This is a genomic window from Lentzea waywayandensis, assembly GCF_900115955.1.
In the GTDB taxonomy this organism is placed as follows: Bacteria; Actinomycetota; Actinomycetes; order Mycobacteriales; family Pseudonocardiaceae; genus Lentzea; species Lentzea waywayandensis.
This window is the reverse complement of record NZ_FOYL01000002.1, coordinates 168,582-397,143: the sequence shown is the minus strand read 5'-3', so window position 1 is coordinate 397,143 and position 228,562 is coordinate 168,582. Positions and strand designations below refer to the sequence as shown.

The window sequence follows — 228,562 nt, the reverse complement described above, 5'->3', positions numbered from 1 at the left end:
GACAGGGTGAACACCACGGTGTCCGCCGCGCTCGACAGGCCCGCCAGCGTGCGGGAGCGGCGCATGGTGATCGTGGAGTTCCACGTCGTGGTGGCCAGGTAGTAGTAGCCGTTGTGGAACCGCAGCCACGGGTCGGGGCCGCTGCCCTTGATCGGGTTGGTGACGTTGCCGGGGGCACCGATCTTCACCAGCTGCCACTGCTGGTTCGTGCCGCCGGTGTCGGGCCACTGGATCACCTGCGCGCCGTTGGCCGCGGAGAAGTCGAGGACGTCGACCGCCTTGCCGCTCGCACGGCTGATCAGCCGGACGTGCCCGTCCGGCGAGTCGGCCAGCCGGAACTGCTGGCCGGTGCGGCCGGCGTCCGTCGTCTGCACGAGCCCGGCCCGGTCCGCGGTCGACGGGAAGTCCAGCACCTTGCCGCTGTGCCGGGACCTCACCCGGTAGTAGCCGCCGCCGGAGTCGACGAACTGCCACCGCTGCCAGGCGCCGTCGTTGCGCGCGTACTGCGAGATCCTGGCACCGTCCGCAGTGGACAGTTCGTAGACGTCCAACGCCTTGCCGCTGTTGCGGTTGACCAACGCGTACGACGCGCTGGTGTCCACGACCGCGGCGCCAGCCACCGTCGGCACGGCGCTGGTGATGCCTCCCAGCAGGGTGACCGTGGCGGCCAGGACGGTGGTGGTGCGCCATCGGCTGGTGATCGAGGTCAAGGTCTTCTCCCTAGCGCAGGACCGGCCAGCCCGCCGAGTCGTAGGCCAGCAGGTTGATGCCGAGCCGCGACGCACCGGTGTCGGTGTAGTAGTGGTAGACGAGGACGTCGCCGCCGGCGTCAGCGAGAACGTCCTGGTGCCCCGGCCCGTGGACGCTGCCCTGACCGGCCAGGATCTCCGTGCCGCCACCGGAGTTCAGGGCGGTGCCGTCGCGGGCGACGTACGGGCCGGTGACGCTCGTGGAACGGCCGACCATCACCCGGTACGTGCTGGAAGCGCCCCGGCAGCACAGGTCGAACGACACGAAGAGGTAGTAGTAGGCGCTGCGTTCGACGATGTTCGGCGCCTCGATCGCCCCTCCGTTCCTGCCCGCGATGGAGCGGACGACCGAGTCGGACCGCAGGCCGGTGGACGGGGTGAGCGCGACCATCTTGATGCCGGACCAGAACGAGCCGAAGCTCAGCCACCAGCGGCCCTGGCCGTCCACGACGAGGTCGGGGTCGATGGCGTTGAAGTTGTCCGACGTCCGGGTCTCGACGACCAGGCCGCGGTGGGTCCACGTGCCGGAGTCACCGCTGGGACTGGTGGCGAGGAAGATCGCCGACCGGTTCGAACCGAACGTCGAAGCCGAGTAGTACAGCCAGTATCGTCCGTCGCGATAGGACAGATCGGGTGCCCAGAGGTTGTTGCCGCCACCGGTGTAGGGCGTGGTCCACGACGCGCCGCCGGGGAACACCGAACCCGCGTTGCGGAACGCGATCCGGTCGGTGGAGGTCTTCAGCGCGATGTTCGCGCCGGTGTGCGCCACCAGGTAGCTCCCGTTGGGGCGCTTGACCACGGTCGGATCGTGCACGGCGACGTCACCGGTGACTCGGCCCGGCAGGGGATAGGCCGACGCGTGCGGTGCGGTTGTGACGGTGGTGGCCAGGACCACCGCCACGAGCAGCGCGATCTTCTTCATTCTCCCGTCACTCCAACACGAACGTCGCGTCCGCCCGTCCCTGCGCGTCACTGACCGCCTGCAGGTAGAGCAGTCCGTTGCTGACGCGGATGTGGCGGCCGGGGAAGTTCACCGACTCGAACGAGACGGCCGAGCTCGCGGCGAGCCCCGCGCGTTGTGTGAAGCTGGCGTCGTTGCGGAACAGGGTGCTGCCGTCGCTTCGCTCCACCCACAGTTCGTTGTTGCGGTGCCGCAGGTAGTAGCCGGGGAAGTTGGTCGACTCGAGCGACACCGCGCCGGAGCCGGCCAGTCCCGTGACGAGTCTGAACTGCGAGTCGGCCAACGGGGCCACGCCTGCTTCCAGGCGTGCGCGGTACTCCCAGTGCCGCACGAAGCGGTCAGCGGCGGCATAGGACCTGAGCCTGACCGGCGTCGGTCCGTCGGCGACCGGGATGCCGAAATCCGGTGTGCCGTCGGCCTTGTAGTAGACCTTCTGCACGCGCGTGCGGCGGTTCGGGTCGTTGAGCGGGTCGCCGTTGATGTCGCGGTAGTTGCGGTCGTGGTAGACCATGACGTCGCTGCTGCCGTCCTCGGACACCGTGAACGAGTTGTGGCCGGGCCCGTACTGACCGGTCGCGTCGTTGCTGGTGAACACCGGGTTGGGGCTCTTGGTCCACGACGCCGGGTTGAGCAGGTCCGCGGACGCCGACGCGGTCAGCAGGCCGAGGCAGTAGTTCGCGTCGGTGGCGCTGGCCGAGTAGGTCAGGAAGACCTTTCCGTTGCGCTGCAAGACCGCCGGCCCCTCCGCGACCTTGAACCCGCGGGTCTCCCAGGCGAGCGTCGGCACCGTCAGCCGCGTCACCGTGCCGGTGATCGTCCACGGGTTCGCGCCCACGCGGGCCAAGTAGACGTTGGAGTTCGTGGCGATCCCCGGCTCCTGCTGCGCCCAGGTGAGGTAGCGCACGCCGTTGTGCACGAACGTCGAGGCGTCCAGGGAGAAGGTGTCCCACGGGGTCGTGATGCGGCCGCGCTCGGTCCACGCTCCGGTCAGCGGGTTCGCGCTCGAGCTCTCCAGCACGTACATCCGGATGCGCCAGATGTCGTCACTGCGGCCCGCCGCGAAGTAGACGTACCACTTCCCGTTGACGAAGTGGATCTCCGGCGCCCAGATGTGGGCGGCCATCTCGCCGCTGGAGTGCTTGCGCCAGATCACCGTCTCCGGTGCCGAAGCGAGCCCCTGGATCGTGGTCGCGCGGCGCAGGACGATCCGGTCGTACTCCGGAACGGTCGCGGTGAAGTAGTAGAAGCCGTCGGTGTGCTTGAAGACGTGCGGATCGGCACGCCGTTCCGCGATCGGGTTGGTGTAGCGCACCGCGGGCGCCGCACCCGCCTGCGGCACGGGCATCCCGGCCACGCACGTGACCGCGGCGAGCACCAGTATGGCCAGGCGGAGGAGAACGGTCTTCATCGACTGTCCTTTCAGGCCAGTGGCGCGGCGACGGTGAAGGACGCGTCACCGGCGAACGCCGAGTCGGAGGTGCGCCAGTCGACCCGCAGCTCGTAGTTGAGGTGGCGCAGGTACCGGCCGGGGTGCGAGTAGGACTCGAACGACGTGCTCCCGCCGCCCGCGAGACCGGCCCGGCCGCAGAAGGTGGCGTCGCGGGCGAACACCGCGTCACCGCTGTTGGTGTCCAGCCGGACGCGGAAGTCGTAGTGCCGCAGGTAGCGGTCCGGGAAGTTCACCGAGCGCAGCGAGTAGCAGCCCGCGTTGGCCAGACCGGCCACGACGGTGAACGTCGCGTCGCGGCGCACCGACAGGGCGCTGGACGAGCTCACCGGCTCGACGTAGCCGAGGTTGTCGCGGTGGCGGACGTACCGGTCGGGGAGGTTGGCCGAGCGCAGCGACCGGTTGCCGGTGGCGACCGTCGTGCCGTCGCCGGAATCCTCCCGCAGCACGGTGAAGTGCCGTGCGACGCCGGACAGTCCGGCCAGCTCGATCTTGGCACCGAAGCCGGTGAGATTCGCGCTGTCGGCGTAGAAGTACCGCCGCTGGCCGTACTGGTCGAAGTAGATCCGCCAGCGGCCGTCGGGCAGCCGCACGAGCGCGGGCCCTTCGAGCCCGGAGCCCCAGCCCGCCCAGTTGCCCGTGCCGACGAACGTCCACGGCCCGTTCAGCGACGTGGCGGTGGCGTGCTCGATGTACTTCGTGGTCTCGTTCTTGAGGAAGTTGTGGTACGTCCCGCCGACCTTGACCAGGAAGCTGTCGATGAAGTTGGCCGGGATGCCCAGCACGACCGGGCTGCTCCACGCCGAGAGGTCCGCGTTCGTCGCGGTGATCCGGTACGGGCGGAACTGTCCCGCCGTTCCGGTCGTGGACGCGGAGAAGACCACGTGCACGCTGCCATCGGTGTCCTTGAACCACTCCGGCGCCCACGTGCTGCCGGTGGCCCCGTTCAGTCCTACCCGGACGTTGCGCAGGAACGTCCAGTTCACGTAGTCCGCGCTGCGGGCGAAGCCGATGGTGTCGCCCGTCCAGTTCGTCGTGTAGACGATGTAGTAGTAGCCGTCGTTGTGCCGCAGGACGCTGGGATCCCGGATCAGTCCCGAGGGCGGCGTGTAGGCGTTGGCTCTCACCTGGGTGAAGCCGGTCGCGTTCGCCGAGTCGAAGACGTACATGTTCGACTCGCTGCTGTTCGTGAACGCGGTCATCAGGTAGTGCGGCACAGGGCCGGCGGCCGTCGCCACCGGACCGGCGGCGACGAGACCCGCCCCGGCGGCGAACGCGGCCGTGACGGCGATCAGCACGCGCCTTCGGAACGAGCGGACGGCGCGCGGCAGGGAAGAACGCATGGACCGGCTCCTTGCACCATTGAGAGGCTCCGGACAGTGAGCGTTAACACTATGTGGCAAGGCTGCTGTTCCTGGCAATGATGCCTGCCGATGTCGACTTCGAGTTAGCGATAACAACGAGGTCCGGCGGCTTTCGTCGAATTCTCGTCGAACACCATTCGACGAGAATTCGACGATTCACGCGTCAGGGAAAGCGCACGCCGAGGTCCGCGCCGTTCCCTGGGAGCAGGAAGGTGGACGACCGGAGGGAACCGTCCGCGTCGCGAGGTCCCGTGACGGTGCCCGGATCGGTGCTCCGCAGGGACCAGGAGCCACCGGCGTTCCACGAGTTCCCGCTGCCGGACGAGTGGGAGCCGAGCGAGACGGCGGTGCCGTTGGCCACCGAGAGGTTCTTCGTCAGCGTGCTGGAGGAACGGCTGAAGTTGAACCCGGTGCCGGGGTTGTCCCACGCGGTGCAGCGGTCGATCGTGTGCCGGCCGGGGTTGTTGTTGTCGATGAACCCGCCGACCGCGTTGTCCCACGCAGCGCTGTTGCGCACCGTGTGGTCGGCGGCCACTCCGTTGCCGCCCAGCTTGAAGCCGTTGCCGTCGCCGGTGAAGTCCGGGAGGTTCCAGCGGTTGACGCCGTTGCCCCACGCCACGCTGTTCTCCACCAGGACCGGCGAGGAGAACATCCAGAAGTCGAGACCGTCGTCGGAGTTGTTCCACAACCGCGCGCCCCGCACCACGTTGCCGGTGCCCGAGCCTTCCTTGATCGCGAGGCCGTCCGCGCTCTCGCCGTTCTTGCGCGGATCGCGGTTGCCGTGGCTGTCGAGGTTGACGATCTGGTTGTTGCTCGACGCCAGCACGATGTGCAGACCTGAGTCGTAGTTGTCCCGCGTGACGATCCGGTCGAAGACCGTGTTGTTGACGTCCAGACCGAAGATCCCGTACGGCCCGTGGGTGATCTCGAGGCCGACGAGCCGCCACCAGTCGCCCTCGATGTGGATCGCCCCGCGCTCGGCGCGCGGGATGGAGGAGCCGACCGGACCGGGTGTGTGCGGCATGTTCTCGCCGTCGATGACGACGCGCTCGTTGTTGTGGGCGCGCAACGTGATCGGAGCGCTTTGCGTGCCGTTCTTGAGGATCTGGATGTTGGACGCCGGGGCGTAGGTGCCGCCGCGGAGGTGGATGGTGTCGCCGGGCCGGGCCAGGTCCACCGCCTTCTGGACGGTCTTCAGCGGCGCGGTCACCGTGCCGGCGTTGCCGTCGTCACCGGTGGTCGCCACGTACAGCGCGGACGCCGCGTTCGCGGGCAATGGCACGAGCACGGCGCCGGCGGACAGCGCCGCCGCGGCGATGAGAGAACTCGGTTTCACCTTCGCTCCCAGGAGGTCAGAGTGCGACGGTCTTGCCGCCGAGGGTGACGACGAGCCTGCCGTCGGAGGCGAACGACCAGCCGAGGGTTCCGGTGTAGCCGGAGCACCGGGAGCCGTTGGTGCCCGCCCAGAACTGGTTGGAGGAGTCGGAGTTGCCGACGACCTTGTCGTTGCTCCCGCTGCCGCCGCGGCAGGAGGTGTTGGTGCGGAACACCGAACTGCCCGCGTCGAAGGAGAAGTTGCGTTCGTCGTTGTCGATGCTCAGGTTGCTCGACACGCTCATGGAACCGAGGTTGCGGTTGTAGGTGAAGCCGTGTTTGCCGTTGTCGTAGGCGATCGTGCGGCTGATCGTGTGGTTCACGCCGATGTCCTCGCCGCCCAGCTTGAAGCCGTTGCGGTCGCCGTTGCCGGCCTGGCCGCCGTTGCTCAGGGTGCCGTTCTTGTACGCCAGCGAGTCCTCGATGGTGACGGCGCCGATCGGGCCGGTGTCCGACTTGGTGTAGAGGTCCCACCCGTCGTCGATGTTGTTGTGCGCGACCGAGTAGCGGAACACGTTGCCGGGTCCGGACGTGAGCTTGGCGGCGAACCCGTCGGCGTCCTCGCCGTCCGAGTCGGCGTTGTCGTGCGACTCCGCGCTCAGGATCAGGTTGTTGGCCGGCCACTGGTCCTTCGGGGTGCTGGACAGCATCCGGGAGAGTTGCAGGCCGGTGTCGCGGTTGAACCGGGTGATCGTGCGTTCGAAGATGTTGTTGCTGCCGCCGACGAAGATGCCGTTGTCCCCGGCGCGTTCGACGACGATGCCGTGCACGTGCCAGTACGAGCCGTTCACGGCCAGGCCGCGGTTGGCCGGGTCCTCGACCTGCGCCGAGAAGTTCAGCACCGGCTTCTCGTCCTGGTAGGCCGTCAGCTTCTTGCGGGCGCCGGCGGTGCCGTTGTTGGTGGGCGGGATCGCCACCGTTTGCGAGAAGGCGTACGTGCCACCGCGCAGGAAGATCGTGCCGCCCGTGGCAACGCGGGGGAGTGCGGACGTCAGCGTGGTCGGGTCGGAGATCGTGCCGGAAGCGCCGTCGCGACCGGTCGGCGACACGTACAACGCGTTGACGGGCGGCGTGCCGGTCGTCGTGGTTGTCGTCGGACCCGTGGTCGTGGTGGTGGTCGACGTGGTCGTGCTGGTCGGGCCGCCGGCCGGTGCGAGCGTCCACTGCTTGGTCGCGGCGCTGTCGCAGGAGTTGGTCTGTATCAACGCCCCCGGCGTGGTGGCGTTGTCCTTGACGTTCAGGCACTTGCCGCCGTTGGCGTTGACCAGGCGGTGGTCGCCGCCGTTCGGGGTCAACACCCAGACCTGGCTCGTCGCGCCGGTGCACGCCTCGAGCTGGACCGGCTTGCCCGCGCTGGTCGACGCGTCGCGCACCCCGGCGCACAGGCCTCCCGCGGTGATCCGGACCCCGCCGCTGACCTCGGTCAGCACCCACTCCTGGCCGGCGCACGCCTGTTGCCGCAGCTGCGTTCCGCTCGACGGGCTCGTACCCGCGTCGAGGCACTGGCCGCTGCCGGCGTTCTTCAGGACGTACGTGCCCGCGGCGTTGGCGTTCGCGGCGATGCCGGGCCACGCGGCGAGCGCGGTGACCAGTGCGACGACGGCGCCACCCGACGCCAGCCCGGTGCGAACGCGGCGTTGTCGCGCCAGGCGCGCGGGCTGTTCCGAAATGCCCATGAGGACTCCAGTTCTCAACGCTGAGAGAAAGGGTTTCGGTCGGAAGTGCGACGGGTTCCCGCCGGATGCTAGGAGCGTTCTCCGCGCGAGGTCAACGGCGAAAACCTGCGCGTTCAGTCGATTCTCGTCGTCGAATTGATCGAATGCCCAGGTCACTGCCAATCGAATCGATCAAAGGGTCTGATCGGGAAATATCCGCTGGTCACACTCGTGAACAGAATGGGTTATTCCCAGGTTCACCACCATGAACCTTTCGCGCATCTAGGTGTTCTGCATTGCGTATTTCTCGCGGCTGGCGTTAACGTGCAGAAGAGCGCTCACGGATCACGTCAACCCTGTCTGCCGACGAGTGGATCCACGGAGACTTCCTATGCGCGTAAGAATTCTTGTCGCCTCTGCCGTCCTTTTCGTCAGCGCTGTCGCGGTGTCCTCGTCCGCGCTGGCCGCACCGGCCCGGTACGAGGCGGAGACCTCGCCCGCGGTCTGCTCGGGCACGATCGACTCCAACTGGACGGGCTTCACCGGCAGCGGGTTCTGCAACGGCACCAACTCCACGAGCGGCTACGCCCAGTTCACGGTGACCGCCGCGGCGGCGGGTACCGCGACGCTGGGCATCCGGTTCGCCAACGGCACCACCACGGCCCGCCCCGCCGACGTCGTCGTGAACGGGACCACCGCGCAGAGCACGTCGTTCGAGGGCACCGGGGCGTGGTCGACCTGGGTGACCAAGACGCTGAGCGTCCAGGTCACCGCCGGCAGCAACACGATCCGGCTGAACCCGACCACCTCGGGCGGCCTCGCGAACATCGACCACCTCGACTTCGAGGCCGGCGGCACCACGCCCGCGCCGGGAGGCCTCGTCGGCTGGGCCGCGCAGGCAGGCGGCACCACCGGCGGCGCGGGTGGCACCACGGTCACCGTGAGCACGTTCGCCGACCTCCGGACGCAGGCGCAGTCGTCGGGCGCGAAGACGATCCTGGTCAACGGAATGCTCAGCGGTTCCGGCACGGTCGAGATCGCGGCGGACAAGACCATCCGCGGCGTCGGCGCGAGCGCGGGCATCTCCGGGACCACCCTCAACATCGAGGACATGAAGCCCGCCAACGTGATCATCCAGAACATGAACATCCGCGGCGTGCGCGGCAACGACGCGATCCAGATCGAGAACGCCTCCCACATCTGGATCGACCACAACACGATGTCCAGCACCATCGAGAACGACCCCGACTACTACGACGGCATGCTCGACATCACCCACGGCGCCGACTACGTCACCGTGTCCTGGAACGTCGTCCGCAACCACTGGAAGACGTCGCTGGTCGGCCACTCGGACGGCAACGCGGGCGAGGACCGCGGCCACCTGCGGGTCACCTACCACCACAACTGGTTCGACCGGACCTTCGAACGCAGTCCTCGGGTGCGCTTCGGCGAGACGGTCCACGTCTTCAACAACTACTACTCGAACATCAACAACAACTCCGCGTCGTACGCCATCGCGTCGGTGATGGACGCCGGCCTGCTCGTCGAGGGCAACGTCTTCGAGAACGTGCAGCAGGCGTGCTGGTCGAAGAGCGGCTACGCGGACTCCGACCCCGGCCGGCTGGTGGCGCGTGACAACTCGCTCACCAACTCCGGTCCGTGCGAGGTCGACGGCACCGTAGCCGCCATCCCGTACCGCTACACCGCAGATGCCTCCGGCACCGTCAAAGCGTCCGTCACGGCAGGCGCCGGCGTCGGCAAGATCTGAGGTGGAGCCCGGACGTCAGCTGACGGCGGACGTCCGGGCAGTGGTTGCCGGCGAGATCAGCTGCCGGTCCTGGCGCAGCTGCCTCGCCATGTTCCAGCCGAGCACACCGACGACCCGGCCCCGCGCGAGGTAGTGCGCCACGAACTTCCGCTCGGCGAGCCCGCCGTGCGCGACCACCATCTCCGCCTCGGCCGGGAACACGCCGTACGCCTGGATCTTCGCCTCGAACTGGTCGGTCCAGAAGTACGGCACCGGGGCGAACGGGGTCTGCGCGCCGAGCAGGGTGCGGGCCACCGCCATGCCCTGCTCGGTGGCGTTCATCCGGTGCTCGACCCGCATCAGACCGCCGAAGTGAGGGTTGAACCAGCGGGCCACGTCGCCGGCGGCGTACACGCCGTCGGCAGCGCGGCAGGTGGCGTCGCACACCACGCCGTCGTCCACCGGCACTCCGGAACCGTCGAGCCAGCCGGTGGCAGGCGCCGCGCCGATCGCGACCAGCACGACGTCCGCCCGCACCACGGTTCCGTCGGTCAGTTCGACGCCCGACACCGAGACGTCCCCGTGCACCGCGGTCACGCCGATTCCGGTGCGCAGCCGCACTCCCTGTTCCTCGTGGAGCTCGGCGATCGCCGTCGCGACCCGGTCGCCGAACTGACGGACCAGGGGGAGGGGCAGCGGGTCGACCAGCGTCACGTCCAGCCCCAGCCGCCGGGCCGACGCCGCTACCTCCGTGCCGAGGAACCCCGCGCCGACGACCACGACCGCGGACGACCGCAGCAGGTCGCCGCGCAACGCCACCGCGTCGTCGATGGTCCGCAGCACGTGCACACCACTGAGGTGGTGGCCGAACGGCAACTCGCGCGGGGTCGTTCCGGTGGCGATCACCAGGCCGTCGTAGCCGATCTCCTCGCCGTTCGACAGCGCGACCGTGCCGCCGGCCAGGTCCAGTCCGGTCGCGGCACTCCCGAGCTTCAGCTTGATGCCGTGGTCCACGTACGCGGATTCCGGCCGCAGCACCGTCTTCTCCGGCTCCCAGGTGCCCGCCAGGACCTGTTTGGACAGTGGCGGCCGGTCGTAGGGGAGCACCTTCTCGTCGCCGACCAGGGTGAGCCTGCCGGTGTAGCCCTCCCGGCGCAGCGTCTCGGCGGTGGTGACGCCGGCCGCCGAAGCGCCGACGACGACCACCCGTTCGAGGTTTCCCACTACCTGTCCACCACGATCGCCAGCGCCGGGCACAGCAGGGCGGCGTGCTCGGTCGCCGCCTCCAGATGGGAGGGCGGGTCCTCCAGCAGCAGGACCACCATGCCGTCCTCGTCGCGCTGGTCGAACACGTCCGGTGCCGCGAGCACGCACTGGCCCGCGCCCACGCACGCGTCCACGTCGATCCGGACCTTCATCGGTTCTCCCCGTCCCAGGTGACCGGCAACGCCCGCACGCCGTAGACCAGCGCGTCGTTCTTGAACTCGATGTCCTCGAACGGCACCGCGAGCCGCAGCGTCGGGATGCGCTGGTGCAGCCGGGCGAACACCTCCTGCAGCTCGACCCTGGCCAGCTGCTGACCGAGGCACTGGTGGATGCCGTAGCCGAACGCCAGGTGCGCGGTCGCTTCGCGCTTCAGGTCGATGCGGTCGGGGTCGGGGAACACCGACTCGTCGCGGTTGCCGGCGGACAACGCGGCGACGAGCCATTCCCCGGCCTTGATCGTCTCGTCGCCGATCGTCACGTCGCCGGTGGCCTGGCGCAGCACCCCGAACTGCACGATCGACAGGTACCGCAGCATCTCGTCGACGGCGGTGCCCGCGAGCCCGGGGTCGGCCCGCAGCGCGGCCAGCTGATCGGGCTGGCGCAGCAGGGCGAGAGTGCTGAGGCCGATCATGTTGGCGGTGGTCTCGTGCCCGGCGATCAGCAGCGTGATGCCCAGGGTCACCAGTTCCTCGACGGACAGCTCCTGGCCGCTCTCCCTCGCCCGGACGATCAGCCTGCCCAGCAGGTCGTCGCCCGGCGCCGCCAGCTTGGTCAGCACCAGCTGCGTCATGAACCCGACGACCTCGAGGTTGGCCTGCTCCAGCGCGGCGGGGTCGCTGTTGGTGCCGATGAGCACCGCCGTCTGCTCCTGGAACCGGTCGCGGTCGGCGTAGTCGACCCCCAGCAGCTCGCAGATCACCAGCGACGGGATCGGCAGCGCGAAGTCCCGCACCAGGTCGACCGGCCCGGTCCGGGCGAGCAGCGCGTCGAGGTGGTCGTCGACCAGGCCCTGGATGTAGGGCCGCATCGCCTGGATCCGCTTGACGGTGAACTCCGGCGTCAGCAGGCGACGCAGCCGGGCGTGACCGGGCCCGTCCATGTTCAGCAGACTGCCGGGCGCCACCGGCCGGTCGAGCAGGCCGCCCGCCACGACGTGCGTGGACGGCGCCGCGTGCGAGCTGAGGTTGGGATCGCCGAGCATTGCGCGCACGTCGGCGTACCGGCTCACGACGCGGGCCTCGACGCCGACCGGACATGCCAGCGAGGCCGTGCCCTCCTGAGCGCGCAGCTCGGTGTACTCGGCGGGCGGATCGAACGGACAGCCGGAGTCGCGTTCGGTGGGGAAGTCGCGAGCAAATGTGGCAGTCACTGTCATATGACCGAGACTGCCAGATGACATGGCGTGTCGCAACCGTGTGTCATCTGGCAGTCACTGCCAAGTGGCAGTGCTACCGTTCGCGCGGGAGATCGGGCAGGGAGGTGCGCTGTGGGCTTGCGCGAGACGAAGATGGAACGCACCCGGCGGTTCATCGCCGAGTCGGCGTTCGACCTGTTCGTCGAGCAGGGCTACGACGCCACCACGATCGAGCAGATCGCCGCCGCGGCCGAGGTGGGCACGCGCACGCTGTACCGCTACTACGCCACCAAAGAGGCGCTGGTGGTCAGCTTCGTCGAGAACGGCCTCGACGCGGCGATGGCGGCATTCCTGGCCCAGCCCGACGAAACTCCGCTGTCCGAGGCGCTCTACGCCGTCGTCGACAGCGTCGAGCAGACGATCGGCGCGAACTCGGCGCGCCTGCTCGCCCTGTACGACATCTTCGACAAGACCACGGGGCTCCGGGCGGGCCTGGCCGACCTGTGCTGGAGCTGGCGGCAGCGGCTGGCCGAGGAGATCCTCCGGCGCCAGGGCGGGACCGGAGACGTGCTGCACGCCGCGCTGACCGCCGCCAGCACCATGAACGTGGTCGAGGTCGTCGTGCAGACCTGGACCGCGAACGCCGGCGGGGTAGAGGTCGCGGACATCATCCGCGAAACGCTGGAGCTGTTGCGCACCAAGGCGATTCCGTTCCCCACGCCCGCCGGCTGGCGTCGGCGGGTCAGCTCTGCGCGGCGCGCGCCTTGATCATGGGCGACATGTCGAACACGCTGATCACGTGGCTGATCTTGCCGTCGGTGACGGTGACGTACTCGGTTCCGTGCACGTTCTGCACGAACGGCAGGTCGACGACGTAGACAGTCACGGCGCGGGTGTCGTGGCCGAGCACGTCGAGGACCGTTCCCTTGGTGAGCGAGCCCACGAACGGTGCCAGGAACTGGCGGTAGCCCTCGATGCCCTCGATCCGTCCGCTGGGGGCCTCGCACACGACGTCGTCGGCCACGAGGCTCAGCGCCTTCTCGGCGTCGCCGCTGGTCCAGGCTCGGACGTACTCGTCGGCGATCGTCTGCGCGGCACCGGTGATGGCGGTCATGACTGGCGGTTCCTCTCCTGGTTCACCGCCTCGGGCATCCTCTCCCGAAGGCGGCCGGGTCGCGCTCGCCGCGACTCGATGACCAGAGTGTTGCCCGCCTTATATGACACCTCCTGACATGTACGTGGAGGAGATTTGAGGACATGAAGTCCGACCGCCTGCTCTCGATCCTGCTGCTTCTGCAGACCCACGGGCAGTTGTCCGCCGCCGCTCTGGCTGGGCGGCTGGAGGTCTCCGCTCGCACGATCATGCGCGACGTCGAGGCCCTGTCCACGGCAGGCGTGCCCGTCTACACCGTGCGCGGTCCTCAGGGCGGCATCGCCCTTCTGCCCGGCTACCACACGGACGTCACGGGTCTGACCGCCGACGAGTCCCGCGCCCTGTTCGTGGTGCTGGCCGGTTCCGCCCACACCGACCTCGGCCTCGGCCACGCCCTCGGTTCCGCCCTGCGCAAGGTCATGGCCGCCCTGCCCGCCCCGCACCGGGACGACGCCGACCTGACGAGCAGGCGCGTTCTGATCGACCCCGTCCGCTGGCGCGGGTCACCCGGGCGTTCGACTGAGGACCTGGAGGTCTTCCAACGAGCCGTGTTCGCGGACCGGCGGCTGAGACTGCGCTACCGGCACGGCCGCGACAACCGCGTGCGCACCTACACGGTCGACCCCTACGGCCTCGTCAGCAAGGCCGGTGTCTGGTACCTGGTCGCCGACCACCAGGGCGACCCCAACCTCTACCGCGTCGACCGGGCCCAGTCGGCCACCGTCCTGGGCGAACCCGTCCAGCGCCGCGACGGCGTGGAACTCGACGACGCCTGGGAGGCCCTGCGCCGTCGCATCGACGATCTTCCGACGCTGGTGGCCGTCACCGCCCTTGTGAAGGACGACGTCCTGGCGCTGTTCCTGCGCGTTCACCAGGGCGATCTCGCCGACCCGAGCTCACCGCCCGTGCCGCGCGAACCCGGCTGGAGCCAGGTCGAACTGCGCTTCCGCTCGGTGCGCGCCGTCGAGACCCTGCTCGCCTTCGGACCCGGCGTCGAGGTGCTCGCGCCCGACGAGGCACGCCAGGCCCTGGCCGGGCAAGCCAGGGCGATCGCCGATCTCTACGAAGCACCGCCACGGTTCCTGCGGTAGTGGGAGAAGAGCGCGACACCGCTGGCGATGGCGATCAACCCGAAAGCGGCGCTGATGAAGACGCTCAGGCCGAGGGCTTGTACGGCGACGTTGGCCACGAGGCTGGCGACCAGGATCGCCGCGAGCAGGGCTCGGTTGCGGGTGGGCGAGGAGTTCAGTTCCTTGTTCATGGCAACGAAGTTAGTGACGTTCGCGGGCGCCGCCGATACCGCAGGCTTCCGGGTGTCGGGTAGAGCAGGCTGCACCCCGCCGAGCACCGCTGGTCCGTTCGGGCAACGCGGTTACCGCCTGCGTAACGACCCGATCGCTCACAGAGACATCAGCCTTGGTGTCCGCGCGAGGTGAGGGTGTGCTGATGAAGATCGATCTGTTCAACGAGATCCAGAACCCCGGCCCTGCCCCCGAGCAGTTCCGCTTCCGCCAGGCCCTCGACCAGGCCCGCCTCGCCGACGAGCTCGGCTACGGCTGCTGGTGGCAGGTCGAGCACCACGGCGCGGGCGAGTTCAGCCTGTCCTCGGCCCCCGAGCTGATGCTCGCCGCCCTGTCCCAGCAGACCTCCCGCATCCGCCTCGGCCACGCCGCCGTGCTCGCACCAGGCCGTTTCAACCACCCGATCCGCGTCGCCGAACGCGCCGCCACCCTCGACCACCTCAGCGGCGGCCGCGTCGAGCTCGGTCTCACCCGCTCCACCATCCCCGAGTGGAACCTCTTCGGCATCGAGCCCGCCGACGCGCGCGCCCAGACCGCCGAGGCGTTCGAGATGGTGCCGAAGATGTGGACCACCGACCACTTCTCCCACGCCGGCGAGCACTACGACGTCTCCGACGTCTCGATCATCCCCAAGCCCCTGCAGACTCCGCACCCGCCGCTGTGGCAGGCCGCCGCCTCCCCGACGTCCTTCGAGGAGGCCGGCCGTCGTGGCGTCGGCGTGCTCGGCACCACGATCTGGGAGTCCATCGACCGGGTCGCCCGCATGATCGACCTCTACCGCGCGGCCGCCGCGGAGTGCACCTCGCCGGTCGGCTCGTTCGTCAACGACCAGGTCGCCTACTTCACCTTCGTGCACTGCGCCGAAACCGACGAGCAGGCCATGCGCAACGGGGCGGCGGCCGCCGCGGCCTGGTACACCGTGACAGCGTTGCGCTTCTTCAACGCCGCCGCCGAGTTCGCCGCGACCATGCAACGCCACCAGGACATCCTCGCGGCCGGCGACGGCGGCCTCACCGGCGAGTTCCTGCGCGCCGAGGTGGACGCCGCCCCCACCGACGCGCAGCTCGTGATCGGCCGGATCATCCAGGGCGAGGACGTGCCGGAGGACGAGCTGTTCGAGGTGCTGTCGGCACAGCAGTCGCTGATCGTCGGCAGCCCGGACACGTGCCGCAAGAAGCTGCAGGCCTACGCGGACCTCGGGATCGACCGGCTGATGTGCCTCCAGCAGATCGGGCCGATCGGGGCGGACGAGGTGATGACGAGCATCAGGCTGATCGGGGAGCTGATCCCGGAGTTCGACCGGTCCTGATTTCTCGCGCAGGTCGCCGCTGACCGCGGTGCCTTGGTGGGCCCGCTGCCGGGGTGGCCCCGCACCGCGATCTGGCGGTACGGGGCCACCGGGGTGGAGGAGTCCGGGCGGCTCGCGGATCGCTGCGCCCGTGCGCTTGGTGGCGTCAGTCCGCTCGGCCACCTCTGGGTCGGCTTGACGGTGCGAGCGGTCGACCGGACGTGCTCCCGTTGTTCATCGTTTCCACGCATCACCTGCCTTCCGTGCCGGAGGGGAACGCTGCCGGGCCGTCCTGTCGATCGGGACGCGGGCCTGTCCGCTTGGGCGGCGCGTGTCCCGGTACGGCGTCGACGGGACCGGCAGGCGTGGTGCCGGGGAGAGCGGTGGCTCTCCCCAGCCCGCTTCGATGATCGCGTCGAACTCGGCGCGCACCAGGTCCTCGTCCTCGCACACCAGCGCGAGGAACTCCTCGTCCAGCGTTCGTGCGACCACGACCACTCCTGGTCAGGCGTCGATCTGCTTCACGTCCTGCTCGGTGTTCGTGATCGCGATCTTGCGCGGCTTCGCCTTCTCCAGCACCGGAATGCGCAGGGTCAGCACACCCGCGTCGTAGGCGGCCTGGATGCGTTCGGTGTCGAGTGTGTCGCCGAGGAACAGCTGGCGGGAGAACACGCCCAGCGGTCGTTCCGCGACCTGCATCTCGACGTTGTCACCGGTGATGGTCGGGCGCCGCTCCGCCTTGACGGTCAGCACGTTGCGCTCGACGTCCAGTTCGATCGCGTCCGCGGACACGCCCGGCAGGTCGAACGCCACCACGAACTCGTCGCCCGCGCGGTAGGCGTCCATCGGCATCGCCGTGGGCCGTGACCACGTGCCCGGCCCGGTGAACACCTGCTGCGCCAAGCGGTCCAGCTCCCGGAACGGGTCAGTGCGCATCAACATCCGGCACCTCCTCGATGTTTTGTCTGCTGTCAACGCGCACCTCTGTTGTAACATGTCGTCGGAACGATGACAAGCCCGAGTGTCGTCGAAAGGATGACAAGATGGCGATCGGCGACTACGAGGCGCTCCGCGCGGCCACGAGCGAGAACGCTGAGCTCAGCACGACCCAGGTGCTGGCCGCGCTGGTCCTGCTGCGCGAGTTGCGGGCCGAGCTGACGGACTGGGAACCGCAGCTGATCGCCGCCGCCAGAGAGCTCGGCACCAGCTGGGCGGAGCTGGCGCCCGCGCTGGGGGTGGCCAGCCGCCAGGCCGCGGAACGTCGCTACCTGCGCCTGCGACCGTCCGATCTGGACGGAGCGACCGGGGACGAGCGGGTGCAGGCCGAACGCGACCGGCGAGCGGGCGATCGCGCGATTTCGCGGTGGGCGCGGGACAACTCCGCCTCGCTGCGCAGCCTCGCCGGACACGTCGGCGAGGTGGATCCGGCCGTTCGCCAGGCTCTGTCCGAGAACGACGCCGCGCTGCTGCTCGGCCCGCTGGCGGACGCCCATGAGCAGCTTCGGACGACTGACCCCGCTCTGGCCGACCGGATCGCCGCGATCGGCGCGCAGACCGACCAGGTGCGCCTCGACACCCAGAACCGCCGGGACGGGCTCGACCACGGCTGAGGTCCGGGCCTCACAGGGGCGAGCCAGGTCGGCAAGGAGTCCTGTACGGCACCCCGGCGCGGGATTCGCGCCGGGGTGCCGGAGGCGTCCTCAGTAGCTGAACGTGGTCGCGGGCTCGTCGCCGATCCACTTCCACAACGGGATGGTGCCGTTCACCTCCGCGCCGGGAATGAGGTTGTCGGCGTCGAGTTGCTTGGCGTTGAAGCAGAGCGGGCAGACGTAGTAGCGCCCGCCCGCCGCCTCGTAGCGCTGGAACAGGTCCGCCAGTGGCGGGCAACCGTCGCACGCGGTGCCCGCGGCGGTGCCGTTCAGCGAGAGGCGCACCGCCTCCTTGGAGAGGAACATCATCGTCTCCCGTCCGGTCTCGGCGGCGCCGATCGCGACCAGGAACGCGACGGTCACCTTCTCCGCGTCCTCGAGTCCCGTCGACAGACTGATCACTGCTTTGCCGGCCATGGCCTGCTCCCTTCGTCGAAACAGGACGTTAGGAGCGGGAAAGGCCCGTGTCGTCGGGCGTTCTCCCTACAGATCGAGCGGATCGAGCAGGCCGTTGCGCAGTGCGAACAGCGTCGCGGTCGAGCGTGACGACGCCCCGGTCTTGGTGTAGATCCGCTCGATGTGGGTTCCCGCGGTCTTGCGGGAGATTCCCAGCTGGTCGGCGACCTCGCCGGTCTGGACGCCACGCGAGATCAGGATCAGCACCTCGACCTCGCGCGGGGTGAGACCGGCCGGACCGGACACTCGCCGCCGGACGCCGTTGCCCGCGGCGGCGAGGACGGCCTCGGCCGCGTCACCGTCGAGTGCACCGGTCCGGATCGCGTCCCGCACCGCACTGAGGGCCTGCTTGTCCGTCAACGCCGGCCTGTGCGCCCTGGGTTCGAGCATGGCGCGGTACGCGCACGCCGCGGCCAGCAGACGCCCGGTCATCGGCACGGCCGCGCCGGACAGGCCGCGGTGGTAGCCGCTGCCGTCCATGCGCTCGTGAGCGGTGGCCGCGATCGCACCCAGCTTGGCCAGCGCCGCCGGACGGGCGAGAACGCGCTCGGTGTAGTACGAACTGAGCCGCACGCGCTCCCACTCGGTGGTCGACAACCGTCCCGGCCGGTCCAGGATCGTCGCCGGCACCCCGTGCAGCCCGATGTCGTGCAGCAGGCCCGCGCGCCGGGTGGCGATGACGTCGCCGGCGGGGAGCCCCATCGACCGGGCCGCCGCGCCTGCGAGTTCCGCGACGCCACGGGAGTGCCCGGCCCGCGAGGCGCAACGCAGGTCGGTGAAGTCGGCCAGCGCCTCCAGCGCGGCGTCCAGCTCTCCCTCGGTCAGAGGGCGGCGCAGCCCTGGATCCGCTGTGAGCGGGTCGATCTCCGTGCCGGCGTCGGCCAGCACCTCGGGCGCGTGCGCGAGGAGCGCGTCGACCACGTCGGGCGCGAACTGGCGGCCACGCCGTGCCCTGGCGACTTCCAGCGCGCCGTCGATCCCGCCGGTCCGACAGCGGACCTCGACGACGTCGGCCAGGTGCAACAGCCGGATGGTCGGCGCGATGTCCGTGCCACCCACCCCCTGCGGCACCCCGCGCCCGTCCCAGCGGGTGAAGAACTGCCGCAACGCCGTGACCACGTCCGAACCGAGCCCGAGCCGCTCCGCCAGCGCCGACGCCGTCACGCAGTGCGACTGCATGCCCTGCATGACGTTCCGGCCGCCACTGGTCAGCATCGTCGTCGCCACCCGCACCCGGTGCCACATCGGCCCGCCACTGCCGGCGTGGCGCAGGAAGTAGCCGAACCCGGCCGCTCCGGCGAGATCGACCTCGTAACTGTCCGCGCGGAAGGCGATGTCGTCGCCGAACGACGCGGCCACCTCCGGCGAGTCCGCGACGCAGCCGACCCACGCGAGCATCGAGACGTAGAACAGCGACCGCCGCTGGTCCTCCGGCAGGCCCATGTGCCCGGCGAGCCGCTCCGCGATCCGCCACGATCGGAGCACGTGCTCCATCGGCTGGCCCAGTCCGAGGTCCGTGGCCAGCGAGAACGCCGCCAGCAGCTCGGCCAGGTCGATCCCGGCGTCTCGATCGACAGACTCCACTCGCGAAGAGTAACTCCGTGAGGCGCCCCGCCACTGTTCTCGCGCCGTCCGGCGGCTCAGGGGTGAGCGTCGGTCGTTTCCAGGGGCAGCGCGACCTGGAACCGCGTGTCGCCCGGCACGGACTCCACCCGGATGGTGCCGTGGTGCTTGTTGACCACGATCCGCCACGAGATCTCCAGCCCGAGCCCGGTGCCCTCTCCGACCGGCTTGGTGGTGAAGAACGGTTCGAAGATCCGGCTCTTCACCTCGGCCGGGATTCCGGGGCCGGTGTCGCCGATCTCCACGACGAGATGCTTGTCCTGGCTGAAGGTCCGCACGGTCAACGTTCCCGAACCGCCCATCGCGCTCAGGGCGTTGTCGATCATGTTCGTCCACACCTGGTTGAGCTCGCCGGCGTACGCGGCGATGCGGGGCAGCGTCCGGTCGTAGTCCTTGACCACCTGGACGTCCGCGAGCTTCCCGCCGAACATGACCAAAGTGGAGTCGAGCAGCTCGTGCACGTCGACCACCTGGAACGGCGCGCGGTCCATCTGCGAGTACTGCTTGGCGGCACCGACCAAAGTGGACACTCGGGTGGTGGCGTCCTCGATCTCGTTCATCAGCATCTCGGTCTCGACCGTGTACCTGAGCCAGTGCACGGCGGATCCGGTGACAGCCGTCGGGCACGCCGCGAGTGAGCTCTCCAGCCACTCGACGTCCAGCCCGGCCGCGACCAGCACGGGCGCGACGTCCCAGCCGCCGCTGATGCCCTGCTCGTCGAGCCAGTCGGCGACCTCGTCCTCGGCGTCGCTGGCCTCCAGCGGACTGAGCTTCGGTGCCTTGGCGACCCGTTCGACCGCCTTCTCCTGAAGCTTCACCAGAGAGGGCAGCGTGGCCGGGTCGAGCGCCCCCTGCGCGAGAAGGGAGAGCTTGTGCCGCATGCCCGCGACCCGTTCACGTAGTGCCGCGGTCGCTCGCACGGCGGCCGCGGCCGGGTTGTTGAGCTCGTGGGTGAGGCCCGCGGACAGTGCGCCGAGCGCGGTGAGCCGCTCGTGCTGGCCCACCGTCGCCTGGGTGTTCCGCATGCCCCAGAACAGTCCCTCCAGCAGGTGCATCGCCATCGGGAACCACGTGCGGATCATCGGGCCGAACTCGTCGGCGTCGAACTGGAGCATCGACGTGGCGGTGATCGACTCGACGGTCATCTGGTAGGTCGGCTGGTCGAGCTCCAGATAGGCCTGGGTGGCACCGAAGTACGAGCCGCGCAGGTCGCTGCGGCTCACCTCGATCCGCTGGCCGCCGATGGTGCGGCACAGGGCGACCGTGCCTTCGAGCAGGACGAAGAAGCACGTCGCGGCCTCGCCCTCGGTGAGCACGGGCGTGCCCGCCTCGCGGGTCTCGACGTGGCCGTGTTCTGCCAGCCAGTCCAGCTGGGCCTGGTCGAGCTTCTCGAACAGGAACAGTTCGCGCAGTTCGGCCGCGGTGAGCTTCTCCATCACGACCTCGCCAGGTAACGGTGGACCAGGGTGACCGCCATGGCGCCTTCGCCGACGGCGGACGCGACGCGCTTCACCGAGTCCGCCCGGACGTCGCCCGCGACGAACACGCCGGGCACGTTCGTCTCCAGGTGGTACGGCGCCCGTTCGAGGTCCCAGCCGGGGGGTGAGCCGCCGAGGTCGGGGCCGGCGAGGAGGAACCCGTGCGCGTCCCTTTCCAGCGTGCCGTCCAGCCAGTCCGTGCGCGGGGCGGCGCCGATGAACGCGAACAACCAGCTCGCCGGAACGGTCGTCGTCTCGCCGGTCTTGTTGTGCAGCAACGTCAACGTCTCGAGGTGATCCTCGCCGGTGCCGCCGCAGACCTCGGTGTGCGTGCGCACCTCCACGTTCGGGATCGCCGCGAGCTGGTCGATCAGGTACCGCGACATCGACTGCTCCAGCGAGTCGCCCCGCACCAGGATCACGACCTTGCGCGCGTGCCCGGAGAAGTAGACGGCCGCCTGGCCGGCCGAGTTCGCGCCGCCGACCAGGTAGACGTCCTGGCCGGCGCAGTTCGGGCCCTCGGTGGTCGAGGCGCCGTAGTACACGCCCCGCCCGGTCAGCTCGCCGAGTCCGGGCGCGTCGAGCAACCGGTACGACACGCCGGTGGCGAGGATGACGGTGTGGGCGGCGAGCTCGGTGCCGTCGCCGAACCGCACGATGCGCGCGGCTCCCCGGCGTTCGAGTGAGACGACGTCGCGCGTGGTGAGCAGCTCGACGCCGAACTTGACCGCCTGTCTGCGGGCTCGTTCGGTCAGCTGCCCGCCGGACACCCCGTCGGGGAAGCCCAGGTAGTTCTCGATGCGGCTGCTGGTCCCGGCCTGGCCGCCCGTCGCGATCCGTTCGACCAGGACGGTCCGCAGTCCCTCCGACCCTCCGTAGACCGCGGCGCCGAGCCCCGCGGGCCCGCCGCCCACGACGATCAGGTCGTAGAACTCGGCCGACGGTTGCGTGCTCAGGCCCACCTCGGCGGCGAGCTCCGCGTCGGACGGGTCGACCAGGGCCGTGCCCGAGGCCGTGACCACGACCGGCAACGTCGTCCCGTCCTGGTGCGCCGCGGTGAGCAGGCAGCGCGCCTCCGGCTCGTCGAGGGCGTGCCAGCGGAAGGGAACGCTGTTTCGTGCCAGGAAGTCGCGCACCTCGTAGGAACGCGGCGACCAGCGGTGCCCGATCACCCGCACCCGGTGCGGTGGCTGCCGGTCGCTCACGGCCCAGGCGCGCAGCTGCTCGTCGAGCACCGGATAGAGGTTCTGCTCCGGCGGATCCCACGGCTTGAGCAGGTAGTGGTCGAGGTCCACGACGTTGATCGCCTGGATCGCGGCGTCGGTGTCGGCGTACGCCGTGAGCAGCACCCGGCGCGCCTGGGGGAACACGTCCATGGCCTGTTCGAGGAACTCGATGCCGCTCATCTGCGGCATCCGGTAGTCGGCGAGCAGTGCGGCGACCTCCTCGCCGCGCAGTTTGATCTCGTGCAGGGCCTCGAGCGCCTGGGGCCCGGACTCCGCTCGCACCACGCGGTAGTGCTCGCCGTACATCCGGCGCAGGTCGCGCGCCACCGCCCGCGACACGGCAGGGTCGTCGTCCACCGTGAGAATCGAAGGCCGCGCGACGCGGTCGGCAGTCGTCATGTGCTTAGTCAAACACCAGAACTTGTCGATGACAGCAACACAGGTACGGTCGTGCCGTGGCAACTACTTGCGAACACGTCGCCGAACTGGGCGCGGAGCCCACTCCCAGCACGCTGGACGGGTGTGAGGACTGCCTGGCCGTCGGCGGCAGGTGGGTGCACCTGCGCCTGTGCCTGGGCTGCGGCAAGGTCGCCTGCTGCGACTCCTCGCCCGCCAAGCACGCCTCGAAGCACTTCGCCGACGAGGGGCACCCGATCATGCGCTCCTTCGAGCCGGGGGAGACCTGGCGCTGGTGCTTCGTGGACAACACGCTCGTGTGACCGTCAGCTCGGCACCTCGTCCAGGTACGCCTTCGCCTGGAGCGTGAACAGCTCGGCGTACCCGGCCTTGGCCGCCATCAGCTCCTCGTGCGTCCCGTACTCGGCGACCTTGCCGTGTTCCAGCAACAGGATCCGCTCCGCCTGGCGCACGGTCGAGAACCGGTGCGAGATGTACAGCGTCGTGCGGCCTTCCGACAGCTCCCGCAGCCGTGAGAACAGGTCGTGCTCGGCCCGCGCGTCCAGCGCCGACGTCGGTTCGTCGAGCACCAGGATCGGCGCCTCCCGCTGGAACGCCCTGGCCAGCGCGATCTTCTGCCACTCGCCGCCCGACAGGCTGACACCCTGGTCGAACCAGCGGCCGAGCGGGCTGTCGTACCCCTGGGGCAGCCGCTCGATCCGCTCGTCCGCGCCGGCGCGGCGGGCCGAGTCCTCGACGTGCGGCCGGTCCTCGAGCCGCGTCAGGTCGCCGAGGCCGATGTTCTCCGCGGCCGTGCCCTGGTACGTCACGTAGTCCTGGAACATCGCGCTGATCCGCGTGCGCAGCGCGACGGGGTCGTACTCGCGGATGTCGACGCCGTCGAGCAGGATGCGGCCGCCGGTCGGGTCGTAGAGCCGGCAGAGCAGCTTGAACAACGTCGACTTGCCCGCGCCGTTGCGGCCCACCACCGCCACCGTCTCACCGGGCCGGATCTCGAAGGTGACGTCGTCCAGCGCGGGCTCCTCGGCGCCCGGATAGCTGAAGGTCACCGAGTCGAACTCGATGTGACCCTCCACTGTGGACGGCATCGGCCGTGGCGACGCCGGCGCCGTGATCTCCGGCTTCGTGTCCAGGAACCGGTACAGCGTGTCGAGGTAGAGGTTGTTCTCGTACATCCCCGAAAGGGCGGTGAACAGCCCGGACACCGACGTCTGCACGGACGCCGCCGCGGCCGTGTACAGCGCCAGGTCTCCCAGCGTCAGCCGTCCGCCGACCGCTTCCAGCGCGATGTACAACGTGATCGCCGAACCCGCGAACGTGCTCAGCAGCCCCCAGGACGTCGAGCTGATGTTGCGGTTGACCGTCAGCTTCCGCTGTCGCTCGTAGGAGACGGTGCCGAGCCGGCGGAACCGGTCGACGAAGTACGGGCCGAGCCCGAACAGCTTCGTCTCCTTGGCGTAGGTGTCCGTCGTGACCAAAGAGGACAGGTAGTCCATCCGGCGCTTGATCGGCGACATCATGAAGGTCAGCCAGAACGCACGGGAGCCGTACTTCGACTGCGAGATGAACGCCGGGATCGGCGCCACCAGCGCGACCAGGGCCAGCAGCGGGCTGATCGAGACGAGCAGCGCGATCATGCTGCCGAACGTGATCAGCGTGCGCAGGAGCCCCAGCGCGGAGTTCATCATCGACAACGGCCGCGTCGGCGCTTCCTGCGCTGCCTGGCGCAGCATGTCGTACGACGTCGAGCCCTCGAAGTACGCGAGGTGCAGGTCGCTGGCGTGCGCCATCACCCGGTGGCGGATGGTCAGCGTCATGCGTTCCTGGAGCAGCGACTGCGCGATGGACGTCAGCGCGCTGCTGACCGCGGTCGCGGCGAGTACGCCGAACTGCAACAACGCGACCTTCGCGATGTCACCCGTGGTGCCGGTGTGCTGGATCGCCGCGACGACGGAGTCCAGCAGCAGCTTCGCGATGTACGCGGTCGCGGTCGGCAGGAGCCCGGACAGGAGCGTGATCAGCGCCAGGAGGACGGTCAGAATCGGGCTGGCCTGCCACGTCAGCCTCGCGACCTTCGGCAGACCGCGGACGGTGCCCGCCACGGACGTCTTCGCGCGCTTCAGCCGGGAGCGCAGGTCCTTCGGTTCGTCGTCCGGTTTCGGTTCGGGAATGTCGACCGGTCCGGTGAGCCCGCTGTCCGGCACGGTCGTGGCGCGCCGCCGACGGCCGCGCCGGCCCAGCACGAACTCCATGCCGCCCCCACCACCCGGCATCATCCAGCCTCCACGGCGCCGTGCAGGAAGAAGTCGACCACCTGGCGCGTGGTGGGCGCGTCGACGTCGGCCGCCAGCCGGCGGCCGCCGAACAACAGGGTCAGGAAGAGGGAGGCGAGCTGCTCGGGCGGCAGCCGCAGCCGATCCTGCTCCGGCGTGAACAGCTCGACCATCGCCCCGCGGATGGCGGCCATCGACTCGCGGCGTCCGCCCTTCCGAGTGCCGTCCTTGAGGCGCTGTTCGGGGTCGCGCCGCTTGACCCGGCCGGACGCGTGCAGCGCGCTCATCAGTGCGCCCATCCGCTCGAGGTGCGCGCCGAGCGCTTCGGCGGCTTCGACGAGCCGGTCCTCCAGGGGCTGGTCAGCGGGGATCTCGGCGATCGCGTCGAGCACGTGATCGGGCCTGAGCGCCTCGGCCGTGCAGGCGTCGAACAGCTCGTCCTTGTCCTTGAACGCGCGGAAGATGGTGCCCTCGCCGATGCCGGCGGCGCGGGCGATCTGGCTGCTCGTCACGTTCGCGCCGTGCTCGATCAGGAGCGGCAGCACCGCGTGCACGATCATGGCGCGCCGGTCTTCCGCGCTCATGCTCGGCGCTCTTCGCCGAGTCTCCGATGCTGGTGTCATGCACCCATCTTGCGGAGTGAGTGCTCACTCCGTCAAACGAGTATCGGCTGCGGGGCGCCGACGTCTTCGCCCTCCGGCTGTCCGGCCGCCTGCGAACCGGGGCTCGGTGAGCGCTTCGGCAATTGCCCGCCGGCAAACGACGTGGTGAGACCTCCATCCTGTTGCGCGATGCGTAGTTCCATGGCCTGGGTGGGGGAGTTGGCCACTTTCGGTGCTGTGACCTGCGGCGAACCACCTTCAGTGGCGGAATTTGAGGCATCCCTGTTTCGTGAATCGGAATTTCGTGCCCTCAGTGACAGGTCTATAGCTTCGAATTCATGGAATGGAGCTTTCAGTCGGCCGAAGAACTCCTTGCCGCATTGCGTGCCGGTGCGGTGACATCGGTGAAACTGACCGACGAGGCGATCGCCCGCATCGAGCGCGACGACGAGGTGGTCAACGCGATCTGCGTGCCGGACTTCGACCGTGCGCGGACCGCCGCACACCGTGCCGACCAGGCACGCGCGAGTGGTGAGGACCGGCCGCTGCTCGGCGTTCCGGTGACGGTCAAGGAGTCGTACAACGTCGCCGGGCTACCGACTACCTGGGGCATGCCGCCGCACCGGGACTACGTGCCGGCCGAGGACGCGGTACAGGTGTCGCGACTCAAGGCCGCGGGCGCGGTGGTGCTCGGCAAGACCAACGTGCCGTTGGGGCTGCAAGACATCCAGAGCTTCAACGAGATCTACGGCACCACCAGCAACCCGTGGGACCACGGTCGCACGCCGGGCGGATCCTCCGGCGGGTCGGCGGCGGCACTGGCGTCCGGGTTCGGCGCGCTGTCCATCGGCTCCGACATCGCCGGCTCGCTGCGGACCCCCGCGCACTTCTGCGGCGTCTACGCGCACAAGCCGACGCTCGGGCTGGCGGCCGGCCGCGGCATGGTCGCGCCGTCCGAGCCGGCGTTGCCGGTCGACCTCGACCTCGCCGTCGTCGGTCCGATGGCGCGTTCCGCCCGTGACCTCACGCTCCTGCTCGACGTCATGGCCGGGCCGGACCCGCTGACGCTCGGCGTGGCGCACCGGCTGGCACTGCCGCCCGCCCGTCACGAGCGGCTCGGCGACTTCCGGGTCCTGGTCCTCGAGGACCATCCGCTCATCCCGACCGGGTCCGCTGTGCGCGCGGGCGTGCACCGGGTGGCCGCCGCGCTCGTCGACGGCGGCGCCCGCGTCGAACGGCACAGTCCGCTGCTGCCCGACCTGACCGAAGCCGCGACGCTCTACACGCAGCTGCTGGTTTCGGGCTCCGTCGTGCGCTTTCCCGTCGAATCGCACGAACTGAGCGCGGACGACCAGAGCCTTGACGCCGTGCGGCTGCGCGCCATGGTGTGCAGCCATAGTGACTGGATCGAGGCGAACAACCGCCGCGAGGTCCACCGTCACGGCTGGCGGCAGTTGTTCGCCGAGTTCGACGTCGTGGTCTGCCCGATCACGCCGACGCCCGCGTTCCCGCACGACCACGACCCGAATCCGTTGGCGCGGCGCATCGACATCGACGGCGTCGAGCACCCGTACTTCGACCAGCTCGTCTGGGCCGGTCTGGCCACCATGCCCGGCTTGCCCGCCACCGCCGTACCCGCGGGCAGGTCGCCCGAGGGCCTGCCGGTCGGAGTGCAGCTCATCGGCCCGATGTTCGAGGACCGCACTCCGCTGCGGCTGGCCGAACTGCTCGAGCAGAGGATCGGCGGCTTCCATGCACCGGAGAGAGGCGCCGGCAGGTGATCGCCAAAGTCCGTTCGTGGCCCGCGATCGTGCTCGCCGCCGCAGTGTGGTCGGTGGCGAGATCGGCCGACCGGCTCGCCTGGGCGGTCGCGTGCTGGCCGTCGAACCGCTCGTCCACCGCCGCTGGTACCGGGCTCCGGTGTAGCGGCCGCGCTACTCCGCGCCTTGCCGAGGGGTCTTGACGGGGCCGGGGAAGAACATGTTGGTCGTGGCCTGGTAAAGCGCGTAGTCAGGGCGTTTGCGCAGGCTGTAGTACTCGGCGGGGCGCGCGCCGGTGTGCTTGGTCAGCGTGACGTACAGCGTCCAGGAGGCGAAGAACAGGCCCAGGGTCAGCAGCGCCCACACCAGCGGCGTGGTGTCGTCGAACCGGGCCGGCAGTGACGGCAGCGCGAGCAGCACCAGGGCGTTCCACTGCATCCACTGGAAGAAGTAGTTCGGGTGCCTGCTGTAGCGCCACAGCCCTCGATCACAGGTACCCCGCTTGCCGCCGGCGGCGAACCGCTGCTTCTGCCGGTCGGCCACCGACTCCAGCACGTAGGACGCGGCCCACAGGACCAGGGCGGCCCAGAACCAGACGGACAGCGGCCGCTGGTCGTCGGCGGCGACGACGAACGCGGGGACGGCCAGCACCGACGCGTTCGCCAGTCCCTGCAACCAGATCTCGTACTGGACCGACCACGCCTCGCTGCGGAACCCCTGCCGCTCCCAGCGTCGCCGCTGATACAGGTACCGGGGGAGTTCGACCTTGGTGGAGCCGGGCGTCCACCAGCCGTGCTTCACGGTCATCACCAGGCTCCACAGCCCCATCCGCGCCCCCATGGCCAGGTAGGTGAGCGCGACCGCGACCGTGGGAACGGTGAGCTCATCGGCCGTGAACAAGGTGACCAGGCCGATGGCCACCAGGCCCCACGGCCAGGCCACGTCGACGTACGACACGTGCCGCGTGAGGTGTCCCGGGACGGCCGCCGCCAGGGTGAACAACACGACCTGCGCCACCAGGTTCCACCAGGCCGGCCCCGCGGTGCCCGGATCCAGCAGCAACGCGACCCCGACCAGGGCGAACGGCAGCATCGACCAGACCCGCCGCATGCGGTCCTCCTCGCGCAGGGTGAGACATTCTTTCTGATTGTCTCAGTGAGACACTTTATACATGCTGTCTCACGCCGCGGCCAACGTGAACCTGACCACCGAGCCCGAGGTGGATCCGGTCATCGCCCACGCGCTTCGGCAGTTCCTGCGCGAGAGCCGCATCGACATGGGCGAGCTCGCCACCGAGGCCGGTATCGGCCGGGCCACCCTCTACCGCCGGCACGGCGATCGCGACCGCGTGCTGGGCGAGGTGCTGTGGGCCATCACGCAGAGAGCGTGGGCGCGCCTGTGGCGAGCCAGCCCGGAGCGAGGCATGGCCAGGGTGATCGCGGTGCTGGACCAGGCGATGCGCGACACCGTCGCCTCGCCCGCGCTGCGCGCCCTGCTCGAACGCGACCCCGAGACCGCGCTGCGAGTGCTGACCTCCCAGCAGGGGGTGGTGCAACACCGCCTCGTGGCCGGACTGGCTGACCTGATCCGAGCCGAACGAGGCGACGACGCGTCGGAGATCCCGTCGACCAAACTGGCCTACGCCGTGGTCCGGCTCGCCGAGTCCTTCTGCTACTCCGACGTCATCACCGGCGCTCCGCCGGACATCGACACCGCCACCGAGATCATCCGGAAACTCCTCGCCTAGCGACGAGGCTGACCGAGCCGAGCCACCGCGGTGACGACGCCGAGCACCCACGATCGAAGGTCCTCTGTGGACCTCTGCTGTGCGGAACCCCGTTGTCCTGCACTGCCCGCGGGCACGCTGAGCGCCGGTCCAGCGATCGAGGTGTTCGCTGACGACGGTAGGAAGTAGGACGGCGGCCCTCCCGGCGCTACCGTGACCGGATGCGCGCGCCCAGGAGACGATCGATCGTGGTGGCCAAGCTGGAGGCCGACCGCGGCGGTAGTGCGCAGGCGGCCATCCTCACCGAGCTGCGCCGGTGCCTGCTGGACGGCGTGCCACCCGGCAGCGCCATTCCGCTCGACGAGGTGGCCGCTGTGTTCGGCGTGAGCCGGATCCCGGTGCGGGAGGCGCTCAAGACGTTGATCGGCGAGGGTCTGGTCGAGCACCGGCCGAACTTCGGCTACACGGTCGCGAAGCTGACACCCGAGGAGTTGCACGAGCTGTACGTGGTTCGGGGTGTGCTCGAAGCCGCCGCGCTGGGAGCGGCGGTCTCGCGGGCGCAGCCGTCCCACGACGACCAGGCCCGTGCCGCGCACTTCGCACTGGCCGACGCGCTGGCGGCGGGTGACGTGCGGGCCTACCACCGGGAGAGCCGCCGGTTCCACCTGGCCCTCGTCCGGCCGAGCGGGATGAAACGGCTGCTGGACATGTTCGAGTCGGCCTGGAACCTCACCGAACCGTTGCAGCCCATGGCACACGTGCCCGAGGCGGAACGCGTGACGCTGCACGCCGATCACGAGGGCATGCTCGCGGCGTTCGTGGCGCGGGACGCGGCGGCGCTGGTGGAGGCGGCCCGGACGCACCACGACCGGCTGCGCTCGTCGCTGGCGGCGGTGCCGAGGGACACCGGCCTGTTCGCGGACGGGGAAGATATACGTTTCCCGTAGCAGCCGGGAAACAACTCCTTCCTACGGTGGCGTCACCCCACCAGGCAGGAGTGCGGCGATGACAGCGACAGCAACGAACGCGGAACGCAAGCTCGCCTACGACCCGAGGCTGACCAACGCCGATCTGGCGCCCCTGGAGAAGCAGACCTGGGGCTCCTACAACATCTTCGCGTTCTGGATGTCGGACGTGCACAGCGTCGGCGGGTACGTCACCGCGGGCAGTCTCTTCCTGCTGGGCCTGAGCGGCTGGCAGGTGCTCGTGGCGCTGGTGGCGGGCATCGGCATCGTGTACTTCTTCTGCAACCTCGTCGCGAAGCCGAGCCAGCAGACCGGCGTGCCGTTCCCGGTGATCTGCCGCAGCGTGTTCGGGGTGCTCGGGGCGAACGTGCCGGCGGTGATCCGCGGACTGATCGCGGTGGCCTGGTACGGCATCCAGACCTACCTCGCGTCGGCGGCGCTGGACGTGGTGCTGCTCAAGCTGTTCCCATCATTGCTGCCGTACGCGGACGTGCAGCAGCACGGCCTCCTGGGACTGTCGGCGCTGGGCTGGGCTTCGTTCACCGTGCTGTGGCTGCTGCAGGCGGCCGTGTTCTGGACGGGCATGGAGACGATCAGGCGGTTCATCGACTTCTGCGGTCCCGCCGTGTACGTGGTGATGTTCCTGCTCGCCGGTTACCTGATCGCCCGCGCGGGCTGGGGCGCGATCGACTTCAACCTCGGCGACGTGCGGCACACCGGCTGGGCGTCCCTGCCGGTGATGTTCGGCGCCATCGCGCTGGTGGTGTCGTACTTCTCCGGCCCGATGCTGAACTTCGGCGACTTCTCCCGTTACGGCAAGTCGTTCGCGGCGGTCAAGCGCGGCAACCTGCTCGGCCTGCCGGTCAACTTCCTCGTGTTCGCCGTGCTGGTCGTGGTCACCGCCTCGCTGACCGTGCCGGTGTTCGGCGAACTGCTGACCGATCCGGTCGCGACGGTCGCGCGGATCGACAGCACGTTCGCCATCGTGCTGGGAGCGTTGACGTTCAGCATCGCCACGATCGGCATCAACATCGTCGCCAACTTCATCTCGCCCGCGTTCGACTTCTCCAACGTCAACCCGCGCCGGATCAGCTGGCGCGCGGGCGGCATGATCGCGGCTGTCGGTTCGGTGCTGATCACGCCGTGGAACCTCTACCACAACCCGGCTGTCATCCACTACACGCTGGAGACGCTGGGCGCGTTCATCGGCCCGTTGTTCGGTGTCCTGATCGCCGGGCACTACGTCGTGGGGCGGCAGCGGGTCGACGTCGACGACCTGTTCACCATGTCTCCCACCGGGAAGTACTGGTATCGCAAGGGGTACAACCCGAAGGCGATCATCGCGACCGCGGCCGCCTCGCTCGTGGCGATGGTGCCGGTCCTGGTGCCCGCGCTGGCGGACGTCGCCCCGTACAGCTGGTTCGTCGGCATGGCGCTGGGCTTCGCGTTGTTCTCGCTGCTGTCACGGGTAGACCGGTGAGGATCCAGGTCGTCAATCCCAACACCAGCGCGGCCATGACCGAGACCATCGGCCGTGCGGCCGCCGCGATCGCCGGGCCGGGCGTGGAGGTGCGGACCACGTGCCCGTCGATGGGGCCGGCGTCGATCGAGAGTCACTACGACGAGGCGCTCAGCGTGCCGGGGCTGCTGGCCGAGATCGCGTCCGCACCGGCCGACGGCTACGTGATCGCCTGTTTCGGTGATCCGGGTCTGGAGGCCGCCCGCGAGTTCGCGGACGGTCCCGTGATCGGCATCGCGGAGGCGGCCATGCGCACCGCGGCGTGCCTGGGGCGGGGGTTCAGCGTCGTCACGACGCTGGACCGCACCCGCGGCCGCGCCTGGGACCTCGCCCACCGCTACGGCGTGGCCGGGTTCTGCCGCGGTGTGTCGGCCTGCGACGTGCCGGTGCTGGAGGTGGAGGCCGCGGTGGACGCCGTGGCCGCCGCGTGCCGGACGGCGGTCGCGGCAGACCGCTCGGACGTGGTCGTGCTGGGGTGCGCCGGCATGACCGCACAGCGCGCCGAGATCGAGCGCCGGGTCGGCGTCCCCGTCGTGGACGGTGTCCAGGCAGCGGTGCTGCAGGTGGAGTCCTTGGTGCGCATGGGTCTGCGGACGAGCGCGGCGGGTGAGTTCGCCCCGCCGCCGCCGAAGCCCTACTCCGGCCCGCTCGAACCGTTCACGACAACCTGAGCGCTCCTCCACTCCGGCGCCGCACGCGATCGACGGCTGGGGCTGCTCCGCCATTCCCTGACGATGGCGGAGCACGCCCACATGAGCGTTCGGCCGCCGGAGGCCGCACGTCGACGGGGTCGCCTGCGCGACGGCTACCGGGCCGCCGGCCGGTCCAGGGCCCGCGCGGAGGGTTCTTCTCCTGGGACGGCACGACTGTGCCCTGGTGACGGCCTCGCTACGGCGTCGGAAGGATCTCGACGAACCCGTCGGTCCCGTTCACCCTGATCCGCTGACCGTCCTGGATCGTCCGGGTGGCCTGGTCGACACCGACGACCGCGGGCAACCCGTACTCCCGCGCGATCACCGCGCCGTGCGTCATCATGCCGCCGACTTCCGTCACCAGGCCCGAGATCGCCACGAACAGCGGTGACCAGCTCGGGTCGGTGAAGGCGGTGACGAGGATGTCGCCCGGTTCCAGGTCGGCGTCCGCCACGTTCACGACGACGCGTGCCCGTCCTTCGACGGTCCCGCCGGAGACGGCCAGGCCGGAGAGCGCACCGGCCGGCAGGTCGTCGCGCCGGTGGCTTCCGGTGATGGCCTCGCCGTCGGAGGTGAGCACGCGCGGGGGAGTGAGCACCTCGTACGACCTGAAGGCCTCCCTGCGCTCGCGGATGATCTCGCCGTAGCTCTGGCCGGTTCGCGTCAGCTCGTGAAGTTCTTGCAGCGTGAGGAAGAAGGCGTCCTCTTTGGACTCCAGCAGGCCGGCGCCGGCGAGGCGTTCGGCTTCCTCCAGCAACGCCAGCTTGTAGACGAGGTAGCGGCTGATCATCCCGTACTTCGGGTACTCGCGATAGCCGATGAACGTGCGCACGCGGTCGATCATCCGCTTGGTGTCGGCGGCCTTCTGCTCGCCGTCAGGGAGAACCAGCAGGCGTTCCAGGACCTCCTGCTCCTTCTTCCACGCCTCCTGCCGGCCCTGGTCGAAGCGGCGCTCGGCGGCGCCCTGCTCGAAGTTCCGGACGTTCGTGAGGATCATGGGCAGGAGTGCGGCGGGGCTCTCGCTCCACCGCGTCCTGGTGATGTCGATCTCGCCGACGCAGCGCGCGCCGTACTTGCCGAGGTAGTCCTGGATGGCGTCGCGTGCCTCCCGGCCGCCCGCCAACCTGGGCAGGTCGTCCAGGAAGTCGCCCTCGACGCCTTGCAGGAACGCGACGACCTCTGGGTGCGGGCGGATCGCGTCCGCGACGTCGAGCAGCGCCAGTCCCATCTCGGACGTGACGTTGTGCGGGGCGGACAGCGTCAGGGTGTCGGCGGCGTTCTTCTCACCGAGCCAGTCGAGCAGGTTCTCGTTGAGCCACCAGGTCGCCTGCATCCCGGCCATGATCACCTGGCTGCTGCGCGGGTCGAACAGGATCCGGCGCAGTTCCTCGAAGTCGGCGAGGACGAACTCGAGCAGGTCCGGTCCGGACTTCCCCCGGATCTCGCGCCTCAGCACGGCGACGGACGCCTCGGCGTTCCCGATCAGCTCGGTGACGAGGTCCGGATCGGTCTCGATCTCGGCCTGTGCGGTGCCGGGGAACGACGGTCCGGCCCCCTCGCCCGCCGGGACGAATCCGGCGCGGTCCAGGACGGTGCGCAGGGCGTCGCCCATCAGCGGATCGGCCTTGTCCGCGACTTCCAGGAACGCGTCGCGGCTCTGGGGCGTGGCGAGGATTCCGGTGACGTCGACGAAGAGGCGTCCTGCCGCCACCGCCATCGGCCTGGGCGTCGTGAGCTGCCAGACGGAGAGGCCCAGCGGTTTCATGGCGTCGGTCATCATCTGCTGGTGGCCGACCGAGACGTAGACGTGGTTGTCGTCGTCTGAGGTCTCCGGGACGGGGAACAGCGTCGTGATCGGCCTGCTCTGGACGATCTGGAGCTCGTCGCCGGCCTGGCACCACTCGATGTCCTGGGGCCTGCCGAAGTGCTCCTCGATGCGCCGGCCGAGTCGTGTCAGGCGCACCACCTGCGCGTCCGTCAGCGCTGGTCGCCGCTGCCACGCGGGGTCGATCGCCTCTTCGCGCGTGCCGCCCTCGGGTACGGCGCGGAGGGCGAGGTGCTTGGTGGCCACCGTCTTCTCGATGATCTCGTCGTCGAGGACGCGGTACACGTCCGCGTTCACCAGACCCGACACGAAGGCCTCACCGAGCCCGAAAGCGGCTTCCACACACGAGATCCGGCGGCTGGACGTGACGGGGTCGGCGGTGAAGAGTACGCCGGCCGAGTCCGGGAAGACCATCTGCTGCACCACGACGGCCATCCGCACCTTGCGATGGTCGAAACCGTTGCGCAGCCGATAGGTCACGGCGCGCTCGGTGAACAGCGAGGCCCAGCACCGGCTGACGTGCCGCAGGACCGCCGCCGTCCCCACGACGTTCAGGTACGTGTCCTGCTGGCCCGCGAACGACGCGGTCGGCAGGTCCTCCGCGGTCGCGCTCGACCGGACCGCGCAGGGGGTCCGCTCGCCGAGCCGCGCCAGCGCGTCCGTGATCGCCGCCGTCACCTCGCCGGGCACGACGAGACGCTCGATCTCCTGACGTACCTCAGCACTCCGCGCGGCGATCGCCTCCCGGTCGTCCGCGGTGAGGAGCGCCAGCCGGTCCAGCCGCTCGCCGATCGACGGCGCCTCCCGCAGGACCCGGTCGAACGCCTCCGTCGTCACGCAGAAGCCTGGAGGCACCTGGACGCCTTCGACTCGCGAAAGCTCTCCCAGGTGCGCTCCCTTGCCGCCGCAGAGCGAAACCCGCGTGCTGTCGACTTCAGCGAGACCGACCACATAGCCGCTCATCCGGTCACTTCCCCCGATTCCCCGTCTCGCCCGCACTGGCACGAGCTTTGCGTCAGGCGGCAGATTCTGCGCGACGGACGGGGTCTTGCCGCAAGCCCAGGGGTGCGCTATATGTTGAAGTGGGGAGAGGAGATCTCCCCGTTTCTCGTCTCTGGCCCTCGGGAATCGTTCACTCGGCCGGGTACACCTGGCGCCAGTGCGGGGGAGACGGCGGTGTCCGCCTCTAGCCTTGTTCGCCGTGGATCCTGGTAGAAGGTGGAGCGCGGCAGGGTTGACGCTGGCGCTCATCTTGGCTTTGGTGCAACCGGCTCAGGCGGACGAACAGCCCCTGCTTCCCGACCTCCGCCAGGCGCCGGTCGGGTGTGCCGGCGGCTACGGCGGCGATCCCTCGCTGTGCCGTGACTGGGACGTCTGCCTGGTCGCCGATGCCAAGGCGCCCAACGGGGAGTGCGTGACGTCCGGCGAGATCCGGGCCGTCCGGATCCGGTTCACCACCGCGATGGACAACGTGGGCGAAGGCCCGTTGCTGCTCCACGGCCGCCGGCCCGGCAGGACCTCGGACGAGATGTCCGTGCGTCAGGCGTTCCAGACTTCGCGCGGCGGGCCGATTCCCGCTACCTACGACGATGCCCGGCGCGCCACCGCCACGTCGATGTACTACGAGCCGACGCCCACGCACCTGCACTGGCACCTCATGGGGTTCGCGCGGATGCAGTTGCGCACGCCGGGCGGCAAGACGGTGGTCGCCGACCGCAAGAACGGCTTCTGCCTGGGCGACCGGTACCGGAACGCCGACGCCGGCGCGCTGCCCGATGCGGCGAGCCCGGAAGGACAGCTCGCCGAACGCCTGAAGAAGAGCAACTGCGGCAGGAACGACCCGGACGCCACGGAGATGTTCGAGGGCATCTCGGCCGGCAGCGGCGACGACTACCGCAAGGGCGTCGACTTCCAGTGGCTCGACCTCACCGCCGTCGCCTCCGGCACCTACGACCTGGTCAACACGGTCAACTCCGACCGCACCCTCGTCGAGTCCCGCTACGACAACAACTCCTCGTCGATCTCCCTCTCGGTGCAGTGGCCGGGCGGGGCGAAGAGGCGGCCCGCGGTGATCACCGAAGCCCCCGCCGTCACGTTGCTCCGGAGCTGTCCCGGGCAGCAGCGGTGCTCGGCCCTGGTCCGGACGGACGACCTGCCGGCGCGCGGCCGCAGTGGCCCGATCCCCGAACCCGCGCCGGGCAGGCCGGAGTGCGGGACGGCCGAACCGGGCTGCTGCTGTTGCGCCTGCCGCTGAACCGGGTGTTCACGGGATCCTGATCGGACGGTCGCGGCCTACACTCGTCCGTCATGTCCGTCCTCCTGCGACTGCACGGCGTGCGTCCGGCCGAGGTCTCGGCCCGGTGTTCGGCGACCGCCGAGCTCATGGCGTGCCTGCACGTGCTCGCGGAACCGGGCCACCACCCGGACCGGGGCACGTGGGTGCGCAGGGTGCTCGCCGACCTGCCCGGACCGGCGGCGGCGGAGTGCGTCGCGTTCGCCCCGCTGTGGGCCCGGTTCCGCACCCGGCTGATGTTGCCGCTCGAGCCAGGGGGTTCCGGCGATCTGGAGGCCGAGCTCGCTCAGATCGCGGAGCTCGACCTCGGCGTGTTCATCCAGATGGCCGGGATGGCGATCTTCGGGCTCCGGCAGAACTTCGGCTGGCCGCTGGACGACGCCGCCAGTGCGCAGGCGTTCGTCCGGGCGTGCGGGGAACGGTCCACGCGGCGTGGCGTGCTGGCCGGTGAGCTCGTGGCGGATCCGGAGAGGTTCCGGGGCCGGTTGCTCGGGCTGCTGCACGTGGCGGCGGAGACGTTCTTCGGGGTGCTGTGGCGCCGCCTGCGGCCCGCGCTCGAACGCTCGGCCGAGCGGGTCGAGGCGTCGTTGCGCACGGAGCCGTTGCCGCTGGTCGTGGGCTCACTCTCGCCCAACGCCGTCATCGACGTCGCCGAGCACACCGTCGAGTTCAGCAAGCTCCAGCAGGCTGCCGTGACGGTGCGGGGGCGCGGGCTGGTGCTCGTGCCCTCCCACTTCGGGCACCCGCACCTGCTGGTGAAGGACGAGAAGCTGAAGAACTGGCCGCAGCAGCCGCCGGTCGTCGTGCAGTACCCCGCCGAGCAGCACGGGCCGCGGGGAGCGGACACCCTCGACAAGATCCGGGAGCGGATGCTCGTGCTCACCGACGCCGGCAGGCTCGAGATCTGCCGGCACCTGATCAACGAGCAGTGCACCACCACCGAGCTGGCCTGGCGGACGGGGATGACGCAGCCGCAGGTGTCCCGTCACCTGCGGCGACTGCGTGAGGTCGGGCTGGTCGTCTCGGCACGGCACAGGCGCACCGTTCAGCACCGCATCCAGACCAGCAGGCTCTACGGCATCGGCTACGACCTGGTCTCCGGCATCGTCGGCTGACCATTACCGCACCCCCGGTAACTCACGGCTCCCCGGCACGGCGACGGACGCATACTTGGCGCCACTCACCGCCCGACGTCCCCAGGAGTGCCGATGAAGACGCTTCGTCAGCTGCTCGCCGCAGCGCTCGTGGTGTCCACAGTGGCCGGATGCGCCGCGAAGGCCACTGTGGACACGACAACCCCTCGTCGCGGTGGGGAGCTGGTGATCGCGAGCATGCCCACCGCGCTGGACCCCGTGTACTCGACGCTGCGGAGCAACTGGCTGGCCGCGGCGACGATGTGCGAGGGGCTCTGGGAGAACGACGCCCGCATGGGCGTGCACAACGGGCTCGCCCAGGACTACGAGTACGACGGCGCCACCACCTACACGGTCCGCCTGCGTGGGGGAGTCACGTTCCACGACGGCCAGCCGTTGCGTGCCGAGGACGTCGCCGCGTCACTGCGGCGGTACGCGGGAAGCAGCCCCGGCGCGACCTTCGGCAAGATCCTCGACGCCGTCTCCGCCGTGGACGACCTGACCGTCGTCATCAAGCTCAAGCAGCCCAGCTCCGCGGTGCCCGCGCTGCTGTCCACTCCGGACACCGCCGCCTACGTCATGCCCGCGCGGCTCGTGGCCGGTGTGCCGCCGAACAAGCCCTTGCCGCGCATCGTCTGCACAGGTCCGTACAAACTTCGCGAGTTCGTGCCCGACCGCCAGGTGGTCCTCGACCGCTTCGACGGCTACCAGGCCCGAGCCGAACCGCCGGACGGTGCCAGCGGAGCGAAGACCGCCTACGCCGACCGCGTCAAGTTCGTGCCCTACAACGATTCCAACGTCCTGAACCAGCTGCGGACCGACGCCGTCGACATCGCACCGTCGGGTCCTTTGATGGACCAGCTGCCGAGCTACCGGCGCGACGACAAGCTGAACCCGGTCGTCGTGCCGGGCGGCCAGTTCCGGCTCGTGCAGTTCAACCTCAAGCAGGGACCGGCGACGAACCTCGCGTTGCGCCAGGCCGTTCAGCGTGCGCTCGACCCGAAGCAGATCGCCCTGCAGAGCCTCGGCTCCACCGAGAACTTCCTGGACGACTCCGGCATGTTCCTGGACACCTCCCCGTGGCACTCGACCGCGGGAAGCCAGGTCTACCGGGCGGCCCCGGACGTCGAGGGTGCGCGGAGGGCGCTGGCCGAGGCGGGCTACGACGGCACGCCGTTGCGGGTGCTGTACCGGCCCAGCCGCGATCCGCACGCCGAACTGATCCGCCAGCAGCTGGCGGCCGCGGGCATCAACGTCGCCCTTCAGGCCACCGACGAGACCAGCTTCACCTCGCGGCGCGCCGACCCCGCGCAGTGGGACATGTTCCTCGCCACCGGCACCAGCTACTCCGACCCGTTGACGGTGGTGTTCTTCAGCTCCGGCTTCCCCGGCTGGTGGAACACCCCGGCGAAGAACGCGCTCATGAACCGCATCCTCTCCGGCGCCGACGAACCCGCCCGGCAGGCCGCGTGGACCGAACTCCAGGAACTCGTCTGGACCGACCTGCCGTTCGTGAAGCTCGGCTTCGAGGGGAACCTCGCCGTCACCAGCACGCGCATCGGCGGCTTCACGCCGGCGCTCGGCACGGTCCGCGGCTTCTACAACGTCTGGCTCGGTCGCTAGTGGTGTGGCCCGGCCCGTTGGCGGGCGGATTCACGCTCACCAGGGCGCCTCGCGGCGTCTGACCGCGAATTCACCCGGCAACGTTCCAGGCCACACCACCAGCCCGCCTCGTACGAAGGAATCCCATGCTGCGACAACGTTTCCGAGACCTGGTGCACGATCGGACCGCGATGGCGGGGGCGGCGCTGCTCGGGCTGATGGTCGTGCTCGCCCTGCTGGCCCCGCTGCTCGGCGGCGACCCCTACCGCGTCGATCCCACCAGCACGTTGCGCCCGCCCAGCGCGAGCCACTGGTTCGGCACCGACGAGAAGGGCCGGGACCTCTGGACGATGGTGGTCCACGGCGCCCGCACGTCCCTGGGCATCGGCGCCGTCACCACCGTGCTCGCCGTCCTCACCGGCTACGTGCTGGGTGTGCTGTGCGGGTACTTCCGCTGGGTCGACGCCGTGGTGATGCGGGTGGTGGACGGCCTGATGTCGTTCCCCTCGATCGTGCTGGTGATCAGCCTGGTCGGGGTGCTCGGCGACGGCGTCGCCACGATGATCACCGGGCTGACCGTCGTGCTGATCCCGATGGTGACCCGCGTCGTACGCGGTGCGGCGCTGGCGGTGAAGGCGATGCCGATGGTGGAGTCGACGACCTCGCTGGGGTCGCGCACGAGCTGGGTGCTGCTCCGCTACGTCGCGCCGGAAGCCTTGTCGGTGACGATCGTGCAGGCGGCGCTGGCGTTCTCGGTGACCGTGCTGTCCGTGGCAGCGCTGAGCTTCCTCGGCATCGGGCTGCCTCCCGACGTGCCGAGCTGGGGCACCAGCCTGTCGGCGGCCCAGCAGTACTTCTACTCGGCCTGGTGGATCGGGGTGTTCCCGGGACTCGCGATCGTGCTGACCGTGCTCGGGCTCGTGCTGCTCGGCGACGGCCTCCGCGACGTGTTCGACCCCCGGTCGGCGAGGAAGTGAGAACCCCGTGACCAACTACCTCCTCAAGCGCCTCGGCGCGCTGCTGCCCACCGTCGCCGTCCCGATGGTACTGCTGTTCGTCATGCTGCGACTGGCACCCGGCGACCCGGCCGCGGCCATCGCGGGCGACTCCGCGACCTCGGAGGAGATCGCGGAGGTCCGGACCAGGCTCGGGCTGGACGCCTCCCTCTGGGAGCAGTTCCTCACCTGGCTCGGCAGGGTCGTGCGGCTCGACTTCGGGAACTCGCTGTTCGCGGATCAGGCGGTGTCCGGCCTCGTGGCCGAGCACGCGCTGGTGACGGTGCAGCTCACCGTTCTCGCGCTCGCCGTGGCGGTGCTGATCGGCCCGGCCCTCGGCATCGCGGCGGGCACCCGCAGGCACGGCCTCCTCGACCGGGTGCTGGTCTTCGGGTCGTCGGTCGGCATCGCGTTGCCGAGCTTCTGGCTCGCCGTCCTGCTGATCGCCGTGTTCGGGGTGGTGTGGCAGGTCTTCCCGGTCGCGGGGTACGTCTCGTTCACCGAGGACCCCGTGCTGTTCCTGCACCACCTGGCGTTGCCGGCGATCTCGCTGGGCCTGCTGGAGGCGGCCACGCTGTTCCGGTACAGCCGGGCGGGTGTGCTGGACTCGCTGCACCAGCCGTTCGTGACGACCGCGCGGTCGATGGGACTGCCCGAACGCACGGTGATCCGCAAGTACGTCTTCCGTGCGGCCGTGGTGCCGATGGTGACCGTCGTCGGCCTGACCACCGGCTCGCTGATGGGCGGGGCCGTGGTCACCGAGTCGATCTTCTCGATCCCCGGTCTGGGCCAGTTGCTGCTGACCGCGGTGCAACGCCGCGACTACCCGGTGATCGAGGGCTGCATCTTCTTCATCGCCGTGGTCTACGTCCTGCTCAACCTCGTGATCGACCTGCTCTATTCGCTGCTCGACCCGCGCATCCGCTACTGAGGAGCCGACGTGCACACCACAACAGAGCCAGTACTGCGCGTGTCCGGGCTCTCGGCACGCATCGGAGACCTCTCGCTGGTCCGGGACGTCGGCTTCGAAGTCCACCGTGGACGGACGCTCGCCGTCGTCGGCGAGTCCGGCTCGGGCAAGAGCATCACCGCCGCGGCCGTGATGGGCATCCTGCCGCCCCAGATCAAGGCGGAGGGCTCGGTGTTCTTCGACGGGACGGAGCTGCTCGGCGAGCCGGCGAGACGCCGCCGTGCCCGTGGGGGAGCGGAGATCGGTTACGTGTTCCAGGAACCGATGAGCGCCCTGCACCCGTTGCTGCGCATAGGAACCCAGATGATCCGTCCGCTGCGCCACCATCTCGGTCTAAGTCGAGGGGAAGCCCGTGATCGTGCCCTGGAGCTGCTGGAGCAGGTAGGGCTGGGTGGCGAACGGAAGGTGCTCGACGCCTACGTGCACGAGCTGTCCGGCGGCATGCGGCAACGCGTCATGATCGCCATGGCGATCTCGTGCGGTCCCCGGTTGCTGCTGGCCGACGAACCGACGACGGCGCTCGATCCCACCGTGCAACAACAGATCCTGCGGCTGCTCGTGCGGCTGCGCGAGGAGCTCGACCTCGCCCTCGTGCTGATCAGCCACGACCTCGGCCTGGTCGCCCGCTACAGCGACGAGGTGCTGGTGATGTACGACGGACGGGTCGTCGAACAGGGCCTCACCGCGCAGATCATCGAGCAACCCGCGCAGCCCTACACCCGCGCGCTGATCGACGCGGCGCCCCGGCTGGGCCGCCGCGTCGACCGGCTGCCGACGATCGACCGCGCGGTGCTGGACCAGACCCGCGCGATGGCGGGAGGCGTGTGATGGACTTGGTACTGGACCTCGACGGTGTCGGCAAGGACTTCTCCGCCGGACCGTTCTTCGCACGCCGCCGCACGGCCGCCGTCACCGAGGTGAGCCTGCGGGTGCACGCGGGCCGGACGGTCGGCCTGGTAGGGGAGTCGGGCAGCGGCAAGTCGACGCTCGGCCGCATGGCGGTCGGCCTGCTGACGCCGGACCGCGGCCGGGTGACCGTGCACGGACAGCCCCTGTCCTCGTTGACACCGAAGAAGATGCGCCCGTTCCGGCGAACGATGCAGATGGTCTTCCAGGACTCGTCCAACTCGCTCAACCCCAGGATGACCCTGGAGGACCTGCTCGTCGAACCGTTCCGCGCGCAGGACCTGCACACCCGCGCCGAACGCCGGCACCGCGCCGCCGCGCTCGCCGACGAGGTCGGGCTCGCCCGGAGCGGACTCGCCAGGCTGCCGCACGAGTTCTCCGGTGGACAGCGGCAACGCATCTCCATCGCCAGGGCCCTCGCGCTCGAACCGGACCTCCTCGTCGCCGACGAACCCGTCTCCGCCCTCGACGTCTCGGTCCAGGCGCAGATCCTGAACCTGTTCAAGGACATCCAGCAGGCGCGGGGCTTCGCGATGCTGTTCGTCTCCCACGACATGGCGGTGGTCGAGTTCATCAGCGACCAGGTCGCCGTGATGCGCGCCGGATCGCTCGTCGAGTTCGGCAGCCGTGACGAGATCTTCGACTCCCCGCGCGAGCCCTACACACGAACCCTGCTCGACGCCGCACCTTCCCTGTGACGGCACAGAAGAAAGGACCTGCATGACCGTCAACGCGGCCATCGTCACCGGCCCGCACTCCGACTTCCCCGGCTCCCGCGCCGTCGTGCTGGAGCCCTACGGCACCGACCGGCTGGCGCGCTACGACTACGTGCAGGAGGAGTACCTCGTCTCCGGCACGGCCTCCGAAACCCCTTACGGCACCAGGATCCTGATCCGCCGCCCGGCCGACCCGGCCCGGTTCAGCGGCACGGTGATCGCCGAGGCGAGCCACATCTGGGGCGGCACGTCGGTGTGGCGTGCGATCAACCGGTTCGTCATGCGGGGCAACCACGTCTGGGTCGAGATCGACTCGCAGGCACCTTCGGCGATGGGCCTGATCGCGGGCGCCGACCCGGACCGGTACCGCACGTTCACGTTCGCGGAAAGCCCGCTCTCCCAGCAGTTCGCCGCGACCATCCCGTTCTCGCCGGACGCGGACTACGCCGACGTGGTGGAGGAGTACGACGGCTTCATGCGGCGCTGGTGGGACGCGACACCGCAGTCGCCGGAGATCCTGGCCCAGGTCTCCGCCGCGTTGCGCAACGGCCTGCCCGGCAGCGGAATCAAGGCCCGCAGGGTCTACCTCGGCGGCATCTCGCAGACCGGCGGCGTCGTGCGCGAGTTCATCCGCCACCACCACGACCGCCTGCGACTGCCCGGCGACGCGCCCGCGTTCGACGGCTACCTCCCGGGAGCCTCCGGCGGCCCCGCCCTGCCCGACGTCGACGTTCCGGTGATCGAGGTGCTGGGTGAGGCCGAGTTCCAGAGCGTCCGCCGCCGCTGCGGAGTCGGCGGACAGGTGCGCGGGCTGAGCCACCGCCGTGCCGACAGCGCGAGCTTCCGCCTGTACGAGGTGGCCGGCATGGCCCACCGGGAGACCAGGGAGATGTCCGCCGCGGACCGCGAGCGGCTGGCCGGGTGCCCGCTGCCGTCCGGTGCGAGGTGGAGCACCTTCCCGAACAGCCACGTCCACCACGCGTTGTGGCAGGCACTGCTGGACTGGTCGGACACCGGCCGGGCACCGGTTCCGGGCAAGGTGCTCGCCACCGAGGGAGACACCGACGAGATCCTGCGCGACGAGCACGGCAACGCCCTCGGTGGCTGGCGCACCACCTACGTGGACGTGCCCACGTCCACCCTGACCGCCGCGACCCCGCTCGGCCGCCCCAGCTGGTACCACGGCAACGAGATCCCCTTCGGCCCCACCACGTTCTCGCAGCTGTACGGCGGTGTCGAGAAGTGGCAGCGGATGGTCGCGGACCGGCTGGAGCGGTACCTGCAGGAGCAGACCTACCTCCCGATCGACGCCGAGGAGTTGCGGCGCTGATCAGAGCTCTCATCGCTCCCGGTGCAGGACCAGGTGCTCGTGATAGAGGATCTCGTCGCGGACGTCGCCCGTCGCGGTGAACCCGAGGTCGTCGAAGTAGTCGATGTGGTCGCCGTCCACGGTGTACCGGCCCGTGTAGGCGCGTTTGCGGCCATCGCGTTCTTCTTCGTACCGACCGTTGGGCAGGAGCTCCTGGCGGATACGGCCGTCCGCGGTGACCCACATGCCGATGTGGGGGTGTGGTGCGGCGGCCGGCTGTCGGCTGGTGGTGGACATGGTCCTCGCCTTTCGTTGGTCTGCGGTGTGCTCAGGACGAGTGAGCGGCCTTGAGGATTCGGTCGCGTGAGGCTCGGACGTCCTGTCCGAGCGCGGTGACGTCGACGTCCAGGACGGTGCCTGCCCACTTGCGGACCTGACCCGCGATGAACACCGCGCGGATGTTGCGAGGGTCGGAGCCGAGGACGAGGGTGCCGATCGGGTCGTTGAGCGGCATGTTGTTGAGGTCTTCGGCGTTCACGACCAGCAGGTCCGCCTGCTTGCCGGGGGTGAGCGAGCCGGTGGCGTCGCCGAGACCGATGCTCTTGGCGCCGTGCAGGGTGGCGAAGTCGAGCACGTCGTGGACGCCGATGCGGCTGGGCGTCGCGGTGGTGCCGTAGACGGCGTTGACGGCGCGCATGCGCTGGATGGCGTGGAGGGCGCGCATCTGCGTGAACATGTCGCTGGCCAAGGCGACTTCGACGTCGATGCTCAGGCCGGGGCGGATGCCGACGGCGAGTGCCTCGTCGATGGCGGGGACGGCTGTCTCGAGTCCGATCTGCGCTTCGGAGGTGGGCGCCAGCGAGACCGCGGCGCCGGTGTCGGCCATGGCCTGCCAGGCCGCGCTCGTGAGGCCGGTGCAGTGGATCAGCGAGACGTCCGGACCGAGGATTCCTTCCTCGGCCCAGCGCAGGACGGCTGCCGACGAGGAGGTGCCGAAGACGGCGTCGACGCTGACGCCGATGTCGAGGTCACGCGCGAGCCGGGCGAGGCGGGGGCCGTAGGCGAGGTCGGGTCCGGCGATCTCGTCGGTGGCCAGCGTGGCGAGGCGCAGGGTGACAAGGCTGCCGCGCGTGGAGAAGTAGGAGTTCTTCAACCGCGCGAGGTCGGCCGGCCACTGGCCTTCCCAGTCGCCGAAGTGCGGGCGCATCGAAGCGTGCACACCTCGGATGCCGGTGTCGATCAGGGCCTGGACGGCGGCGTCGGAGTGGCCGGGTGTGCGGGAGTTGTGGGAGAAGTCGAGCATCGTGGTGATGCCGCTGTCGATCGCGGTCAGCGCGGCCAGCTTCGTCCCGACGTACATGTCGTCGGGCTGGTAGACCGGGGCGATGCCGGCCAGGGTGGACATCACGTACTCGCCGAGGTCGTTGACGTCGGGCATGACCCGCCGCAGTTGCGCCTCCCAGGCGTGCCGGTGGGTGTCGACGAAGCCGGGAGCGACGATCGAGCCGGTGGCGTCGACGACGATCGCGTCGCCGACGGGCAGGTCGGCGCCGACAGCGGTGATCGTGTCGCCCTCGATCAGCACGTCGCCCTGGGGCAGCACGCCCAGTTCGGGGTCCATGGTGACGACGGTGCCGCCGGTGAGCAGGACGCGGCGCCGCGGGTCCGAGCTGTGCCGGCGCAGCAGTTCGAGTGTGGTGGTCATGGTCGTTCCTGCTTTCTGATGGTCAGCGGGTGAGGTGGTGCCACTTGGTCATGCGGTCGCGCAGGTCCACAGTGGACGCGTTGGCGGAGAACGTTCCGTCGCCGCGGTGGTGGAACTCGCCGGCTCCTCGCCTGGCGGCGTCGAACCACGCCCGCTCGCCCCGGAGGATCCACAGGTTGTAGTCGTCGACGAGCCGGTCGTCGGCCACGGTGCACTCGATGTTGGCGAAGCACTCCGCGACCAGTGGCGCTCGCACCACGGCGCCGGGAGCCGGCGTGAGGCCGAACCGCTGCCACTTGTCGGTTTCGCGGCCGGAGGTGTTGCCGACGCCGACCACGCGCTCGGCGAGGTCGATGGACGGGATCGCGATGACGCATTCCCCGGTCGCGCGCAGGGCGTCGTAGCTGTGGTCCCACGGGCCGAGGATCAGCCCGATCAGGGCGCCGTGGGCGATCGGCATGTTGAAGCCGTTGGTCATCAGGTTGGCGCGTCGTCCGTCGAAAGTGGACACCATGACGACGGGGCCGGGCTCGATCAGCCGGTGCACCTCGCTGATCGGGTACTCCGTGAAGCCCTGGCGGTCGAGTGTGGTGGTCATGGTCGAAGCCCTTCTTCCAGAGGTGCGGCGCGGTGACGGCGAACTCGCGCTCGCCGTCACCGGCACCACGCACTGCATGCGGCTAGATGGCCTGTGCTGTCGGGAGAATCGTGATCTCGGTGAGGTTCACGTGGCGTGGCACGGAGGCCATGAACGCCACGGTCTCGGCGATGTCGGCGGACTGCAGCACGTCGATCTGGTCGATCAGGTCGGCCATGAGCTTGCTGGCGTCCGGATCCGTGACGTGGTCGGGCAGTTCCGTGTCGACCATGCCGGGCTCGATGGTCGCCACGCGGATGTTCTTGCGGCCGAGCTCGACGCGCAGCAGCCGGGTGAGGTGACTGATGTAGGCCTTGGTGCCGGAGTAGACCGAGAACTTCTCCAGGATCCGGGTGGCCGCGATCGAGGACGTGGTGATCAGGTCGGCGGACTTTCCCGCCTCGGCCGCCGCGGTCAGCTGCGGCAGGAACGCGCCGATGACGTTCATGACGCCGGTGACGTTCAGGTCGATCTGGCGCTGCCAGTCGTCCTGCCGCAGGTCGGCGATCGGCGAGATCAGCTGCACTCCGGCGTTGTTGAAGACGAGGTCGGCCGTCCCGAGCTGGTCGGCGACCTGTCGTGCCGCGGCCTGGACCGCTTCCCGGTCGGTGACGTCGACGGGGACGGCGATCGCGGTGCCGCCGGTGCGGTTGATCGACTCGGCCAGCGCGTCGAGGTTGTCCTTGCGGCGGGCGAGCACGGCGACCTTCGCGCCGAGCTCGGCCAGACGCGTGGCGGTGGCGGCGCCGATGCCGCTGGAGGCACCGGAGACCACGGCCACACGGCCGGTCAACGGGGTGCCGGTGAGCAAAGCGGACATGATGGAGCTCCTCTTCCGAGAAGGATTGGGGGTGGCCGGTCAGACCGGGACGACGTCCTCGTGGGCGGTGGCGGCGGACTTGTCCCGCCACGGCGCCAGGTCCTGCTCGATCCGCCCGAGCTTCACCTGCAGCCGGTCGAGGGTGTCCGGGCCCAGGTAGAGGTGCGTCGGCAGGCTGTCGCCGCTGGTGACCTCGTGGATCAGGGCGGCGCCCTTGACCGGGTCGCCGAGCTGGGTGTGGTTGGCCGTGCCGACCCAGTCGAGGGTCACGTGCGCGGGAGTGCCGTCGTAGTCGGCGATCCGGTCTGCCGCGAGCGACAGGGAGCTGGAGTCGAGGAAGTCGGTGCGCAGCACGCCCGGCTCGACCACCATCGACTGGATCCCGAACGGCGCCATCTCGGCGGAGAGGGCCTCGCTGATCCCGGCCACGGCGAACTTCGAGGCGCTGTACAGGCTCACGCCCGGTTCGCCCTCGAAACCCGACCGGGATCCGATGTGGACCACCTTGCCGGATCCCTGCCGGCGCATCACGGGCAGCACCGCGCGGGTCATGTTGATGAGGCCGAACACGTTGAGGTCGAACAGGGACCGCGCCTCGGCGTCGGTGATCTCCTCCAGCGCGCCGAGCAGACCGCGGCCCGCGTTGTTGACCAGCACGTCGATCCCGCCGAAGCGGTCGGTGGCGGCCTGCACCGCGGCGGGGATGGCCGGAGCGTCGGTGACATCCAGCGCGACGACCAACGTGTTCGCCGCCGTCTTCAGGTCTTCCGGCACGCGGTCCGGGTTGCGCACGGCGACCACGACGTTGTCGCCACCGCGCAGGGCGGCGCGGGCGATCTCGGCGCCAAGGCCGCGGGACGCTCCGGTGATGAACCAGGTGGACATGACGATCTCGTTCCTTCCGGCTGTTCTGCCTGTGCGGCGGGCGATTCCCGCCGCTGACAGAAACGAGTTTGTCCACGTGGGACAGCCGGAAGAAGGCCGCGGATTTCCTGGGAGAAACGCACCCACCCAGGGCTCCGCGGGTGAGACCTAGGCGCGCGGAGCCTCCACGGAGCGCGCCGCGTCGGCGTGGGCGCGCAGACGCCTGAACGCCTCCACGGTCGGAGAAGCCGGTTCGGCCTGGTAGACGACCAGTTGCTGGTGCGGAGCGCCGCTGACGGTGAACGTGGAGAACTGGATCTCCAGGTCGCCCACCTGCGAATGGCGCAGGTGCTTGGTCTCCTGGGTCTTGGGCTTCACGTCGTGCCGGGCCCACAGCTCGGCGAACTCCGGACTGCGGGCGGACAGGCCGGCGACGACCTCGGCGATGCGCGCGTTGTCGGGATCGTGGCCGTACGCGGCCCGGATCTCGGCGACGCAGGAGTGCGCCGCGCGGTCCCACTGCTGGTAGAACGTCCGCCCGGCGGGGTCCAGGAACACCATGCGGGCCAGGTTGTCGGCGGGGGTGAAGGCGTCGTGCAGCGCGTCGGCCATCGTGTTGGACGCCATGACGTCCAGCGCCGGACCGACGACGAACGCGGGGGAGTCGGACCAGCTGTCCATGAGCTGCCGCAGCTGGGCGCTGACCGGGATGCCCCCGGTGCGACGCCACGTTCTCGCCTCCGCCGGCTGAACCAGGAGCCACAGGTACTCGGTGGTCGCGGCGTCGAGCTTCAGCGCCCGCGCCACCGCCTCCACCACCTGTGCCGACGGACTGGACTCGCGGCCCTGTTCCAGGCGCATGTAGTAGTCGCTGCTCACCCCGGCGAGGATGGCGACCTCCTCGCGGCGCAGGCCTTTCACGCGACGACGGCCGTGTTCGGGCAACCCGACGTCCTGCGGTGTGAGAGCCGCACGCCGGGCACGGAGGAAGTCACCGAGAGGTGTGCCGGTCATGGTGGCAGACTCAACCTGTGCGACGGTCTCCCGTCAACCGCAGGCACCCTGGGTGAGACGCACCCACGCTGAGTCCCTGTCCGTTCCCCTAGCCTCGATCGCATGAACGGTGAGCGGAACATGGCGCTGGGCGCCTTCCTGCGCACCCACCGTGCACTTGTGCGGCCAGAACAGGCGGGGCTCGACACCGCGGGTCGCCGTCGAGTCCCCGGACTGCGCCGGGACGAGGTCGCGATGCTGGCGGGAGTGAGCGCGGGCTACTACGCCAGGCTGGAACAGGGACACGAGCGACCGACCCACGAGACCGTGGAAAGCCTGAAGCGAGCCCTGCTCCTGGACGAGACCGCGTCCGTCGAACTGCACCGCCTGGCCCGTCCGGCCACGCGCCGGCGGACCCGCGACCGGGCCGAACGCGTCAGCCCTCACCTGCTGGCGTTGCTGAACGACTGGACCACGGCGCCCGCCTACGTCCTTGGCCGGTTCAACGACGTCCTCGCGCGCAACGCCCTCGCCGCCGCACTGCACAGCGGGTTCGTCCACGGCGACAACCTGCACCGCATGATCTTCCTCGACCCGGCGGGACGGGAGTTCTTCCTCGACTGGACCGCCACGGCGCGCGCGGCCGTCCGCGACCTGCGCGGTAGCGCCGGATACGTCGGCGCCGGATACATCGGCGCTGGACAGGTCGGCGCCGGACACGTCAGCGACCTGCGCGGCAGCGCCGGACACGTCGGCGGCGGACAGGTCGGCGCCGGATACGTGAGCGCCGGATACGTGAGCGCCGGACATGTGAGCCCCGGACATGTGAGCGCCGGACATGTGAGCGCCGGACATGTGAGCGCCGGACACGTGAGCGCCGGACACGTGAGCGCCGGACACGGCACCGACGAGCGCGCACTGCGCGAACTGGTCGGCGAACTCTCCCTCGCCAGCCCGCGGTTCCGCCGGCTCTGGGCCGAGCCGGAGCCACGCGGCCTGATCGCGCACGGCACCCATTTCCTCCACCCCGACGTCGGCGAGCTGGAGCTGCGCACGGAGATCTTCCCGATCACCAGCGCGCCCGGCCAGCGGCTGGTCGCCCAGCCGGCCGAACCGCGCTCCCGCTCCGCCGACGCCCTGGTGATGCTGGGCACGCTGGCCGCCTGACCGGCGTGCCCGGCACCTCGGTCAGGCGGTTTCGCCGACGACGACCTTCACCGTGGAGTACCTGCGGCGCAGGTGCTTGAACGGCTGGTACTCCGGCGAGTCCCAGAACTCCTGGACCGCGGCCCTGTCGCGGAACTCGTGGATCACGAGCGTCGGCGGGGCCCAGTCGCCTTCCAGCACCAGAGCGTCGCCGTCGGTCAGGACGTTGCGCCCACCGGCCTTTTCGAGCAGTGGCGTCACACCGTCCACGTACTGCTGGAAGCCGGCCGGGTCGGCGACGTTGAGGTCGATCACGACATATGCGGCCATGTCCGCGTCTCCTTCGAATGGATCTGTTGGTCGTGTTCAACGCTAAGGACGCCAAGTGGTCGTTCCAATACGAGAGACTGCCAACTTCATACTCAAAACGACCGTTGGGGACGCCGTACTATGAGGTGATGGACGTCTTCAGCGATGTGATCGCCACCGTCCGCGCGGGCCGCGCGAAGTTCACCAGGTCCCGCCTGAGCGGCCGGTGGGGTTACGCGTTCGGGCCCTATCCGGGAGCCGGCTTCCACGTCGTCCTCGAGGGCAACTGCTGGCTGTTCCCTCCGTCCGGTCCTCCCGTCGCCCTGGGCGCGGGCGACGTGGTGTTCCTGCCGCACGGTGCGGTGCACGGCATGAGCGACAGTCCGGACAGGACGATCGCCGAGCTGCCCCTGGCACCGGAGGCCGGGCCACCGGACCACGAGCCCGCGCCGGGCCAGGCGCAGTTGCTGTGCGGCGCCTACCGGCTGGATCGCGGGCAGGCCCATCCGTTCCTGCGGACCCTGCCCGAGGTCGTCCACCTCCCTGCCCGGCTCGGTGACCACTCCGCCCTGCGCAGTGCGGTGGACCTGCTCGGCGCGGACCTCATCGAAGCCCGCCCCGGTGCCGCCGCGGCGGTCCCTGCGCTGATGGACCTGCTGCTGGTCTACCTGCTGCGGGCCTGGCTCGAGGAGGAAGCGTCGAGCCACGGCCCGCGCGGGGGCTGGTGCGTGGCGCTGACAGAGCCGGTGATCGCGACGGCGCTGCAACACATCCACCGCTCGCCGCAGCACCCGTGGACGGTCCAGGAACTGGCCGCCGAGGTCGGACTGTCCAAGACTGCCTTCGCCCGCAGGTTCACCTCGCTCGTCGGGCAGTCGCCGATGGCCTACCTGACGTGGTGGCGGCTGAATACCGGTGCGCGGATGCTGCGGGACGGCCAGGCTCCGCTGGCGGCGATCGCCCGCAACGTCGGCTACACCTCGGAGTTCGCCTTCTCCAACGCCTTCAAGCGGGAGTTCGGCACGGCCCCCGGTAAGTTCCGCCGGCAGCAGCACGACATCACCGACGAGTGACCGAGCAGACACGAACCCGATCAGCCTCCGCTCCGAACCAACCAGGAGAACGGAGGTCTCGTCGTGAACTCGCACCGAAACGAAAACCCCGTGCTGATCACCTCTGCCGCCCCGTCCTACGAGGACCAGCTCGCGGCACGGCGGCGCCGGTACGCCCTGATGATGAGTCTGCGCATCCCGTGCATCCTGCTGGCCCTGCTGTTCGCGAAGATCTGGTGGCTCGCGCTCATCCTGATCCTGCTGTCGGTTCCGCTGCCGTGGATGGCGGTCCTCATCGCCAACGACCGGCCGCCGCGCAAAGCGGAGGCGCCCCAGCGAATGCGTCCGTCACGGCCCGCGCTCACGGCAGGCGACGGCGAGGAGCCGCGGTGATCGGCCTGACCGTGGTGGTGGGGTACGGGGACGCGGCTCTGGACGTGTTGCGGCATCTTCCGCTGCGCTCGGACCACCCCGATGTCGTGGTGCTCGACCACGACGCGATAGCACTGACGGGTGCGTTCGCCAACGGCGCCAGGATCGCGCGCGGTGACGGTCGGGACATCTGCGCGTTGCGGCACGCCGGAACTGAGTTCGCCGCACGGGTGGTCGTCGCGGTTCCCGACGACCTGGACGGGCTTCAGGTCACGATGGCCGCGCGCAGCCTCAACCGCACGGCGACCATCGTGGCCGCGGTTCGCGATCCGCGTAACCAGAGCCTGTTCACCAGGCTGGGCGCGGACGAGGTCTTCGTGCGGTCCAGGTCAGCCTGACAGCCGGCGGTAGAGCGCGGCGAACGGCTCGGCGACGGCGTCGATGTGGAACCGCTCGCGCACGGTCTTCTGCCCTGCCACCGCGATCGGCGCGGTGGCGGCGCCGAGACGCACGACCTGCGTCAGTCCCTCGCCGAGCACCCGCGCGGCCGACGTGTCGACGAGGAAACCGTTGTGCCCGTGCTCGACGTAACAACTCAGGCCGCCGCGAAGCGGGCCAATCGCGAGCAACCCGGCCTCCATCGCTTCGAGCACCGCGATGCCGAACTCCTCCTTCGCGCTGGCGCAGGCGTAGACGTGCGGTGCACCCGAGGACGGCGCGGCGGCCGCCAGTTCGTGCTGGAGCAGCCGCACGTCGTGGTTCGACCAGGCCGGCAGGACGGCGAGCCGTCCCCGTGCCGAGGGTTCGGAGCCGGCCAGGGCGAGGACCTCGTCGAGCACCTTCTGCTCGTCCGGCGTCCGGTCGGTGGAGGAGCCACCGATGATCACCAGCGCGGTCGAGTGGTGCAGACCCGCCTCCAGCCAGGCGCGCACCAGCAGTGGCTGCTGCTTCATCGGGTGCAGCCTGCCCACGTTGAGCAGGACGGGCAGGCCCTCGGCGGAGACGTTGAGGCGGGGCAGCGCGGAGGGCGCGAACAGCTCCCGCACCAGTGACCGCCCGGTGGGCGGGGGCGCCGGTGCGATGCCTTCCTCGAGCGCCACCAGGGCCGCCGGGGTGAGCCGCGGGAAGTGCGTCAGCACTTCGTCCTGCCTGCCGCCGATGGTGATCACCTGGTCGGCGCGCTCGACGAGGTGGTCGGCGGTGCGCACGCGGTGCAGGTCGAACCGCATGGCCGTGAGGTCCCCGGTGTCCTCGGGATAGCGCTCGGCCAGGTGGCGGTGCGGGTCCGGGGTGACGGTGAACACGAGTTTCGCACCGAGCAGACGAGCGGCGTCGGCCACGGCGAGAGAGCCGTCGTCGGAGTAGCGGACGTGCACGACGTCCGGCGACAGACCACACCGCGCCAGAAGTCTCCTGAGCCACCAGGTGATTCCCGCCCGATGACGCGCCATGTCCGGCTGGGCCAGCGCGACCGGCGAGTCGACCGGCACGCGCACCGTCCAGTGGTCGAGCTCGGAGTTCTGCTCCACGGTCACCGTGGTCGGCTCCGGTGCCAGCACCACGGTGACCACGCGGCCGATGTCCTGCCGCGTGACCAACGCGTCGGCCAGCGAGGAGAGGAAGACGGTGAGCCCGCCGCTCGCACCCTCGCCCGGCCGGGCGGTTCCGCCGATGAGCATCGACTGGGCGATCGTGGGGCCTGTCACGGGTGAGGCGACCGGCAACGAGATGTCGTCGTGCAGAAGGTCGAGCATCAGTTTTTCATAGGGGGAGCGGGGATCGGCCTCGACCGGCTCGCCGAGGGCGTCGAGATGGCGCCACAGCGCCGGTCCCTTGGCGACCTGGCGCGCTTCGTCGGGATCCAGCGGCGCGAGGCGGTGCAACCAGGACGCGTCGAGCAGCCATGTGCGGACCGCCTCGTCTTGTGTGGACGAGATCGCGCGGCGTAGTTCGGCGGTGGTCGCCTCTTCACCGTGCTCGCGCACGGTCGCGGGGATCCGTTCGCACAAAAGGGAAAAGGTGGTCGGACGCGGATCGCGCCTCAGGGCGTCGATCAGGAGGTGAGGGCTCTGCGCCACAACGGCGTTCTCGGCCTGTCTGGATTCCAGTGCTCGCTGTACTTCCGGATGTGTCCGCACCTCTGGTGTTCGAACCGAACAGTGCGTTCGGATCGAACAACTTTCCAGCAATACCAACAAGGAGGAGTCCGGTGCCGCGTTTCGTCGTTGTCAGCCCGCCCTTTCGCTCACATGCCCAGCCCATGTCCGTGTTCGCCACGGCGCTGAGCACAGCGGGTGCCCAGGCGGTGACGTTCGCCTGCGGTGCCGAGTTCGCCGACCTCGCACCCGGCATCCCTTTCGTGGCAATGAGAACCACGCGTGAGTCGAACAGCGGCGTCGCGGAGCGAACGGCGCAGGACGCACGCTCGGCACGTGGCCTGACCGACTTCCTCGAGGCCACGAAAGGAGGTGCGGCGGCGGCACTGCTCGCGCAGACACGCCGACGCAGAGCGGAACTGCTTGCGGCACCTGAAGAAGTGACGCGCGAGCTGAGCGCACTCCACGATCGCCTGAGGCCAGACTGGTACGTCGTCGACCAGATCGACTACGCCACCACCTTGGCCCTGCACGCGCTCGATCTGCCGTACTTGTCCTATGTCACAGGGCATCCGACCTATCTGGTGTCACGCGACGACCAGTTCTTCGGACTGCCGCAGGTGTGGCCGTCCTCCGTGCGCCCGTCTCCGGAAGAGCTCGCGGAACTGGCCGCGGAGGTGCGCCTCACCGATCAGGCTCTCACCGCCGAGTTCGCCCGGTTGTTGCGCGACCTCGCTCCGTCACGGCCGGTGCCGCCCCGCGCGTTCGCGCTGACCTCCTCCCACGCCGCCGTCGTGAACTACCCGGAACTTCCTTGGCTGCCACCGTTGCCGGCGGACCAGCAGCAGGTCTTCCTCGGCCACTGCACGACGCCCGGGCCGCTCGACGACCTCTGGCTCGACCGCGTGCGCGGCCGGCGAGTGCTCCTCGTCGCGCTCGGCACGTTCCTGTCCGCGCGCCACGACGTGTTGCGCACCGTCGTTCGCGGGGCCCTGCGGATTCCCGGCCTGACCGTGGTGGTCGCCGCGGGCGGCCGTGTCGCCGAACTCGCTGACCTGGCAGCAGATCCGCGTGTCTTCGTGGAGTCCGTCGTGCCTCAGCGCGCGTTGTTGCCGCACGTCGCCGCGATGGTTCACCACGGTGGCAACAACTCCTTCACCGAATGCCTGCAGGCGGGGGTTCCCGCGCTGGTGCTGCCGTTCTCCAGTGACCAGTTCTGCATCGCTCACGACGCCGAGAAGGCGGGCGCGGGTGTGTGCCTCGATCCCAACGCGGCCACACCCGAGGACGTGGCGGAGGCGTTGGGATCGGTGCTGGAGAAGCCCGAACCGTTCGCGGGCCTGCGCGACGCGGTGCGCGCCGCAGGACCGGACGTGGGCGCGGCACGGCTGCTGGAGGTGCTGCGGCACGGGTGAGCGCCGGGTGTCGGCTCACCCCGGCACCCGGCCCAGGAGATGACGCAGCGCCTGCTCCAGATCCGGATACCGGAACGTGTGCCCTGCCTTGGCCAGAACGGCGGGCCGGACCAGCTGGCTCGCCTCGGCCAGTTCGCGCGCACCCTGCTCCCCGAGCAGGAGCCGTGGCCCGAAGGAGGGGACCGGCAGCAGCGCGGGGCGGTGCAGCACTTTTGCGAGCGTGGCCGTGTAGGTGTTGTTGCGCACGGCCTCCGGGGCGACGGCGTTGACCGGTCCACTGAGCGACGTGTCGTAAAGCGCGCGGTGGTAGACGTCGACCAGGTCGTCCATGCCGATCCACGACTGCCACATCCGCCCGTCGCCGAGCTTCCCGCCCAGCCCTGCGGCGAACAGCGGGTGGAAGATCCGCAGCGTGCCGCCGTCGGGCGACTGGACGAGTCCGGTGCGCACGGTCACCACCCGGACCCCGGCCGCCGCGGCGGGAGCGGTGGCGGCCTCCCAGTCGGCGACGACGTCGGCCAGGAAACCCTCGCCGCGTTCGCTGTCCTCGGTGAGCTCCTCGTCACCCCGGTCGGCGCCGTAGAAGCCGATCGCGGACGCGCTGACGAACACCGCCACACCGGTGGCCGCGGCGAGGTCGGCGAGCGCGCGGGTCGGTCCGATCCTGGAGGAGCGGATCGCCCGCCGGTGCGCTTCGGTGAACCTGCCCGCGATCGAGGCACCCGCGAGGTGCACGACGGCGTCCACCCCGGCCAGGAGGTCGGCGGCCGGGCGGTCGGGGTCCCAGCGCCGCTCGTCCCGGTGTGCGGGAGAGTGCCGCACCAGCTTGACCACCCGGTGGCCCGCGGTGCTGAGGAACGACCAGAGCGCGGTCCCGACGAAGCCGCTCGCACCGGTGATCGCCACGGTCATCGGCCGATCGCCCGCCTCCCGCGCGGCCGCCTGCGCGGCGAGGTCGGCGGCGAGCTGGCGGTGCCGGTAGGCGAACATCGACCGCAGCAACGCACCGGGCACCGGTGTGTCCACCCGATCCGTCATCCGGGTCCGCTCGCCCTCGGCCTGGAACTCGTGGGTGTGCCGCCACCGCAACGCCCAGCTCAGCGGCGCGGAGTCGAGCTCGTCGACGAACCGGTGCGGCGGCCTGTACTCGGTGTGTCGAGCACCCCAGCGCAGCCCCAGCGGCAACCCCAGCACCGCGCGACCACCGTCGAGTGATTCGGCCTCGCGCACCACCCCGACCGGCTGCCAGGGCGGCGAGAGCCGGTGGATCGCTCCCGGCCGCTCGTGCCAGGCGAACACCTCGGCCAGTGGCGCGTCGACGACGCTGGAGTAGATCAGGGACATGACTCAACGCTAGGTGCGCCGCACAGCGTCCGCATGATGGGCGGGTGCACTGAATCTCCGCCGTTGAGCAAGCTCATCGGCGTTGCTCACGCGCCTTGCCCATGATCCAGGTGAGCGCGTCGGCGGAGGACAGCGGTCCGCGCGCTCCGTGCAGCAGAAGAGGAGCGTCTCGCCAGACACGCGTCCACGCGTCGAGCGCCGCCTGGTCGGCCGCTTGGCCGTCTTCGCGTTGCGGTTCGCCCAGAACCACGCGGTAGAACGGCGCCGCCAGAAGGTCGTAGACCTGACCGAACGCAGTCCGGTCCGCTCCCGCGACAGCGGTCATCAGCTCTCCCAAGCCGGTTCGTTCGCGAACCTGTGCACCCTCTTCCACGCTCACCTTTCGCCGTCGTCAAGTAGCTGTGCACCAACGCTATGGCCGCGCAGGACGGCCTGCATGACGGCCGGCAGGTCCGGTGGGGTGGTGCGGCTCACCCCAGGTCGTGGGCCGGGATGAACGCCAACGCCGGGCAGGGCGTATCCCTCGGCAGGGCGTCGCGCACCGTGGTGCCGATGCCTCCGGGCCACCGAAGGAGGAGCACGGATGAATCCCACCGCTCACATCGCCTTCCGCGTCGCCGCCGCGTTCGTGGTGCTCGGACTGGGCGGAGCGTTGATCTCCGCGCTCGTCGGCCTGGTCCTGTCGAACGCCGGGCCCGCGGCGAGCACGAGCCTCTCCCTCTGTTCCAAGGACGGCGTCGTTCCGGCCGGGGGCAAGGACTACCTCGCCCAGAACAACGTGTGGAACGCCGAAACACCCCAGTGCATCACCGTGGGGGACCAGTCGTTGCGGATCGAGAGCGCCGCGCACGACGCGTCGCCGGAAGGCGCCCCCGCGGCCACCCCGTCCTTGCTCAGAGGGTGTCACTGGCAGGAGTGCACCGATGTGGGCGGTCTGCCGGTCCAGGTGTCGGCGATGCCCCGTGTGACCAGCGACTGGGTGAGCAGGCAGGTCGACACCGGGGTCTTCAACGCCGCCTACGTGGTGTGGTTCCACAGCGGACCTGTCGCCGACGGCACGCCGGACGGCGCTGAGATGGTGATCTGGTTCCGCAGCCGCGGCGGTGTCAAGCCAGGAGGGGTCCTGCTGGCCCGCGAGGTGCCGATCTCGGATGCCCGGTGGAACGTGTGGCTGGCACGTGACCAAGGCCGGGTGCGAGTCACCTACGAACGAGTCGGTGAGGCCACGGCCGTCAAGGACCTCGACATCAGCGCGTTCACCGGGGACTCCGTCGAACGAGGTCTGGTCTCGCCGGACTGGTACCTGATCGCGGTCGAGGCCGGATTCAACCTGTGGCGTGGAGGTGCGGGCAACGCCATCGAGAACTTCTCCGTCTCCGTGGACGACCAGAAGCCCAGGAGGGCACTGGGGACGTCCGCTCCCGCCCCGTGTTTCGCCGCCCTGAGCGTGGAGGAGACCTGGACTGGAGGGTTCCGCGCGGTCGTGGAGGTGACCAACGTGGGGGACTCGCCGGTCCAGGGCTGGATCCTCGACTGGACGTTCCCCGACGGTCAACACGTGGAGAAGACGTCCGTGGGTCAGGCGACCCAGTCCGGCTCCGCGGTCCGCGTCGTCGGCTCCGCGCGCGACGGTGTGCTCGAGCCGGGGAAGTCCACCACCTTCGACGTCGTCGGCACTGGCGTCTCGCCCGGCGTCGTGTCGATCACCTGCACGCCTGCCTGAGTGCCTGTTCCGGGCGTGGGCCGGGGCGAAGGCGGCCGTCGTGGACCTCGGCGATCTGGTCCACGCCGATGAGGTGGGCGCGGTCGTGGGTGACCAGGACGGTGGCGGTGGCCTGCTGGTGGGTGAGCCGGGTGAGGAGATCGACGACGGCGGCTCCGCGTTCGTGGTCGAGGGCGCTGGTGGGTTCGTCGACCAGCAGGACGGTGGGGTCGTTCATCAGGGCGCGGGCGATGTTCACGCGCTGGCGCTGGCCGCCGGAGAGCTGGTGCGGGCGGCGTTCTGCCTGCGGTGCGAGGCCGACGGCGTCGAGCAACTCCAACGCGCGGGTGCGGGCCCTGGCCGGCGACCGGCCGTCGATCTGGGCCATGACCTGAAGCTGTTCGCAGGCGGAGAGGGCGGGCAGCAGGTTGGGGTGCTGGAAGACGATGCCGATCTTGCGGCGACGCAGGTCGGTGAGGTCGCCGCGGGTCATGCCGGTGGTCGTGGTGCCGTCGACGGTGACCGTGCCGGCGTCGGGGGTGATGAGGGTGGCGGCGACCGCGAGCAGGCTGGACTTGCCGGAACCGGAGGGGCCGACCACGGCGGTCAGGCTTCCTCGGGGGACGTCCAGGGTGACCTGGTCGAGTGCGGTGAGGCGGGCATCGCCGTCCGCATAGGTGAGCGTGACGTCGGTCAGGGTGAGGCTCATCGGGTGCTCCCCAGGGCGGTCAGCGGGTCGACGGAGGTGATGCGCCGGATCGCGAGGGCGGCTCCCAGCGCGCCGAGCACGACCATCACGGCGGCCGGGACCAGCACGGTGGCGGGGGTGAGCACGAAGGGCACAGTGGAGCCGGCGATGGCGGCACCTAGGCCGGCGGCGAGGCCGGTTCCGACGAGGGTTCCGCCGGCGAGCAGGACGACGGCCTGGCCCAGCGCGTCCTTGAGCAGCCAGGCCGTGGTGGCGCCGAGCGCCTTGAGGACGGCGATGTCACCGCTGCGCTGGATGGTCCAGACGGTGAAGAAGGCGCCGATGACCAGGGCGGAGATGGCGAACAGGAAGCCACGCATCAGTTGCAGGGAGCCGTTCTCGGAGGTGTAGGAGCCGATCGCGGACAGCGAGTCGTCCGTGGAGACCGTCCTGGTGCCCGCGGCGTCGTCGGCGGTGGCGAGATCGGCGTCGGAGGTGGTGGTCAGGGCGATCACGGTCGCGGCCGGGCCGCCGCTGGTGCCGGACGGGGGAGCGGTCGCGCGCCAGACGTCGAGGGTGGTCCAGATGACCGGGGTGTGGCTGTAGAACGCGTCGCTGGACACCGCGGCCACGGTCAGCCGCCGTCCGCCCAGAGCGACGCTGTCACCGGACCGGATTCCCAGGTCGGCGGCGGCCGTGGCGGACAGCACCGCGGAGTGCTCGTTGAGTTTCCCGCCGTCCGGGGCGAGGACGGATCCGGTTCGGACGCCGAAGACCGAGACACCGGTGCTCCGGTCACCAGCGGTCGCCTTGGTGGTGGTGATGCCCAGGGGTTCGGCGGCGGTGACCCCGGGGACGGTGGCCCAGTGCCGCCACTGCGTCTCGGTGACGGTGGAGTCGGCGTAGGACAGCCCCTGACCACCGCTGGGCGCGGCGAAGGCGATCCTGTCGGCGGGAAGGCCGGTGATGGCGGAGACGTTCTGCCGGCCGAGTCCGGCGGTCAGTCCGGACAGCAGACCGACCAGCAGGGTGATCAGCACGATCACGGTTCCCATCAGGGCGAAACGCCCCTTGGCGAACCTGAGTTCTCTCCAGGCGACGAACAAGGCCTCGACCTGTCCTTTCCGGCGGGTGGATCGGTACGGCTCCACGGTCGCCGCCGGCGCCCTGCCGCGGCATCTGGCCGGGGATGGCACTTCACGAGCCGGAAGACAGCGCCCCGCCTCCACCTTTCGACAGAGGTGACCCCGCCGCGGCCCACGTAGCCTGGTCAGACCGTGAACGCTCCCGCTCTGACACCGACCAACCGGGTACTGACCTGGTGCCTGCACCTCCTGTTCGTCGCCCTGCTCGTCCTGGCGATGGCACGGGCCGTGGCCGGGCGGCACCCTCAGGCCTGGGCGGTCGTCGCGGTCGCGGTGGCCTGCGGGGCGGTGTACGCGGCCGGCCCGGTGCTACCTCGCGTCCGCACGTCCCGGCTCGCCGCCGCGGGGTGGCTGGCCGCAGTCAGCGCCGGGTGGCTGGTCCTGGTGGTGCTGACCGCCGACGGCGTGTGGGTGGCCTTCCCCCTGTACTTCCTCCAGCTCCACCTGCTGCCGCGCCGTGCCGGCCTGGTCGCGGTGATCGCCACGGCACTGGCCGCGATCACCGCCTTCGGCGCGCACCAGGACGTCTTCAGCCCGGTCGCCGCGATCGGCCCGTTGCTCGGCGCGGCCGTCGCGGTCGCCGTGGTCTGGGGCTACCAGGCGCTCTACCGGGAGAGCGAGCAACGCAGGCGCCTGATCGAGGAGCTCACCGCGACCCGCGCCGACCTGGCCCGCGCCCAGCACACCGCCGGGGTACTGGCCGAACGGGAACGCCTGGCCCACGAGATCCACGACACCCTCGCCCAGGGGCTGTCCAGCATCCAGTTGCTGCTGCGCGCCGCGGAACGGGTGCTGCCCGACACCTCGGGCAACGCCGCCCGCTACGTGGGCCAGGCCCGCCAGGCCGCGGCGGACAACCTCGCCGAGGCACGCCGTTTCGTCGCCGCCCTCACCCCGCCCGCCCTCGACGACACCACGCTGGCAGGCGCCCTGGAACGCCTGTGCGCCACCACCGGCACCCGCCACCGGATCACCGCGCGGTTCCACCTCGCCGGCGATCCGGTCCCGCTGCCGACGGCACACGAGGTCGCCCTGCTGCGCATCGCCCAGGCCGCCGTCGCGAACACCGTCCGCCACGCGCACGCCACCACCGTCGAGATCACCCTGCGCCACCTCGGCGACGAGATCGCGCTCGGCGTCGCCGACGACGGAACCGGCTTCGACCCTGGGAGCCTTCCCGCTCCCGATCCCGGCGAGGGAGGTTTTGGCCTGACGGCCATGCGCACCCGCGCCCGCGCGCTGGGCGGTTCCCTCACCGTCGAGTCGACCCCCGGCCACGGCACGGCGCTGGCCGCCCGGCTTCCTCTGCCGCGATCCATCGACACCGAGGCCCGTCCATGACCGACACCCCGATCCGCCTCCTGCTGGCCGACGACCATCCCGTGGTGCGGGCGGGGCTGCGGGCCGTGCTGGAGACCGAACCCGGCCTCGTCGTGGTCGCCGAGGCCGCGACCGCCGAGGCCGCCGTGGCGCGCGCCACCGAGGGCGACATCGACGTCGTCCTGATGGACCTGCGGTTCGGCCGGGGAATGACCGGAGCCGAGGCGACCGCCGCGATCACCGCACGTCCCGGTGCGCCCCGCGTTCTGATCGTCACCACCTACGACACCGATGCCGACACGCTGCCCGCCATCGAGTCGGGCGCCACCGGGTACCTCCTCAAGGACGCACATCCCGACGACCTGACCGCCGCCGTCCGCACCGCCGCGGCAGGGCGGACCACCCTGGCCCCCACCGTCGCCGACCGGCTCCTGAACCGGATGCGCATGCCCGGCGCCGCGTTGACGCGGCGGGAGATCGAGGTGCTCGTCCTGGTCGCCGACGGGCTGTCCAACCGGGCCGTCGCGGCGCGCCTGCACCTCACCGAAGGCACCGTGAAGTCGCACCTCGCCCGCTGCTACACCAAACTCGGCGTCGACTCACGCACCGCCGCCGTCGCGACCGCGACCGACATCGGCCTGATCCGCCGGCGGTGACGATCCCGGTGTGGTCCAGGTCCCGATCGCGTTCAGCAGATGATCGATCATCGCGTCGGTGACGGGGCGGCGCTCGAACATGCTCCGGAACACCAGGGGGCCGATGATGATCGCCGGGGTGTCGAGAAGGTCGGCTGACGCCTGAAGCTCGCCGGTTCGGGTCGCCGAGTCCAGGGCCGTGCCGAGCTGGCCGCTGATCGTGGCGATGAGCTGCTCCCGTCGAGCGATCGCGTCCGGCTCGTCCGGCGCTCCGTGGAACAGCGCCGCGGTCACCGCCTGCACCTCGGGCAGGGCCAGTTCGTCGGCGAGCGTGCGCATCTGCCGCGCCAGCCAGGGGCGGACGGGTGGGACGGGGTCCCGGAAGAACGGCATCCGGACGCCGGCCATCGTGTCGTCGAGCAGCAGTCTCGGCTGTGGCCAATGGCGATACACGGTCGCGCGCCCGACTCCCGCGCGTTTGGCGACGTTCTGATGCGTGACCGCGGCCGGTCCGTCCTCGCGCAGGAGCTCCCGTGCGGCGGAGAGGATCGCCTCGCGGCTGCGAGTGATGCGCGGGTCGGTGGAGTCGGCCATGGCGACATCTTATGAGACAACTTGACTCAGAAGCACGCGGGACGGCAGAGTGGAACTTATGAGACACGATGACTCACAAAGTTCCCGGTTGGTGGTCCTGGGTGCGAGCGGTGGCACTGGACGGGCCGTCGTCGATGTCGCGCTGCGAGCCGGACACGCCGTCACGGCCGTTGTGCGCCGCAGCGACGCGATCCCGCCCGCGCCCGGCTTGACCGTGGCGGTACTCCCGGTGCTGACCGATCTGGCCCACGTCGTCGCCGGCCACGACGCGATCATCAGCGCGCTCGGCACCAACGACCGCGGCCCGTCCACGGTCTGTTCGGACGGCATCCGCGCCACGTTGCTCGCGATGAAGGAGACGAACGTGCGCCGCCTCGTGGCCGTCAGCGCACACGGCGCGGCGGAGAGCCGTGACCGGTCGCTGTACTCCGTGCTGCTCTGGGCTTCGGTCAAGCACAAGATGCGGGACAAGGAGGCGATGGAGGCGCTCATCCGTCAGTCCGATGTGGACTGGACGATCGTCCGGCCGCCCGCGCTCAAGGACACCCCGGCGACCGGCGGCTACCGCACGGGCAACGATCTGCGCATCACCGTGACCTCCTCGGTGTCACGCGCCGACCTGGCCGACTTCCTCGTGCGCGAGGCCGTGCGACCGGCGTTCGTCCGCCAGGCCCCGAGGATCGCCGCATGAACGTCCACAGTGGTCAGACCGATCTGAGCGGCCAGGTCGCGCTGGTGACCGGTGGCGCCGGCGGAATGGGCAGGGTCATCACCGCGGAACTGGTCCGCGCCGGCGCCCACGTCGTCATCACGACCCGCGACGGGGAACGGGGAGAAGCCCTGCGGCGCGAGGTCGGCGCGGACCGGGTGGAGGTGCTCACCGGCGACCTGAGCGTCCGCCGCGACCTGCACCGGTTCGCCGCCGAGTTCTCGCGCCGTCACGACCGGCTGCACCTGCTGATCAACAACGCCGGAGCGCACTACCGCGACCGGCGGCTGACCGCCGACGGCGTGGAAGCGCACCTGGCCGTGAACCACCTGGCCGGGTTCACGCTCACCTACCTCCTGCACGACCGACTCCAGGCCGCCGCGCCCAGCCGTGTCGTCAACGTCGTCTCGGCGACCATGTCCGACACCCGCACCGTGCCGTTGCTCGGCAGGCCCCGGCCGGTCTCGCTCGACCTGGCCGGCGTCACCGACCTGCGTGAGCTCAATCCCGTCGAGGGCTTCGCCCCGTTCACCGCCTACGCGCGGGCCAAGCTGCTGAGCACGATCTGCGGCTACGTCTTCGCCGACCGCTGGCACGACGAGGGCGTGACGGTGAACGCCGTGCATCCCGGGCTCGTCAGCACGAGCATCGTCGACGACATCACGCCCGCCGCGCTCAGACCCTTCCGGTCGGTGATCCACAGTCGTCTGCTGACACCGGAGGCAGGCGCGGCGGCCGCACTGCGCCTGGCCACGGACCCCGGCCTCTCGACCGTGACGGGCCGCTACTACGTGCGGGACAAGGAAGAACGGTCGCCCAGCGTCTCCTACGACCCCGCCACGCGCGCCAAGGCCTGGCGGCTCAGTGCGGACTGGGCAGCGCCGGAGGGGTGAGGTCAGCACATGGCCCGGTAGTCGTGGTGGGACAGGTCGGGGTCGGCCTCCCACTCGGCCTGGGTGAGTCCCCGGCGGACCAGGCCGCAGGCGACCCTGGCCGGATCGGCGACGAGGTCGCGGGCGTTGCCCACCCACCACCGGTTCACCTGGTCGTACTCGTCGGTGGCGACGAGGTTGGCGCCGTCCGGCGTGAACTGAAGGACCAGGACTCCCTTGGGCGGACCGGACAGGGTCTGCAGCGCGATCGGCTCGCGGGGGTCGGTCACGTCCCACAACGTGACGGAGCCGTTCAGGGATCCGGTGGCCAGCAACGGTTTGTCCGGCGAGTACGCCGCGGCCACGACCGGGCCCGTGGGGCTTTGCACGGTGGCCGCGAGGACCTGACCGCTGCGCATGTCCCAGAAACGCACGCGCCCGTCTCCGCTGCCGACGGTCAGCGTGCTGTCGTTCGAGCTGAAGGCCAGACCGTGCACGGAGCCGGTCGGCTCGACGAGCCGCGCGGTGACGGTCGGGTGTTCGGGCTTGCTGATGTCCAGCAACAGCACGCCGTAGTTGTTGGTGCCGATGGCGAGGTCGTGTCCGTCCTTGGTGATCGCCGCCGAGGTGATCTCCACCGAGCCGATCCCCAATGCGTCGTGGTCCAGGGCGGAGAGGAGACCGGGGGAGTCGGGCCGGCTGATGTCCCACAGGCCGAGCCCGCCGAGGCCGTCGCCCACCGCCAGCAGCCGGTTCCCCGGTCCCAGCGCCAGCGCGGTCGGTGTGTGCTGGCGCTCGATCTTCCCCAGCTGGGCGAAGGTGCGATCCGCGCCCGGCCGCCACAACACCACCGTCCCGTCGGACTTGTCCGACGGGACGGACTGCACACCTTCGGGCGTGGACCTCATGGAGAACGATTCGGCCGCGGCGTGGCCGACGACCATCAACCGGCTGACGGGGTCACCGATCGCGATCAGCCTCCCGACGTCCGTCTGTGAGGTCGTCTCGCCGCCGTCGGGATCGGGATCCGCCCACACCAGCCGGCGGCCGGGCGCCGGGTGCACCGTGCCCCGCGGCGTGGCAAGACCGTTGGTCAGGTACTCGTCCACGGTGCCGTCCCGTCGTGCCACCAGCAACAACCCGTCCTCCGGGCTGAAGGCGAGGCTCGCGACCGGTTCTGACCGCCCGCCGAACTGGTGGCGCAGCACGGCCTTCGCGGGGTCCGTCACGTCCCACAACTTCACGGAGCGGTCGGTCCCGACGGTGGCCATGAGGTTGCCGTTGTGGCTGAACAGGACGCCGTCCACGTGCAGCTCGTGACCGGGGAACGTGGAGAGCGCGCGGAAGCGGTCGGAGGCCGCCGGATCAGGCTGATCAAGGCCGCCGACCAGCATCGCGGACGCGGTGTTGCCGTCAGCACTGCCGCCCACGGCCACCGCGGTGCCGTCGGCCCGCAGACTGGTGGCGATGCCGGTGTTCAAGGTCGGGACGATGCTGCGGTGATCGGCGTCGCGGGCGTTCTGGGCGAGGTTCGGCAGTCCGGGCAGTCGCGACTCCCGGCCGCGGCTCGGATCGCCGGTGGCGGGGAGGGTCCAGGTCGTGACCGCGTTGCGATCGACCGAGACCATGCTGCCGCCGTCGGGCCGGATCGCGACGTCCTGCACCGAGTTGCACTTCGGGGAGCAGGGCGGCACCCCGCTGCCCTGACGAACGGGCTTGCGGGGGTCGGCCAGATCCCACACCGCCACGGTTCCGTCCTCGTCGCCGGTGACGAGCCGGTTTCCGTCCGATGTGGACCGAATCGCGGTGATCCGCGTCGGACCCGCCGCCGTCGTACCGAGCCGTTGCGGCGCATGCCGATCAGCCAGGCCCCAGACGGTCAACGGTCCGTTGACCGCCACGGTGACGAGCATCTTCCGCTCCGGCAGCACCGTGGCCTGGGAGATCGGGCCGCCGGGGAGATCGAGCGGCACCTGCCGGGCGGGCTCGGCCTTGGCGGCGGTGTCCCACAGACCGAACTCGCCGCTCCGCGTCAACGTGAGCAGCCAGTTGTCCGGTCCCGTGTCGATACCGGCCAGGTCGGGAACCGTCCGCAGGCCGCGGAAGTACCAGGAGTCGGCGACGGTCCGCACCAGCCCGCCGCGGGCGGCCTCGACCGTGGTCGGGTCCTCGGTGGCCGCGGCGAGGTGTGCGGCGGTGATTCCCCAGCGCAGCGCGTCCACCGGGTGGTCCGCGCGGAGCGAGTCCGCCGCGGCCAGTTCGGCACGCGCCGAGGCCAGCAGCTGCTGGGCGTCTCGCTGGCGGCGGATGGTCTCGTAGGCGGTCACGGCGACACCGGCGATGACCAGCAGCACGGCGATCACGGTGACCGTGACCCGGCCACGCCTGCGCCGGCGGCGGGCGAGCTCCTGGACGGCGTCCCGATTGGCTTGGCCGGCAAGGAGAAACCGCCGGCTCAACGCGCCTATGCGCGGGCCCGTCGCCGTCTCGTCCAACAGGCTCTGCGCGACCTCCAGCCGCAGCCCCTGGTAGAGCTGACCTGGGTCCTCGTCGTCGGCGGCCCAGCGTTCGGCGGCGTCCGCGAGCTGTTGCGCGGCCAGCACTTCGGCCCGATTGTGCGACAGCCATCCGCGTAGCGTCGGCCACGCGACGATGAGCGCCTCGTGGGCGAGCTGAACCGTGTGCTTGTCCGCTGTGAGCAGTCTGGTCTCCGGCGCTGTCAGCGTGGTCAGCACCACGTCCAGCGTTTCGTCGTCCTGGAGCTCTGCGGCGAGCTGTGCGCGGTTGACGCGGCGGCGGGTGGCCTCGCTGTCGTCGCTGACCTTCACCAGTCGCAGCAACACCTGCCGCGCCAGTTCTCGTCCCTGCGGCGCGACCGTGCCGAGTTCGGCAAGGGCACGTTCGGCCGTCAGGGCGATGGCGTGCTGGATCCCGCCGGTGTCCTGGTAGCCCTGCACGGTGAGAGCGCTGCCGTGGCGCTGCTGCCAGCTGACCCGCAACGCGTGCGCCAACAGCGGCAGGCGGCCGGCCTCGTACGCGGCCGAGCCGTCGTCGCGGGCGGTGACACCCAGATCTCGCAGCAGCAGTTCGACCAGACCGGATTCGACGTCCAGTCCGACGTTCCTGGCCGGTAACAGGATCGCCTCGCGCAACTGCGGTTCCGTCATCGGTCCGACCACCAGCGGACCGTCCTGCAACGCGGCCCGCAGGGGCGGGTGGTCGATGCAGGCCCCGTAGAAGTCCGCACGCAGGCCCACGACGACCAGAGCCGGTTGACCGGTGTCGGCCGGACCGCTGACCTGGTCCAGCAGGTCGATGAACGCGCGCCGCTGCTCGTCGTCGGCGCACTGCGTGAACAGCTCCTCGAACTGGTCCACGATCAGGACGACCCGTGCGTCCGGCTCCGCGGCCCCCAGCTCGGCCAGCGCCGCTGACAACCGCTCCGGTTCCGGGGCGAGATCGCCGGCGAGTGGCGCGAGCGCGTTCGTGAGTGCCTGCAAGGGTTCCGCTGTGGGCGTGAACACGAGTGCCGGCCACGTGTTCGAGCCCGGCAGCGCACCCTGGCCGAGCTTGGGCAGCAGGCCTGCGGACAACAGGGAGGACTTGCCCGCGCCCGACGGCGCCACCACCACCTGCACCCCGCCGGTGCGCAGTCGCCGGTCCAGAGCGGTGATCAGCTCCGCGACCAGGGTGTCCCGTCCGAAGAACCACGCGGCCTGCTCGGGTTCGAACGCGGTCAGTCCCGGATAGGGGCACTCCTGCGTCATCGGACCCGACGTACTGCGCCGGCGGTCGTGTGTCCCGTTCAGATAGTGCAGATGCTGGTCACCCTCGACGTGGGTGAGATGCCCGATGCTGCCGGCCAGGAAGGCCGTACCGTGGACCGTGCCGGTCAACTCGTTGTGCACGGCCGGGAGGGACTCGTCTTCTTGGTGCTGCTCGGTCACCTGGTATCCGATGCGTGAGTGGTTCAACGCGGGCGTGGGCTTGTCGCCCGGTCGCCGTCACGCGTTTCACGACACTGCGGCTCCCACCCGATCAGGTGATCGACAGTCGCACCGGTGTGGAAAACGGCCAGGGGTCAGGACACCGCCGCGGCGATGGACTCGGCGACCATGGCCATGGTGGTGCGAGCGCGGACGGGGTCCTCGGTGAGGAAGTAGTGGTCGGTGCCGGGCGTTTCGTCGTGGTGCACCGGCACGCCGGCTTCACGCAGGCGTGCGGCGTAGCGCCGGCCGTCGTGGCGAAGCACGTCGCGTTCGGCGGTCAGCACCACGGCGGGCGGCAGGCCGGACAGATCCGGTGCCAGCAAAGGAGAAGCCCACGGCTCCAGCCGGCTGGCGTGGTCGGGGAAGTAGACCCGGCGCACGAGCCGGCGCAGCTGCGGCGTGATCATGCCCGGCTCGTCGTGGCCGTGCTCGTCGTGGAAGGCCAGCACGGGAATCCCGAGCACCTGCAACGCGGGCAGCCAGCGCCCTCCGTCACGAGCCTGCAGGCTGACCGATGCCGCCAGGTTGCCGCCGGAGGAGAACCCGCCGACCGAGATCCGATCGCCGTCGAGCCGCAGGTCGCCGCCGCCCGCCGCCGCCCACGCCGCGACGTCGTGGCATTGGTGGTGGGCGACGGGATAGGTGACGTACGGCGCGGCACGGAAGTCGACGTTCAGCACAGGGACGCTGGTCGTCGCGGCGAGGTAGCGGCACCACCAGTCGTCCATGAACGGGTAGCGCATCATGAACGCTCCGCCGTGGAAGTGGACGTGCGCGGCGCCGGGCACCGGTCCGGAGTGCGGCTGGTAGACGTGCACGCGGACCCGGCCGTGCCGCGTGGGCACCCGGATCACCCGAGGCCGGGGCAGATCCGATCCCGCGAAGCGGAGCACCTCGCCGTAGCGCACGGTCCAGCGGGCGGTCGCGTGCATCGTCGCCGCGGCGATCCGGTCACTGAGGTTCACCTGAACTCCAATCGGCGGAAGCCTGGTCGTTTACGGCAAGGAGGAGCCGATCCCGGCTTGCGCGGCTCGTGCGGTGGGCCGTCAGTCGGGATGCTTCTGCTGGTCGATGTACTCCTTGATGATGGACAAGGGCGCACCACCGCACGACGCGGCGAAGTAGGGGGCGACCAGAAGTGCTGTCCCCACAGGTGTCGGTGGATGTGCGCGGAGAATTCCTGGCGCAGGCGTCGGGAGGAGACGCCTTTGAGACTGTGGCCCAGTGTGGACAGGGCCAGGCTGGGCGGGTAGTGCACAAGCAGGTGTACGTGGTCGGTCTCGCCGTTGAACTCAGGCAGCTCCGAGCCCAGGCCGGCGCACACGTCCCGCATGATCTCTTCGCAGCGGCGCAGGATCTGATCGGTGCACGCGCCACGCCGGTACTTAGTGACGAAGACCAGGTGGACGTGAAGGTTGTGGACGACACTGCGTCCCCTTGCGCCCGTCGGGGTCGGGTTCCCGCCGTGGTGACATAGACCAACGCTATGGTGATCAACGTGTAGCAGACGGTGCAGGTGCGGTTGCTGCCGTCGCCCGAGCAGGTAACGGCGCTGGCCGATACCTTGCGCGCCTGCAACTCGGCCGCGTCGTGGCTGTCTGAGCAGATGCACATTGCCGGGGTCGTGCGGAAGTTCGATGTGCAGAAGCGCTTCTACAGCGAACTGCGGGAACGGTTCGGGCTGGCCGCGCAGCCGGCGATCCGGGTGATCGGCAAGACAGTGGACGCCTACACGACACTGCGGGCCGGCCTCACGGCAGGCAACTACGGGTCGCCTGGGTCGGACCAGCGCCGCAAGGTCGAGGACACCCCGATCAGGTTCCGTCCGCAGGCGGGGCAGCCGTTCGACGCCCGCTGCCTGTCCTGGCAGTTCGGTGCCGCGGGCCGCGACGGGACAGTGTCGATCTGGACGGTCGCCGGACGGCTCCGCAGTGTGCGGATCGTGGGAAATCCCAGGCATCTCGCCCTGTTGCGTTCCCGGCCGGCGATCGGGGAGACCGATCTGCTGCACCGGGACGGGGTGTGGCTGCTGCACGCCGTCGTCGACAGTCCCGAGGCACCCCGGCGGGAACCGGTGAACGGGTTCCTCGGGGTCGACCTGGGCATCGTGAACATCGCGACCACCTCTGACGGTGACCGGTTCTGCGGGTCGTGCCTGAGCCGCTACCGCAAGCGCCAGCAGCGAATCAGGAAGCGATTGCAGGCCAAGAAGACCTCCTCCGCGCGACGGCTGCTTAAAAAACGCCGCCGCAAGGAGGCACGGTTCGCCGCCGACGTGAACCACCGGATCAGCAAGAACATCGTGGCCGAGGCTGAACGCACCGGACGCGGGATCGCCGTCGAGGAACTGACGGGAATCCGCGTCCGGGTACGGCTTCGCAAGCCCCAACGGGCCACGCTGCACTCCTGGGCGTTCGCCCAGCTCGGTCAGTTCCTGACCTACAAGGCCCAGCAGGCCGGTGTGGTGGTGGTGCAGGTCGATCCGGCCTACACCTCGCAGACCTGCCACGCCTGCGGGCACGTCGACAAACGCAACCGCCGCAGTCAAGCGGTGTTCCAGTGTGGCCGGTGTGACTTCGTTGGGCACGCCGACCACAACGCGGCACACAACATCGCGGCACGCGGTGTCGTGCGCTGGGGCGAAGTCATGCGCCCAGCCGCAGCGCCCATCCTGGCAGCCAGCTAGGACGGCAGCAGCAAGCCTGAAAACCGCCGCTCGCGGCGGCTGGCAAGCTCGTTCGTTCAGGGACGAGTTCATGACAGTGGTTCTTCGTCGCTCGACGGCTCAGCGGATCGAACCTCGCCGCAGGGCTCATGACCGCCACGCCGACCTCGGGCGGGAGCCTAAGCTGGCGATCATGACGAAGCACCGCTGGACCGCCGACGACCTTCCCGACCTGACCGGTCGCACCGTCGTGGTGACCGGCGCGGCCAGCGGGGTGGGCCGCGGCACCGCGACCGCCTTCGCCGCGGCCGGGGCGCGCACGGTGCTCGCGGTGCGCGACGTCGCCGCCGGTGAGCGGGCGGCGGCCGCCATGTCCGGCACCACCGAGGTCCGCGAACTGGACCTGGCGAACCTGGCGTCGGTGCGCGCGTTCGCCGAGGGCTGGCAGGGCGCGCTCGACGTCCTGGTCAACAACGCCGGTGTGGCGATGACCCCGCACGGTCACACGGCGGACGGATTCGAGCTGCAGTTCGGCACCAACCACCTCGGCCACTTCGCGCTGACCAACCTGCTGCTGCCCTCGATCACCGACCGCGTGGTGACCGTGGCCTCCGGCGCGCACAAGGCGGGCGTGCTCGATCTCGACGACCTCGACTTCGCCCGCTCCGGCTACACCCCGGTGAAGGCCTACGGCCGGTCGAAGCTGGCGAACCTGCTGTTCACCCTTGAGCTGGACCGACGCTGCCGCGAGGCAGGGTCGTCCGTGCGCGCGCTGTCCGCGCACCCCGGCTACTCGGCGACCAACCTGGGCACCAAGGGCCGCAACCCGCAGCTGGTCAAGATCGTGCACCTGGCCGGGCGCTACCTGGCGCAGACCGAGGCACAGGGCGCGCTGCCGTCGTTGTACGCGGCGACGCAGGACCTGCCGGGCGCCAGCTACGTCGGCCCGGACGGACGGTTCGAGCTGCACGGCCACCCCGCGCTGGTCGGCCGGTCGGCGGCGGCCAGCGACCCGGTGCTGGCGCGGCGGCTGTGGGAGGCGTCGGAGCGGCTGACCGGGGTGAGGTTCCCGCTGACCGCGAAGTCCTGAGCCCTGCGCTCAGCCCTGCCTTGCCCTATCCGCTGTCGCGGTCACGCCGGCGGCTACGTCCTGGTCGCCGAGCTGGTAGCCGCGGAAGTCCTGCGGCATCACACTTCCTGCCGCAGGACCCTCAGATGGGCGTCCCGCAGGTCCCGCCGGGGCTCGACGCCCAGTTCGGCGGCGAGCCGGTCGCGGACCCGCTCGAACAGGCGCAGCGCCGACGCCTGTTGTCCGGTCCGGGCCAGCGCCAGCATCAGCCGTGCCTGCAAGCCTTCGTGCAACGGCTCGTCGTGCGCCAGCGTGATCAACGATGGCGAGAACGGCTCGCCCGGCGCGCCCAGCACCATGTCGGTGTGTGCGAGCACGGCGGCGATCCGGCGCTGGTGCAACGCGATCGCGTTCGGGTGCAGCCGCACCTCGGCGGGCAGGTCGGCGAGCGCCGGCCCGCGCCACAAGCCGACCGCCTCGCTCAGGCCGGCGAGATCTGAGCGCGACAGGAGTTCGTTGAACCGCAGCAGATCCAGCCCACCGCAGTCGGCGACGAGCCGGTAGCCGCCGTGTGCCCGTTCCACCGCGCTGAACGACCGCAGCCGCGCGACGTAGTTGTGCACCAGGTGGACGTGCGAATGCGGCGGTGAGTCCAGCCACAGCGCGTCGATGATCTCTTCGCGAGTCACGACCTGGTTCGGGTGCAGCGCGAGCAGGCCGAGTAGACGGCGTTGCATCAACGGCACCGGCACGCCCTCGACCTCCAGCGGTCCGAGGATCCTGATGCGCGCCGACGGTGTGCGGGTGAAGACCGCCGAGTCGAGCCCAACGGTCGATGCCAGCCGGCGTAACAGGTCCGGGCGCGGCGCAGAGCCGTTCTCGATGTAGCGCAGCGCGCGCACGCTGACCCGTGCCCGGTCGGCGACTTCGCGCTGCGTCAGGCCGAGCAGGGCCCGCTGGGCGCGCAGTGCCGCGCCGAAGGTTCTCGTAGATTTCCTCATGGTGAACACCCCGGCTCCCATGAAACCCCGTCGCGCACGGATTTTCAGCCCTTTTGATCGGACGGCGGCATGTCATCGGAAGCCTGCGGATTTGCCGGTCGTGTCAACGCAACACCGTTGTTCAGGACGTTGTCGCTGGTCAGCTGGTCCGGTCCGCTAATAGTGGGGGCCAGTATGCCGGTGGAGAATTGATGGAGAGTCCACTGAGTCGCTCGTCCTAGCATTCCCCGTAAGTCGGAAATCCACAGCAGGGGGAGAACAGCATGCTTGCGAGGAAAGCAGCGGCGTTGCTCGCCACGGCCGCCGCCGTGGTCGTGTCGGTCGTGGTCGCCCCGTCCGCCAGTGCCCACGTGCCGAACCGGTGCAGCGGCTGGCGCGTCGGCGTCTTCGACCTGAACAACTACGCTGGACAGCACGCGTGTTTCAACAGCGGTTCGGGTGACCTCCGCCAGTTCGCGCTCAACAACAGGATCAGCTCGGCGTGGAGCCACGACACGGTGCCGTGGTGCCTTTACGACGACTTCAGCTTCCGCGTGCCGTTCTCGCAGATGGCTCCCGGCGGCCACTACCCGGTCTTCGCCGCGTTCGCGACCAACCGGGCGAGCTCGATCCAGCGCGGGGCCTGTCCGGCCGGTTTCGGCGTGCTTCCCGAGCCCGGTGTGTCCGTCAGCTAGAAATGAGGCTCCTCTCGCAAAACGCTCGGCCGGGGTTTCCCGGCCGAGTGTTTTCAATGAAACTTGTGTGATCTGTCGGGCGTATTCGGGATTTCCCTCCGCGGCACGACAACGGGCCTTCCGGGTGGTGTGACGCACCCTTCGGCGAGTTCTACGACTTCAGCTCACCGGAAGTGCGCCTCTACGACGACTTCGACCCCGGACCACGACCTCGCTGGTCTGGCGCCCAGCTGGTCGACGAGTGCGCTCAGATGGTCCGCGGCACCTGCCAGCAATCCGTCCGCAGCATTCGTGCCGGTGCCCGGCCGGTCGTGCAGCATCACCCGCGCACCGGGGTCCGCCGAGGAGAGCGCCCGCCTGCTCGGGCACTGATCGTCAGCGCTCGTCGACCACGATGATCGACTTTCCGCCGCCACCGCGTCCCGCGCCGAAGGCGGTCACTGCTTCGGCCAGTGGGTACCGGGAACCGACCAGAACTCGCAGACTTCCCTCGCGGACGAGCTTCGCCAGCTCGGCCAGCCGGACTCGGTCCGCCTCGACGACGAAGAAGATCGTCCGGCCGTCGCGCGGCCTGGCCTTCGAGGGCTCGCTGATGGTGACCAGGGTGCCGCCGGCGCGGACCAGCCCGGCCGAGCGTTCGAGGATCTCCCCTCCGAAGACGTCCAGGACCACGTCGACTTCGCCGACGTCCTCCAGGCGCTCGGTCTGCAGGTCGACGAAGGCGTCGGCGCCCAGATCGAGCGCGACGTCACGGTTGCCGGCGCGGCCTGTGCCGATGACTCTCGCTCCCGCCCCGCGTGCGAGTTGCACCGCGATCGATCCCACCCCGCCCGCCGCGCCGTGGATCAGGACGGTCTGCCCGGACTGGAGCCGGGCGTGATCGAACAGCGCCTGCCACGCGGTCAGGCCGGAGATCGGGAGGGCGGCGCCGACGGTGTGGTCGACGTCAGCCGGGAGGGGCGCGAGGTTGCGGGCCTCGACAGCCGTGAACTCGGCGAGCGATCCGTCCCGGGTCCAGTCGGCGAGCCCGAACACCCGCTGTCCGACGGTGAGCCCGATGGTGCCGTACCCGAGTTCTGCCACGACGCCGGACAACTCGTGACCGGGCACGCTGGGAGTCCGATCGCGACCGGCCCGGTCCGTCCAGGTTCCCGGCCAGTCGAGTTCGCCGGGGGTGAAGCCGGCCGCGCACACCCGCACGATGACGTCGTTCTCCGCGGCGTGCGGGTAGGGGCGGTCGGTCAGGGTCAGACCACCAAGGCCGGCTGCGCGGTTCTGGACGGTGATGGCTTTCATGACTCCAAAACTAGCCCGGTTTCGGCTCGGAAGCCGGGGTCACTCGGCATCCGGGAACGGGAACCGGTCGGGGTTCACCGAAGAGCGCGAGCCGGCGCGTCCAGCTGTTCGAGGAGGACGCGCAGTCCGGCGGACATCCGGGTCACGTGCCGGCCAGGGACGGGTCGACCGATCCGCGTCCTGTGCTCCGAGCACCGGCGAGAGGTCTGCTTTCGGTACCCTCTGACCGCCTGACGGAAGGACACGGGTGGACGACTCGTCGAAGGTCGGTAGGCATGCTCGCGCGGTGCTGGGCGCCGCGAAGGCGTTCCGCGCCGAGGCAGCAGGGGTGCGCGCGGAACCGGATCGGCTGCTCGCGCTCGCCGCCGCGCAGTACCAGGCGGTCCGGGACTCGCTGGTGGCCGACCAGCTGCGCGGCATGCCGGTGGACAAGCTCCGGGACACGAGGGCGAACCTGCGGCTGAGCAAGCTGAAGGCCGCCGGGTACCGGACCGTCGCCGACGTCGCCGCGGCGCGCCCGGAACAGCTCGACGGCGTGCCCGGAGTCGGCAGGCAGTCCGCCGAGCAGATCGTGCGGGTCGCCCGCGCCGTCGTCGAGGGCGTCGCGCGCGAGACGGCCGTCCGGCTGAACCCCGACCGCGCTGACCGCGCCCAGACCGAGCTGTTGCAGCTGATGTCCAAGCTGCGCAGGGCGAACCAGCTCGTCGGTCCGCTGCGCGAGCCGCTCGGAGACGTGCTGGGCAGGGTCGACGCCGACGTGCGCGCCGCGTCCCGTGCCTGGAGCCGGGTGCGGATGTTCTTCTCGTTGCGGAAGAACCGGCAGGCCGCCCTCGATTCGCTCGACCGGCTCGAGGCCCTGCTGGGCAGTCGCGACGTGGCGGCGTTGCGCGCGGTGGGCACGCAGCTGCGCGTGCCGGACCTGGATCACCGCGCGCTGTGGCGCGACTACGAGCTCGACGCGGCCGCGTACAACACGCTTCTCGCCGACCTCGCCGGTGCGGACGCGGTGCCGGATCGCGGTGCCGCCAAGGGTTTCGTCCCGGCCGACATCGAGCACGAGGTCGACGCGACCACACTGGACACCAGCCTGCTGAAGGTGTCGCTGCGCGGCTACCAGGTGTTCGGAGCCAAGTTCGCGCTGGCCCGCAAGCGCGTCATCATCGGCGACGAGATGGGGCTGGGCAAGACGATCGAGGCCATCGCGGTGATGGCCAGCCTCGCGGCCGGTGGGCGGCGAGGTTTCCTGGTGGTCTGTCCGGCGAGCGTCGTCGTCAACTGGGTCAACGAGATCGCCAGGCACAGCGACCTCGTGCCGCACCGGATGCACGGCGTGGGCCGCGACGGCGCGGTCGGCAAGTGGCTGGCGCAGGGCGGTGTCGGCGTGACGACGTTCGGCACGTTGCCGAAACTGGCGCTGCCGAAGAGGTTCCGCCCCGCGATGGTCGTGGTCGACGAGGCGCACTACGTGAAGAACCCGGACACGCAGCGCTCACAGGCGGTCAACACGATCGTGCAGCGCGCGGAGCGGGCAGTGCTGCTCACCGGCACGCCGATGGAGAACCGCGTCGAGGAGTTCCGCAACCTGGTCGCCTATCTCCAGCCGAGCGTCGCGGCCCGCACGGGCGCCACCGACGCGGTGGTGGGAGCGAAGGCCTTCCGCCGCGTGGTCGCACCGGTGTACCTGCGGCGCAACCAGGAGGACGTGCTGGGGGAGTTGCCGGAGCTGCTGGAGATGGAGGACTGGGTCGAGTTCGGCAAGCAGGACCGACGTGCGTATCTCGACGCGGTGCGCGAGGGGAACCTGATGGCGATGCGCCGCGCCGCCTACGAGCCGGGCACGCCCCGCGGCTCGGCGAAGCTGGAGCGGCTGCTGGAGATCATCGAGGAGTCGAGGGACAACGGCTGGAAGGTCGTGGTGTTCTCGTACTTCCACGACGTGCTGGACGCGGTAGCGGACCACGTCGAGGTCTTCGGCCCCCTGACCGGCGCGACGTCGGCTGAGGGCCGCCAACAACTGGTGGACGACTTCACGGCGTGCGAGGACCACGCGGTGCTAGTGGCCCAGATCGAGGCGGGCGGCGTGGGCCTCAACATCCAGGCCGCGTCCGTGGTGATCATCGCGGAGCCGCAGTGGAAGCCGAGCACGGAGGACCAGGCGATCGCCCGTTGTCACCGGATGGGCCAGGTCCGCAAGGTCCACGTGCACCGGTTGCTGGTCAAGGACAGCGTGGACGCGCGGGTGCAGGAGATCCGCGACCACAAGACCCTGCTGTTCGACCACTACGCGCGCGAAAGCGACACGAAGCACTCCCACGCGAGCGCACTGGACTCGGCGGTGTCGGTGGAGCAGCGAGTGGTGCAGGCCGAGCAGCAACGCCTTGGTCTCTAGGAACTGGACGCGTGCTGGATGAGTGACCGAGTTTTCCTGCTTTGGCACGTACATCACGTCGCTCAGGACGCGAGCGGGGAGACCCGGCACTTCTCCGTCGACGGCGAGTTCTGGGCCGATGAGGAAGAAGGCGACGACGTCAAGCTCCTCGGCGTCTACTCCACACGGGAGAAGGCGATGGCGCGAATCGATCGCGCCAGGCGGCTCGCAGGGTTCCGGGACGAGCCGGAGTGCTTCCACATCGACGAGTACGCGCTCGACGAGGCTCAGTGGACCGATGGGTTCACCACGATCTGACGAACTCGAAAGGCAGGCGCCCCAACGAAATCCGTCGGGCGCCGGCGTCACGACGCCTTGGTCTTCGCTTCGCCTTCACTGAATCCGCGCTGTCCGGGCGATCAGTCCTGCCGGTCGCGCGCCACGAGCTTGCGCTGGGTCCGGCGGCCTTGGGCCACCATGAACGGAATCGCGCGCAGCCCGAAGCGCGGGAACGTGTCGGCCAGCCGGGCCAGTGCTCCGCGCCACCTCGGGATGGTGGTGACCGGTTTCGGTTTGTCGAGCACGGCGGCGACGGCGGCGGCGATGTCGGCGGGCTGCAACAGCGTGCCGGAGAACGACAGCGCGGCCGCCGGATCGTCGAGTTTGTCGTAGAGCATCGGCGTCCAGATGCCGTCCGGGCAGACGCACGAGATGTCGATGTCCTGGACGCCCGCGTGCCGGAGGTCGGCGAGGGTGCTGAGGCTGAAGCCGATGGCCGCGTGCTTGGAGGCGGCGTACACCGCTTCGCCTGCGACGGCCGTGATGCCCGCGAGGGACACGATGTTCACGACGTGCCCGCCGCCGTTGCCGCGCATGGCCTGGATCGCGGCGACCGTTCCGTTGATGGTCCCGAGCGCGTTGACCTCGATCATCAGCCTGCGGGTTGCGGCGCTCTGCTCCCACGCGGGCCCGGTCATCAGCACCCCGGCGTTGTTGACCCAGACCTCGAGCCTGCCCGCACGGTCGACGATGTCGTCGCGTGCCGCCGCAACGGCCGCGTCGTCCCGCACGTCGAGCACCCGCGCGGTCGCGCCGATCTCGGCGGCGGTCGCGGTCGCGGTGGCTTCGTCGACGTCGGTGACCAGCACCGTGTAGCCGCGTTCGACCAGCATCCGCGCGACCAGCTTGCCCACGCCGCGCCCGGCCCCGGTCACGACCGCACCCGCTTTCGCTGTCATGGCAGGAGTATCGCGCCCTGTGCGCCGTCGATCGACCCGGCGCGTACGGTGCCGCCGACACACAGGCTCGGGGACACCCTGAGACGGATCACGTGGAGTGCCACGTCACGGCGGTGCCGGTGTTCGCGCGAGTGGTGCGGAAGCCGTTGGCCGGATGCGCCGTGTCGGGGTATCCGAACGAGACTCCGACGACGACGCGCCTGGACTCGGGAAGCCCGAAGTGGTCGCGCAGGAAGCCGGAGTACCCCGCGAGCGCGGCCTGGGGCGCCGCGGCGAGGCCAAGGCTCTGTGCGGCGAGCAGGAACGAGTTGAGATAGAGGCCGCAGTCGATCGCGCCGTAGACGCCGAGGTCGGCTTCGGTGGTGATGATCGCGACGTGCGGTGCGTCGAACAGCTCGAAGTTGCGCAGCATCTGCCGGACGGTGCCCTCGTGATCGCCGCGTTCGATGCCGAGGCTGGTGTAGAGCTGCTTGCCGCACTCCCGGCGACGTTCCTGGTAGACGCCCGTGTACTGGGTGGGAAAGGGGAAGTCCGGCCGGCCTGGATTGTCCTGCAGGTGTTCGAGCAGTTGCGTGCGCATCCTGTCCGTTGCGGCGCCTTCGGTGATGGTCACGTGCCACGGCTGGGTGTTGCACCAGGACGGGGTGCGCTGCGCGAGGGCGAGCACCTGCTCGATGGTGTTCCTCGGGACCTGCTCGGGCAGGAACTGGCGGCAGGTCCACCTCTCGGCGAGCAACCGGTGCAGCGCCTCGTGCAGGCCTGGGGGCGTGACGGTCGCCGTGCTCACGGGAACCTCCAGGGTGGTCTCTTTTCGAGACCGACGCTAGCACGGAGTGGTCTCGAAAAGAGACCATCTTCGGTAGGGTCGGGGTATGCGGTACGAACAGCTCGCCGACCTGCCCTGCTCGATCACCCGCCCGCTGGTGGTGCTGGGGGACAGGTGGACGTTGCTGATCCTGAAGGAGGCCTTCGCGGGCGTGCGGCGGTTCAACGCGTTCCAAAGCAACCTGGGAATCCCGCGCAGCCGCCTGCAGGACCGGCTCGCCCGGCTGGTGGATCACGAGATCCTGGTGCGGCAGCAGGCTGTCGACGGGGACCACGTCGAGTACCGGCTCAGTCGCAAGGGGCACGACCTCTACCCGATCCTGCTGGCGATCAAGGACTGGGGCGACGCCCACATGGCGCCTGACGGGCCGCCGGTGCACTACCGGCATCGCGACTGCGCCGGCGAGGCACGGGTCACGCTGGCGTGCGACTGCTGCGGAGAACGAATGACGGCGCACGACGTCGTGCCCGAGGCCGGTCCTGGGCTTCTGGCGCATGTCGACGCGGGTGCACGGGGCTAGGACGTGGTCAGACGGGATCGGTGAACGAGATCGGTTTGCCGGTGGCGTGGGCGTAGGCGATCTCCCTGCTCGTGGACTCGCCGACGTATCCGCCGGGGTTGACGACCAGAACCCGGTCAGCCAGGTCGATCTTGCGCAGGTGAAGGGCGTCCAGCGCGGTCTTCTGCTCGTCGGTGATCAACTCGTCCGTTTCGCCTGGCGCGACGACGATGGCACCCGCGAAGGTCAGGTCACGGTTCGCCGCACGCATCTCGTCCACGAACCGCACAGAGCCGCAGATGCAGACGATCTCAGGTCGGTCGGGCACGGCTCAGTCCTTCGGTCGAACGGGAAACCGTCAGTGTGCACGTTGACATCACAGACAGGCGCACGAGCCAACCGTTCACGCAGCGAGATGGTCACCATGCGGCTGCACCGTCGCAGGCGGGAGGCCGGCGTCGTCGGCGGCGTTGACCTGCTTGTGCGCCAAGGCTTTGCCGACGCCTCGGCCTCGGAAGTCCGCGCCCACGTACACGGAGGTCTCGGCGACGCCGGAGCAGCAGTCCCGTGTGGACACGGCTGTGAGTGCGGCTCAGTGGCCGGCGCGGTCGTCACGGCTGAAGTATCGACACGGATCGATGGTTGCGTCAATCGATCCACGTCGATACAGTCCGCCGTGTTGATTTGAAATCCTTCGATTCAAGGGGTGTGCGGTGAGCGAGTTGCCGGTCGTCGTAGTGGGTGCCGGACCTGCGGGTTTGTCCGCGGCGGCGAACTTGGTCGAACGGGGCGAGCGGGTGCTCGTGCTGGAGGCGGGCGACCACGCTGGTGCAGCCGTGTCGCAGTGGAACCACGTTCGGTTGTTCTCGCAGTGGAGCGAACTCGTCGACCCGGCGGCGGAGCGACTGCTGAGGGAGACCGGCTGGGTGCGGCCGGACGGTGACGCCTACCCGACCGGCGGGGAGTGGGTGGAGAGCTACCTGCGGCCGCTGGCCGAGGTGCTGGGCGACCGGGTGCGGTTCGGTGCCCGCGTGGTCGGTCTGGCTCGGCGTGGGCGGGACCGGATCGTCGACTCCGGGCGCGAGAACGAGCCGCTGACCGTGCACGTGGAGACCGCGGCGGGGGAGGAGCGGATCACGGCGCGTGCGGTGATCGACGCGTCCGGCACCTGGGGCACGCCGAACCCGCTCGGTGGCGACGGACTTCCGGCGGTGGGGGAGAAGGCGGCGGCCGCGCGGATCACCTACCGCGTGCCGGATCTCGTGGCCGAGCGCGCTCGCTACGCGGGCAGGCGGATCGCGGTCGCCGGCAGCGGGCACTCGGCGCTGACCGCGTTGGTCGTGCTGGCGGACCTCGCGGAGCAGGAGCCCGGCACGGAGATCGTGTGGCTGTTGCGCCGCGGTGCCGTCGGCAACGTGTTCGGCGGTGGCGAGGCGGACCAGCTGCCGGCGCGTGGTGCTCTGGGCTTGCGGGCCCAGAAGGCCGCGGAGGCCGGGCACATCGCGACCGCGACCGGGTTCCGCACCGCTGCCGTCGAACGGGCGGAGGATGGCCGCCTCACGCTGGAGTCGTTCGACGGCCACCAGATCGAGGGGATCGACGAGGTCGTGGTGCTGACCGGGTTCCGGCCGGACCTGTCGTGGCTGTCGGAGATCCGGCTCGACCTGGACCCGGTGCTGCAGGCGCCGACGAAGCTGGCGCCGTTGATCGACCCGAACGTCCACTCGTGCGGCACCGTCTATCCACATGGTGAAAACGAGCTGCGGCACCCCGAGCCGGGTGTTTACCTGGTGGGCATGAAGAGCTACGGCCGGGCGCCGACGTTCCTGTCGCTGACGGGCTACGAACAGGCACGGTCCGTCGTGGCCGCGATCGCCGGTGACCACGAGGCGGCGAGCCGCGTCGAGCTCGTGCTGCCCGAGACCGGGGTGTGCGGCGGCGCGGGCGTGTTCGACGCACCGGAGGAGCAGAAGAACGAGGGCGGCTGCTGCGGCTCGCCGGAGCACGGTGAGCTGACGATCGGCCTCGCGCCCAGTGCCCGCTGACACCACGACGGCGCGGCCCGGCATCGACGCCGGGCTGCGCCGCGTGCTGATCGTCCTGTGCACCACGGAGATCATCAGCTGGGGAATCCTGTACTACGCGTTTCCCGTGCTGCTGCCGACGATCGGTGCGCGCACGGGGTGGTCGCACGCCGCGATCACCGCCGGGTTCTCCGCGAGTCAGATCGTCGCCGGCCTGGTCGGCATTCCAGTGGGCAGGCTGCTCGACCGGCACGGCCCACGCGCCATCATGACGACCGGCTCGATCGTCGCCGTGTTCGCACTGGTCGCGCTGGCGACCGCGGAGTCGCTGGTGTGGTTCACCGCCTCCTGGTTGCTGGCCGGTGTCGCGATGGCCGGAATCTTCTACGCTCCCGCGTTCGCGGCGCTCACCCGCTGGTACGGGCCGCGCCGCGTGTCCGCGCTGACCGTGCTCACCCTGGTCGCCGGCCTGGCGAGCACGGTGTTCGCGCCGCTGACCGCCGTGCTCAACGACCACCTGGGCTGGCGCGGCACCTATCTCGTGCTCGCCGGATTCCTCGCCGTCACCACGATCCCGCTGCACCTGTTCGGACTGCGGCTGCCGTGGCCCGCCCTCGAACACGAGACCGTCCACACGCCGTCGGCGGTGGCGCGCAGCAGGCCGTTCCTGGTGCTCGTGGTCGCGATGAGCCTGGCCGCGTTCAGCGTGTACGCCGTCGTGATCAACCTCGTCCCGCTGCTGACCGAACGTGGCATGACCACCTCGGCCGCCGCGATCGCGCTCGGGCTGGGTGGCGTCGGGCAGGTGCTCGGCCGGCTCGGCTACGCCAGGTTGTCCGCGAGAACCACCGTGCGCACCCGCACCCTGGCGGTCCTCCTGGTCAGCGCGGCCGTGACCGCACTGCTGGGAGTCGTACCCGGCCCGGCGCTGCTGCTGATCGCGGGCTCGGTCCTCGCGGGCGTCACGCGCGGGATCTTCACGCTGGTGCAGGCGACGGCGATCACCGATCGCTGGGGTGCTGTCCACTACGGACAGCTCAACGGCCTGCTCACCGCGCCGGTCATGCTCACGGCCGCGATCGCACCGTGGGCGGGCAGCGCCATGGCGGCGTGGCTCGGCGGTTATCCGGCGGTGTTCGTGGTGCTGGGCCTGATCGGGGTGCTGGCGGCCGCGTTGTCGACCGCCAGCGTGCCACGGCGTTAGCCGAGCAGTTCGGCGACGAGACCGCGCACGCGGCGGTCGATGTCGTCACGGATCGGCCGCACGGCGTCGATGCCCTGTCCGGCCGGGTCTTCGAGCTGCCAGTCGAGGTAGCGCTTGCCGGGGAACACCGGGCAGGTGTCGCCGCAGCCCATCGTGATCACCACGTCGGACGCTTCGACGTCGGAGGTCGTGAGCTTCGACGGGACCTCGGCGGTGATGTCGAGTCCCCACTCGGCGAGCGCCGCCGCGGCTGCGGGGTTGACCTTCTCGGCAGGCTCGGATCCGGCCGAGCGGACGGCGATGCGGCCCATGCCGTAGTGCTGCAGCAGTGCCGCGGCCATCTGGGAACGGCCCGCGTTGTGCACGCAGACGAACAGCACCTCGGGGGTCTTGGACACGGTGGTTCTCCTTGGCACCTTGGACCGAAGTACGTCGATGCAGATCACACCCCGTGTATCGACTTTTGTCAATCCAAGCCGCTAGGGTCATCGTCATGACGAGCCCGGACCAGACGCTGCTCGACTCGGCGACCGCCGCCCGCCTGTTCAAGGCGCTCGGCGACCCGATCCGCGTCGAGCTGGTCAGCCTCGTACGCCGGACCGAGGGTCAGGAAGCGTGCTTCTGCGACCTCGCCGACCAGTTCGACATGCCGCAGTCCTCGCTGAGCCACCACCTGAAGATCCTCGTGCAGGCCGGCGTGCTCAGCCGCGAACGCCGCGGCACCTGGAGCTGGTACCGCATCGACAACGCCGCCATCGACACACTCGCCGCGGTGCTGGCGCCGGGCGGACCGCTGCGCGACAGCAGCGCCTGCTGCGACTGACCTTTCCCAGGAGAACCTGTTGAGCACCAAGGAAACAGCGGCACCGGACGTGCTGCACCGACTGTCCTTCCTGGACAGGTTCCTGCCGGTGTGGATCGGCGTCGCCATGGTCGCCGGACTGCTGCTCGGCCGGTTCGTCCCCGGCCTGCAGGGCGTGCTGGACGCGGTGAAGATCGGTGAGGTGTCGCTGCCGATCGCCCTTGGCCTGCTGCTGATGATGTACCCGGTGCTCGCGAAGGTGCGCTACGACAGGCTCGACACCGTCACCCGTGACAGGCGCACGATGGTGCTGTCGCTGGTGCTGAACTGGGTGCTCGGTCCCGCGTTGATGTTCGCGCTGGCGTGGATCTTCCTCGCGGATCTGCCCGAGTACCGGACCGGCTTGATCATCGTCGGTCTCGCCCGGTGCATCGCGATGGTCATCATCTGGAACGACCTGGCCTGCGGTGACCGCGAGGCCGCCGCGGTGCTGGTGGCGTTGAACTCGGTGTTCCAGGTCGTCATGTTCGGCGTGCTCGGCTGGTTCTACCTCGATCTGCTGCCGGGGTGGCTCGGCCTGGACACCGCCGCGGTCGACTTCTCCGCGTGGGAGATCGCCCAGTCCGTGCTGATCTTCCTCGGTATCCCGCTGCTGGCCGGCTACCTGAGCAGGAAGCTGGGGGAGCGGTCGCGCGGCCGGGACTGGTACGAGTCCAAGTTCCTGCCGCGGGTCGGCCCGATCGCCCTGTACGGCCTGCTGTTCACGATCGTCATCCTGTTCGCGCTGCAGGGTGAGAACATCACCGGCCGGCCGCTCGACGTCGCCCGCATCGCGCTGCCGTTGCTCGTCTACTTCGCCGTCATGTGGGCCGGTTCCTACGCGCTGGGCAAGGCGTCCGGGCTGTCCTACGAGCGGACGACGACGCTGGCGTTCACCGCGGCGGGCAACAACTTCGAGCTCGCCATCGCCGTCGCGATCGGCGTGTTCGGCGTGACCTCCGGCCAGGCTCTGGCAGGTGTGGTGGGGCCGCTGATCGAGGTGCCCGTGCTCGTCGGACTCGTCTACGTCAGCCTTGGGCTGCGGCGCCGATGGGTGGCTCGTGCTCGAGTCTGACGTCGTGGTGATCGGCGGCGGTCAGGCAGGGCTGGCCGCCGCCTTCTACCTGCGCCGCGCGGGCATCGACCACGTGGTGCTGGACGCGCAACCCTTGCCGGGCGGGGCTTGGCCATTTACGTGGAACTCGCTGCGCCTGTTCTCCGTCGCCCGCCACAGTTCCCTGCCCGGCTGGCCCATGCCGTCCTTTCCGGACGGCTACCCGACCGCGCGGCACGTCGTCGACTACCTCGCCGCCTACGAGAAGCGCTACGACATCCCCGTCCACCGGCCCGTCCAGGTGACCTCGGTGATCCGCGACGGCGACCGGCTGCTGGTGCGCACCGACTCCGGAACCTGGTCGGCGCGGCACGTCGTCAGCGCGACGGGCACCTGGTGGCGGCCCTTCCGGCCGCTGGTCGACCTGCCCGGCCGCCAACTGCACACCGTGGACTACCGCGACCCGCTCGAGTTCGCCGGTCAGCGGATCGTCGTGGTCGGCGGCGGCAACTCCGGTGCCCAGATCGCCGCCGACCTCGCGCCGCACACCGAGTTGACCTGGATGACCCGCCGGCCGCCGCGGTACATGCCGGACGAGATCGACGGCAAAGCGCTGTTCGACATCGCCACCCGGCGCGGCAGCGTCAGCGGACTCGGCGACATCGTGGCTGTGCCGCCGGTGCGCGAGGCCCGTGACAGCGGACTGCTCGTGGCCACCTCGATAGACGTCGAAGCCCTGTCCGGCGCGGACGTCGTGGTGTGGTGCACCGGATTCCGCCCGGCCCTGAGCCACCTGTCACCGCTGCGACTGCGCGACACCGACGGTCGCGTCGCCGTTGACGGCACCACGGCCGTGGACGAGCCGCGCCTGCATCTGCTCGGCTACGGCGGCTGGACCGGCCCGGCGTCCGCGACGCTGATCGGGGTCGGGCCGACCGCGAAGGCAGCGGTCGCGAAGATCGCCGCGGCGATCAGGCCGTGACCGGTCGCCGATCGCTCACGCTGCTCAGCATCGCGGCCATCCGATCGGTCGTCTCCGGGCGGACCCAGTAGTAGACCCACGTGCCCCGGCGCTCGCAGTCGACCAGGCCCGCCTGGCGCAGCAGCTTGAGGTGATGCGAGATCGTGGGCTGGGACAGCTCGAACGCGGGCGTCAGCTCGCAGACGCAGACCCCGCCCTCGGTTCGAGAAGCGATCATCGACAGCAGTCGCAGCCGCACCGGGTCGCCGAGCGCCTTGAACATCGCCGACAGCTCCACCGCCTGTGCCGCGGCCAGCGGCTCTTCCGGCAGCGGCTCGCAGCAGCCCGACTCTTGCTTCGACATATTTCAATATTGACGGCACTACGGGCTTCGCGCAACACTGCATAGACAGACTTCAATACAGCCTGGAGGTAGATCGCTCATGAGCGAGCAGACCGAGCTGCGCGAGACCGTCCGCGCCCGCTACGCCGCCGCCGCGACCGCCGTCGTCGAGGGTGGAGGCGGGTGCTGTGGACCGCAGACCGCGGAGATCGACGAGACCTTCGGCGCCACGCTCTACCCGGCGGCCCAGCGCGACGAACTGCCCGCAGCGGCGGTGGCCGCGTCACTCGGCTGCGGCAACCCGGTCGCCGTCGCCGAGCTCCGCGAAGGGGAGCGGGTGCTGGACCTGGGCTCCGGCGGTGGCATCGACGTCCTGCTCTCCGCCCGTCGCGTGGGCGCCACCGGCAAGGCCTACGGCCTGGACATGACCGACGAGATGCTCGCGTTGGCCCTGTCGAACGCGGAGAAGGCCGGTGCCGCCAACGTCGAGTTCCTCAAGGGCGACATCGAGGCAATCCCGTTGCCCGGCAACACCATCGACGTCGTGATCTCCAACTGCGTGATCAATCTCTCCGTCGACAAGCCCGCCGTGTTCGCCGAGACCTTCCGCGTCCTGCGTCCCGGCGGCCGCCTCGGCATCTCCGACGTCGTCGCGGACGATCGCCTCACACCCGCCGAGCGGGCCGAGCGCGGGTCCTACGTCGGCTGCGTCGCCGGAGCCCTCACCTTCACCGAGTACCGCGAAGGCCTGCGGGCGGCCGGTTTCACCGGCATCGAGATCACCCCGGCGTTCGAGGCGGCGGACGGGATGCACTCGGCCGTCGTCCGCGCCGTGAAGCCACTCGACGTCGAGCCTGCCGCCGCAGTGCTCCCGCCGCAGGGCGAAGACTCGTGCTGTGGCGTCAGCGCCTTTTGCACGCCGGGCGGCCAGTAGGCCGATGAGCGGACAGGAGCTTCGTCCGCGTGATCACGCCCGATTCTCGAGCATGCCGGGGCCGAACACCTCGTACCTGATGTCGTCGGCGCGCATCCCGCGACGAAGGAGCCCCGCGCGCACGTCGCGCATGAAGGTGATCGGACCGCACAGGTAGGCGACCGCCCCAGGCGGCAACGGGATCGCGTCCACCTCGATCCGGCCCGGCCGCCCGCCCTCGTCGCCGTTCTCGTACCAGGTCAGCTGTCCGAGGCGGGCGTACTCGGCGCGGTGTGCGTGCCGGACGGCCGAGCTCTCGGCGTGCGCGGCGACGACCGTCCGCGTCGGTTGCGTGGCACCGATGTGGTCGAGCATCGACAACATCGGCGTGATGCCGATGCCCGCACTGATCAGCAGCACGGGCCGGTCGCCGGGTTCGAGGGTCACCTCGCCGGCGGGCGGACCGACCAGCACGGTGTCATCGGCGTGGACGTGGTCGTGCAGGAAGTTCGACACCGCACCGTCCGGAGCGCCGTCCTCGCCGCGAACTCGCCGCACGGTGATGCGCAGCTCGCCGCGGCCGGGTGCCTGCGACAGGGAGTACTGGCGCGGCTGCCGGCCACCGTCCGGCAGGTCGACCGCGACGGACACGTACTGGCCCGGCTCGAACGCCGGAACCGGACCGCCGTCATCGGGCAGGAGGGTGAAGGACACCGTGTCGGCCGCCTGCTCGTCGCGCTTCGCCACCCGCCAGGGACGCCACAGCGTCTCGGGTGTGACGCCCGCGGTCTGGAACAGACGTGCCTCGGCGGCGATCAGCGAGACCGCGAACAGCCAGTAGACCTCGTCCCAGGCCGCGGCGACCTCAGGAGTGACGGCGTCACCGAGCACGGTGGCGACGGCGCCGATGAGGTGCTTCCCGACGATCGGGTACTGGTCGGGCCGCACCCCGAGCGAGACGTGCTTGTGGGCGATGCGTTCCGCGATCGGGCCGAACGGCGTCCCGTCGAGGAGGTGCTGGGCGTAGGCGATCACCGCGGCGGCCAGTGCGATCTGCTGCTTGCCGCTGGCCTGGTTGCCGCGGTTGAACAGGTTCAGCAGTTCGGGGTGCGCGGCGAACATCGACGGGTAGAACTCGGCGGTGATCTCGGTGGCGTGGTCTCGGACGACGGGCAGGGTCGCGCGGACCACGGCGGCCGAAGCAGCGGAAAGCACAGGTGTTCTCCTCGATGATGGGTTTTGGTCGCCGACGGACAGCGCGGCACGAGGGCCAGGAGTCCGTGTTCCGAACACATCTCGAGCTTGCGTGATCAGGCCGGGGTGAACGCAGGTATCAACGTCGCTTCTGGGGGAGGACTTTCGTCCCGGGACCCGCGACCGGCGGGCTTGGCAGGAGGGCGATCCGTTGGGGTGGCGGGCGCTACGTCATCCTCGTGAGCCGGATCAGCGCCGAGCCCGTGATGGCCGCCATCGTGGACGCCATGAGCAGTCCGCCGAAGGCCCCGATGAGTGCGATGAGTGCGGGAGACTGACCTGGTTGCCACAGGGGAGTGGTGACGGCGGTGAACACCAGGAGGCCGGCACCCCAGGCCAGGGCGTTGGCCCAGATCCACAGATGAGCACCGGGGAAGTGGTGGCGGAGGAGGTACCACTGCGCGGTTCCCAGCGACAGCAGCACTCCGGCGCCGGCCACCGTGGCGATGGGCAGCACGGCAACGAGGGGAAGTGTGTTCAGCCGCTCGCCGTTGTGCACCGCCAGCATCGCCACCGCCCAGGCGAATCCCGCTGCCAGAGCGGTGGCGCCGATCCAGCTGCGTGCCTGCGGCGCGTGGTCCACACGCCGCAGCACCACGGCTTGCGCCGCGCCGAGCACGGCGCCCTCGATCACTCCTGCCAGGACGAGCAGCTGCGGTGATGAGGTGAGCGCACCCACGAGCGCCGGCGCGAGGAAGCCCGCGAACTCTCCCGCTGTCGTCCAGCGGAACCACGACTGCCAGATTTCGCGCGCGGCCAGTTCGGTTCTCATCCCTGAAATCACCTTCATGCCAACGGAACCACGCTGACCGGGCAATGCGCGTGGCGAATCAAAGCCTGGCTGGTCGACCCGAGCAGCAGACCGCGGAAGCCGCCGCGTCCTCGGGTGCCGACCACGATCAGCCGCGCGTGCGCCGACTGCTCGACCAAGGTGTGCGCGGGGCGGTCGCGAGTGAGGAACTGCCGCACGGGCACATCGGGACGTGCGGCTGAAGGACCGGCGACCTGTTCGGCCAGCAGCCGGTGTTCCGCGGCCTCGATCGACGCGAGGTTCGTCGCTGTCAGCCCGCGTTGCCACGCGGTCTCGGCGGTGATGTCCCACCACGTCCGCACCGCGTGCAGGGCCACGCTGCGCAGAGCGGCAGCGTCGAGCGCGAAGTCCAGAGCCGCGTCGCTGGCCGGCGATCCGTCCAGTCCCACAACGACAGGAGCGTCCGGCGACGGATCCGCGCCGGTGTTGCGAACCACGACGACGGGGCAGTGCGCGTGCGTCGTCACGGCGACCGCGGTCGAACCCGCGAGCAGGCCGGCGAATCCTCCCCGGCCGTGTGAGCCCAGCACCAGAAGGCCGGCCGACGCGGATCGGCCGACGAGTTGCTCAGCCGCGTCGCCGGCTGCCAGTTCGATCTTCACATCGATCCCGGGGGCTGCTTTCCCGGCTGCGTCCGCCGCTTCGGCGAGCCATTGCCGGCCTTCCTCGAGAACACCGTCCGAATAGGACTCGGCCGGCGCGATCACGTCGAGCGTGCGCGCTGGAACCAGCACGCACGAGTGCGTGATCACGAGCCCGGTCTTGCGCCGGGCGGCCTCCTCCGCGGCCCATCGCACCGCATGCGTCGCGGACTTCGATCCGTCCAGTCCCACGACCACCGGCCTGGTCACGGTCATCGCCTCCTCCAACTCGGTTCGTGCACGAGTGCGCGGGTCCGCGTGGCGATCTCCACGTCCTCCCGCGCTTCGACGACCCACACCGCGACAGCCGAGCCGCTCGCGCTGATGCGGCCGTCCCGCACGACTTCGGCGTTGCGTCCTCCGTCCAGGCTGACACCGAGGAAAGCCAGCCCGGCAGCGGTGTCCGCCCGCAACGTGGCGTCGTGCTCGCCGACGCCGCCGGTGAACACGAGCAGGTCGATGCCGCCCAGCGACGCCGTCATGGCGGCGATGCTCTGCCGCAACCGATGCACGTACACCTGTAGCGCGAGGACCGCGTGCTCGTCGCCGTTCTCGGCGGCCTTGCGCACGTCCCGCAGGTCACCGCCGACCTCGGACAGGCCGGCGAGCCCGGAGTGGTGTTCCAGGCCGTCCTCGAGTTCGTCCAGCGTCAGTCCGGCGCGTTGCAGCCACACCAGCAGACCAGGATCGACGTCACCGCTTCGGGTCGCCATCACCAGGCCCGCCAACGGGGTGAAGCCCATCGTCGTGTCGACCGAACGTCCGTTCGCGACAGCGGCGAGCGACGCCCCGGAGCCCAGGTGGCAGGTCACCACCCGAGCGCCGGGCCTGCCCGCCAACGCGGCCGCCTGCCGGGACGCGTAAGCGTGTGACAGCCCGTGGAACCCGTACCTGCGCAGCTCCCACTTGTGACGCCACGCGGCGGGTATGGCGTAGGTCGTGGCGGCTGCGGGCATCGTGGTGTGGAAGGCGGTGTCGAAACACGCGACCTGCGGCAGATCGGGCAGCAGTCGCCTCGCCGCGTCGATGCCGGCGAGCGCACGGGGTTGATGCAGGGGCGCCAGCCCCGTGAGTGCCTCGATTCTGGCGCGCACGTCGTCGTCGATCGCGGTGGCACCGGTGAAGGCAGAGCCGCCGTGCACGACGCGGTGGCCGACCGCGTCCACGGACGGCGCGCCGCTCAGGAAATCCTCCAGCGGGCCGGTTTCGTCGCCACCCGACCACCGTTCGACGTCGGTCCCGGCGAGAACCACGTCGTCCTCGCCGAGCACGCGGAGCTTCAGACTGGAGGAGCCCGCGTTCACGACGAGAACGTTCACTGCCAGGTCCAGTCACGGATCTCGGGCATGTCCTCGCCGTGCTCGCGGATCCAGTTGTGGTGACGCGTGCGCTGGTCCTGCATGTGCTGCCGGAGCCGGGCCGCCTTGGGCCCGAGTCCTGGCACGCGGTCGACGACGTCGATCACCAGCCGGTAGCGGTCCATGTCGTTGAGCACCAGCATGTCGAACGGGGTGGTGGTCGTGCCTTCTTCCTTGTAGCCGCGGACGTGCAGGTTGTGGTGGTTGGTGCGGCGGTAGGTCAGGCGGTGGATCAGCCACGGGTAGCCGTGGTAGGCGAAGATGACGGGCTTGTCGGCGGTGAACAACGCGTCGAACTCGCGGTCCGGCATGCCGTGCGGGTGCTCGGTGTCCGGTTGCAGGCGCATCAGGTCCACCACGTTGACGACCCGGATTCGCAGTGACGGCAGGTGTTCGCGCAGGAGCTTCGTCGCGGCGAGCACCTCGACGGTCGGGGCGTCGCCGGCACACGCCAGCACGACGTCCGGCTCCTCGATGCTGTCGTCGTTGCTCGCCCACTCCCAGATACCGGCGCCACGGGTGCAGTGCAGGATCGCCTCGTCCACGTCGAGCCAGTCCGGCGTCTCGTTCTTGCCGGCCACGATGACGTTGACGTAGTCCTTGCTGCGCAGGCAGTGGTCCGCGACGGAGAGCAGGGTGTTGGTGTCCGGCGGCAGGTAGACGCGGACGACCTCGGCCTTCTTGTTCATCACGTGGTCGATGAAGCCGGGGTCCTGATGGGAGAATCCGTTGTGGTCCTGGCGCCACACGTGCGAGCTGAGCAGGTAGTTCAGCGACGCAACGGGCCTGCGCCACTCCAGCTTCTTGTGCGTCTTGAGCCACTTGGCGTGCTGGTTGAACATCGAGTCGATGATGTGGATGAACGCCTCGTAGCAGTTGAACAACCCGTGCCTGCCCGTGAGCAGATAGCCCTCCAGCATGCCCTGGCACAGGTGCTCGGACAGCACCTCGACGACCCGGCCGTCGTGGACCAGGTGCTCGTCGACCGGCAGAGTCTCGGCCTGCCACTGCTTTCCGGTCACCTCGTACACGGCGTCGAGCCGGTTGGACGCCGTCTCGTCCGGCCCGAAGATCCGGAACGAACGGGCGTCGGCGTTGAGCGTGATGATGTCGCGCAGCATCCGGCCGAGCACCCTGGTCGGTTCCGAGTGCGTGGTGCCGTGCTTCACGACCTCCGCCGCGTGCGCGCGGATGCCCGGCATCTTCAGCTCGCGCAACAACAGTCCGCCGTTGGCGTGCGGGGTCGCGCCCATCCGGTGATCACCAGCGGGTACCAGCTCGGCGAGCTCTGGGCGTGGCGCTCCGTTGTCGTCGAAGAGCTCGGCCGGCCGGTAGCTCCGCAGCCAGGTCTCCAGCTGCCGCAGGTGGTCCGGGTTGTCGCGCACGCCTGCCAGCGGCACCTGGTGTGCCCGCCAGGTGTTCTCGACCGGCACGCCGTCCACTTCGGACGGACCGGTCCAGCCCTTGGGACTGCGCAGCACGATCATCGGCCAGCGCGGCCGGTCCTCCGAGGCCTTGACGCGGTGGATCTCGTCCACGATCTGGTCGAGCACCTCCGCCATGCGGGCGTGCATCGCCTTGGGTTCGTCGCCCTGGACGTAGAACGGCGTGTAGCCGTAGCCGCGCAGCAACGCATCCAGCTCGTCGTGCGGGATCCGCGAGAGCAGGCTCGGGTTGGCGATCTTGTACCCGTTGAGGTGCAGGATCGGCAGCACCGCCCCGTCGCTCTTCGGGTTGAGGAACTTGTTGGCGTGCCAGCTGGCCGCGAGCGGCCCGGTCTCGGCCTCGCCGTCACCGACGACGCACGCGACGATCAGACCGGGGTTGTCGAACGCCGCGCCGAACGCGTGCGCCAGCGAATAGCCCAGCTCACCACCTTCGTGGATGGAGCCGGGCACCTCGGGCGCCACGTGACTCGGCACGCCACCGGGGAAGGAGAACTGCCGGAAGAGCTTCTGCATGCCTACGGCGTCGCGCGGCACGTTCGGGTACGTCTCGCTGTAGGTGCCTTCCAGCCACGTGTTGGCCAGCAACGCGGGGCCGCCGTGGCCGGGGCCGGTCACGAACATCATGTCGAGGTCGCGCTCCCGGATGATCCGGTTGAGGTGCGCGTAGATGAAGTTCAGGCCCGGCGTGGTGCCCCAGTGGCCCAGCAGACGGGGCTTGATGTGCTCCGGCGCCAGCGGTTCGGTCAGCAGCGGGTTGTCCATCAGGTAGATCTGGCCGGCCGACAGGTAGTTGGCGGCTCGCCAGTACGCGTCGACGAGTTCCAGGTCGGCGTTCGACATCTCGCGCTCCTCATTCGGGTTTGGTGCGGTCAGTGGACGGGGACACCGCAGCCGGCGAACTGGTCGCGCACTCGCCGCACGAGGTCGGTGTCGGGGGAAGGGACGTCGGCCAGCGGGAACGGGATGCCGAGCGCGGCGTACTTGGGGGCGCCGAGTTTGTGGAACGGCAGCACTTCGACACGTTCGACCGCGTCCAGGGTGCTGACGAAGGACGCGATGCCGGCGACGTTGTCCTCGGCGTCGGTGTGGCCGGGCACGAGGACGAACCTGATCCACATCGGCTTGTGCAGCGCGGACAGCCGGCGGGCGAACTCCAGCGTCGGTGCGACCTCGCCGCCGGTGACGTGCCGGTAGATGACCGGGTCCCAGGACTTGATGTCCAGCAGGACCAGGTCGGTGTCGGTGAGAAGTTCCTCGGACGCCCGTGCGCCGAGGAAACCGGACGTGTCCAGCGCGGTGTGCAGGCCGAGCTGCTTGGCGCGGTGGAGGACTTCGGCGGTGAAGTCCGGCTGTAGCAGCGGTTCTCCGCCGCTGATCGTCAGCCCGCCGCCGGCGACCTCGATGAACCGCTGATACTTCGCGACCTCGACCATGACCTCGTCGACGGTCATGCGGTGACCGTCACGCATGTGCCAGGTGTCCGGGTTGTGGCAGTACAGGCACCGCAGCGGGCACCCGCTCAGGAACAGCACGAAGCGGGTGCCCGGTCCGTCGACCGCGGTGGCGACGTCCCACGAGTGGACTGATCCGGTGGTCACAGCGACTCGTGGAACGTGCGGTTGATGACGTCCCGCTGCTGCTCGGGCGTGAGCCGGACGAAGTTCACCGCGTACCCGGAGACGCGGATCGTCAGCTGCGGATGGTTCTCCGGGTGTGCCATGGCGTCGAGCAGGGTTTCGCGGTTGAGCACGTTGGCGTTCAGATGGAACCCACCCGCGTCGGTGTAGGCGTCGAGCACGCCGACGAGGTTGGTCACCTGCTCGTCCTCGGTGCGTCCGAGTCCTGCCGGCGTGATGCTCGCGGTCAGCGAGATCCCGTCCTGCGCCTGGTCGTAGGGAAGTTTGGCCACCGACAACGCCGCGGCGACGAGCCCGTGCCGGTCCCGGCCGTTCATCGGGTTGGCGCCGGGTGCGAACGGTTCACCGGCACGGCGGCCGTCCGGGGTGTTGCCGGTGTGCTTGCCGTAGACGACGTTCGAGGTGATGGTGAGCACCGACTGCGTGTGCACGGCGCCGCGGTGGGCGGGGTACTGCCGCACCTTGCGCATGAAGCTCTCCACCAGCTCGACGGCGATCGCGTCGGCGCGGTCGTCGTTGTTGCCGTACTTCGGGAAGTCGCCCTCCACGAGGTAGTCGACCGCGAGGCCGGTGTCGTCGCGGATCACGCGGACGCGGGCGTATCTGATCGCGGACAGGCTGTCCGCGACCACCGACAGGCCGGCGATGCCGCAGCCGAGCAACCGTTGGACCGGATGGTCGTGCAACGCCATCTCGATGCGTTCGTAGGCGTACTTGTCGTGCATGTAGTGGATGACGTTGAGCGCCTCGACGTAGGTCTTCGCGAGCCAGTCGGTCATCCGGTCGAACGCCGCCCGCACCTCTTCGTGGTCGAGGTGGTCGGAGGCGATCGGCGGGAACGCCGGAGCCACCTGGACGCCGCTGATCTCGTCGCGGCCGCCGTTGATCGCGTACAGGAGTGCCTTGGCGAGGTTGACCCGCGCGCCGAACAGCTGCATCTGCTCGCCGACCTTCATGGCCGACACGCAGCACGCGATCGCCGTGTCGTCGCTGAACCGCGGCCGGATCAGGTCGTCGTTCTCGTACTGGATCGAGCTGGTGTCGATGGAGACCTTGGCACAGAAGCGTTTGAAGCCTTCGGGCAGACGCGGCGACCACAGCACGGTCAGGTTCGGTTCCGGTGCGGGGCCCAGGTTGTAGAGCGTCTGCAGGAACCGGAAGCTCGTCCGCGTCACCAGCGGCCGTCCGTCGTCGCCCATGCCGCCGATGGACTCGGTGACCCAGGTCGGGTCGCCGGAGAACAGCTGGTCGTACTCCGGTGTGCGCAGGAAGCGCACGATCCGCAGCTTGATGACCAGGTCGTCGACGAGCTCCTGCGCCTCGCGTTCGGTCAGCACGCCTTCGTCGAGGTCACGTTGCAGGTACACGTCCAGGAAGGTGGACGTGCGACCCAGCGACATCGCTGCGCCGTTCTGCTCCTTCACCGCGGCGAGATAGGCGAAGTACAGCCACTGCACGGCTTCACGGCCGTTGCGGGCCGGACCGGAGATGTCGTAGCCGTAGGACGCGGCCATGCCGCGCAGTTCCTCCAGCGCCCGGACCTGCTCGGCGAGCTCCTCCCGGTCCCTGATGACGTCCTCTGTGGACATCGACTCGTCCAGCGCCGCCCGTTCGGCCTTCTTGGCCGTGACGAGGCGGTCCACGCCGTAGAGCGGAACCCGCCGGTAGTCACCGATGATCCGGCCTCGTCCATAGGCGTCCGGGAGGCCGGTGATGATTCCTGCCTTGCGGGCCCTGAGAATCTCGGCGGTGTAGACGTCGAACACGCCGTCGTTGTGCGTCTTGCGGTACTTGGTGAAGATGTCCCGGACGCTCGGGTCGAGCTGGTAGCCGTAGGTCGCGAGGCTCGTCTCGACCATCCGCAGGCCGCCGGTGGGCATGATCGCGCGCTTGAGCGGCGCGTCGGTCTGCAACCCCACGATGATCTCGTGGTCCCGGTCGATGTAGCCCGGAGCGTGCGCGGTGATCGACGACGGTGTGTTCGGGTCGACGTCGTGGATCCCGCGGGCGCGCTCGTCGACGAACATCTCCGTCAACCGGTGCCACAACGCTGTTGTGCGCGGTGTCGGACCGGACAGGAACGTCGCGTCGCCGTCGTACGGCGTGTAGTTGGCCTGGATGAAACCGCGCACGTCGATCTCGTGGGTGGTCGTGCGCTCGGCGGTCGCAGTCATCGCGTCAGCACGACCTTGAGCGCGCCGGTGTCGCCGGCGTTCTCGAACACCTCGTACGCCTGCTCCATCTCGTCGAGTGCGAACCGGTGCGTGATGAACCGCTCGCCGTCGATCCGGCCCGCCGCGACCATGCGCAGCAGGGTGGGCGTCGAGCTCGTGTCGACCAGGCCGGTGGTGATGGTGACGTTGCGGATCCAGAGGCTTTCCAGGTGCAGCGTCGCGGGCTTGCCGTGCACGCCGACGTTGGCGACGTGCCCGCCGGGCCGCACGAGCTTCGTGCACAGCTCGAAGGTCTCCGGCACACCGACCGCCTCGATCGCGACGTGCGCGCCAAGTCCGCCGGTCAGCTCGCCGACGACGCGTTCGGCTTCTTCGGCGGTGCCCGCGGTGACGTCCGCGCCGAACTGCTTCGCGGCGTCGAGCCGGGACGTCGCCAGGTCGACCGCGACGATGTGGCTGGGGCTGTAGAGCTGCGCGGTCTGGATCGCGGCGAGTCCGATCGGCCCCGCGCCGACGATCACCACGGTGTCGGCGGGCTTGATCCGTCCATTGAGGACACCGACCTCGTAGGAGGTGGGCAGGATGTCCGCGAGCGCGACCGCGGCGGTGTCGGTGACGTCGTTGGGCAGCAGGTGCGTGGAGGTGTCGGCGAACGGCACGCGCACGTACTCGGCCTGCACGCCGTCGGTCGTGTGGCCGAGGATCCAGCCACCACCGCCGAGGCACTGGCCGTAGCTGCCGACGCGGCAGTACTCGCAGCGGCCACAGGACGTGATGCACGAGATGAGCACCCGGTCGCCCGGTTTCACACCGGTGACCGAGGCGCCGACCTGCTCCACGACGCCGACCGCCTCGTGGCCGAGGATCCGGCCGGGCTCGACCTCGGGCACGTCGCCCTTGAGGATGTGCAGGTCCGTGCCGCAGATCGTGACCGCGGTGACGCGGACGATCGCGTCGGTGGGTTCCTCGATCTCCGGCCGGGGAACCTCTTCCCACACGCGCTTGCCAGGACCGTGGTAGACCAGCGCCTTCATCGCGATTCCTCCTCGTCGGTTCGTCGATCCCAGACTTCTCGGGTCGGCGGGCGCCGCGCAGAGCCCCTGGTCCCCGACGCCGGAGGACCTAAGGACCTCCTGCTGCCACGTGCGGCGGACCTACGGTCGAGATATGAAGCACGCGCTGGTGGTCTACGAGTCGATGTTCGGAAACACCAAGGAGATCGCCGAAGCCGTGGCCGAAGGGCTGCGGGGCTCGATGACGGTCAAGGTCGTCGAGGTGGGTTCGGCTCCGGTGGAACTGAGTGACGAGATCGGGTTGCTCGTGGTCGGCGGGCCGACGCACGCGTTCAGCATGAGCAGGCCGAACACCCGCGCCGACGCCGCGACCAAGGGCGCCGACAAGCGGGCGGCCGCGGCAGCGGGACTGCGGGAGTGGGTGGAGCAGGTCGGCAAGGGAACGGCACGTCCGCCGGTCGCCGCGTTCGACACGAAGGTCAGGCGGCCTCCGCTGCCCGGCTCTGCTGCCCGTGCCGCGCTGACTCGGTTGCGGCGCGCCCACTTCCCGGTGCTCACGTCGGCGGAGAACTTCTACGTCGACGGCACCGCGGGCCCGCTGGTCGAAGGTGAGCCCGACCGTGCCCGGATCTGGGGAGCCAAGTGCGCGGCCGACGTGGGGTAGAACGGCACACGACCGTCCGGCGGTGACCTGGGGTCATGAGGTCGAACGCGAGGAGCATTCCGTGCCGCCGAACTCAGGCCTGGAGGCGAACCGGCCGGCGAGGAGCGGGGATGGCGGTGCGGCCGTGGTGCGCCTCCAGAACCGGTTGGTGCACCACGAGAACAGGGCACGGCGCGTGGTGGAGCGCGGCTCTGGTGACGGTACCGCTCTCGTGCGTGTCGCCGGAACCGACGACGATCAGGTCGGTGTCGGTGCACCGCGCGATCGCCTCGTGCGGTAGCGCGCGAACCAGCACGGCGTGGTGCCGCAATCCATCGAGCGCCGCTGCGGCGCGCGCGAGCACATACGTGTGGTCTGTGTCCACGCCGCTCCGGACCGGGGGCTCTGGTGCGGCGTGGAGGACCCGCAGGGCCGCATCGCGTCGCCGCGCGAAGTCGGCGGCGTGACGGAGCACCCGGCGATCACCGGGACCACCGCTGACCAGCACGGTGACGTGGCGGTGCCGGAAGTCGACGGCCGCGGGCGTCCCGCGCACGACCACCGTGTCGCAGCGCGTCTCGGCCAGCAGCGGCAGGACGTGGCCACCCAGTCCCAGCGTCGAGTTCCCCGGACCCCGGTAGCCGACGACCACGAGCTGGGCGCGGAAGTCGTCCTGCGGACGGTGGATCTCGAGGCCGGTGCCGACGAGCTGCGCGTGGGCGGCGGCCCACCTCAGCGCGTTCTCGTCACGTCTGGCGCCGTCTTGGATGATCACGATCGGTTCCATGCGTTGACAATGGTTCATCGCGTCCATCTGGAGCAGGGCGGGAAGAGTCCACTGAGCAGGGACCAAAGTCCCACCGTCGCAGGGCCTAGTCCGTGTCCTGTAGGTCTCGTCCGCGACAGTCGCGGCCGAGGGCCCGGAGACGGCACCGGCCCGGTATGAGGGCGTTCCGGCGGTGCCGCCTCCGGGTCTCTCGCCCGTGACTCTCATCGAACGGACCTACAGGACACGGCCTAGCATCCGGCGCGGTCCTTGGAGTCCATCAGGAGTTCGGCCACCTGGCGCCTCGGCGTGGCCGGGACCGGTGTGCTGAACCCGATGCGCAGCACGGTCTGCGGGACGAGCATCCCGCCGAGTGAGCGCCGCAGTTCCTCGCGAACCATCCGCACCTCGACCGGCTGCGACAGGAACGACGCGGACAGCCCGTGCGTGGTCGCGGTGAGCAGCACGCGTTGGAGTGCCTGGCCTGCCTGAAGTTCGCCGAGGGGCCCGTCGTAGAACGAGCAGAGCACCACGACGAGCGGGTCGGACTCGTAGTCCTTGCCGGGGTGGCGTTCAGGGCCGTGGAAGTCGCGGAACGTCCACTCGTCCTGCGGCTCCGGCCGGAGCCCCGCCGACGCGGGTGGCACGCCGTCGACCGCGTCCGGACGGTGGCCGGTGAAGGCCGCCAGCTCCGCCTGCACGCGCCCGTCGTCCAGCTGGATCTGGTGCGCCCGCTGGACGAATCGCTTGAGCTGGGCTCGGCTGTCAGGGGTCGTGACCACGTGCAGCCACGAACGTTCCAGCTCGGCCGCCCGCACCAGGGAGTGACGCTGGCGAGGGTCGACGTGGGCTTCGTGGAACGGATGGCGGTTGGTGCGCCGGTGGGGAACGGCGTCGAGCAGCGCACTGTTCTCGCCGTCGGGCTTGATCGTGCCGCCCTTGCGCACGACCGCGAGCGCGCCGGGCGCGTCCTGACCGGGCAGCATCGTCACGAGCGGTCGAACACCGAAGTCCTGCAACGCCAGCCGCATGTTGTACAGCGCCGCACCGCACGACAGCCGCAGCTCGCGGTCCTCGGGGTCGGTCGCCTCCAGCCTGCGGGAGGTGTCCGGGTGCAGCTCGATGCGGTCGGGGCGCACCCGGAAGAGCCAGGGCTGGGTGTTGTGCACGGACGGCGCGAGCGAGGCCGCCTTCAGCACTCGCTCGACCTGCTCAGGCCCCAGCCCCAACGCCGCGGTCACCTCGGCCATGTCCGTCACCCCATCGTGTTGCCGGTAGAACTCTTGTTCGCTCCACTGTCTGCGCAACCGCTGAGCGGTCCCACCGTCGAAGGTCCCGACCTGGCAGGGACCGCTTGGCGCCGCAGCGGCCTCGTGAAAGGCTTGATCCATGGTCGACCCTCAGGACCCACCGTCACGCAGCCTGCTCGGGGGCCTGCGCTTGGACGATCTGCTCGACGAGATGCGCGACCGGCTCGCCGAGATCGGGTCCACCAGGGACAAGATGCAGAGCCTGCTCGACGCCGTGCTGGCGGTCGGTGCCGGCCTCGAGCTGGATTCCACCCTGCAGCGCATCGTCCAGGCGGCCGTGGAACTCGTCGGCGCCCGTTACGGCGCACTGGGCGTGCTCGGCTCGCGGCACAACCTCTCGCAGTTCGTCTACGTCGGCATCGACCCCGAGACCCGCGCGCACATGGGCCACCTGCCCGAGGGCAAGGGCCTGCTCGGCCTGCTGATCAAGGACCCGAGGGCGATCCGGTTGCACGACCTGAGCGAGCACTCGTCCTCGGTCGGCTTCCCGGCCAACCACCCGCCGATGCACAGCTTCCTCGGCGCTCCGGTGCGGGTGCGCGACGAGGTGTTCGGCAACCTGTACATGACCGAGAAGAAGGGCGACGGCGACTTCACCGCCGACGACGAGGTCGTCCTGGAAGCGCTGGCCGCGGCGGCCGGCGTCGCGGTGGAGAACGCCCGCCTGTTCGAACGCTCGCGGATGCGTGAGCGGTGGCTCGAAGCGACCGCGGAGATCAACGCTCAGCTCCTCGCCGGCGCGACCGCTGACGACGCGTTGCGGTTGATCGCGCAGCGCACCGTGGAGCTGGCGTCGGCGTCGTGGGCGGCGGTGCTGCTGCGCGATGGGAAAGAGCTCCGCAAGGCGGCGTACGCGGGGAACGAGACCGTGCCCAACGCCTTCTCCTCCGACGCACCGGTGCTCGCGCAGGTGCTGGAGACGGCCGCACCGGCGTTGCTCGAGGAAGTGGAGGACCACCTGGGCGAGCTGCCCGCGCGGACGGGCGCCGCGGTGGTGTTGCCGCTGCGCGCCGGCAGCACGGTGACCGGTGTCCTGCTCGCCGTCCGGGACAAGGAGGCCGCTCCGTTCGGCGCGGACCTGATGCCGCTGCTGGCCTCGTTCGCCGACCAGGCCGTGGTCGCCACCGAGTTCGCCGAGAACCAGAACGCCAAGCGCCTGGTGGACGTGCTGGAGGACCGCGACCGCATCGCCCGCGACCTGCACGACCACGTGATCCAGCGGCTGTTCGCCACCGGGATGAGCCTGCAGGGCTCGTTGACCTGGGTGACTCATCCGGAGGCCCGCAGGCGGGTGACGAAGGCGGTGAACCAGCTCGACCAGACCGTGCTGGAGATCCGCACCTCCATCTTCGACCTGCAGGCGGACTCCGGCGACACCGGTCTGCGGCGCAGACTGCTCAACATCGTCGCCGAGATCACCGAAGGCGCCGAGCTGAGTCCGGCGATCCGCATGTCGGGCACCATCGACAGCCTGGTGCCCGACTACATCGGGGAGCACGCCGAGGCGGTGGTGCGCGAGACCGTCACCAACGCGCTGCGCCACGCTCACGCGACGGAGCTGACGCTCACCGTGGAGGCAGGCGACGCGTTGATCATCACGATGGTCGACAACGGCCTGGGCATGCCGCCCGACGTCGCGCGCAGCGGTCTGCGCAACCTCGAGCAGCGCGCGGTCACGCTGAACGGCGCGCTCGCCGTCGCCGAGGAGCCTGGTGGCGGTACTCGGGTGACCTGGCGGGTCCCGCTGGACTGAGCCTTGGCCTGCAGGTCTCGCCCGCGACAGTCGAGGACGAGACCCCCGGAGGCGGCACCGCCGTCCGGTATGAGGGCGTTCCGGCGGCACCGCCTCCGGTCTGTCGCCCGTGACTCTCATCGAACGGGCTTACCGGACGCGGCCTAGCCGGTCTCGTTGTCGTGCGTGGGCTTGCGCAACTGCGAGGCCAGCACGGCGGCCTGGGTGCGGCGCTCGAGGCCGAGTTTGGCGAGCAGGTGCGAGACGTAGTTCTTCACGGTCTTCTCCGCGAGGAACATCTTCTCCGCGATCTGCCGGTTCGTCAGGCCGTCACCGATGTAGTCGAACACGGTCCGCTCCTGCTCGGTGAGCGCGCGGACGGGGTCGCCCTGCTCACGTTCGCGCCGGATCCTGTTGAGCAGCGCGGCGGTCGAGCGGGCGTCCAAAAGGGACTGTCCGGCCGCGACGGTCTTCACCGCCGTCGTGAGGTCGGTGCCCAGGATGCGCTTGAGCACGAACCCGGACGCGCCCGCCATGATCGCGTCGAACAACGCCTCGTCGTCGGTGAACGACGTCAGCATCAGGCATTTGAGGTCTGGCAGCCGGGACATCAGCTCGCGGCACAGCTCGATGCCGTTGCCGTCGGGCAGCCGCACGTCCAGAACCGCCACGTCGGGGTTGGTGGCCGGGACCATCGTGAGCGCCTCGGTCACCGAGGCCGCCTCGCCGACGACCTCCAGGTCGGGGGAGGCGCTGAGCAGCTCCCTGATGCCGACCCGGACGATCTCATGGTCATCCACCAGGAAGACTCGCGACACCACCGCAACCACCTTCTCTCGATCGTTCCGGGATCACGATCTCTCAGCCTGCAGACGGCACACAGGGACCAAAGACCCTGTCACCTGGAATCCAGGGTCTTCCGCACCCGCTCGAACTCCTCGGTGTCGATCTCACCTCGGGCGAGCCGTTCCCTCAGTATGCGGGTCTCCGAGCCGGTGTGCGGGGACCGGCGCAGCATCACGACCACCAACGCGACCAAGCCGCCCCAGAACACCAGCATGGTCAGTGCCATCATCGAGAATCCGCCCCAGCCCATCGGGGTGCCGTAGTACCAGGTCATCGCCATCTCCTCCGTCGTCGTGTCCAGGTTCTTCCCGCCGGCCCGGCCGCGAGGAGAGTCCAAGTGCCCGATCCGGGTGAGCAGGTCCGCTCTGTCCGCGCGGTGTGCCGCGGCGGAATCGTCGAGGCATGAAATGGAACCCAGCGGAGTCCGCGGAGATCGTCGAGGCGGCCGGCAAGGCACCCGTCTACAGCGCCGATCGCCCGTGGGCGCTGGAGCTGCACGGCCGGTCGGTCTACCTCTTCGAGACCGGGCAGCGGTCCGCGCACGACCCGCTCGGCTTCGATCGGCTGCTGTCGTGCGGCGCCGCCCTGGAGCACGTCGTGCTCGCGATCCGGCACGCCGGGTGGCACCCGCACGTCGTGTTCCCGACCGACCAGGCCAGCCCCGACGTGCTCGCCGTCGTTCGTGCGGACCGCCGCGAGTCACCGGACCCCCAAGACCTCGACCTGCACCGGGCGATCCGGCTCGCCGACGCGTCCGGGGGAGGCGACGCGCACTCGTTCGGCCGGGTGAACCACTGGGCGGGAACGGAGCTACGCGCACTGAGCGACCACGAACTCGTCGTGATCACCACCGACGACCGCCGTCCCGACCACGTCCGGGGCGGCGCGGCCCTGCAGGCCGCGGTGCTGGCCGGTCGCGGCAGCGGAGTGGCGGTACGGCCGGTGGTGCACCTGGTGCATCGGCAGCAGTGGCGGGCGGGTCTGATCGAACGGCACGAGCTCGCCGGCTTCCCGCAGGCGATGGCGATCGTCGGTGCCAAAGGCCCGGTCGGCACGGGACCAACGACTGCGTCCGCGGGTCGTTCGGATTCCTAGCGTTGCAACCGGAAGGGAGTTCCGCCATGCGTGCTCGCGACATCATGACCAGCCCGGTGATCACCGTGACACCGGCCGTACCGCTCAAGGGCGCGGCCGCACTGATGGTCTCGCACGGGTTCACCGCGCTGCCCGTCGTCGATGACGACAAACGCCTGGTCGGCATCATCACCGAGGCCGACCTGGTGCGTGGTGGCTACCTCGAGGAGACCGGCACCGTGGTCGCCGACGTGATGACCACCCCCGCCGTCGCGATGGACGCCGCCGCACCCGCCGAGATGCTGGCCCGCGTCATGATCGACGACCGCAGGCGGTGCGTCCCGATCGTCGACGGCTCGACCGTGATCGGCGTCGTCACCCGCCGCGACCTGGTGCGGGTGCTCGCCAGGGCCGACACGACGGTGGCCGCGGAGGTCCAGCGCGTGCTCGACATGTACGGCAGCGGTCGCAAGTGGACGGTCACGGTCCACGACGGCGAAGCCGTGATCGGTGCCGCGACCACCGACGAGCAGACCGAACGGGTCCTCGTCGCACTCGCCGACGCGGTGCCGGGAGTGCGCCGCGCCCGCGTTCTGACTGGAGGACAACGATGAAGGCCCCATCCGCCCCGATCGTGGTCGGTGTCGACGGCTCCACCTCGGCGCTGACCGCCGTCACCTGGGCGGCGCAGGAATGCGCCCGCCACAGGGTGCCGCTGCGGCTCGTGCACGCCTACGTGCTGCCGACCCGCGGCTACCCCGAGGTCATCCTCACCGGCAACGAGATCCGCCAGGCGATCGAGAGCCTGGGCCGCGACAAGCTGGAGGAGGCCACCGCGGCCGCGCGGGCGGCGGCACCGGACGTCGAGGTGACGACGGAGATCGTGTGCTGCGGCTCCACCGCGCTGCTGATCGAGGAGTCGAAGTCCGCGCGCCTCGTCGTGGTCGGTTCGCAGGGCCTCGGCACGGTGACCGGCATGCTGGTCGGCTCCACCGCCCTGGCGTTGGCGGCGCACGGCAAGAGTCCGGTCATCGTGGTCCGGGGCACGGCTGTGCCAGATGGGCCGGTGGTGGTCGGCGTCGACGGGTCCCCGACCAGCGAGGCCGCGCTCGCGTTCGCCTTCGAGACGGCCTCGATGCGCAGCGCCCAGCTGACCGTGGTGATGTGCTGGCAGGACTTCATGGTGGAGAGCGCCTACACCGCGTCACGGTTCACCGTGGACTGGGGACAGGTGGAGGCAGACGAGCGCAGGTTGCTCGCGCAGCGTCTCGCCGGGTGGCAGGAGAAGTACCCGGACGTGCAGGTGCATCCGGTCGTCGTGCGCGATCGGCCGGTGCGGGCGTTGATGCGCTACGGGGCCGAGGCGCAGCTCGTGGTGGTCGGTAGCCACGGGCACGGCGGCTTCGCCGGCATGTTGCTCGGTTCGACGAGTCAGGCTCTCGTCTACAACGCGCCGTGCCCGTTGGCGATCGTGCGACCCGACTAGGGTCGAAAGCGCTGGTCACAGCCACCCGTCGCTCCTGAGGAAGGGATAAACCGCTACTTCGGCGGTGTATGTGGTGCGTACGGTGTGGCTGTGGCCGGTGATCGCGTGCAGCGGCGGCTTGCGGAGACGGACGCGCGGACACGAAGGAGCGAATGTTGCCAGGCGCTGAACTGCGAGGGGTGACTCTGGACTGTGCCGACCCGCAGGCGCTGGCGGGCTTCTACGGTGCGCTGACCGGGATGCGCGAGCTCTTCGGCACGGACGAGTTCGTCGCTCTGACGGACGGCTCCGGCTGTGACCTGGGATTCCAGCGGGTCGACGGATACCGGGCTCCGCAGTGGCCAGGTCAGGACGTGCCACAACAGTTCCACCTGGATTTCCGCGCCGACGACCTCGCCGCGGTGGAAGAGCTGGCGCTGGAACTTGGAGCGACCAAACCGGACCATCAGCCCGGCGACGGACGCTGGCGGGTGCTCCTGGATCCGGCCGGCCACCCCTTCTGTCTGACGTCTTCCTGACGTCACCGGCGTCGACAGGCATGCCCCGTCAGACGCCGTAGCGCTCAGGTGTGGGCGAGCGGTTCATCAGCAGCCGGCCGCCTCGAGAGGCCATGGCGCCGGATGTGCCGGCCGCAGCTCCAGCACGGCAACTAGCGGGTTGCCGCCGGTGGAATGACCACGACCGGGCATTCGGCATGGCGCAGGCAGTTCGCGGCGACGCCGTGCGACAGGAACTCGCGAACCGCCCCACGGCCACGCGTGCCGATCACCAGCATCGCGGCGTGCTTCGACGCCTCCGTCAGGTGTTCGGCCGCGTCGCCGACGACCACGCACTCGGCGACGTCCGGCGCGTGGAGCATCGTGGCGCGCACCTGCTGCACGGTGTCGTGGAGTTCGCGCGCCGGGTGCCGTTGTGGCATCTCGCCGTACGGGTTGAGCCCCATCGGCACGGCCGGCACGACCACCGGCTCCTGGTAGTAGGCCAGCATCGCCTCCACTCGTGCGCCGCGGTGCGACGCCTCCTGCATCGCCCACCGCAACGCCGCGCGCGACTCGGCCGAACCGTCCACGCCGACCAGGATCACAGGTGTCCTCATGGCTGCTCCCATCACTCGGAACCAGCGTGGGGCTCTGAAGCGACAGCTGTCAGGGACCAATGTCACGAGCCAGGCGAGTCCATCCGCACTGCTGACGCGCACGCGCGTGGCGAATCCTCGGATCAGATCCATCGGATGGAGGACACGATGAAGGCGAAAAGGGGCGACTGGCTGGTAGACCCCGGCGGGCGGCGCGGACGGATCACGGCGGTCAAGCACGAGGACGGCAGACCTCCGTACCTCGTGCGGTGGCTGGACACCGAACACGAGACGTTGGTGTTCCCCGGCCCGGACACGCACGTCGTCACGGCCGAAGACGAGGCCGCGCGCCTCCACGCGGGCTGAGCTCGTGGACACCGTTGTCGCGCTCGGCCATCTCGCGACGGCGCTCGCGATCGGGTTGCTGCTCGGCGTCGAGCGCGAGCACGACAACGCGGACAACTCCAGCCGGCCCGCGGGCTCGCGGACGTTCCCGCTGATCGCCCTGGCCGGTGCGGTGAGTGCGGCGCTGTCACCGGTCGCGCTGGGTGTCGCACTCGGCGCCGTCGCCGCGCTCGTCATCGCCTGGTACCTGAGCAGTTCCGAGCCGGGTGCCACGACCGAGATCGCGGCCATCGCCACGTTCCTGCTGGGCGCGCTCGCCTGGCATCGGCCCGAACTCGCGGTGCCCGTGGGTGTCGCCGCTGCCGCGTTGCTGGCGGCCAAACGGCCGTTGCACCAGTTCGCCCGCAAGGTGGTGAGCGACCAGGACGTGCGTGACGCCATGATCCTGTTCGTCGTCGCGTTCGTCGTGCTGCCGTTGCTGCCCAACCGGCCGCTCGGCCCGTACGGCGTGCTCAACCCCGCCCGCGTGTGGTGGCTGGTCATCGCCGTCACGGTCATCGGCTGGGCCGGCTACGTCGCGGCGCGCGCGTTCGGCGAGCGCTGGGGCCTGCTGGTGACGGGGTTCGCGGGCGGGTTCGTGTCCGGCTCGGCGACGACCGCGGTGATGGCGCGCAAGTACCGAACCGTTGGCGCGGCGGTGTTTCCCGGCGCGGTGGCGGTCAACCTGGCCACGCTGGCGCAGATCGTCGCGGTGACCGCCATCGCGAGTCCGCCCGTCGCGCTGAGACTCCTGCCCGCGATCGGAGCGGGCGCGGTGGTGCTTCTGGCCGAGGTGGCGTGGCTCGTCTGGCGCACCAAGCCCGCGGAAGCGGAGAACGACGAGCCCGTGGTGAGCAGGCCGATGTCGCTCAAGGCGGCGCTCTCGCTGGCCGCGATCCTGGTGTTGTTCCTCGTGATCACCCGCGCGGCGGCCGAGTGGCTCGGCGGCGGGGGAGTGGTGGCGGCCGGAGCGCTGGGCGGGCTGGCGGACGCGCACGCCGCGGCGATCGCGGCCGCTTCGCTTGCGCCGCAGTCGATTTCGGTGCACATCGCGGTGCTGGCATGTGGTGCGGCACTGGCCACGAACACCGTGGTGAAGCTCGTGCTGGCCACGGTGGCCGGCGGGCCGCGGTTCGCGCTGCGGCTCGCCGCGTGGCTCGCGCCGGTCGTCGTCGCGGTCGGGCTCGGCATGGCCTGGTAGGCCGGGGACGAAGGTCCCGAACGGCGCGGGACCGCGGGCACTCACCGGCCGCGGCGCGGACCGGAAGGCTCAAGTACATGAGCGAGAACGAGACCCGGCCCGTGGTGGTCGGTATTGACGGATCACCGGCCGCACAGTCCGCGTTGCGGTGGGCCGTGGAGGACGCTCGCCGGCGCGGGTGCCCGGTCGACGTGATCACGGCGTGGCACCCGGACTACGGCGGGATGATCGGGCCGGTGCCCGCCGAGGTCCTGATGGCGTTGTCCCCGCAGGCGATGAAAGACGCGGCGCAGAAGGCGCTCGACGGTGCGGTGCACGGGTTCGAGGGCGTGGAGATCCGCCGGATCCTGGTCGAGGGCGACCCCAGGGACGCGCTCACCAAGGCGTCGGAGGAGGCGGAACTGCTCGTGGTCGGCAGCCGCGGGCACAACACGGTGGCCGAGATCATCCTCGGCTCGGTCAGCTCGTACTGCGTGCACCACGCCGCGTGCCCGGTCGTCGTCATCCGCGAACCGAAGGTCAAGAAGGAGCACACGCTGGCTGCCGCGGCCGCACCGCTGACGCCCGGACCGCTGCTGTGAACGCGGCGGCGTTGCTGACGGACGGCTCGGTCGTCACGGTGCGCGAACTGGGGCCGGACGACGTCTCGGCCCTGCTCGCACTGCACCGCGGACTGCCGATCGAGGACCAGTACCTCAGGTTCTTCAGCACGTCGCCGCGGCAGCTGGAGGACTTCGTCGAGCGGATGGTCTCGCCGGACTCCCCGCACCACGTGGTGCTCGGCGCCTACCGCGACGACCGGCTGCTGGGGGCTGCGAGCTACGTGGTGGTGCGGGAGACGGACTTCGCGGAGGTCGCGCTGGTCGTGTCGCACGCCGAGCAGGCCCACGGCGTCGGGACGCTGCTGCTGGAGCACCTGGCGTCGCTGGCACGCAGCCGCGGCGTCCGGCGGTTCACCGCCGACGTGCTCACGATCAACGGCCGGATGCTGCGCGTGTTCACCAGCATGGGCCTCGTCACCTCGATCGTGCCCGACGGCGAGATCATCTTCGTCGAGCTCGTCCTCGAGCCCGGCGACCACTACCTCGACGTGATCAGCGAACGGGAGTCGCGCGCCGACGTCGCGAGCCTCACCCACGTGCTGCGCCCCACCTCGATCGCCGTGATCGGCGCCGGACGGTCACCGGACTCGGTGGGCCACGCCGTCCTGCACAACCTCGCCGAGGGCGACTTCACCGGCGACCTGTACGCGGTCAACCCGCACGCGAAGTCCGTGGCCGGGGTCGACTGCTACGCCTCGGTGAACGAACTGCCGGAGGCACCCGAGCTGGCGGTGCTCTGCGTGCCGGCGAAGGCCGTTCCCGCAGTCGCCGAGGAATGCGGTCGCCGCGGCGTGCGGGCCTTGGTCGTCATCTCGTCCGGTGTCAACGCGGAAGAGCTGCTGAACGCGGTTCGTGCGCACGGCATGCGGCTCGTCGGGCCGAACTGCCTCGGCGTGTCGACCAGTTCGCCCGGTGTGCGGATGAACGCGACCTTCGCGGCGCACAGCACGCTCGCCGGCCACATCGGGCTGATCACCCAGTCCGGCGGTATCGCGATCGGCGTGCAGGAAGAACTGCGCCGGCTCGGTCTCGGACTGTCGAACCTCGTCTCCACCGGCGACAAGCTCGACATCAGCAGCAACGACCTGATGATGTGGTGGGAGCACGACCAGGACACCCGGATCATCGCGCTGTACCTCGAGTCCTTCGGCAACCCGCGCAAGTTCGCCCGCATCGCTCGCCGCGTCGCCGCGACCAAACCGGTGCTGGCCATCCGCGCGGCCACCAGCGAAGCCGGCCAGCGCGCCGCCGCCTCGCACACCGCCTCGACCGCGACGCCGTCGGTCACCAGGGACGCGCTGTTCCGGCAGGCGGGCGTGATCGCGGTCGACAGCGTGCCGGAACTGACCGACGCCGTGATGGCCCTGAGCTGGCAGCCACTCCCAGGTGGACGGTCGGTGGCGGTGCTGAGCAACGCCGGAGGACTCGGCGTGCTGGCCGCGGATGCCTGTGTACGCCAAGGCCTGCACATGGCCGTACTCGGTGAGGAGACCCGCAAGGCGTTGGCGCAGCTCGTTCCTCAGACGGCCAGTCTGCAGAACCCGGTCGACACCACCGCGGTCGTCGACGAGAAGACCTTCGCCCGCTGCCTCGACATCATCGGCGCGGACCCCGCGGTCGACTCCGTGATCACCGTGACGGTGCCGACCGCACTCGGCGAACCCACGGGCGGCGTGCACAACGTCGAAGGCAAACCCGTGCTCGCGGTGCGCACCGGCCAAACCGAACGGCTCGCGGGTGAGGTGCCCTGCTACGCCGAACCCGCCCGCGCCGCTGCGGCGCTGGCACGACTGGTCGAGCGGGCGGACTGGCTGGCCCGCCCGAGGGAGTTCGCCCGCCTGAACCGGATCGACCTCGACACCGCGAAGGCCATCGTGGCCAAGGAAGAGGGCTGGCTGCCTCCGGACCAGGTGATGGCGCTGCTGAACACGTTCGGGCTCCCCGTGCTGGGCGGAACGCTCGCGACGACCGAGGAGCACGCGGTGGCGGCGCAACAGGCCTACGACGCTCCGGTCGCACTCAAAGCGGTGGCCGACGACCTGCTGCACAAGAGCAAGGGAGGTGGCGTGGAACTCGGCGTCACCGACGCGGGCGGTGTGGCGGAAGCCTTCCGCGCGTTCCAGGAGAAGTTCGGCGACCGGTTGCGCGGCGTGTTCGTGCAGCCGATGGCGTCTGGCGGCCGGGAACTGCTGGTCGGCGTCGTCACCGACGAGAAGTTCGGACCGCTCGTGGTCACCGGCCTCGGCGGCGTGGACACCGATCTGCTCGACGACCGCGCCGCGGCTCTCGCGCCACTGTCCACAGCGGACGCCGACGACCTGCTGCACGGCTTCCGCACCGCGGGCCACGTGCTCGCCGATACCAACGAGGACGCCGTCCGGGAAGTCCTGCTCCGAGTCGCCGAACTGGCCGGAGCACTGCCCGAGATCGTCGAGCTCGACATCAACCCCCTGGTGCTGACGGACACGGGATGCGTGGTCGTCGACGCACGCGTACGCGTCGCGCCCGCCCAGCACACCGACCCGTTCCTGCGCCGCCTGCGCACCACCTGACAACGCGAACCAGAGGAGAAAAGCCATGAGCACCAAGCCGATCGTGGTGGGCATCGACGGAACGCCCGCGTCGGACCGAGCGCTGGAATGGGCGTTGGACGAGGCGGTCGTGCGCGGATGCCCGCTGCACGTCGTGCACGCCTGGGCCTTCGAGGCACTCGCCGACTGGACCGAGACCACCGAGCAGCGCGTGCGGGCCGAGTCGGCGGCACTGATCGAGAAGGCGGTGCTGAAGGCGTCGGAACAGCGCCAGGACCTGCCCGAGATCGTCCGCAAGAGCCTGCGCGGCGACGCTGCCGAGACGCTCGAGAAGGCCTCGGAGGGCGCCGCGATGCTGGTCGTCGCCTCGCACACCGGACACCGGATCCGCCAGATCGTCCTGGGCTCGACGAGCATGCACGTCGTGCGGCACGCGCACGCGCCGATCGTCGTCATCCCGGTGAACGACCGCGAACTCGCTGAGACCACGCGATGAAGGCCGTCGAGGCGATGGTCCGGCCGCTCGTCACGGTCGGACCGCGTGACTTCGCCCGCCACGCTGAGGGGCTGATGGACGACTTCGGCCTGACGATGCTGCCCGTCGTCGACGGGAACGTGTTCGTCGCCGTGGTCACCAAAGCCGGTTGCCGCCGTGGCGAGGACGACTCGCCCAAGGTGGAGCAGGTCATGTCGCAGCCGGCGCTGACGGTCGGGCCGGAGTTCGACGTGGCGGCGCTCTTCGAGGCGATGACCCGCTACGAGGTCCTCTGCGTGCCGGTGCTCGACGACGGCCGGGTCATCGGCGTGGTCACCCGGCTCGACGTGCTGCGGGCCATCAGCCACGACGACCCGCACCTGCGAGTGGGCCATGCCGCTGAGCACTGCTGACCGCGAGGACGTCGTCCACCACGGACTGCCGGTGGCCGAGGTCGTCCTGATGGCGGAGACCGACGAGGCCGCCGGACTCACCACCGACCAGTGGCGGGACCGGCTGGCCGCGCTCGGCCCGAACGAGCTGCCCGCCCAGCGCGGGCAGAGCTGGGTGGTGCGGCTGCTCGGACAGCTGCACCATCCGCTCATCTACGTGCTGCTGGTAGCCGCGGGCATCACCGCCGCACTCGGCGAGATCGTGGACGCCTCCGTGGTGTTCGGTGTCGTCGTGGTCAACGCCGTCATCGGGTTCATCCAGGAGGCGCGTGCCGAACGCGCGCTGGACGCCTTGACGGCGATGGTGCGCACCCAGGTGACCGTCGTGCGCGACGGTCTCACCGCACGGGTTCCGTCCGCGGAGCTCGTGCCGGGCGACGTGGTGGTGCTGGAGGCGGGCGACCAGGTCGGCGCGGATCTCCGGCTCGTCACCACGAAGGAGCTGCGCGTCGACGAGTCGGCGTTGACCGGTGAGTCCCTGCCGGTGGCGAAGAGTCCGGTGGCGCTGCCCTCGGACACCGCGCTGGCCGACCGGACCAACATGGCCTACTCCGGCACGCTCGTGACCGCGGGCGGCGGGCGTGGTGTCGTGGTCGCGACCGCTACGGACACCGAGATCGGCCGTGTGCACCGGCTGGTCAGCACGACCACCACCGTGCAGACCCCGTTGACCCGCAAGCTCACGCGCTTCAGCCAGATCCTGACCGTGGTGATCCTCGGGCTCGCGGCGTTCAGCGTCGTGGTCGGCCTGCTGCGCGGCGAACCGCTCGCGGAGATGGTGACGGCGGCCGTCGCGCTCGCTGTCGGAGCGATCCCGGAAGGCCTGCCCGCCGCGGTCACCGTGACGCTGGCGATCGGCGTGGCGCGGATGGCGAAGCGCAACGCGATCATCCGCAGGTTGCCCGCCGTCGAGACGTTGGGCAGCACCACGGTGATCTGCACCGACAAGACCGGAACGCTGACCGCCAACGCGATGACCGTCAACGCGGTCGTGGTGGGAAGCACGCGTCATGAGCTCTCGGGCATCGGCTACGAGCCCGCCGGGGTCATCACGCCTGAGCCGACCTCGGCTTTGCGCGAGTGCCTGCTGGCGGGCCTCGCGTGCAACGACGCGCGGATCGTCGAGGACGGCGGACGCTGGCTCCCCGTCGGTGATCCGACCGAGGCCGCGCTCGTCGTGGCGGCGCACAAAGCCGGGCTCGACCACAGCGACGTACCGGAACGGGTGGACGTGCTGCCGTTCAGCTCGGAACGGATGTTCATGGCGACCCGGCACGCCAACGACGTGGTCTACGTCAAGGGCGCGGTCGAACGGATCCTCGCCCTCGCGGGGCTCGACCACCATCCCGAAGCCGAGGAACTGTCCGCCGCCGGCCTGCGGGTCCTGGCCGTCGGACGCGCGGCCGGCGCGGAGCTGTCCGAGGAAGGCTTGCGGGGCAACGTGGTTCTGCTCGGCCTGGTCGCGATGCACGACCCGGCGCGGCCCGAGGCGATCGAAGCCGTCCGTGCCTGCCAGGCGGCGGGCATCGAGGTCAAGATGATCACCGGCGATCACCCGGCCACCGCCCGTGCCATCGCGGCGGAGTTCGGCATCACCGACGTGCACGCCCGCGTCGCCCCCGAGGAGAAACTGAGGCTGGTCAAGGAGATCCAGGCCGCCGGCGAGGTCGTCGCGATGACCGGCGACGGCGTGAACGACGCTCCTGCGTTGCGGCGCGCGGACATCGGCGTGGCCATGGGCAAGGGCGGCACCGAGGTCGCCAAGCAGGCCGCCGACATGGTGCTGACCGACGACAACTTCGCCTCGATCCGCGCCGCCGTCGAGGAAGGGCGCGCGGTCTTCGACAACCTGCGCAAGTTCATCATCTGGACGTTGCCGACCAACATGGCCGAGGGCCTGGTGATCCTCACGGCGATCCTGCTCGGCGCGGCGTTGCCGATCCTGCCGGTGCAGATCCTGTGGATCAACATGACCACCGCGGTCGCGTTGGGACTGACGCTGGCGTTCGAACCGCGCGAGGCGGACGTGATGAGCCGGCCGCCACTGCCGCCGTCGCTCCCGCTGCTGACCCGCCGGCTCGTCGGCCGGATCGTGTTCGTCTCCGCGATCCTGCTCGCGTGCTCGTTCGGTGCGTTCCGCTGGCAGCTCGCCTCGGGCGCCACGTTGGAGGTCGCGCGGACGGTGGCGGTGAACGTCTTCGTCGGAGCCCAGATCGCCTACCTGGTCAACTGCCGCTCCCTGGAGAAGTGGCGGCCGGCCACCGGACCGAACCGCTGGCTGTGGGTCGGTGTCGGACTGACCGTGGGGCTGCAACTGCTGCTCACGTACGTGCCGTTCATGAACGACCTGTTCCACACCGCACCGCTCGGGTGGCAGCCCTGGCTGGTGGTCTTCATGCTGAGTGCGGCGGCGTACGTCGTCGTGGAGCTGGAGAAGTGGCGGCAGCGTCACGGGAAAGGCAGCTGATGGCCAAGCTGGGGCGCGAGGTCTACGAGCAGGAGCTGCTCCGGCTGCAGACAGAGCTGGTGAAGCTCCAGGAGTGGGTGAAGGCCACCGGCGCCCGGCTCGTGGTGGCGTTCGAGGGCAGGGACGCGGCGGGCAAGGGCTCGGCGATCAAACGGATCACCGAGCACCTCAACCCGCGCGTCGCCCGGATCGTGGCGCTGCCCGCACCCAGCGAACGCGAACGCACCCAGTGGTACTTCCAGCGCTACGTGGCACATCTGCCGGCGGCGGGCGAGATCGTGCTGCTGGACCGCAGCTGGTACAACCGCGCGGGCGTCGAACGCGTGATGGGTTACTGCACGCCGGAGGAACACAGGCTGTTCCTCCGGCAGTGCCCGCAGTTCGAACGGATGCTCGTCGAGGACGGCGTCCTGCTGCGCAAGTACTGGTTCTCGGTCAGCGACGCCGAACAGGAACGCCGCTTCCGCAAGCGCCTCGACGACCCCTTGAAACGCTGGAAGCTCTCCCCGATGGACCTCGAGTCGTTGACGCGCTGGGAGGACTACTCGCGCGCCAAGGACGAGATGATGGTGCACACCGACATGGCCGAATCCCCTTGGTACGCGGTCGAAGGCGACGACAAGCGACGGGCGCGGATCAACATGATCGCCCACCTGCTCAGCACGATCGACTACCACGAGGTCAGCGCGCCGAAGATCAAGCTGCCCCCGCGTCCACCGTCCAGCGGCTACCAGCGCACGGCTCGCACACTCCAGCGAGAAGTGCCGGATCACGCAGCCAAACTCGTCTGAACGTCACCTATGAGCCCCAGGCCTCGTTTCGCGAGACCTGGGGCTCATCGGCGACGAGACCAAGGTCCCTGGGGTCCACCGCCTCCACCAGGAATTCTGACGGTGGAGGTGGGCCATGACCGCGAACGCGATGTCCCGACTAGTCCGCCGGGCATTCCCCGGACGCAACCCGCTCGCCACGTTCGGCGACCGGTTCGAAGGTGGGGTGCTCGCGCTGGGGGTCGTGGTGGTGTTGCTCGCCGTCCCGGTGTCCGGAGCGGTCGGCTCGGAGATCTACGCGAAGCACGTGTCCCGCGTCGCGGCCGAGCAGAAGAGCCGGACCCAGGTGGACGCGGTGCTCGTGGAGAACGCGCCCACGATGGACGGTGCCGCCAGTAGCGAAGCGCTGATCGAGACGACCGACGCCGTCGCGACCTGGCGCGCGCCTGATGGCCTGGAGCGGAAGGGCGTCGTTCGGGCGCCCTACGGCGCCGCGGCCGGCACGACTCTGCGAGTCTGGGTCGATCTCGGCGGTGAGCCGACCGAGCCTCCCATGACGAACCAGGGAGCCGCGTTCAACGCGATCCTCAGCGCCCTGCTGCTGTGGGGACTGATCGCGGGTGCGATGGCGTTGCTGTTCGGACTGGTGAGGTTCGTGTGCATGAGGGTTCGCCTGCGCTGGTGGCAGCTCGAATGGGAGCTGACCGCGCCGGACTGGACCGGGCGTTGAGTTCCTGTCGGACGGTTTCCGCTTTCCGCCGCTGCGCCGGACCTCTGTGGTTCGGCGCAGTGCTTTGCACGCAGCGAAGGAGGCCGCTGTGCGCGGGCGGCCGAGCAGGCTCACCGACCTGCCTGACTCCGCGCACGGAAAGAGGGGCAGGGACGCCGCGGCGTCCCTGCCCCTCCTCCGGATTCTCACCGCAGCCAAGGATTCGACTTGACCACCGGCAGACCGTTCCACCAGCGCGCCAGGCCCCACGTGACGCCGGACGCGGTGGCCGCGAGGGCGACCAGCACCAGGGCGTAGATGACGTGGTAGTCGATGAGCGGGTTGGTCGACATCGTCGCCTCACCGGTCGAGGTGTGCTGCGCCGGCGGCCATTCCGCCACCCACATGAGCAGCATCATCAGGCCGCCGCTGACGGCCGCGATCCGCATTCCGATGCCGAGCAGCAGCGCCACGCCGACCGCGAGCAGACCGGCCATGAACAGCAGGTCGGCCCACCAGGCGCCGGCGATGTCGTGGAACAACGACTCGAACGGCCCGACGGCGACCCGGCTGAGGAAGCCCTTCGTGGGCGAGCCTCCCGAGAACCACGCGTTCTTGGCCTGGGTGGCGTAGCCGAGACCGAACGCCTTGTCGACGAACGCCCAGAGGAACAGCAACCCGGTCGCGATGCGCAGAACCGCGAGGGGCACCGCACCCGTTTCAGTCCGGGTGCGAGCAGGAGCGTGAACAGCGGACATCTTTACCTCCCAGGAAGTTCTTCTACTTCGAGTCTTGCCGGGAGCGTCGCCCGCGAACGCAGCCCTTGGTCCCGACCCGGCCGGGACGTCATGACCTGCCGCGGTGATACCGGTGCCGCAGCTCGTCCACGCCCCGTAGGGTCACCTGCGCGACTTCAAGAGGCGAGCGGCCACGAAGATCGCCGCGACCGCGACTGCGCCCAGGGTGGCGATCAGCCGGTTCACGTCCACCGCGGGCACCCACCTCACGTCGTCTCCGTTGATCACGTAGGCGCCGGTCGGCTTCGCGGAGATCCCGAACCCTCCGCCCTCGCCCTCCTGGCCCTTCTCGTCCCGTCCTGAGCCACCGCCCGTGCCACCCGAGACGGACGCGGCGGCGATGACCGTGACACCGTTCCGCTCGTACGGCTCGGCGTAGACCCTCTTCGCCTCCACGGAGTTCTTGACGCTGGCGATCAGTTCCTCGATCTTCATCATCACTCCCGGTTCGTCGGTCTTCCGCATCCAGCATCCGGTGAACGGGTCCCTGCTGGGCAGGGCCCTTCGGATCCCCGCGGCCGTGCCGCTAGGCCCTCTTCCCGCGCGCGCCACGTACCTGGCGTCGAACGCATGAGAGCAGCGGCCGGACCAGCGGTCTCGGCCTGACCGTCCAGGCCGGCGATGTTCGCGCTGCTCGGCGTGGCCGCTGAGGGCTACGGTGGGCAGGCGGCACGGACCGGTGACGCCGGCCAGATCGGCAGGGCGTTCGTCGACGCACTCGCGCAGGTGCCTGCTGCCCGGGTGCTCACCGGGATCGTCCTGGTCGAGGCCGGATGGACGTCTCGCCGTTCGCACACGTGCCGCACCTGCCGTCCTCACCACGACGGGTCCGATCGCGTTGCGCCGCAGGGAAATGGGTCGAAGGGAAGCTGATGAAGAACGCAGGACGGCAGGAGATCGCCAACGTCGTGGTCGAGGCGGGCGACCAGACCTCGCCGGACGCCAGGCAGTACGCGCACGACCGAATCGCTCCGCTCGCCAGATTCGCACCCGAACCGACGAACTACGCGCACGTCCGCATCGCGAACCCCGGCCCGCGCATGGTCGAGGTGCACGCGAACCTCGACGTCAACGGCACCCACGTGGTGGCGCAGGCGGAGGCGAACACCGTCACCGAGGCGGTCGACGCCGTCCGGGACCACCTGCACCGCCAGCTGCTGAAGATGCACAACTGAGGAGTCAGCGCGCCGCGACGAGCCGCTGGGCGATCGTGTACGCCCAGCGGTCGATCTCGTCCCAGTCCCGGAAGTCGCCCGCCATCGGGCCCTGCGCCATCTTCCTGGCGATGAAGCCGGCAGCGCTCTCCGGCGTGAGCCTGCCGCCGAAGGTGATGGGTTCGTCCGCACCGATGCGCGCGGCGATCTCGCGCACCTTGCGCGGCGCCTGCTGCGGCGTGACGTCGCTGCCGAGCGGTCCGCTGTGGAAGAGCCACAACGGCCGGGTGTGCAGGAGCTTCTCGTTGCGGGTCAACAGCTTCACCGCTTCCCGCCGCCACCGGCCCGCGTACAGCGCGCTGCCGAGCACGACCGCCTTGTAGGGCTCGACGGAGCCGACATCCCCGGCGTCCAGGACGACGACCTCGTGCGACGCCGAACGGATCCGGGTGGCGATCGCTTCGGCGATTTCCTTGGTGGCACCCATCTTGGTCGCGTAGGCGACGAGGATCTCAGTCATACCAACACCATCGGGCTGCTGGTCAGGCGTGGACAGAGCCCTTGTGCCCCGCGGCGACGGGCCGCCGGTTACTCGTGGCGGGCCGGTTCGCGCGCGAGGCTGGTCGTCAGAGGAGGTAACGATGACGACCTCGACGACCGGCCGTCCGGCGATGTTCGGCATCGCCTGCGCCGGGTCGGTGACCGACGCCTGCCCGCCGTTCCGCTTCGACGCGGGTGCCGGCGAGCCGGCGCGATCGGAGGTGGCGTCGTGAAGGTGCTGGTGGCGTATGCGACCGTGGCGGGGTCGACGGCCGGCGTCGCTGAGCGGATCGCGGGATCGTTGCAGGCAGGCGGGCACGAGGTGGTGGTGTGCGCGGTCGACGAGGTCACCGACCCCCAGGTCCACGACGCCTTCGTCGTCGGCAGTGCGGTGCGCGACCAGGCATGGCTTCCCTCTGGCGCGGCCTTCCTGGCACAGCACCGGAAGGCGCTGTACGGCAAGCCGGTGTGGTTGTTCAGCGTCGGCCTGCCCGGAGCCCTGCGCGGACCGTTGCGCAAGTGGGTCCTGCTCACGGAAGCCGATGTGCTGGCGGCCTTGCTCGACGACGTCGAGCCGATCGAACACCGGTTGTTCTCCGGTGTCGTCACACCGGGCGCCTTCGGCTGGTTCGGGGCGTTCGTGTTCCGGGCGGTGGGCGGCCGGTTCGGAGACTTCCGCGACTGGGCCGCGATCGAGAAGTGGAGCACGGGCATCGCGGACGCGCTCGTCGACATCGAGGCGGCGAGCCGCTGACGGAGCCGGGCACCCTGGAGGTGTCCGGCTCCGTCGCGTCACGGTTGGCGTTGCAGGTCGAGCAGCCGGATCCGGGTGGTCTGCAGGCGCTCGACCAGCGTCTCGAGCATGACCAGCGCGACGCGGTAGCCGAGTTCGGGATCGGCGTCGGCCAGCTCGCGCAGCCTCACCGCGTCCACCACGACCGCTCGGGTCGGCGACACGACGGTGGCGCCGAAGTGCCAGCGGTGCGGAGGCATGGCCCACGACCAGCCGACCAGTTCGCCGTGGCCGAGGCTTTGCAACGCCACGCGGCCGCTGCCCGGTGTCGTGTGGTCGATCATGACGCACCCGGTGAGCACGACCCAGCAGCGGTCGGCGACGCCACCCTCGTCGAACAACCGGTGGCCAGGCGCGTACGTCTCGACCGTGCTGACGCCGGCGACGGCTGCGCGCTGAGTCGGTGACAGACCTGTGAGCAACGGCAGGCTGTCCAGGGCGGTGGTCACGGCATGGTCCGCGCGACGCGGTCGGTGAGGTCCAGCGTGCGGTTGGCGTAGCCCCACTCGTTGTCGTACCAGCCCATCACCTTCACCACGTGTCCCCGCACCTTGGTGAGCGAGGAGTCGAACACGCACGACGCCGGATCGCCGATGATGTCCCGCGACACGACGGGATCCGTGGTGTAGCGCAGGATTCCCTTGAGGTGTCGTTCGGCCGCTTCCGCGAACGCGCGGTTGACCTGTCCCGCGGTCGCCTGCTCGGCCAGGCGCACGGTGAGATCGGTGAGCGAGCCGTCCTCGACGGGCACCCGCACGGCCAGGCCGTCGAGTTTGCCGTCCAGCGCCGGGATCACCTGCCCGATCGCGCGGGCGGCACCGGTGGAGGTCGGGATGATGTTCACCGCGGCGGAACGGGCCCGGCGCAGGTCCTTGTGCGGCCGGTCGAGCAACGCCTGGTCGCCGGTGTAGCTGTGGATCGTCGTCATCAGGCCCTCGACGATGCCGAACGCGTCGTTCAGCACGGCGGCCATCGGGGCGGCGCAGTTGGTGGTGCAGGAGGCGTTCGAGATGATGTGGTGCTTGCTCGCGTCGTAGACGTCGTCGTTGACGCCCAGGACGATCGTCGCGTCGACATCCTTGCCAGGAGCGGTGATGATGACCTTGCGCGCACCGCGTGCGAGGTGGACGCCCGCGGTCTCACGGGTGCGGAACCGCCCCGACGCCTCGATGACGATGTCGACTCCGAGCTGGTCCCAGTTCAGGTTCTGCGGGTCCGGCTGCGCGGTCACCAGGATGCTGTGACCGTCCACGGTGAGGGTGTCGTGTTCGACGGAGACGTGCTTGCTCCACGGTCCGTACGTCGAGTCGTAGGCGAGCAGGTGCGCCAGGGTTTCCGGGCTGGTGATGTCGTTGACGGCGACGATCTCGATCGCCGTGTCGCGCCGGTCGAAAGCGGCGCGCAGGACGTCTCGGCCGATTCGGCCGAAACCGTTGATGGCAACGCGGGTGGTGGTCATGGGTGCCTCCTGAGCAAGGGAGAACACCGCAGGGGCGGCGACGCGGTTCGGTTTGATCGTGACAATCTGCGCCGCGCGCCGCCGCCGTTCTCCAGCGTCCTCAATGGTGTTTCCAGGCAACAGGGACTTTCGGCTCCGTTGAGCGGCCCTGTTTGCTCTGGCGCTAACGCTTCTGCCGCAACAACAACCGCCGTTCGGCCGATCCGATCGCAGCCCTGGCGGCGGGTACCGCGTCCGGGTTGACCGAGATCGAGGTGATGCCGAACTCCACGAGCTTCTCGGCGAACTCCGGCTTGTTGGAGGGCGCCTGTCCGCACAGCGACGAGGTGATGCCCGCGTCGGACGCGGCGCCGACGATGCGGCCGATCATGTCGAGCACGGCGGGGTCGGACTCGTCGAACAGGTCCGCGCACAGTTCGGAGTCGCGGTCGACGCCGAGCATCAGCTGCGTGAGGTCGTTGCTGCCGATGGAAACCCCGTCGATGCCGGACCGCGCGTACTCGGGAATCCAGTACGCCACCGAGGGAACCTCGGCCATCACCCACCGGTGCAGGCCGCGGTGGCGGCCGAGCGGGCTGCGGTCGATCTGCTCCAGGCAGGCTTCGAGCTCCCACTTGGTGCGGACGAACGGGATCATCAGGTGCAGGTTCGGCGTCTGCTCCCGCACCCTGGACAGGGTTTCGAGCTCCAGCGCGAACAGCATCGGGTCGTCGACGTACCGGTAACAGCCGCGATAGCCGATCATCGGGTTGTGCTCGTGCTTCTCGAACTCCTCACCGCCGGCGAGCTCGCGGAACTCATTGGTGCGGAAGTCCATCGTCCGATACACGACCGGGCGCGGCGCGAACGCGTGGGTGATCTGCAGCAGCGACGACGCCATGGCGTTGATGAAGTCATCGGGACCGCGCTGCGCGAGGAACCGGCGAGGGTGCTCGGCGCCGAGCGCTTCGGTGAGCATGAACTCCGCGCGCAGCAGGCCGACGCCGTCCACCGGCATCGCGGCGACCTCGGCGGCGTGCTCGGGCAGCGCGAGGTTCACGTACACGCGCGTGCCGAGGGCTTCGGTCGCCGGCACCGCCGGGGCGACGATGCGGGGCGCCGTGGTGATCGGCGCCGAGCCGGAACGGACCTCGCCGGAGCTGCCGTCGACGGTGATCAGCTGGCCTTCCTTCAGCACCGTGGTGGCCGAACCGGTACCGACCACGCACGGCACACGCAGTTCGCGGGCCACGATCGCGGCGTGACACGTGATGCCGCCGCCGTCGGTGACCACCGCGGACGCCCGGCGCATCGTCGGCACCCAGTCCGGGTTGGTCATCTCGGCGACCAGCACCTCGCCGTCCCGCAACCGGCCACCCTCGTCGGGGGAGCGCAGCACGCGAACGCGGCCTGAGGCGATGCCCGGAGACGCGGCGAGCCCGGCGACCAACGGGCCTGTCGACGCGACGGTCTCGTCCGGCAACGTCGTGATCGGCCGGGACTGCACGAGCCACGTCTTGCCGTCGGCGATGGCCCACTCGGTGTCCTGAGGTTCGCCGTAGTGCCGCTGCACGCGCATGCCCAGCTGCCCGATCGCGACGGCCTCGGCGTCGGTGAGCACCTGAGCGTGCGATTCCTCGGTGGTGAGGTCGATCCGCTCGTCGTTGCCGTTGGCGCCTCGCACGATCTTGTGCGACTTGCGTCCGACGCGAGTGTCCACAAGGGACACCGCGTCGCCGTTGCGGCGCAACACGTACGTGTCGGGTTCGACCGAACCGCTGACCACCACCTCGCCGAGCCCGAAGGAGGCCTCGACGAGCAACTTGTCGCGGTCGCCGCTGGAGGGGTCGGCGGTGAACATGACGCCGGAGCGTTCGGAGTTCACCATCCTCTGCACCACGACGGCGATCGCGGGCTCGTCGGTGATGCCCTGTTCGGCCCGGTAGGCGATCGAGCGCGTGCCGAACAACGACACCCAGCAGTCCAGCAGCCGGTCCAGCACGCCGTGCGCGCCTCGAGTGTTGGTGAACGTGCTGTTCATTCCCGCGAACGACGAGCCGGCGGTGTCCTCCGACGTGGCCGAGGACCGGACCGCGACGGACTCGTCCTGGCCGAGGTCGCGGTACGCCTGCAACACCGCGTGCCGCACGTCGTCGGAGACGCCCGCCTTGCGCACGAGTTCGCGCATCCGTTCGGCGGACTCCTCCAGCCGCTGCGGCGAGGTGCCGCGGTCGAGCGCGATCGTGAGCTCTGCGGCGAGGTCGTCGCGGACCTGGCTCATGGACGTCAGGAACGCCTGGGCGGTGACGACGAAGCCGGGTGGCACCGGGAGCCCGGCGCGGGTGAGTTCGCCGAGGTTGGCGCCCTTGCCACCGGCGACGGAGGTGTCGGTCTTGGTGAGCGTGCTGAAGTCGCGGATGAAGGTGGTCACTTCTGCTCCTGGTCGCGGAGAAGGTCGATGACGGGACGGCGGGGCGTGGCGGGCAACGGGTCGGAGTTGAACGCGGCCCAGCCGACGCGGATCACCAGTTGCGGGCAGGAGGCGCCGCCGAGGACCTCGTCGCGCACCAGGTCCCTGGTCTCCACGATCTCCAGCGGCTGGCTGAGCGGGCACGTCGCCAGACCCGCGGCGGTGGCTTCCAGCAGCACCGCGCTGGCCGCTTCGCCGGCCCGCAGGCGCGACAGGTCGTCGTCGGACGACGTGCTGAGCACGAGGAGCGTTCCCGCGTCCTCGCCGAGCAGGCTGGGGCCACCTTGCAGCAACGATCCCGGCGCGAACTCGCGCATCGTGAGGTTGCCGTACTGCCGCGACCCAGCCGGGATGTTCGCCGCGGGAACACCCGCCGACGCCCCGGGATACACGCCGCTCCACTGCCGGATCTCGGCTTGGTAGGCCGGATCGGCCTCCTGGATCGCGGCCGCCTTGCCGATGGCGATCAGGAGTTCGTCGTGCGCCTTGCCGGTGACGACGTGGGCGTCCACCCCTTCGGAGCGGGCGATCGCCACGAGTTGCTGGAGGATCTCGTCGGGAGCGGGCCAGGAGGAGAACGCGCGGCGATCGCTGCGCCTGCGGGGAATCGACGCCGCGAGCGCGACGTGCGGCTCCCTCGGCTCGGACGACTCGAACTCGATCGCCGCGAGGTGGTCGGGCAGGGCCGGGTTGGGCAGCCGGTGGACCTTCGCGCGCCAGCCGAGTGCGGCGAGCCCGACTCGCAGGTGGTGCAACGCGGCCCCGCAGCTGATGACCAGGTCGGCGCCCAGCGGATCCGTCGCGGGCAGGCCGCGTGTGCGGTCGGCGTACAGGTGGAGGCTGTGTGCGCCGACCTCCCAGCGCCACGGCTGGGAGTTGTGCACCGACGGCGCTCGTCCCGCCAGTGCTACCGCCGCTCGTACCGTCGTCTCGTCGGGCTGACCGCGGTCCATCCCGCTCACCTCCACGTTGAAGTCCTGCTGTGAAGCTCGCAGCACGAGCGGCCGCTGGAGAGGGGCCTACGTCCCGGTCTGGCCGGGATCCGAGGCACTCACCGAGTTGGTGCGCAGGGTCCTTCGGTCCTCCGGGAGGGGTCGGAACGTCCCGAGCCGCCCACGCCCTTGGCAGGTGTCTGCCCGCCGCGTCGCCGACGAGGCTTGGTCACATACGAACCAAGGACCGCCGGAGGGTGTCATGCGTGAACCGACAGTCGCCTCGCTGATGACCCGTGAGGTGATCACCGCAGACGTCGAGTGCTCGTTCAAGGAGCTCGTGCAGCTGCTGGAGGACAACAAGATCAGCGCGGTCCCGGTGCTCGACGGTGGCTTTCCGGTCGGCGTCGTCTCGGAAGCCGACCTGCTGCCCAAGGAGGAGTTCCGCGGCGGCACCGAAGAAGCACCCGGTCTGTTCACGGGCCGCGCGACGAAGCACCGCTGGGAACAGGCGAGCGGGGTGACCGCCCGCGACGTGATGACGTCGCCGGTGAAGAGCGTCCCGGCGGACCTCGCCGCGAGCGCCGCCGCCCGCGAACTGGCGGCCGCCGGTGTGCGCAGGCTCTTCGTCGTGGACTCCGATGGCGCGCTTGCCGGCGTGCTGTCCCGCCGCGACCTGCTGAAGCTCTTCGTGCGTGAGGACGACGAACTGCGCACGACGATCCGCGACGAGGTCTTCGGCCGGGTGCTGTGGGTCGACCCCGACTCCCTCTACGTCGCGGTGACCGACGGCGTGGTGACCGTGCAGGGGCAGCTGGAGCGGCAGAGCGAGGTCGAGATCGCCGAACACCTCGTGCGCGCCCTGCCAGGCGTGGTGGACGTGCACAACCAGCTGCGGGCGGGGTGGAACGACACCACGCACACCCGCCAGACCGAGATCTTCGGCTGAGGAGCGTCATGAGGACTCGAGATGTGATGACGACGGACGTCGTGGTCGTCGAACAGGACACACCGGCGCGTGACGCCGCCAGGCTGATCGCCGATCGCGGTTTCACTGCCCTGCCAGTGGTCGACGCGTTCGGCGCGCTGGTCGGCATGGTCAGCGAAGCCGATCTGCTGCGGAACCGCCTTCCGCAGGACCCGAGACGGCTCGTGCACGGCGAACCCGTCGAAGCCAGGCAGGCGCCCGCGGACGTGGTCGCCCAGGCGATGACGAAGTCCCCGGTGACCGTGAGCCCGAACACCGACCTGGCCGAGGTCGCCGACCTGATGCTCGAACACGACGTGCGCAGCGTGCCGGTCGTGCACGAGGGCCACCTCGCGGGGATCGTGACCCGCCGGGACATGCTGCGCTCGATCACCCGCGCGGACTGGGTCGTCGAGGCCGAGATCCACAACCGGCTCGCCATGGTCGGTGGCGCGCAGCGGTGGCAGGTCGCGGTGGCCGGAGGCAAGGTGTCCATCGTGGACAAGGGGAACAGCGCCACCGAACGGCACGTGGTCGATGTGCTGGTCCGCGCGGTCGCAGGCGTGACCGACGTCGAGTTCAGTTGACGGAGTTGTAGAGTGTCGAATTGAAGAATTCTTCAAGTCGACAGGTCGTGGTTCCGTGAACGAGTTCGTGGACAGCCTGCTCATCCGCGTCGAGCAGGCGGAACAAGCGGTGCGGCGGGCGGTGGAGCAGCAGGACGAGTACGCGGCGGACGTGCACCGCGCGGATCTCGCCAACCTGCGGCGCCTGGCGGCGGAACACGGGGTGCCGGTCGGCGCGCCCGAGGAGGGCTGAGCGGTGCCGGTTCCGCTGTACCAGGCGAAGGCCGAGTTCTTCCGGATGCTCGGCCACCCGGTGCGCATCCGAGTGCTGGAGTTGTTGCAGGACGGCCCGAAGGCGGTGCGTGACCTGCTGGCCGAGATCGAGGTCGAGCCGTCCAACCTGTCCGCGCAGCTGGCCGTCCTGCGCAGGTCCGGCATCGTGACGGCGACCCGCGAAGGGTCGACGGTGGTGTACGCGCTCGCGGGCGCGGACGTGGCCGATCTGATGAAGGCGGCCAGGAGGATCCTCACCGAGCTGCTGGCCGGGCAGAACGAGTTGCTCGCCCGGTTGCGCGAGGACTCCGCGTGAGAGCCTTCCTGCCCGCGAAGGCCGACTGGTCGGCCGCCACATCGAGAGATGTCGTCGCAGGTCTGACAGTCGCGGTCGTGGCGTTGCCGCTGGCACTGGGGTTCGGCGTCGCGTCGGGCCTCGGTGCCGCCGCGGGATTGGCGACGGCGATCGTCGCGGGCACGTTGGCCGCGATCTTCGGCGGCTCCAGCCTTCAGGTGTCCGGGCCCACCGGCGCGATGACCGTGGTACTGGTGCCGATCGTCGCGACGTTCGGGCCGGGCGGCGTGCTGACCGTCGGCCTGCTCGCGGGCGTGCTGCTTCTCGCGCTGGCGGCGGCCAGAGCCGGGCGTTACATGCGGTACGTGCCGGCTCCGGTGGTCGAGGGCTTCACCCTCGGAATCGCCGCGGTCATCGCGCTGCAACAGATCCCCGCCGCACTCGGTGTGCCCACCCCCGACGGGCACAACGTCGTGCTGAACGCCATCCGCGCGTTCGGGTCCGGCCCGGCTCTGCCCGCCGTCGCCCTCGCGGGCGGTGTCGTCGTGATCATGCTGGTCGGCGCGCTGGAGACCGGCGATCCCGTTCTCGCTGCTGGCCGTCGCGGCGGGCACGGTGGTGGCGGAGATCTGGTCCCTTCCCGTGCCTCGAATCGGCACGTTGCCGGCGTTGCTACCAGCGCCGTCGCTGTCCTTTCTGGACTTGGGCGCGCTGTGGACGCTGCTGCCGTCCGCGATCGCGGTGGCCGCACTCGCCGCGCTGGAGAGTCTGCTGTCCGCGACGGTCGCCGACGGCATGAGCGTGAACCAGCGGCACGACCCGGACCGCGAACTCTTCGGCCAGGGCATCGCGAACGTCATCACGCCGATGTTCGGCGGCGTGCCCGCGACCGCGGCGATCGCCAGGACCGCGGTCAACGTCCGGTCCGGCGCGACCTCGCGACTGGCGGCCCTGGTGCACGCCGTGACGCTCGCCGTCATCATGCTGGCCGCGGCACCGTTGGTCGGTCGCATCCCGTTGGCCGTGCTGGCCGGAGTCCTGCTCGCCACCGCGGTGCGGATGGTCGAGGTCGGTTCCGTCCGGGTGCTGATGCGAGCGAACCGCTCCGACGCCGTGGTGCTCGCCCTCACCGCGATCGCGACGCTGGCACTGGACCTGGTCACCGCCGTCATCGTCGGCCTGGTCGTGGCCGGAGCGCTGGCGCTGCGAGCCGTCGCCAGGTCGGCACGGATCGACGAGGAACCGCTGGAGCCCGGCGACCACACCCGGGAGGAGCACGAACTGCTCGCCCAGCACATCGTCGCCTACCGGCTGGACGGACCGCTGTTCTTCGCCGCGGCACACCGCTTCCTGCTGGAGCTCACCGAGATAGCGGTGGTCTCCGTGGTGATCCTGCGGATGTCCCACGTGTCCACAATGGACGGCACCGGGGTGTTGGTCCTGCGTGACGCCGTCGAACGGCTGGAGCGCAGGGGCGTCACCGTGCTGCTCTCCGGCGTGCGCGACGAACACCGCCGCCAGCTGGAGACCCACGGCGTGCACATGTTCGCCAGCACGCCGGAGGCCATCGAACACGCGCGGAACCACCTGCGCCGCAACGGCACACTGCCGTGACGAATCCGCTTGCCTCGGTGTGATCGAATGCGCTGGTGAACGCAGATTGGGAGCAGCGGAGCGCGGCACGGCGTGCCGAGGTGCTGGCACTGCCGACCATCGAGGCGCGGCATCACGCGCCGCTCCTGCCGCCGCTGCAGGGCGACGTGCGGGTGTCCGCGTCGGTGGGCCCGGCGGACGACGTCGTGGCGCTGTGGTCGTCGCCCGCGGACCTGGAGGCGCTGACCTCGGCGACGACGCTGGCGGGTACGGCCAGGTTCCCCGATTCCAGGGCGTCACGGTCGGCAGGGGCGCGGGTGACGGTGCACGTGGCGGACAGCGTCATCACCACCCACCTCCCCGGACTGCCGGTGGCGCACCCCATGGTGCAGCCGATGCCCGACGGCCAGGTCCTGGTCGTGGGCGCACGCTGCCGGTGGCTGCCGCAGGGTGCGGAGCGCAACGCGATCGTGTTCGACCACGAGGGGGCGGTGCTGAGCGAGCACATCCTGGGCGATGGCATCGAGCACGTGCAGGCGACCCGCCGGGGCGAGGTCTGGGTGGGCTACTTCGACGAAGGCGTCTACGGCAACTACGGCTGGGGTAGGGACGGCAGCCCGTCGCCCATGGGGTCGTGTGGGCTGACGCGGTTCTCCACCGGGTTCGCCCAGGAGTGGCGCTTCCCGTACGGCTTCGGCGGGTGGGACGCGATCAGCGACTGCTACGCGCTCAACGTCGGCAACAACACGACCTGGACCTGCTACTACACCGACTTCCCGGTGGTCCGGATCCACGACGGCACCATCACCGCTTGGCACAACGACGTCCACGGCGCCAAGGCGATCGCGGCCGATGGTTCCCGCGTCGCGCTGTACGGCGGTTACGGACCCGACTGGGACCGGTTGGTCGTGGGTGAACTGGGCGACGACCGCCTCCACGTGACCGGCGAGTTCCGGCTCGTCCAGCCGGACGGGCAGCCGCTGCCGCGGTCGGCGGAGGTGAGCGGTCGCGGCGCCGACCTGCACGTCCTCCTCGACGACAGCTGGTCGCGGCTCGCCCTCGAGGACATCGCCTGAACGGTGTCAGAGCGGGAAGCGACCGGTGCGCCAGTGCCAGTGGCGGCCCGCTTGCAGGTGGTCGACGACCGCGCGTTGCAGTGCTGTGCGGCGCGGTAGCCGGTCGAGCGGCGTTGTCAGGGTGCGGAACACGAACCGCAGCACCTCGACGTCGCCGTCGGGCACGTCCTGTTCCACATAGGACTCCAGCTCGAACCGCTGCTGGAACCGGACGATGTTGGAGTCCTCCGGCAGGTGCTCCCGCAGTTGCGGGTCGAGCAGCCACGACCCGCAGGAGAACGTCGTGTACCGCTCGCCGGGGAAGTGGCGCGGGAAGAACGCGCGAGCCTCGTCGAGCGACGCGTCGACGGCCTTCGGCGTCAGCGGTCCCGCGTCGGGGACGTGCAGGGAGATGGCGGTGTCGCCACGCTGGTGCTGCAGGCGGCCGAGCTCGTAGACGCCTCCCCGCGTGTGCAGCGTCAGCCAGCTCTGCATGACCGGCCAGCCCTCACCGCGCATCCGCCGGTCGACCGCGAGGTTGCGGCCCAGGTCCGCGAGGGTCGCCCACGACACGGCGTCGGCGATGCCGTTCTCGCGGTGGTACCTCGTGACCACGCCGACCAACGACAGGTACGCGTAGACGTAGAGGTGCCGCCAGGCGAGACCCCGTTCGCGCGGCAGCTCCGGACCGGGTGGCAACCACTCGAAGCCGCCGAGATCCGCCCGGACCAGGGCGATCGAGCGGTCCAGCAACCACCGCAGCTCCGGAGTCCACAGTGGAGAGTCGGGGACCGGCCAGCCGGCGATGATCTCGGCGGCGTCCTCCGGCGGCACCGCGAGGCGGTCGAGCAAGGCCGGAGCGTCGGCGCTGAAGGGCAGGGGAGCGGACGGCAGATCACCGGCGAGCCGGTGCACGCGCTCGACCTCCTCGACGGGAACTCCGAGCCGGGCCGCGGTGTGCTCCAGATCCACGCGGACGACCCTACAACCGGATCGCCGGTGTGGGCCTTCTTCCGGTCTCGGGAACACCTGGCAGCCGGCACCACGACCAGGACGCCGCCTGCGCCGAAGTACAGCGCCGCGTCCTGTCGTACGCCGATCAGCGCGTTCGTTCGGGCTGTAACGATCAGCCGCGCCGGTGTGATGAACCTGCCATGTCCGACAGCACCAAGGGTTACGGCGGCTGTGCGCTCGCGGCGTTCGCGTCCTGCGTCGGGATGTCGCTGCTCTCGTTCCTGATGACGGTCCTGCTCGCACCGGCGATGGCGGCGCGCACCCTGATCGCCGGCTCGCTGGACGTGCTGCCGCAGTGGCTGGCGTTCGCGGCTTTGTCGTTGCCCCTGGCGACGGGCCTGGTCCGGCTCGTTCTGAGCAAGAACGGCCGGGTACGTTCCGAGCCTCAGTCGACCCGGTGGGCGTGGACGTTCAACCTGGGCGCGGCGCTGCTCGGAGTTCTGAACGTTCTCGGGTTCGTGTTGTCCTCCGCCACCGGGCAGGCCGGCGCCGATCTGCCGGTCGCCTTCACCGCCGGGGTGTTCGGCGGCGCGGTGCTGGTGGCGATCTGGGTGTGGGACCGGCGGCCGCGGCCCGACCCCATCACCGTCGAGGAGATCCGGCACACGGTCGCGGAGGTCGACCGCACTCTGCACGAGGTCCGTGCCGCCAACGAGCGGGTGCACCAGCAGGTCCTGCAGGTGCAGGCACGCCTGGCGGAGCTCCGCGCGTGGTCGCCCCCTCCGCAGGCCACGGGCCGGACGTGGCACCCGGAGGCCGGGTGGACCAGGCCGGTCTGGTCCGATGTGGAGTTCCGGCGGCTGCGGGTCTGCCACGTCGAGTCGTTCCGCTGCGCCGACGTCGTCCACGCCGTCTACTCGTCGGCCCGGGTCTCGTTGGACACGGTGTCCCACATGGAACAGCGGGCCTTGCGGGGCCGCGCCGAGGCACGGGGGCTCGCGGGACATCTGGCCTGGGGACGGAACCAGCTGCGGGCGGAGGTGCACACCGGACTCGGCAGGGTCCAGTTCCTGAACGCCCAGACGCACGAGCTCAAGCACGAGATCCGCGACACCTGCGGCGCACCGGGACAGCACTGGTTCGCCCAGCTGGAAGCCCGCAACGCCGAGCGGCGTGCGATCGGCTGACCCGCGCGCTCACCGATCAGAAATCCTCCGCCGAACAGTCAGTTCTGGCAGCCCTCTCGCACCGGTGGAAGGATCGACGACCATGACCGACGCCAGACCGCTGAGCGCCGACGAGACCACGTTCATCGCGGCGGCCCGCTCAGGCGACGCGGCGCGGTTCGCGCTCATCACGGAGCGCCACCGTCGTGAGCTGCAGGTGCACTGCTACCGGATGCTCGCGAACTACGAGGACGCCCAGGACATGACGCAGGAGACGTTCCTGCGAGCGTGGAACAAGCGGGAGTCGTTCAAAGGCCACGCCGCGGTGCGGACCTGGCTGTACCGGATCGCGACGAACGTCTGCCTCGACTTCCTCGAGAAGCGCCACGACCGCACACCCGTGCCGCCCGGCTCCGAGGTGCTGTACCTCCAGCCGTACCCCGACCGGATGCTTCCCGAGGACCCGCAGGAATCGGTGGTGGCGCGGGAGACGATCGAGCTGGCGTTCATCGTCGCCGTCCAGCACCTGCCGCCGCGGCAGCGGGCGGTGTTCGTCCTGCGCGACGTCCTCGGGTGGCCGGCGTCGAAGGCCGCCGACGCGCTCGAGGTGACCGTCGCATCGGTGACCAGCGCGCTGCAGCGGGCGCGCGTGACGATGCGCGAGCAGCTGCCCGGCCGGCGCCTGGACTGGCGGAGCCCCGCCACCCACGAGCTGTCGAACGACGAGCGCGGCGTCGTGAGGTCGTACATCGACGCCCACGAGCGCAACGACCTCGACGGGCTGATGTCCCTGCTGCGCGACGACCTGCGCTTCGTCATGCTGCCCGAGGCGGGCACCTCGGTCACGACGGCCAAGGACGCGGTGGACGGCTGGGTGTCCGGTGGGCTCTTCCAGCCCGGCCACGACGACTGGCGCGGTATCACCACGACGGTCAACCGCATGCCTGCCGCCGCGCTGTACCTCCGCACCCCCGACGCCCCCGAGCACCGGCTGTTCGCCATCGCGGTCCTGCACGTCGTCGACGGGAAGATCGCCGAGCTCACCGGGTTCGACGTCGCCGGTACACCCTGGCTGGACCTGCCCCCGACGCTGTGATCACCCGTGCGCCGGCACACCACCGCCCCGCCGGCGTCGCCGGCGGGGCTTCTGGTGCCAGAAGAACTCATCGCCTCGTCTCGTAGCGGGTCAGCACCACGCCGCCGGGAAACGTCCGCGTCTCCACGAGGTTCAGGTTCACCCAGCTGTCCAGCGCCGTGAAGAACGGCGTGCCGGCGCCCACCAGGACCGGGTAGGTCACCAGGGCGTACTCGTCGATCAGCCCGGCCCGCATGGCCGCCCCGGCGAGCGTCGCGCCGGCGATGCCCATCGGGCCGCCGTCCCCGGCCCGGAGCCGGGTGATCTCGGCGACCGCGTCGCCGGTGACCAGGCGGGTGTTCCAGTCGACCTCGTCGATCGTCGAGGAGAACACCACCTTCGGCGTGTCTCGCCAGTTCCGCGCGTACTCGGCCTGCGCTGGCGTGACGTCGGGCTGCTGGTCACGGGTCGGCCAGTAGGAGCTCATCGCCTCCCACAGCTTGCGCCCGTACAGCGAAATGTCGTTCGCCAGCTCCTGGTCGAGCCACCACTGGAACATCTCGTCGCTCGGTCCGCCCCAGCCGATGTCGTCGCCGGGCGCGGCGATGTAGCCGTCCAGGGTCACGTTCATGCCGAAGAACAGTTTCCGCATCGTGCCAGCCTCTCGTGAGTCGATCTCACACGTACAGACGGGCGCGGAGCGAAAACCTGATCGGTCAGGAGATGCCGCGGAAGAAGCCGCGGATGTCGTCCGCGAGCAGCTTCGGCTCTTCCATCGCCGGGAAGTGACCGCCCTCGGCGAACTCGCTCCAGTGGCCGATCGCGTTCCACGGGTCCATCGCGCGGCGCACGAGCGGGTGAGTGCCGAACACGGCCCAGCCGGACGGCACGGCGGAGCCCATGACCAGGTCGAGTCCGGAGTGCTCGGACTCGTAGTAGAACTGCGCGCTCGACGCCCCGCTGCGGGTGAACCAGTACAGGCTGACGTTGGTGAGGAGCTGGTCGCGGTCGACCGACTCGTCCGGCGTCCGGTAGGCGCCGCTGGTCCCGGTCCTGAACTTCTCGGCGATCCACGCGAGCTGACCGACCGGCGAGTCGGTGAGCGCCGCGCCGATCGTGTCGGGACGGTGGTCCTGCATCAGGAGATACCCGCGATCGGCCGCGTGCTCGGTGCGCATCGCCTCGATCTGGGCGACCTCGTCATCGGACAGGCCCTCGGGGAAAGGGAACTTGTCGCCGAGCAACCCGAGCAACAGGCGGTCGACGCCGGTGTGCGTGCCGATGACGCGCTCGGGGTAGGTCGCCGCGAGGCGGCCGGTGGTGCCCGCGCCGACGTCGGTGCCGTGGGCCGCGAACCTCTGGTAGCCGAGACGCGTCATGATCTCGGCGTAGGCCTCCGTCGTCCGCGCCAGCTCCCAGCCGGTCCCTGACAGCGGAGTGGAGAACCCGAAGCCGGGCAGGGCCGGGACGACCACGTGGAACTCGTCGGTCAGCAGCGGGATGAGTCGCTGGTAGTCGACGAACGATCCCGGCCAGCCGTGGTTCAGGACCAGCGGGATGGCCTCCGGGTTCGCCGATCGAACGTGGACGACGTGGAACGTCTGGCCGTCGACGACCGTCGTGAACTGTTCGTGCTCGTTGAGCTTCTCCTCCTGCGCACGCCAGTCGAACCCGTCGCGCCAGTACTCGGCGAGCTCCTTCAGGTACGCGAGCGGGATGCCGCGGCTGAAGTCGGTGCGATCGTCCCTGCCCGGCACGGGGATCGGCCAGCGCGTGTGCGCCAGCCGGTCGCGCAGGTCGTCGAGGTCCGTCTGCGGGATGTCGACGCGGAACGGTGTGAGTGCGTTGTTCTCGTTCATGACGCTGACGTTTTCAGGCAATGCGGCAGGTTAGCTTCCGCAATTGCTGGAATGATCGAGAACATGTTGGAGACCTCGGCGCGTCTGCTCGAACTGCTGTCGTTGCTCCAGCTCAAGCGCGACTGGACGAGCACCGAGCTCGCCGGGCGGCTCGACGTGAGCACGAGGACCGTGCGCGCCGACATCGGCAAGCTGCGGTCGCTCGGGTATCCCGTGGACGCGCGCCCCGGCGTCGCGGGCGGGTACCGGCTGGCCGCGGGGACGGCGATGCCCCCGCTGCTGCTCGACGACGACGAGGCCGTCGCCGTCGCCGTCGGACTGGGTGTGGTCGCGACCCAGAGGTTCGGAGTCGAGGAGACGTCGCTGACCGCGCTCGCGAAGCTGGAGCAGGTGCTGCCCTCGCGTCTGCGCCGGCGCGTGGAGGCGGTGCGCGAGGCGACCAGCGTTGTTCCAGGGGCGGGCCCGCCCCTGGACGTCTCGGTTCTCGGCGCGGTCGCCGCCGCGATCCGCGGCCACGAACGGCTCCGGTTCGGGTACACGAAGCCAGGGGGCGACGAAGAGGCCCGCCACACCGAACCGCAACGGCTGGTGAGCTGGGGAGCGCTCTGGTACCTGCTCGCGTGGGATCTCGACCGTGACGACTGGCGGGTCTTCCGGGTCGACCGCATGGGTGCGCACGCACCGACGGGTGCGCGGTTCCGGCCGCGCGTGATCCCGGAGGACAGCGTCGTCGAGTACGTCGTCGGACGCGTCAGCAAGGGGGCCTGGAAGTACCGCGCCCGAGTGCTCGTGCACGCCCCTGCCGCCAAGGTCGCCGCGAAGATCCACATCCCGGTCGACATCGAGGTGGTCGACGAGTCCACGTGCCGGGTCGAGGTGGGTTCCGACGACCCGGACCGGCTCGCGCTGTGGATGGCGCAGCTCGACGTCGACATCGAGGTGATCGAAGGAGACGAGCTCGCGGTGGCGTTCGATCGCCTCGCGTCCAGGTTCCGACGCGCGGCGGGTGGCGCGTCCACGTGAGTCTCGGCTGTCGGTCGTTCCACTATGTCGTCGAGGGCCGGCATCCCTTCGTGGAGCAGCGTCAGCGCGGCTGGAACAGCTCGACGAGGTTCCCCGCCGGGTCGACGAGCAGGATCTGACGGCCGCCCGGTCCGCTGACGACGGTGTTGCGGAACCGCACCCCGGCCTCGCGCAGGCGGGCGACCTCGGCGTCGAGGTCGTCGACGACCAGGTGGATGCGATTCCAGCCGCCGGCCACCGGAGTCTCTCCGTCCGGCATGGGGCGTCCCGCCGAACTGGCCGGGCCGGACAGCAGCAGCCGCAACGGTCCGCGCACGACGTCGGCGAACGCGGGCGCCGCGGACGAGCGCAGCGTGAACCCCAGGTGGGTGGTGTAGAAGTCGACGCAGGCCTGCACGTCGTCGACCAGGTAGCGGACGTTGGCGAGGGCATCACTCATGGTTCCGGTACCTCTCTTTCGTTGTCGTGGGCCATGGTTCGCAGCAGGTAGCCGATCCGGATCGTGAGCTCCTCGGCGGTGCGCCGGAACGCCGAGCCGGTGCCTTCGGCGGACGGGTCGGGCATGCTCCAGTGCACGAGCTCGGCCCCGCCGGGGAACTCCGGGCACACTTCGCGCACCCGGTCGCACAGACTGATCACGTAGTCGAAACGCTGTCCGGCGAACTCGCTCAGGTGCTTGCTGCGGTGACCGGACAGGTCGACGCCGTGGTCCTGCATCACGGCGACCGCGTTGGGGTGCACGGGTTTGGGATGACTGCCCGCGCTGAACACCTCGATCCGGTTCGCCCGAGCCGCCAGCAGCGCCTCGGCCATCTGCGACCTGGCGCTGTTTCCGGTGCACAGGAACAACACGCGGCCGGTGACGGTGTCCACTGTGGTCTCCGGCGCCGGACTGAGCCGCAGGCCGGGGTGCAGTGCGCTCGCGGTCTCGGTGAGCAAGGCGGCGCACCGCGAGAGGTCGAGGCTGTAGTAGGTGTCTCGCCCGTCAGCCGAACTGCGCCGCGCGGTCACCACCTCGCCCGTACGCAGTTTGCGCAGGTGGTAGGAGACCAGGCTCTGCGGCTGACCGACCGCCGCGACCAGCTCACCCACCCGTCGATCGCTTCGGGCGAGCTCGCGCAGCAGTCCCCATCGCAGCGCCTCGCCCGCCAGCCCGAGAAACGGGGGCGGACTCGACACTCGCCGGTCGGTGGGCATGCCCGGAAAATACATCAATCCAGATTGATGCACCAGTGCTGTCGGCTCTCGGTGAGGTCGCCGCGGAGACGGGCTCGTCCGACGGGTGGCCACGGCCGGCGAGGCCGACTATGGTCTCTGCCATACTCCCGAATCAGGGGGAAGGCGCCATGAGCGAGCAGGGCAGGCGGGGCACCAGGCAGCGGATGCTGGACAGCGCGGTGCTGCTGCTGCGGGAACGTGGCGCGGCCGGCGTGACGGTCGACGCGGTGCTGGCGCACAGCGGTGCGCCACGGGGTTCCGTCTATCACCACTTTCCCGGTGGCAGGAACGAGATGGTCCTGGGTGCGGTCCGTCAGGCGGGGGACTACATCGCCGCCATGGTCAGCGAGTCTGCGGCCGAGGGCGACGTCCGGCAGATGGTGGACCGTCTCGTCGCCTTCTGGAAGCGGGCGCTGACCAGGACCGGCTACCGGGCGGGGTGTCCCGTCGCCGCGATGGCGATGGACAGCCGTGACCTCGTCCCCGACGCCGGTGACGTGGTGCGGGAGATCTTCACAAGTTGGCAGGCCAGCCTCGCGAAAGCGTTGGCCGCCAACGGTTTCGCGACACAACGCGCGCAGCGGCTGGCGACGTTGGTCGTGTCCGCGATCGAGGGAGCGATCATCCTCTGCCGCGCTCACCGTGACCTGGGCCCGCTCGACGACGTGCTCGTCGAGATCGCGCCCCTGCTGGAGCGACGAGACTAGGAGCCTGGCCCATGTGGAAACCCAGCGCCTGCATCCTCTGCGAGTGCAACTGCGGGATCGAGATCCTCGTCGGTGACGACGGCCGGTCGTTCGACAAGATCCGCGGCGACAAGCTCCACCCCGCGTCAGCCGGCTACACCTGCAACAAGGCGCTGCGCCTCGGCCTGCACCAGAACGGCGACACGGGCCGGATCACGCACCCGCTGCGCCGGAGGCCCGACGGCACCTTCGAGGAGATCGACTGGGACACCGCGATCAGCGAGATCGCGGCGCGTCTGGGCGAGGTCCGCGACACCTTCGGCGGGGAGACGATCTTCTACTACGGTGGCGGCGGTCAGGGCAACCACCTCGGCGGCGCGTACTCGACCGCCACCCTGGCCGCGTTCGGTGCCCGCTATCGCTCGTCCGCGCTCGCGCAGGAGAAGACCGGCGAGTTCTGGGTCAGCGCTCGCATGCTCGGCAACATGACCCGCGCGGACTTCGAGCACTGCGAGGTCGCGCTGTTCGTCGGCAAGAACCCCTATCAGTCGCACGGCTTCCCGCGGGCCCGTTCGGTGCTCAAGGAGATCGCGAAGGACCCGGCCAGGTCGATGATCGTGATCGACCCCGTGCGGACCGAGACGGCGGAGCTGGCCGACTTCCACCTCCAGGTCAGGCCTGGCACCGATCTCTACCTGCTGACGGCGCTGGCCGCCGTGCTCGTGCAGGAGGACCTGATCGCCGCCGACTGGCTCGCCGAGCACGCGGACGGCCTCGACGCCGTCGCCGCTGTCCTGCGGCAGGTACCCGTCGGCGACTACTGCGCCGTCGCCGACGTCGAGGAAACGCTGGTGCGAGTGGTCGCCACCCGGATCGCCGCCGCGGACTCCGTGGCCGTGTTCGAGGACCTCGGGGTCCAGATGAACCGCGACTCCACGCTCGTGAGCTACGTCGAGAAGCTGGTCTGGCTGCTCACCGGCAACTTCGGCAAACAAGGCGCCCAGTACGTGCCCTCCAGCCTCGTGCCGATTGGCCGTGACCGCGGGCACGCCGACGGCGAGGGCCCGCGCAGCCCGGTCGCGGGCGCGCGGATCATCAGTGGCCTCGTGCCGTGCAACGTGATCGCGGAGGAGATCCTCACCGACCACCCGGCCCGTTACCGGGCGATGCTGGTCGAGAGCGCGAACCCCGCGCACTCCCTGGCCGACTCGGCCCGCATGCGGGAGGCGCTCGCCGCACTGGAACTCGTGGTCGTCATCGACGTCGCGATGACCGAGACCGCACGCCTGGCCGACTACGTGCTGCCGGCGCCGACGCAGTTCGAGAAGTTCGAGGCCACCTTCTTCAACTTCGACTTCCCGCGCAACATCTTCCACCTGCGGCACCCCGTCGTACCCGCCCCGCAAGGCGTGCTGCCCGAGCCGGAGATCCACGCCCGTCTCGTCGAGGCGTCCGGCGCGCTCACCGAGGCCGACTACGCACCACTGCGCACGGCCGCGAACGCTGGACGAGCCGAGTTCGCGCAGGCGTTCCTCTCCGCACTCGCGGATCCGGTGAAGCGGCGGCTCGCGTCCGTCCTGCTGTACCGCACACTCGGCCCGACGCTGCCGCACGACGCGTCAGCAGCCGCGGTGCTGTGGATGGCCGCGCACGAGTGCGCCCGCAAAAACCCGGCCGGAGTCGAGAAAGCGGGCTACGGCTCGGGGCTCGAGGCGGGGGAGCGGCTCTTCGACGCGATCGTCAACGGCCCGCACGGCGTGCACATCACCGACGACGAGTACGACGCCTCGTGGCAGCGCCTGCGCGGCAAGCGAATCGCCCTCGCCGTGCCGGAACTGCTCGCCGCGGTGGCCGCGCTGGGCGACCGTCCCGTCCCGCGGCAGGATCCGGACTGGCCGTTCGTGCTGTCCGCGGGAGAACGGCGTGCCTTCACCGCCAACACGATCATGCGCGACCCCACCTGGCGCCGGCGTGACCCGGACGGCCGCCTGCGCATCAGCGTCGCCGACGCGACGCGGCTCGGTGTCACGACAGGCGACCGCGTCAGGCTCACGACCCGGCGCGGCAGCGCGGAGGTGTCCGTGGACGCCACGGACACCATGCGCTCCGGCCACATCTCGCTTCCCAACGGCCTCGGGCTCACGGTGAAGGAACGCACGGGCGTTGCTCCCAACGAGCTCACCGCCGCGGAAGACCGCGACGAGTGGGCCGGCACACCGTGGCACAAGCACGTGCCGGCCCGACTCGAACCGCTCGGGCCATAGCCGCGGCGAAGGGCGGGCTTCGATCTTCAAGAATGCGGAAGAGGTAGATTCTTCGTTGGTTCCGTGAGAAAGCTCTATTCGGAATCGGTGCGCATAGCGGGAACGAAATAGCGTCGCGCTTAGCGTGTGGAGCCAGTCGAATGCATTCGACACTTCTTGACCGGACGGAGATCCTCCTCCACAGTTTGACGGACGCGACCGGTATCCGCAGCAGTGGCACCTCTGCGACGTAATCACTGTTCGTTCAGAAAGCGTGCGATCGGCCACTCGGCGCAAGTGGCCGGTCGAATGGTGCCTCCGGTCGGGGTTCTCGCTCACCTCAACGAAGAGGAGCACGCTCATGGCCGGATCAGGCCATCACCCGTCCACCTCCGTCCCCCGCGCCGGCAGACGTCGAGTGGCGGGCGTCACCGCCGTCGTGGCCGTCCTGCTCGGCGGTCTCGTGGCGGCTTTCAGCGCGACGCCCGTGTCGGCGGCGACCGTCGACACCTCCGCCTGGTACGTGCTGGTCAACCGCAACAGCGGCAAGGCTTTGGACGTCTACAACCTCGCCACGAACGACGGCGCGCGCATCACCCAGTGGACCCGCAACGACGGAAACCAGCAGCAGTGGCAGTTCGTCGACTCGGGCGGGGGCTACTACCGGGTGAAGTCACGGCTGTCGGGCAAGGTCCTCGACGTCTACAACTTCTCGACCGCGGACGGCGGCAACATCGTCCAGTGGGCGGACGGCAACGGCACCAACCAGCAGTTCCGCCTCGCCGACTCCGACAGCGGCCACGTGCGCCTGATCAACCGCAACAGCAACAAGAGCATCGAGGTCCAGGGCGGCTCGACCACCGATGGCGCCAACGTCGTCCAGTACAGCGACTGGAACGGCGCCAACCAGCAGTGGCAGCTCGTCCGCGTCGGTGGCGGCACGGGCCCCACCACCACGACGACCACTCCGCCGGGCGGCACGTGTCAGCTCCCGTCGAGCTACCGCTGGTCGTCGACCGGCTCGCTGGCGACTCCGAAGCAGGGATGGGTGTCGCTCAAGGACTTCACCCACGTCCTCCACAACGGCAAGCACCTGGTCTACGCGACGACGCACGACACGGGAACGACCTGGGGCTCGATGAACTTCGGGACGTTCACGAACTGGTCGGACATGGCCTCGGCCAGCCAGAACGGGATGAGCACGGGCGCGGTCGCCTCGACGCTGTTCTACTTCGCGCCGAGGAACATCTGGGTGCTCACCTACCAGTGGGGCCCGACCGCTTTCAGCTACCGGACGTCGAACGACCCCACCAACGCGAACGGGTGGTCGTCGCCGCAGACCCTGTTCACCGGAAGCATTCCCAACTCCGGCACGGGCCCCATCGACCAGACGCTCATCGGTGACGACACGAACATGTACCTGTTCTTCGCCGGTGACAACGGCAGGATCTACCGGGCCACCATGCCCATCGGGAACTTCCCTGGCAGCTTCGGCTCGTCCTGGACGCAGATCATGAGCGACACGACGGCCAACCTGTTCGAGGGCGTCGAGGTCTACAAGGTCCAGGGCCGGAACCAGTACCTCATGATCGTCGAGGCGATGGGGAACAACGGGCGCTACTTCCGCTCGTTCACGTCCAGCAGCCTCAGCGGTTCCTGGACACCGCAGGCCGCCACCGAGAGCAACCCGTTCGCCGGCAAGGCCAACAGCGGCGCCACCTGGACCAACGACATCAGCCACGGCGACCTCATCCGCGCCAACCCGGACCAGACCAAGACCATCGACCCCTGCAACCTTCAGCTCCTCTACCAGGGTCGCGACCCCAACTCCGGCGGCGACTACGGCCTCCTGCCGTACCGGCCGGGTGTGCTGACGCTGCAACGCTGAGCGCCTGACACAGGTCATTGCACCGAGGCCGGCCTTCTCACCTCACCGGGGTGAGGGAGCCGGCCTCGTCCGGGTCCTGAGTCAGGTGAGCGCGTCGTACACGGCGGAAACGCAGGCCTCACTGCGGTTCGAGCCGATGATGCCGGGCGCCATGCGGTTCATCGCGTACGAGATGGTGAGCCGGCGCTCGAGGTCCATGATGATCATCGACCCGCCCCACCCACCCCAGAAACAGATCTTCCCGGCGGGGATCCAGGGAAGGGTCTCCTTCTTCGGCAACGCGAAACCCGTTCCCCAGCGGATCGGAATGCCGAGCACCAGGTCCACGCCGTCGGCCTGTTCCTCGAAGATCAGATCCAGGGTCGCGTCGCCGAGGAAGCGGGTGCCGTCGACGCTGCCGCCCCTGGCGATCACGGACAGCAGCCGGGCCACCGAACGGGCGTTGCCGTGGCCGTTCAGCGCGCCGATCTCCGCTCCGCGCCAGTCCGCTGTGTTGGCCGCACCGGCATCCACAGCAGGACCGGCGAACGTTCTGGCCGCGATGCTGCCCGGCTCGGGCAACCGCGCCGGCGGAGGCGGCGGGACGATCTCGGCGATGCGCGGCCAGTCCTTCTCGGCCGCGCCCAGCTGGAAGTCCGCCGCCAGCGGGCCGCTCAGCTCGTTCGCCACGAACTCGCGCAGCGTGCTGCCGGTGACCCGCCGGACCAGTTCGCCGAGGAGGTGGCCATAGGTGGCCGCGTGGTAACCCGCCGCGGTACCTGGTTCCCACCAGGGTTCCTGGCTTGCGAAGAGCGCCGTCGTGTCCGCCGGGGCGTAGAGATCGGTGAGCTTCACCGGTTGCTCGAGTCCGGAAAGGCCGGAGGAGTGCGACAGGAGGTGGCGGACCTCGATGACGTCCTTGCCCTGGTCGGCGAACTCCGGCCAGTACCGGGCAACTGGGGCGTGCGCGTCCAGCTGTCCGCGATCGATCAGCATCAGGGTCGCGAGACTGGTGACGGTCTTCGTCGTCGACCAGACGTTGACGATGGTGTCCCGTTCCCAAGCGGCGGTGCGTGCGGCGTCGCGGTAGCCGCCCCAAATGTCCACAACGGACTCACCGTCGATGTCCACGGCGAGAGAAGCGCCGAGCTCTTCACCGGTGGCGAGGTTGTTCTCGAACGCGGCGCGAACGGCATCGAAGCGACCGTCGTGCGTGCCGGAGGAGAGCGTCATGCCGTGACGTTAGAACCTGACGCCAGTGTCAGGTGCAAGGACTGATTCGAGATTCGAATCGGTGAACTGACAAGCGCGACAACGTCTTCGCGTCTTCGCTTGATTCGTCCAAGTTCGCTTGTTAACGTGCACAACCGCTTGTGGCGCGGATCACACAGAACCGTGCTTTCGGCCTGCCTCAACACCGTGGCGACCGTCAACGTTGATCCACGCGAGGAGCCGGAATGGGATGTCCGAAGGTCGCTGTGCTGGCTGTCGTGCTGTTAGTGGCGGCGTGCGGCGCACCAGCGGCCGGTGATCAGCCCAAGCCCGGTGACGGTGCGCTCGTGGGCGTCACCATGCCGACGACCAAGTCGGAGCGCTGGATCAGCGACGGTGAGAACATCAAGCGCGACCTGGAGTCGCGGGGGCACCGGGTCGACCTCCAGTACGCCGAGAACGACGTGCCCACCCAGGTGAAGCAGATCGAGGACCAGATCGCCAAGGGCGCGAAGCTCCTGATCATCGCCTCGGTGGACGGCTCGGCGCTGACCCAGCCGCTCGACACGGCCGCGAACGCCAGGATTCCGGTGATCGCCTACGACCGGCTTCTGCGCGGCAGCCCGTACGTCGACTTCTACGCGACGTTCGAGAACTTCCGGGTCGGCGTCTACCAGGCCGAGTCGCTGTTGACCGGGCTGGGCCTGCGCAGCCCGGACGCCGGCCCCGGCCCCGCGGCGGGTCCGTTCAACATCGAGCTGTTCGCCGGCTCGGCGGACGACAACAACGCGGCGTTCTTCTTCAACGGAGCCATGTCCGTGCTCAAGCCGTACCTCGACAACGGCAAGTTGGTGGTGCGCAGCGGTCAGACGGAGTTCCAGGCTGTCACGACCCTCCGGTGGGACGGCGAGACCGCCCGCAAGCGCATGGAGGAGATCCTCGGCACGGCCTACCGCCGTGCCAAGGTGAACGGCGTGCTCTCGCCCTACGACGGCATTTCCCTCGGCATCCTCACCGCGCTGAAGAACGGCGGCTACGGCCCCGCCTTCCCGATCGTGACCGGCCAGGACGCCGAGCTCGGCTCGGTGAAGTCGATTCTCGCCGACCAGCAGTACTCGACGATCTACAAGGACACCCGCGAACTGGCGAAGGCCACGGCGTCGATGGCCGAGGCCGTGCTGAAGGACCGCACGCCGCCGCAGCTGAACAACCTCACCGACTACGACAACGGCGTCAAGGTCGTCCCGGCCTTCCTGCTGAACCCGGTGAGCGTCGACAAGGCCAACTACCACAAGGTTCTCGTGGAGTCCGGGTACTACACCGACGACCAGCTCCGGTAGCCGCGTGAGCGTGGCGGTGACATCGCCGCCACGCTCACGCGCCGAGGTCAGGGATTCCAGTACCGCGTGACGAAGACGCGGTCGAAGCGCCGGGCGATCAGGTCCTCGCGCTGCACCGCCCAGTGGACGGTGGCGCCCTCCCAGCCCTCGATGTCGGTGTGCCAGTCGGCGAGAAGCACCCAGTCCGCGAAGTGCTCCGACACCTCGCCGTCCACCTCGCCCGCCTCCCGGGCTCGCAGGGCCGTGCTGATGACCGACTCGATCGGATCGTGGAGGTCCACCACCTCCTCGGAGGCGCAGCCGCCGATCTGGAGCGTGCCCCAGTCGCTCGCGTCGTCGCGGGCCTCGCGCAGGAGTTCGATCAGTGCGGCCGAGTACGGGGGCCACTTCGAGTCGTCCCACAGGCCGACGGTGAAGGCGTCGTCGCAGAAGTGGGGCAGCGACACGTCGGCCGCCGCCCGCAACGGACCCTGCGGGTACTGCTCGATCATGTCGCCGTAGTCGTCCTCGTCGGCCCACCAGGACACGTACCTGTCGCGCTCGGTCACGGCGGTTCCCGCGGGGACGTGGACCGCGCTGCCGACGTTGCCGTCGCAGTCGTCGTCCTCGGGGAAGGCGAACAGCAGCAGGTGACCGTCGGCAGGCAGGGGAAGCCCGGCGGCCTCGGCGGGCAGCGCCGCGAGGTCGAGGGATGCGACGAAGGGGTGGGAGGGGTCCGGGGCGTCGGCGGGGAGCAGGAGCGGACCTCCGAACTGGCCGACGACCGGCCCGTCCCCGCCGAGGTTCAGCCTGAGGCAGGGACGGGCGACAGCCGCCCACCGCTCCACCTCGTCGGCGGAGAACCCCTGTGCGACAGCCTTTTCACGGAAGGCAGCCAATCGATCTCGCGTTGTCGAACTCACCCCGGAGATCGTAGGACCACCGCGTACCGCGGTGTCATCGTGCGTGATCCGCGTCCGGACCGAGCACGCCGGGGTGGTCCCTGAGCTGCCGTCGGGAGGTCACCCCGAGCCTGTGGAAGATCGCCCGCAGGTGCGCGTCGACCGTGCGCTTGCTGATGAACAGCTGGGTGGCGACCTCGTTCGAGGTGGCACCGGAGGCCACCAGCCGGGCGACGGCCACCTGCTGGGTCGTCAGCTGCTCGTGGGCCTGTGCGGATCGGCGCTCGGCCCGCTGCCCGGCGGCACGCAGCTCGTCGGTGGCGCGTCCGGCGAACGCCTCCGCTCCTGCCGCCGACAGCAGTTCGTGCGCGGTCCGCAGTTCCCGGAGGCAGTCCTTCCTGCGTCCCTTGCGCCGCAGCCATTCTCCGTAGAGCAGATGTGCCCGGCCCTGGTAGGGGCGCAGGGGAGCCTCCGCGAGACACTCGACGGCTTCCCGGTAGTCGTCCTCGGCTCCTGTCACGAGACCGCGGGCGTACGCCGTGACTCCCTGGCCGAGCGCGGTCCCCGCCGCCTGCGTGCGTTCGGTCAACGACGCCAGCGCCCGTGTCGCCACAGCGGGTTCACGACATCGGACGGCGGCCTCGACGAGCTCGGGCAGGGCCGCTCCGGTGAGGAAGAGGTCGCCGTGCTCCGTCGCTTTGCGGGCCGCGGCCAGTGCGGCGGGGTAGTCGGCCATGCCGTTGTGCAGCAGGGCCGCGGACCAGTGCAGGCTCGCCGCCTGTGCCGCTCCGCCGGCCTGGACGAGGGCCAGGGTCTCCTCGCGGCGGCCTCTCATCGCCGCCAGCAGGAGCCGGTGGTACAGCAGCGGAGTGGCGCCGGTCGCGTCGGCGACCGCCTCCTCCTCCGCGGTCGCGGCGAGCGCCGGCCCCAGGTCGCCGGCGAGGGTGGCGCCGATGGCCTGCTGGGCGAAGGCGAGCCTGAGCAGCAACGGCGATCCCGACTCGCGGCCCGCCTTCACCAGCCACTCGGCGATGGCGAAGTGCGTGTCGAGGTCCCACAGTTCGGTGGTGATCATCGAGGCGAGCGCGGGACGCCGGCTCCACAACGGACCGCCCTCGGCGTGCAACGTCTCGCGCAGCAGCGGAAGCGCGGTGCGGTAGCCGTCCTCGGCCAGGGTGATCAGCGCTTCGAGCAGGTCCGGCGAGGTCGGCGCCGGTGCGGCTCGCGCTGCGGTGAGGACCTCGTCGACGTTCCCACTGCCACGGCCGACGACCAGGCTCATCTCGAGGGCGTCGAGAAAGCAGTCCCGCGCCCGGTCCGGGTCCAGCGCGGACAGCCGCCGCGCCGCGCTCACCGTCCACGACGGACCGCTGCCGTCGCCGGGACGGGTGAAGGCGATCCGGCCGCGCAACAGGTCGGTGCGGGCGCGCTGGAACTCGTCCAGCGAGGCGGGCTCGATGGTCGAGAGGAGGTCTGCCGCCCGGTCGGTGACGCCCGCTTCGATGCCGGCCTCCACGGCGGCCAGTGTTCGTTCGGCTCGGCGCCGCGGGTCGAGCGACAGCGCCGCCGCGCGGTCCAGGAACGCGGCCGCCGCCGCGACGCCCCCGCGTGACCGGGCCCGCGACGCGCAGTGCTCCAGGTCGGCCGCGACGGTCTCGTCCGGTCCGGCGCTCGCCTGGGCGCGGTGCCAGGCACGCCTGTCCGGCGCAGTGAGCGGGTCGGTGGCATCGGCCAGCGCGCCGTGCGCCGCGCGCCGTGCGCCGTCGTGGTCGGCGCGGTAGATCGCCGACCGTGCCAGCGGATGACAGAAGCGGATGCGCGCACCGAACTCGACCAGTCCGGCGGCAGCCGCGTCGGCACTGGCCACCGGGACGTCGACCCCCAGGTCCGCGGCGGCGGGCCACAGCAGGCCGGGATCGCCGGTGGGGTCCGCGCTCGCGATGGTGAGCAGCAGCCGTGCGCCGGCCGGCAGACCCGCCAGCCGCGCCCGGAACCCCTCCTCGATCCAGGACGGCACCGAGGACGCGGCGGGCAGGACGAAGCCACCGGCCAGCGGGAGTTCGAGCAGCGCCAGCGGGTTGCCGCCGGCCTCGGCGACGAGCCGGTCGCGAACCCGGTCGTCGAGGGGGAACGGGTGCCTCGCGGCGAGCAGGGCCTTGGCGTCCTCGTCGCTCAACCGGCCGACGTCCAGCCGTTCCAGCTCCGACAGTTCGCCCGCGACGAACGGTGAGCGGAGCGCGAGGACGACGGCGACGGGATCGGCCCCCGCGCGGCGGGCGAGAAAGGCCAGCGCCCGCGACGACGCCGCGTCCAGCCACTGCGCGTCGTCGACCACGCACAGGACCGGTCGTCCACCGCTCGCCGCCGTGACGAGGTCGAGGACCGCGAGCCCGACCTCGAAGGGCTGGGGTGTCCCGCCGGCCAGTCCGAACGCGATCCGCAGCGCTTCGCGCCGCCGTTGCGGCAGGCCGCCGAGACGATCGAGGATCGGGAGGCACAACTGGTGCAGTGCGGAGTAGGGGAGTTCCTGCTCGAACTCCGCGCCGCAGGCCTCGAGGACCTGGAAGCCGGAGGCCGCGCGCACCGCGTGCGTCAGCAACGTGCTCTTGCCGATGCCCGCCTCGCCGCACAGCACCAGCGAACCACCCCGGCCCGCACGCGCGGTACCGACGAGCTCGTCGACACGGCGTTTCTCGTCGTGCCGGCCGATCATCGCTTCGGCGGCGAGGCTGGCCATGGCGCTCATTCTCGCGGTCGGGACCTCATCCGCTGTGAGCCGGTACCTTCTCCCGCTTGCCGAGCGGCGCCAGGAAGCGCTGGATGATGAAGTACTCGGACACGAGCACGTTGCCGAGCAGCGACAGCCACGCGCTCACGGTGTAGACCTCCCGGTACTCGAGCCAGGTGACCGAGTTCATCAACGCGAGGAGCGGCAACTGGTAGAGCCGCAGGGTCACGGCGGCGAACGTCAGGGTGTAGTTGCGGATCATCCAGATCCGGTGCAGCTGCACCTCGCCCCGGCGGATCGTGCGGTAGGCCTTCGCGGCGGTGTACAGCCACGCGACGATCAGCACGAAGAAGACGACCTGCAACGCGAACCCGCTCTTCGTGACCGCGGACGAGTAGACCGCGGCGAGCGAGGCGGCGACGACCGAGATCAGGTAGACCCGCCCGGTCACCCGGTGCAGCCGCGGGTAGCGGTTCCTGAACTTCGGCACGAACTGCCACGGACCGGTGATCAGCGCGATGCCGGCGGGCACGGCGTGGATCACCAGGCTCGTGTAGTACCCCGGCGTGACCCGGTCGAGTCCCGGCACGGTCGTGCCTCCGGCCAGGTAGGGCGGTACGAAGATGCCGGCGGTGACCAGCGCCAGCGCGGCGACGAGCCCCCACCCGAACCACCACCAGCGCCTGCTGACGGTCCGTGACACGACTGCTGTGGACATGCGTTGATCCCACTTCCTGTGCGCGACGTTCGTCGGAAAGCCGCGGAAACGCAGGACCGTCACGTCGCCCAGGCATGGCGAGGGGATGCGTTCCGCGGCTTGATCCTCGATCGGCCGCGGGCGCGGGGCATCGGCACAACGTGCCTAACTTCGGGTGCCTGTCCAGGTGGAGGGTGCCGGGGCGCGCACCACGCGCCCCGGCCGGGTGATCGGCTCCGCTACTCGAAAACCCCGTAGCCCGCGACGGCGTGTGCCCGCACGCCGTCCATGTCGAGCTCCACGCCGATGCCGGGGGTGTCGGGCAGCGTGATGTAGCCGTCCTTCACGATCGAGCCGCTCCCGTCGGGGGCGTGGACGTAGCTGTCCCACACCGCGCGCTCATCGAGGGCGTGCCACTCCTGGACGAGGAAGTTGGGGATGGCTCCGCACAGGTGCGACGTGGCCATCGTGCCCAGCGGCGTCGACACCAGGTGCGGTGCGAACGGGATGTAGTGCAGCTCCGCGAGGTTGGCGATCTTCTTGGCTTCGGCGAGGCCACCGCACTTCGGCACGTCCGGCTCGATGACGTCCACGGCGCCGCGTTCGAGCAGGTCGCGGAACCCCCACCGCAGGTAGAGGTTCTCGCCCGCGCAGATCGGCGTGCGGGTCTGCGCGCGCACCCGCGCCAGCGCGTCTACGTTCTCCGCCGGCAGCGGTTCCTCGAGCCACATCAGGCGGAACGGTTCGAGCTCCCACGAGATCCGGCAGGCGCTCGGCACGTCGTAGCGGGCGTGCAGGTCGATGGCCAGATCGACGTCCGGTCCGATCGCCTCCCGCACGGCCGCCACGCGCTCGACCATCGAGCGCAGCTCGGCGTTGTTGATCGTGTGGTTGAAGGCGTCGAACTTGGCGGGGTGGTGGAGGTCGTCGATGTCGAACTTGATGGCGGTGAAGCCTTCCGCGACCATCCGCTGGGCCCGGTCGACGCACCCGGCGACCGAGCCCGCCGGGTCGTCGCCGTCGCCGCAGTCGGCGTAGAGGCGGATCCGGTCGCGGAACTTCCCGCCGAGCATCCGGTAGACCGGCTGACCCGCCGCCTTGCCCGCGAGGTCCCACAGCGCGAGCTCGATGCCGGACAGGGCGATCACGAACACCCCGCCCTGGGGGCCGGCGAAGACCTTGCCGCGGCGCAGCTTCTCCCAGCACCGCTCGACGTTGCGCGGGTCCTCGCCGATCAGGAGGGGCGTCAGGTGGTCGATCATTCCGACGACGGCACCCGCGCCGGCATCGGGATTGGCCTCGCCGAACCCGCTGAGGCCCTCGTCGGTGTCGATCCGGACCAGCGTGGCCTGGCCGTGGTAGTCCACCACCGCCGTCGTGACGTTGACGATCCGCATTGCTCTCCCGCCGCTGGGTAGTGCAGAGGAACGGACTCTGTCGCGATGTCCAACTTGTCCTATAAGCTGATGACATGCAAAGGGGACAAGAGTCTTCGGACGCTGTCAAGGTCCGGACTCTCCCGGTGCAGGTGGCGGCACACCTGACCCGGCGCATCGTCAGCGGCGAGATCGAGGACGGCCGGGCCCCGTCGGAGCTCGAGATCTCCCGGGAGTTCGGGGTGTCCCGCGTGGTGGCGCGGGAGACGCTCAAGATCCTCGCCTCGCTCGACATCGTCGACGTCGCGCAGGGCCGCCGCGTCACGGTGCGCCCCTGCGCGGAGTGGGACTACCTGAGCCCTTTGCTGATCGAGTGGCTGCCCACGGAGATCGTCGGCGAACTGCTGCAGGAGCTGCACCAGATGCGCGTGCTGCTCGAGCCGGAACTCGCCGCGATGGCAGCGGCAAGTGTCACCGACGAGACGCTGGCCCGGCTCAGGGAGGGGCTCGACCGCATGGCGGCGCTCGAGGGGGATCCCAACGCCTACCTCGAGGTCGACCACGAGTTCCACATGGAGATCTGCCGGGCGGCCGACAACCGCATCCTCGACCGGATCATGTACTCCGCCCGCTGGCTCGGCACGGCAAGCCGGCGCATCACCAACGAGGCACCGGCCGCGCTGCGCAAGGCCACCGCCGACCACACGGAGATCTACGAGGCGCTCGTGGCGCGTGACCCGTCAGGTGCCCGCGCGGCGATGCGCAAGCACCTGGCCAACAACTCCACGCTCCTCGCGGAAAAGGAGCAGCAGACGAAGCGCGCCGCCCGGCGGCGCTAGCGCACCGCACCGCACGAAAGCCTTCCGCATCACCAGTTCGGTGTTCCTCGCCTCATGAACGACCCGGCAGCGCGGCACTCGCCTCGCTGTCCCGCCGGTTGCAACGTCGCCCCGTCGGTACGCGTCCGCTCGGCCGGACGCGAGAGGAGTGGTCATGGAAGAGAAAACGGACTTGTCGAGGCGCACCTTCCTTGGGGTGAGCGCGCTGGGAGTGCTCGGTCTCGCCGGGTGCGGGGGTGGTCCCGCACCCACTCCGCAGGTCGACGTCCAAGTGCCCCAGGCGTTGCTCGACCAGGCGGCCTCGCTGCGCGGCGGGTCGGTGGGGATGCTCTCGCAGAAGCTCTACTCGGAGGCCGCCAACCAGGCACTGGACAAGTCGCTGCAGGTGTTCGCACAGGCCACCGGGACGACGGTCCGCAACGACCTGGTCTCCGGCGACGCGGGGGACATGGTCGCGAAGATGGACGCCGAGGTGAAAGCGGGCACCAGCCGCGATTTCGCCTTCGTGAGCGATCGGCGGTTCGTCGGCCAGCTCCACAACCTCGGCGCCCTCACCGACGTCACCGACGTGGTCGACGAGATGCGCAAGCTCTACGGGGAGCCCGCGACGGAGGCGAGCACCTACTGCGTGTTCGGCGGGCGCTGGTTCGCGATCCCTTACCACTTCATCGCGTCCGCGATGTACCTGCGCAAGGACTGGTACCAGGAGAAGGGGCTCGCGCTCAAGCCCCACTACACGTGGGAAGAGTTGCGCGACAACGCGTTGGCGGTCTCCGACCCGGCGAAGCGGCGCTACGGCTGGGGTCTCACGGTGAACCGCTCCGGCGACGCCAACGGCTTCATCGCGAACGTCGTCAACACCTACGGCGGGGCCATCGCGGACAACACCGGCACGAAGGTGGTGTTCAACTCGCCGGAGACCGTCGCCGCCGTCACGTTCATCGGCGACATCTACACGAACCCGAAGTACACGCCGATGCTGCCGCCGGGGATCGGCAGCTGGACCGACTCGAGCAACAACGAGAACTGGCTGGCCCAGATCCTGGGGCTCACGCTCAACCAGTTCAGCGTCTACGCCGACTCCAAGACCAAGAACAACCCGGTCTACGCCAACACCCACCCGTTCAACGGCGCCACCGGACCGGCGATCGACAAGCCGCTCGCGTTCGGCGAGTCCAACTCGTTCGTCGTGTTCAAGGGGGCGAAGAACCCCGATCTCGCCAAGCTGGTGGCGAAGTACATGGTCAGCGGGACCGCGCTGCTCGGTGTCGCGAAGGGAGCCCCGTGCCTGGTCAACCCCTCGTGGGACAAGGTGTGGGACTCCGACCCGTACTACACCAGCGGTGACCCGGCCTTCCCCGCGCTGCGGGAGCAGACCCGCACGCCGCTGCCGGTGGCCACGAAGACGGGCTTCGAGTTCCCCCAGGCCCCGAGCCCTGGTGAGCAGGCCGCCACCGCCGCCTACCTGCTCACCGACATGATGCAGTCGGTCATCCAGGGCACCCGGCCGGCCGACGCCGTCGCCGCGACCCACGCCCGGATCGTCCAGATCTTCGAGCAGCAGGGCTACAAGCAGTGACAGTCCTGCGTGAGCGGCCGGCGCCGGTTCGTCCGGCGCCGGGCGCGTCGCCCTCGCTCAGCACGTCGCAACGGCTGCTGGGGCGCGACTGGCGCCTCGCCGCCGTGTTCATCGGGCCGACGCTGGTGCTGGTCGCGGGTCTGATCCTGTTCCCGATCGTCAGTTCGGTCCTCACCAGCACCACGGAACGGCACGGCGCGGAGACGGTCTTCGTCGGGCTGGACAACTACACCGCCCTCATCGGCGACTCCTTGTTCCACAAGGGTGTGCTCAACTCGTTCGTCTTCACCGCGTACGCCGAGATCTTCAAGGTGACGCTCGGCCTCATCGCGGCGTTGATGCTGCACCACATGCGCCGCGGCCGGGCGATCATCGCCGGGGTGATCCTGCTGCCGTGGGTGGTGCCGACGGTCGTCACGGCCTTCACCTGGCGGTCGTTGTTCGACCCGATCTTCGGCAGCGTCAACGTCCTGCTCACCGACTCGGGGATCGGGCCGGCCCTCGCCGCGATCGGGCTCGTCGACTCCTGGCCCGCGGAGTGGCTGTCCGACCCCGCGCTCGCGATGCCGTCGGTCATCCTGGTCAACGTCTGGAAGGGCATCCCGTTCTTCACGGTGACGTTCCTCGCCGGGCTCAAGGCCATCGACGGCGGTCTCTACGAGGCGGCGGTGGTGGACGGCGCTTCGCCGTGGCAGCGCTTCGTGCACATCACGCTGCCGGGCCTGCGCCACATCATGATCGTGACGGTGTTGCTGTCGTCGATCTGGACGTTCAACAACTTCGACCTGATCTGGCTGATGACCCAGGGCGGGCCGGGGGACGCCACCGCCCCGTACGTGATGGTGGCGTACTCGAAGGCCATCCAGCAGCTGCAGCTGGGCGCGGGCGCCGCGGTCACGCTGGTGATGCTGCCGATCATCGGCATCCTCGTGGTGATCCTCGTGCGGATGATGCGGCGCAGCGACCTGCCGGGTGCGGGCGACCTGGGGCGCAGGCGGCTGACTCCCGCCCAGCGCAGGGCGCTGCCGTGGGTGATCGTCGTGGTCTCCACGCTCATCCTGGTCTGGGCGTCGCCGCACATCGTGTGGAAGGCCGCGCTCGTGCTGGGTGTGTTCGTGGTGCTCGCGGCCGCCGTCGGACGGGTCGTCTCCGTGCTCGCCGCGCGGGGCAACCGGCTGGCCGCACGCGTGGTCGGCGGCGCCGGCAGCGGGATCGCGCTCCTGGGTCTGCTGGGCTTCGTGCTCGCCCCGCTCTACTGGATGACGGTCACGGCCTTCAAGTCCGACAACCAGATCGTCGCGCGCACCGACGACCTCTGGCCGACCCCGTGGAGCACCGAGCAGTTCACCAACCTGTTCACGGGCAGGGCGTTCGGCACCTGGTACGTCAACACGATCCTGGTGTCGCTGGCGTCCACCGTGATCGCCCTGGTCTGCGCGGCACTGGCCGGCTACGCGTTGGCACGGCTGAAGTTCCGGGGTTCGGAGAGCTTCACGGTGACGATCCTGCTCACCTACGTGATGCCGGGCGGGCTGCTGTTCATCCCGCTGTACCAGATGATGAGCGGGATCGGGCTCAACGACTCGTTGTGGTCGCTGGTGCTGGCCTACCCCACGTTCACCCTGCCGTTCGCGACGTGGCTGCTCGTCGGCTACTTCAAGTCGATCCCGGCCGACCTCGAGGAGGCCGCGCTGGTCGACGGCTGCACGCGGTTCGGGGCGTTCATCCGGATCGTGCTGCCGCTGGCCAAACCGGGGCTGCTCGCGGTCGCGCTGTTCACGCTCACCAACGCGTGGAACGAGTTCCTGTTCGCCTTCGTGTTCATCACCAAGGACGACTACAAGACGCTGCCCGTCGGCATGCAGTCGATGATCTTCGGCGACGTCGTGCCGCAGGGACAGCTGGCCGCGGCCTCGCTGCTGATCAGCATCCCGGTCGTGACCATGTACGCGTTCGGGCAACGGTTCCTGACCGAGGGCCTCACCGCGGGGGCCGTGAAGGGATGAACACGGCGATTACGGAGGAGTACGTCGCGACCGCATCCCGGCCGAGCAAGCTGCGCATCACCGACCTGCGGGTGGCGAACCTGACCGGCGTGCCGTTCCGGTCGTCGATCATCAGGATCGACACCAACCAAGGGCTGACCGGCTACGGCGAGGTGCGCGACCAGGCCAGCGCCACCTACGCGCTCGTGCTCAAAAGCAGACTCGTCGGCGAGAACCCCTGCAACGTCGACAAGATCTTCCGCAAGATCAAGCAGTTCGGGCACCACGGCCGCCAGGGCGGCGGGGTCTCCGGCGTCGAGATGGCGCTGATGGACCTCGCCGGCAAGGCCTACGGGGTGCCCGCCTACGCGTTGATCGGCGGCCGGTTCCGGGACGAGATCCGTTGCTACGCGGACACTCCGTCGCTGCCGGACCCGCACGCGATGGGTGCCCGGCTGCTGGACCGCAGGCGGCGCGGGTTCACGATGCTGAAGATGGACGTGGGCGTCGAGCTGCTGTGGGACGTGCCCGGCGCGCTGATCGCGCCGCCGGGTGCCCGCGCGGACCTGACGACGATGCATCCGTTCACCGGCATCCAGGTCACCGCGAAGGGCGTCGACCACCTGGCGTCCTATGTGGACACCGTTCGCTCCGTCGTCGGCTACGACATCGCGCTGGCCGCCGACCACTTCGGCCACATCGCCCTCGACTCCTGCATCCGGATCGGCCGCGCGCTGGAGCCGTTCACACTGGCGTGGATCGAGGACCTGATCCCGTGGCAGCTGACCGACCAGTGGCGTCAGCTCACCGCGGCCGTCGCCGTCCCGACGTGCACGGGGGAGGACATCTACCTGCTCGAGGGTTTCCGGCCGCTGCTCGACGCCGGCGCCATCCGCGTCGTGCACCCCGACCCGGCGACGGCGGGCGGGATCGCGGAGACCAAGCGGCTCGGCGACTACGCGCAGGAACGCGGGATCGCGATGGCGCTGCACCTGGCGGCGTCACCGATCGCGACGATGGCGTGCGTGCACCTGGCCGCCGCCACGGAGAACTTCCTCGCACTCGAACACCACGCGGCCGAGGTGGAGTTCTGGAGCGACCTCGTCACCGGCCTACCGCGGCCACTGATCCAGAACGGCCACATCACGGTGCCGGACACGCCAGGACTGGGGTTCGGTGACGTCGACGAGGAACTGCTGGGACGCCACCTCGACCCGCGCGATCCGGTGTTCTTCGCCGAGACGACGCACTGGGACGCGGAGTCGAGCCACGACCGGCTGTGGAGCTGACGGTGTGGCCCAGAGCGTTTCACGCTCAGCACGGCGCTGGCGACGTTCCGGGCCACACCACTAGGCCCGGCCCTGCTCGGCGCGCCACCGCTCGTACTCCGGCCGGGCCTCCTCCGACAGCGGGTAGTACCGCCGCAGGTCGCCGCCCTCGGCCAGCCGGATCCGGGAGAACTCCTCCCATTCCGCGTGCTCCTGAGCCACCGCAACCAGAGCGGGCGCGAGCTTGATCGGCACCACCACCGCCCCGTCGTCGTCGGCGACGACGATGTCGCCCGGTACGACGAGCGTGCCACCGCACGCCACCGGCACGTTGACGGCGGCCGGGACGATGTCGGTCTGGGCGTGGAAGTTCGGTGTGGCGCCCCGGATCCACAGCCCGAGGCCGAGCTGCTTTGCCTCGCCGATGTCGCGCAGGCACCCGTCGATCACCACTCCGGCGCCGCCGCGGCCCTTGAAGTAGGTCAGCATCATCTCGCCGAACACACCGCTGCTCATGTCACCGCGCGCGTCGACGACGATCATGTCGCCGGGCTGGGCGTGGTACATGACGTGCCGGTGCAGCTGCTTCTCCGGCTCCTCGTACTCGTCGACGGGGTAGAGGTCCTCCCGCTTCGGCAGGAACTGCAGCGTCAGCGCCGGGCCGGCCACGCGCACGCCGGGGGTCACCGAGACCGGGCCGCGGATGAACGCGCTGCGAATGCCCATGCGGCTGAGCTCGGCGCTGGCCGTCGCACTGCCGATGGCCGCGAGGGCGGCACTGAGCTCGGCAGGCGGGCGAACGATGTCGTGCGTCTCGACCACGTCGGTAGCTCCTCGGATCCGCGTTGACCGCAACCATCGGAGAGTTCGATGAGATTCCGGTCCGAGCCTAGTCCGGAAAACCCTGTGAGGTGACCAAAATCGGCAGCGCGATTCTTCACTTTGGCGAGAAGGAGAAGTTTCCGCTGTACACCATCGACGGGAACCGGCTGAGCGCTGTTCGCGCTCACGCTCCGAAGCGTGCGACCGTCCACTTGAGATTCGACGTGATGACCTGGTGTTCCACTGCCGTGAGCGATCGGGAGGCCCACCAGCCTCCCGATCGCTCATCACGCCGTCAGCACGTCGGCAGCGTGTTGGTCTCGCTGATGACGTCGCTGTCCTTCACAAAGCCCCAGTTGGCGGTGGTGTCGGCCTGGGTGTAGATCCACCTGTTGGGGTGCGGACCGCCGCCTCCCGTGGGGTCGCCCTCGTAGCGGCACTTGAACCAACTCGGGCTGGTGAGCAGGCGCCCCACTTCCTTGCCCGCCCACTCCACCCGGATGTCCCTGTTGTTGTCGCACCGCCAGCCTTTGTACGACCTCCAGCACCCCTGCGCCGCGGCCGTCGGGTCCGCAACGGCCGTTCCGGCGCTCAGCCCGATCAAGCCCACCGCGAGTGCCATCGCGGCAAGGCTTTTCCTCGCAACCTGCTTCACTGGATTCCCCCTCGATTCGCCGACTCGTGGTGTCGGCGCACAGTGAAGCTATGCACGGCACGATCACCCGGCAATCATTTTGCGGATGATCAAACAGCTCGTGACCGCTCAGCCGGTGACGACGCCGGTGCGCCAAGCCCAGGCCGCGATCTCGACGCGGTTGCGGACGGCGAGCTTGCGTTGCGCGTTCGCCAGGTGCGTCTTCACGGTGGCGACGGAGACGTACAGCTTGGCGCCGATCTCGTCGTTCGTGTGGCCGTTCGCGACGAGCTTCACGACGTCCAGTTCGCGGTCGGTCAGCGGTTCGGGCAGCGGCCTGTCCACAGTGGACTCTCCGGCCTGCCGCGCCGGCGCCAGCTTCGACAGCAGCCGCACCGTCACGGCGGGGGAGATGAGGCTGGTGCCGGTGGAGGCGGCGCGGACCGCCTCGATCAGCAGCGCCGGTGACATGTCCTTGAGCAGGAACCCGCACGCGCCGTTCCGCAGCGCGCGGTACACGTACTCGTCGAGGTCGAACGTGGTCGCGATGAGCACGTTGAGGGGTGCGTCCACACCGGGGCCGGCGAGCAGACGCGTCGCTTCCAGGCCGTCGAGTGCGGGCATCCGGATGTCCAGCAGGCAGACGTCTGGGCGCAGGCGGCGGGCCTGCTCGACCGCGCTCTCGCCGTCCGCGACGCTCGCCACGACCTCCATGTCGGGCTGTGTGCCGAGGATCATCCCGAACGCCGAGCGGATCATCTCCTGGTCGTCGGCGATCAGCACACGGATTGTCATGCGGTGGAGGATGGCAGAAGCGCCGTCACGGCCCAACCACGACCCGTCGGGCCCGCGGTGAGGCTGCCACCGGCCGACTCCACCCGTTCGGCCAGGCCGACCAGGCCGAAGCCGCCCTTGGGCAGGCCGTTGTCGCCTGCCTGACCGTCGTTGGTGACGCTGATCTCCACCTCCTGCCCCCTGGCGCGGGCGCTGACCGTCACCTCGCTGACGCGGGTGGCGTGCCGCAGCACGTTGGTGAGCGCCTCCTGCACCACGTGCCGGGCGGCGTCCACAGTGGAGTTGGGCAGGTCGAGGGAGGCGATCGCAGGGTCGACGTTCGTGCTCACCGGTGCGCCGGTGAAGCTGCTCGCGAGGTCGTTCACCATCAGGGTGAGCGCCTGGTGGGGGTGCATCGGGGCGTTGTCGTCGCGCAGGACGTTGACCATGGTCCGCATCGACGTCAACGCCTGCGAGCCCGCCCGTTCGATGCCGTCGAGCATCTTGTCCAGCACCACCGGGTCGGGCAGTTGCCCGCTGCCCGTGGCGAAGCGGACCGCCTGGGTCTGCACGACGATCGCGGTCACGTGGTGGGCCACGAAGTCGTGCAGGTCGCGGGCGTACTCCAGCCGTTGTGCCTGCCGGGACAGCTGGAACGAGTCGGTGCGGCTGCGGTCGTACAGCCGCATGACCAGGCCGAGCAGCAGGACGAACGCCAGCACCACGGCGATGATGAACGCCATCAAGGGGGTGTAGGCGGCGTCCAGGTCCGCCAGGCGCAACGGCAGCGTGGTCGCGGCGAGGCTCAGCAGCACGCACAGCCCCGCCGCGCGCCAGGCCGGGAACACCAGCAGGGTCCGGACGCAGAGGCAGGCGAGCCCGATGAGCTCGAAGAACCCGAACGTGTTGTCGAGGTGACCGGGCAGCACGGTCGCGCTCACGACGGTGAAGACGATCGACAGCGTCCCGATGCCCGCCACGGCGCGCGCGGCGAGGTCGCGCGTGAACAACGCCACCGAGGGCAGGATCCCGCAGACCACCAATCCCACGGCGCCGTACGCGCTCGGTGAGCTGAACGCCTCGACGACCAGCACGGCGCCCCCGGCCGCGACGATCAGCCAGAAGACGACGCGTTGCCACCAGGTGAGCCGCGTCAGGATGCCTGTCATACCGGCGACGGTAGGTCAGAGCCGCGGCGAGCCGCCTCAACCTTTTGGCGGAGCCGCGCCGAGATCACTCAACAGTGCGATGGATCCGCGCGCCGTCCTCCGTCAGCAGGCTTTGGACCGTTCCCCGAAGTCGACGAGAACGGTGCCAGATGGATCAGCGAACGGTGGCGGTGGCCGACCGGCTGGGCAAGGTGTACGGGTCAGGGCAGGCCGCGGTGACGGCGCTGGACGAGGTGTCCGCGCAGTTCCGGCGCGGCGAGTTCACCGCGGTGATGGGGCCTTCCGGCTCGGGCAAGTCCACCCTCATGCACTGCCTGGCCGGACTTGACACGCCGACCTCGGGCAAGGCGTGGGTCGGTGGCGCCGACCTCGGCTCGCTGAAGGAGGCCGAGCTCACGCGGCTGCGGCGGGACAGGATCGGGTTCGTCTTCCAGTCGTTCAACCTGCTGCCGACGCTGACGGCCTGGGAGAACATCGTCCTGCCGCTGACGCTGGCCGGGACGAAACCGGACCAGGACTGGACGCGGCGGGTGGTCGACGCGGTCGGGCTCGGCGACCGGCTCGGGCACCGCCCCTCCGAGCTGTCCGGCGGCCAGCAGCAGCGCGTGGCCTGCGCGCGGGCGCTCGTGTCGCGACCGGAGATCGTGGTGGCCGACGAACCGACCGGCAACCTCGACTCCCGCAGCGGTGCGCAGATCCTGGGGCTGCTGCGCCGGTGCGCGAAGGAGTGGGGACAGACGGTGCTGATGGTCACGCACGACCCGATCGCCGCCGGCTACGCGGACCGCGTGCTGTTCCTCGCCGACGGCCGGATCGTCGACGAGATGGCCGGCCCCACCCCGGATCTGGTGCTGGACCGGATGCGCCGCTTCGACGGCCAGGCGGTGCGCTGATGATCCGCGTCGCATGGCGGTCCATGACGGACAACCGCACGCGCTTCCTCCTGCCGGCGATCGCGATCGTGTTCGGCGTCGCGTTCGTCACCGGGTCGCTGGTCTACGGCGACACCGTGCGCGCGGCCGTGGAAGGCGCCCCCAAGGACTTCGACGTCCAGGTCGAGCAACGGGACAACAAGGCCATGTCCCCCGCGACGGTCGAACAGCTGCGCGGCGTGGCCGGGGTCGGCGGCCTGCGCCCGGTCGCGGAAGGCCCCACGTTCCTGGTCGGCAAGGACGGCAAGCTCGTCGGCACTCCGGGATCCGACGGCGGGGTCGGCTTCGACCCGCAGCGCCACAAGCTGACCAGCGGCACCGCTCCGGCCGGACGGGACGAGGTCGCGCTCGACAAGTGGGCCGCACAACGCGCGGGCTACCAGGTAGGCGACAAGATGCGGGTCGTCGTGGCGGGCACGGCGCGCGACGTCCGGCTGACCGGTGTGTTCGACTACCAGAACACCCGGATCGTGCAGGGCGGCACGCTCGTCGCGTTCGCCGACGCCACGGCGCGCGAGCAGTTCGCCCCCGGTTCCGGCGGCTACACCTCGGCTTTGCTCACCGCCGCGCCGGGCACCAGCCAGGACGCGCTGGCCACGGCGGTGGCGACGGCGCTGCCCGACCTGCGGACGTCCACCGCTGACGAGCTGACCGGGCTCGAGGCGAGCGACAACGACAAGCTGACCATGATCCTGCTGATCTTCGCGGGCGTGGCGTTGTTCTCGTCGGCCTTCCTGGTGTCCAACACCTTCACGATGCTCGCCGCCGCCAGGGCGCGCGAACACGCGCTGCTGCGGGCGATCGGTGCCGGCCGGCGGTACGTGCTGCGCATGGTCCTCACCGAGGCGACCCTGCTGGGCGTCGCCGCGACCGTGGTCGGCTACCTGCTCGGCGTGGGTGGCGCGGCCGTGTTGAAGGCGCAGTTCGCCGTGTTCGAAGGGGCGCCGGTCCCGTTGCGGCCGTTCACCCCGGCCACCGTGCTCGCGGCGTTCGGCGTCGGACTCGGCGTGACCCTGCTGGCCGCCTACCTCCCGGCCCGCCGGGCCGCCGCGATCCCCCCGATCGCGGCACTGCGCACCGGCCTGCCCCCGACGGGGAAGTCGTTGCGCCGCAGGAACATCACGGGCTTCGTGGTCACTGCGATCGGCACCCTCATGGTGGTGCTCGGGCGAGGTGAGCAGACCATGATCTACCTCGGCGCGCCGGCCATGCTGATCGGCCTGATCATCCTCACGCCGTTGCTCGCCGCGGGACTGACCTCCGTGCTGCGCGGTCCGTTGACCCGTTTCGCCGGCCTCACCGGCACCCTCGCCGTGGAGAACACCCGCCGCAACCCGCGCCGCACCGGTGCGACGGCGAGCGCGCTCATGATCGGACTGTCGGTCTGCGCCGCCGTCACCGTGCCGATCGCGTCGATCTCGGCGAAGAGCGCGGAGACCGCGAAGTCGTGGAACAGCGCGGACATCCAGGTGGAGGCGCTCCCGTTCGCGGACATCAGCCCGAGCGTGGCCGACGACATCGCGAAGGTACCCGGCGTCGAGCACGTCACGGCGTTGCACCAGGCGTTGCTGCCGCTGGAGAAGGGCGCTCTGCAGGTGACGGGGGTGAACGCCGGGTCGATCAGCGCACTCGTGCCGCTGACGATTCGCGAGGGCTCGCTGGACCAGCTGGGCACGGGCATCGCGGTGCAGAGCGGTGTCGCGGCGGCACACGGGTGGACGGTGGGTTCGAAGGTGGGCAAGGAGAAACCGCTCACAGTCGTGGCCACCTTCGACGCACCCGAGGAGTTCGGCGCGGATGCCCTCGTCGACACGGCGAACATCCCGGCGGGGGAGCTCTGGACCCGCGAGGTGCTCATCAAAGCCGGCGGATCAGCGGAGAAGGTGCGTGACGACATCCGCACTGCACTGGACAACCCGGTCCTCGTGGTGCAGACGCGCGACGAGTACATCGAGGCGCAGGCCGCGCAGTTCGACCTCTACCTCAACCTCCTCTACGCGATGCTGAGCGTCTCGGTCCTGATCGGCGCGATGTCGGTGGTCAACACCATGACCATGTCCACAATGGAACGCATCCGCGAGATCGGTCTGCTGCGCGCGGTCGGGCTCGGCCGGTCCCAGGTGGGGGCCGTGCTGCGGATCGAGTCGGTGATCATCGCGGTGATCGGCGCGCTGGCGGGCGTCGTGTCGGGCTGCCTGATCGGGGCGATGACGGTGAGCGGACAGGCGAACACCACCCCGGTGCTCCCATGGGACCGGCTGGCCGTGTTCATGGCGATCACCGTGGCGATCGGTGTCGCCGCGGCCTTCGTCCCCGCCCGCCGCGCCGTGCGGATCCCGATCCTGACAGCGATCAAGACGGACACCGAGTAGCCATGTCTGCCAACCTGAGGAGAATACCGTTGCGTCCCATGCTGTCCGTGGTCGTGCTGATGGGCTCTGTGCTCTGCACCAGCGGCGTCGCTTCCGCCGCGGAGCGTCCGGACTGGAAACCGTGCTCGGCGGTGGCCGCCGGATGGAATCTGGACGACCCGCGCACCGAATGCGCGATGGTCCGGGTACCGCTCGACCACGCGAACCCAGGCGGGCGGCAGATCGAGATCGCCGTCAGCAGGCTCAGGGCCACCGGCGACAGGACGGGCGCGATCCTGGTGAACCCCGGCGGACCCGGCCAGCAGGGCGTCACGATGCCGCGCCACCTCGCCGCGAGCAAGGCCGGCGGGCTCAACGTCCACCACGACCTCATCGGCTTCGACGCGCGCGGCATCGGTTACAGCACAGCCGTTCCGTGCGAAAGCGATGACACGCAGCCGGACCCGTCGCTGTCCCCGAAGGAACGCGCCCGGTTCGTCGCCGAACGCGACGCCAGGCGCAACCGCGAGTGCTTCGACCGCGACCCGGATCTCGCCCGCTCCATGACGACCCAGAACGTCGCCCGCGACATGGACGTCATCCGCGAGGCACTCGGCGAGACGAAGATCGGCTACTACGGGATCTCCTGGGGCACAGGGCTCGGCGCGATGTACCGGACGCTGTTCGACGATCGCGTGAGCCGGATGCTGCTCGACTCGGTCGTGCCGCCCGTGCTCGACGTGAAGACGATGGACGACGGTCAGGCCAACGCGGGGGAGAACACGTTCCACGAGTTCGCCGCCTGGATCGCCCGCTACGACGCCGTCTACCACCTCGGCTCGACCCAGACCGTTGTCGCACAAGCACTGCTGGACCTGCGGGCCGAGCTGACCGCCCACCCGCGCACGATGCCCGACGGCAGCGTCGTCGACGGCGACACCGTGAACCTGATGTACGCCAACCCCCGCAAGGAGTGGGCAGGCCTCGCCGCTCAGCTCAAGTCCATCAAGGACACCGGAGCGGCGGCGCCGAAACGGCCGGGCGGTCTCGGCTGGGACGCGGACGTCCACCGCTACGACCCGTTCCCGCAGACCGCGTTGCTGTGCAACGACTCGCCCAGCGCGCGTGACTTCGAGACCGTGTGGCGCCACCACGAGGAGCGCGTCGAACGCTTCCCCGTGGCCGGCCGGTTCGGGCTCTTCGAACAGCGCTGCGTCGGCTGGCCGACAAAGGGAGAACCGTGGGACCTCAAGGCCGGCAAGAGCCCGGTGCAGCTCGTCGCCCACCTGTACGAGCCGGTGACGCCGATCGGCTGGGCCCTGGAGATGCGCGGTCGCATCGGTGGCGACCTGATGACGATCGAGGACGACGCCCACGGCTCGTTGCAGGACCTGCCCTGCGCCGAGGCCGCGGTGACGTTCTTCGACACCGGCCGCACGTCGACGAGCAGCTGCGCGGGCGCACCGGTTCCAGGGCCCCAGCTGTAGCTCAGGACCGGACCCACGCCTGCCGTTCCGCGCCGCGGGGGTCGTCGACCGTGCCGCTGTCCAGGTCGAACCGCATGGTGGTGCGCCGGTCCAGGCGGTAGGGCGGCCAGCCGGGATCTCCGGTGCGGGCGAAGCGGACCCAGCTGTCGTGGACCCGCGTGACGAGGGACGACGGCGCGTCGTCGTCGCCGAGCAGCCTGTTCGGGCCGCGCAGTGAGGGGAGGTCGGTCCGCCCGAACACGAACGGGAGCTCGACCGTGTGCGTGGCGCCGAGCGCGCCGCCGAGCGCGGGTGACCGCCACGCGAACTCGTAGGCGAAAGCCCGGGAGTGACGGGCGTACACCTCGGTGAGCGCCCAGGTGCCCGCGCCGAACAGGGCGTCACCCAGGACGGCGGACCGGATCTCTCCGTCGGTGGCCGCCGGCCGTTGTTCGCGGTAGGTCCTGGCCAGCCGCAGGGGGTCGGGGTGCGCCTTGGCCGCGACGGCGTCCACGTCCGCGCTGGTCGAGCTGCCGTACGTGCCGAACGGGACCAGGTAGAGATTGCCCTCCTCGGTGTTCGCGCCGATGAGCAGATCGACCTCGGCGACGGCGGCGTCCGCTGGTTGCGTGTCGAGGACGAGGCTGAACGGGCTCAGCCCGGCCAGCGGATCGGTGTGTGCCGCGGTGCGCAGGTCGATGCCCGCGAGCTTGGACGCCGTCTCCACGAGACGTTCGTCCGAGATCCCGGCGAAGGCGTCGGCGCTCGCCTCGATGCCGAGGAGCCCGGCGGCGGCGCGGGTCACGAGGGACGCCTGCTCGGGGGAGAAGGCGCCCAGACCGCTTCCACTTTGGACGATGGCGCGCCGGAACAGCCCGGCGGCCTCGGGCGTGGCAAGCAGCCCGCCGACGATGGTCGCCCCGGCGGACTGGCCGAACACCGTGACGGTGCCGGGGTCGCCGCCGAACCCGGCGATGTTCTCCCGCACCCACCGCAGGGCCGCGACCACGTCGAGCAGGCCGCGGTTGGCCGGTGCGCCGGGAACGTCGAGGAACCCGGCGATGCCGAGGCGGTAGTTGACGGTGACGAGCACGACGCCGTCACGGGCGAACGCCGACCCGTCGTACATGTCGGCGCGTCCGGAGCCCGCGACGAAGCCGCCACCGTGCACGAACACCATGACGGGCAGGCCGGTGGCGGCGGGATCCGGCGTCCAGACGTTGACGGTGAGGTAGTCCTCGCCGTGGTGCCGGCCTTCACCGAAGTAGGCGCGCAGGTCCATGGTGCCGAGCAGCCGCGGCGCCTGCGGGGCGGTAGGCCCGAACTCGGTGGCGTCGAGCACGTCCCTCCACGGCTCGTGCTCCGCGGGTGCCGCGAACCGGCCGGCACCAGAAGGTGCGGCGGCGTAAGGGATGCCGAGGAAAGCGGCGATCCCGTCCCGGCTCAGCCCGCGCACGGCACCTCGGGTGGTGACGACCTCCATCGGCCGCCTCACCTCTGCCCGTACGGGGAGAAGGGCGCCCAGTCCTTGATGGCGAACGTGCCCCCGTCGCGCGCGATCTCCACGGCGCCCCCGCCCGGGAAGTGCGCCGGGAACACCAGCGTGCCGGTGTCCGCGGCCTCGCCCAGGATCCTGCGGCGGGTGGCGCGGGCCTCGGCAGGGTTCTCGCAGAAGCAGCTGTTGGCGTCCGGCTCGGGGACCTGCACCGGGGCGTGCATCAGGTCACCTGCGAACACCGCGCGGTCGGTGCCGGAGGCAAGGGTCAGGACGCTGGAGCCCGGAGTGTGGCCGGGTGCCGGTTCCAGGCGCAGGTTGGCGTCGATCTGGTGGCCGTGCTCCCACAGGTGCGTCAGACCGGCCTGGTGCACGGGGGCGACGCTGTCCTCGAAGACGTTCTGGTTGCCGCGGCCGAGCACAGCGGTCCTGTCGTTGGCGGGGTTCCAGAAGTCGAAGTCGTCCTTCGGCATCAGGTAGGTGGCGTTGGGGAAGGTCGGCACCCAGGCACGGTCCTCGAGGCGGGTGTTCCAGCCGACGTGGTCGATGTGCAGATGGGTGTTGACGACGACGTCCACGTCCTCGGGGCGGACGCCGGCGCGGGCGAGGTTGCCGAGGAAGTCCGTGTTGAGGTGGCTCCACACCGGGGCGTAGGGGCGCTCCTTGTGGTTGCCGACCCCGGTGTCGACCAGGATCGTCCTGCCCTCGCTGCGCAACAGCCACGTCTGGATGGCGGCACGCACGTTCCCGGTGGCGGGGTCGAGGAACTCCGGCGCCACGCCCTCCCAGACCTGCCTCGAGCTCTCGGGGAGGAAGACGTCGGGCGTCATCTCCACCGAGCCGTAGTACTCCCAGACGCGGGTGACGGAGACGTCACCCAGTTCGATCGTGTCCATGCCGTTGATGCTGCGAACCCCGGCCGTGGGCAACCAGACCCGCCCTTGCCTACCACTGGCGTGGTCAGGCTCGGCGCGGCCGGCGTGCGCATACTGGCCGGATGAGCGGACAGGGACAGCTCGCCGAGTACCTCCAAGCCTGCCGGGCGCGCCTGCGACCGGACCAGGTCGGTCTCTCGACCTACGGCGAACGGCGACGGGTCCCCGGCCTGCGTCGAGAGGAGGTCGCCGGCCTGGCCGGCGTCAGCGCCTCCTACTACGTCCGGCTGGAACAAGGACAGGCCCTGCACGCGTCGCAGGAGGTCGTGGCCGCTCTCGCCCGAGCGTTCCAACTGAACCCCGACGAACACGCCCACCTGCGCGAACTGGCCCAGCCACGACGCCACCGGACCGCGCCGAAGCCACCACCTGAACGCGTCTCGCCCGATACCGCCGAACTCGTCGCCACGCTCGCCCAACCGGCGATCCTGCTGGGCAGGCGCGGCGACGTGCTGGCGTGGAACCCCCTGGGCCACGCCTTCTTCGCGGGCCACCTCGACCGTTCCAGCCCCCAACGCCCCGCGGACCGTCCCAACATGACCAAGCTGGTCTTCCTCGACGCGCACACCCGCGCCCTCTACCAGAACTGGGCGGTCAAGGCCCGTGCGGTGGTCGGCAACCTCCGCCTCACCGCCGGCAAGTACCCGGAAGACCGGGAACTGAGCGCCCTCGTGGGGGAACTGGCGACCCGCAGCCCCGAGTTCGCGACCATGTGGGCCGACCACCGGGTGCGCGCCTGCGACAGCACCGCGCACCAGATGCACCACCCCGTCGCGGGGGAGATCGTGGTGAAGCAGCAGACACTCCGCATCCCGCACGCCCCGGACCAGACGCTGACAGTCGTGACTGCGCAACCGGGTTCGGCGGCGGAAGCCGCGCTCACGTTGCTCGGGCAGGCCGTGGCGATGGGACGACCGGAGGTGCTCGCCGAACCGTGCTGACCGCAGTTCAGCCCTTCGCTTCGCGGAGCTTTAGAGCCACTTGTTGCGCTTGAGCAGCCGGTGCACCACGAGACAGGCGATGAGCAGCACGGCGAGCACCAGCGGGCGGCCGTAGGTCCACCGCAGTTCAGGCATGTGGTCGAAGTTCATGCCGTACACGCCGACTCCCATGGTCGGCACGGCGATGATCGCCACCCAGGAGGAGATCTTCCGCATGTCGGCGTTCAGCTGGAGTGTCACCTTGGCGACCGTGGCGCTGAGCAGTGAGGTCAGCAGTTCGTCGAAACGGGTGATCCGGTCCGAGACCGTGGTCAGGTGGTCCTCGACGTCGCGGAGGTAGGACCGCACCTCGTCGGGCACCAGCGGGGTGGCGCCTTCGACCAGCCGGTGCAGCGGCGCCGACAGCGGGGTCACCGCCCGCCGCAGTTCGAGGATCTCCCGTCGCATCAGGTACATCTGTTCCGCGCCGACCTCGCTCCGTGGCGCGAACACGAGGGACTCCATGAGGTCGATGTCGGCCTCGCAGGCGTCGGTGACGGCCAGGTACTCGTCCACGACGCGGTCGGCGATCGCGTGCAGCACCGCTGCGGGCCCGACCTGAAGACGTTCGGGCTCGGCCTCGAGCTCGGTTCGCAGGCCGTGCAGCCCGGAGTGCTGGCCGTGCCGGACGGTGACGATGAAGTCGTCCCCGACGAAGGCCATGATCTCGCCGGTCAGGACGATCTCGTTCGCGGTCTGAGGCGAGTCGTTCTCGACGTGGCAGACGGTCTTCATCGCCATGAACAGCGTGTCGCCGCGATGATCCAACGTGGGACGCCGATGCCTGCGGACCGCGTCCTCCGCGGCCTGCTCGCGCAGGCCACAGGTTCTCGCGAGGCCGTGGAACTGGTGCTTCTCCGGCTCGAACAGGCCGATCCAGACGAACCCCTCGCCGCGGTCTCGGACCTCCGTGAGCGCACCCGCGTACGTCCACGTGCCAGGCAGCCGCTTGCCGTCGACGTAGACGGCGCAGTCCACCACGGTCGCGGGCTCGATCACGCTGCCAGCCTCACCGAGCGTGTGACGGCTGGGAAGGGGTCACCCGAATGCGCAGACGATTTTTACGCGATCTTGATGCCGAGGGGTCCTGCCTTTACGCAGGCAGGACTTCACGCGAAGTTGACTCGCTCCCAAATGACTGCACATCACCACGGGGGCACGGGCATGACCGACACGTCGCAGCAACACGCGATACCTGAACGCGTGGACAGCCCGGTACGCCCGGCCGCTCCCGCGACAGGGGTGGGGCGGTGGTTGTTGAAGCATCGGGTGCAGCCGGTGGTGGGCCCGGAGAGCGGCGAGGCGCACGCCGTGCCGCAGTCGTGGTGGAAGGTGATGTGCCTGACCGGTGTGGACTACTTCTCCACGCTGTCCTACCTGCCGGCCATCGCGGCGCTCGCGGCCGGAGCGGTCTCACCGCTGGCGACGCTGCTGATCGTGGCGCTGACACTGCTCGGGATGCTGCCGATGTACCGGCGCGTCGCGAAGGAGAGCCCGCACGGGCAGGGCTCGGTGGCGATGCTCGAGAACCTGCTGCCGTTCTGGCGCGGCAAGCTGTTCGTGTTGGTGCTGCTGGGGTTCGTGGCCACGTCGTGGATCATCACGATCACGCTGTCTTCCGCCGATGCCACCGTGCACCTGCTGGAGAACCCGTTGGCTCCAGGCTTCCTGCACGGCCACGAGGTCACCGTGACCGTCGTGTTGCTGCTCGTGCTGGGCGGGGTGTTCCTGCTCGGGTTCAGCGAGGCCGTCGGAGTGGCGATCCCGCTCGTCGCGGTGTTCCTGCTGCTGAACGCCGTCGTTGTCGTCGCGGGCGTCGGGCAGGTGTTGTCCGAACCTGTCGTGCTCGACCGCTGGATTGATGCGTTGACCTCAGGCGGAGGCGGGTGGGGCGGTGTGGTCGGGCCGGCGATCCTGGCGTTCCCGCTGCTGGTTCTCGGGTTGTCGGGCTTCGAGACCGGTGTGAGCATGATGCCGTTGGTGGCATCGAAGGGGACTACCGCCGAGGAACGTCTGCGGGATCGCGTCCGCAACACCCGCAAGCTGCTCACGGCCGCCGCTCTGATCATGTCGGTGTACCTGATCGCTACCAGCTTCGTCACCACCGTGCTGATCCCCGCGCAGGAGTTCCAGGCGGGTGGCCAGGCGAACGGCCGCGCCCTCGCCTACCTCGCTCACGAGCTGCTCGGTGAGGGCGTCGGCACCGCCTACGACATCAGCAGCATCCTCATCCTGTGGTTCGCGGGCGCGTCGGCGATGGCGGGTCTGATCAACATCGTGCCGCGCTACCTGCCTTCCTACGGCATGGCGCCGGAGTGGTCTCGTGCGGTGCGGCCGGTGGTGATCGTCTACACCGTGATCTGCATCCTGGTGACGATCGTCTTCAACGCCGACGTCAACGCGCAGGCCGGGGCCTACGCGACCGGCATCCTGGCCATGATGGTCTCCGCCTCCGTCGCGGTCGCCATCTCCGCGATGCGTCGTCGCCGGCGGATCGCCGTCGTCGCGTTCACCGTGTTGACGCTGATCCTGCTCTACGCGCTGGTCGAGAACGTGATCGAGAAGCCGGACGGCCTGACCATCTCGCTGTTCTTCATCCTCGGCATCATCGCGATCTCGCTGGTCTCCCGCGTCACCCGCACGACCGAGTTGAGGGTGGAGCACATCGAACTGGACGAGGCCGCGCGCCGGTTCGTCGCCGACACGCTCGCCTACGACGGTGCCGTGACTCTGATCGCCAACCGTCGTCAAGCGGGCGACGCCGCCGAGTACGCGGAGAAGGAGGCCGAGCAGCGGGGGATGAACCCCGTGCCCGGCTCGGCGGACGTGATCTTCCTGGAGATCGACGTGGTCGATCCCTCCGACTTCAGTGAGGTGCTGCAGGTGCGCGGGGTCGAGGTCGACGGCCATCGGATCCTGCGAGCCGACAGTCCCGCCGCGCCCAACGCGATCGCCGCGATCCTGCTCGCCCTGCGCGACTGCACCGGCGTGCGGCCCCACTGTCACTTCGCCTGGAGCGAGGGAAACCCGCTGGGCCACCTGTTCCGCTACCTGCTGCTCGGCCGCGGTGACACGGCCCCGGTGGTGCGGGAGATCATCCGAGCGAGTGAACCGGACCCGGAACGGCGGCCTGGCATTCACGTCGGAGGCTGACAGCGGAGACCTTGCGGGCGACCGACACGGCGTGGTCGGTGAACCGTTCGTAGTAGCGGCTCAGCAACGCTGCTTCGACTCCTGCGGCGACGCCGTGTCTCCACTCGCCGCAGGAGATGACGGCGAACAACGAGCGGTGCAGGTCGTTCATCGCCTGATCGTCCGCCGTCAGTTGCTGCCGCAGCATCGGGTTCGGCCCGCGGACGGCCCAGCCCGCGGTGACGGCGGAGCGGATGGCGATCTCGGCCATCTGCTCGAAGCGGGCGTGCAACGGGGGTGCCAGCACCGTCTCGGGATGCCTGCGGCGCACCGCCAGGGCGACGTGCTCCGCGAGGTCACCCATCCGTTCGACGCGCTCCACGGACAGCGTGACGGACAGGATGGTGCGCAGGTCGGTCGCGACCGGGGACTGGAGCGCGAGCAGCATCTGGACGTCGTGCTCGACGCGGTCACGTGCCTCGTCGAGGCTCACGTCGTCGGCGATCACCTGTTCGGCGAGCTGGAGATCGTTGTCCAGCAACGCGTCCGTGGCGCGGCGCATCGCCACGGCGGTCAGGTCGCACATGTGGGCGAGCTGAAGGACGAGCACGTCGAGCTGGTGGTGGAACAGGTCGCGCATCGCGATCGTCCTCTCTCGGACTGTGGGACGGCGCGGAGCAGCTGCAGTCTGCTCCGCGCCGCATTCGGTTGGCCTACTTGACGGTCTGCAACGTGAGGCGTTCGCTCAGGCGCCAGAGCCGTTCGACCACCTGCGGGTCGTCGACGGACGGCGCTGCCTTGGCGGGCAGCCTGCCGTCGTAGTAGGCGCCGTTGACGAATCCGGTGCGGGTGAAGCACAGGTGCGTGACGGGAACCGCGCCATCGCTCGCCGGCCGGCCTCGGAAGCTGTAGGCGGGCAACATGTCGGTGTCGATGACCCCGGGATGCACGCTGACAGCCGTCCGCCCGCTCGGGCCGAACTCCGCCAGAGCCCTGGTGAACATCGTCAGGGCGAGTTTCGACTGCGCGTACGCGGCACCCCGCTGGTAGCGCCGGCGCCGGTTCAGGTCGTTCCAGCTGAGGTGCCCGGCGCGGTGCAGCGTCGACGACACGTTGACCACGCGTCCTTCCGGCGACAGCGCGTCGTCGAGCAGCCTGGTCAGCAGGAACGGCGCGAGGTAGTTGACCTGGAACGTGATCTCGTTCCCGTCCTCGGTGAACGTCGCGGTCTCCGGTCCGGCGGTGGCCGCGTTGTTCACCAACACGTCGAGGTGTGCCACCTCGCACGCCATCGAGGCGACCTCGTCGAGCCGGGTGAAGTCAGCGCCGAGTGCCCGCAGCCTGGCCGCGGGCACGCCGGTGCGAGCCAGCCTGTCCACTGTGGACGAGGCGAGGTGGGCCGTCCTGGCGTGCACGATGACCGTGGCGCCGTCGTTGGCCAGCTGTCGGGCGGTCTCGTAGCCGATTCCGCTCGACGCGCCGGTGACGAGAACGGTGGGCATCACACACCGTCCTCGGGCTGGAGCCCGCTGTCGGTGAGGGTCAGCCGTGGCCACACCACGGGCTGGTCGCTCACCCGAGGCGAAGGCAGCACGGCCTTCGCCCTGGTCTCGTCGAGGTGCAACAGCTTCGGATCGGCACCGCCGGGATCCACGTTCACCGCCGTGCTGGCCTTGGCCAGCGCGTTCGTCAGCATCGTCAGCGCGAGCTCCGACCGGGTGAAGTCCTTCGAGCTCGGGGAACCGCCGCGGTGCGGCTCGGACGACAGGTTGATCACCCGAGGGGCCGATGCCCTGCCCATCGGCCCCTCGAGCCCTCTGGTCAGCAGAACCGGCGCGAGGTAGTTCACCTGGAGGGCGAGGTCGTTGCCGTCCTCGGTGATGACGCACCGGTCGGAGCCGACGATCGTGGCCGCGTTGACGAGCAGGTCGAGCACCGGGTGCTCCGCGGCGACCTGGCGGGCCAGCAGGGTCACCGAGTCGAGAGACGCGAAGTCCGCGTCGACGGGATGCACGCGCGTCGGGTCGGCGCCACCGTCCACGAGCCGTTGCGCGGCATCCCAGCTCTGCTCGGCCGTGCGGGCGTGCAGCACGACGACGTGGCCGTCAGCCAGGAGAGCACGGGCGGCGTCGAAGCCGACGCCATGACTTCCGCCCGTGACGAGGGCGATCGGAAGAGGAGACACGGTTCATCCCAAGAGGTGGCAGCGAGAAACCCCGGCGCGCGAAGAGAAGGGCGGCACAGGGCGGACGGGAGCGGGACCGGCTAGAGAGCCGGGCCGGTATTGGGCGGCTGGTCGTCGTGACGCACGCCGCAGCTCAGGTGAAGGCTGCCCATGGCTTCCATGCAACTCCCAGCCGAGGCAGGGCGGCAAGTGACCTTTACGGAATCTCTGCGTCAGGAGTGCGTAATGACGTCTGTGGAGACCGTCGGACTTTCCCCATCATGAAGTGCATGGGTGACCTCCCCTGCACTGTCGTGCTCGTAGCCCTGTTCCTGCTGATCGCACTGACGGTTCGTTGCCTGAACAGGGACAGAAACCCGAAAGCGTGAGGCAGCACCGTGCGCAGCGTGGAGACAGTGTTGGCGTTGGTGGCGATGGCCACCGTGGTGGCCACATTCGCCAAGAGGCTTCGGGTTCCGGCGCCGTCGCTGCTCGTCGTGGCCGGAGTCGTCGTAGGGCTGCTGCCCGGGGTACCGGCTGTGCAGGTCACGCCGGAGATCGTGAGCCTCGTGGTGCTGCCCCCGCTGCTGTTCGCGGCGGGGGAGGAACTGCCGTGGCGTGACCTGCGCACGGTCTGGCGTCCGGTGTCGATCCTGTCCGTCGGCCTGGTGCTCGCCTCGGCGGTCGCGGTCGGGCTGGTGGTCGTCGCGATCACGCCCATGTCGCTGGGGGTCGGGCTCGTGCTGGGCGCGGTGCTGGCGAGCACCGACCCGGTCGCGGTGACGGCGCTGGGACGCCGGTTGTCGCTGCCGCCGAGGCTGCAGGCGCTCGTGCAGGCGGAGAGCCTGTTCAACGACGCGACGTCGCTGCTGGTGTTCCGGGTGGCGGTGTCCATCACGGTCGTGGGCGGCGCGGTCTCGTGGGGCCGCACTGCGCTGGACGTGGTCGTCCTGGCCGTCGGCGGAGCCCTGGCCGGCGCGGTGGTGGCCGTCGGCGTCGCGGTCGTGCGGCGGCGTACCGAGGATCCGGTGCTGGAGAGCGTGATCTCGTTGCTCACCCCGTACGCGGCCTTCGTGCTGGCCGAGTCCGTGCACACCTCCGGCGTGACCGCGGTCGTGGTGGCCAGCGTCGTGCTCGGCACGCTCGCGCCGCGGCTCACCGGCGCGCAGGGCAGGCTGCAGCAGGGCGCGGTGTACGAGACGGTGATCTTCCTGCTGGAAAGCGTCGTGTTCGCGTTGATCGGGCTGCAACTGCCCGCCCTGATCCGCGAGCAGACCGCGACGGGCGTGATGTGGCCGCTGTACGCGCTGGCCGTCACCGTCACGTTGCTGCTCGTGCGGGTGCTTTGGGTGTTTCCCTTGTCAGCGCTGCAACAACGCCGAAGCGGCGCGAGCAGACCGTCCTGGCAGGTGCCCGCCGTCGTTTCGTGGGCCGGCGCGAGAGGCGTGGTCCCGCTGGCGGCCGCGTTGACGATCCCGGCGACGTTGCCGTACCGCGAGCTGGTGTTGCTGCTGACCATCGCGGTCATCGTGATCACGTTGGTGGTGCAGGGTTTCACGCTGGCCCCGCTGGTGCGCAGGGCGGGAGTCGCACTCACGCCGGCCGACGTGCGCACCGAGGAGATCATGGCCCGCCGGAGCCTGGCCCAGGCCGGGCTGGGGCACCTCGACGACCTGGCCGACCTGGAGGCCGCGCCCACGGTGGTCGTGGAAGGGTTGCGCCGCAGCTGGCTGGCCCGGCTGCACCGCATCGAGACGGACATCGAGTCCACTGAGGACTCGATGTCCGCGACCTACCGGACGGTGCGGCGTTCGCTGCTCGCGGTGGAACGGGACGAGCTGCACCGCCTGTTCGGGGTGGGCAGGATCAGCGATGCCACCCGCAGGCGGATCCAGCGCACCCTCGACCTGGAGGACGCCGGTCTGGAGGAACGCTAGTGGTGCGACCCGGAATGCCGGCTGGGTAATTCACGCTCAGCAGGGCACCTCGCGGCGCCGCCCACCAGTACGAGGACGTGGGGGCGACACCGCGACGCACCCGTCTGACCGCGAATTCGCCCGGCAACATTCCGGGCCACACCACTGGCCAGTGGCCCCGCCGCGGGTGCGGCGCTTTCAGTGCGGTGCGTCGTCCAGCAGGGCCATGGCGTTGCGGATGCCCTGCTCCAGAACCTCGTCGGCGAGCTCCTGGTCGGCCAGGGCGCGGGAGAGCTGCAGCGTCCCGACCATCAAGGCGTAGACGCCGAGGGTCGCGACGCGCGCCGACCGGGGATCGTGCGGCGCGAGCCGGGCGGCGATGTCGTCGATGAACGCGAGCACGCTGTCGGTGTAGACCTGCTTGGTCGGTTCCGCGCACCGGCCGATCTCGTCGAGCAGGGCGGCGGACGGGCAGCCCTCCTCGCGGCTGTCGCGATGCTCGGGTGAGAGGTACGCGCGGATGATCTGATCGAGTCCCGCCCGGCCTGGCGGGGCGGCGGCGAGCCGCTCGCGCTGGTCGCGCAGCTGGTCGGCGACCGCGGTGGCGACCAGGTCCTCCTTCGACTCGAAGTGGGCGTAGAAGGCGCCGTTGGTCAGGCCCGCGTCCGCCATGAGGGCGGCGACCCCGGAACCGTCGATGCCGTCGCGCTTGAGCCGGCGGCCCGCCGTCTCGATGATCCGCTGTCTCGTGGCCAGCTTGTGCTCTTTGCCGTACCGCGCCATGCGCTGCTCCGCTCTCCGACTGTCACCCATGTTAGTACGGTCATAATTCAAAACCTCGCGAGCTCTTGCCGGATGGCTCGCTGCGTGCCTATGGTAGTACGGTCATAATCCAATCAGGTGGGAGACATCATGACATCGTCCCGGCCGGTAGCGCTCGTGACGGGCGCGTCCTCCGGCATCGGCGAGGCGGCCGCGCTCGCACTGGCCGGCAAGGGTTTCCAGGTGATCGGAACGAGCCGCGACACCTCGCGGCTCACGTCCGGCGGCGGCGTGACGTTCCTGGATCTGGACGTGACCAGCGACGAGTCCGTCAACGGCGTGGTCGAGCAGGTGGTCGCCCGCTTCGGACGCCTCGACGTGCTGGTCAACAACGCCGGTGTCGGTGCCAACGGCGCCGCCGAGGAGATCTCCGTCGGTCAGGCGCAGCGCGTGTTCGACGTCAACGTCTTCGGCCTGATGCGCATGACCAGGGCCGTCCTCCCGCACATGCGTGCCAGGGGCGCTGGTCGCATCATCAACGTCTCGTCCGTCGGGGGATTCGTCCCCAATCCGTTCATGGCCATCTACGTCTCGACCAAGCACGCCGTCGAGGGCTACTCCGAGTCGCTTGACCACGAGGTCCGCGAGTACGGCGTCCGGGTGCTGCGCGTGCAGCCCGGCCCGATCAACACCCCGTTCGACGCCAACCAGGTGCAGGCCGACCACCCGTTGCAGGTCTACGCACACCAGCGGCGCGTGTTCGAGGACGTGATGCAGGAGTCGATGCGCGGCGGCGACGATCCCACCGTCGTCGCCAAGGTGATCGCCGCCGCGGCCACGGATCGCAAACCGAAGTCGCGCTACCTCGCCGGCGCGACCGCCGGACGCGTCGCCGTGCTGCGCCGCGTCGTCCCGGCCGCGTTGTTCGACAAGAGCGTCCGCAAGCTCAACCGGATGGCGGGCTGACATGCGCGCGTTCGTCGTCGACCGCTACCGCAAGACCGGCAACGACCTCCGGGCCGCCGACCTGCCCGAACCCGAGGTGGGCGCGCACGACGTGCTGGTCGAGATCCACGCCGCGGGCGTCAACGCCCTGGACTCCAAGATCAGGGCGGGAGAGTTCAAGCTCATCCTGCCGTACCGCCCTCCGTTCGTCCTGGGCAACGACGTGGCCGGCGTCGTGATCCGGGTCGGGGCGCGGGTGCGGAAGTTCCAGCCCGGCGACGCGGTCTACGCGCGGCCGGACCAGGACCGGATCGGCGCCTTCGCGGAGCTCATCGCGATCCACGAGGACGACCTGGCCCTGAAACCGGGACAGCTCACCATGGCCGAAGCGGCGTCCATCCCGCTGGTCGGCCTCACCTCCTGGCAGGCGCTGGTCGAGATCGCGAACCTCCAGCCGGGCCAGAAGGTCCTCATCCACGCCGGCTCCGGTGGCGTCGGTACCTTCGCCATCCAGCTCGCCAAGCACCTCGGCGCCACCGTCGCGACGACCACCAGCGCGGCCAACGCCGACCTGGTCCGGAGCCTCGGAGCGGACGTCGTCATCGACTACCGCAAGGACGACTTCGAAACCGTCCTGCACGACTACGACGTGGTGCTGAACAGCCTGGACAACACCACGCTCGCCAAGTCACTGCGCGTGCTCAGGCCCGGCGGCAGGCTCATCTCCATCTCCGGGCCACCGGACCCCGCCTTCGCCAGGGAGCTCGGCAAGCCGTGGATCCTGCGCCCGGTGATGCGCGTGCTGAGCCATGGGATCAGGAGGGCCGCCAAACGACGCCAGGTCACCTACTCGTTCCTCTTCATGCGCGCCAACGGAAACCAGCTCCGCGAGATCACCGCGCTCATCGAGGCCGGGATCATCCGGCCGGTCGTGGACCGGGTCTTCCCCTTCGACTCCACCAACGAGGCCCTGGCCCACGTCGAAAGAGGACGTGCCAAGGGCAAGGTCGTCATCACCGTCAAACAGGAGAAGTCATGACCGTGACCACCAGCTACGAGAACGCGCCGACCAGGACCATCGACGTCGGCGGCACGACGTTCGCCTACCGCCGGCTCGGCCAGGACACCGGCATCCCGGTGATCTTCCTCAACCACCTCTCCGCGGTCATGGACAACTGGGATCCGCGGGTCGTCGACGGCATCGCCGCACAGCGCCGCGTGATCACCTTCGACAACCGCGGAATCGGCGCCTCCCAAGGCAAAGCGCCTCGCACGGTGGAGGCGATGGCACGCGACGCCATCGCCTTCATCCGAGCGCTGGGACACGACCAGGTCGACCTTCTCGGCTTCTCGCTGGGAGGCTTCGTCGCCCAGGTGATCGCTCAGGAGGAACCGCGGCTCGTGCGCAAGCTGATCCTCGCCGGCACCGGGCCGGTCGGCGGCCAGGGCATCGACAAGGTCACCCAGATCACGGTGTTCGACATCCTGAGGGCCACGCTGTCCTTCAAGGACCCCAAGGAGTATCTCTTCTTCACCCGCACGGCCGCCGGCAAGGCAGCGGCCCGGCAGTTCGTGAACCGGCTGAAGGAGCGCACCACCGACCGGGACAAGCCGATCTCCGTCACCGCGTTCCGCAACCAGCTCAAGGCCATCCACGCGTGGGGACGCCAGGAGCCGGCCGACCTGGCGGTCATCCACCATCCGGTCCTGGTCGCGAACGGCGAGCACGACCGGATGGTGCCCAGCATCAACTCCACGGGCCTGGCCCGGCGCCTGCCCAACGCCAGGCTCACGCTCTACCCGGACGCGGGGCACGGCGGCATCTTCCAGTACCACGACCGTTTCGTCGGCGAAGCTCTGGACTTCCTCGACTCGTGAGCGCCTGAAAATGTCCTACTAGGTGCGGAAGCGGAGACGGCACACCACGGCGTCGGTGCGGCGCCGCAACGCGGAGGCGAGCACGGCTCCGCGCTGGTTCTGCAGGAGGCGCTGCCAGATGTGTTCGGGCTCGACCTCGGCGATGAGCACGAACACCCGCAGCCCCTTCACCTCCCGCAGATGCTCGACCAACGGCTCGCCGAGCCGGCGGCGGGAGTCGGGCAGCTGAACGAGCGGCACGCCCGGATCCCACTTCTCCCACGCCTCCAGGAACTTCTTCGTGGCGGCCTCGTCGTCGGGGTGGGTGACGTGGACGGCCTCGACGTGGTCGCCGAGGCTCAGCGCGGCGGCGATCGCGTCACGGGTGAGCCGGGAGACCGTGCCGACCGGCACGACGACCAGAGAGCGGTGCGGACGTGGCGCCGGGGGAGTGCGGCCGAGCTCCAGCTGCGAGCCGATGTGCCGGTAGGCGCGGTGCACCCGTTGCATCGCCCAGACCAGCAACGGCAGTGCGAGGACGATCAGCCAGCCGCCCTCGGTGAACTTGGTCGCGGTCACCACGATCGCCGCCACACCGGTGAGCAGGGCGCCGAACCCGTTCAGCGCCGCTCGCCACCGCCAGCCGTCCGACCGCCGGAGCAGCCAGTGCCGGACCATGCCGATCTGTGACAGCGTGAAGCCGACGAAGACGCCGATCGCGAACAACGGCACCAGCAGGTTCATCTGCCCGCCCGCGACCACGAGCAGGAGCGCGGACGTGATGGTGAGGAACCAGATGCCGTAGTGGTGCACCTGACGCTCGGCCCGCAGCGCGAAGACGTGCGGCAGGTTGTTGTGCTGGGCCAGCAGTTGTGCCAGCACCGGCAGGCCGCCGAACGACGTGTTGGCGGCCAGCGCGAGCAGCACCACGGTCGCGAACTGCACGAGGTAGTAGCCGAATCCGCCGCCCAGCGAGGCCGTCGTGACCTGGGACAGGACCGTGACGCCCGCGACCGGGTGGATCTCGAACTTCTCGATCAGCACGGCGATGCCGATCAGCATCACCGCCAGCAACACGCCGAGCACGACCTCGGCCCGTTGCGCCCGCCGGACACCGGGTTTGCGGAACGACGGCACGGCGTTGGCGATCGCCTCGACGCCGGTCAGCGCGGCGCAGCCGTTGGCGAAAGCCTTGAGCAGCAACAGCACGCCGACCGTCTGCAGGGTTTCGACCTGGGCGGTCGGCACCGCCGCGGCGGGTTCGGAGCGGAAGAGTCCGAAGAGGATGACGACGACGATCGAACCGACGTAGACGGCGGTCGGGACGATGAACGCCCGCGCGCTGTTGGCGATACCGCGCAGGTTCACCGCTGTCACGATCGCGAGCACGCCGAGGCACAGCCACACCGTGTGCGGCAGCAGCGCCGGGAACGCCGACGTCAGCGCGGCGACGCCGGCCGCGACCGACACCGCCACGTTCAGGACGTAGTCGACGATCAGCGACGCGGCGGCGACGAGTGACGCGCGGCGCCCGAGATAGGCGCGGGAGACACCGTAGGCGCCACCGCCCTCGGGAAACACGGCGATGACCTGCCGGTAGGACAGCGTGAGCACGGCCAGCAGCAGCGCGATCGCGATCGTGACCGGCAACGTGAAGCCCAGACCGGCGCCGCCCGCCAACGCCAGCACGAGCACGATCGCCTCTGGTCCATAGGCGACCGACGCCATGGCGTCCAGCGACAGGGCGGCCAGGCCGCCGACGACGGTGAGCTGGTGCCGTTCGGCTGGTTCGGGGTGGGTTTTCGGTGTGGGCACGGTGGTGAGCACGCCAGACAGGGTGCGCCCGAATCAGGTGAAAACAAGGGGCCTGAACGACATCTTGATGGCCGATCGGATCACACCGCGTGACCTCCCGTGACCTCTTGGGGTGAGACCTGCGTCGCCACGCGTAAAGAACGCATCAAGGAACCCACCGTGGGTGTCAAGGTGTTGTCAGGCAGCGCTGACCTGCGGGTTTCCGTGATGCACGCTGTCGCGCGTCAGGACCAATCAATGTTGTCGAAGGGAGCGGCGTCATGGCCGACCTGGCCTACGCGTTGCTGCTGATCGTGAGCTTCCTCCTGCTGGGACTCACCGTGCGCGGACTGGAGAAGTTGTGAGCGGCACCGGATTGGTCGCGAACGTCATCGCGGGCGTGATCGCGCTCGCCTTGATCGTCTACCTGTTCATCGCACTCATCAGGCCGGAGAAGTTCTGATGTCACCTCTCGTGGCCGGCCTGGTGCAGGTCGGCATCCTGATCGCGGCCCTGGCGGTCGTGTACCGGCCCCTCGGCGACTACATGGCGCGGGTCTTCCAATCCGAGAAGGACTCGAAGGTCGAGCTGGCGATCTACCGGTTCGCGCGGATCGACCCGCGCGCCGAGCAGAAGTGGAGCACTTACGCGTACGGCGTGCTGGGCTTCTCGTTCGTCGGGATCGTGTTCCTGTACGTGATCCAGCGGGTCCAGTCGGTGTTGCCGTTCAACTTCGATCGGGGCAACGTGCCGGAGGGCATGTCGTTCAACACGGCGATCAGTTTTGTGACGAACACGAACTGGCAGTCCTATGTGCCGGAAGCGGTCATGGGTCACACGGTTCAGATGATCGGTTTGACGGTGCAGAACTTCGTGTCGGCTGCCGTCGGCCTGGCCGTCGCCATCGCCCTGGTCCGTGGGTTCGTGCGCAGCCAGACTGATCGGCTCGGCAATTTCTGGGTCGACCTGGTGCGTGGCGCGATCCGGATTCTGCTGCCGTTGGCGTTCATCGCGGCGATCGTGCTGATCATCACGGGTGTCACGATGAGTCTCAAGTCCGGTGTGGACGTTGATGGTCAGGTGGTGGCGAACGCGCCTGTGGCGTGCCAGGAGGCCATCAAGGAGCTCGGCACCAATGGTGGCGGTGTTCTGAACGCGAACTCGGCGCACCCGTTCGAGAATCCGAACGAGTGGTCGAACCTGATCGAGATCTTCTTGCTGCTGGTGATCCCGGTGGCGCTGACCCGCACGTTCGGTCAGTTGGTGGGCAACAAGAAGCAGGGTTATGTCCTGCTGGGTGTGATGGGCGTGATCTGGTCGGCGATGCTCACCGTGATCTGGGTGGCGGAGGCGAACGGCCTGCGTCCGCTGGAGGGCAAGGAGCTGCGGTTCGGGATCTCCGGCAGCGCGTTGTTCGCCAATTCCACGACGGGCACGTCGACGGGTGCGATCAACTCGTTGCACGACAGTTTCACCGGGCTCGGTGGTGGTGGCACGTTGCTGAACATGTTGTTCGGTGAGATGACGCCGGGTGGTGTGGGCACGGGGTTGTACAGCATTCTGGTGATGGCGATCATCGCGATGTTCCTGGCGGGTTTGATGGTCGGCCGTACGCCGGAGTATCTGGGGAAGAAGCTGGGGCGCAAGGAGGTCACGGCGGCCGCGGTGTCGATTCTCGCGATGCCGACGGTGTTGTTGATCGGCGCGGGGATCGCCGCGATCCTGCCGAGTACCCAGGGTGCGCTGAACAACCCTGGTGAGCACGGCTTGTCGGAGATTCTGTACGCCTACGCGTCGGCGTCGAACAACAACGGGTCGGCGTTCGCCGGTATCACGGTGACGAACGACTGGTTCCAGTCGTCGCTGGGCCTGTGCATGTTGTTCGGCCGGTTCATCCCGATCATCGCGGTGCTCGCACTGGCCGGTTCGTTGGCGGCGCAGAAGAAGGTGCCGGTGACGGCGGGCACGCTGCCCACCACCGGGCCGTTGTTCGCGACGTTGCTGACCGGCGCGATCGTGCTGGTCGCCGCGCTGACGTTCGTTCCCGCTCTCGCTCTTGGTCCCATCGCGGAGGCTTTGCTGTGACCACCACGACCAACCGTCCACAGCGGACTCCCGACGAGGTCCGCAGTCGGCATGCCGAGAACCTGGGCCACCAGGTCGGGGCCGGTATCTTCGACCCGAAGCAGCTGCTCAAGTCCTTCCCGGACGCGCTGCGCAAGTTCGACCCGCGTCACCAGCTGCGCAACCCGGTCATGTTCGTCGTCTGGGTCGGGTCGCTGCTGGTCACCGTGTTCGCGGTGATGGACCCCAGCGTGTTCACGATCGCGGTGACGTTGTGGCTGTGGTTCACCGTGCTGTTCGCGAACCTCGCCGAGGCCGTCGCGGAGGGACGGGGCAAGGCGCAGGCCGACTCGCTGCGCAAGACCAAGAAGGACGCGGTCGCGCGCAGGCTCACCGAGGACGGCTCCGAGGAGCGCGTGCCGGGTACCGATCTGCGCATCGGTGACCTGGTCGTCGTTGAGGCGGGCGAGGTCATCCCCGGCGACGGTGACGTCGTCGAGGGCATCGCCACGGTGGACGAATCGGCCATCACGGGTGAGTCCGCGCCGGTGATCCGCGAGTCCGGCGGTGACCGGTCCGCGGTCACGGGCGGCACCACCGTGCTGTCCGACCGGATCGTCGTGAAGATCACGACGAAGCCCGGCGAGACGTTCGTCGACCGGATGATCGCCCTCGTCGAGGGCGCGGAGCGGCAGAAGACGCCGAACGAGATCGCGCTGACGATCCTGCTGTCGACGCTGACGATCATCTTCATGCTGGCGGTCGTCGCGTTGCAGCCGTTCGCGATCTACTCGGGTGGCGAGCAGTCGGTGGTCGTGCTGACCGCGTTGCTGGTCTGCCTGATCCCCACGACGATCGGCGCACTCCTCAGTGCGATCGGCATCGCGGGCATGGACCGGCTGGTGCAGCGCAACGTGCTCGCGACGTCGGGCAAGGCGGTCGAGGCCGCCGGCGACATCGACACGTTGCTGCTGGACAAGACCGGCACGATCACCTGGGGCAACCGCCGCGCGACCGAGTTCATCGCCGCGAGTGGCGTCGACGAGCGCAGGCTCGCCGAGGTCGTCCGGCTGTCGAGCCTGGCCGACGGCACGCCCGAGGGGCGCAGCATCATCGAGCTCTGCGCGGAGAAGTACGGCCTGTCGGCCGAGGCGAGCGAGCACGAGAAGACCGGCGACTTCGTGCCGTTCACCGCGCAGACCCGCATGAGCGGCATCGACCTCGACGGCCGTCAGATCCGCAAGGGCGCGGCCAGCGGGTTCGCGACGTCGGACGAGGTGCGGGCGACCGTCGACAAGATCAGCGCGGACGGCGGTACGCCGCTGGTCGTCGCCGAGAACGACGAGGTGCTGGGCGTGATCCGGCTCAGCGACGTGGTCAAGCCCGGTATGAAGGAACGCTTCGCCGAGTTGCGCGCGATGGGCATCCGCACGGTCATGGTCACCGGCGACAACCCGTTGACGGCCAAGGCGATCGCGGGCGAGGCGGGTGTCGACGACTTCCTGGCCGAGGCCAAGCCCGAGGACAAGATGGCCCTGATCCGCAAGGAACAGGAGGGTGGCCGTCTGGTCGCGATGACCGGTGACGGCACGAACGACGCCCCGGCGTTGGCGCAGTCGGACGTTGGTGTCGCGATGAACACCGGTACGTCGGCCGCGAAGGAGGCCGGCAACATGGTCGACCTCGACTCGGACCCGACCAAGCTCATCGAGATCGTGGAGATCGGCAAGCAGTTGCTGATCACGCGCGGTGCGCTGACGACGTTCTCCGTGGCGAACGACCTGGCGAAGTACTTCGCGATCCTGCCCGCCATGTTCGCGGCGATCTACCCGGCGCTGGACAAGCTCAACATCATGCACCTGGCCACGCCGCAGTCCGCGATCCTGTCGGCGGTGATCTTCAACGCGCTGATCATCGTGGCGCTGATCCCGCTGGCGCTCAAGGGCGTCCGGTACCGGCCGTCCAGCGCAAGCGCCCTGCTGCGGCGCAACCTGCTGATCTACGGCCTCGGCGGCATCGTCACACCGTTCGCCGGAATCTGGCTGATCGACCTGCTCGTACGACTCATCCCCGGGATCGGCTGAACCAATGGACAACTTCCTGAAGCAGTCGTGGGCAGGACTTCGCATCCTGCTGGCGCTGACCGTGATCCTCGGCGTGGCCTACCCGGCCGCGGTGTGGGGTGTGTCCCGCATCCCCGGCCTGCACGGCAACGCGGAGGCGGTCGACACGACCCTGGTCGCGGTGGCCAGGGAAGGCGACAAGTACTTCGTGCCGCGGCCGTCCGCCGCGACGCTGCCCGCGTCCGGTGGCTCGAACAAGGGTGAGCTCAACGAGGACTACACCAAGGTGATCGACGAACGTCGTACGGCGATCGCACAACGCGAAGGCGTGCCGGAGGACCAGGTGCCGCAGGACGCTGTCACCGCGTCCGCTTCCGGTCTCGACCCGAACATCAGCCCGGCGTACGCGGAGATCCAGGTGTCACGGGTGGCCAGGGCCAGCGGCCTGCCGGTGGAGAAGGTCAAGGAACTGGTGGAGGCCGCTACCGAGGGCACGTTCACCACCACCGTCAACGTGACGGCGCTCAACCGTGCCATCGACGCAGCCTGAGCGTCGCAGGGGCGAGCTGAGGATCTACCTCGGCGCCGCTCCCGGTGTCGGTAAGACCTTCGCCATGCTGGGCGAGGCTCACCGGCGCCGGGAGCGCGGCACCGATGTGGTCGTGGGGCTCGTCGAGACGCATGGCAGGGAGAAGACCCAGCACCTGCTCGACGGCCTGGACATCCTGCCCCGCAGGGAGTTCCAGCACAGGGGCGTCGACTTCACCGAGATGGACGTCGACGCCCTGCTGGCCCGCGCGCCCGAGGTCGCGGTCGTCGACGAGCTGGCGCACACCAACGTGCCCGGCTCGCGCAACGAGAAGCGCTGGCAGGACGTCGAGGAACTCCTCGAAGCGGGCATCGACGTCCTGTCCACGGTCAACGTCCAGCACCTCGAGTCGCTCAACGACGTCGTCCAGCGCATCACCGGTGTCCAGCAACGGGAAACCGTGCCGGACGAGGTGGTCCGCCGCGCCGACCAGGTCGAGCTGGTCGACATCACTCCGGAGGCACTGCGGCGAAGACTCGCGCACGGCAACATCTACGCCGCGCACAAGGTCGACGCCGCGCTGGGCAACTACTTCCGGGTCGGCAACCTGACCGCGTTGCGCGAGCTCGCACTGCTGTGGGTGGCCGACCAGGTCGACGTGGCTCTGCAGCGCTACCGGCACGAGCAGAGGATCACCGACACGTGGGAGGCCCGCGAGCGCGTCGTCGTGTCGATCACCGGCGGCCCGGAGAGCGAGACGCTCATCCGTCGCGCCCGGCGGATCGCGTTGCGTGCCGGCGCCGAGCTCCTGGTGGTGCACGTCATGCGCGGGGACGGGCTCACCGGCGCGACCCCCGAGCTGATCGCGAAGTGCCGCAAGGTCGCCGAGGGTCTGGACGCGACGTTCCACCAGGTGGTCGGCGACGACGTGCCGACGGCGTTGCTGGAGTTCGCCCGCGGCGTCAACGCCACTCAGCTCGTGCTCGGCACCTCACGGCGGTCACGGCTCGCTCGCGCGCTGGACGAGGGCATCGGCGCCGCCGTGATCCACGATTCCGGTCCGATCGACGTGCACATGGTCACCCACGACGAGGCACGGCGCGGTCTGCGCTGGAAGATCGGCGTCAACGCGCTGAGCCGCACACGTCAGCTCACGGGCTGGCTGGCGTCGGTACTGCTTCCCGGCCTGACCGCCGTGCTCGGCCTGTTCTGGCGCGACGACATCACCTACTCCACCGATCTGGTCGGCTTCCTGCTCGCCACCTGCGTGGTGGCACTGCTTGGCGGGTTGGGGCCGGCGTTGTTCAGCGCGTTCCTCGGCGCGGGGTTGCTGAACTTCTTCTTCACCGAGCCCTACTACAGCCTGGCCGTGAACTCACCCGAGAACGTGATCACGTTGGCGGCCATGGTGATGGTGGCGACGATCGTCGCCCTGGTGGTGGACCGCGCGGCCCGGCTGGCCGAGCAGGGTGCGCGCGCCCGCACCGAGGCCGCATTGCTCGCCTCCTACTCCCGCACGGTGCTCACCAGCCCGTACCCGCTGGCGCGCCTGCTGGACAAGATCAGGGAGAACTTCGGCCTCGAATCGGTGGCGTTGCTCGAAAAACGGGGCAGCGACTGGGAACGCGTCGCGTGCGTCGGAGCGAGGCCGTGTGACGATCCGGACGAGGCCGACGCCGACATCGCCGTCACCACCGACATCCACCTCGCGTTGCGCGGCAGGACGTTGCCGGCCAGTGACCAGCGCGTCCTGGAGGCCGCTGCGGGACAGGCGCTGATGGCGTTGCGGCAACAGCGGATGGCCGACGAGACCAGGGTCGCGCAGCGCAAGGTCGAGACGACGGAGCTGCGCACCGCCCTGCTCTCCGCTGTCGGGCACGACCTGCGCACCCCGTTGACGTCGATCAAGGCCGCGATCGGCAGCCTCCGCGACCGTGAGCTCGTACTGTCCGAAGAGGACACGGTGGAACTCATGGAGACCGTGGAGGAATCCGCGGACCGGCTCAACGGTCTGGTGGACAACCTGCTCGACTCCTCCCGCCTCGCCACCGGATCCGTCGCTCCGGTCATCCGCCCGGTCGGCTACTACGAGGTCGTCGCCAGAGCGTTGTCCGCCGTGGACGAGCGCAGCACGGTCTCGGTCAGCGTCGACGAGCACCTGCCTCCCGTGAGCGCCGACATCGGCTTGCTGGAACGGGTGGTGGCCAACGTCATCGACAACGCGTTGCGCCACGGCCGCATGTCGCCGCGCCGCCCGGTCGACGTCGACGGCGATGGCCAGGTGGCGCAGGACGAACCGGAGATCGCCGTGCGCGCCAGCGCGCACGGCGACCAAGTGGAGCTGCGAGTCGTCGACCACGGCCCCGGGCTGCACAAGAAGGCCGTCCAGGGTGTCTTCACGCCGTTCCAGCGGCTCGGCGACCGCGATGCGACACCCGGCGTCGGCCTGGGTTTGAGCGTGGCCAAGGGATTCACCGAGGCGATGGGTGGCGAGATCACCGCGGAGGACACTCCAGGTGGCGGTCTGACGGTCGTCATCTCGCTGCCCGTGTACGAGGAGAACAGGGTATGACCTCGGTGCTGGTCGTCGACGACGAACCGCAGATCGTCCGCGCACTGCGGATCAACCTCAGCGCACGTGGCTACGACGTCATGACGGCGTACGACGGCAAAACCGCGCTGAGCGTTGCTGTGGAAAGCAAACCCGACGTGGTCGTGCTCGACCTCGGCCTGCCCGACATCGACGGCGTGGACGTCATCGCGGGCCTGCGCGGCTGGTCCACGATGCCGATCATCGTGCTGTCCGCCCGCACCGACTCCGCGGCCAAGGTCGAGGCGCTGGACGCGGGTGCCGACGACTACGTGACCAAGCCGTTCGGCATGGACGAGCTGCTGGCCCGCCTCCGCGCGGCGGTGCGCAGACGGACCACCACACACGTCGCGGACGAGCCGATCGTCCGGACGTCGACGTTCACCGTCGACTTCGCGGTGAAGAAGGTGCACCGCGACGAGCGCGAGGTGCACCTCACTCCGACCGAGTGGGGGCTGCTGGAGATCCTCGCCCGCAACCCGGACCGGCTGGTGTCGCAGAAGCAGCTCCTGCAGGAGGTGTGGGGCCCGATGCACGTCAACGAGTCCCAGTATCTGCGCGTGTACATGGCGCAGTTGCGACGCAAGCTCGAACACGACCCCTCGCACCCGAAGCACCTGATCACCGAGCCCGGAATGGGCTACCGCTTCCAGCCCTGAGCCGACGCGGAAAGGTCGCGTGAGGATGTGTGGTCAGGGCGTTCGGACTTCGTAAGGAGACTCGAAATTCGGGTGTTCCAGGGGTGGACTGGAGGCATGCGCACACCGGTTCCTGGGGGCTTCGCGTTCTTCTTCGGCGCGGTACTCGCCGCAGCCATGACGTTCGGTCTGGTCGCGGCGGGTGCCAGGAGTCAGCCGGTGCTGTCGGTTGTCGGTCTGGTCGCCGTGGTCGACCTCATCGCCGTGATCGGCACGGCGAGCGCCACGCTGGCCACCGCGGCCCTGTGCTGGTGCCTGCACTCCGGGTTCGTGCTGGGCAGGCTGGGCGAGCTGACGTTCAGCGCGAAGTCCGGGCATGACGCGCTGGTCCTCGCCGGATGTGCGCTCGGCGGCATCCTGCTGGTCTCCACCTTGCGGGCCGCCGCCGCTCCGTTGCACGAGCGCGAGTACGACAAGAACGTGCCGGCGATCCCGGAACAACGGGCGCCGCGCGCACTCACCCCTGCCGGGTGACAGGGGGAGAACACTTTCACATGGGGGAGTTTCGTTGAAGACGAAGATATTGGCAGCACTGGCGGCGGGCGCCGCACTCATCGCGGTCGCGGCACCGGCACACGCCGAGACCCTCGGCGCGAACAGCGGTGGCACGTTCACCGTGGCGCCGGGCGAGGACGACGCGACGGCCGCACAGCGCGTCGCCCAGCACGCCGAGCAGGTCCACGCGATGACACCGGCCAACAACCTGTGCACCGGAACGTGGAACCACGCGGTGTCCACCGTGACGTTCCAGCGCGCACCGGGCGGCACCCTCGCCTGGGGTTTCTGGCTGACCAACACGGCAAAGGCGAATCTCGGTCCTGTTGCGACGGTCTCGATGCCGTACGCGTACGTGAACGGCAAGGCGATCAACCCGCCGTACTCGCCGCACACGCAGGGTAGCGGCTACAACTTCCACGGCAGCGTGAACAGGTACCAGTTCATCGGCGGTAGCGCCGGTACGATCGCGACCGGCAACAAGCTCACCTTCTACTGGTTCATCAAGGGCTCCAAGCCGAACACCGCGGCCGACCGGTACATCACCTGTCAGGTCCCGACGCCCGGCAGCGCCTGAGGAGCGATCCGTGATCCACGTCGACAAGTCCTTGTCCGTGCTCGATGGACGGCACGAGCTGCACGTGCTGAGCCTGAACCGCGGCGACGACTCGTTCGCGCTGGACTACACGATCACGCCACCGCTGCCCGGTGACCAGCCGGGCGGGGAGATGGTGTTCCTGTGGATCGAGGCAGCCGACGACCAGGGCCACGAGTACACCGACTTCGGTGGCGCTCGCGGCACGAGCGACGACGGCTCGCACACCACGGGCACGATCTCCGGTCAGCCCGCCATCGACATCGACGCGAAGGAGCTGTCGGTGCGGTTCGTGTTCCTGCGCGGCCAGTCCGAGGCGGGGTGGAGCATCACCATCGGTTTGACCTGAACCACGGCCCTGACATCGGCGAAGTCGTCGGTGTCAGGGCCGTGACAGTCGGGTGTCCGGCCTGTTGGCGAACGTGGTCGCAACAACCACGAAGGCCGACAAGAGGAGACACGACATGTCCACGTTCACCACGCCGGAGCCGATCACCGCCTCGTTGACCACCGCGGGCGCCAGGGTGCGGATCGTCGCGAGCGAGCGGCAGGACACGGTGGTGCGGGTCGCGCCCGTGAACAGCGCGAACTCCACTGACGTGAAGGTGGCGGAGAAGACCAAGGTCGACTTCTCCGGTGGTGTCCTGGCCGTGAAGACGACCAAGTCGGGTGACAAGAGCGGTTCGGTCGCCATCACGATCGAGTTGCCGGCCGGATCAAGGCTGGTCCTGAACACGGCGTGGACCGAGGTGCTCGCGGCCGGCCAGTTCGGCGACTGCGAACTGAACCTCGCGTCCGGGCACGTCCGGCTGGACCGCATCGGCGAACTGCGCGGGAACCTCGGGGCCGGAGGCGTCGACATCGGTCATGTCGCCGGGGCCGCCGATGTGGAAGGCAGCACCGCCGGGTTGCGGATCGGCGAGGTCGAGGGCGTCGTCAGGTATCAGGGCTCGAGTGGCAAGGTCTGGATCGGCCGCGCCCGCACCGACGTCGATCTCGGCAGCGCCGGCGGCAGCTTCGACATCGACCACGCCGAGGGCAGTGTCAGCGTCAAGGCCGCCAACTGTCCTATCCGGATCGGCAGGCTGACGCGCGGTCAGGCGGAGCTGATGAACGCCTCGGGTGGCATCGAGGTCGGCATCAGCGAGGGCACGGCTGCTCTGGTGGACGCCAAGAGCACGAAGGGCCTGGTGCGCAGCTCCGTAGCCACGCAGGACGACCCCGAGGTCAAGGTCTATGCCCGCACCCGGCGCGACGACATCGTCATCCACCGCGTTGCCGCCTGAACCAGGTGTCAGGGAACTGACAGCCGGTCGTGGCAGGATCGGGCAGGTGCAGATCGGGATTCTGGGACCGTTCGAGGTTCGCGCGGACGACGGCACTCTCGCGGACGTGCCAGGTGCACGGCTGCGTGCGCTGCTGGTCGCCCTCGCGCTCCAACCGGGTCGTGTGGTCCCGAAGGCGACGCTCGTCGACTGGATCTGGGGCGAGAACCCGCCTGCCGACGCGGCGAATGCCTTGCAACGCTTGGTTTCCCGCCTGCGCAAGGCGCTGCCGGATCCGTCGGTCGAAGGGCTGACGGACGGGTACCGCCTGGCGGTGGATCCCGACGCTGTGGACGCGGTGCGGTTCGAACGCCTCGGTGCCCACGCCCGTGGCGACGAGGGATCGCTGCGGGCGCAACGGCTGCGTGACGCTCTCGAGTTGTGGCGTGGCCCGGCCTTGCAGGACGTTGGTCTGCAGGACAGCGAAGCGTTCGCCGCCGCGGCCACCCGGCTCGACGGGCTGCGCCTGGCCGCGGTGGAGGACCGGTTCGAGGCGGAGGTCGACCTCGGCCGTGGCGCGGAGCTGGTCGCTGACCTGACCGACCTGGTGGCCGCGCATCCCGTGCGGGAGAAACTCGTCGCCGCGCTGATGCGTGCTCTCGTCGCGGCCGGTCGCAACAGCGAGGCGCTGCTCGCGTACCAGCGCACGAGGGAAGCCCTGGCCGACGAGCTGGGCGTGGATCCCTCACCGGAGCTGTCCGCGCTGCACGTCGCGTTGCTGCGCGGTGAGGTCGGGCGCCGGGAGGAGAACCGCAAGACCAACCTGCGTGCCGAGCTGACCAGCTACATCGGCAAGGACGCGGACGTCGCCGCGGTGCGCGAGCTGGTGGCGGGCCATCGGCTCACCACCCTGATCGGACCGGGCGGCTCGGGAAAGACCAGGCTGGCAACGGAAACCGCCCGCACGCTGCTCGGCGACCTGCCGGACGGGGTCTGGCTCGTGGAGCTCGCCCCGATCGGACCGGACAGTGACGTGGCGCAGTCGACGCTCGCGGCGCTCAGTCTCCGGGACGCGTTGCTCGGTGAAGCGACGAACGCGGAGCCGATGGAACGGCTCATCGCCGCGGTCCGCGACCGCGAGGCGCTGCTCGTGCTGGACAACTGCGAGCACGTGATCGAGTCGGCGGCGGCGTTCGCCCACCGGCTGCTGGGGGAGTGCCGGAAGCTGCGAATCCTGGCGACCAGCAGGGAGCCGCTCGGTATCACCGGTGAAGCGCTGTGGCCGGTCGGACCGCTGGCCCTGCCGGACGAGCACGCCGGCCTCGCCGAGATCGAGAACGCACCGGCGGTTCAGCTGCTGCGGGACCGGGCGACGGCCGTGCGCACCGACCTCGTGGTCGATGCCGGCACGTTGTCGACGATGGCACGCGTCTGCCGGGCGCTGGACGGGATGCCGCTCGCGATCGAGCTGGCCGCGGCCAGGTTGCGCACGATGTCCATCGACCAGCTGGCCACTCGGCTCGACGACAGGTTCCGCCTGCTGACCGGCGGAAGCCGCACCGCGTTGCCCCGGCACCGGACGTTGCGCGCGATGGTCGACTGGAGCTGGGAGCTGCTCAGCGACGCCGAACGGATGGTGCTGCGCCGGCTCTCGGTGTTCGCCGGCGGGGCGAGCCTGGAAGCGGCCGAACGGGTGTGCGCGGACGAGGCGGGCGGGCCCGAAGGGCAGAGGGGTGGGAGAAACACAGTCGTCGAGGAGTACGAGGTCCTGGACCTGCTCACGTCGTTGACCGAGAAGTCGCTGCTGGTCGTCAGTGACGACGGCGCACCGCGGTACCGGATGCTCGGCACCATCAAGGAGTACGCCGCGCACCGGCTCGTTGAGGCGGGGGAGTCGGAGCTGGCGCGGCAGGCACACCTCGCCTACTTCACCGGGCTTGCCGAAACAGCGGCCCCGCACCTGCTCCGAGTCGAGCAGCTGATCTGGCTCGCCACCCTCAGCGCCGAGCACGACAACATCAGCGCGGCGATGCGCGGTGCGCTCGCGGCCGGTGAAGCGCACGCGGCGATGCGGCTCGCGGCCGGCGCCGGCTGGTACTGGTGGCTCGTCGGGCACAAGTCCGAAGGCCTGGAGCTGATCCTCGCGGCCACCGAGACGCCGGGGGACGTGCCCGACGAGATCCGGGCCTGGGTGTACGGCCTCGTCGTGACGTTCATCAGCTCCGGGCTGGGCGACGAACGCCAGGCGGCGGAGTGGATCCACCAGACCTACGAGCTCTACCAGCGCAGTCAGGCCAACCACCCGTTGCTGGGACTGATCGCCCCGCTGGAACACATGTTGCGGGAGCCGGACGCGGGTCCGTCGGTGTGGGCGGTGGCGCTGGACAGCGAGGATCCCTGGGTGCGCGCGTTGGGCCGGCTGCACCTCGGGAAGATGCGGATCGCGATCGGCCAGAGCGGGCGGGAGGCGGACGAGTTCCTGGAGGAGGCGCTCGTCGAGTTCCGGGTGCTCGGGGAACGGTTCGGGATCTCGTTCGCCCTGACCGAGCTGGCGGACCGGATCGCCACGCGCGGTGGGTTCGCCGAGGCGTGTGAGCACTACGAAGAGGCGATCGCGGTCGTCACCGAGATCGGTGCGATCGACGACGTCATCCGGATGCGCGCGCGGCAGGCTCAGTTGTACTGGCTGCTGGGTGACAAGGACGCGAGCGCGGCCTCCATGGCCGAGGCCGGGCGATGTGCGGAAGGCGTCACCTGGCCGGACGCGCTCGCCATGCTGGCCCTGGCCAAGGCGGACCTCGCCCGGTGGAGCGGCGATGCCGAGGTGGCGTACGAACAGCTTGGCGTCGCGACAGCCGTGTGGGGAGCCGAAGCGAGGCAGGTGACGATCCGCGCCGTGACGCACGTGCTGTTCGGCTGCCTGACCGACGATCTCGACGAAGCCCGTGAGTTCCTCGCCGGCGCCTGCCAGGCGGCGTCCGAGGTGGGATTCGCGCCCACGATCGCGCATGTGCTCGTCGCGATCGCGGACCTGGCGTTGCGCCGCGGCCAGTACGAGCAGGCCGCACAGCTGCTCGCGGCGAGCACCGCCGTGCGCGGACTACCGGATCGCTCACACCCCGACGTGGACCGGATCGAGCGGGCGGCACGAAGCCGCCTCGGCGACGCGGCGTTCGACGCGGCGGTCCGGGTGGGTGCGGAGACCAGCTGGACCGAGCTGGTGGCGGTCACGCTCGCTTCCTGACACGCCCGGCACGGCCCGTGTCAGCGCCGTGTCAGTCCCGTGTTCGGCTCGTCGGCGACCGTGGTGGCAACAACCACCACGAAGGGAATCCGATGAGCCACACGGCTTCCGGCCTGCAGGGCCTGCCGATGGACCGCGACGCGGGCCCGTTCGACCCGCCCAGCCAGATCACCGCCGTGCGCGGAGCCCGGCCCGTCAGCCCCATGGTGTTCCCCGATGGGCACGAGGGCTGGCTGGTCACCGGTTACGACGCGGTGCGCCAGGTCATGGCCGACACCCGGTTCAGCAACCGCCAGGACATCGGCGTGATCCACGTGCCGTACGAGACACCCGGCATGCCGGCCGCCGCCGAACCGTCCCCGCAGACGCCGGGCCTGTTCATCAGCATGGACCCGCCGGACCACACCCGGTTGCGCCGCAAGCTCACCGGCGCGTTCACGGTCAAGCGGATGAAGCAGCTCGAAGAGGGCGTCGTCGCGATCACCGAGCAGCAGCTGGACCACCTGGCTCGCCTGACCCCGCCGGTCGACCTGGTGCAGGAGTTCGCGCTTCCGGTGCCGTCACTGGTGATCTGCGAACTGCTCGGCGTCCCCTACGCGGACCGTGAGACCTTCCAGTCGAACTCCTCGAAGTTCATGGAAAGGGACGTGACTCTCGAGGACAAGATGGCCGCGATCGGTGCGATGTTCGGGTATCTCGCCGGACTGGTCACGGGCAAGCGCGCCGAACCCGGTGAGGACATTCTCTCCGACCTGGCCCGCGACGAGGACCTCAGCATCGAAGAGCTGACCGGCATGGCGTTCCTGTTGCTGCTCGCGGGCCACGAGACCACCGCGAACATGCTGGCGCTGGGCACGTTCGCGCTCCTGGAGCACCCCGCGCAGCTGGCCGAACTGCGCTCGGACCCGGCGCTGCTGCCCGACGCGGTCGAGGAGCTCATGCGCTACCTGTCCGTGGCCGACATCTTCTTCCGCTACGCCACCGAGGACATCGAGCTCGGCGGCGAAACGATCCCCGCGGGCTCGACCGTCGTCGTCTCGCTGCTGGCCGCCAACCGCGACCCGCAACGGTTCGAGAACCCGGACGCTCTGGACGTGCACCGCAAGGTCCGCGGTCAGGTCGCCTTCGGGCACGGCATCCACCAGTGCCTCGGCCAGCAGCTGGCCCGCATCGAGATGCGCGCCGGCTTCGAGGGACTGCTGCGGCGCTTCCCGACCCTTCAGCTCGCAGTCGAGGCGCACGACGTGAAGCTCAGGACCAACATGCACATCTACGGCGTCCACGAACTCCCGGTCACCTGGGCCTGACCCACCGTCTACTTAGGAGAGAAGCATGAACTCGCCCGCCTGGACCGGCATGCTCCCGATCGACGACACCGAGCTGTACGTGCGTGACACAGGTGGCCCCGGCCGACCCGTGGTCTACCTCAACGGCGCCTACGCCGACCAGAAGCACTGGAAGCGCGTCATCGCCGACCTGGGCCCCGGCTACCGCCACATCACCTACGACGAGCGCGCCCGCGGCAAGTCCAAGCGCTCGAAGGACTACTCGTTCGAGGCGAGCCTGCGAGACCTGGACGCCGTCCTCAAGGCGAGGGGCGTGGAGCAGCCTCTGCTGGTCGGCTGGTCCTACGGCGGCATCATCGGGTGGTACTGGGCCGACCGGTACCCCGGCCGCGTCGCCGGTCTGGTGACCGTGGACGCCTTCCCGGTCGGCCTGACCGGCGAGGCCGGCCGGGACCGGATCCGCACGACGTTCCGCAAGTACCGGTTGGTGCTGCCGATCGGCGCCCTGTTCGGCATGGGCGCGCGGATGAGCGCCGACGAGCACGCCGACGTCGGCATCGACGCCAACGAGATGGCTGCCGCCGCTGTGCCGGTGATCAGTCGCCTGACCTGTCCGGTGCGGTTCGTGCTGGCCACGGGTGACAGCCTCGGCAGCGAGGCGGGGGAGATGGAGGAGGGCAGGAAGGTGCTCGACCAGGTGCTCGCCGCCAACCCCGGCGTCCAGCTGAGCGCGAAGGTCGCGAGCAACCACAGCAAGATCCTTCGCAACGACTCCCCAGCCGTCGCTGAGGCCGTGCGCGAGCTCGCCGCGAGCCTCGGGAGCGTCCGATGACGACACAACCCGCAATCCACGTGCAAGGCCTGGAGAAGTCGTACAAGACGTTGAAAGTGCTGCGCGGCGTGGACTTCGACGTGGCGCGGGGCAGCATCTTCGCGCTGCTCGGCTCGAACGGCGCAGGCAAGACCACGGTCGTGAAGATCCTTTCCACACTGCTGAAAGCCGACGCGGGAACGGCCGGCGTCAACGGCTTCGACGTCACCGGACAGGCCGCGAACGTGCGGGAGTCCATCAGCCTCACCGGGCAGTTCGCCGCCGTCGACGAGATCCTCAGCGGCCGGGAGAACCTCGTGCTGGTCGCCAGGCTGCGACACCTCAAGGGCCCCGGCGAGATCGCGGACGATCTGCTGGCCCGATTCTCCCTCACCGACGCGGGCGCGCGGAGGGTGTCGACCTACTCGGGTGGCATGCGCCGCCGCCTCGACATCGCGATGAGCCTCGTCGGGAACCCGTCGGTCATCTTCCTCGACGAGCCGACGACCGGCCTGGACCCCGAGGGGCGCCTCGAGGTGTGGCAGGCCATCAGGGAACTAGCCGGCCAGGGCACCACGGTGCTGCTCACGACGCAGTACCTGGACGAGGCCGAACAGCTCGCCGACCGGATCGCGATCCTGCACGAGGGCCGGATCATCGTGAACGGCACCCTCGCCGAGCTCAAACAGCTGCTCCCGCCCGCCAAGCTCGAGTACGTCGAGAAACAACCGACCCTCGAGGAAGTCTTCCTCGCACTCGTCGGTGCCCGCAAGGCCACGGCGTCGAGTGAGGAGCGATGATGACCAAGCACTTCTTCGTCGACACAACCGTCCTGTTGGGACGGTCACTGCGTCACATCACGCGCAGCCTCGACACCGTCATCACGACCGTCGTCACGCCGATCGCCATGATGCTGATGTTCGTCTACGTGTTCGGCGGCGCGATCCGCACGGGGTCGGACTCGTACGTGAACTACCTGCTGCCCGGCATTCTGCTCATCACGGTCGCCTCCGGCATCGCCTACACCGCGTTCCGGCTCTTCATGGACATGCAGAGCGGCATCTTCGAGCGGTTCCAGTCCATGCCGATCGCACGGTCGTCCGTGCTGTGGGCGCACGTGCTGACGTCGCTGGTCGCCAACCTGATCTCACTCGTGGTCGTCGTGCTCGTCGCTCTGCTCATGGGCTTCCGCTCATCAGCGGGACCGCTGGCGTGGCTCGCGGTCGCCGGCATCCTGGTCCTGTTCACCCTGGCGTTGACGTGGCTCGCCGTCATTCCCGGCCTCACCGCCAAGTCGGTGGACGGGGCGAGCGCGTTCTCCTACCCGCTGATCTTCCTGCCGTTCCTCAGTTCCGCCTTCGTGCCCACCGACACCATGCCCGGCCCGGTACGCGCGTTCGCCGAGAACCAGCCGGTGACGTCCATCGTCAACGCCATCCGCAGCCTGTACACGCAGCAACCGGTCGGCACCGACATCTGGATCGCCCTCGCCTGGTGCGTCGGCATCCTCGGAATCGCGTACGTCCTCGCCACGATCACCTACCGCCGCAAGATCTCGTAGGCCGTGTCCGGTAAGTCCGTTCGATGAGAGTCACGGGCGAGAGACCCGGCGGCACCGCCTCCGGGGCCCTCGGCCTCGACTATCGCGGACGAGAATTACAGGACACGGCCTACCGGCCCGCCGGGGAGCTACGAGCGAAGACCGGTCACTTGCTGCACAGCGCGGTCCTGAACGACTACGCCCAGATCTGCCTCACGAAGCTGCGTTCGCACGCCACCGACGTCCTCGACGCGGACGACCTGGCCACCCTGGACGCCCTGCTGGACGAGACGCTGCCGCACAGCATCGCTCGTCGCGACGACCTGGGCGTGCGCACCACTCGCACCACCTGGATCGCCCGCCGCCCCTGAGTCTCGCCACCCGTCGCGGGCTACCTCAGCAACCAGATGCCCGCGATGGTGGACGAACGGGCGACCGACTCACCACAGCGCTGCGCGACACGCTCGACCGCTTCTAACGAACGTCACGTGCGGAGGCCGGACGAGACGGGCGTGATCCACGGTAACCAGGCGGCTCGTCGGCATGGTGAACTCGCTCATCGACTGGTGCCGGCCCGGCGGCGATCTCACGCCCGCCGACCTCGCCGACACCATGATCGCCGTGGCGCTCGACGGCCCGCGGGGGAGAGGAGCGTGATGGCCGGACCGGTTCTCGTCGGTCGTGACGACGACCTGGCCGCGTTGTACGCGTTCGTGCGCCGGGCGTTGACCGGGACGTCGGCGCTGGTGCTGGCCGGTGACCCCGGCGTGGGCAAGACGGCGTTGCTGGACGCGGCGGCCGGCCACGCCGCGAGCCTGGGCATGCGGATCCTGCCGATGTCGGGCGCGGAGTTCGAGGCCGAGCTGGCGTTCGCCGGCCTGCACCAGCTGGTCAGCACGCTGCCGGGCGCCGAGGTCGCGTCCCCGCTGGCGGTCGCGCTGGGCATGGCCGAGGGGCCGCCGCCCGGCCGGTCCGAGGTGGTGGACGCGGTGGCCGCGCTGCTGTCGGCCGCCCAGCCGCTGCTGGTGACCGTGGACGACCTGCACTGGCTCGACCGGCCCAGCGCCATGGTGCTGGACGAGGTCGCGCAGAGACCGTTGGGCCGCGTCGGTCTTCTGTTCGCGATGCGGGGCGAGCAGGCGGGTCACGTCGCCGGCGCGGACGTGCGCGTGGTCCGCCCGCTGTCCGACGACGCGGCGGGAAGGTTGCTGGAGGAGCGGTATCCGGCGATGACCTCGGCGGTGCGGAGGCGTCTGCTGGACGACGCTCGCGGGAACCCGTTGGCGCTGCTCGAACTGCCCGCCGCGCTGACCCCGGCGCGGACCGGCGACACGGTGCCCGAGCGGCTGCGCGAGGTGTTCGCGGCACGGGTGAGCGCGTTGCCGCACGCCACGAGACAGGCGCTTCTGCTGGCAGCGCTGGAAAGTCCCGCACCGCTGGAGCTGTTCGAGTCCGCGCGGGACCTCGCCCCCGCCGAACGCCTGGGCCTGGTCGACCTGACCGGGGACGCCGTGGTGTTCCGGCATCCGCTGACCCGCTCCGCCGTCGTGGCGGTCTCGGCGCTCGACGAACGGCGGCACGCGCACACCGTTCTCGCGGAACGGATGCGCGACCGGCCCGACCGGCACGCCTGGCACCTGGCGCAGACCGCGGCCGAACCGGACGAGCACATCGCGTTGCTCCTGGAGGACGCCGCTCTGCACGCCCGCAAGCGCGGCGACACCGCCGGTGCCGTCTCTGCGCTGATCAGGGCGGCCGAGCTCAGCGGGGCGGTCAACGATCGCGGACGGCGGCTGGCTGAGGCGGCGTACATCGGCGCGCTGGCCGACGGGCAGTTGCGACGGGTGCCCGAGCTGCTGGAGGAGGTGCGGACCGGGGACGAGCTGCCGTCGCTGGAGATCGCCGTCGCCGCCGCGCACTACCTGCTCTTCAGCGGTGAGGGCGACATCGACACCGCGCATCGGCTGCTGGCAGGCGCGTTGGAGATGCAGAAGCTCGACGAGCCGGACGACACCGTCACCGACGCGGTGATCACGCTGGGCTGGGTGTGCTACTTCGGTGGCGGGCCCCGGTGGTGGGAGGCGTTCCACCACATCACGGCGCGGATGGGAGAGCTGCCGCCGCTGGTGGAGCGGCTGCGTGCGTTCTGCGCCGACCCCGCGCGGACCGCGCTGTCCACGCTGGACGATCTGGATCGCGTGATCGCCGGGTGGGACGACCACGTGCCGCCGGTGGACCTGGTGCGCACCGGACTGACCGGCATCTACGTCGACCGGCTCGCCTCCTGCCGGGAACCGTTGCTGCGGCTGTGGAAACGGCCGGGACTGCCGGCGACCGCGGAGCTGCACACCCTGTCCCTGCTGGCGTTGGAACGGCTCGCCGCCAGCGCGTGGGACGAGACGGTGGAGTTCGCCGACGAGCACGTACGACTGGCCGACGCGCACGGCTACAGCCTGTTGCGCTGCCTCGGCCTCTACCCACGGGCCATGGTCGCGGCCGGCCGGGGCGACGACCGCGCGGTGACCGAACTGACCAACCGCATCATCGGCTGGGCGGCCCCGCGCGGCGCCACGATGCTGTCGACGCTCGCCGCCCAGGCGCTGTCACTGGCCGCGATCGGGCGCGGCGACCACGAGTCGGCCTACCGGCACGCGTCGTCCGTGTCACCCCCAGGAGAGCTCGCCTCGCACGTGCCCGCGGCGCCGTTGTTCGTGCTGGACCTCGTCGAGTCGGCGTTGCGGCTCGGCCTGCGGGACGAGGCGGTCGCCCACGTGAAGGCGGCGAGGGCGGCGCGACTGGAGGAGATCTCACCCCGGTACGTGCTGCTGGTCGGAGCAGCCGAGGCCCTGTGCGGGTCGGCGTCGTTCGAGGACGCCTTGGCCGGACCTGGGGTGGACGAGTGGCCGTTCGAGCACGCGCGTGTTCTGCTGCTGCACGGCGAACAGCTGCGGCGGGCCAGGAAGAACCAGGTCGCACGGGTGCAGTTGGCACGGGCTCAGAAGATCTTCGCCGGGCTCGGTGCCGGGATCTGGGTCGCCAGGGTGGAACGCGAGCTCCGTCCCGCGGACGCGCATCGGCCCGGCGGCGAGCTGACCGCCCAACAGCTCACGATCGTCAGGATGGCTGCGGAAGGGTTGACCAACAAGGAGATCGCGCAACGGCTCAACCTGTCCGCACGGACCGTCGCCACCCATCTCTACCAGGTGTTCCCGAAGCTCGGCGTGTCCTCGCGCGCGGGACTGCGGGACGCGCTCGAGCGGTTGGACCGAACATGAACCTGCTCGCCTTCGTCGACGACGCCGCCGAGTCCGGGGGAGTGTTCCTGCTGCACGAGGCCGGGCTCCTGGACGCGGCCGTGTCCCACGCGTCGGCCGCCGGTACCAAGGTCCTGCACCTGAGCGGCGCGGATTTCGGCGGACAGCTGGGCGACCTGGCCGAGGCCCACCGTGCGTTGGCTCGGCTCACCGCCGCGGCAGCGGGTGGACCGCTGCTGGTGATCGTGGACGACGTCCAGTGGGCGACCGCCAAGGTGCTCCAGTTCGTCGCACGACGGGTGACAGGAACGCGGATCGGACTGCTCGTCGTCACTCGCGAACCCTGCGATGCGCGCGATCTCCCGGCGTCCCCCGAACTGCGGGAGATCGCCGAGACGACGTTCGGCGACCCGGCCCGGTCGACGCGGGCGGTTCTCGACCGGCTGGACGCCGTGCTCGCCGACCTGGCCCACGAGACGTCTCCGACCCGGATCGTGCAGGCCGGAGCAGCCGCGATGTACGTCGACCGCCTGCCCGCGTGCCGCGAGCCGCTGCACCGGGTCGTCCGGCGCGGCCCGGCCGAGAAGGCCGCCGAGGCGAAGCTGCTGCTGGCCACCGACGCCTTCCAGACCGGTCAATGGGACGAAGCGAGGGACTCCAGCCGTTATCTGCGCGCGCTGGTGGCCGCCGCGCGAGGGGAAACGACGGAGAAGGGGCTCGTCCAACACCAGGCGTGGCACGTCGAGGCACTCGAAGCCCTCGGCCGGCGCGACTTCGAGACCGCCTATCGGTGCACCGCCTCGATCACCCCACCGGGCACGTTCGCGCCGCACGCCCCGCAGGCGCTGTGGACGATCCTCGATCTCGTCGAGTCCGCGGAGAACTCGGGCAGGCATGCCGAAGCACGCGCCCATGCTCTCGCCGCGCGGGAGATCGGCGCGATCTCACCCCGTCTGGCCTTCATCGGCCGGGTGGCGGAGGCGCTGACGTCAGAGCCTGGTCTGTTCGTCGAGGCACTGGCCGCACCAGGTCTGGAACGGTGGCCGTTCGAACTGGCCCGTGCGGAGCTGTACTTCGGCGAACGCCTGCGTCGCGGCCGAGACGTCACCGCTCGGCGTCACCTCGCGGCCGCTCTGGAACGGTTCGAGCGGCTCGGCGCGGCGCCGTGGGTGGCGCGAGCCCGTGGCGAACTGCGCGCGACCGGAGCACGCTCCGGCGAGCCGCGCGCGGCCGTTGTGCTGACGGCGCAACAACATCAGATCGCCACGCTGGCCGCGGCGGGCCTGACGAACAAGCAGATCGGTGCCCGGCTGTTCCTTTCGCCTCGAACGGTCGGTGCGCACCTGTACCAGTTGTTCCCGAAGCTCGGTGTCACGTCCCGCGCGGCCCTGCGCGACGCCCTGACCGAACTGGACACACAGTCATTTGACTGAATCGGGGCCACCCGAGGCCGACCTACTGTCGCCACGCATCACCGACCTTGAGGAGGAAAGATGAGTGCGCGCAACGTCGTTCTCGTCCATGGCGGTTTCGTGGACGGCGCGGGCTGGCAGGCGGTCCACGACTTGCTGGTGGCGGACGGCTACCGGGTGAGCGTCGTGCAGAACCCGACCCTGTCGCTGGAGGGGGACGCGGCCGCGACCCGGCTGATCCTCGAGCAGCAGGACGGCCCGACCGTGCTGGTCGGCCATTCCTACGGCGGTGCCGTGATCAGCGAGGCGGGCACGCACGACAACGTCGCGGCCCTCGTGTACATCGCGGCCTTCGCGCCGGACAAGGGCGAGTCGGTCAACACGCTGATCGCCGACCCGCCGCCCGGCGCCCCGGTGCCGCCGATCCTGCCCCCGCAGGACGGTTTCCTGTTCCTGGACAAGGAGAAGTTCCACGCGTCGTTCGCCGGTGACCTGCCGGAGGGCCGCGCGCGGTTCCTGGCCGACTCGCAGGTGCCGTGGGGCGTCGGAGCACTGGCGGGCGCGGTCAGCGAGCCGGCGTGGCGGGTCAGCCCCAGCTGGTACCTCGTCGCGACGGACGACAGGATGATCCCGCCGCCCGCACAGCGTCAGATGGCCGAACGGGCCGGCGCGACGGTGACCGAGGTCGCCGGCAGCCACGCGATCTACGAGTCGCAGCCGGGCGCCGTGGCCGAGCTGGTCAAGCAGGCCGCCGAGGCGGTCTGATCGTCACGCTTCCGGGGACCCGGACATCTGCGGGCTGGTCAGTCCGGGCTCCGGAAGCGGGGACGGCGCCGCGCGCGACGGCCTGATGCCGTCCAGCAACGGACGCGGGGCCGCCGAACTCGACCGCGGGCTGTACCGCCGTCGACAACAGCGGCAGGTCGCCCGCCACGAAATCGTCGCGGACCACACCGGCCTCGCGAGCGCGTCACCGAACACCTGCGTCCCGCGAAGACCTCGTCCGCAGCGGCTATCACTTTCTGCGACGACGTGCTAACCAGCGGAATTGTGAGCATAAACACTCGCCTGTGACGTTCTCGTGTTCATTTCGTAATGTGGCGCGCTGTGTGAGCATGCCCCGTCCCCAACGCAAGGTGTTCCCGAATGTCGGGCCGACATAGAACGAAGCAGACAGCCAGCCGGAAACTGCCCATCGCAGTCGCCGCCACCCTCACCGTGGGCCTGGTAGCGACCTTCTGGGTCGTCCGGGTCTCCGACCAGCCGGTCGATCCGACCGGAGCGGCAGCCAATCTGGCCGCCCCGTCGACCTCTGTCAGCCAAGACCTGCCGCCTGTCACGACATCGACCACCGCGCCGCCGTCCTCGCAACCTCCGGCGACCACCACGGCGCCCCCGGTGACCACGACGGCACCCGAGACCACCACGCCGCCCCCAGCGCCGCCGCCCTGTCCGACCACCCTGGACGGAGTCAAACCGCATGCGGCGCAGGTGGGTCACCACCTCGCGGGCAAGTTCGGCGTCGACGACATCGGCGGTGCCGCCGGCCGGGGCGGCTCCGGCGACCATCCCCTGGGCCTGGCGCTGGACTTCATGGTCGACACCACCACCGGCAACGCCCTGGCCGAGTACGTGCTGGCCAACCGCAAGGCGTTCGGCGTCACCTACGTGATCTGGCGCCAGCGCTACAACGACGGCAGCGGCTTCACGCCGATGGAGGATCGCGGTAGTCCCACGGCCAACCACATGGACCACGTGCACGTGTCGTTCCAGGCGACCGCGACCGTCAACGTCACCTGCTGATCTCTTCGAGCGGCATGCCGACCGGTCTTCGTCGGCCACGTCTGGACGTGCCCGCCAGTTCCGCCATCTTCGTTCGGCTTGTCGGTTGGCGGGAGAACGCCCGCTGTCCCAACACGTCGCGTCGCGCCTGATCAGCGGCGTGCAAACGTCCCAAGCGTCCCGTACCGGCCTGACCCTGTTGCCACCCGCCTGTGCCTGACCCCACGGTTGTCGACGTCATAGCGACACCACAGAGGGGGCACCATGAGTCGACTCGGATTCAGACTGCGACGAATGGCGGCGACAGCGCTCGGCGTCGCCGTCGTCGCGATGACGGTGATCGCACCGGCCGCGGCTGCCGATCGACCCGCCGCTGCCGCGGCAGTGATCACACCGCCCACGGTGACAGCCGGCCAACCCACCGTTCAAGGATGCTGCTCGTACGTCGCCAACGCGAGCACCCTCCCGATCGCCGCCTACAAGCACTGGACGTGCAACCACGGCACCACGGGCACTGCCGACACCAGATGCGCCAACCCCGGCGGCACCTCGCGCTGGGTTCACGAGGGCGGCAACACCCCCGTCTACGAGGACTGGGACGTACTGCGCATCGACGCGGGCTGGTGCTACCGGGTCAGGCTGACCGTCCCCTTCAACACGTGGACGGTGACCTACAACCGGATCGGCCTGGGCCACACCTACGTCAAGGTCGAGGACTGGGGCACGGCCACCGTCCTCGCCCAGGCCACCGGTCGTTGCCCGTAGCTCCTCCGGCCACGACTCCGACGAAGACCGGCCACGAACAACGGTGGCGGCCCCGGGATCCTCAGGGCCGCCACCCACTCCGGCCGTCGTCGCGCTGACCTTCGCCTGGTGGATCGGCCTCGTTCGCCGGGTGTCCCGGATCTCCGGCGTCAGCGAGGCGGGACCTGATTCGAGGCGATGAGAACGGGTTCCTCGGTGATCGTGAGGGTGTCACCCGCTTGGACGGTCTCCACGGTCCCATCGAGGTGCCGCACCTCGTAGCTGCCGCGGTGCGCCGAGACCGCGGCCGTTCCCCTGTCGGTCCACCGGATCGTCGCGTCGTACGTCCGGCCCGAGTCAGCCATCGAATAGACGCACTCGAAGACGTTGTCCGGCAGGTTCACACCAAGGCCCTTGCCGCACGAACGGATGCTGGCGTTGTGCAGCCACCGCTGCAGTTGCTCGACGGCGAGCGCCGCCTGCGTCGGTACCCCGCCGACCGGTTGGAGCACGATGGGGATCTTCGTCCCGCCCCAGTTGTAGAAGTAGAGACGCTCGAGGTTGACCTTCCGCGCGAACATCCCGACGAGGAAGAAGCGCACCGCGTAGTTGCGGGCGGTGACCTCGTCGAGCTGTGGCTGGGTCGCGATCGAGTAGTCGGTGCCGGTGCTCCACAGCCTCGGGTGCACTCCGGCGTCGTGCATCACCCGATCGATCGCCGAGGTGAGGTCGAGCATGACTTCGGGAGGGTCCAACGCGTTCGGGCGGAACAGCTTGATGCTCGCCACATCGCAGTGGTCGTAGCCGTCGAGTTCGATGAAACGGCGGAGGAACGCCAGCCCTTCCTCGGTGTGCAACCGGCCCATCCCGGGGCACACAACGGCGGCCGACGGGTCGGTGGCGCGGATGATCCGGCTCGCCCTTCGCGTCATCTCGACGAGGATCTCGACGCTGCCCGTGTAGAACCGACGGTCGTTGGCCAGCACCCACAGCTCGTACGCCTCGATCCGTCCTCGGTAGCGTTCGGCCACCGCCCGGACGAACAGATCCCAGTCCGCGAGGTCGGTCGGAGGCGCCGAAGTGCCGTCGGGATAGGGGCCCGCCTGGCCGTCCGGACTGGCCCACCGCGGGGTGCTGCCGAAGACGAACAGCGGTGGCAGTCCCGCCTTCTCCGCGCCACCGACCAAGCGGTCCAGCGTCGTCCAGTCGAACTCTCCTCGCTGCCGCTCCGTCTCCGACCACCGCGTCCCGCCGTCCCAGAAACGGACGGCGCCGACACGGAACGCGGGCATGGCGCCGGTGGCGCTGTTGATGGTGACTCCGAACAGCTCGCTCTCCACACGGGTGGCCGGCAAGCTCCACGCCGGCCCTTCGATCGACTGCCGCGCGGAGCCCCCGGTGGCGAACCGTGACTCCCGGGCCGTGCTCGCGACCAGAACGGCGGCAGGCAACACGACGATCACCGCGGCCACCAACGCCCACACCGGTCTCCGCCTGGCCCGGACGTGCTTCACGGGCAGTGGCCGCACGCCATCCGTTGCGGGAGAAGGACTTCTCTCCTCGGCATCGGACTGAGGCATCGTCGCCCGTAGCCACAGGCCGTGCAGGACGGTCAGGTCGACACGGCTCGCACCGCACGTCAGCGCGATGCGCTCCACAGTGCCGAACTCCCGTGGCACGCTGGTTCCTCTGCAGTAACGGTGCACCGCGGACTTGCTCAAGTGAACCTTGCGCCCGATCCGGTCGTAACTGAGGCCGCTGAGGGTCTTGAGCTGTTCCAGCCGATCTCCGAGTGCCCGCGCGTGCCGATCGCCATTCTGGTCCCCACCTTCGGCCACTGGTCCAGGGTGTCCCACTCGTTCCACCTCGTCCAGCGCCCAAACCGACCTCTGACACCGTTCTCGCGGCCCCGCAGATCGGTGTGGCCGCTGGTCACACGCTGCCGCCTCAGCCGTCGAACCGGTCGTTGAACGCGAGGTCGCATCCGGCCCGTCGCTACATGTCCGCGTGGTCAGCTGTCGCGGAGGATGCGGTAGGCGAGCCCAGGTGAGATTCGCATGAGCGCGTGCAGCAGTCGGACCTTGCCGATGTGGATCTCTGTGGAGTCGCGGGAGATGCCGCCGATCATCGCTGCCGCCGCGTCGCTGGAGCTGATCTTGCCGCGGCCGCGGCCGCGGGTCATGTCGGTGTCGACGAGCGGCATGACCGCGTCGATCACCCGCACGTGAGGTGCGGAAGCCTCGCACTGGTAGCGAAGCGCGCGGCTGAAGGTGCGTACCGCTGCCTTGGTGGCGCAGTAGACCGGTGCCGAGCGTTTGGGAGCCAGCGCCAGGCCGCTCGTGACGGTGACGATGGCGGCGGAAGGTTGCCGGCACAGGTGCGGTAGCAGCCCGGTGGAGAGCGCGACGACGGCGTCGAAGTTGAGGGCGATCTCGCGGCGGAGAGCCGGCCGCAGAGCCTGGGGATCGTCAACGAGGAAGTCGGTGAGCGTCTGCACGCCGGCGTTGTTGATCACCACGGAGAGGGTGGGGTGGCGATTGGTGACGTCGTGGATGAAGGCGTCGACCGCTGCCGGTTCGGCGAGGTCTACAGGCCAGGGGTGGACGCGGTCGCCGTGCTCGGCAGCCAGTGCGGCCAGGCTGTCGTGGTCGCGTCCGACGGCCACCACTTGCGCGCCGCACGCGACCAGTTGGCGGGTGAGTTCGCGGCCTATACCGCGCGTCGCGCCCGTGACGAGAGTCGTGCTCTCCGTGAGTTTCATGCTCCCGCCTGCTTCGCTGGTCGTCGGGTGAACGCGGATCGGAATGCCGCGGGTGTCATGGCGGTGCGGCGTTTGAACTCGCGGGTGAGGTGAGGCTGGTCGGCGTAGCCGGAAGCGAAGCCGACGACGCCGAGCGAGTGCCCGGTGTTCATGAGGAGGTCTGCCGCCGCGTCGGCGCGGGTGGCTGCGAGCAGTGCGGTGAAGCCGCCGTCGGCCTGCAAGCGGCGCTGCAGGGTGCGTGGTGACATGCCGAGCTTGGTTGCCAGTTCACGCAAGGCCCAGCTGTGGTGGAGGTTGCCGGCGAGGAGCCGGCGTGCGCGCGAGGCCACGTCGGTGCCGGAGACGGGCGGGATCGCGGGTGTGACCGATGAGAGCGAGGACCAGGCGAAGCGCCAGAGTGCGGTGCCGTGACCGGGTTCCGGGACCGTGAAGGCGCCGTCGGCGAACACCACCGCGTGGTGCGGTTCGAGCGTGACGGTGACTCCGCGGGTACCGATCGTCGTCATCAACGCCGTCAGAACTCCGAGTATCAGCACGTCCTCCACGGGCTCGGGCCGAGCTCCGGATCGTGCGACGTGCTCCGCGACGAGCTGGGTGGAGCTCGTCTCGCGGACCACGACGCGATGACGCGAGTGAACGAAGCGCTCCAGTCGGCTCCACCGCTCGAACAGGTCGAAGGGCGTTCCTGCGGCCGTGAGGGCCGAAATGGCAGGATCGGGCGGCAGCTGCGAAAGAAACTGGCCGACGCGCAGCAGCGGAAGCAGGCCGTGGTTCTGTGCGATGTCCGTCAGCAGCCAGCGCTTCACGGCGAGCGGCACCAGCGCACCGACCTGCTGGGGAGCCGGAACCGCGATCCCCTCCGCGGCGAGAGCCCGCCGCACCGCGGCGACCAGCAGCGCGCTCGCGAAGTCGTCCACTGCTGGTCTCCCTCCACTCCGATTCGTCTCGTGACAACGCTATGCCAGGCCGCGACCATGTGTCTTGAAGGATCACGCCAGACTCGTCGGTCCAGGCCGAAGCGTTCGAGCAGCTCAACCTTGCGCTTGTCGCTGGTTCGTTGGCTTCAGCCAGTGGGTGTGGGCGGCCTGATGGATGAATGGAGTGTCGAGGCGTCGAACGGCCGGCTCGTCCTCCGCCGCGCGCCACGAGCCCGCCGCCCGCCGGGTGGTGGACCGACGGACGCGGGCTCGGTGGTCTCGCGCAACCGGCGCACCTCTGCGCCGAGATCATGCAACGCCGTGACGCAAGTGTCTCTTGTGGAGCGAATGCGTTGTCTCAGTTGTCCTTTCGCACCGGTCAGCCGGTGGAACAGGCCGTGCCGTTGAGGGTGAACGAGGACGGCGCCGCCGCGTTTCCGGTGTGGACGGCCTGAAAGCCGATGTCGACCGATCTGCCAGGCGGGATCGTGGCGTTGTGGCCGGCGTTGCGGGCGGTGACCTGGCCGGTCGACGGCGAGTAGGCGGCGTTCCAGCCGGAGGTGATGGTCTGGCCGCCGGCCAGGGTGAAGGCGAGGGACCAGCCGTTGATCGCCGCGGTGCCGGTGTTGGTGATGGCGAGGTTCGCGGTCAGGCCGTTGTTCCAGGCGTTGACGGTGGCCTTGACGGCGCACGTGCCCGGCGTCGGCGGGTTCGGGTCACCGCCACCGATGATGCCGAAGAACTCGAGTGCCGCGGCGGCCATGCCCGATGACGGCAGGCTGTGTCCGGCGCCCTGGATGCTGTACGCCTCGACCTGGTTCGAGTAGCGGCTGCGGTTCCAGCCGGTGCGCGGGGTGTCGGTCGACGTCGGGGTCTGGCTCAGGCCGAACACGTCGGTCCACTGTTCGACCTCCTCCTGCAGCAGGGAGTACGGCACTAGCGTGTCCGCGGTGCCGTGCCACAGCTGCATCTTCGGCCGCGGGCCGGTGTAGCCGGGGTAGGCCTGCCGGACGAGGTTCCCCCACTCCTGCGGGGTGCGGTTCAGGCCTCCACCCCCGGTGCACCGGCTGCTGCCCGGCGGGTAGTCGGCGGCGTTGGCGAAACAGTGGAACGGCACACCCATGAACGCCGCGCCCGCCTTGAACACGTCCGGGTAGAGGGCGAGCATCTCGTTGGTCATCATGCCGCCGGAGGACGACCCGGTGGCGAACACCCGGTCCGGGTCGCCGCCGTGGCGTTGCCGGACGTGGGTCACCATCGAGACGATCGACACCGGGTCGCTGCCGCCACCGCGGCGTTTGGCCGCGTCCGACCAGGTGTCGAAGCACTTGCCGAACCCGGCTTCCTGCTGCGCGCTCGGGTAGATGACGATGAAACCGTGCCTGTCGGCGAGCGAGGCGAACTCGCTTCCCGAGTAGAAGCCGGGACCGGAGCCGCCGCAGCCGTGCATGGCGACCACGATCGCGGGCTTGGCCGGCCGGGTGTCCGGCACGTAGACGTGCATGCGCATCCGGCCGGGGTTGTCGCCGAAACCGGTCACCTCCACCAGCGAAGCGGCGGACGCCGGTGTCGCCGGCACGACGCCGGCGAGCGTGAGCACGGCGATGATGATGGCACTGAGGGTTGTTCTGCGCGTGGTCACAACCGACCTCCGGTCAGGGCTTCCGAGTCCCCCGGACGGCGAAGCTATTCACTTTCGTGACGGTCGTCAAACTTTCGACGAACGAAAGTGGTGAGGCGTTCGACGAACGACCTCCCCGATTCAACTGTCCTTTGTGGTCGTGACCTCGGCCACGGCGTCTCGGATGCCGTCGAATCCATTGTGGACGAATGGGTGCGGTGGCGGCCTCGCGCGGTTCAGCGCGACTCATTCCGGTGGTGCGGCTGATGGACCGGTGGTGGCCCACTCGTCCGCCGACTCAGCTCCGAATGGCTGATTGAGTGCGGCCAGGGTGGGGATACGGTGGTATAAATTTCAACTACAGCAGGAGTGGTTCATGGCACGCAGGTGCATCGTCGTGCTCCTGACTCTGCTTCTCGCCGCGTGTGCCACCCCGGACTCCGAGTCGCCGCCTGCCTCCAGTTCGCCGGGAAAGACACCTCTTCGAGGTGCCGGCGAGCGTTCGCAGGCCGGTGTCCCGGTCACGGTGCTGGCAGTGGTCGACGGCCGCACCGTCCAGTTCGCGAACGGCGCGCGGCTCCGGATCTCGCTGCTGGCGCCGCCTGAGGCCTGCTGGGCGGCGGACGCGCGTGCTTTCGCGGAAGCCGCGCTGCTGAACCAGCCCGTGCGGGTTTCCAGCGTGACGCCTGGTGAGGTCAACCTGGAGCTCGCGGACGGCACGGACTACGCGTTGCTCGCGGTCCAGCGCGGCGTGCTGCGCGCACAGGGAGCTTCAGGTCGCTTCGTTGACGCGGAAGTGTCGGCGGCGCTGGAGAAACGGGGACTGTGGGGAAGTCCCTGCAATGGCGTGGGCACCGCGAGGCCTGCTCCCGTGACTTCCGCGGGCAGTGGTAGCTGAACGTGCTTGGCTGTGGCCGACTACTGTCCAATTAGGACTATTTGCGCGTTCCCGAGACTCATGGGCTCTGCGGTTGAATTCCGCGCCAAGCGGAATTCCGCTACGACGATCGAGTGAGAAGTGCGCAAACTCTCGCACGTCCGAACGACCAGGAGAACCCTCTGCTGGGTCCGATCTTCGTAGGTCGAGGTGGGGGCGAGGCGCGTTCCGTGCCGCTTCGGGGAGGTCGGCGATGACAGACACGGAAGTCGAAGGCGGAAGCCAGGACGACACCGCGCACAGACCGGTGCCTCATCCGCATGGCGTGCCTGCCGGGACGACGACGCGGTTCGCGCTGCTGATCGCTGTGGTCGTGGCCACGAGCTCGACCATGTTCATGCTCCTGCATCTGCTGGTGCCGGCGAACTCGGCTCGTCAGGCAGCTGCCCAGAAGAGCTGCTTCGCGGAGGTGTCCGGTCTGCCGCCCCTGGTCGGCCCGGATGATGTGTCGTCACGCGCGGAGGCCGCCGCACGCGTGACGCGGTGTCTGGCGCCTGTGTACCTCGATGAGGTGTCCTGGGCGGGATACGGGCTGGTGCTCCTGTTCGGCTTGGCGGTGGTCCTGTACTGGCTGCACCCTTGGTGGATCACTCGCCGGCGTCGATTGGTGCCGTTGTCCGCCGAGAACTCCCCGGAGTTGCTGGCCTACCTCGGCGAGGTGAGCCGGCAGGTCGGACTGGACCGCGCCCCGGCATGGCTGCTCGCGCCGTACAACGTCACGGCCGGCGGGCGGGCGTTCGGTCACGTCCGGCGCCGCCGTGTGCAGCTCGACGCGGGTCTGGTGGTCCTGTACTCCACCGATCGGGCGGCGTTCCGCGCGGTGGTGCTGCACGAGCTGGCGCACCTGTGGCACCGGGACGTGGACAAGACCTACCTGACCCTGGCGATCTGGCGGGCGTACGTGGTCGTCGCCCTGATCCCCTTCGTGGTCGGCCTGCTGCTCGCCGTTCCGCTCGGCTGGCCCGTGACGGCCCTGACCAGCCACTGGACGGGAACGCTGGCCGTACTCGGCTCGCTGTTGGTGCTCACCGTGCTGGTGTACCTGACGCGCAACGCCATCTTGCGTGTCCGGGAGACGCACGCCGACGCGATCGCTGCCGTCCACGACGGACCTGACGGCGCACTCCGCGGCCTCGTCGGCCGCCTCCGGGTACCGACCGGCCCGCGATGGCGTGCGTTGCTGAGCACGCATCCCGACCCACGGCAGCGGCTGGCCGCCATCGACGACCCGGCCGTTCTGGCGCGCCCCAGCCTGTGGGTGTTGGCGGGTGCCGGGATCGCCGCGGGATTGCTCGCCACCAATCTCGGCTTCGTGTTCGACTTCCTGTTCGTGACGACCGTCGCCCTCGGCCGAGGCCTGGTCGGGGTGGTGATCGCGCTGGTCCTCAGCGGGCTGCTCGCGGTCACGCTGTGGCACGCCGTTGCCGGTGACCCGGAGCGGCGGCTGCCCTGGCGGACCTGGCTGCTGTGCCCGACGGTGCTCGCTGCCGGATTCGTGCTCGGCGAGTCTGTGTCGCTGTTCTACGTGAGTGTCCGGTCGGACCAGCCGGGCACCGGTCCGGGCGGTGTCACGGCCGTTGTCCTCACCACGCTGCTGCTGGTGGCCGGCGGGGTGCTGCTGTCCGGATGGACGCTGTCCGTTCTGCGCCTCGCACTGACCCCGGCCGCGCCGCGTCGTCGGTGGGCGCCGTTCGCCACGGTCGCGGCCGCCGGAATCGTTGCCGCGCCCTGGTTCGCCGCGTGGTTCGTCCTGCGCGGCCTCGACCTGACGCTGTGGACGCCGATCTTCGGATCCGTCCCCGGGACCGGCGCGGAAATCGGCTGGTACCGCACCCTCGCCTGGTGGACCGACTTCACCTGGCTCCCGCTGCGGTACCTGGACGGCAACCCGCTCACCCTGCCCGGCCTGACCCTGCTCTGGCTCGTCCCGATCATCATCACAGTCCGTCGCACCGGTTCCGCTGCGCCCGCCCTGCGTCTCGGCCGAGCATTGACCACCGGACTTGGCGGTGGCGTCGCCGTGATGGTCATCGGTGTCGCATTGTCCTATGTGGCCAAGTCCGCTCTACCTCTGAACGTTCGGCGCGACACCACTTTCACGACCGAGACCACCTACTTCGGCTACGTGCAGCTGTGCACGTACATCACCGTGGCCGTGCTCGCGCAAGCCGTCGTCGCCGGCCTCGTCGCCGCTCGCGTCCGCCGGCACCGTCCCGCCCTCATCGCGCTCGCGGTGTCCTTGACGGGAACACTCGCCGCCATCGGCTGGCTCGGCGTCCTCCTGTTCAGCCGCTGCATCGACCTGTACGGAACCGCGCCGGCGAGATGCGTCCCGGCCGTCGGCCTCACCGATCTCACCGGCTACCTGCACACGATCCTGATCAAGGGCCTGATCGTGGCGGTTCCGGGTGCGCTGCTCGGTGCGGCAGTCGGTGCCCTGCGCCGGCGGCGCACTCACCCAGGCACCCTGGCCTCAGAGCCCGCTCGTCGCGCGCCGGCTCTGCCCGTCGTGGCGGTCGCTCTGCTGGCCGCGGTCATGATCGTGGCCCCTCTGCCCGGACTGGCAGGAGACTGGAATCTGTGGACCGGGCACGTGAGCTCGTCCACCGCGGCGCCCGACGAGGAAGGCGACCCGAAGCCACCACCAGTGGACGCTTGTGTGGTCGGGACGTGGATCGAGACCGCCAACGAGTCGCACGTGAAGTCCCCCAGCGGGGCCGACGTGCGGTTCACCAGCACCGGTCGTGTCCAACGGTTCCGTGCGGACGGCACCGCGGTACTCGACTTCGGCACCGGAAACGTCACGACCGGAACGCTCAACGGGAAGACACTCCAGTCGGTCAGCTCAGGAACGATCACCTTCCGGTACGACACCGCAGCCGGACAGATCCGGTACAGCAGCCCGACGGCCAGCGGGACCACCGTCGTGACGATGGACGGTGTCGTGCAGGAGACCCGTGCGCTCGAGGCGAGCGTGGAGCCGGAGCACTACGTCTGCCAGGGCGACGTCATGACGCAGACCGGCACCTCGTTCACCATCCAGCTGGCGCGAACGAGCCACACCGGTTGATCCGTTGCGACGGTTCGTCCTACGGGTAACGGCCGGACCTGAGTTCCGTCGCGTAGGCGGTGGGTGTGGTGCTCGTCCATCTGCGGAACGCGCGGATGAACGTCGGCGCGTCCGCGTAACCGAGCCGCAGCGCGACCTGCTCGACGCTCAGGTTGTGCAGCGTCATGAGCTCGATGGCCTTGCTGCGCCGGGCTTCGTCGACGAGGCCGCGCAGGGACGTCCCCTCCGCGGCGAGATGCCGGCGCAGCGTGCGTGACGACAGGTGCAGGCGCGCGGCGATCAGGTCCGCGTCGGTCACGCCTTCGGCGATGATCGTCCGCACCTGCTGCGCGACGAACGGGGAGCAGCGTTCCAGCAGCAACGAGCGGCACGCTCGCTCGCAGGCCGTCATGGTGAGTGAATCCGCCTGGGGCAGGGGGAGATCCAGCACCGCGGCGTCGGTGACGATCGCGTTGTGGGGTGCGTCGAACGCCACCGGTGCGCCGAGTGCGCGCGAGTAGTCGACGGACGTGGGGGAGAGACTGAACGTCACGCGCATCGAGGGCGGTGACTCGCCGAGGATGGTGCGCAGAATGCCTGCCGTGACGGCGATTTCCCGTTCGACGAGGAATGGTCGCAACACCTCCGGCGCGTCGTGATCGTCCTCCACGACCAGGGTGGCCTCGTCACCGCGCACCCGCATGCTCAGCCCCGTCATCGCGTAGGTGAGCGGCAGATACCGCAGCCCGAGCTCGACAGCGCTGCGCACCGTGGGGCAGGTCAGCAACGCGAAACCCCAGACACCGTAGGCGCGCAACGAGAGTCGCTCGCCGACGGCGAGGCCGACGCCGGGCGCGTGAGCGGTCGCGGTGACGAGATTGGCCGCCACGGCCAGTTCCTGTGCCCCGCTCACCGCCGCACCGCCACCGAGCATCTCCGGGGAGATCTCGGTGTCTTCCAGGCACTGCCGCGCGGTCACCCCGCGTTCGGCGCCCACCTCCAGCATCGCCCGGACCCCGGCCGCACCTCGGCGGTACCGGGTCGGATGGCCGGAAACGTCAACACGTCGGCCGCTGCGGCCATCAGGCGACACCGTCGATCTCCCTAACGTCGAACCAGGTTGAGGGCGCCGGTGCCCGAAGCCGATCCCACGATAGGGGCGGCCGGGTCACCGACTCGCGGCATCACCCGGACGCCGATGATCCGAAAGGAGCACCATGATCCGCACAGTTCTGGTGACGGGCGGCAACCGGGGTATCGGCAGGGCGGTCGCCGAGGCGTTCCTCGGCGACGGCGCCCAGGTGGCGGTGACGCACCGCGGCGGCGAGTGCCCGCCGGGCGCGTTCGGCGTGAAGTGCGACGTGACCGACGGCGAGCAGGTCGACGCGGCGTTCACCGCGGTGGAGGCAGAGCTGGGACCGGTGGACGTCCTCGTCGCGAACGCCGGCATCACCGACAGCACGCTGATCACTCGCATGACCGAGGACAGGTTCACCTCGGTGCTGGACACGAACCTCACCGGGGCGTGGAGGTGCGCCCGCCGTGCCGCCGCGCCGATGGTGCGAGCGCGCCGCGGACGAATGATCTTCATGTCCTCGGTGGTCGGCATGTACGGCAGCGCCGGGCTGACGAACTACGCAGCCAGCAAGGCGGGACTGATCGGGCTCGCCCGTTCGCTCGCCCGTGAGCTGGGCAGCCGGGGTGTCACGGCGAACGTCGTCGCACCGGGCTACGTCAACACCGACATGACCGCGGCGCTGCCCGAGCAGTACGGCAAGCAGTACCGCGAGGCGATTCCGTTGCGCCGGTTCGCCGAGCCCGACGAGGTGGCCTCCGCGGTGGTGTGGCTCGCCAGTGACTCGGCCCGGTACGTGACGGGGGCCGTGATCCCGGTCGACGGCGGGCTGGGGATGGGGCACTGATGTCCTCCCCGATGCGCGACTCCGTGCTGCTGATCGACGACGAGGTCCTGGTCCGCAGGGGATTCCGGCACGCTCTCGAGGAAGCGGGCGACATCGCCGTGGTGGGGGAAGCGTGCCACGCCACCGACGGGCTGCGGCTCGCGCAACGACATCGGCCACGAGTGGCGATCACCGCCGACGTCACGGCACTGGCGCCGCTGAGATCGTGTGTCACCGGTGGCGTGATCGCGCTTGCCGTGGACGGCAACGACGAACAACTGCACCGGGTGCTGACCGACGGCGCCCGCGGGTTCCTCCTCAAGCGCGCGAGCCACGAGGAGCTCCTCGCCGCGGTGCGGGCCGTGGCGAGGGGGCACGCGTACCTCTGCGCCGAGGTGACGGGGCGGCTGCTCGACCGGTTCGAGATCCTGCCGCCGCCGGAGGAGGTGGACCGCGGGCTGGGGTTGCTGAGTGAGCGGGAACGGCAGGTGCTCGCCCGGATGGCGCGGGGCCGCAGCAACGACGAGATCGCGCGGGAGCTCTACCTCACCTGTGCCACGGTCAAGTCCCACGTCTCGCACATCCTCGCGAAACTGGGACAGCCCAACAGGATGCACGCCGCACTGTTCGCCCAGCGCCTGGGACTGCTCAGCCGGACCGGGTGAACGCGAGCACGACGTTGTGGCCCCCGAAGCCGAACGAGTTGGAGATCGCCGCCCCGATCCGCGCGTGCCGCGGCCGTTCGGTGACGATCTCCAGCTTCACGTCGGAGTCCTGGTCGTCGAGGTTGCGCGTCGGCGGGACGACACCGTCCCGCACCGCGAGCACGGTGAAGATCGCCTCGACCGCGCCCGCACCACCGATGAGGTGACCGGTCACCGACTTCGTCGCGGTGACCAGCGGGTGCGGGCCCAGTGCCTCCAGGACGGCGGCCGCCTCGACGCGGTCGCCGACCTGGGTGCCCGGTGCGTGCGCGTTGACGTGAGTGACGTCGTACGGGCTCAGCCCGGCCGAGCGCAGAGCGTGCCGGATGGCGCGGATCTGGCCGTCCGGTGACGGCGCGGTCATGTCGTGGGCGTCGGAGGTCATGCCGGTGCCGGCGAGCCGGGCGGCGATCTTCGCCGCTCGTGCCTTGGCGAACGACCGGCGTTCCAGCACGAGCGCGCCCGCGCCCTCCGCCATGACGAACCCGTCCCGGCCCGAGTCGAACGGCCGCGACGCGCGTTCCGGCTCGTCGTGCCTGCGGGACAACGCTCCCATCCTGGCGAACGCCGCGATCGACAGCCTGCCCAGGCACGCTTCGGTGCCACCCGCGACGACGACGTCCGCGAGATCGCGGCGCAGCAGTGCGGCACCGAGCGCGATCGCCTCCGCTCCGGACGCGCACGCGCTGGTGGGAGCGTGCGCGCCTCCTCGCGCACCGAGATCCATGCTCACCGCGGCCGCGGGCCCGTTCGGCATGAGCATCGTGACCGTGAACGGCGAGACGCGGTCAGGGCCGAGCTCCTGACACCGGTCGTACTGCTCGACCAGCGTTCCGCCACCGCCCAGCCCGGTGCCGAACACGACCGCCAGCCGTTCGGGTTCCACGTCCGGCGCGCCGGCGTCCGCCCACGCCTGCCGTGCCACGACGACGGCGAGCTGCTGACAGCGGTCCATCCGGCGGCGCGCCACGCGGTCGAGCGACGGCCCGGGATCCTCGTGCACCGGCGCGCCGATCCGCACCGGCAGGTCGGCGGCCCACGCCGGGTCGAGCAGGCGCACACCGGAGCTGCCGGCGAGGAGTCCGTCCCAAGTGGACTGGACGTCGCCGCCCTGGGGAGTCGACATGCCGAGGCCGGTCACGACGATCTCCTCCTCTCCTCCCGGTAGTGGGGGCAACGACGGGTGCAGCAGGGAGAAGTCGAGGAACGTGCTCTCGTATGACATGCATCGAGGAGACCACCGCGACCGCCGCCGTGGCAGCGGTCGCGCGACGGAGCCCGACCTCCGTCGCGCGACCGATTACGGCGCCGCCGGATCTCCGTAACGTCCGCACCGCAAGGAAAATCACGATGGCGGGAGTTGATGCGCGGTGTCAGCGGAAGTGGTGGCCGACGTGGCGAACCTGGCGGAGCTGTGCCGTCGTCAGGCGACGTCCAGAGGTGAGGAACGCGCGTTCGTGTTTCTGGAGAGCGGTGTCGTGGAATCTGCCTCGCTCACCTACGCGGAGCTCGATCGCCGGGCTTGCGCGATCGCCGCGCGGCTGCGGTCACTGGCCGCGCCCGGATCACGCGCGCTGCTGTGCCATCCACCCGGAATCGAGTTCGTGGCGGCGTTCGTCGGCTGTCTGTACGCCGGGATCATCGCCGTGCCGGCACCTCCCGTGCGGCGGGCGGCCGACGACGCGCGGCACAGCCGGTTGATCGCGATCGCCGACGACTGCCGGCCGGCGTTGCTGCTGTCCACAGCGGACACTCTGGCGAGCCAGCACGCGATTCTCGGCGATCGGCCCGTGACCGCGCTCGCCACGGACTCCGTCACCGACGACGGCGCCGAGTGGTGCGCCCCGGACCAGTCGAACGAGATCGCCTACCTGCAGTACACCTCCGGCACGACGGGCAGGCCGAAGGGAGTCGTCCTGACGCACGCGGGCGTGCTGCACAACCTCGCGCTCATCGTCCGTGGCGGCTCGCGGCCGGACGAGGACTACGGCCGACTCGCGCCGACCGTGTCGTGGCTGCCGGTGTTCCACGACATGGGGCTCATCGGCGGTGTGCTCCAACCGCTCTACCTCGGCCAGCTGTCCGTGCTGATGTCCGCGCAGTCCTTCGCGCGGGTGCCGGCCAACTGGCTGCGGGCGATCTCCAACTACGGTGCGGAGATCGCCGCGGCGCCCAGCCTCGGCTACGAGCTGTGCCTGCGCCGGGTGACGGACGATCAGCGGGACGGCCTGGACCTGAGCCGCTGGCGCATCGCCGCGATCAGCGACGAGCCGTTGCGCGCGTCGACGATCGACAGGTTCGCGGCGCGCTTCGCCCCGTGCGGGTTCCGCCGGGAGGCGTTCTTCCCCAGCTACGGCATGGCGGAGTCGACCGTGCTGGTCAGCGGTGGTCCGCTGGAGGGCCAACCGGTCGTGCGCCCGTTCGACACCCGGGCGCTGGAACGGGGGAGAGTCGCGCGGGCGACCAGCGGTGCCGGCGCGCGCAGCCTGGTCGGCTGCGGCGAACCGGACCCGTCGCTGGAGGTGGTCATCGCGGACCCGGAGACCCGCGAGCCGCTCGGCGACGACGAGGTCGGCGAGATCCTGGTGTCCGGACCGAGCATCGGAGCCGGGTACTGGGACGATCCCGCCGGCACCGACCGGACCTTCGGCGCGCAGGTCGCCGGGAACCGGTTCCTGCGCACCGGAAACCTGGGATTCCTGTTCGAGGGCCAGCTCTTCGTCACCTGCCGGATCCCTGATCTGCTCGACGTGGACGGCCGCCAGCTCTACCCGTACGACGTCGAGGCGACCGCGGTGGGCAGCCATCCCGGTGTGCGAGCGGCCTGCGCGGTGATGGACGGGGAGAACGTCGTGGTGCTCGCCGAAGTCGAGCACCGGCACCGCACCACGTCCCGCGACGAGATCAGGAACGCCGTCGCGGCGACCGTGCAGGCGGAACACGGCGTCGTGCTCGGCCGGGTCGCGCTGCTCGCACCCGGCACGTTGCCGCTCACCACGAGCGGAAAGCTCCGCAGGGCCGCCTGTCGTTCGCTCAAGTTGGGAGACAAGTGATGCACATCCGCGACGGGGTGCGGCTGCCGAAGGGTGTCGCCGGGGACAGGCACAAGTTCACCACGCTGGTCGAGCTGTGCCAGGCCCGCGCCGCGGCCGAACCCGAGCTGCGCGCGTACTCGTTCTACGCCGACGGGCGAACGGAGTGGGACGCCCTGACGCTGGCCGACCTCGACCGCCGGGCGCGGGCGCTGGCAGTGCTCCTCGCCGATCACGCACAGCCCGGCACGCGAGCGTTGCTGTGCTTCGAACCCGGTCTCGACTTCCACGTGGCGTTCCTCGGCTGCCTGTACGCCGGTCTGATCGCCGTGCCGGTCGCGCCGCTCGACGGCACCCGGACCAGCCTGAAGGTGGGCCGCATCGAGTCGATCGTCGCGAGCTGCGAGCCCGAGCTGCTGCTCTCCACCGGTCTCACGTTCGCCAAGTGCCTCGCGGTGGTCGAGGAGTCCCCGGCGCTCGCCGGCCTGGTACGGCTGGCGGTCGACGAGACGGATCCGGTGCACGCGGACCGGTGGAAGCCGCCCTCGGTCGGCATCAACACGCCGGCGTATCTCCAGTACTCCTCCGGATCCACCGGCGAGCCCAAGGGCGTGACGCTGACGCACGGCAACGTCCTGCACAACCTCGCGCTGATCCACGACAACCTGTACCGGGCGTCCGACGAGCAGGGGCTGCGCCGGCCGACGAGCGTCTCCTGGCTGCCGTCGCACTACAACATGGGCCTGATCGGAGGCGTGCTCGACCCTCTCTACGCCGGCCGGTCCGCACTCCTGTTCCCCGCCGGGGTCTTCGTCCGCAGCCCGGTCAGCTGGCTGCGGCTGATCTCGCAGGTGGGCAGGGCCGACAGCTGCGCGCCGAACTTCGCGCTCGACCTCTGCGTGCGGCGCATCGCCGAGGTCCAGCTGGCAGGCCTCGACCTGAGCGGCTGGGAGATGGCACTCATCGGCGGCGAACCGGTCAGGGCCCAGACGCTCGACCGGTTCTGCGAGGTGTTCGCTCCCTCCGGTTTCCGCAGGGGCGCGCTCGTGCCGGGATACGGCCTCGCGGAGTCGACCGTGATGGTCACCAGTTCCGTGGTGGGAGAGGGGCCGTTGACCTTGCGCTGCGACCCCGAGACGTTGAGCAGGGGGCGAGCACGGCCGGTCGACCCTCCCGGCGGCCGGCGCCTGGTGAGCTGTGGTCCCGTCCCACCGTCGATCACGCTCGTGGTGGCCGACCAGGTGACCTCGCAGGAATGCGCGGAAGGTCAGGTGGGCGAGATCTTCGTGCAGGGCCGGAGCGTGGGCACCGGCTACTGGAACAGGCCGGACGAGGTGTTCCACGCGGACCTGCCCGGCAGGCGCGGTCCGTTCCTGCGCACCGGCGACACCGGTTTTCGCTGGGACGGCGAGCTGTTCGTGACCGGCCGGGCCAAGGAGGTGATCATCATCGCCGGTGCGAACCACCACCCGCACGATCTCGAGGCGTCGGCGGAGACCGCGCATCCGGCCGTGCTCGGCTGCTGCGTCCTCGCCGTCGACGACGGGGAACGGGAACGGGTGGTGGTGCTGGCGGAGGTGCTCGCCGCCGCCGACGAGGACGAGGTGGCGATGGCGCTGCGCCGGACCGTCCACTCCGGACACGGGGTGCGCGTGGACGACATCGCGTTCGTCGAGCCGGGGACGTTGCCGCGCAGCTCCAGCGGCAAACTGCTGCGAGCCGGGTGCCGCGATGCCTACACCGCGGGCTCGTTCCGGTCGGCGTCGACCCGCTGACGCCTGTCCTCGAGGCCAGGCGGTGGCGGGGAGGTTGTCCGGGCGTCAGGCGGAGCCGACCAGGTGGCTATGCCTCGAACTTCGTCCACTGCCCCTCGGAGACCACCTCGACGGAGCCGTCGACGACCGTGACGGCCGTCTGGTCGTCGATCGCGTAGGAGGGGACGCCGATGTCTGCGGCCCACCGCTCCGCGTCGGCCATGGTGTTCGTGGGGAAGACCTCCAGGTGCGGGAAGATCGAGAAGTCGACGACCCCCAGGGTGCGGTCGTCCGGAGCCGCGGGCCACTCGACGAAGTCCGTCCCGATGCGGGGTGTCAGCACCATGCTTCCGGCGCTCACGCCCACCCAGACCGTGTCGTGCAGGGAAGGCAGCAGATCTGCCAGCCCGGACTCGCGCATCCAGTGGCACAGGTACGTCGCGTCGCCGCCGTTGACCAGGAGCACGTCCGCCTCGCGGACCCAGGGAACCCATCGCTGCGCGTCGATGGTGGGCAGGGCGGTGAGCTCGAGGAGGCCGAGCGACGCCCAGCCCAGGCCGGAGGAGTGCCGCGACCTGGGATCGGCGGCGGCCACGAATCCCCGCACCGATGCGGGACTGCTCATCGGGTTCCCCCACTGGGCTGTCGGCACGCAGAGGGCGTGGGACTCGGAGATCGGCTTGCCGAGAAGCTGCACGAGCGCCGAGTGGATGCTCGGGTTCGTGACGCCGCCTGAGGTGAGCATGAGCTTCACTGGTGCCTCCAGAACGTGCGCGGAAGGTGGACGCAGGTGCAGACCACGGACCGGGCTGTTACTCATCGCGGATCGCGGATCACGCCCGACGGAGCCGCTGACGTCCGTTTGTGGGCATGAGCGCGGAACGCCACGAAGACGCCATCCCCGTCCACATCACTCGACGCGTCTCGGCACCTCGGACGGGTCGATCCAGGCCGGGGTGGCGCGGCTGTGAACGTCGTCGCGCAGGTCGCCGCTGTAGCGGTGGCGCTGGTTCACGTGACGGCGTGGGTACGGGAGGCGTTCCTGATCTGCCGGGTGTTCGGACGGCCCGCCGAGGACGTGTCGGCGATCCGGCTGCCGACGTTCGGCAGGGGGTTGCACGACCTGAGGCCGGGGCTGTTCCTGGGACGGTCCGGCCGGGGGTTTCAGGTAGCCGCGCAACTGCTGGGTCGGCTTCTCGACCAACCGCCACGACAGCAGGCCGAGCAGGTAGGCCGTCGGCACCGACACGGCCATCAGCAGCCACGGGTCGCGCACCCCGGCCAGCACGTACAGCTGCTGCACCGGCATGCCCCAGATGTACATGCCGTAGCTGCCGTAGACCCACTCGTCGTGTCCGGCGAGCCTGCGCGGCCAGTGGCGCGCCCAGGTGACCGCGCCGTAGCCTGCGGCCAGCGGCAGCACGAAGCGCGCGGCGGGCTCCAGCGGTGGGGTGAAGTTGGTGATCAGGTACAGCGCGCACAGGCCGTACGCGACCAACGGCCGGAACTGGATCCGGTCCCGGTAGGCGAAGAAGATCATGCCCAGCACGAACGGCACCATGTACGTGACCAGCGGCGCCAGCGGCAGGCTGAGCAGGCCGCCGAAGACCCCGTTGTACCCGACGCGCGCCTGCCCGAACCCGTCCAGCACGACGAACACCGCCAGGATCGGGACGAGCGCGAGCCGGCCCTTGCCCATCGCGCCGACGAGCCCGGCGGCCAGCACGATCAGGTAGCCGGTGGTCTCCATCGGCAACGTCCAGATGGAACCGTTGACCGACCAGGGGAACGGGTTGTTCGCGAACACGCCCGGAAGCGTGTGCTGCAACGTGTACAGACCCGCGTTGTTGACGACGTAACCCCACGTCTCGTGGCTGCGCCAGTACTCGGCCGGGCTCAGCACCGTCACGAGCGGGCCGATCACGAACGCGCTGATCATCACGACCACGAGCAGGGGAGGCCAGATCCGCAGCGCCCGCTTGAGCAGGTAGCGCCACCACGAGGCGTCGCGATGCCAGCTGTCGGCGATCTGGTAGCCGCTCATGGCGAAGAAGGCCATCAGCGCGAAGTAGCCCGGCGAGAGGTTCCACCTCTCGGGGAACATGCCGATCTCGGCCGGGCGAACCAGCGGGAAGCTGTGCTCGATGACGACCAGGGCCGCCCCGATCAGACGCAGCCAGGCAAAACCCGTCTCGATCTTCGCATAGCGCTTCCCCTCGCCGAGCGAGCTGTCCGCCCGCCTCAACACCTCGCCCATGGAACTTGCCTGACCGGTGCCATAGGCCTATCAGACTATCGCGACCGGCAAACGGTTCAGTACCGGCTCGGCCTTTCGTTCGAACCGACTGTTGTGTCAAGGCCCCGGACCTCCGCCCGGGGCCTCGCGTCGCTCAGCCGCCGTTCAGCGGGGAGACGTTGAAGGAGTAGTACTCCTTCGTCGACTCCGAACGGTTGCCCGGCTCGGGCGGGAAGATCGCGTCGATGAACAGCCCGCCGCCGCAGTTGGGCTCGGAGAACATGTTCAGCACCGAGTTCTTCGTCCTGTTGGCCAGGTAGGTGGCCTTCTCCCCGAGCAGGCCGTGCACGTTGTAGCACTTGTGCGGCTGCAGGTCGTGGATGGTCACGGGCACCGGCACGCTCGGCGCGGACCACACGGCGCGGTCGCCGGGCGGGCAGTCGGCCGCCGCCACGCCGGAGGTGGCCAGCACGAGTGCGATGGACGCGCCGAACACGCCGGCGCCGGACAGGATCTTCATCAGCGAGTCCCCCAACAGTTCTGCCGATCTCGGTTCGGATGCTGCCAGAACGCCTGTCGCCGGGTGGGTGAAATGAGTTGACCGGGAACTTTCGCACCTGCTTTCGCCACGGCGTTTCCGCGGCTCGGGCGGTGAAACCGGCATCACGCACCAACCGGTCCGGCACCGTTGAGTCCACTTCGGACTCTTCAGGCCGTGGACTCGCGTACGACGAGCCGGCACGGCTGCCGGACCACGCCAGTCGCCGGAACGCCTTCGAGCGCCGCGAACAGGTGCGTGACGGCGCTCGTGCCGAGTTGCTGGAGGTTGAGGTCGATCGTGGTCAGGGGCGGCTTGCAGTCCGCGGCGAAGATCTCCCAGTTGTCGTATCCGATGATCGCCACGTCGTCGGGTACGCGCCGGCCCAGGTCGGTGAGCGACTGCGCGACGCCACTGGCGATCTGGTCGTTGCCGCAGAAGATCGCGTCCACTTCGGGCGCTGTGGTGACCAGCAGGCGGGCGGCCTGCCTGCCCCAGTGCTGGGACCACTCGCCGTGCAGCGGCCGGCCGCCGGCGAGGCTCAGTCCGTGTTCCTCCAGGACGGCGAGCGCGGTGGCGGCTCGGGCACGGGCGGCGCGGTAGAGGTGGGGGCCGGTGATGTGGGCGATGTGCCTGCGGCGCAACGCGATCAGGTGCTCGATCGCGAGCCGTGCGCCTCCCTCGTCGTCGGAGACGAGACTGAGATCGTCCGGGTTGGTCGACCGGCAGTAGACGTACACCGCGGGCACCGGGATGTCCGCCATCAGCGACGGGCGGACGTCGTTGCTGTCGCCGACCACGATGAATCCGTCCACCTGACGCGCCAGAAGTGTTCGGATGTAATGGTTTCGGCGGATCGCGTCGCCACGCGTGTCGCACAGCAGGACCGACATCTCCTGGTTCGACAGGGCGTTCTCGGCGCCCAGCAGGATGGGGATGGCGAACCGGCCGTCGAGCTCGTCGGTGAGCAGGCCGATCGCGCGGGTGCGGCCGGCCACGAGGCCCTGCGCGAGAACGTTGGGCTGGAAGGACAACTCCGCCGCCGCTCGCACGACGCGGGCGCGGGTGCCCGCCGCGACCTCGCCGCGGTTGTTGATCGCCTTCGAGGCGGTGGCGATCGACACGCCCGCCAGCTTCGCCACGTCTCCCAGGGTCACCGCTTCCGATCGCCGTCTGCCCATCGAAAACCTTTCGAACGTTGTTCGACTGTCAATTCGACGGTCCGTGCAACGAATGGCGCATTGTCGAAATCGTTTTCGGACACCAGAGTGCGTTACGTGGCAACGATGCGCAACACCCAGTCGATCCGCGGCCCGGTGGTTCCGGACCGCGGGCTCCTACGTCCACTTGGGACGGACGAGGTGCGCGTCGTCGGCGGTTTCTGGGCGGTCCGCCAGCGGGTCAACGGCGAGGCGACGCTCGGGCACGCGCTGGAGTGGATGGACGAACTCGGCTGGACCGGCAACTTCACGTCCGTCGCGAACGGTGCCGGGTCGCGTGAGCGGCGGGGCCGCGAGTTCTCCGACTCCGAGGTCTACAAGATCGTCGAGGCGATGTCGTGGGAGCACGGCAGATCCGCGAACAGTGACCTCGACGACCGGATCGACGCGCTCACGTCGGCGTTCGGTGCCGCGCAGTTCGAGGACGGCTATCTCCACACCGCGTTCGGGAGGCCGTGGCAACGGCCGCGCTACAGCGACCTGGCGTGGGGACACGAGCTCTACTGCACCGGGCACCTGCTGCAGGCCGCTGTCGCCCGCACGAGGACGGCGGGCGCCGGACCGTTGCTGGACATCGCGCGCCGTGCCGCGGACCACGTGTGCGAGGTCTTCGGGCCGGACGGATCGCCTGCCGTCTGCGGGCATCCGGAGATCGAGCCCGCGCTGGTGGAACTGGCGCGGCTCACGGGTGAGCAACGCTACCTCGACCAGGCCGCGTTGTTCGTCGACCGTCGCGGGTACCGAACCCTGCCCGCGCACGAGTTCGGCTGGTCCTACTTCAACGACGACATCCCGGTGCGCAAGGCGACAGTGCTGCGCGGACACGCGGTGCGTTCGCTCTACCTGGCGTGCGGCGCGGTGGACGTCGCGGTCGAGACCGGCGACGACGACCTGCTGGCGGCGGTGATCGAGCAGTTCGACCACACCTGGTCGCGCCGGACCCACATCACCGGAGGGATGGGGTCACGGCACCAGGACGAGGCGTTCGGCGACGACTTCGTGCTGCCCGCCGACCGGGCGTACGCCGAGACCTGCGCGGGCGTGGCCACGATCATGCTCGCGCAACGGCTGCTGCTGGCCACCGGCGACGGCCGCTACGCCGACGTCGTGGACCGGGTGCTGCACAACCTGGTCGCCGCGGCGATCAGCGACGACGGCCGGAGCTTCTTCTACGCCAACACGTTGCACCAGCGCACTCCGGCACGGGCCCAGGGCAACGGTGAGCGGCTCGACGTCGGCGGCGGGCTCCGCGCGCCCTGGTTCGAGGTGTCCTGCTGTCTGCCCAACATCGCCAGGCTGTTGGCGAGCCTGTCGTCCTACCTCGTCACCGCGGACGAGACGGGACTGCGGCTGCACCAGTACGCCGACTGCGACGTGGAGACCCAGCTGTCCGATGGCAGGCCCGTCGGGCTCGAGGTGCGCACGTCGTACCCCGACGGAGGAGACGTGGCCCTGCGGGTGACCAGGAGCGACGGCGGCACCCCGTGGTCGGTCAGCCTGCGCGTGCCGGGCTGGGCGGCCGGTGCGGTCCTCGTCCTGGACCACGAGCGTCGCCCGGTCGCGCCAGGAGACGTCGTGCTGACCCGCGAATGGGCCGTGGGACAGGAGATCCGGCTGGAGTTGCCCATGCGGCCGCGGTTCGTCCGGCCGGACCCGCGCATCGACGCGGTGCGCGGCTGCGTCGCGATCGAACGCGGTCCACTCGTGATGTGCGCCGAGTCGCTGGGGGAGATCGACCTCGACGCACTCCGCGTCTGCGCCGGGCACGCCCCGGCGCAGACCGGTGACGGTTCGGTGGTGCGAGCGCGGTTCGACGCCGCGCGGGAGTCGTCCTGGCCCTACGGCGAACCGGCCGGCAGACCCGGAACGTTCGCACCGCTGCACCTCCTGCCCTACCACCGCTGGGCTCGCCGGGGTCCGGCGACCATGCGGGTCTGGTTGCCCACGACCTGACCACGTCTCAAAGGAGAGACCGTGAAAGCGATGCTCGCGGCAGTCGTCCTGGTGCTGGCCACCGCGGCGTGCGGTGCGGAGAAGCAGGGTTCCGCCGACGACGGGACGACGCTCACGTTGTGGACGCGCGCGGCGACCGAATCGGTGTCCAAGGCGTACGCCGACGCCTACAACGCCGGTCACCGCAACAAGATCGAGGTCACCGCCTACCCCAACGAGGAGTACCCGGCGAAGCTCGCCTCCGCGGCGGGAGTCAAGTCGTTGCCCGATCTCTTCGCCGCCGACGTGGTGTTCGCGCCGCAGTACGCGGCGCAGGGCCTGTGGGCCGACATCTCCGAACAGTTCTCCGCGTTGCCGGTCAAGGACTCCGTAGCCCCCTCCCACGTGCGGGCAGGCACCTGGGAGGGTCGCAACTACGCTCTGCCGCACACCATCGACCTGTCGGTCATGCTCTACAACAAGGACCTGTACACCAAGGCCGGCCTCGATCCCGAGAAGCCGCCGCGGACGTTGCAGGAGTTCGCCGAGCACGCCCGCAAGATCGACAAGATCGGCGGGGACGTGCACGGCACGTACTTCGGCGGGAACTGCGGTGGCTGCGTCGAGTTCACGCTCTGGCCGTCCGTCTGGGCGGCCGGCGGTGACGTGCTGGACGCCGACGGGCGGAGCGCGCGGATCGACTCGCCGGAAATGGCCCAGGTCTTCGCCCTGTATCGCGATCTCTACGACGAGGGCGTCGCGTCACCGGGGTCGAAGGGGGAACAGGGCCCGACCTGGCTCGGCGCGTTGCAGGGCGGGAAGGTCGGCATCGCACCCGGCCCCTCGGTGTGGCTCGACGCCATCGAGGCCAAGGGCGTGAAGACGGGGCTCGCGCCGATCCCCGGCATCACCGGTGGTGAGTCCACCTTCGTCGGCGGTGACGCCGTCGGTATCGGCGCCACGAGCGGGAAAGCCCAGCAGGCGTGGGACTTCCTGGCCTGGACGACGTCGGAGGAAGCGCAGGTCGAGGTCATCGCCCAGCGCAAGGGAGTACCTTTCCGCACCGACCTCGCCGCGAACAGGTACTCCTCGGCCGATCCCCGGCTCGTGACGGCCAACGGGTTGGTGGCCAAGGGGAAGACGCCCTATGCCCGCAACTTCAACGCCACGTTCAACGACCCGCAGGGGCCGTGGCTGACCGCCGTGCGCGGCGCGTTGTTCGGCAACCCCACTTCGGCGCTGATGGCGGGCAACGACGCGATCAACCAGTCGCTGCGGAAGGAGTGATCCGTGCGCAGGCGAGCGGTCACCGGAGCTCTCTACGCCACGCCCGCGGCGATCCTGGTGGCGCTGTTCTTCGTCGTGCCGCTGCTGCTGGTCGCGTGGATGTCGTTGCACCGCTGGCCGTTGCTCGGCAGCCCGAAGCTCAACCTCCCGGCCAACTACAGCGCGATCGCCGACAACGCGCTGCTGGGCTCGGCTGCCTGGTTCACCGTCCGGTACACGGTGATCATCACGGTCCTGCTGTTCGTCGTCGCGTTCGGACTCGCGCTGCTGGTGCAGAACCGCCGCAGGGGAGTGGGCTTCTTCCGCACGGCGTTCTTCCTGCCCGTGGCGGTGGGGTTCGCCAGCGCCTCCCTGCTGTTCCTCGGTCTGCTGAGCGAGGAGGTCGGCCCGTTGCCGTTCTCCGGTGACGGGCCGGCGCTGGGATCGGTGGTGCTGCTCGTGCTGTGGCGGTTCGCCGGGTTCAACATGCTGATCCTGCTGACCGGGCTGCAGGCGATCCCGGTCGACGTCTACGAGGCGGCGCGCATCGATGGTGCCACGCGCCTGCAGATGTTCCTGCGGATCACGGTGCCGTTGATGCGCCCGACGATCGCCTTGGTCCTCACGATGATGGTCACCGGATCGCTGCTCGCGTTCGACCAGTTCTGGATCCTCACCAGGGGAGGACCGGACAACAGCACCACGTCGCTGGTCATGGTGATCTACCGGGAGGCGTTCGTCCGGCTGGACCTCGGTTCGGCGGCCGGGATCTCGGTGGTGCTGCTCGTGCTGCTGGCCGTGCTGAGCTCACTCCAGTTCGCCTTTCTGCGGAGGCGATCGGCATGAGCAGGTGGAGCTACTACGTGACCGGGACCGCGCTCGCGATCCTCTTCCTGTTCCCGTTGCTGTGGAGCGGATGGGCGTCGGTGCGCACGGACTCCGGGTTCGGCGCGGAGAACTACGCGCGGCTCTTCACCTCCAGCAACGGAATCCGGCCGGTGCACGTGTTCAACAGCGTCGTCGTGAGCGCGCTGACGGTGGGCGGCACGCTCGTCGTCGCCACCTTCGCGGGCTACGCCTTCGGCCGGTTCCGCTTTCCCGGCAGGGACGTGCTCTTCCTGTTGACGCTCGCGATCCTGATGGTGCCCTACGCGACGATCCTGATCGCCCTGTACGTCCTGCTCGGCTGGCTCGGGCTGGAGGACTCGCTGGTCGGGCTGAGCCTCGTGCTGATCGTCTTCCAGCTGCCGTTCTCGGTGTTCATGATGCGCAACAGCTTCGAGGCCGTG

The 228,562-nt window shown here is 69.8% G+C and carries 213 protein-coding genes and 6 pseudogenes (2 of these 219 only partly in view); 121 read left to right on the top strand and 98 right to left on the bottom strand.

The genetic code is table 11. The features are described from left to right. From BM417_RS06765 to BM417_RS06740, 6 genes are all read right to left on the bottom strand, one after another. Positions 1–710, bottom strand: the 5' portion of a protein-coding gene (locus tag BM417_RS06765; protein WP_245821741.1) for a family 43 glycosylhydrolase. The gene continues 766 nt to the left of window position 1, outside the view; 710 of the gene's 1,476 nt are visible here — the first part of the coding sequence; it begins with the start codon at positions 708–710; its stop codon lies off the left edge, out of view. Positions 711–720: 10 nt separating this feature from the next. Continuing rightward, positions 721–1,671 carry an arabinan endo-1,5-alpha-L-arabinosidase gene (locus BM417_RS06760; RefSeq protein ID WP_093588906.1) on the bottom strand — a complete coding sequence of 317 codons (951 nt, stop codon included), beginning with the start codon at positions 1,669–1,671 and terminating at the stop codon, positions 721–723. A 7-nt stretch (positions 1,672–1,678) separates the two neighbouring features. Continuing rightward, the gene (locus tag BM417_RS06755) at positions 1,679–3,118 is read right to left on the bottom strand and encodes a family 43 glycosylhydrolase (RefSeq protein WP_093588905.1); all 1,440 of its coding nucleotides are present in this window, start codon (positions 3,116–3,118) and stop codon (positions 1,679–1,681) included. An 11-nt stretch (positions 3,119–3,129) separates the two neighbouring features. Continuing rightward, entirely contained in the window at positions 3,130–4,500 is a 1,371-nt protein-coding gene (locus BM417_RS06750; RefSeq protein ID WP_218164372.1) for a glycoside hydrolase family 43 protein, read from the bottom strand. 184 nt (positions 4,501–4,684) lie between these two features. Then, positions 4,685–5,857 carry a right-handed parallel beta-helix repeat-containing protein gene (locus tag BM417_RS06745; protein ID WP_218164371.1) on the bottom strand — a complete coding sequence of 391 codons (1,173 nt, stop codon included), beginning with the start codon at positions 5,855–5,857 and terminating at the stop codon, positions 4,685–4,687. Positions 5,858–5,873: 16 nt separating this feature from the next. Then, positions 5,874–7,571, bottom strand: coding sequence for an RICIN domain-containing protein (locus tag BM417_RS06740; RefSeq protein WP_093588903.1), 1,698 nt, complete (start codon positions 7,569–7,571; stop codon positions 5,874–5,876). A 370-nt stretch (positions 7,572–7,941) separates the two neighbouring features. Here BM417_RS06740 and BM417_RS06735 point away from each other — a divergent pair, with 370 nt between their 5' ends. Next, positions 7,942–9,318 (top strand): pectate lyase family protein, encoded by a 1,377-nt coding sequence (locus BM417_RS06735; RefSeq protein ID WP_093588902.1) that lies wholly within the window; start codon positions 7,942–7,944, stop codon positions 9,316–9,318. Positions 9,319–9,333: 15 nt separating this feature from the next. Here the strand turns inward: BM417_RS06735 and BM417_RS06730 are convergent, their stop codons facing one another. Genes BM417_RS06730 through BM417_RS06720 form a run of 3 tightly spaced genes read right to left on the bottom strand, consistent with a single transcriptional unit; the run spans position 9,334 to position 11,938 of the window. Further along, positions 9,334–10,521, bottom strand: a complete 1,188-nt coding sequence (locus BM417_RS06730) for an NAD(P)/FAD-dependent oxidoreductase (protein WP_093588901.1) — start codon at positions 10,519–10,521, stop codon at positions 9,334–9,336. Next, on the bottom strand, positions 10,521–10,715 hold the full coding sequence (locus tag BM417_RS06725; RefSeq protein WP_093588900.1) for a ferredoxin: 195 nt from the start codon (positions 10,713–10,715) through the stop codon (positions 10,521–10,523). The genes BM417_RS06730 and BM417_RS06725 overlap by 1 nt, the downstream gene beginning before the upstream one ends. Then, entirely contained in the window at positions 10,712–11,938 is a 1,227-nt protein-coding gene (locus BM417_RS06720; protein ID WP_093588899.1) for a cytochrome P450, read from the bottom strand. Before BM417_RS06720 ends, BM417_RS06725 begins: the two co-directional genes overlap by 4 nt. A 111-nt stretch (positions 11,939–12,049) precedes the next feature. On the opposite strand from BM417_RS06720, the gene BM417_RS06715 reads away from it, so the two are divergent. Continuing rightward, a complete protein-coding gene (locus tag BM417_RS06715) occupies positions 12,050–12,685 on the top strand; it encodes a TetR/AcrR family transcriptional regulator (RefSeq protein ID WP_093588898.1) in 636 nt (211 codons plus the stop codon). Here BM417_RS06715 and BM417_RS06710 read toward each other — a convergent pair. Continuing rightward, entirely contained in the window at positions 12,660–13,031 is a 372-nt protein-coding gene (locus tag BM417_RS06710; protein ID WP_093588897.1) for a nuclear transport factor 2 family protein, read from the bottom strand. The genes BM417_RS06715 and BM417_RS06710 overlap by 26 nt on opposite strands. 143 nt (positions 13,032–13,174) lie before the next feature. Between BM417_RS06710 and BM417_RS06705 the strand changes: the two genes are divergently transcribed. Then, entirely contained in the window at positions 13,175–14,161 is a 987-nt protein-coding gene (locus BM417_RS06705) for a helix-turn-helix transcriptional regulator (RefSeq protein WP_093588896.1), read from the top strand. Here BM417_RS06705 and BM417_RS06700 read toward each other — a convergent pair. Further along, the gene (locus BM417_RS06700) at positions 14,131–14,331 is read right to left on the bottom strand and encodes a hypothetical protein (RefSeq protein ID WP_093588895.1); all 201 of its coding nucleotides are present in this window, start codon (positions 14,329–14,331) and stop codon (positions 14,131–14,133) included. The two genes, BM417_RS06705 and BM417_RS06700, sit on opposite strands and share 31 nt — an antisense overlap. Positions 14,332–14,516: 185 nt before the next feature. Here BM417_RS06700 and BM417_RS06695 point away from each other — a divergent pair, with 185 nt between their 5' ends. Further along, positions 14,517–15,680 carry an LLM class flavin-dependent oxidoreductase gene (locus tag BM417_RS06695; protein ID WP_093590786.1) on the top strand — a complete coding sequence of 388 codons (1,164 nt, stop codon included), beginning with the start codon at positions 14,517–14,519 and terminating at the stop codon, positions 15,678–15,680. Positions 15,681–15,893: 213 nt separating this feature from the next. Here the strand turns inward: BM417_RS06695 and BM417_RS06690 are convergent, their stop codons facing one another. Together BM417_RS06690 and BM417_RS06685 are read right to left on the bottom strand one after the other, a co-directional pair. Beyond that, positions 15,894–16,151, bottom strand: a complete 258-nt coding sequence (locus tag BM417_RS06690) for a hypothetical protein (protein ID WP_143138537.1) — start codon at positions 16,149–16,151, stop codon at positions 15,894–15,896. Between the two features lie 12 nt (positions 16,152–16,163). Next, complete coding sequence (locus BM417_RS06685) at positions 16,164–16,601, bottom strand: Hsp20/alpha crystallin family protein (protein WP_093588893.1); 438 nt, start codon at positions 16,599–16,601, stop codon at positions 16,164–16,166. 101 nt (positions 16,602–16,702) lie between these two features. Here BM417_RS06685 and BM417_RS06680 point away from each other — a divergent pair, with 101 nt between their 5' ends. Further along, positions 16,703–17,269, top strand: a complete 567-nt coding sequence (locus tag BM417_RS06680) for a hypothetical protein (RefSeq protein WP_093588892.1) — start codon at positions 16,703–16,705, stop codon at positions 17,267–17,269. 90 nt (positions 17,270–17,359) lie between these two features. On the opposite strand, the gene BM417_RS06675 is transcribed toward BM417_RS06680, so the two are convergent. The 4 genes from BM417_RS06675 to BM417_RS06660 form a co-directional block, all read right to left on the bottom strand. Beyond that, the gene (locus tag BM417_RS06675; RefSeq protein ID WP_093588891.1) at positions 17,360–17,725 is read right to left on the bottom strand and encodes a DsrE family protein; all 366 of its coding nucleotides are present in this window, start codon (positions 17,723–17,725) and stop codon (positions 17,360–17,362) included. Positions 17,726–17,791: 66 nt separating this feature from the next. Next, positions 17,792–19,348, bottom strand: coding sequence for an HD domain-containing phosphohydrolase (locus tag BM417_RS06670; protein WP_245821740.1), 1,557 nt, complete (start codon positions 19,346–19,348; stop codon positions 17,792–17,794). Between the two features lie 56 nt (positions 19,349–19,404). After that, positions 19,405–20,823: an ATP-binding protein gene (locus BM417_RS06665; protein WP_093588890.1), complete on the bottom strand. Its 1,419-nt coding sequence runs from the start codon at positions 20,821–20,823 to the stop codon at positions 19,405–19,407. Then, complete coding sequence (locus tag BM417_RS06660) at positions 20,823–22,490, bottom strand: FAD-dependent oxidoreductase (protein ID WP_093588889.1); 1,668 nt, start codon at positions 22,488–22,490, stop codon at positions 20,823–20,825. The genes BM417_RS06665 and BM417_RS06660 overlap by 1 nt, the downstream gene beginning before the upstream one ends. 56 nt (positions 22,491–22,546) lie before the next feature. Here BM417_RS06660 and BM417_RS06655 point away from each other — a divergent pair, with 56 nt between their 5' ends. Further along, the gene (locus BM417_RS06655) at positions 22,547–22,810 is read left to right on the top strand and encodes a UBP-type zinc finger domain-containing protein (RefSeq protein ID WP_093588888.1); all 264 of its coding nucleotides are present in this window, start codon (positions 22,547–22,549) and stop codon (positions 22,808–22,810) included. Between the two features lie 3 nt (positions 22,811–22,813). On the opposite strand, the gene BM417_RS06650 is transcribed toward BM417_RS06655, so the two are convergent. After that, the gene (locus tag BM417_RS06650; RefSeq protein WP_093588887.1) at positions 22,814–24,760 is read right to left on the bottom strand and encodes an ABC transporter ATP-binding protein; all 1,947 of its coding nucleotides are present in this window, start codon (positions 24,758–24,760) and stop codon (positions 22,814–22,816) included. Between the two features lie 20 nt (positions 24,761–24,780). Continuing rightward, the gene (locus BM417_RS06645; protein WP_093588886.1) at positions 24,781–25,365 is read right to left on the bottom strand and encodes a TetR/AcrR family transcriptional regulator; all 585 of its coding nucleotides are present in this window, start codon (positions 25,363–25,365) and stop codon (positions 24,781–24,783) included. 356 nt (positions 25,366–25,721) lie between these two features. On the opposite strand from BM417_RS06645, the gene BM417_RS06640 reads away from it, so the two are divergent. After that, a complete protein-coding gene (locus tag BM417_RS06640) occupies positions 25,722–27,164 on the top strand; it encodes an amidase (RefSeq protein WP_093588885.1) in 1,443 nt (480 codons plus the stop codon). Between the two features lie 16 nt (positions 27,165–27,180). After that, the gene (locus BM417_RS49825) at positions 27,181–27,309 is read left to right on the top strand and encodes a hypothetical protein (RefSeq protein WP_281251296.1); all 129 of its coding nucleotides are present in this window, start codon (positions 27,181–27,183) and stop codon (positions 27,307–27,309) included. 8 nt (positions 27,310–27,317) lie between these two features. Here BM417_RS49825 and BM417_RS06635 read toward each other — a convergent pair whose 3' ends face one another. Then, entirely contained in the window at positions 27,318–28,253 is a 936-nt protein-coding gene (locus BM417_RS06635; protein WP_093588884.1) for a DUF1295 domain-containing protein, read from the bottom strand. Positions 28,254–28,314: 61 nt separating this feature from the next. Between BM417_RS06635 and BM417_RS06630 the strand changes: the two genes are divergently transcribed. From BM417_RS06630 to BM417_RS06615, 4 genes are all read left to right on the top strand, one after another. Continuing rightward, positions 28,315–28,890, top strand: coding sequence for a QsdR family transcriptional regulator (locus BM417_RS06630; protein ID WP_093588883.1), 576 nt, complete (start codon positions 28,315–28,317; stop codon positions 28,888–28,890). A 200-nt stretch (positions 28,891–29,090) separates the two neighbouring features. Then, on the top strand, positions 29,091–29,816 hold the full coding sequence (locus BM417_RS06625) for a GntR family transcriptional regulator (RefSeq protein ID WP_093588882.1): 726 nt from the start codon (positions 29,091–29,093) through the stop codon (positions 29,814–29,816). Between the two features lie 58 nt (positions 29,817–29,874). After that, positions 29,875–31,314: an NCS1 family nucleobase:cation symporter-1 gene (locus BM417_RS06620; protein WP_093588881.1), complete on the top strand. Its 1,440-nt coding sequence runs from the start codon at positions 29,875–29,877 to the stop codon at positions 31,312–31,314. Further along, positions 31,311–32,024, top strand: a complete 714-nt coding sequence (locus BM417_RS06615; protein ID WP_093588880.1) for an aspartate/glutamate racemase family protein — start codon at positions 31,311–31,313, stop codon at positions 32,022–32,024. Before BM417_RS06620 ends, BM417_RS06615 begins: the two co-directional genes overlap by 4 nt. A 217-nt stretch (positions 32,025–32,241) precedes the next feature. Here BM417_RS06615 and rph read toward each other — a convergent pair whose 3' ends face one another. Continuing rightward, a complete protein-coding gene (rph, locus tag BM417_RS06610) occupies positions 32,242–34,833 on the bottom strand; it encodes a rifamycin-inactivating phosphotransferase (RefSeq protein WP_093588879.1) in 2,592 nt (863 codons plus the stop codon). A gap of 298 nt (positions 34,834–35,131) precedes the next feature. Here rph and BM417_RS06605 point away from each other — a divergent pair, with 298 nt between their 5' ends. The 8 genes from BM417_RS06605 (at position 35,132) to BM417_RS06570 (ending at position 43,815) form a co-directional block, all read left to right on the top strand. After that, positions 35,132–36,124, top strand: a complete 993-nt coding sequence (locus BM417_RS06605) for a lysyl oxidase family protein (protein ID WP_245821739.1) — start codon at positions 35,132–35,134, stop codon at positions 36,122–36,124. Between the two features lie 53 nt (positions 36,125–36,177). After that, complete coding sequence (locus tag BM417_RS06600) at positions 36,178–37,278, top strand: ArsR/SmtB family transcription factor (RefSeq protein WP_093588878.1); 1,101 nt, start codon at positions 36,178–36,180, stop codon at positions 37,276–37,278. A 93-nt stretch (positions 37,279–37,371) separates the two neighbouring features. Continuing rightward, positions 37,372–38,919: an ABC transporter substrate-binding protein gene (locus BM417_RS06595; protein WP_143138536.1), complete on the top strand. Its 1,548-nt coding sequence runs from the start codon at positions 37,372–37,374 to the stop codon at positions 38,917–38,919. Between the two features lie 125 nt (positions 38,920–39,044). Further along, positions 39,045–39,875: an ABC transporter permease gene (locus BM417_RS06590; RefSeq protein ID WP_143138535.1), complete on the top strand. Its 831-nt coding sequence runs from the start codon at positions 39,045–39,047 to the stop codon at positions 39,873–39,875. Positions 39,876–39,882: 7 nt separating this feature from the next. Next, positions 39,883–40,824 (top strand): ABC transporter permease, encoded by a 942-nt coding sequence (locus BM417_RS06585; RefSeq protein ID WP_093588876.1) that lies wholly within the window; start codon positions 39,883–39,885, stop codon positions 40,822–40,824. Between the two features lie 9 nt (positions 40,825–40,833). Next, a complete protein-coding gene (locus BM417_RS06580; RefSeq protein ID WP_218164370.1) occupies positions 40,834–41,691 on the top strand; it encodes an ABC transporter ATP-binding protein in 858 nt (285 codons plus the stop codon). Further along, on the top strand, positions 41,691–42,467 hold the full coding sequence (locus BM417_RS06575) for an ATP-binding cassette domain-containing protein (protein ID WP_093588875.1): 777 nt from the start codon (positions 41,691–41,693) through the stop codon (positions 42,465–42,467). The genes BM417_RS06580 and BM417_RS06575 overlap by 1 nt, the downstream gene beginning before the upstream one ends. 22 nt (positions 42,468–42,489) lie before the next feature. After that, positions 42,490–43,815 (top strand): alpha/beta hydrolase domain-containing protein, encoded by a 1,326-nt coding sequence (locus BM417_RS06570; RefSeq protein ID WP_093588874.1) that lies wholly within the window; start codon positions 42,490–42,492, stop codon positions 43,813–43,815. 9 nt (positions 43,816–43,824) lie between these two features. On the opposite strand, the gene BM417_RS06565 is transcribed toward BM417_RS06570, so the two are convergent. From BM417_RS06565 to BM417_RS06540, 6 genes are all read right to left on the bottom strand, one after another. Beyond that, the gene (locus BM417_RS06565) at positions 43,825–44,091 is read right to left on the bottom strand and encodes an Atu4866 domain-containing protein (protein WP_093588873.1); all 267 of its coding nucleotides are present in this window, start codon (positions 44,089–44,091) and stop codon (positions 43,825–43,827) included. A gap of 31 nt (positions 44,092–44,122) precedes the next feature. Beyond that, positions 44,123–45,499, bottom strand: a complete 1,377-nt coding sequence (locus BM417_RS06560; protein WP_093588872.1) for an amidohydrolase family protein — start codon at positions 45,497–45,499, stop codon at positions 44,123–44,125. 22 nt (positions 45,500–45,521) lie between these two features. Then, on the bottom strand, positions 45,522–46,097 hold the full coding sequence (locus BM417_RS06555; RefSeq protein ID WP_093588871.1) for a flavin reductase family protein: 576 nt from the start codon (positions 46,095–46,097) through the stop codon (positions 45,522–45,524). Positions 46,098–46,179: 82 nt separating this feature from the next. Continuing rightward, positions 46,180–46,956 (bottom strand): SDR family oxidoreductase, encoded by a 777-nt coding sequence (locus tag BM417_RS06550; RefSeq protein WP_093588870.1) that lies wholly within the window; start codon positions 46,954–46,956, stop codon positions 46,180–46,182. A 39-nt stretch (positions 46,957–46,995) separates the two neighbouring features. Next, positions 46,996–47,841, bottom strand: coding sequence for an SDR family NAD(P)-dependent oxidoreductase (locus BM417_RS06545; protein ID WP_093588869.1), 846 nt, complete (start codon positions 47,839–47,841; stop codon positions 46,996–46,998). Between the two features lie 147 nt (positions 47,842–47,988). Continuing rightward, entirely contained in the window at positions 47,989–48,834 is an 846-nt protein-coding gene (locus BM417_RS06540; protein ID WP_093588868.1) for a helix-turn-helix transcriptional regulator, read from the bottom strand. A gap of 102 nt (positions 48,835–48,936) precedes the next feature. Between BM417_RS06540 and BM417_RS50235 the strand changes: the two are divergent. Next, positions 48,937–49,473: pseudogene (locus BM417_RS50235) on the top strand (MmyB family transcriptional regulator); the annotation flags it as partial. 54 nt (positions 49,474–49,527) lie between these two features. On the opposite strand, the pseudogene BM417_RS50230 reads toward BM417_RS50235, so the two are convergent. Continuing rightward, a pseudogene (locus tag BM417_RS50230) lies at positions 49,528–49,668 on the bottom strand (pentapeptide repeat-containing protein); the annotation flags it as partial. Between BM417_RS50230 and BM417_RS50225 the strand changes: the two are divergent. Continuing rightward, complete coding sequence (locus BM417_RS50225) at positions 49,609–49,980, top strand: MmyB family transcriptional regulator (protein WP_407656131.1); 372 nt, start codon at positions 49,609–49,611, stop codon at positions 49,978–49,980. The pseudogene BM417_RS50230 and the gene BM417_RS50225 overlap by 60 nt on opposite strands. Positions 49,981–50,001: 21 nt before the next feature. On the opposite strand, the gene BM417_RS06525 is transcribed toward BM417_RS50225, so the two are convergent. After that, positions 50,002–50,289, bottom strand: coding sequence for a DUF1330 domain-containing protein (locus BM417_RS06525; protein ID WP_093588867.1), 288 nt, complete (start codon positions 50,287–50,289; stop codon positions 50,002–50,004). Positions 50,290–50,417: 128 nt separating this feature from the next. Here BM417_RS06525 and BM417_RS06520 point away from each other — a divergent pair, with 128 nt between their 5' ends. From BM417_RS06520 to BM417_RS06510, 3 genes are all read left to right on the top strand, one after another. Next, positions 50,418–51,341, top strand: coding sequence for an AraC family transcriptional regulator (locus tag BM417_RS06520; protein ID WP_093588866.1), 924 nt, complete (start codon positions 50,418–50,420; stop codon positions 51,339–51,341). A gap of 63 nt (positions 51,342–51,404) precedes the next feature. Then, positions 51,405–51,713: a DUF3099 domain-containing protein gene (locus BM417_RS06515; protein WP_093588865.1), complete on the top strand. Its 309-nt coding sequence runs from the start codon at positions 51,405–51,407 to the stop codon at positions 51,711–51,713. Then, positions 51,710–52,090: an NAD(P)-binding protein gene (locus BM417_RS06510; protein WP_177320320.1), complete on the top strand. Its 381-nt coding sequence runs from the start codon at positions 51,710–51,712 to the stop codon at positions 52,088–52,090. The genes BM417_RS06515 and BM417_RS06510 overlap by 4 nt, the downstream gene beginning before the upstream one ends. On the opposite strand, the gene BM417_RS06505 is transcribed toward BM417_RS06510, so the two are convergent. Beyond that, positions 52,082–53,701: a glycosyltransferase family 4 protein gene (locus BM417_RS06505; protein WP_177320319.1), complete on the bottom strand. Its 1,620-nt coding sequence runs from the start codon at positions 53,699–53,701 to the stop codon at positions 52,082–52,084. The genes BM417_RS06510 and BM417_RS06505 overlap by 9 nt on opposite strands. 251 nt (positions 53,702–53,952) lie before the next feature. Between BM417_RS06505 and BM417_RS06500 the strand changes: the two genes are divergently transcribed. Continuing rightward, complete coding sequence (locus tag BM417_RS06500) at positions 53,953–55,203, top strand: glycosyltransferase (RefSeq protein WP_177320318.1); 1,251 nt, start codon at positions 53,953–53,955, stop codon at positions 55,201–55,203. Between the two features lie 15 nt (positions 55,204–55,218). Here BM417_RS06500 and BM417_RS06495 read toward each other — a convergent pair whose 3' ends face one another. Both BM417_RS06495 and BM417_RS06490 read right to left on the bottom strand, forming a co-directional pair. After that, positions 55,219–56,547, bottom strand: coding sequence for a TIGR01777 family oxidoreductase (locus BM417_RS06495; protein WP_093588861.1), 1,329 nt, complete (start codon positions 56,545–56,547; stop codon positions 55,219–55,221). Between the two features lie 73 nt (positions 56,548–56,620). Then, positions 56,621–56,872, bottom strand: a complete 252-nt coding sequence (locus BM417_RS06490) for a hypothetical protein (RefSeq protein WP_143138533.1) — start codon at positions 56,870–56,872, stop codon at positions 56,621–56,623. A gap of 258 nt (positions 56,873–57,130) precedes the next feature. Between BM417_RS06490 and BM417_RS06485 the strand changes: the two genes are divergently transcribed. After that, a complete protein-coding gene (locus tag BM417_RS06485; protein WP_093588859.1) occupies positions 57,131–58,270 on the top strand; it encodes a GH12 family glycosyl hydrolase domain-containing protein in 1,140 nt (379 codons plus the stop codon). Here BM417_RS06485 and BM417_RS06480 read toward each other — a convergent pair. After that, complete coding sequence (locus BM417_RS06480) at positions 58,251–58,958, bottom strand: ABC transporter ATP-binding protein (protein ID WP_093588858.1); 708 nt, start codon at positions 58,956–58,958, stop codon at positions 58,251–58,253. The two genes, BM417_RS06485 and BM417_RS06480, sit on opposite strands and share 20 nt — an antisense overlap. Beyond that, positions 58,955–60,043, bottom strand: coding sequence for an ABC transporter permease (locus tag BM417_RS06475; protein WP_093588857.1), 1,089 nt, complete (start codon positions 60,041–60,043; stop codon positions 58,955–58,957). Before BM417_RS06475 ends, BM417_RS06480 begins: the two co-directional genes overlap by 4 nt. Before the next feature lie 171 nt (positions 60,044–60,214). Between BM417_RS06475 and BM417_RS06470 the strand changes: the two genes are divergently transcribed. Next, the gene (locus tag BM417_RS06470) at positions 60,215–61,423 is read left to right on the top strand and encodes a sensor histidine kinase (RefSeq protein ID WP_093588856.1); all 1,209 of its coding nucleotides are present in this window, start codon (positions 60,215–60,217) and stop codon (positions 61,421–61,423) included. Next, positions 61,420–62,058, top strand: a complete 639-nt coding sequence (locus tag BM417_RS06465; protein ID WP_093588855.1) for a response regulator — start codon at positions 61,420–61,422, stop codon at positions 62,056–62,058. The genes BM417_RS06470 and BM417_RS06465 overlap by 4 nt, the downstream gene beginning before the upstream one ends. On the opposite strand, the gene BM417_RS06460 is transcribed toward BM417_RS06465, so the two are convergent. Continuing rightward, positions 62,002–62,631: a TetR/AcrR family transcriptional regulator gene (locus tag BM417_RS06460; RefSeq protein ID WP_093588854.1), complete on the bottom strand. Its 630-nt coding sequence runs from the start codon at positions 62,629–62,631 to the stop codon at positions 62,002–62,004. The two genes, BM417_RS06465 and BM417_RS06460, sit on opposite strands and share 57 nt — an antisense overlap. A gap of 91 nt (positions 62,632–62,722) precedes the next feature. On the opposite strand from BM417_RS06460, the gene BM417_RS06455 reads away from it, so the two are divergent. Further along, the gene (locus tag BM417_RS06455) at positions 62,723–63,322 is read left to right on the top strand and encodes an NAD(P)-dependent oxidoreductase (RefSeq protein ID WP_245821827.1); all 600 of its coding nucleotides are present in this window, start codon (positions 62,723–62,725) and stop codon (positions 63,320–63,322) included. After that, complete coding sequence (locus tag BM417_RS06450) at positions 63,319–64,233, top strand: SDR family NAD(P)-dependent oxidoreductase (RefSeq protein ID WP_093588852.1); 915 nt, start codon at positions 63,319–63,321, stop codon at positions 64,231–64,233. The genes BM417_RS06455 and BM417_RS06450 overlap by 4 nt, the downstream gene beginning before the upstream one ends. A 2-nt stretch (positions 64,234–64,235) precedes the next feature. On the opposite strand, the gene BM417_RS06445 is transcribed toward BM417_RS06450, so the two are convergent. From BM417_RS06445 to tnpA, 3 genes and pseudogenes are all read right to left on the bottom strand, one after another. Then, on the bottom strand, positions 64,236–68,159 hold the full coding sequence (locus BM417_RS06445; RefSeq protein ID WP_143138532.1) for a WD40 repeat domain-containing protein: 3,924 nt from the start codon (positions 68,157–68,159) through the stop codon (positions 64,236–64,238). Between the two features lie 134 nt (positions 68,160–68,293). Further along, a complete protein-coding gene (locus tag BM417_RS06440) occupies positions 68,294–69,166 on the bottom strand; it encodes an alpha/beta hydrolase (RefSeq protein WP_245821738.1) in 873 nt (290 codons plus the stop codon). An 81-nt stretch (positions 69,167–69,247) separates the two neighbouring features. After that, positions 69,248–69,603 (bottom strand): annotated as a pseudogene (tnpA, locus tag BM417_RS06435) (IS200/IS605 family transposase). A gap of 108 nt (positions 69,604–69,711) precedes the next feature. On the opposite strand from tnpA, the gene BM417_RS06430 reads away from it, so the two are divergent. Then, positions 69,712–70,887, top strand: a complete 1,176-nt coding sequence (locus BM417_RS06430) for an RNA-guided endonuclease InsQ/TnpB family protein (RefSeq protein WP_322788943.1) — start codon at positions 69,712–69,714, stop codon at positions 70,885–70,887. A gap of 172 nt (positions 70,888–71,059) precedes the next feature. Next, positions 71,060–71,956, top strand: a complete 897-nt coding sequence (locus tag BM417_RS06425) for an oxidoreductase (RefSeq protein ID WP_093588850.1) — start codon at positions 71,060–71,062, stop codon at positions 71,954–71,956. A gap of 98 nt (positions 71,957–72,054) precedes the next feature. Here the strand turns inward: BM417_RS06425 and BM417_RS06420 are convergent, their stop codons facing one another. Next, positions 72,055–72,936 (bottom strand): BTAD domain-containing putative transcriptional regulator, encoded by an 882-nt coding sequence (locus tag BM417_RS06420; protein ID WP_177320317.1) that lies wholly within the window; start codon positions 72,934–72,936, stop codon positions 72,055–72,057. Between the two features lie 263 nt (positions 72,937–73,199). Here BM417_RS06420 and BM417_RS06415 point away from each other — a divergent pair, with 263 nt between their 5' ends. Next, positions 73,200–73,610 (top strand): peptidase inhibitor family I36 protein, encoded by a 411-nt coding sequence (locus BM417_RS06415; RefSeq protein WP_143138531.1) that lies wholly within the window; start codon positions 73,200–73,202, stop codon positions 73,608–73,610. A gap of 375 nt (positions 73,611–73,985) precedes the next feature. Here the strand turns inward: BM417_RS06415 and BM417_RS06405 are convergent, their stop codons facing one another. Continuing rightward, positions 73,986–74,906, bottom strand: coding sequence for an NADP-dependent oxidoreductase (locus tag BM417_RS06405; RefSeq protein WP_093588846.1), 921 nt, complete (start codon positions 74,904–74,906; stop codon positions 73,986–73,988). Positions 74,907–75,153: 247 nt separating this feature from the next. On the opposite strand from BM417_RS06405, the gene BM417_RS06400 reads away from it, so the two are divergent. Further along, a complete protein-coding gene (locus tag BM417_RS06400; protein WP_093588845.1) occupies positions 75,154–77,295 on the top strand; it encodes a DEAD/DEAH box helicase in 2,142 nt (713 codons plus the stop codon). Between the two features lie 18 nt (positions 77,296–77,313). Then, complete coding sequence (locus tag BM417_RS06395; protein ID WP_093588844.1) at positions 77,314–77,592, top strand: DUF7336 domain-containing protein; 279 nt, start codon at positions 77,314–77,316, stop codon at positions 77,590–77,592. Positions 77,593–77,693: 101 nt separating this feature from the next. Here the strand turns inward: BM417_RS06395 and BM417_RS06390 are convergent, their stop codons facing one another. Continuing rightward, positions 77,694–78,512 (bottom strand): SDR family NAD(P)-dependent oxidoreductase, encoded by an 819-nt coding sequence (locus BM417_RS06390; protein WP_093588843.1) that lies wholly within the window; start codon positions 78,510–78,512, stop codon positions 77,694–77,696. 88 nt (positions 78,513–78,600) lie between these two features. After that, a complete protein-coding gene (locus tag BM417_RS06385) occupies positions 78,601–79,299 on the bottom strand; it encodes a nitroreductase (protein ID WP_245821736.1) in 699 nt (232 codons plus the stop codon). An 85-nt stretch (positions 79,300–79,384) separates the two neighbouring features. On the opposite strand from BM417_RS06385, the gene BM417_RS06380 reads away from it, so the two are divergent. After that, positions 79,385–79,858 (top strand): winged helix-turn-helix transcriptional regulator, encoded by a 474-nt coding sequence (locus tag BM417_RS06380; RefSeq protein WP_093588842.1) that lies wholly within the window; start codon positions 79,385–79,387, stop codon positions 79,856–79,858. A 7-nt stretch (positions 79,859–79,865) separates the two neighbouring features. Here the strand turns inward: BM417_RS06380 and BM417_RS06375 are convergent, their stop codons facing one another. Both BM417_RS06375 and BM417_RS46660 read right to left on the bottom strand, forming a co-directional pair. Further along, positions 79,866–80,165, bottom strand: a complete 300-nt coding sequence (locus BM417_RS06375) for a hypothetical protein (protein WP_093588841.1) — start codon at positions 80,163–80,165, stop codon at positions 79,866–79,868. A 120-nt stretch (positions 80,166–80,285) separates the two neighbouring features. After that, a pseudogene (locus tag BM417_RS46660) lies at positions 80,286–80,426 on the bottom strand (N-acetyltransferase family protein); the annotation flags it as partial. Between the two features lie 124 nt (positions 80,427–80,550). On the opposite strand from BM417_RS46660, the gene BM417_RS06370 reads away from it, so the two are divergent. Both BM417_RS06370 and BM417_RS06365 read left to right on the top strand, forming a co-directional pair. After that, positions 80,551–81,882: an FAD-dependent oxidoreductase gene (locus tag BM417_RS06370; RefSeq protein ID WP_093588840.1), complete on the top strand. Its 1,332-nt coding sequence runs from the start codon at positions 80,551–80,553 to the stop codon at positions 81,880–81,882. Further along, positions 81,872–83,065 (top strand): MFS transporter, encoded by a 1,194-nt coding sequence (locus BM417_RS06365; RefSeq protein ID WP_245821735.1) that lies wholly within the window; start codon positions 81,872–81,874, stop codon positions 83,063–83,065. The genes BM417_RS06370 and BM417_RS06365 overlap by 11 nt, the downstream gene beginning before the upstream one ends. Here the strand turns inward: BM417_RS06365 and BM417_RS06360 are convergent. Then, positions 83,062–83,463: an arsenate reductase ArsC gene (locus BM417_RS06360; RefSeq protein WP_093590767.1), complete on the bottom strand. Its 402-nt coding sequence runs from the start codon at positions 83,461–83,463 to the stop codon at positions 83,062–83,064. The genes BM417_RS06365 and BM417_RS06360 overlap by 4 nt on opposite strands. Positions 83,464–83,558: 95 nt before the next feature. On the opposite strand from BM417_RS06360, the gene BM417_RS06355 reads away from it, so the two are divergent. From BM417_RS06355 to BM417_RS06345, 3 genes are read left to right on the top strand one after another with little or no spacing between them, the layout of a single operon-like run. Next, positions 83,559–83,888 carry an ArsR/SmtB family transcription factor gene (locus tag BM417_RS06355; RefSeq protein WP_093588839.1) on the top strand — a complete coding sequence of 110 codons (330 nt, stop codon included), beginning with the start codon at positions 83,559–83,561 and terminating at the stop codon, positions 83,886–83,888. Between the two features lie 19 nt (positions 83,889–83,907). Beyond that, positions 83,908–84,981: an ACR3 family arsenite efflux transporter gene (gene arsB, locus BM417_RS06350; protein ID WP_093588838.1), complete on the top strand. Its 1,074-nt coding sequence runs from the start codon at positions 83,908–83,910 to the stop codon at positions 84,979–84,981. Next, complete coding sequence (locus BM417_RS06345) at positions 84,968–85,942, top strand: ArsO family NAD(P)H-dependent flavin-containing monooxygenase (RefSeq protein ID WP_245821734.1); 975 nt, start codon at positions 84,968–84,970, stop codon at positions 85,940–85,942. The genes arsB and BM417_RS06345 overlap by 14 nt, the downstream gene beginning before the upstream one ends. Here the strand turns inward: BM417_RS06345 and BM417_RS06340 are convergent. Further along, on the bottom strand, positions 85,932–86,285 hold the full coding sequence (locus BM417_RS06340) for an ArsR/SmtB family transcription factor (protein WP_093588836.1): 354 nt from the start codon (positions 86,283–86,285) through the stop codon (positions 85,932–85,934). The two genes, BM417_RS06345 and BM417_RS06340, sit on opposite strands and share 11 nt — an antisense overlap. A gap of 79 nt (positions 86,286–86,364) precedes the next feature. Here BM417_RS06340 and arsM point away from each other — a divergent pair, with 79 nt between their 5' ends. After that, positions 86,365–87,198, top strand: a complete 834-nt coding sequence (gene arsM, locus BM417_RS06335) for an arsenite methyltransferase (RefSeq protein ID WP_093588835.1) — start codon at positions 86,365–86,367, stop codon at positions 87,196–87,198. A gap of 33 nt (positions 87,199–87,231) precedes the next feature. Here the strand turns inward: arsM and BM417_RS06330 are convergent, their stop codons facing one another. The 8 genes from BM417_RS06330 to BM417_RS06295 all read right to left on the bottom strand — a co-directional run bounded on the left by BM417_RS06330 (position 87,232) and on the right by BM417_RS06295 (position 97,534). Continuing rightward, entirely contained in the window at positions 87,232–88,392 is a 1,161-nt protein-coding gene (locus BM417_RS06330) for a globin domain-containing protein (protein WP_093588834.1), read from the bottom strand. 205 nt (positions 88,393–88,597) lie between these two features. Next, a complete protein-coding gene (locus tag BM417_RS06325; protein WP_093588833.1) occupies positions 88,598–89,203 on the bottom strand; it encodes a hypothetical protein in 606 nt (201 codons plus the stop codon). A gap of 14 nt (positions 89,204–89,217) precedes the next feature. Continuing rightward, positions 89,218–90,099, bottom strand: coding sequence for a universal stress protein (locus BM417_RS06320; RefSeq protein ID WP_093588832.1), 882 nt, complete (start codon positions 90,097–90,099; stop codon positions 89,218–89,220). Next, the gene (locus BM417_RS06315) at positions 90,096–91,202 is read right to left on the bottom strand and encodes an acetate/propionate family kinase (RefSeq protein ID WP_093588831.1); all 1,107 of its coding nucleotides are present in this window, start codon (positions 91,200–91,202) and stop codon (positions 90,096–90,098) included. The genes BM417_RS06320 and BM417_RS06315 overlap by 4 nt, the downstream gene beginning before the upstream one ends. Next, positions 91,199–93,529 (bottom strand): phosphoketolase family protein, encoded by a 2,331-nt coding sequence (locus BM417_RS06310; protein WP_093588830.1) that lies wholly within the window; start codon positions 93,527–93,529, stop codon positions 91,199–91,201. Before BM417_RS06310 ends, BM417_RS06315 begins: the two co-directional genes overlap by 4 nt. Before the next feature lie 29 nt (positions 93,530–93,558). Continuing rightward, the gene (pflA, locus tag BM417_RS06305; RefSeq protein ID WP_093588829.1) at positions 93,559–94,287 is read right to left on the bottom strand and encodes a pyruvate formate-lyase-activating protein; all 729 of its coding nucleotides are present in this window, start codon (positions 94,285–94,287) and stop codon (positions 93,559–93,561) included. Continuing rightward, on the bottom strand, positions 94,284–96,500 hold the full coding sequence (gene pflB, locus BM417_RS06300; RefSeq protein ID WP_093588828.1) for a formate C-acetyltransferase: 2,217 nt from the start codon (positions 96,498–96,500) through the stop codon (positions 94,284–94,286). Before pflB ends, pflA begins: the two co-directional genes overlap by 4 nt. Then, on the bottom strand, positions 96,497–97,534 hold the full coding sequence (locus BM417_RS06295; protein WP_093588827.1) for a zinc-dependent alcohol dehydrogenase family protein: 1,038 nt from the start codon (positions 97,532–97,534) through the stop codon (positions 96,497–96,499). The genes pflB and BM417_RS06295 overlap by 4 nt, the downstream gene beginning before the upstream one ends. 133 nt (positions 97,535–97,667) lie before the next feature. Here BM417_RS06295 and BM417_RS06290 point away from each other — a divergent pair, with 133 nt between their 5' ends. Then, positions 97,668–98,177, top strand: coding sequence for a flavodoxin family protein (locus BM417_RS06290; protein WP_093588826.1), 510 nt, complete (start codon positions 97,668–97,670; stop codon positions 98,175–98,177). A 73-nt stretch (positions 98,178–98,250) separates the two neighbouring features. On the opposite strand, the gene BM417_RS06285 is transcribed toward BM417_RS06290, so the two are convergent. Both BM417_RS06285 and BM417_RS06280 read right to left on the bottom strand, forming a co-directional pair. Further along, the gene (locus BM417_RS06285) at positions 98,251–98,943 is read right to left on the bottom strand and encodes a universal stress protein (RefSeq protein ID WP_143138530.1); all 693 of its coding nucleotides are present in this window, start codon (positions 98,941–98,943) and stop codon (positions 98,251–98,253) included. A gap of 230 nt (positions 98,944–99,173) precedes the next feature. Further along, positions 99,174–100,172 (bottom strand): Acg family FMN-binding oxidoreductase, encoded by a 999-nt coding sequence (locus BM417_RS06280; protein WP_093590761.1) that lies wholly within the window; start codon positions 100,170–100,172, stop codon positions 99,174–99,176. A 139-nt stretch (positions 100,173–100,311) separates the two neighbouring features. Between BM417_RS06280 and BM417_RS06275 the strand changes: the two genes are divergently transcribed. Beyond that, positions 100,312–101,985 (top strand): sensor histidine kinase, encoded by a 1,674-nt coding sequence (locus BM417_RS06275; protein WP_093588824.1) that lies wholly within the window; start codon positions 100,312–100,314, stop codon positions 101,983–101,985. Positions 101,986–102,128: 143 nt separating this feature from the next. Here BM417_RS06275 and BM417_RS06270 read toward each other — a convergent pair whose 3' ends face one another. Together BM417_RS06270 and BM417_RS06265 are read right to left on the bottom strand one after the other, a co-directional pair. Beyond that, a complete protein-coding gene (locus tag BM417_RS06270) occupies positions 102,129–102,785 on the bottom strand; it encodes a response regulator (protein ID WP_093588823.1) in 657 nt (218 codons plus the stop codon). 77 nt (positions 102,786–102,862) lie between these two features. Continuing rightward, positions 102,863–103,147 carry an SHOCT domain-containing protein gene (locus BM417_RS06265; protein ID WP_245821733.1) on the bottom strand — a complete coding sequence of 95 codons (285 nt, stop codon included), beginning with the start codon at positions 103,145–103,147 and terminating at the stop codon, positions 102,863–102,865. 65 nt (positions 103,148–103,212) lie between these two features. Between BM417_RS06265 and BM417_RS06260 the strand changes: the two genes are divergently transcribed. From BM417_RS06260 to BM417_RS06245, 4 genes are all read left to right on the top strand, one after another. Next, the gene (locus BM417_RS06260; protein ID WP_093588822.1) at positions 103,213–103,905 is read left to right on the top strand and encodes a hypothetical protein; all 693 of its coding nucleotides are present in this window, start codon (positions 103,213–103,215) and stop codon (positions 103,903–103,905) included. 26 nt (positions 103,906–103,931) lie between these two features. Further along, complete coding sequence (locus BM417_RS06255) at positions 103,932–104,498, top strand: CBS domain-containing protein (protein ID WP_093588821.1); 567 nt, start codon at positions 103,932–103,934, stop codon at positions 104,496–104,498. Continuing rightward, positions 104,495–105,370 (top strand): universal stress protein, encoded by an 876-nt coding sequence (locus tag BM417_RS06250; RefSeq protein WP_093588820.1) that lies wholly within the window; start codon positions 104,495–104,497, stop codon positions 105,368–105,370. Before BM417_RS06255 ends, BM417_RS06250 begins: the two co-directional genes overlap by 4 nt. 179 nt (positions 105,371–105,549) lie before the next feature. Next, on the top strand, positions 105,550–105,888 hold the full coding sequence (locus BM417_RS06245; RefSeq protein WP_245821732.1) for a VOC family protein: 339 nt from the start codon (positions 105,550–105,552) through the stop codon (positions 105,886–105,888). Positions 105,889–106,019: 131 nt separating this feature from the next. Here BM417_RS06245 and BM417_RS06240 read toward each other — a convergent pair whose 3' ends face one another. Further along, positions 106,020–106,466 carry a universal stress protein gene (locus BM417_RS06240; RefSeq protein ID WP_177320315.1) on the bottom strand — a complete coding sequence of 149 codons (447 nt, stop codon included), beginning with the start codon at positions 106,464–106,466 and terminating at the stop codon, positions 106,020–106,022. 147 nt (positions 106,467–106,613) lie between these two features. Here BM417_RS06240 and BM417_RS06235 point away from each other — a divergent pair, with 147 nt between their 5' ends. The 9 genes from BM417_RS06235 (at position 106,614) to BM417_RS06195 (ending at position 116,057) form a co-directional block, all read left to right on the top strand. Beyond that, on the top strand, positions 106,614–106,811 hold the full coding sequence (locus BM417_RS06235) for a DUF1918 domain-containing protein (protein WP_177320314.1): 198 nt from the start codon (positions 106,614–106,616) through the stop codon (positions 106,809–106,811). 4 nt (positions 106,812–106,815) lie between these two features. Beyond that, entirely contained in the window at positions 106,816–108,030 is a 1,215-nt protein-coding gene (locus BM417_RS06230) for an MgtC/SapB family protein (protein ID WP_093588817.1), read from the top strand. A gap of 77 nt (positions 108,031–108,107) precedes the next feature. Then, positions 108,108–108,611, top strand: coding sequence for a universal stress protein (locus BM417_RS06225; protein ID WP_093588816.1), 504 nt, complete (start codon positions 108,108–108,110; stop codon positions 108,609–108,611). Continuing rightward, positions 108,608–111,184, top strand: a complete 2,577-nt coding sequence (locus tag BM417_RS06220; RefSeq protein WP_093588815.1) for a bifunctional acetate--CoA ligase family protein/GNAT family N-acetyltransferase — start codon at positions 108,608–108,610, stop codon at positions 111,182–111,184. Before BM417_RS06225 ends, BM417_RS06220 begins: the two co-directional genes overlap by 4 nt. A gap of 25 nt (positions 111,185–111,209) precedes the next feature. After that, on the top strand, positions 111,210–111,659 hold the full coding sequence (locus tag BM417_RS06215) for a universal stress protein (RefSeq protein WP_093588814.1): 450 nt from the start codon (positions 111,210–111,212) through the stop codon (positions 111,657–111,659). Then, a complete protein-coding gene (locus BM417_RS06210) occupies positions 111,656–112,051 on the top strand; it encodes a CBS domain-containing protein (RefSeq protein ID WP_093588813.1) in 396 nt (131 codons plus the stop codon). The genes BM417_RS06215 and BM417_RS06210 overlap by 4 nt, the downstream gene beginning before the upstream one ends. After that, positions 112,032–114,557, top strand: coding sequence for a cation-translocating P-type ATPase (locus tag BM417_RS06205; protein ID WP_093588812.1), 2,526 nt, complete (start codon positions 112,032–112,034; stop codon positions 114,555–114,557). Before BM417_RS06210 ends, BM417_RS06205 begins: the two co-directional genes overlap by 20 nt. Further along, the gene (gene ppk2, locus BM417_RS06200; RefSeq protein WP_093588811.1) at positions 114,557–115,348 is read left to right on the top strand and encodes a polyphosphate kinase 2; all 792 of its coding nucleotides are present in this window, start codon (positions 114,557–114,559) and stop codon (positions 115,346–115,348) included. The genes BM417_RS06205 and ppk2 overlap by 1 nt, the downstream gene beginning before the upstream one ends. A gap of 115 nt (positions 115,349–115,463) precedes the next feature. Continuing rightward, on the top strand, positions 115,464–116,057 hold the full coding sequence (locus BM417_RS06195; RefSeq protein WP_093588810.1) for an Rv1733c family protein: 594 nt from the start codon (positions 115,464–115,466) through the stop codon (positions 116,055–116,057). A 185-nt stretch (positions 116,058–116,242) separates the two neighbouring features. On the opposite strand, the gene BM417_RS06190 is transcribed toward BM417_RS06195, so the two are convergent. Both BM417_RS06190 and BM417_RS06185 read right to left on the bottom strand, forming a co-directional pair. Beyond that, positions 116,243–116,794, bottom strand: coding sequence for a DoxX family membrane protein (locus tag BM417_RS06190; RefSeq protein ID WP_093588809.1), 552 nt, complete (start codon positions 116,792–116,794; stop codon positions 116,243–116,245). A gap of 141 nt (positions 116,795–116,935) precedes the next feature. After that, on the bottom strand, positions 116,936–117,298 hold the full coding sequence (locus BM417_RS06185; RefSeq protein WP_245821731.1) for a spore germination protein GerW family protein: 363 nt from the start codon (positions 117,296–117,298) through the stop codon (positions 116,936–116,938). Positions 117,299–117,454: 156 nt separating this feature from the next. Between BM417_RS06185 and BM417_RS47630 the strand changes: the two genes are divergently transcribed. Continuing rightward, on the top strand, positions 117,455–117,706 hold the full coding sequence (locus BM417_RS47630) for a hypothetical protein (RefSeq protein ID WP_177320313.1): 252 nt from the start codon (positions 117,455–117,457) through the stop codon (positions 117,704–117,706). Next, positions 117,706–118,008, top strand: coding sequence for an HPF/RaiA family ribosome-associated protein (locus tag BM417_RS06180; RefSeq protein ID WP_177320312.1), 303 nt, complete (start codon positions 117,706–117,708; stop codon positions 118,006–118,008). The genes BM417_RS47630 and BM417_RS06180 overlap by 1 nt, the downstream gene beginning before the upstream one ends. 4 nt (positions 118,009–118,012) lie before the next feature. On the opposite strand, the gene BM417_RS06175 is transcribed toward BM417_RS06180, so the two are convergent. Further along, entirely contained in the window at positions 118,013–118,507 is a 495-nt protein-coding gene (locus BM417_RS06175; protein ID WP_093588807.1) for a flavodoxin domain-containing protein, read from the bottom strand. 121 nt (positions 118,508–118,628) lie between these two features. Here BM417_RS06175 and BM417_RS49820 point away from each other — a divergent pair, with 121 nt between their 5' ends. Further along, positions 118,629–118,760, top strand: coding sequence for a hypothetical protein (locus tag BM417_RS49820; RefSeq protein ID WP_281251295.1), 132 nt, complete (start codon positions 118,629–118,631; stop codon positions 118,758–118,760). Next, positions 118,757–119,281, top strand: a complete 525-nt coding sequence (locus BM417_RS47625) for a flavodoxin domain-containing protein (protein WP_177320311.1) — start codon at positions 118,757–118,759, stop codon at positions 119,279–119,281. The genes BM417_RS49820 and BM417_RS47625 overlap by 4 nt, the downstream gene beginning before the upstream one ends. Positions 119,282–119,319: 38 nt before the next feature. On the opposite strand, the gene BM417_RS06165 is transcribed toward BM417_RS47625, so the two are convergent. The 4 genes from BM417_RS06165 to BM417_RS06150 form a co-directional block, all read right to left on the bottom strand. Further along, positions 119,320–119,769: a Crp/Fnr family transcriptional regulator gene (locus BM417_RS06165; protein WP_177320310.1), complete on the bottom strand. Its 450-nt coding sequence runs from the start codon at positions 119,767–119,769 to the stop codon at positions 119,320–119,322. After that, entirely contained in the window at positions 119,766–120,779 is a 1,014-nt protein-coding gene (gene gap, locus BM417_RS06160) for a type I glyceraldehyde-3-phosphate dehydrogenase (RefSeq protein WP_093588804.1), read from the bottom strand. Before gap ends, BM417_RS06165 begins: the two co-directional genes overlap by 4 nt. 163 nt (positions 120,780–120,942) lie before the next feature. Continuing rightward, positions 120,943–123,189 (bottom strand): phosphoenolpyruvate synthase, encoded by a 2,247-nt coding sequence (gene ppsA / locus BM417_RS06155; protein ID WP_093588803.1) that lies wholly within the window; start codon positions 123,187–123,189, stop codon positions 120,943–120,945. Continuing rightward, positions 123,186–124,181 carry an Acg family FMN-binding oxidoreductase gene (locus BM417_RS06150; RefSeq protein WP_093590750.1) on the bottom strand — a complete coding sequence of 332 codons (996 nt, stop codon included), beginning with the start codon at positions 124,179–124,181 and terminating at the stop codon, positions 123,186–123,188. The genes ppsA and BM417_RS06150 overlap by 4 nt, the downstream gene beginning before the upstream one ends. Before the next feature lie 241 nt (positions 124,182–124,422). On the opposite strand from BM417_RS06150, the gene BM417_RS06145 reads away from it, so the two are divergent. From BM417_RS06145 to BM417_RS06125, 7 genes and pseudogenes are all read left to right on the top strand, one after another. Then, complete coding sequence (locus BM417_RS06145) at positions 124,423–125,109, top strand: CBS domain-containing protein (protein WP_093588802.1); 687 nt, start codon at positions 124,423–124,425, stop codon at positions 125,107–125,109. An 8-nt stretch (positions 125,110–125,117) separates the two neighbouring features. Further along, positions 125,118–125,714 (top strand): CBS domain-containing protein, encoded by a 597-nt coding sequence (locus BM417_RS06140; RefSeq protein ID WP_093588801.1) that lies wholly within the window; start codon positions 125,118–125,120, stop codon positions 125,712–125,714. 55 nt (positions 125,715–125,769) lie between these two features. Further along, positions 125,770–125,946, top strand: a complete 177-nt coding sequence (locus BM417_RS47620) for a hypothetical protein (RefSeq protein ID WP_177320309.1) — start codon at positions 125,770–125,772, stop codon at positions 125,944–125,946. Positions 125,947–125,949: 3 nt separating this feature from the next. Next, positions 125,950–126,282: an ArsR/SmtB family transcription factor gene (locus BM417_RS06135; protein ID WP_093588800.1), complete on the top strand. Its 333-nt coding sequence runs from the start codon at positions 125,950–125,952 to the stop codon at positions 126,280–126,282. Next, positions 126,279–126,761 (top strand): annotated as a pseudogene (locus tag BM417_RS50105) (SulP family inorganic anion transporter); the annotation flags it as partial. The gene BM417_RS06135 and the pseudogene BM417_RS50105, both read left to right, overlap by 4 nt. 115 nt (positions 126,762–126,876) lie before the next feature. Next, complete coding sequence (locus BM417_RS50100; protein ID WP_322788940.1) at positions 126,877–127,875, top strand: SulP family inorganic anion transporter; 999 nt, start codon at positions 126,877–126,879, stop codon at positions 127,873–127,875. Positions 127,876–127,910: 35 nt separating this feature from the next. After that, a complete protein-coding gene (locus BM417_RS06125; RefSeq protein WP_143138528.1) occupies positions 127,911–128,930 on the top strand; it encodes a hypothetical protein in 1,020 nt (339 codons plus the stop codon). 6 nt (positions 128,931–128,936) lie between these two features. On the opposite strand, the gene BM417_RS06120 is transcribed toward BM417_RS06125, so the two are convergent. Then, positions 128,937–129,881, bottom strand: coding sequence for an acyltransferase domain-containing protein (locus BM417_RS06120; RefSeq protein WP_093588798.1), 945 nt, complete (start codon positions 129,879–129,881; stop codon positions 128,937–128,939). Positions 129,882–130,063: 182 nt separating this feature from the next. Here BM417_RS06120 and BM417_RS06115 point away from each other — a divergent pair, with 182 nt between their 5' ends. After that, positions 130,064–131,050: a flagellar biosynthesis protein FlhF gene (locus tag BM417_RS06115; RefSeq protein WP_093588797.1), complete on the top strand. Its 987-nt coding sequence runs from the start codon at positions 130,064–130,066 to the stop codon at positions 131,048–131,050. Positions 131,051–131,132: 82 nt separating this feature from the next. After that, a complete protein-coding gene (locus tag BM417_RS06110) occupies positions 131,133–132,125 on the top strand; it encodes an RNA polymerase subunit sigma-70 (RefSeq protein ID WP_093590747.1) in 993 nt (330 codons plus the stop codon). A gap of 67 nt (positions 132,126–132,192) precedes the next feature. On the opposite strand, the gene BM417_RS06105 is transcribed toward BM417_RS06110, so the two are convergent. Further along, the gene (locus tag BM417_RS06105; RefSeq protein ID WP_093588796.1) at positions 132,193–132,756 is read right to left on the bottom strand and encodes a dihydrofolate reductase family protein; all 564 of its coding nucleotides are present in this window, start codon (positions 132,754–132,756) and stop codon (positions 132,193–132,195) included. A 64-nt stretch (positions 132,757–132,820) separates the two neighbouring features. Beyond that, the gene (locus tag BM417_RS06100; RefSeq protein WP_093588795.1) at positions 132,821–133,963 is read right to left on the bottom strand and encodes an epoxide hydrolase family protein; all 1,143 of its coding nucleotides are present in this window, start codon (positions 133,961–133,963) and stop codon (positions 132,821–132,823) included. 63 nt (positions 133,964–134,026) lie between these two features. Between BM417_RS06100 and BM417_RS06095 the strand changes: the two genes are divergently transcribed. Then, positions 134,027–134,986 carry a helix-turn-helix transcriptional regulator gene (locus tag BM417_RS06095; RefSeq protein ID WP_093590744.1) on the top strand — a complete coding sequence of 320 codons (960 nt, stop codon included), beginning with the start codon at positions 134,027–134,029 and terminating at the stop codon, positions 134,984–134,986. 61 nt (positions 134,987–135,047) lie between these two features. Here BM417_RS06095 and BM417_RS06090 read toward each other — a convergent pair whose 3' ends face one another. Together BM417_RS06090 and BM417_RS06085 are read right to left on the bottom strand one after the other, a co-directional pair. After that, positions 135,048–135,425 carry a VOC family protein gene (locus BM417_RS06090; protein ID WP_093588794.1) on the bottom strand — a complete coding sequence of 126 codons (378 nt, stop codon included), beginning with the start codon at positions 135,423–135,425 and terminating at the stop codon, positions 135,048–135,050. Beyond that, entirely contained in the window at positions 135,422–136,183 is a 762-nt protein-coding gene (locus BM417_RS06085) for an arsenate reductase/protein-tyrosine-phosphatase family protein (RefSeq protein WP_218164366.1), read from the bottom strand. Before BM417_RS06085 ends, BM417_RS06090 begins: the two co-directional genes overlap by 4 nt. Before the next feature lie 149 nt (positions 136,184–136,332). Here BM417_RS06085 and BM417_RS06080 point away from each other — a divergent pair, with 149 nt between their 5' ends. The 3 genes from BM417_RS06080 (at position 136,333) to BM417_RS06070 (ending at position 141,021) form a co-directional block, all read left to right on the top strand. Beyond that, positions 136,333–136,911: a TetR/AcrR family transcriptional regulator gene (locus BM417_RS06080; RefSeq protein WP_218164365.1), complete on the top strand. Its 579-nt coding sequence runs from the start codon at positions 136,333–136,335 to the stop codon at positions 136,909–136,911. An 11-nt stretch (positions 136,912–136,922) separates the two neighbouring features. Continuing rightward, the gene (locus BM417_RS06075) at positions 136,923–139,154 is read left to right on the top strand and encodes a molybdopterin-dependent oxidoreductase (protein ID WP_093588792.1); all 2,232 of its coding nucleotides are present in this window, start codon (positions 136,923–136,925) and stop codon (positions 139,152–139,154) included. 340 nt (positions 139,155–139,494) lie between these two features. Next, positions 139,495–141,021: a non-reducing end alpha-L-arabinofuranosidase family hydrolase gene (locus tag BM417_RS06070; RefSeq protein ID WP_093588791.1), complete on the top strand. Its 1,527-nt coding sequence runs from the start codon at positions 139,495–139,497 to the stop codon at positions 141,019–141,021. Between the two features lie 81 nt (positions 141,022–141,102). On the opposite strand, the gene BM417_RS06065 is transcribed toward BM417_RS06070, so the two are convergent. After that, positions 141,103–142,233, bottom strand: a complete 1,131-nt coding sequence (locus tag BM417_RS06065; protein WP_093588790.1) for a serine hydrolase domain-containing protein — start codon at positions 142,231–142,233, stop codon at positions 141,103–141,105. Between the two features lie 224 nt (positions 142,234–142,457). Between BM417_RS06065 and chvE the strand changes: the two genes are divergently transcribed. Then, positions 142,458–143,552 carry a multiple monosaccharide ABC transporter substrate-binding protein gene (gene chvE / locus BM417_RS06060; RefSeq protein WP_093588789.1) on the top strand — a complete coding sequence of 365 codons (1,095 nt, stop codon included), beginning with the start codon at positions 142,458–142,460 and terminating at the stop codon, positions 143,550–143,552. A gap of 47 nt (positions 143,553–143,599) precedes the next feature. On the opposite strand, the gene BM417_RS06055 is transcribed toward chvE, so the two are convergent. From BM417_RS06055 to BM417_RS06040, 4 genes are all read right to left on the bottom strand, one after another. Then, complete coding sequence (locus BM417_RS06055; RefSeq protein ID WP_177320308.1) at positions 143,600–144,454, bottom strand: DUF1963 domain-containing protein; 855 nt, start codon at positions 144,452–144,454, stop codon at positions 143,600–143,602. A gap of 34 nt (positions 144,455–144,488) precedes the next feature. After that, positions 144,489–147,170, bottom strand: coding sequence for an AAA family ATPase (locus BM417_RS06050; RefSeq protein WP_093588787.1), 2,682 nt, complete (start codon positions 147,168–147,170; stop codon positions 144,489–144,491). Between the two features lie 25 nt (positions 147,171–147,195). Continuing rightward, entirely contained in the window at positions 147,196–147,879 is a 684-nt protein-coding gene (locus BM417_RS06045; RefSeq protein ID WP_093590738.1) for a DUF2306 domain-containing protein, read from the bottom strand. 218 nt (positions 147,880–148,097) lie between these two features. Then, positions 148,098–149,255, bottom strand: coding sequence for a mandelate racemase/muconate lactonizing enzyme family protein (locus tag BM417_RS06040; RefSeq protein WP_093588786.1), 1,158 nt, complete (start codon positions 149,253–149,255; stop codon positions 148,098–148,100). Between the two features lie 74 nt (positions 149,256–149,329). Between BM417_RS06040 and BM417_RS06035 the strand changes: the two genes are divergently transcribed. The 4 genes from BM417_RS06035 (at position 149,330) to BM417_RS06020 (ending at position 154,926) form a co-directional block, all read left to right on the top strand. Next, positions 149,330–150,073 (top strand): FadR/GntR family transcriptional regulator, encoded by a 744-nt coding sequence (locus BM417_RS06035; protein ID WP_245821730.1) that lies wholly within the window; start codon positions 149,330–149,332, stop codon positions 150,071–150,073. A gap of 196 nt (positions 150,074–150,269) precedes the next feature. Continuing rightward, complete coding sequence (locus tag BM417_RS06030) at positions 150,270–151,652, top strand: extracellular solute-binding protein (RefSeq protein ID WP_245821729.1); 1,383 nt, start codon at positions 150,270–150,272, stop codon at positions 151,650–151,652. Continuing rightward, positions 151,649–153,658 carry an ABC transporter permease gene (locus tag BM417_RS06025; protein ID WP_093588783.1) on the top strand — a complete coding sequence of 670 codons (2,010 nt, stop codon included), beginning with the start codon at positions 151,649–151,651 and terminating at the stop codon, positions 153,656–153,658. The genes BM417_RS06030 and BM417_RS06025 overlap by 4 nt, the downstream gene beginning before the upstream one ends. Further along, positions 153,655–154,926 carry a mandelate racemase/muconate lactonizing enzyme family protein gene (locus BM417_RS06020; RefSeq protein ID WP_093588782.1) on the top strand — a complete coding sequence of 424 codons (1,272 nt, stop codon included), beginning with the start codon at positions 153,655–153,657 and terminating at the stop codon, positions 154,924–154,926. The genes BM417_RS06025 and BM417_RS06020 overlap by 4 nt, the downstream gene beginning before the upstream one ends. Before the next feature lie 60 nt (positions 154,927–154,986). Here the strand turns inward: BM417_RS06020 and BM417_RS06015 are convergent, their stop codons facing one another. The 4 genes from BM417_RS06015 to BM417_RS06000 all read right to left on the bottom strand — a co-directional run bounded on the left by BM417_RS06015 (position 154,987) and on the right by BM417_RS06000 (position 158,304). Then, complete coding sequence (locus tag BM417_RS06015) at positions 154,987–155,727, bottom strand: ribonuclease activity regulator RraA (protein ID WP_093588781.1); 741 nt, start codon at positions 155,725–155,727, stop codon at positions 154,987–154,989. Positions 155,728–156,022: 295 nt separating this feature from the next. After that, the gene (locus BM417_RS06010; RefSeq protein WP_093588780.1) at positions 156,023–156,349 is read right to left on the bottom strand and encodes a hypothetical protein; all 327 of its coding nucleotides are present in this window, start codon (positions 156,347–156,349) and stop codon (positions 156,023–156,025) included. 141 nt (positions 156,350–156,490) lie between these two features. Further along, positions 156,491–157,156: a response regulator gene (locus tag BM417_RS06005; RefSeq protein WP_093588779.1), complete on the bottom strand. Its 666-nt coding sequence runs from the start codon at positions 157,154–157,156 to the stop codon at positions 156,491–156,493. Beyond that, positions 157,153–158,304 (bottom strand): sensor histidine kinase, encoded by a 1,152-nt coding sequence (locus BM417_RS06000; RefSeq protein ID WP_093588778.1) that lies wholly within the window; start codon positions 158,302–158,304, stop codon positions 157,153–157,155. Before BM417_RS06000 ends, BM417_RS06005 begins: the two co-directional genes overlap by 4 nt. Before the next feature lie 149 nt (positions 158,305–158,453). Here BM417_RS06000 and BM417_RS05995 point away from each other — a divergent pair, with 149 nt between their 5' ends. The 3 genes from BM417_RS05995 to BM417_RS05985 are packed head-to-tail and all read left to right on the top strand — an operon-like array spanning position 158,454 to position 163,074. Beyond that, positions 158,454–159,197: an ABC transporter ATP-binding protein gene (locus BM417_RS05995; RefSeq protein ID WP_093588777.1), complete on the top strand. Its 744-nt coding sequence runs from the start codon at positions 158,454–158,456 to the stop codon at positions 159,195–159,197. Beyond that, positions 159,197–161,608 (top strand): ABC transporter permease, encoded by a 2,412-nt coding sequence (locus BM417_RS05990; RefSeq protein WP_093588776.1) that lies wholly within the window; start codon positions 159,197–159,199, stop codon positions 161,606–161,608. Before BM417_RS05995 ends, BM417_RS05990 begins: the two co-directional genes overlap by 1 nt. Positions 161,609–161,646: 38 nt before the next feature. Then, complete coding sequence (locus BM417_RS05985; protein WP_245821728.1) at positions 161,647–163,074, top strand: alpha/beta fold hydrolase; 1,428 nt, start codon at positions 161,647–161,649, stop codon at positions 163,072–163,074. A gap of 1 nt (position 163,075) precedes the next feature. Here BM417_RS05985 and BM417_RS05980 read toward each other — a convergent pair whose 3' ends face one another. After that, entirely contained in the window at positions 163,076–164,536 is a 1,461-nt protein-coding gene (locus BM417_RS05980; RefSeq protein ID WP_093588775.1) for a carboxylesterase/lipase family protein, read from the bottom strand. Positions 164,537–164,544: 8 nt separating this feature from the next. Continuing rightward, positions 164,545–165,444: an MBL fold metallo-hydrolase gene (locus tag BM417_RS05975; RefSeq protein ID WP_093590732.1), complete on the bottom strand. Its 900-nt coding sequence runs from the start codon at positions 165,442–165,444 to the stop codon at positions 164,545–164,547. Positions 165,445–165,545: 101 nt separating this feature from the next. Between BM417_RS05975 and BM417_RS05970 the strand changes: the two genes are divergently transcribed. Continuing rightward, entirely contained in the window at positions 165,546–166,424 is an 879-nt protein-coding gene (locus BM417_RS05970; RefSeq protein ID WP_093588774.1) for a helix-turn-helix domain-containing protein, read from the top strand. A gap of 30 nt (positions 166,425–166,454) precedes the next feature. Here the strand turns inward: BM417_RS05970 and BM417_RS05965 are convergent, their stop codons facing one another. After that, positions 166,455–167,462, bottom strand: a complete 1,008-nt coding sequence (locus BM417_RS05965; protein WP_093588773.1) for a magnesium and cobalt transport protein CorA — start codon at positions 167,460–167,462, stop codon at positions 166,455–166,457. Positions 167,463–167,627: 165 nt separating this feature from the next. Between BM417_RS05965 and BM417_RS05960 the strand changes: the two genes are divergently transcribed. Next, a complete protein-coding gene (locus BM417_RS05960) occupies positions 167,628–169,616 on the top strand; it encodes an APC family permease (protein ID WP_093588772.1) in 1,989 nt (662 codons plus the stop codon). On the opposite strand, the gene phoU is transcribed toward BM417_RS05960, so the two are convergent. From phoU to BM417_RS05945, 3 genes are all read right to left on the bottom strand, one after another. Then, positions 169,558–170,235, bottom strand: coding sequence for a phosphate signaling complex protein PhoU (gene phoU, locus BM417_RS05955; protein ID WP_093588771.1), 678 nt, complete (start codon positions 170,233–170,235; stop codon positions 169,558–169,560). The two genes, BM417_RS05960 and phoU, sit on opposite strands and share 59 nt — an antisense overlap. Positions 170,236–170,308: 73 nt before the next feature. Next, positions 170,309–171,097, bottom strand: coding sequence for an SDR family NAD(P)-dependent oxidoreductase (locus tag BM417_RS05950; RefSeq protein WP_093590729.1), 789 nt, complete (start codon positions 171,095–171,097; stop codon positions 170,309–170,311). Next, positions 171,097–171,780 carry an SDR family NAD(P)-dependent oxidoreductase gene (locus tag BM417_RS05945; RefSeq protein ID WP_093588770.1) on the bottom strand — a complete coding sequence of 228 codons (684 nt, stop codon included), beginning with the start codon at positions 171,778–171,780 and terminating at the stop codon, positions 171,097–171,099. Before BM417_RS05945 ends, BM417_RS05950 begins: the two co-directional genes overlap by 1 nt. A 386-nt stretch (positions 171,781–172,166) precedes the next feature. Between BM417_RS05945 and BM417_RS05940 the strand changes: the two genes are divergently transcribed. After that, positions 172,167–173,696, top strand: coding sequence for a Na+/H+ antiporter (locus BM417_RS05940; RefSeq protein ID WP_245821727.1), 1,530 nt, complete (start codon positions 172,167–172,169; stop codon positions 173,694–173,696). A gap of 177 nt (positions 173,697–173,873) precedes the next feature. Here BM417_RS05940 and BM417_RS05935 read toward each other — a convergent pair whose 3' ends face one another. Further along, positions 173,874–174,488: a TetR/AcrR family transcriptional regulator gene (locus BM417_RS05935; RefSeq protein ID WP_245821726.1), complete on the bottom strand. Its 615-nt coding sequence runs from the start codon at positions 174,486–174,488 to the stop codon at positions 173,874–173,876. 99 nt (positions 174,489–174,587) lie between these two features. Here BM417_RS05935 and BM417_RS05930 point away from each other — a divergent pair, with 99 nt between their 5' ends. From BM417_RS05930 to BM417_RS05920, 3 genes are read left to right on the top strand one after another with little or no spacing between them, the layout of a single operon-like run. Further along, positions 174,588–175,403, top strand: a complete 816-nt coding sequence (locus BM417_RS05930) for an oxidoreductase (RefSeq protein ID WP_093590726.1) — start codon at positions 174,588–174,590, stop codon at positions 175,401–175,403. 1 nt (position 175,404) lies between these two features. Continuing rightward, on the top strand, positions 175,405–176,421 hold the full coding sequence (locus BM417_RS05925) for an NADP-dependent oxidoreductase (protein ID WP_093588767.1): 1,017 nt from the start codon (positions 175,405–175,407) through the stop codon (positions 176,419–176,421). Further along, entirely contained in the window at positions 176,418–177,260 is an 843-nt protein-coding gene (locus BM417_RS05920; protein ID WP_093588766.1) for an alpha/beta fold hydrolase, read from the top strand. The genes BM417_RS05925 and BM417_RS05920 overlap by 4 nt, the downstream gene beginning before the upstream one ends. 18 nt (positions 177,261–177,278) lie before the next feature. Here BM417_RS05920 and BM417_RS05915 read toward each other — a convergent pair whose 3' ends face one another. After that, positions 177,279–179,066, bottom strand: a complete 1,788-nt coding sequence (locus tag BM417_RS05915) for an APC family permease (RefSeq protein WP_245821725.1) — start codon at positions 179,064–179,066, stop codon at positions 177,279–177,281. Between the two features lie 328 nt (positions 179,067–179,394). Here BM417_RS05915 and kdpF point away from each other — a divergent pair, with 328 nt between their 5' ends. From kdpF to BM417_RS05810, 22 genes and pseudogenes are all read left to right on the top strand, one after another. Then, positions 179,395–179,496, top strand: coding sequence for a K(+)-transporting ATPase subunit F (gene kdpF, locus BM417_RS05910; protein ID WP_093588764.1), 102 nt, complete (start codon positions 179,395–179,397; stop codon positions 179,494–179,496). Continuing rightward, positions 179,496–181,118, top strand: a complete 1,623-nt coding sequence (gene kdpA / locus BM417_RS05905) for a potassium-transporting ATPase subunit KdpA (RefSeq protein ID WP_093588763.1) — start codon at positions 179,496–179,498, stop codon at positions 181,116–181,118. The genes kdpF and kdpA overlap by 1 nt, the downstream gene beginning before the upstream one ends. Beyond that, on the top strand, positions 181,115–183,181 hold the full coding sequence (gene kdpB, locus BM417_RS05900) for a potassium-transporting ATPase subunit KdpB (RefSeq protein ID WP_093588762.1): 2,067 nt from the start codon (positions 181,115–181,117) through the stop codon (positions 183,179–183,181). Before kdpA ends, kdpB begins: the two co-directional genes overlap by 4 nt. Positions 183,182–183,185: 4 nt before the next feature. After that, entirely contained in the window at positions 183,186–183,710 is a 525-nt protein-coding gene (locus BM417_RS05895; RefSeq protein WP_093588761.1) for a potassium-transporting ATPase subunit C, read from the top strand. Continuing rightward, positions 183,691–186,261: a sensor histidine kinase gene (locus BM417_RS05890; RefSeq protein WP_093588760.1), complete on the top strand. Its 2,571-nt coding sequence runs from the start codon at positions 183,691–183,693 to the stop codon at positions 186,259–186,261. The genes BM417_RS05895 and BM417_RS05890 overlap by 20 nt, the downstream gene beginning before the upstream one ends. Continuing rightward, complete coding sequence (locus tag BM417_RS05885) at positions 186,258–186,938, top strand: response regulator (protein ID WP_093588759.1); 681 nt, start codon at positions 186,258–186,260, stop codon at positions 186,936–186,938. The genes BM417_RS05890 and BM417_RS05885 overlap by 4 nt, the downstream gene beginning before the upstream one ends. 96 nt (positions 186,939–187,034) lie before the next feature. After that, the gene (locus BM417_RS05880) at positions 187,035–187,451 is read left to right on the top strand and encodes a hypothetical protein (RefSeq protein WP_093588758.1); all 417 of its coding nucleotides are present in this window, start codon (positions 187,035–187,037) and stop codon (positions 187,449–187,451) included. A 34-nt stretch (positions 187,452–187,485) separates the two neighbouring features. Then, positions 187,486–188,049, top strand: coding sequence for a hypothetical protein (locus BM417_RS05875; protein WP_143138527.1), 564 nt, complete (start codon positions 187,486–187,488; stop codon positions 188,047–188,049). A 10-nt stretch (positions 188,050–188,059) separates the two neighbouring features. Continuing rightward, entirely contained in the window at positions 188,060–188,416 is a 357-nt protein-coding gene (locus tag BM417_RS05870) for a hypothetical protein (protein ID WP_093588756.1), read from the top strand. 115 nt (positions 188,417–188,531) lie between these two features. Next, positions 188,532–189,353, top strand: a complete 822-nt coding sequence (locus BM417_RS05865) for a DUF4097 family beta strand repeat-containing protein (protein WP_093590723.1) — start codon at positions 188,532–188,534, stop codon at positions 189,351–189,353. 46 nt (positions 189,354–189,399) lie between these two features. Beyond that, positions 189,400–192,576: a BTAD domain-containing putative transcriptional regulator gene (locus BM417_RS05860; protein ID WP_093588755.1), complete on the top strand. Its 3,177-nt coding sequence runs from the start codon at positions 189,400–189,402 to the stop codon at positions 192,574–192,576. 92 nt (positions 192,577–192,668) lie between these two features. Next, a complete protein-coding gene (locus BM417_RS05855) occupies positions 192,669–193,883 on the top strand; it encodes a cytochrome P450 (protein WP_093588754.1) in 1,215 nt (404 codons plus the stop codon). A 25-nt stretch (positions 193,884–193,908) separates the two neighbouring features. After that, positions 193,909–194,694, top strand: a complete 786-nt coding sequence (locus tag BM417_RS05850) for an alpha/beta fold hydrolase (RefSeq protein ID WP_218164364.1) — start codon at positions 193,909–193,911, stop codon at positions 194,692–194,694. After that, positions 194,691–195,473 carry an ABC transporter ATP-binding protein gene (locus BM417_RS05845; protein WP_093588753.1) on the top strand — a complete coding sequence of 261 codons (783 nt, stop codon included), beginning with the start codon at positions 194,691–194,693 and terminating at the stop codon, positions 195,471–195,473. The genes BM417_RS05850 and BM417_RS05845 overlap by 4 nt, the downstream gene beginning before the upstream one ends. Continuing rightward, positions 195,473–196,234 (top strand): ABC transporter permease, encoded by a 762-nt coding sequence (locus BM417_RS05840; protein WP_093588752.1) that lies wholly within the window; start codon positions 195,473–195,475, stop codon positions 196,232–196,234. The genes BM417_RS05845 and BM417_RS05840 overlap by 1 nt, the downstream gene beginning before the upstream one ends. A gap of 23 nt (positions 196,235–196,257) precedes the next feature. Continuing rightward, complete coding sequence (locus BM417_RS48590) at positions 196,258–196,584, top strand: hypothetical protein (RefSeq protein WP_218164363.1); 327 nt, start codon at positions 196,258–196,260, stop codon at positions 196,582–196,584. Positions 196,585–196,744: 160 nt separating this feature from the next. Then, a pseudogene (locus BM417_RS47615) lies at positions 196,745–196,870 on the top strand (TetR family transcriptional regulator); the annotation flags it as partial. Next, positions 196,870–199,488: an AAA family ATPase gene (locus tag BM417_RS05830; RefSeq protein WP_093590717.1), complete on the top strand. Its 2,619-nt coding sequence runs from the start codon at positions 196,870–196,872 to the stop codon at positions 199,486–199,488. The pseudogene BM417_RS47615 and the gene BM417_RS05830, both read left to right, overlap by 1 nt. Continuing rightward, positions 199,485–200,900 (top strand): helix-turn-helix transcriptional regulator, encoded by a 1,416-nt coding sequence (locus BM417_RS50095; RefSeq protein WP_143138526.1) that lies wholly within the window; start codon positions 199,485–199,487, stop codon positions 200,898–200,900. Before BM417_RS05830 ends, BM417_RS50095 begins: the two co-directional genes overlap by 4 nt. 60 nt (positions 200,901–200,960) lie before the next feature. After that, positions 200,961–201,644, top strand: coding sequence for an alpha/beta fold hydrolase (locus BM417_RS05820; protein ID WP_093588751.1), 684 nt, complete (start codon positions 200,961–200,963; stop codon positions 201,642–201,644). Positions 201,645–202,277: 633 nt separating this feature from the next. Next, positions 202,278–202,682 (top strand): hypothetical protein, encoded by a 405-nt coding sequence (locus BM417_RS50090; RefSeq protein WP_322788938.1) that lies wholly within the window; start codon positions 202,278–202,280, stop codon positions 202,680–202,682. Between the two features lie 273 nt (positions 202,683–202,955). After that, positions 202,956–203,426: a hypothetical protein gene (locus tag BM417_RS05810; RefSeq protein WP_093588749.1), complete on the top strand. Its 471-nt coding sequence runs from the start codon at positions 202,956–202,958 to the stop codon at positions 203,424–203,426. 149 nt (positions 203,427–203,575) lie between these two features. Here BM417_RS05810 and BM417_RS05805 read toward each other — a convergent pair whose 3' ends face one another. The 4 genes from BM417_RS05805 to BM417_RS05790 form a co-directional block, all read right to left on the bottom strand. Beyond that, entirely contained in the window at positions 203,576–205,243 is a 1,668-nt protein-coding gene (locus tag BM417_RS05805; RefSeq protein WP_093588748.1) for a helix-turn-helix domain-containing protein, read from the bottom strand. Between the two features lie 173 nt (positions 205,244–205,416). Beyond that, positions 205,417–206,166: an SDR family oxidoreductase gene (locus BM417_RS05800; protein ID WP_093588747.1), complete on the bottom strand. Its 750-nt coding sequence runs from the start codon at positions 206,164–206,166 to the stop codon at positions 205,417–205,419. Further along, on the bottom strand, positions 206,163–206,984 hold the full coding sequence (locus BM417_RS05795) for a helix-turn-helix transcriptional regulator (protein ID WP_143138525.1): 822 nt from the start codon (positions 206,982–206,984) through the stop codon (positions 206,163–206,165). Before BM417_RS05795 ends, BM417_RS05800 begins: the two co-directional genes overlap by 4 nt. Positions 206,985–207,462: 478 nt before the next feature. Next, positions 207,463–208,725, bottom strand: a complete 1,263-nt coding sequence (locus BM417_RS05790) for an extracellular catalytic domain type 1 short-chain-length polyhydroxyalkanoate depolymerase (RefSeq protein ID WP_093588745.1) — start codon at positions 208,723–208,725, stop codon at positions 207,463–207,465. 355 nt (positions 208,726–209,080) lie between these two features. Here BM417_RS05790 and BM417_RS05785 point away from each other — a divergent pair, with 355 nt between their 5' ends. After that, a complete protein-coding gene (locus BM417_RS05785) occupies positions 209,081–209,602 on the top strand; it encodes a hypothetical protein (protein WP_093588744.1) in 522 nt (173 codons plus the stop codon). 232 nt (positions 209,603–209,834) lie between these two features. Further along, positions 209,835–212,711, top strand: coding sequence for a M48 family metalloprotease (locus tag BM417_RS05780; protein ID WP_093588743.1), 2,877 nt, complete (start codon positions 209,835–209,837; stop codon positions 212,709–212,711). A gap of 19 nt (positions 212,712–212,730) precedes the next feature. Here the strand turns inward: BM417_RS05780 and BM417_RS05775 are convergent, their stop codons facing one another. Next, positions 212,731–213,696: an AraC family transcriptional regulator gene (locus tag BM417_RS05775; RefSeq protein ID WP_093588742.1), complete on the bottom strand. Its 966-nt coding sequence runs from the start codon at positions 213,694–213,696 to the stop codon at positions 212,731–212,733. A gap of 211 nt (positions 213,697–213,907) precedes the next feature. Between BM417_RS05775 and fabG the strand changes: the two genes are divergently transcribed. Continuing rightward, positions 213,908–214,612 carry a 3-oxoacyl-ACP reductase FabG gene (gene fabG / locus BM417_RS05770; RefSeq protein WP_093588741.1) on the top strand — a complete coding sequence of 235 codons (705 nt, stop codon included), beginning with the start codon at positions 213,908–213,910 and terminating at the stop codon, positions 214,610–214,612. Beyond that, complete coding sequence (locus BM417_RS05765) at positions 214,612–215,256, top strand: LuxR C-terminal-related transcriptional regulator (RefSeq protein ID WP_218164362.1); 645 nt, start codon at positions 214,612–214,614, stop codon at positions 215,254–215,256. The genes fabG and BM417_RS05765 overlap by 1 nt, the downstream gene beginning before the upstream one ends. Here BM417_RS05765 and BM417_RS05760 read toward each other — a convergent pair. Next, positions 215,240–216,520 carry a beta-ketoacyl-[acyl-carrier-protein] synthase family protein gene (locus BM417_RS05760; RefSeq protein WP_093588740.1) on the bottom strand — a complete coding sequence of 427 codons (1,281 nt, stop codon included), beginning with the start codon at positions 216,518–216,520 and terminating at the stop codon, positions 215,240–215,242. The genes BM417_RS05765 and BM417_RS05760 overlap by 17 nt on opposite strands. Positions 216,521–216,665: 145 nt before the next feature. Between BM417_RS05760 and BM417_RS05755 the strand changes: the two genes are divergently transcribed. Both BM417_RS05755 and BM417_RS05750 read left to right on the top strand, forming a co-directional pair. Then, a complete protein-coding gene (locus tag BM417_RS05755) occupies positions 216,666–218,348 on the top strand; it encodes a fatty acyl-AMP ligase (RefSeq protein WP_093588739.1) in 1,683 nt (560 codons plus the stop codon). After that, positions 218,348–220,102: a fatty acyl-AMP ligase gene (locus tag BM417_RS05750; RefSeq protein WP_093588738.1), complete on the top strand. Its 1,755-nt coding sequence runs from the start codon at positions 218,348–218,350 to the stop codon at positions 220,100–220,102. The genes BM417_RS05755 and BM417_RS05750 overlap by 1 nt, the downstream gene beginning before the upstream one ends. Before the next feature lie 67 nt (positions 220,103–220,169). Here BM417_RS05750 and BM417_RS05745 read toward each other — a convergent pair whose 3' ends face one another. From BM417_RS05745 to BM417_RS05730, 4 genes are all read right to left on the bottom strand, one after another. After that, complete coding sequence (locus tag BM417_RS05745; protein WP_245821824.1) at positions 220,170–220,826, bottom strand: Type 1 glutamine amidotransferase-like domain-containing protein; 657 nt, start codon at positions 220,824–220,826, stop codon at positions 220,170–220,172. 165 nt (positions 220,827–220,991) lie between these two features. Beyond that, positions 220,992–222,338 carry an acyltransferase family protein gene (locus BM417_RS05740; protein WP_093588736.1) on the bottom strand — a complete coding sequence of 449 codons (1,347 nt, stop codon included), beginning with the start codon at positions 222,336–222,338 and terminating at the stop codon, positions 220,992–220,994. A gap of 133 nt (positions 222,339–222,471) precedes the next feature. After that, a complete protein-coding gene (locus BM417_RS05735) occupies positions 222,472–222,837 on the bottom strand; it encodes a hypothetical protein (RefSeq protein WP_093588735.1) in 366 nt (121 codons plus the stop codon). A 188-nt stretch (positions 222,838–223,025) separates the two neighbouring features. Beyond that, positions 223,026–223,997 carry a LacI family DNA-binding transcriptional regulator gene (locus tag BM417_RS05730; protein ID WP_245821724.1) on the bottom strand — a complete coding sequence of 324 codons (972 nt, stop codon included), beginning with the start codon at positions 223,995–223,997 and terminating at the stop codon, positions 223,026–223,028. A gap of 144 nt (positions 223,998–224,141) precedes the next feature. Between BM417_RS05730 and BM417_RS05725 the strand changes: the two genes are divergently transcribed. The 4 genes in view from BM417_RS05725 to BM417_RS05710 are tightly spaced (at most 30 nt apart) and all read left to right on the top strand, a layout consistent with a single transcriptional unit that may run on beyond the window. Further along, on the top strand, positions 224,142–226,028 hold the full coding sequence (locus tag BM417_RS05725; RefSeq protein WP_093590708.1) for a glycoside hydrolase family 127 protein: 1,887 nt from the start codon (positions 224,142–224,144) through the stop codon (positions 226,026–226,028). A gap of 30 nt (positions 226,029–226,058) precedes the next feature. Beyond that, a complete protein-coding gene (locus BM417_RS05720; protein ID WP_093590705.1) occupies positions 226,059–227,294 on the top strand; it encodes an ABC transporter substrate-binding protein in 1,236 nt (411 codons plus the stop codon). Between the two features lie 3 nt (positions 227,295–227,297). Further along, a complete protein-coding gene (locus BM417_RS05715) occupies positions 227,298–228,119 on the top strand; it encodes a carbohydrate ABC transporter permease (RefSeq protein WP_218164361.1) in 822 nt (273 codons plus the stop codon). After that, a protein-coding gene (locus BM417_RS05710; RefSeq protein WP_093588733.1) for a carbohydrate ABC transporter permease crosses the window boundary here: on the top strand, positions 228,116–228,562 show its 5' portion. 345 nt of this gene lie beyond the right edge of the window; 447 of the gene's 792 nt are visible here — the first part of the coding sequence; it begins with the start codon at positions 228,116–228,118; its stop codon lies beyond the right edge, outside the window. Before BM417_RS05715 ends, BM417_RS05710 begins: the two co-directional genes overlap by 4 nt.

Bases quoted from the DNA above. Each gene is read 5' to 3' on its own strand.
- BM417_RS06760 (WP_093588906.1), bottom strand. From the start codon at position 1,671: ATGAAGAAGATCGCGCTGCTCGTGGCGGTGGTCCTGGCCACCACCGTC.
- BM417_RS06755 (WP_093588905.1), bottom strand. From the start codon at position 3,118: ATGAAGACCGTTCTCCTCCGCCTGGCCATACTGGTGCTCGCCGCGGTC.
- BM417_RS06750 (WP_218164372.1), bottom strand. From the start codon at position 4,500: ATGCGTTCTTCCCTGCCGCGCGCCGTCCGCTCGTTCCGAAGGCGCGTG.
- BM417_RS06740 (WP_093588903.1), bottom strand. From the start codon at position 7,571: ATGGGCATTTCGGAACAGCCCGCGCGCCTGGCGCGACAACGCCGCGTT.
- BM417_RS06735 (WP_093588902.1), top strand. From the start codon at position 7,942: ATGCGCGTAAGAATTCTTGTCGCCTCTGCCGTCCTTTTCGTCAGCGCT.
- BM417_RS06725 (WP_093588900.1), bottom strand. From the start codon at position 10,715: ATGAAGGTCCGGATCGACGTGGACGCGTGCGTGGGCGCGGGCCAGTGC.
- BM417_RS06720 (WP_093588899.1), bottom strand. From the start codon at position 11,938: ATGACAGTGACTGCCACATTTGCTCGCGACTTCCCCACCGAACGCGAC.
- BM417_RS06710 (WP_093588897.1), bottom strand. From the start codon at position 13,031: ATGACCGCCATCACCGGTGCCGCGCAGACGATCGCCGACGAGTACGTC.
- BM417_RS06705 (WP_093588896.1), top strand. From the start codon at position 13,175: ATGAAGTCCGACCGCCTGCTCTCGATCCTGCTGCTTCTGCAGACCCAC.
- BM417_RS06700 (WP_093588895.1), bottom strand. From the start codon at position 14,331: ATGAACAAGGAACTGAACTCCTCGCCCACCCGCAACCGAGCCCTGCTC.
- BM417_RS06695 (WP_093590786.1), top strand. From the start codon at position 14,517: ATGAAGATCGATCTGTTCAACGAGATCCAGAACCCCGGCCCTGCCCCC.
- BM417_RS06685 (WP_093588893.1), bottom strand. From the start codon at position 16,601: ATGTTGATGCGCACTGACCCGTTCCGGGAGCTGGACCGCTTGGCGCAG.
- BM417_RS06680 (WP_093588892.1), top strand. From the start codon at position 16,703: ATGGCGATCGGCGACTACGAGGCGCTCCGCGCGGCCACGAGCGAGAAC.
- BM417_RS06675 (WP_093588891.1), bottom strand. From the start codon at position 17,725: ATGGCCGGCAAAGCAGTGATCAGTCTGTCGACGGGACTCGAGGACGCG.
- BM417_RS06665 (WP_093588890.1), bottom strand. From the start codon at position 20,823: ATGGAGAAGCTCACCGCGGCCGAACTGCGCGAACTGTTCCTGTTCGAG.
- BM417_RS06660 (WP_093588889.1), bottom strand. From the start codon at position 22,490: ATGACGACTGCCGACCGCGTCGCGCGGCCTTCGATTCTCACGGTGGAC.
- BM417_RS06650 (WP_093588887.1), bottom strand. From the start codon at position 24,760: ATGGAGTTCGTGCTGGGCCGGCGCGGCCGTCGGCGGCGCGCCACGACC.
- BM417_RS06645 (WP_093588886.1), bottom strand. From the start codon at position 25,365: ATGAGCGCGGAAGACCGGCGCGCCATGATCGTGCACGCGGTGCTGCCG.
- BM417_RS06640 (WP_093588885.1), top strand. From the start codon at position 25,722: ATGGAATGGAGCTTTCAGTCGGCCGAAGAACTCCTTGCCGCATTGCGT.
- BM417_RS06635 (WP_093588884.1), bottom strand. From the start codon at position 28,253: ATGCGGCGGGTCTGGTCGATGCTGCCGTTCGCCCTGGTCGGGGTCGCG.
- BM417_RS06630 (WP_093588883.1), top strand. From the start codon at position 28,315: ATGCTGTCTCACGCCGCGGCCAACGTGAACCTGACCACCGAGCCCGAG.
- BM417_RS06625 (WP_093588882.1), top strand. From the start codon at position 29,091: ATGCGCGCGCCCAGGAGACGATCGATCGTGGTGGCCAAGCTGGAGGCC.
- BM417_RS06620 (WP_093588881.1), top strand. From the start codon at position 29,875: ATGACAGCGACAGCAACGAACGCGGAACGCAAGCTCGCCTACGACCCG.
- rph (WP_093588879.1), bottom strand. From the start codon at position 34,833: ATGAGCGGCTATGTGGTCGGTCTCGCTGAAGTCGACAGCACGCGGGTT.
- BM417_RS06600 (WP_093588878.1), top strand. From the start codon at position 36,178: ATGTCCGTCCTCCTGCGACTGCACGGCGTGCGTCCGGCCGAGGTCTCG.
- BM417_RS06595 (WP_143138536.1), top strand. From the start codon at position 37,372: ATGAAGACGCTTCGTCAGCTGCTCGCCGCAGCGCTCGTGGTGTCCACA.
- BM417_RS06590 (WP_143138535.1), top strand. From the start codon at position 39,045: ATGCTGCGACAACGTTTCCGAGACCTGGTGCACGATCGGACCGCGATG.
- BM417_RS06575 (WP_093588875.1), top strand. From the start codon at position 41,691: ATGGACTTGGTACTGGACCTCGACGGTGTCGGCAAGGACTTCTCCGCC.
- BM417_RS06570 (WP_093588874.1), top strand. From the start codon at position 42,490: ATGACCGTCAACGCGGCCATCGTCACCGGCCCGCACTCCGACTTCCCC.
- BM417_RS06565 (WP_093588873.1), bottom strand. From the start codon at position 44,091: ATGTCCACCACCAGCCGACAGCCGGCCGCCGCACCACACCCCCACATC.
- BM417_RS06560 (WP_093588872.1), bottom strand. From the start codon at position 45,499: ATGACCACCACACTCGAACTGCTGCGCCGGCACAGCTCGGACCCGCGG.
- BM417_RS06555 (WP_093588871.1), bottom strand. From the start codon at position 46,097: ATGACCACCACACTCGACCGCCAGGGCTTCACGGAGTACCCGATCAGC.
- BM417_RS06550 (WP_093588870.1), bottom strand. From the start codon at position 46,956: ATGTCCGCTTTGCTCACCGGCACCCCGTTGACCGGCCGTGTGGCCGTG.
- BM417_RS06545 (WP_093588869.1), bottom strand. From the start codon at position 47,841: ATGTCCACCTGGTTCATCACCGGAGCGTCCCGCGGCCTTGGCGCCGAG.
- BM417_RS06540 (WP_093588868.1), bottom strand. From the start codon at position 48,834: ATGACCGGCACACCTCTCGGTGACTTCCTCCGTGCCCGGCGTGCGGCT.
- BM417_RS06525 (WP_093588867.1), bottom strand. From the start codon at position 50,289: ATGGCCGCATATGTCGTGATCGACCTCAACGTCGCCGACCCGGCCGGC.
- BM417_RS06520 (WP_093588866.1), top strand. From the start codon at position 50,418: ATGGACGTCTTCAGCGATGTGATCGCCACCGTCCGCGCGGGCCGCGCG.
- BM417_RS06500 (WP_177320318.1), top strand. From the start codon at position 53,953: ATGTCCGTGTTCGCCACGGCGCTGAGCACAGCGGGTGCCCAGGCGGTG.
- BM417_RS06495 (WP_093588861.1), bottom strand. From the start codon at position 56,547: ATGTCCCTGATCTACTCCAGCGTCGTCGACGCGCCACTGGCCGAGGTG.
- BM417_RS06490 (WP_143138533.1), bottom strand. From the start codon at position 56,872: ATGACCGCTGTCGCGGGAGCGGACCGGACTGCGTTCGGTCAGGTCTAC.
- BM417_RS06485 (WP_093588859.1), top strand. From the start codon at position 57,131: ATGAATCCCACCGCTCACATCGCCTTCCGCGTCGCCGCCGCGTTCGTG.
- BM417_RS06480 (WP_093588858.1), bottom strand. From the start codon at position 58,958: ATGAGCCTCACCCTGACCGACGTCACGCTCACCTATGCGGACGGCGAT.
- BM417_RS06465 (WP_093588855.1), top strand. From the start codon at position 61,420: ATGACCGACACCCCGATCCGCCTCCTGCTGGCCGACGACCATCCCGTG.
- BM417_RS06460 (WP_093588854.1), bottom strand. From the start codon at position 62,631: ATGGCCGACTCCACCGACCCGCGCATCACTCGCAGCCGCGAGGCGATC.
- BM417_RS06450 (WP_093588852.1), top strand. From the start codon at position 63,319: ATGAACGTCCACAGTGGTCAGACCGATCTGAGCGGCCAGGTCGCGCTG.
- BM417_RS06425 (WP_093588850.1), top strand. From the start codon at position 71,060: ATGACGAAGCACCGCTGGACCGCCGACGACCTTCCCGACCTGACCGGT.
- BM417_RS06420 (WP_177320317.1), bottom strand. From the start codon at position 72,936: ATGAGGAAATCTACGAGAACCTTCGGCGCGGCACTGCGCGCCCAGCGG.
- BM417_RS06415 (WP_143138531.1), top strand. From the start codon at position 73,200: ATGCTTGCGAGGAAAGCAGCGGCGTTGCTCGCCACGGCCGCCGCCGTG.
- BM417_RS06405 (WP_093588846.1), bottom strand. From the start codon at position 74,906: ATGAAAGCCATCACCGTCCAGAACCGCGCAGCCGGCCTTGGTGGTCTG.
- BM417_RS06395 (WP_093588844.1), top strand. From the start codon at position 77,314: ATGAGTGACCGAGTTTTCCTGCTTTGGCACGTACATCACGTCGCTCAG.
- BM417_RS06390 (WP_093588843.1), bottom strand. From the start codon at position 78,512: ATGACAGCGAAAGCGGGTGCGGTCGTGACCGGGGCCGGGCGCGGCGTG.
- BM417_RS06380 (WP_093588842.1), top strand. From the start codon at position 79,385: ATGCGGTACGAACAGCTCGCCGACCTGCCCTGCTCGATCACCCGCCCG.
- BM417_RS06355 (WP_093588839.1), top strand. From the start codon at position 83,559: ATGACGAGCCCGGACCAGACGCTGCTCGACTCGGCGACCGCCGCCCGC.
- BM417_RS06340 (WP_093588836.1), bottom strand. From the start codon at position 86,285: ATGTCGAAGCAAGAGTCGGGCTGCTGCGAGCCGCTGCCGGAAGAGCCG.
- arsM (WP_093588835.1), top strand. From the start codon at position 86,365: ATGAGCGAGCAGACCGAGCTGCGCGAGACCGTCCGCGCCCGCTACGCC.
- BM417_RS06325 (WP_093588833.1), bottom strand. From the start codon at position 89,203: ATGAGAACCGAACTGGCCGCGCGCGAAATCTGGCAGTCGTGGTTCCGC.
- BM417_RS06320 (WP_093588832.1), bottom strand. From the start codon at position 90,099: ATGACCGTGACCAGGCCGGTGGTCGTGGGACTGGACGGATCGAAGTCC.
- BM417_RS06310 (WP_093588830.1), bottom strand. From the start codon at position 93,529: ATGTCGAACGCCGACCTGGAACTCGTCGACGCGTACTGGCGAGCCGCC.
- pflB (WP_093588828.1), bottom strand. From the start codon at position 96,500: ATGACTGCGACCGCCGAGCGCACGACCACCCACGAGATCGACGTGCGC.
- BM417_RS06295 (WP_093588827.1), bottom strand. From the start codon at position 97,534: ATGAAGGCGCTGGTCTACCACGGTCCTGGCAAGCGCGTGTGGGAAGAG.
- BM417_RS06290 (WP_093588826.1), top strand. From the start codon at position 97,668: ATGAAGCACGCGCTGGTGGTCTACGAGTCGATGTTCGGAAACACCAAG.
- BM417_RS06285 (WP_143138530.1), bottom strand. From the start codon at position 98,943: ATGGAACCGATCGTGATCATCCAAGACGGCGCCAGACGTGACGAGAAC.
- BM417_RS06280 (WP_093590761.1), bottom strand. From the start codon at position 100,172: ATGGCCGAGGTGACCGCGGCGTTGGGGCTGGGGCCTGAGCAGGTCGAG.
- BM417_RS06275 (WP_093588824.1), top strand. From the start codon at position 100,312: ATGGTCGACCCTCAGGACCCACCGTCACGCAGCCTGCTCGGGGGCCTG.
- BM417_RS06260 (WP_093588822.1), top strand. From the start codon at position 103,213: ATGAAATGGAACCCAGCGGAGTCCGCGGAGATCGTCGAGGCGGCCGGC.
- BM417_RS06255 (WP_093588821.1), top strand. From the start codon at position 103,932: ATGCGTGCTCGCGACATCATGACCAGCCCGGTGATCACCGTGACACCG.
- BM417_RS06250 (WP_093588820.1), top strand. From the start codon at position 104,495: ATGAAGGCCCCATCCGCCCCGATCGTGGTCGGTGTCGACGGCTCCACC.
- BM417_RS06240 (WP_177320315.1), bottom strand. From the start codon at position 106,466: ATGAGGACACCTGTGATCCTGGTCGGCGTGGACGGTTCGGCCGAGTCG.
- BM417_RS06235 (WP_177320314.1), top strand. From the start codon at position 106,614: ATGAAGGCGAAAAGGGGCGACTGGCTGGTAGACCCCGGCGGGCGGCGC.
- BM417_RS06225 (WP_093588816.1), top strand. From the start codon at position 108,108: ATGAGCGAGAACGAGACCCGGCCCGTGGTGGTCGGTATTGACGGATCA.
- BM417_RS06215 (WP_093588814.1), top strand. From the start codon at position 111,210: ATGAGCACCAAGCCGATCGTGGTGGGCATCGACGGAACGCCCGCGTCG.
- BM417_RS06210 (WP_093588813.1), top strand. From the start codon at position 111,656: ATGAAGGCCGTCGAGGCGATGGTCCGGCCGCTCGTCACGGTCGGACCG.
- BM417_RS06205 (WP_093588812.1), top strand. From the start codon at position 112,032: ATGCCGCTGAGCACTGCTGACCGCGAGGACGTCGTCCACCACGGACTG.
- ppk2 (WP_093588811.1), top strand. From the start codon at position 114,557: ATGGCCAAGCTGGGGCGCGAGGTCTACGAGCAGGAGCTGCTCCGGCTG.
- BM417_RS06195 (WP_093588810.1), top strand. From the start codon at position 115,464: ATGACCGCGAACGCGATGTCCCGACTAGTCCGCCGGGCATTCCCCGGA.
- BM417_RS06190 (WP_093588809.1), bottom strand. From the start codon at position 116,794: ATGTCCGCTGTTCACGCTCCTGCTCGCACCCGGACTGAAACGGGTGCG.
- BM417_RS06185 (WP_245821731.1), bottom strand. From the start codon at position 117,298: ATGCGGAAGACCGACGAACCGGGAGTGATGATGAAGATCGAGGAACTG.
- BM417_RS47630 (WP_177320313.1), top strand. From the start codon at position 117,455: ATGTTCGCGCTGCTCGGCGTGGCCGCTGAGGGCTACGGTGGGCAGGCG.
- BM417_RS06180 (WP_177320312.1), top strand. From the start codon at position 117,706: ATGAAGAACGCAGGACGGCAGGAGATCGCCAACGTCGTGGTCGAGGCG.
- BM417_RS06175 (WP_093588807.1), bottom strand. From the start codon at position 118,507: ATGACTGAGATCCTCGTCGCCTACGCGACCAAGATGGGTGCCACCAAG.
- BM417_RS49820 (WP_281251295.1), top strand. From the start codon at position 118,629: ATGACGACCTCGACGACCGGCCGTCCGGCGATGTTCGGCATCGCCTGC.
- gap (WP_093588804.1), bottom strand. From the start codon at position 120,779: ATGACCACCACCCGCGTTGCCATCAACGGTTTCGGCCGAATCGGCCGA.
- BM417_RS06150 (WP_093590750.1), bottom strand. From the start codon at position 124,181: ATGGACCGCGGTCAGCCCGACGAGACGACGGTACGAGCGGCGGTAGCA.
- BM417_RS06145 (WP_093588802.1), top strand. From the start codon at position 124,423: ATGCGTGAACCGACAGTCGCCTCGCTGATGACCCGTGAGGTGATCACC.
- BM417_RS06140 (WP_093588801.1), top strand. From the start codon at position 125,118: ATGAGGACTCGAGATGTGATGACGACGGACGTCGTGGTCGTCGAACAG.
- BM417_RS06115 (WP_093588797.1), top strand. From the start codon at position 130,064: ATGTCCGACAGCACCAAGGGTTACGGCGGCTGTGCGCTCGCGGCGTTC.
- BM417_RS06110 (WP_093590747.1), top strand. From the start codon at position 131,133: ATGACCGACGCCAGACCGCTGAGCGCCGACGAGACCACGTTCATCGCG.
- BM417_RS06105 (WP_093588796.1), bottom strand. From the start codon at position 132,756: ATGCGGAAACTGTTCTTCGGCATGAACGTGACCCTGGACGGCTACATC.
- BM417_RS06100 (WP_093588795.1), bottom strand. From the start codon at position 133,963: ATGAACGAGAACAACGCACTCACACCGTTCCGCGTCGACATCCCGCAG.
- BM417_RS06095 (WP_093590744.1), top strand. From the start codon at position 134,027: ATGTTGGAGACCTCGGCGCGTCTGCTCGAACTGCTGTCGTTGCTCCAG.
- BM417_RS06090 (WP_093588794.1), bottom strand. From the start codon at position 135,425: ATGAGTGATGCCCTCGCCAACGTCCGCTACCTGGTCGACGACGTGCAG.
- BM417_RS06085 (WP_218164366.1), bottom strand. From the start codon at position 136,183: ATGCCCACCGACCGGCGAGTGTCGAGTCCGCCCCCGTTTCTCGGGCTG.
- BM417_RS06080 (WP_218164365.1), top strand. From the start codon at position 136,333: ATGAGCGAGCAGGGCAGGCGGGGCACCAGGCAGCGGATGCTGGACAGC.
- BM417_RS06075 (WP_093588792.1), top strand. From the start codon at position 136,923: ATGTGGAAACCCAGCGCCTGCATCCTCTGCGAGTGCAACTGCGGGATC.
- BM417_RS06070 (WP_093588791.1), top strand. From the start codon at position 139,495: ATGGCCGGATCAGGCCATCACCCGTCCACCTCCGTCCCCCGCGCCGGC.
- BM417_RS06065 (WP_093588790.1), bottom strand. From the start codon at position 142,233: ATGACGCTCTCCTCCGGCACGCACGACGGTCGCTTCGATGCCGTTCGC.
- chvE (WP_093588789.1), top strand. From the start codon at position 142,458: ATGGGATGTCCGAAGGTCGCTGTGCTGGCTGTCGTGCTGTTAGTGGCG.
- BM417_RS06050 (WP_093588787.1), bottom strand. From the start codon at position 147,170: ATGGCCAGCCTCGCCGCCGAAGCGATGATCGGCCGGCACGACGAGAAA.
- BM417_RS06045 (WP_093590738.1), bottom strand. From the start codon at position 147,879: ATGTCCACAGCAGTCGTGTCACGGACCGTCAGCAGGCGCTGGTGGTGG.
- BM417_RS06040 (WP_093588786.1), bottom strand. From the start codon at position 149,255: ATGCGGATCGTCAACGTCACGACGGCGGTGGTGGACTACCACGGCCAG.
- BM417_RS06035 (WP_245821730.1), top strand. From the start codon at position 149,330: ATGCAAAGGGGACAAGAGTCTTCGGACGCTGTCAAGGTCCGGACTCTC.
- BM417_RS06020 (WP_093588782.1), top strand. From the start codon at position 153,655: ATGAACACGGCGATTACGGAGGAGTACGTCGCGACCGCATCCCGGCCG.
- BM417_RS06010 (WP_093588780.1), bottom strand. From the start codon at position 156,349: ATGGCACTCGCGGTGGGCTTGATCGGGCTGAGCGCCGGAACGGCCGTT.
- BM417_RS06005 (WP_093588779.1), bottom strand. From the start codon at position 157,156: ATGACAATCCGTGTGCTGATCGCCGACGACCAGGAGATGATCCGCTCG.
- BM417_RS06000 (WP_093588778.1), bottom strand. From the start codon at position 158,304: ATGACAGGCATCCTGACGCGGCTCACCTGGTGGCAACGCGTCGTCTTC.
- BM417_RS05995 (WP_093588777.1), top strand. From the start codon at position 158,454: ATGGATCAGCGAACGGTGGCGGTGGCCGACCGGCTGGGCAAGGTGTAC.
- BM417_RS05990 (WP_093588776.1), top strand. From the start codon at position 159,197: ATGATCCGCGTCGCATGGCGGTCCATGACGGACAACCGCACGCGCTTC.
- BM417_RS05985 (WP_245821728.1), top strand. From the start codon at position 161,647: ATGCTGTCCGTGGTCGTGCTGATGGGCTCTGTGCTCTGCACCAGCGGC.
- BM417_RS05980 (WP_093588775.1), bottom strand. From the start codon at position 164,536: ATGGAGGTCGTCACCACCCGAGGTGCCGTGCGCGGGCTGAGCCGGGAC.
- BM417_RS05975 (WP_093590732.1), bottom strand. From the start codon at position 165,444: ATGGACACGATCGAACTGGGTGACGTCTCCGTCACCCGCGTCTGGGAG.
- BM417_RS05970 (WP_093588774.1), top strand. From the start codon at position 165,546: ATGAGCGGACAGGGACAGCTCGCCGAGTACCTCCAAGCCTGCCGGGCG.
- BM417_RS05960 (WP_093588772.1), top strand. From the start codon at position 167,628: ATGACCGACACGTCGCAGCAACACGCGATACCTGAACGCGTGGACAGC.
- phoU (WP_093588771.1), bottom strand. From the start codon at position 170,235: ATGCGCGACCTGTTCCACCACCAGCTCGACGTGCTCGTCCTTCAGCTC.
- BM417_RS05950 (WP_093590729.1), bottom strand. From the start codon at position 171,097: ATGCCCACCGTTCTCGTCACCGGCGCGTCGAGCGGAATCGGCTACGAG.
- BM417_RS05935 (WP_245821726.1), bottom strand. From the start codon at position 174,488: ATGGGTGACAGTCGGAGAGCGGAGCAGCGCATGGCGCGGTACGGCAAA.
- BM417_RS05930 (WP_093590726.1), top strand. From the start codon at position 174,588: ATGACATCGTCCCGGCCGGTAGCGCTCGTGACGGGCGCGTCCTCCGGC.
- BM417_RS05925 (WP_093588767.1), top strand. From the start codon at position 175,405: ATGCGCGCGTTCGTCGTCGACCGCTACCGCAAGACCGGCAACGACCTC.
- BM417_RS05920 (WP_093588766.1), top strand. From the start codon at position 176,418: ATGACCGTGACCACCAGCTACGAGAACGCGCCGACCAGGACCATCGAC.
- kdpA (WP_093588763.1), top strand. From the start codon at position 179,496: ATGTCACCTCTCGTGGCCGGCCTGGTGCAGGTCGGCATCCTGATCGCG.
- BM417_RS05895 (WP_093588761.1), top strand. From the start codon at position 183,186: ATGGACAACTTCCTGAAGCAGTCGTGGGCAGGACTTCGCATCCTGCTG.
- BM417_RS05885 (WP_093588759.1), top strand. From the start codon at position 186,258: ATGACCTCGGTGCTGGTCGTCGACGACGAACCGCAGATCGTCCGCGCA.
- BM417_RS05880 (WP_093588758.1), top strand. From the start codon at position 187,035: ATGCGCACACCGGTTCCTGGGGGCTTCGCGTTCTTCTTCGGCGCGGTA.
- BM417_RS05865 (WP_093590723.1), top strand. From the start codon at position 188,532: ATGTCCACGTTCACCACGCCGGAGCCGATCACCGCCTCGTTGACCACC.
- BM417_RS05855 (WP_093588754.1), top strand. From the start codon at position 192,669: ATGAGCCACACGGCTTCCGGCCTGCAGGGCCTGCCGATGGACCGCGAC.
- BM417_RS05850 (WP_218164364.1), top strand. From the start codon at position 193,909: ATGAACTCGCCCGCCTGGACCGGCATGCTCCCGATCGACGACACCGAG.
- BM417_RS05845 (WP_093588753.1), top strand. From the start codon at position 194,691: ATGACGACACAACCCGCAATCCACGTGCAAGGCCTGGAGAAGTCGTAC.
- BM417_RS05840 (WP_093588752.1), top strand. From the start codon at position 195,473: ATGACCAAGCACTTCTTCGTCGACACAACCGTCCTGTTGGGACGGTCA.
- BM417_RS48590 (WP_218164363.1), top strand. From the start codon at position 196,258: ATGAGAGTCACGGGCGAGAGACCCGGCGGCACCGCCTCCGGGGCCCTC.
- BM417_RS05830 (WP_093590717.1), top strand. From the start codon at position 196,870: ATGGCCGGACCGGTTCTCGTCGGTCGTGACGACGACCTGGCCGCGTTG.
- BM417_RS50095 (WP_143138526.1), top strand. From the start codon at position 199,485: ATGAACCTGCTCGCCTTCGTCGACGACGCCGCCGAGTCCGGGGGAGTG.
- BM417_RS05820 (WP_093588751.1), top strand. From the start codon at position 200,961: ATGAGTGCGCGCAACGTCGTTCTCGTCCATGGCGGTTTCGTGGACGGC.
- BM417_RS05810 (WP_093588749.1), top strand. From the start codon at position 202,956: ATGGCGGCGACAGCGCTCGGCGTCGCCGTCGTCGCGATGACGGTGATC.
- BM417_RS05800 (WP_093588747.1), bottom strand. From the start codon at position 206,166: ATGAAACTCACGGAGAGCACGACTCTCGTCACGGGCGCGACGCGCGGT.
- BM417_RS05785 (WP_093588744.1), top strand. From the start codon at position 209,081: ATGGCACGCAGGTGCATCGTCGTGCTCCTGACTCTGCTTCTCGCCGCG.
- BM417_RS05780 (WP_093588743.1), top strand. From the start codon at position 209,835: ATGACAGACACGGAAGTCGAAGGCGGAAGCCAGGACGACACCGCGCAC.
- BM417_RS05775 (WP_093588742.1), bottom strand. From the start codon at position 213,696: ATGCTGGAGGTGGGCGCCGAACGCGGGGTGACCGCGCGGCAGTGCCTG.
- fabG (WP_093588741.1), top strand. From the start codon at position 213,908: ATGATCCGCACAGTTCTGGTGACGGGCGGCAACCGGGGTATCGGCAGG.
- BM417_RS05765 (WP_218164362.1), top strand. From the start codon at position 214,612: ATGTCCTCCCCGATGCGCGACTCCGTGCTGCTGATCGACGACGAGGTC.
- BM417_RS05760 (WP_093588740.1), bottom strand. From the start codon at position 216,520: ATGTCATACGAGAGCACGTTCCTCGACTTCTCCCTGCTGCACCCGTCG.
- BM417_RS05750 (WP_093588738.1), top strand. From the start codon at position 218,348: ATGCACATCCGCGACGGGGTGCGGCTGCCGAAGGGTGTCGCCGGGGAC.
- BM417_RS05745 (WP_245821824.1), bottom strand. From the start codon at position 220,826: ATGCTCACCTCAGGCGGCGTCACGAACCCGAGCATCCACTCGGCGCTC.
- BM417_RS05740 (WP_093588736.1), bottom strand. From the start codon at position 222,338: ATGGGCGAGGTGTTGAGGCGGGCGGACAGCTCGCTCGGCGAGGGGAAG.
- BM417_RS05735 (WP_093588735.1), bottom strand. From the start codon at position 222,837: ATGAAGATCCTGTCCGGCGCCGGCGTGTTCGGCGCGTCCATCGCACTC.
- BM417_RS05725 (WP_093590708.1), top strand. From the start codon at position 224,142: ATGCGCAACACCCAGTCGATCCGCGGCCCGGTGGTTCCGGACCGCGGG.
- BM417_RS05720 (WP_093590705.1), top strand. From the start codon at position 226,059: ATGCTCGCGGCAGTCGTCCTGGTGCTGGCCACCGCGGCGTGCGGTGCG.